The 225,411-nt window shown below is 60.6% G+C and carries 217 protein-coding genes, 3 tRNA genes, 3 pseudogenes and 1 riboswitch (2 of these 224 only partly in view); of the genes and pseudogenes, 111 read left to right on the top strand and 112 right to left on the bottom strand.

What is annotated here, in order from left to right:
• The 3 genes from mprF to BKX96_RS14600 all read right to left on the bottom strand — a co-directional run.
• On the bottom strand, positions 1-1,929 hold the 5' portion of the coding sequence (gene mprF, locus BKX96_RS14610; RefSeq protein WP_077184408.1) for a bifunctional lysylphosphatidylglycerol flippase/synthetase MprF. Its footprint begins 714 nt before the window's first position; the window shows 1,929 of its 2,643 coding nt (coding positions 1-1,929); its start codon is at positions 1,927-1,929; its stop codon lies beyond the left edge, outside the window.
• 277 nt (positions 1,930-2,206) lie between these two features.
• Positions 2,207-2,283 (bottom strand) — tRNA-Met (locus BKX96_RS14605).
• A 230-nt stretch (positions 2,284-2,513) separates the two neighbouring features.
• Positions 2,514-2,590 (bottom strand) — tRNA-Met (locus tag BKX96_RS14600).
• 298 nt (positions 2,591-2,888) lie between these two features.
• Here BKX96_RS14600 and dinB point away from each other — a divergent pair.
• On the top strand, positions 2,889-3,950 hold the full coding sequence (dinB, locus tag BKX96_RS14595; RefSeq protein WP_046816555.1) for a DNA polymerase IV: 1,062 nt from the start codon (positions 2,889-2,891) through the stop codon (positions 3,948-3,950).
• Positions 3,951-4,011: 61 nt separating this feature from the next.
• Here the strand turns inward: dinB and BKX96_RS14590 are convergent, their stop codons facing one another.
• From BKX96_RS14590 to BKX96_RS14575, 4 genes are all read right to left on the bottom strand, one after another.
• Positions 4,012-4,968 (bottom strand): hypothetical protein, encoded by a 957-nt coding sequence (locus tag BKX96_RS14590; protein WP_046816556.1) that lies wholly within the window; start codon positions 4,966-4,968, stop codon positions 4,012-4,014.
• A gap of 17 nt (positions 4,969-4,985) precedes the next feature.
• A complete protein-coding gene (locus BKX96_RS14585) occupies positions 4,986-6,701 on the bottom strand; it encodes a proline--tRNA ligase (RefSeq protein ID WP_077184405.1) in 1,716 nt (571 codons plus the stop codon).
• Positions 6,702-6,843: 142 nt separating this feature from the next.
• Positions 6,844-8,403: an AmpG family muropeptide MFS transporter gene (locus BKX96_RS14580; RefSeq protein WP_046816558.1), complete on the bottom strand. Its 1,560-nt coding sequence runs from the start codon at positions 8,401-8,403 to the stop codon at positions 6,844-6,846.
• A 44-nt stretch (positions 8,404-8,447) separates the two neighbouring features.
• Positions 8,448-8,828 (bottom strand): MGMT family protein, encoded by a 381-nt coding sequence (locus tag BKX96_RS14575; RefSeq protein WP_178134187.1) that lies wholly within the window; start codon positions 8,826-8,828, stop codon positions 8,448-8,450.
• A gap of 136 nt (positions 8,829-8,964) precedes the next feature.
• Here BKX96_RS14575 and BKX96_RS14570 point away from each other — a divergent pair, with 136 nt between their 5' ends.
• Positions 8,965-9,972: a DUF481 domain-containing protein gene (locus BKX96_RS14570; protein ID WP_077184402.1), complete on the top strand. Its 1,008-nt coding sequence runs from the start codon at positions 8,965-8,967 to the stop codon at positions 9,970-9,972.
• Between the two features lie 158 nt (positions 9,973-10,130).
• Here the strand turns inward: BKX96_RS14570 and BKX96_RS14565 are convergent, their stop codons facing one another.
• Positions 10,131-10,340 carry a cold-shock protein gene (locus tag BKX96_RS14565; RefSeq protein WP_002554837.1) on the bottom strand — a complete coding sequence of 70 codons (210 nt, stop codon included), beginning with the start codon at positions 10,338-10,340 and terminating at the stop codon, positions 10,131-10,133.
• A 354-nt stretch (positions 10,341-10,694) separates the two neighbouring features.
• On the opposite strand from BKX96_RS14565, the gene dcd reads away from it, so the two are divergent.
• Positions 10,695-11,261 (top strand): dCTP deaminase, encoded by a 567-nt coding sequence (gene dcd, locus BKX96_RS14560; RefSeq protein ID WP_046816561.1) that lies wholly within the window; start codon positions 10,695-10,697, stop codon positions 11,259-11,261.
• Between the two features lie 107 nt (positions 11,262-11,368).
• Complete coding sequence (locus BKX96_RS14555) at positions 11,369-11,578, top strand: hypothetical protein (protein WP_017336784.1); 210 nt, start codon at positions 11,369-11,371, stop codon at positions 11,576-11,578.
• Positions 11,579-11,696: 118 nt separating this feature from the next.
• Here BKX96_RS14555 and pdeM read toward each other — a convergent pair whose 3' ends face one another.
• Together pdeM and BKX96_RS14545 are read right to left on the bottom strand one after the other, a co-directional pair.
• Positions 11,697-12,356 carry a ligase-associated DNA damage response endonuclease PdeM gene (gene pdeM / locus BKX96_RS14550; RefSeq protein WP_077184399.1) on the bottom strand — a complete coding sequence of 220 codons (660 nt, stop codon included), beginning with the start codon at positions 12,354-12,356 and terminating at the stop codon, positions 11,697-11,699.
• Positions 12,353-14,842: a ligase-associated DNA damage response DEXH box helicase gene (locus BKX96_RS14545; protein ID WP_077184396.1), complete on the bottom strand. Its 2,490-nt coding sequence runs from the start codon at positions 14,840-14,842 to the stop codon at positions 12,353-12,355. The genes pdeM and BKX96_RS14545 overlap by 4 nt, the downstream gene beginning before the upstream one ends.
• 134 nt (positions 14,843-14,976) lie before the next feature.
• Here BKX96_RS14545 and BKX96_RS14540 point away from each other — a divergent pair, with 134 nt between their 5' ends.
• Positions 14,977-15,477, top strand: a complete 501-nt coding sequence (locus BKX96_RS14540; RefSeq protein WP_248686066.1) for a hypothetical protein — start codon at positions 14,977-14,979, stop codon at positions 15,475-15,477.
• A gap of 46 nt (positions 15,478-15,523) precedes the next feature.
• Here the strand turns inward: BKX96_RS14540 and BKX96_RS14535 are convergent, their stop codons facing one another.
• From BKX96_RS14535 to BKX96_RS14500, 8 genes are all read right to left on the bottom strand, one after another.
• Positions 15,524-16,288: an ABC transporter ATP-binding protein gene (locus BKX96_RS14535; protein WP_020797089.1), complete on the bottom strand. Its 765-nt coding sequence runs from the start codon at positions 16,286-16,288 to the stop codon at positions 15,524-15,526.
• A gap of 13 nt (positions 16,289-16,301) precedes the next feature.
• Positions 16,302-17,420 (bottom strand): succinylglutamate desuccinylase/aspartoacylase family protein, encoded by a 1,119-nt coding sequence (locus tag BKX96_RS14530; RefSeq protein ID WP_077184390.1) that lies wholly within the window; start codon positions 17,418-17,420, stop codon positions 16,302-16,304.
• Between the two features lie 24 nt (positions 17,421-17,444).
• A complete protein-coding gene (locus BKX96_RS14525) occupies positions 17,445-18,155 on the bottom strand; it encodes an ABC transporter permease (RefSeq protein ID WP_046816566.1) in 711 nt (236 codons plus the stop codon).
• Positions 18,152-18,880, bottom strand: a complete 729-nt coding sequence (locus tag BKX96_RS14520; RefSeq protein ID WP_046816567.1) for an ABC transporter permease — start codon at positions 18,878-18,880, stop codon at positions 18,152-18,154. The genes BKX96_RS14525 and BKX96_RS14520 overlap by 4 nt, the downstream gene beginning before the upstream one ends.
• Positions 18,881-18,936: 56 nt before the next feature.
• Entirely contained in the window at positions 18,937-19,719 is a 783-nt protein-coding gene (locus BKX96_RS14515; protein WP_046816568.1) for a transporter substrate-binding domain-containing protein, read from the bottom strand.
• Positions 19,720-19,936: 217 nt separating this feature from the next.
• Positions 19,937-21,622 (bottom strand): ATP-dependent DNA ligase, encoded by a 1,686-nt coding sequence (locus tag BKX96_RS14510; protein WP_077184387.1) that lies wholly within the window; start codon positions 21,620-21,622, stop codon positions 19,937-19,939.
• Positions 21,619-22,644: a ligase-associated DNA damage response exonuclease gene (locus tag BKX96_RS14505; protein ID WP_077184384.1), complete on the bottom strand. Its 1,026-nt coding sequence runs from the start codon at positions 22,642-22,644 to the stop codon at positions 21,619-21,621. The genes BKX96_RS14510 and BKX96_RS14505 overlap by 4 nt, the downstream gene beginning before the upstream one ends.
• Positions 22,645-22,836: 192 nt before the next feature.
• A complete protein-coding gene (locus tag BKX96_RS14500; protein WP_077184381.1) occupies positions 22,837-25,287 on the bottom strand; it encodes a penicillin acylase family protein in 2,451 nt (816 codons plus the stop codon).
• Between the two features lie 223 nt (positions 25,288-25,510).
• Here BKX96_RS14500 and BKX96_RS14495 point away from each other — a divergent pair, with 223 nt between their 5' ends.
• The 3 genes and pseudogenes from BKX96_RS14495 to BKX96_RS33705 all read left to right on the top strand — a co-directional run bounded on the left by BKX96_RS14495 (position 25,511) and on the right by BKX96_RS33705 (position 27,920).
• Positions 25,511-26,170: a peptidase inhibitor family I36 protein gene (locus tag BKX96_RS14495; RefSeq protein WP_046816572.1), complete on the top strand. Its 660-nt coding sequence runs from the start codon at positions 25,511-25,513 to the stop codon at positions 26,168-26,170.
• 409 nt (positions 26,171-26,579) lie between these two features.
• Positions 26,580-27,374 (top strand): annotated as a pseudogene (locus BKX96_RS33710) (PAS domain-containing protein); the annotation flags it as partial.
• Between the two features lie 6 nt (positions 27,375-27,380).
• The gene (locus BKX96_RS33705; protein WP_425520679.1) at positions 27,381-27,920 is read left to right on the top strand and encodes a methyl-accepting chemotaxis protein; all 540 of its coding nucleotides are present in this window, start codon (positions 27,381-27,383) and stop codon (positions 27,918-27,920) included.
• A gap of 92 nt (positions 27,921-28,012) precedes the next feature.
• On the opposite strand, the gene BKX96_RS14480 is transcribed toward BKX96_RS33705, so the two are convergent.
• The 3 genes from BKX96_RS14480 to BKX96_RS14470 all read right to left on the bottom strand — a co-directional run bounded on the left by BKX96_RS14480 (position 28,013) and on the right by BKX96_RS14470 (position 30,382).
• Positions 28,013-28,549: a hypothetical protein gene (locus tag BKX96_RS14480; RefSeq protein WP_077184375.1), complete on the bottom strand. Its 537-nt coding sequence runs from the start codon at positions 28,547-28,549 to the stop codon at positions 28,013-28,015.
• Positions 28,550-28,718: 169 nt separating this feature from the next.
• The gene (locus tag BKX96_RS14475; protein WP_077184371.1) at positions 28,719-29,357 is read right to left on the bottom strand and encodes a glutathione S-transferase family protein; all 639 of its coding nucleotides are present in this window, start codon (positions 29,355-29,357) and stop codon (positions 28,719-28,721) included.
• Between the two features lie 137 nt (positions 29,358-29,494).
• Positions 29,495-30,382: a LysR family transcriptional regulator gene (locus tag BKX96_RS14470; RefSeq protein WP_077184366.1), complete on the bottom strand. Its 888-nt coding sequence runs from the start codon at positions 30,380-30,382 to the stop codon at positions 29,495-29,497.
• A 152-nt stretch (positions 30,383-30,534) separates the two neighbouring features.
• Between BKX96_RS14470 and BKX96_RS14465 the strand changes: the two genes are divergently transcribed.
• Complete coding sequence (locus tag BKX96_RS14465; protein ID WP_077184363.1) at positions 30,535-31,830, top strand: SLC13 family permease; 1,296 nt, start codon at positions 30,535-30,537, stop codon at positions 31,828-31,830.
• Between the two features lie 154 nt (positions 31,831-31,984).
• Here the strand turns inward: BKX96_RS14465 and gntR are convergent, their stop codons facing one another.
• Positions 31,985-33,016, bottom strand: coding sequence for an HTH-type transcriptional regulator GntR (gene gntR, locus BKX96_RS14460; RefSeq protein ID WP_077184360.1), 1,032 nt, complete (start codon positions 33,014-33,016; stop codon positions 31,985-31,987).
• Between the two features lie 215 nt (positions 33,017-33,231).
• Here gntR and BKX96_RS14455 point away from each other — a divergent pair, with 215 nt between their 5' ends.
• A complete protein-coding gene (locus BKX96_RS14455; RefSeq protein ID WP_046816579.1) occupies positions 33,232-33,765 on the top strand; it encodes a gluconokinase in 534 nt (177 codons plus the stop codon).
• Positions 33,766-33,846: 81 nt separating this feature from the next.
• Positions 33,847-35,199, top strand: coding sequence for a GntP family permease (locus BKX96_RS14450; RefSeq protein WP_046816580.1), 1,353 nt, complete (start codon positions 33,847-33,849; stop codon positions 35,197-35,199).
• Positions 35,200-35,289: 90 nt separating this feature from the next.
• Here BKX96_RS14450 and alaC read toward each other — a convergent pair whose 3' ends face one another.
• Entirely contained in the window at positions 35,290-36,507 is a 1,218-nt protein-coding gene (alaC, locus tag BKX96_RS14445; RefSeq protein WP_046816581.1) for an alanine transaminase, read from the bottom strand.
• Between the two features lie 139 nt (positions 36,508-36,646).
• Here alaC and BKX96_RS14440 point away from each other — a divergent pair, with 139 nt between their 5' ends.
• The 3 genes from BKX96_RS14440 to BKX96_RS14430 all read left to right on the top strand — a co-directional run bounded on the left by BKX96_RS14440 (position 36,647) and on the right by BKX96_RS14430 (position 38,450).
• Positions 36,647-37,309 (top strand): LysE family translocator, encoded by a 663-nt coding sequence (locus BKX96_RS14440; RefSeq protein WP_077184357.1) that lies wholly within the window; start codon positions 36,647-36,649, stop codon positions 37,307-37,309.
• Positions 37,310-37,377: 68 nt separating this feature from the next.
• On the top strand, positions 37,378-37,863 hold the full coding sequence (locus BKX96_RS14435; protein WP_077184354.1) for a GyrI-like domain-containing protein: 486 nt from the start codon (positions 37,378-37,380) through the stop codon (positions 37,861-37,863).
• A gap of 98 nt (positions 37,864-37,961) precedes the next feature.
• Positions 37,962-38,450, top strand: a complete 489-nt coding sequence (locus BKX96_RS14430; RefSeq protein WP_046816584.1) for a GNAT family N-acetyltransferase — start codon at positions 37,962-37,964, stop codon at positions 38,448-38,450.
• 36 nt (positions 38,451-38,486) lie between these two features.
• On the opposite strand, the gene BKX96_RS14425 is transcribed toward BKX96_RS14430, so the two are convergent.
• Positions 38,487-38,972, bottom strand: a complete 486-nt coding sequence (locus tag BKX96_RS14425) for a GNAT family N-acetyltransferase (RefSeq protein ID WP_046816585.1) — start codon at positions 38,970-38,972, stop codon at positions 38,487-38,489.
• 140 nt (positions 38,973-39,112) lie between these two features.
• Here BKX96_RS14425 and BKX96_RS14420 point away from each other — a divergent pair, with 140 nt between their 5' ends.
• From BKX96_RS14420 to BKX96_RS14410, 3 genes are all read left to right on the top strand, one after another.
• Positions 39,113-39,538: a YybH family protein gene (locus tag BKX96_RS14420; protein ID WP_046816586.1), complete on the top strand. Its 426-nt coding sequence runs from the start codon at positions 39,113-39,115 to the stop codon at positions 39,536-39,538.
• 67 nt (positions 39,539-39,605) lie between these two features.
• A complete protein-coding gene (locus BKX96_RS14415) occupies positions 39,606-39,950 on the top strand; it encodes a YciI family protein (RefSeq protein WP_046816587.1) in 345 nt (114 codons plus the stop codon).
• A 1-nt stretch (position 39,951) separates the two neighbouring features.
• Positions 39,952-41,187: an RNA polymerase sigma factor gene (locus BKX96_RS14410; RefSeq protein ID WP_046816588.1), complete on the top strand. Its 1,236-nt coding sequence runs from the start codon at positions 39,952-39,954 to the stop codon at positions 41,185-41,187.
• A 112-nt stretch (positions 41,188-41,299) separates the two neighbouring features.
• On the opposite strand, the gene BKX96_RS14405 is transcribed toward BKX96_RS14410, so the two are convergent.
• Complete coding sequence (locus BKX96_RS14405; protein ID WP_077184351.1) at positions 41,300-42,154, bottom strand: LysR family transcriptional regulator; 855 nt, start codon at positions 42,152-42,154, stop codon at positions 41,300-41,302.
• A gap of 88 nt (positions 42,155-42,242) precedes the next feature.
• Between BKX96_RS14405 and BKX96_RS14400 the strand changes: the two genes are divergently transcribed.
• Positions 42,243-42,689 carry a multidrug/biocide efflux PACE transporter gene (locus BKX96_RS14400; RefSeq protein WP_077184348.1) on the top strand — a complete coding sequence of 149 codons (447 nt, stop codon included), beginning with the start codon at positions 42,243-42,245 and terminating at the stop codon, positions 42,687-42,689.
• Here BKX96_RS14400 and BKX96_RS14395 read toward each other — a convergent pair.
• From BKX96_RS14395 to BKX96_RS14385, 3 genes are all read right to left on the bottom strand, one after another.
• The gene (locus tag BKX96_RS14395; RefSeq protein WP_077184345.1) at positions 42,673-44,286 is read right to left on the bottom strand and encodes an inorganic phosphate transporter; all 1,614 of its coding nucleotides are present in this window, start codon (positions 44,284-44,286) and stop codon (positions 42,673-42,675) included. The two genes, BKX96_RS14400 and BKX96_RS14395, sit on opposite strands and share 17 nt — an antisense overlap.
• A 223-nt stretch (positions 44,287-44,509) precedes the next feature.
• On the bottom strand, positions 44,510-44,818 hold the full coding sequence (locus BKX96_RS14390; RefSeq protein ID WP_046816592.1) for a PepSY domain-containing protein: 309 nt from the start codon (positions 44,816-44,818) through the stop codon (positions 44,510-44,512).
• 88 nt (positions 44,819-44,906) lie between these two features.
• Positions 44,907-46,034, bottom strand: coding sequence for a glycerophosphodiester phosphodiesterase (locus BKX96_RS14385; protein WP_077184342.1), 1,128 nt, complete (start codon positions 46,032-46,034; stop codon positions 44,907-44,909).
• 220 nt (positions 46,035-46,254) lie between these two features.
• On the opposite strand from BKX96_RS14385, the gene BKX96_RS14380 reads away from it, so the two are divergent.
• Complete coding sequence (locus BKX96_RS14380; protein ID WP_046816594.1) at positions 46,255-46,581, top strand: DUF2025 family protein; 327 nt, start codon at positions 46,255-46,257, stop codon at positions 46,579-46,581.
• 244 nt (positions 46,582-46,825) lie between these two features.
• On the opposite strand, the gene BKX96_RS14375 is transcribed toward BKX96_RS14380, so the two are convergent.
• Positions 46,826-47,437: a TetR/AcrR family transcriptional regulator gene (locus BKX96_RS14375; RefSeq protein ID WP_077184338.1), complete on the bottom strand. Its 612-nt coding sequence runs from the start codon at positions 47,435-47,437 to the stop codon at positions 46,826-46,828.
• Between the two features lie 208 nt (positions 47,438-47,645).
• Between BKX96_RS14375 and BKX96_RS14370 the strand changes: the two genes are divergently transcribed.
• Positions 47,646-48,704 (top strand): MBL fold metallo-hydrolase, encoded by a 1,059-nt coding sequence (locus BKX96_RS14370; RefSeq protein ID WP_077184335.1) that lies wholly within the window; start codon positions 47,646-47,648, stop codon positions 48,702-48,704.
• A 129-nt stretch (positions 48,705-48,833) separates the two neighbouring features.
• Positions 48,834-50,336 carry an amidase family protein gene (locus tag BKX96_RS14365; protein WP_077184332.1) on the top strand — a complete coding sequence of 501 codons (1,503 nt, stop codon included), beginning with the start codon at positions 48,834-48,836 and terminating at the stop codon, positions 50,334-50,336.
• Between the two features lie 50 nt (positions 50,337-50,386).
• Here the strand turns inward: BKX96_RS14365 and BKX96_RS14360 are convergent, their stop codons facing one another.
• The 12 genes and pseudogenes from BKX96_RS14360 to gap form a co-directional block, all read right to left on the bottom strand.
• Positions 50,387-50,704 (bottom strand): helix-turn-helix domain-containing protein, encoded by a 318-nt coding sequence (locus tag BKX96_RS14360; protein ID WP_046816598.1) that lies wholly within the window; start codon positions 50,702-50,704, stop codon positions 50,387-50,389.
• A 148-nt stretch (positions 50,705-50,852) separates the two neighbouring features.
• Positions 50,853-51,809, bottom strand: coding sequence for a hypothetical protein (locus BKX96_RS14355; RefSeq protein ID WP_077184329.1), 957 nt, complete (start codon positions 51,807-51,809; stop codon positions 50,853-50,855).
• Positions 51,810-51,812: 3 nt separating this feature from the next.
• Positions 51,813-53,159, bottom strand: coding sequence for a CoA transferase (locus tag BKX96_RS14350; protein ID WP_077184327.1), 1,347 nt, complete (start codon positions 53,157-53,159; stop codon positions 51,813-51,815).
• 51 nt (positions 53,160-53,210) lie between these two features.
• A pseudogene (locus BKX96_RS33540) lies at positions 53,211-53,738 on the bottom strand (methyl-accepting chemotaxis protein); the annotation flags it as partial.
• Positions 53,739-54,068: 330 nt separating this feature from the next.
• Positions 54,069-55,076, bottom strand: a pseudogene (locus tag BKX96_RS33535) (methyl-accepting chemotaxis protein); the annotation flags it as partial.
• A gap of 460 nt (positions 55,077-55,536) precedes the next feature.
• Positions 55,537-55,926 carry a YbaN family protein gene (locus BKX96_RS14340; RefSeq protein WP_046816602.1) on the bottom strand — a complete coding sequence of 130 codons (390 nt, stop codon included), beginning with the start codon at positions 55,924-55,926 and terminating at the stop codon, positions 55,537-55,539.
• A gap of 145 nt (positions 55,927-56,071) precedes the next feature.
• Positions 56,072-56,680, bottom strand: a complete 609-nt coding sequence (locus BKX96_RS14335) for a biliverdin-producing heme oxygenase (protein ID WP_046816603.1) — start codon at positions 56,678-56,680, stop codon at positions 56,072-56,074.
• 115 nt (positions 56,681-56,795) lie between these two features.
• On the bottom strand, positions 56,796-59,360 hold the full coding sequence (locus BKX96_RS14330; RefSeq protein WP_077184324.1) for a TonB-dependent receptor: 2,565 nt from the start codon (positions 59,358-59,360) through the stop codon (positions 56,796-56,798).
• Positions 59,361-59,482: 122 nt separating this feature from the next.
• Entirely contained in the window at positions 59,483-60,448 is a 966-nt protein-coding gene (locus BKX96_RS14325) for a FecR family protein (protein WP_077184321.1), read from the bottom strand.
• Between the two features lie 102 nt (positions 60,449-60,550).
• On the bottom strand, positions 60,551-61,069 hold the full coding sequence (locus BKX96_RS14320) for an RNA polymerase sigma factor (RefSeq protein ID WP_046816606.1): 519 nt from the start codon (positions 61,067-61,069) through the stop codon (positions 60,551-60,553).
• A 77-nt stretch (positions 61,070-61,146) separates the two neighbouring features.
• The gene (locus tag BKX96_RS14315; RefSeq protein WP_046816607.1) at positions 61,147-61,611 is read right to left on the bottom strand and encodes a methylglyoxal synthase; all 465 of its coding nucleotides are present in this window, start codon (positions 61,609-61,611) and stop codon (positions 61,147-61,149) included.
• Positions 61,612-61,724: 113 nt separating this feature from the next.
• Positions 61,725-62,726: a type I glyceraldehyde-3-phosphate dehydrogenase gene (gene gap, locus BKX96_RS14310; RefSeq protein ID WP_046816608.1), complete on the bottom strand. Its 1,002-nt coding sequence runs from the start codon at positions 62,724-62,726 to the stop codon at positions 61,725-61,727.
• 220 nt (positions 62,727-62,946) lie between these two features.
• Here gap and edd point away from each other — a divergent pair, with 220 nt between their 5' ends.
• The 11 genes from edd (at position 62,947) to BKX96_RS14255 (ending at position 76,524) form a co-directional block, all read left to right on the top strand.
• Complete coding sequence (edd, locus tag BKX96_RS14305) at positions 62,947-64,773, top strand: phosphogluconate dehydratase (RefSeq protein WP_046816609.1); 1,827 nt, start codon at positions 62,947-62,949, stop codon at positions 64,771-64,773.
• Positions 64,770-65,729, top strand: coding sequence for a glucokinase (locus tag BKX96_RS14300; RefSeq protein ID WP_046816610.1), 960 nt, complete (start codon positions 64,770-64,772; stop codon positions 65,727-65,729). Before edd ends, BKX96_RS14300 begins: the two co-directional genes overlap by 4 nt.
• Positions 65,730-65,908: 179 nt before the next feature.
• Positions 65,909-66,637 (top strand): response regulator, encoded by a 729-nt coding sequence (locus BKX96_RS14295; protein ID WP_046816611.1) that lies wholly within the window; start codon positions 65,909-65,911, stop codon positions 66,635-66,637.
• Positions 66,627-68,096: an ATP-binding protein gene (locus BKX96_RS14290; RefSeq protein ID WP_046816612.1), complete on the top strand. Its 1,470-nt coding sequence runs from the start codon at positions 66,627-66,629 to the stop codon at positions 68,094-68,096. Before BKX96_RS14295 ends, BKX96_RS14290 begins: the two co-directional genes overlap by 11 nt.
• A 219-nt stretch (positions 68,097-68,315) precedes the next feature.
• Positions 68,316-69,575: a D-mannose isomerase gene (locus BKX96_RS14285; protein WP_077184319.1), complete on the top strand. Its 1,260-nt coding sequence runs from the start codon at positions 68,316-68,318 to the stop codon at positions 69,573-69,575.
• A 117-nt stretch (positions 69,576-69,692) separates the two neighbouring features.
• Positions 69,693-70,991, top strand: a complete 1,299-nt coding sequence (locus tag BKX96_RS14280) for an ABC transporter substrate-binding protein (protein WP_046816614.1) — start codon at positions 69,693-69,695, stop codon at positions 70,989-70,991.
• 156 nt (positions 70,992-71,147) lie between these two features.
• Entirely contained in the window at positions 71,148-72,056 is a 909-nt protein-coding gene (locus tag BKX96_RS14275; protein ID WP_008032969.1) for a carbohydrate ABC transporter permease, read from the top strand.
• A complete protein-coding gene (locus BKX96_RS14270) occupies positions 72,049-72,894 on the top strand; it encodes a carbohydrate ABC transporter permease (RefSeq protein WP_046816615.1) in 846 nt (281 codons plus the stop codon). The genes BKX96_RS14275 and BKX96_RS14270 overlap by 8 nt, the downstream gene beginning before the upstream one ends.
• Positions 72,895-72,897: 3 nt before the next feature.
• On the top strand, positions 72,898-74,058 hold the full coding sequence (locus BKX96_RS14265; RefSeq protein WP_046816616.1) for an ABC transporter ATP-binding protein: 1,161 nt from the start codon (positions 72,898-72,900) through the stop codon (positions 74,056-74,058).
• A gap of 151 nt (positions 74,059-74,209) precedes the next feature.
• The gene (locus BKX96_RS14260; RefSeq protein WP_046816617.1) at positions 74,210-75,556 is read left to right on the top strand and encodes a carbohydrate porin; all 1,347 of its coding nucleotides are present in this window, start codon (positions 74,210-74,212) and stop codon (positions 75,554-75,556) included.
• 113 nt (positions 75,557-75,669) lie between these two features.
• On the top strand, positions 75,670-76,524 hold the full coding sequence (locus tag BKX96_RS14255; RefSeq protein ID WP_046816618.1) for a D-hexose-6-phosphate mutarotase: 855 nt from the start codon (positions 75,670-75,672) through the stop codon (positions 76,522-76,524).
• A gap of 144 nt (positions 76,525-76,668) precedes the next feature.
• On the opposite strand, the gene BKX96_RS14250 is transcribed toward BKX96_RS14255, so the two are convergent.
• Entirely contained in the window at positions 76,669-77,529 is an 861-nt protein-coding gene (locus BKX96_RS14250; RefSeq protein ID WP_173668879.1) for a MurR/RpiR family transcriptional regulator, read from the bottom strand.
• A gap of 226 nt (positions 77,530-77,755) precedes the next feature.
• Between BKX96_RS14250 and zwf the strand changes: the two genes are divergently transcribed.
• The 3 genes from zwf to BKX96_RS14235 are packed head-to-tail and all read left to right on the top strand — an operon-like array spanning position 77,756 to position 80,608.
• Positions 77,756-79,225, top strand: coding sequence for a glucose-6-phosphate dehydrogenase (gene zwf / locus BKX96_RS14245; RefSeq protein ID WP_046816620.1), 1,470 nt, complete (start codon positions 77,756-77,758; stop codon positions 79,223-79,225).
• Entirely contained in the window at positions 79,212-79,925 is a 714-nt protein-coding gene (pgl, locus tag BKX96_RS14240) for a 6-phosphogluconolactonase (RefSeq protein ID WP_046816621.1), read from the top strand. Before zwf ends, pgl begins: the two co-directional genes overlap by 14 nt.
• Positions 79,926-79,942: 17 nt before the next feature.
• Positions 79,943-80,608, top strand: coding sequence for a bifunctional 4-hydroxy-2-oxoglutarate aldolase/2-dehydro-3-deoxy-phosphogluconate aldolase (locus BKX96_RS14235; protein WP_046816622.1), 666 nt, complete (start codon positions 79,943-79,945; stop codon positions 80,606-80,608).
• Positions 80,609-80,737: 129 nt separating this feature from the next.
• Here BKX96_RS14235 and BKX96_RS14230 read toward each other — a convergent pair whose 3' ends face one another.
• Both BKX96_RS14230 and BKX96_RS14225 read right to left on the bottom strand, forming a co-directional pair.
• Positions 80,738-81,919, bottom strand: coding sequence for an aminotransferase class V-fold PLP-dependent enzyme (locus BKX96_RS14230; RefSeq protein ID WP_077184316.1), 1,182 nt, complete (start codon positions 81,917-81,919; stop codon positions 80,738-80,740).
• Between the two features lie 11 nt (positions 81,920-81,930).
• Positions 81,931-82,167 (bottom strand): DUF3820 family protein, encoded by a 237-nt coding sequence (locus BKX96_RS14225; RefSeq protein WP_008056784.1) that lies wholly within the window; start codon positions 82,165-82,167, stop codon positions 81,931-81,933.
• A gap of 203 nt (positions 82,168-82,370) precedes the next feature.
• Here BKX96_RS14225 and BKX96_RS14220 point away from each other — a divergent pair, with 203 nt between their 5' ends.
• From BKX96_RS14220 to BKX96_RS14205, 4 genes are all read left to right on the top strand, one after another.
• Positions 82,371-82,838, top strand: a complete 468-nt coding sequence (locus BKX96_RS14220; protein ID WP_046816625.1) for a ferritin-like domain-containing protein — start codon at positions 82,371-82,373, stop codon at positions 82,836-82,838.
• 158 nt (positions 82,839-82,996) lie between these two features.
• Positions 82,997-84,985, top strand: a complete 1,989-nt coding sequence (locus tag BKX96_RS14215) for an FUSC family protein (protein ID WP_077184313.1) — start codon at positions 82,997-82,999, stop codon at positions 84,983-84,985.
• Positions 84,972-85,178, top strand: coding sequence for a DUF1656 domain-containing protein (locus BKX96_RS14210; RefSeq protein WP_046816627.1), 207 nt, complete (start codon positions 84,972-84,974; stop codon positions 85,176-85,178). Before BKX96_RS14215 ends, BKX96_RS14210 begins: the two co-directional genes overlap by 14 nt.
• 10 nt (positions 85,179-85,188) lie before the next feature.
• Positions 85,189-86,043 (top strand): efflux RND transporter periplasmic adaptor subunit, encoded by an 855-nt coding sequence (locus tag BKX96_RS14205; RefSeq protein ID WP_046816628.1) that lies wholly within the window; start codon positions 85,189-85,191, stop codon positions 86,041-86,043.
• Positions 86,044-86,156: 113 nt separating this feature from the next.
• Here the strand turns inward: BKX96_RS14205 and BKX96_RS14200 are convergent, their stop codons facing one another.
• Together BKX96_RS14200 and BKX96_RS14195 are read right to left on the bottom strand one after the other, a co-directional pair.
• Positions 86,157-86,627 (bottom strand): MaoC family dehydratase, encoded by a 471-nt coding sequence (locus tag BKX96_RS14200; protein ID WP_046816629.1) that lies wholly within the window; start codon positions 86,625-86,627, stop codon positions 86,157-86,159.
• Between the two features lie 41 nt (positions 86,628-86,668).
• Positions 86,669-87,613, bottom strand: coding sequence for an alpha/beta hydrolase (locus tag BKX96_RS14195; protein ID WP_046816630.1), 945 nt, complete (start codon positions 87,611-87,613; stop codon positions 86,669-86,671).
• 227 nt (positions 87,614-87,840) lie between these two features.
• Here BKX96_RS14195 and fadD2 point away from each other — a divergent pair, with 227 nt between their 5' ends.
• Both fadD2 and fadD1 read left to right on the top strand, forming a co-directional pair.
• Positions 87,841-89,529, top strand: a complete 1,689-nt coding sequence (gene fadD2, locus BKX96_RS14190) for a long-chain-fatty-acid--CoA ligase FadD2 (protein ID WP_046816631.1) — start codon at positions 87,841-87,843, stop codon at positions 89,527-89,529.
• Between the two features lie 344 nt (positions 89,530-89,873).
• Complete coding sequence (gene fadD1 / locus BKX96_RS14185; protein ID WP_046816632.1) at positions 89,874-91,571, top strand: long-chain-fatty-acid--CoA ligase FadD1; 1,698 nt, start codon at positions 89,874-89,876, stop codon at positions 91,569-91,571.
• Between the two features lie 43 nt (positions 91,572-91,614).
• On the opposite strand, the gene BKX96_RS14180 is transcribed toward fadD1, so the two are convergent.
• Positions 91,615-91,992 (bottom strand): hypothetical protein, encoded by a 378-nt coding sequence (locus tag BKX96_RS14180; RefSeq protein WP_046816633.1) that lies wholly within the window; start codon positions 91,990-91,992, stop codon positions 91,615-91,617.
• A gap of 199 nt (positions 91,993-92,191) precedes the next feature.
• On the opposite strand from BKX96_RS14180, the gene BKX96_RS14175 reads away from it, so the two are divergent.
• The 3 genes from BKX96_RS14175 to def all read left to right on the top strand — a co-directional run bounded on the left by BKX96_RS14175 (position 92,192) and on the right by def (position 94,061).
• Positions 92,192-92,383 carry a CsbD family protein gene (locus BKX96_RS14175; RefSeq protein WP_046816634.1) on the top strand — a complete coding sequence of 64 codons (192 nt, stop codon included), beginning with the start codon at positions 92,192-92,194 and terminating at the stop codon, positions 92,381-92,383.
• A 176-nt stretch (positions 92,384-92,559) separates the two neighbouring features.
• The gene (locus tag BKX96_RS14170) at positions 92,560-93,519 is read left to right on the top strand and encodes a YihY/virulence factor BrkB family protein (RefSeq protein WP_046816635.1); all 960 of its coding nucleotides are present in this window, start codon (positions 92,560-92,562) and stop codon (positions 93,517-93,519) included.
• Positions 93,520-93,521: 2 nt separating this feature from the next.
• On the top strand, positions 93,522-94,061 hold the full coding sequence (def, locus tag BKX96_RS14165; RefSeq protein WP_077184310.1) for a peptide deformylase: 540 nt from the start codon (positions 93,522-93,524) through the stop codon (positions 94,059-94,061).
• Positions 94,062-94,066: 5 nt separating this feature from the next.
• On the opposite strand, the gene BKX96_RS14160 is transcribed toward def, so the two are convergent.
• The 5 genes from BKX96_RS14160 to BKX96_RS14140 all read right to left on the bottom strand — a co-directional run bounded on the left by BKX96_RS14160 (position 94,067) and on the right by BKX96_RS14140 (position 96,533).
• Positions 94,067-94,477, bottom strand: a complete 411-nt coding sequence (locus BKX96_RS14160) for a GNAT family N-acetyltransferase (protein WP_046816637.1) — start codon at positions 94,475-94,477, stop codon at positions 94,067-94,069.
• Between the two features lie 279 nt (positions 94,478-94,756).
• Positions 94,757-94,963: an SEC-C metal-binding domain-containing protein gene (locus tag BKX96_RS14155; protein ID WP_008056806.1), complete on the bottom strand. Its 207-nt coding sequence runs from the start codon at positions 94,961-94,963 to the stop codon at positions 94,757-94,759.
• Positions 94,964-94,968: 5 nt separating this feature from the next.
• Complete coding sequence (locus BKX96_RS14150) at positions 94,969-95,454, bottom strand: LEA/WHy family protein (protein WP_046816638.1); 486 nt, start codon at positions 95,452-95,454, stop codon at positions 94,969-94,971.
• Positions 95,455-95,554: 100 nt separating this feature from the next.
• Positions 95,555-96,031, bottom strand: coding sequence for a YchJ family protein (locus BKX96_RS14145; RefSeq protein ID WP_046816639.1), 477 nt, complete (start codon positions 96,029-96,031; stop codon positions 95,555-95,557).
• A 4-nt stretch (positions 96,032-96,035) separates the two neighbouring features.
• Positions 96,036-96,533 carry a DUF6231 family protein gene (locus tag BKX96_RS14140; RefSeq protein ID WP_077184307.1) on the bottom strand — a complete coding sequence of 166 codons (498 nt, stop codon included), beginning with the start codon at positions 96,531-96,533 and terminating at the stop codon, positions 96,036-96,038.
• A gap of 190 nt (positions 96,534-96,723) precedes the next feature.
• Between BKX96_RS14140 and BKX96_RS14135 the strand changes: the two genes are divergently transcribed.
• From BKX96_RS14135 to BKX96_RS14120, 4 genes are all read left to right on the top strand, one after another.
• Positions 96,724-97,419 carry a PA1041 family peptidoglycan-binding anchor lipoprotein gene (locus tag BKX96_RS14135; RefSeq protein ID WP_046816641.1) on the top strand — a complete coding sequence of 232 codons (696 nt, stop codon included), beginning with the start codon at positions 96,724-96,726 and terminating at the stop codon, positions 97,417-97,419.
• A 90-nt stretch (positions 97,420-97,509) separates the two neighbouring features.
• On the top strand, positions 97,510-98,226 hold the full coding sequence (locus BKX96_RS14130) for a PA1041 family peptidoglycan-binding anchor lipoprotein (protein ID WP_077184304.1): 717 nt from the start codon (positions 97,510-97,512) through the stop codon (positions 98,224-98,226).
• 147 nt (positions 98,227-98,373) lie between these two features.
• The gene (locus tag BKX96_RS14125) at positions 98,374-98,652 is read left to right on the top strand and encodes a DUF1145 domain-containing protein (RefSeq protein WP_077184301.1); all 279 of its coding nucleotides are present in this window, start codon (positions 98,374-98,376) and stop codon (positions 98,650-98,652) included.
• The gene (locus BKX96_RS14120; RefSeq protein WP_046816644.1) at positions 98,645-99,403 is read left to right on the top strand and encodes a collagen-like protein; all 759 of its coding nucleotides are present in this window, start codon (positions 98,645-98,647) and stop codon (positions 99,401-99,403) included. The genes BKX96_RS14125 and BKX96_RS14120 overlap by 8 nt, the downstream gene beginning before the upstream one ends.
• 47 nt (positions 99,404-99,450) lie before the next feature.
• Here BKX96_RS14120 and BKX96_RS14115 read toward each other — a convergent pair whose 3' ends face one another.
• The gene (locus tag BKX96_RS14115; RefSeq protein ID WP_077184298.1) at positions 99,451-99,915 is read right to left on the bottom strand and encodes a CopD family protein; all 465 of its coding nucleotides are present in this window, start codon (positions 99,913-99,915) and stop codon (positions 99,451-99,453) included.
• 99 nt (positions 99,916-100,014) lie between these two features.
• Between BKX96_RS14115 and dinG the strand changes: the two genes are divergently transcribed.
• The 5 genes from dinG to pdxH all read left to right on the top strand — a co-directional run bounded on the left by dinG (position 100,015) and on the right by pdxH (position 107,969).
• Positions 100,015-102,159: an ATP-dependent DNA helicase DinG gene (gene dinG / locus BKX96_RS14110; RefSeq protein WP_046816646.1), complete on the top strand. Its 2,145-nt coding sequence runs from the start codon at positions 100,015-100,017 to the stop codon at positions 102,157-102,159.
• 95 nt (positions 102,160-102,254) lie between these two features.
• On the top strand, positions 102,255-104,756 hold the full coding sequence (locus BKX96_RS14105; RefSeq protein ID WP_077184294.1) for a beta-agarase: 2,502 nt from the start codon (positions 102,255-102,257) through the stop codon (positions 104,754-104,756).
• 183 nt (positions 104,757-104,939) lie between these two features.
• A complete protein-coding gene (locus BKX96_RS14100; protein WP_077184291.1) occupies positions 104,940-106,085 on the top strand; it encodes a serine hydrolase domain-containing protein in 1,146 nt (381 codons plus the stop codon).
• Positions 106,086-106,199: 114 nt separating this feature from the next.
• A complete protein-coding gene (locus tag BKX96_RS14095; RefSeq protein WP_077184288.1) occupies positions 106,200-107,297 on the top strand; it encodes an OmpA family protein in 1,098 nt (365 codons plus the stop codon).
• 24 nt (positions 107,298-107,321) lie between these two features.
• Complete coding sequence (gene pdxH, locus BKX96_RS14090; RefSeq protein WP_046816650.1) at positions 107,322-107,969, top strand: pyridoxamine 5'-phosphate oxidase; 648 nt, start codon at positions 107,322-107,324, stop codon at positions 107,967-107,969.
• Between the two features lie 5 nt (positions 107,970-107,974).
• Here pdxH and BKX96_RS14085 read toward each other — a convergent pair whose 3' ends face one another.
• The gene (locus tag BKX96_RS14085) at positions 107,975-108,211 is read right to left on the bottom strand and encodes a hypothetical protein (protein ID WP_046816651.1); all 237 of its coding nucleotides are present in this window, start codon (positions 108,209-108,211) and stop codon (positions 107,975-107,977) included.
• A 168-nt stretch (positions 108,212-108,379) separates the two neighbouring features.
• Here BKX96_RS14085 and BKX96_RS14080 point away from each other — a divergent pair, with 168 nt between their 5' ends.
• Complete coding sequence (locus BKX96_RS14080) at positions 108,380-108,844, top strand: outer membrane lipoprotein (RefSeq protein ID WP_027925642.1); 465 nt, start codon at positions 108,380-108,382, stop codon at positions 108,842-108,844.
• A gap of 76 nt (positions 108,845-108,920) precedes the next feature.
• Here BKX96_RS14080 and BKX96_RS14075 read toward each other — a convergent pair whose 3' ends face one another.
• The gene (locus tag BKX96_RS14075; protein ID WP_235431830.1) at positions 108,921-109,253 is read right to left on the bottom strand and encodes a hypothetical protein; all 333 of its coding nucleotides are present in this window, start codon (positions 109,251-109,253) and stop codon (positions 108,921-108,923) included.
• A gap of 355 nt (positions 109,254-109,608) precedes the next feature.
• Here BKX96_RS14075 and BKX96_RS14065 point away from each other — a divergent pair, with 355 nt between their 5' ends.
• On the top strand, positions 109,609-110,619 hold the full coding sequence (locus BKX96_RS14065; RefSeq protein ID WP_080957010.1) for an RHS repeat-associated core domain-containing protein: 1,011 nt from the start codon (positions 109,609-109,611) through the stop codon (positions 110,617-110,619).
• A 150-nt stretch (positions 110,620-110,769) separates the two neighbouring features.
• On the opposite strand, the gene nhaA is transcribed toward BKX96_RS14065, so the two are convergent.
• Positions 110,770-111,957 carry a Na+/H+ antiporter NhaA gene (gene nhaA, locus BKX96_RS14060; protein WP_046816653.1) on the bottom strand — a complete coding sequence of 396 codons (1,188 nt, stop codon included), beginning with the start codon at positions 111,955-111,957 and terminating at the stop codon, positions 110,770-110,772.
• Between the two features lie 250 nt (positions 111,958-112,207).
• Between nhaA and BKX96_RS14055 the strand changes: the two genes are divergently transcribed.
• On the top strand, positions 112,208-113,302 hold the full coding sequence (locus BKX96_RS14055; RefSeq protein WP_046816654.1) for a PLP-dependent cysteine synthase family protein: 1,095 nt from the start codon (positions 112,208-112,210) through the stop codon (positions 113,300-113,302).
• Positions 113,303-113,412: 110 nt separating this feature from the next.
• On the opposite strand, the gene BKX96_RS14050 is transcribed toward BKX96_RS14055, so the two are convergent.
• The 3 genes from BKX96_RS14050 to BKX96_RS14040 all read right to left on the bottom strand — a co-directional run bounded on the left by BKX96_RS14050 (position 113,413) and on the right by BKX96_RS14040 (position 116,446).
• Positions 113,413-115,026: an NAD(P)/FAD-dependent oxidoreductase gene (locus tag BKX96_RS14050; protein ID WP_046816655.1), complete on the bottom strand. Its 1,614-nt coding sequence runs from the start codon at positions 115,024-115,026 to the stop codon at positions 113,413-113,415.
• A gap of 95 nt (positions 115,027-115,121) precedes the next feature.
• Positions 115,122-115,787: a COG3650 family protein gene (locus tag BKX96_RS14045; RefSeq protein WP_077184282.1), complete on the bottom strand. Its 666-nt coding sequence runs from the start codon at positions 115,785-115,787 to the stop codon at positions 115,122-115,124.
• A 59-nt stretch (positions 115,788-115,846) separates the two neighbouring features.
• Complete coding sequence (locus BKX96_RS14040) at positions 115,847-116,446, bottom strand: short chain dehydrogenase (protein WP_077184279.1); 600 nt, start codon at positions 116,444-116,446, stop codon at positions 115,847-115,849.
• A 105-nt stretch (positions 116,447-116,551) separates the two neighbouring features.
• Here BKX96_RS14040 and BKX96_RS14035 point away from each other — a divergent pair, with 105 nt between their 5' ends.
• Positions 116,552-117,460, top strand: coding sequence for a LysR family transcriptional regulator (locus tag BKX96_RS14035; protein ID WP_046816658.1), 909 nt, complete (start codon positions 116,552-116,554; stop codon positions 117,458-117,460).
• Positions 117,461-117,637: 177 nt separating this feature from the next.
• Here BKX96_RS14035 and BKX96_RS14030 read toward each other — a convergent pair whose 3' ends face one another.
• The 5 genes from BKX96_RS14030 to BKX96_RS14010 form a co-directional block, all read right to left on the bottom strand.
• Complete coding sequence (locus tag BKX96_RS14030) at positions 117,638-118,339, bottom strand: ABC transporter ATP-binding protein (protein ID WP_020798122.1); 702 nt, start codon at positions 118,337-118,339, stop codon at positions 117,638-117,640.
• Positions 118,340-119,107 carry a high-affinity branched-chain amino acid ABC transporter ATP-binding protein LivG gene (gene livG / locus BKX96_RS14025; RefSeq protein ID WP_046816659.1) on the bottom strand — a complete coding sequence of 256 codons (768 nt, stop codon included), beginning with the start codon at positions 119,105-119,107 and terminating at the stop codon, positions 118,340-118,342.
• On the bottom strand, positions 119,104-120,360 hold the full coding sequence (locus BKX96_RS14020; protein ID WP_046816660.1) for a high-affinity branched-chain amino acid ABC transporter permease LivM: 1,257 nt from the start codon (positions 120,358-120,360) through the stop codon (positions 119,104-119,106). The genes livG and BKX96_RS14020 overlap by 4 nt, the downstream gene beginning before the upstream one ends.
• Entirely contained in the window at positions 120,357-121,280 is a 924-nt protein-coding gene (gene livH, locus BKX96_RS14015; RefSeq protein WP_007947264.1) for a high-affinity branched-chain amino acid ABC transporter permease LivH, read from the bottom strand. Before livH ends, BKX96_RS14020 begins: the two co-directional genes overlap by 4 nt.
• Positions 121,281-121,513: 233 nt before the next feature.
• A complete protein-coding gene (locus BKX96_RS14010; RefSeq protein WP_046816661.1) occupies positions 121,514-122,641 on the bottom strand; it encodes a branched-chain amino acid ABC transporter substrate-binding protein in 1,128 nt (375 codons plus the stop codon).
• Positions 122,642-122,992: 351 nt separating this feature from the next.
• Between BKX96_RS14010 and BKX96_RS14005 the strand changes: the two genes are divergently transcribed.
• Positions 122,993-123,298 carry a DUF2288 domain-containing protein gene (locus tag BKX96_RS14005; RefSeq protein ID WP_046816662.1) on the top strand — a complete coding sequence of 102 codons (306 nt, stop codon included), beginning with the start codon at positions 122,993-122,995 and terminating at the stop codon, positions 123,296-123,298.
• Positions 123,299-123,597: 299 nt separating this feature from the next.
• Here BKX96_RS14005 and BKX96_RS14000 read toward each other — a convergent pair whose 3' ends face one another.
• A complete protein-coding gene (locus BKX96_RS14000) occupies positions 123,598-125,796 on the bottom strand; it encodes a hypothetical protein (protein WP_077184276.1) in 2,199 nt (732 codons plus the stop codon).
• Between the two features lie 194 nt (positions 125,797-125,990).
• Between BKX96_RS14000 and BKX96_RS13995 the strand changes: the two genes are divergently transcribed.
• The gene (locus BKX96_RS13995) at positions 125,991-126,884 is read left to right on the top strand and encodes an NAD(P)-dependent oxidoreductase (RefSeq protein WP_077184273.1); all 894 of its coding nucleotides are present in this window, start codon (positions 125,991-125,993) and stop codon (positions 126,882-126,884) included.
• Here the strand turns inward: BKX96_RS13995 and BKX96_RS13990 are convergent.
• Positions 126,841-129,057, bottom strand: a complete 2,217-nt coding sequence (locus BKX96_RS13990) for a putative bifunctional diguanylate cyclase/phosphodiesterase (protein WP_077184271.1) — start codon at positions 129,055-129,057, stop codon at positions 126,841-126,843. The two genes, BKX96_RS13995 and BKX96_RS13990, sit on opposite strands and share 44 nt — an antisense overlap.
• A 281-nt stretch (positions 129,058-129,338) precedes the next feature.
• On the opposite strand from BKX96_RS13990, the gene BKX96_RS13985 reads away from it, so the two are divergent.
• The gene (locus BKX96_RS13985; RefSeq protein WP_077184268.1) at positions 129,339-130,688 is read left to right on the top strand and encodes a spinster family MFS transporter; all 1,350 of its coding nucleotides are present in this window, start codon (positions 129,339-129,341) and stop codon (positions 130,686-130,688) included.
• 99 nt (positions 130,689-130,787) lie between these two features.
• Here the strand turns inward: BKX96_RS13985 and rapA are convergent, their stop codons facing one another.
• Positions 130,788-133,634, bottom strand: a complete 2,847-nt coding sequence (gene rapA, locus BKX96_RS13980) for an RNA polymerase-associated protein RapA (RefSeq protein ID WP_046816667.1) — start codon at positions 133,632-133,634, stop codon at positions 130,788-130,790.
• A gap of 230 nt (positions 133,635-133,864) precedes the next feature.
• Here rapA and BKX96_RS13975 point away from each other — a divergent pair, with 230 nt between their 5' ends.
• The 3 genes from BKX96_RS13975 to ccoM all read left to right on the top strand — a co-directional run bounded on the left by BKX96_RS13975 (position 133,865) and on the right by ccoM (position 134,727).
• Positions 133,865-134,206, top strand: coding sequence for a hypothetical protein (locus BKX96_RS13975; protein ID WP_046816668.1), 342 nt, complete (start codon positions 133,865-133,867; stop codon positions 134,204-134,206).
• A 99-nt stretch (positions 134,207-134,305) separates the two neighbouring features.
• Positions 134,306-134,467 carry a hypothetical protein gene (locus tag BKX96_RS32860; RefSeq protein WP_008016476.1) on the top strand — a complete coding sequence of 54 codons (162 nt, stop codon included), beginning with the start codon at positions 134,306-134,308 and terminating at the stop codon, positions 134,465-134,467.
• 143 nt (positions 134,468-134,610) lie between these two features.
• Complete coding sequence (ccoM, locus tag BKX96_RS33415; protein WP_046816669.1) at positions 134,611-134,727, top strand: cytochrome c oxidase subunit CcoM; 117 nt, start codon at positions 134,611-134,613, stop codon at positions 134,725-134,727.
• Positions 134,728-134,997: 270 nt separating this feature from the next.
• Here the strand turns inward: ccoM and BKX96_RS13970 are convergent, their stop codons facing one another.
• The 3 genes from BKX96_RS13970 to BKX96_RS13960 form a co-directional block, all read right to left on the bottom strand.
• Positions 134,998-136,473 carry an inorganic phosphate transporter gene (locus BKX96_RS13970; RefSeq protein ID WP_077184266.1) on the bottom strand — a complete coding sequence of 492 codons (1,476 nt, stop codon included), beginning with the start codon at positions 136,471-136,473 and terminating at the stop codon, positions 134,998-135,000.
• 379 nt (positions 136,474-136,852) lie between these two features.
• On the bottom strand, positions 136,853-137,053 hold the full coding sequence (locus BKX96_RS13965) for a hypothetical protein (protein WP_008056863.1): 201 nt from the start codon (positions 137,051-137,053) through the stop codon (positions 136,853-136,855).
• Entirely contained in the window at positions 137,050-137,307 is a 258-nt protein-coding gene (locus BKX96_RS13960) for a hypothetical protein (protein ID WP_077184263.1), read from the bottom strand. Before BKX96_RS13960 ends, BKX96_RS13965 begins: the two co-directional genes overlap by 4 nt.
• A 386-nt stretch (positions 137,308-137,693) precedes the next feature.
• Here BKX96_RS13960 and pcaR point away from each other — a divergent pair, with 386 nt between their 5' ends.
• The 9 genes from pcaR to pcaC all read left to right on the top strand — a co-directional run bounded on the left by pcaR (position 137,694) and on the right by pcaC (position 147,022).
• The gene (gene pcaR, locus BKX96_RS13955; protein WP_046816672.1) at positions 137,694-138,536 is read left to right on the top strand and encodes a pca regulon transcriptional regulator PcaR; all 843 of its coding nucleotides are present in this window, start codon (positions 137,694-137,696) and stop codon (positions 138,534-138,536) included.
• A 286-nt stretch (positions 138,537-138,822) separates the two neighbouring features.
• Positions 138,823-140,169 (top strand): 4-hydroxybenzoate transporter PcaK, encoded by a 1,347-nt coding sequence (gene pcaK / locus BKX96_RS13950; RefSeq protein WP_046816673.1) that lies wholly within the window; start codon positions 138,823-138,825, stop codon positions 140,167-140,169.
• A 202-nt stretch (positions 140,170-140,371) separates the two neighbouring features.
• A complete protein-coding gene (gene pcaF, locus BKX96_RS13945) occupies positions 140,372-141,577 on the top strand; it encodes a 3-oxoadipyl-CoA thiolase (protein ID WP_179092147.1) in 1,206 nt (401 codons plus the stop codon).
• A gap of 38 nt (positions 141,578-141,615) precedes the next feature.
• Positions 141,616-142,320, top strand: a complete 705-nt coding sequence (pcaH, locus tag BKX96_RS13940) for a protocatechuate 3,4-dioxygenase subunit beta (RefSeq protein WP_077184260.1) — start codon at positions 141,616-141,618, stop codon at positions 142,318-142,320.
• 1 nt (position 142,321) lies between these two features.
• Complete coding sequence (gene pcaG, locus BKX96_RS13935; RefSeq protein WP_046816676.1) at positions 142,322-142,888, top strand: protocatechuate 3,4-dioxygenase subunit alpha; 567 nt, start codon at positions 142,322-142,324, stop codon at positions 142,886-142,888.
• Between the two features lie 195 nt (positions 142,889-143,083).
• On the top strand, positions 143,084-144,391 hold the full coding sequence (locus BKX96_RS13930; RefSeq protein WP_046816677.1) for an MFS family transporter: 1,308 nt from the start codon (positions 143,084-143,086) through the stop codon (positions 144,389-144,391).
• A 45-nt stretch (positions 144,392-144,436) separates the two neighbouring features.
• The gene (locus tag BKX96_RS13925) at positions 144,437-145,801 is read left to right on the top strand and encodes a 3-carboxy-cis,cis-muconate cycloisomerase (RefSeq protein ID WP_046816678.1); all 1,365 of its coding nucleotides are present in this window, start codon (positions 144,437-144,439) and stop codon (positions 145,799-145,801) included.
• An 11-nt stretch (positions 145,802-145,812) separates the two neighbouring features.
• Positions 145,813-146,619, top strand: a complete 807-nt coding sequence (gene pcaD, locus BKX96_RS13920) for a 3-oxoadipate enol-lactonase (RefSeq protein WP_046816679.1) — start codon at positions 145,813-145,815, stop codon at positions 146,617-146,619.
• Between the two features lie 10 nt (positions 146,620-146,629).
• Complete coding sequence (pcaC, locus tag BKX96_RS13915) at positions 146,630-147,022, top strand: 4-carboxymuconolactone decarboxylase (RefSeq protein WP_046816680.1); 393 nt, start codon at positions 146,630-146,632, stop codon at positions 147,020-147,022.
• A gap of 137 nt (positions 147,023-147,159) precedes the next feature.
• On the opposite strand, the gene BKX96_RS13910 is transcribed toward pcaC, so the two are convergent.
• The 4 genes from BKX96_RS13910 to emhA form a co-directional block, all read right to left on the bottom strand.
• Positions 147,160-148,416, bottom strand: coding sequence for an OprD family porin (locus BKX96_RS13910; protein ID WP_077184257.1), 1,257 nt, complete (start codon positions 148,414-148,416; stop codon positions 147,160-147,162).
• A 430-nt stretch (positions 148,417-148,846) separates the two neighbouring features.
• Positions 148,847-150,307 carry an efflux RND transporter outer membrane subunit EmhC gene (emhC, locus tag BKX96_RS13905; RefSeq protein WP_077184254.1) on the bottom strand — a complete coding sequence of 487 codons (1,461 nt, stop codon included), beginning with the start codon at positions 150,305-150,307 and terminating at the stop codon, positions 148,847-148,849.
• A complete protein-coding gene (emhB, locus tag BKX96_RS13900) occupies positions 150,307-153,468 on the bottom strand; it encodes an efflux RND transporter permease subunit EmhB (protein WP_077184252.1) in 3,162 nt (1,053 codons plus the stop codon). The genes emhC and emhB overlap by 1 nt, the downstream gene beginning before the upstream one ends.
• 3 nt (positions 153,469-153,471) lie before the next feature.
• Positions 153,472-154,629: an efflux RND transporter periplasmic adaptor subunit EmhA gene (emhA, locus tag BKX96_RS13895; protein ID WP_046816684.1), complete on the bottom strand. Its 1,158-nt coding sequence runs from the start codon at positions 154,627-154,629 to the stop codon at positions 153,472-153,474.
• Positions 154,630-154,897: 268 nt separating this feature from the next.
• On the opposite strand from emhA, the gene emhR reads away from it, so the two are divergent.
• Positions 154,898-155,530 (top strand): efflux system transcriptional repressor EmhR, encoded by a 633-nt coding sequence (emhR, locus tag BKX96_RS13890; RefSeq protein ID WP_046816685.1) that lies wholly within the window; start codon positions 154,898-154,900, stop codon positions 155,528-155,530.
• Positions 155,531-155,702: 172 nt separating this feature from the next.
• Here emhR and BKX96_RS13885 read toward each other — a convergent pair whose 3' ends face one another.
• The 4 genes from BKX96_RS13885 to BKX96_RS13870 all read right to left on the bottom strand — a co-directional run bounded on the left by BKX96_RS13885 (position 155,703) and on the right by BKX96_RS13870 (position 159,146).
• Positions 155,703-156,416, bottom strand: a complete 714-nt coding sequence (locus BKX96_RS13885) for a hypothetical protein (RefSeq protein WP_077184250.1) — start codon at positions 156,414-156,416, stop codon at positions 155,703-155,705.
• 153 nt (positions 156,417-156,569) lie between these two features.
• Positions 156,570-157,619, bottom strand: coding sequence for an alkene reductase (locus BKX96_RS13880; RefSeq protein ID WP_046816687.1), 1,050 nt, complete (start codon positions 157,617-157,619; stop codon positions 156,570-156,572).
• Positions 157,620-157,641: 22 nt separating this feature from the next.
• Entirely contained in the window at positions 157,642-158,808 is a 1,167-nt protein-coding gene (locus BKX96_RS13875) for an MFS transporter (RefSeq protein ID WP_077184248.1), read from the bottom strand.
• A gap of 35 nt (positions 158,809-158,843) precedes the next feature.
• Positions 158,844-159,146 carry an ArsR/SmtB family transcription factor gene (locus BKX96_RS13870; RefSeq protein WP_046816689.1) on the bottom strand — a complete coding sequence of 101 codons (303 nt, stop codon included), beginning with the start codon at positions 159,144-159,146 and terminating at the stop codon, positions 158,844-158,846.
• Between the two features lie 170 nt (positions 159,147-159,316).
• Here BKX96_RS13870 and BKX96_RS13865 point away from each other — a divergent pair, with 170 nt between their 5' ends.
• Positions 159,317-159,895, top strand: a complete 579-nt coding sequence (locus tag BKX96_RS13865) for an acyl carrier protein phosphodiesterase (protein ID WP_046816690.1) — start codon at positions 159,317-159,319, stop codon at positions 159,893-159,895.
• A 122-nt stretch (positions 159,896-160,017) separates the two neighbouring features.
• Here BKX96_RS13865 and BKX96_RS13860 read toward each other — a convergent pair whose 3' ends face one another.
• On the bottom strand, positions 160,018-160,809 hold the full coding sequence (locus BKX96_RS13860) for a lysophospholipid acyltransferase family protein (protein WP_046816691.1): 792 nt from the start codon (positions 160,807-160,809) through the stop codon (positions 160,018-160,020).
• Positions 160,809-161,564 (bottom strand): L-ornithine N(alpha)-acyltransferase, encoded by a 756-nt coding sequence (olsB, locus tag BKX96_RS13855; RefSeq protein WP_046816692.1) that lies wholly within the window; start codon positions 161,562-161,564, stop codon positions 160,809-160,811. Before olsB ends, BKX96_RS13860 begins: the two co-directional genes overlap by 1 nt.
• Positions 161,565-161,719: 155 nt before the next feature.
• On the opposite strand from olsB, the gene BKX96_RS13850 reads away from it, so the two are divergent.
• From BKX96_RS13850 to BKX96_RS13810, 9 genes are all read left to right on the top strand, one after another.
• A complete protein-coding gene (locus BKX96_RS13850; protein WP_077184246.1) occupies positions 161,720-162,598 on the top strand; it encodes an acyl-CoA dehydrogenase middle domain-containing protein in 879 nt (292 codons plus the stop codon).
• Between the two features lie 157 nt (positions 162,599-162,755).
• Entirely contained in the window at positions 162,756-163,847 is a 1,092-nt protein-coding gene (locus BKX96_RS13845; RefSeq protein ID WP_077184244.1) for a serine hydrolase domain-containing protein, read from the top strand.
• The gene (locus BKX96_RS13840) at positions 163,844-164,167 is read left to right on the top strand and encodes a hypothetical protein (RefSeq protein ID WP_046816695.1); all 324 of its coding nucleotides are present in this window, start codon (positions 163,844-163,846) and stop codon (positions 164,165-164,167) included. The genes BKX96_RS13845 and BKX96_RS13840 overlap by 4 nt, the downstream gene beginning before the upstream one ends.
• A gap of 148 nt (positions 164,168-164,315) precedes the next feature.
• Positions 164,316-165,491: a M20 aminoacylase family protein gene (locus tag BKX96_RS13835; protein WP_046816696.1), complete on the top strand. Its 1,176-nt coding sequence runs from the start codon at positions 164,316-164,318 to the stop codon at positions 165,489-165,491.
• An 81-nt stretch (positions 165,492-165,572) separates the two neighbouring features.
• The gene (locus BKX96_RS13830; protein ID WP_077184242.1) at positions 165,573-166,883 is read left to right on the top strand and encodes a citrate-proton symporter; all 1,311 of its coding nucleotides are present in this window, start codon (positions 165,573-165,575) and stop codon (positions 166,881-166,883) included.
• Positions 166,884-166,885: 2 nt separating this feature from the next.
• Positions 166,886-168,328 carry an amidase gene (locus BKX96_RS13825; RefSeq protein ID WP_077184241.1) on the top strand — a complete coding sequence of 481 codons (1,443 nt, stop codon included), beginning with the start codon at positions 166,886-166,888 and terminating at the stop codon, positions 168,326-168,328.
• Between the two features lie 69 nt (positions 168,329-168,397).
• Positions 168,398-169,168, top strand: a complete 771-nt coding sequence (locus BKX96_RS13820; RefSeq protein ID WP_046816699.1) for an IclR family transcriptional regulator — start codon at positions 168,398-168,400, stop codon at positions 169,166-169,168.
• 72 nt (positions 169,169-169,240) lie between these two features.
• On the top strand, positions 169,241-169,831 hold the full coding sequence (locus BKX96_RS13815; RefSeq protein WP_046816700.1) for a YceI family protein: 591 nt from the start codon (positions 169,241-169,243) through the stop codon (positions 169,829-169,831).
• A 1-nt stretch (position 169,832) separates the two neighbouring features.
• Positions 169,833-170,990, top strand: a complete 1,158-nt coding sequence (locus BKX96_RS13810; protein ID WP_077184239.1) for a phospholipase D-like domain-containing protein — start codon at positions 169,833-169,835, stop codon at positions 170,988-170,990.
• A gap of 130 nt (positions 170,991-171,120) precedes the next feature.
• Here BKX96_RS13810 and bglX read toward each other — a convergent pair whose 3' ends face one another.
• Complete coding sequence (gene bglX, locus BKX96_RS13805; protein WP_077184237.1) at positions 171,121-173,412, bottom strand: beta-glucosidase BglX; 2,292 nt, start codon at positions 173,410-173,412, stop codon at positions 171,121-171,123.
• A gap of 260 nt (positions 173,413-173,672) precedes the next feature.
• Here bglX and BKX96_RS13800 point away from each other — a divergent pair, with 260 nt between their 5' ends.
• The 5 genes from BKX96_RS13800 to BKX96_RS13780 all read left to right on the top strand — a co-directional run bounded on the left by BKX96_RS13800 (position 173,673) and on the right by BKX96_RS13780 (position 176,524).
• A complete protein-coding gene (locus BKX96_RS13800) occupies positions 173,673-174,278 on the top strand; it encodes a LemA family protein (RefSeq protein WP_046816703.1) in 606 nt (201 codons plus the stop codon).
• A gap of 61 nt (positions 174,279-174,339) precedes the next feature.
• A complete protein-coding gene (locus BKX96_RS13795) occupies positions 174,340-175,086 on the top strand; it encodes a TPM domain-containing protein (RefSeq protein WP_046816704.1) in 747 nt (248 codons plus the stop codon).
• A 40-nt stretch (positions 175,087-175,126) separates the two neighbouring features.
• A complete protein-coding gene (locus BKX96_RS13790) occupies positions 175,127-175,744 on the top strand; it encodes a TPM domain-containing protein (protein ID WP_046816705.1) in 618 nt (205 codons plus the stop codon).
• A gap of 134 nt (positions 175,745-175,878) precedes the next feature.
• Positions 175,879-176,181, top strand: a complete 303-nt coding sequence (locus BKX96_RS13785; RefSeq protein WP_046816706.1) for a helix-turn-helix domain-containing protein — start codon at positions 175,879-175,881, stop codon at positions 176,179-176,181.
• On the top strand, positions 176,168-176,524 hold the full coding sequence (locus BKX96_RS13780; RefSeq protein ID WP_046816847.1) for a putative holin: 357 nt from the start codon (positions 176,168-176,170) through the stop codon (positions 176,522-176,524). The genes BKX96_RS13785 and BKX96_RS13780 overlap by 14 nt, the downstream gene beginning before the upstream one ends.
• A 78-nt stretch (positions 176,525-176,602) precedes the next feature.
• On the opposite strand, the gene BKX96_RS13775 is transcribed toward BKX96_RS13780, so the two are convergent.
• Positions 176,603-177,031, bottom strand: coding sequence for a helix-turn-helix domain-containing protein (locus BKX96_RS13775; RefSeq protein WP_256721545.1), 429 nt, complete (start codon positions 177,029-177,031; stop codon positions 176,603-176,605).
• Between the two features lie 300 nt (positions 177,032-177,331).
• Here BKX96_RS13775 and BKX96_RS13770 point away from each other — a divergent pair, with 300 nt between their 5' ends.
• From BKX96_RS13770 to BKX96_RS13760, 3 genes are all read left to right on the top strand, one after another.
• Entirely contained in the window at positions 177,332-177,601 is a 270-nt protein-coding gene (locus BKX96_RS13770) for an Ogr/Delta-like zinc finger protein (protein WP_077184235.1), read from the top strand.
• 2 nt (positions 177,602-177,603) lie between these two features.
• Positions 177,604-177,966, top strand: coding sequence for a hypothetical protein (locus BKX96_RS13765; protein WP_046816708.1), 363 nt, complete (start codon positions 177,604-177,606; stop codon positions 177,964-177,966).
• Between the two features lie 131 nt (positions 177,967-178,097).
• Positions 178,098-179,312: a class I SAM-dependent methyltransferase gene (locus BKX96_RS13760; protein WP_077184233.1), complete on the top strand. Its 1,215-nt coding sequence runs from the start codon at positions 178,098-178,100 to the stop codon at positions 179,310-179,312.
• A gap of 10 nt (positions 179,313-179,322) precedes the next feature.
• Here BKX96_RS13760 and BKX96_RS13755 read toward each other — a convergent pair whose 3' ends face one another.
• On the bottom strand, positions 179,323-180,213 hold the full coding sequence (locus BKX96_RS13755) for a DMT family transporter (protein WP_046816710.1): 891 nt from the start codon (positions 180,211-180,213) through the stop codon (positions 179,323-179,325).
• Positions 180,214-180,424: 211 nt separating this feature from the next.
• Between BKX96_RS13755 and BKX96_RS13750 the strand changes: the two genes are divergently transcribed.
• From BKX96_RS13750 to BKX96_RS13740, 3 genes are all read left to right on the top strand, one after another.
• Positions 180,425-181,006 (top strand): DJ-1/PfpI family protein, encoded by a 582-nt coding sequence (locus tag BKX96_RS13750; RefSeq protein WP_077184231.1) that lies wholly within the window; start codon positions 180,425-180,427, stop codon positions 181,004-181,006.
• Positions 181,007-181,020: 14 nt separating this feature from the next.
• Positions 181,021-181,326: a ribbon-helix-helix domain-containing protein gene (locus tag BKX96_RS13745; RefSeq protein ID WP_046816712.1), complete on the top strand. Its 306-nt coding sequence runs from the start codon at positions 181,021-181,023 to the stop codon at positions 181,324-181,326.
• A 73-nt stretch (positions 181,327-181,399) separates the two neighbouring features.
• Entirely contained in the window at positions 181,400-181,744 is a 345-nt protein-coding gene (locus BKX96_RS13740; protein ID WP_046816713.1) for a YegP family protein, read from the top strand.
• 127 nt (positions 181,745-181,871) lie between these two features.
• Here the strand turns inward: BKX96_RS13740 and BKX96_RS13735 are convergent, their stop codons facing one another.
• Positions 181,872-182,759: a dihydrodipicolinate synthase family protein gene (locus tag BKX96_RS13735; RefSeq protein ID WP_077184229.1), complete on the bottom strand. Its 888-nt coding sequence runs from the start codon at positions 182,757-182,759 to the stop codon at positions 181,872-181,874.
• 30 nt (positions 182,760-182,789) lie between these two features.
• Positions 182,790-183,572, bottom strand: coding sequence for an aldolase (locus tag BKX96_RS13730; RefSeq protein ID WP_077184227.1), 783 nt, complete (start codon positions 183,570-183,572; stop codon positions 182,790-182,792).
• A gap of 112 nt (positions 183,573-183,684) precedes the next feature.
• Here BKX96_RS13730 and BKX96_RS13725 point away from each other — a divergent pair, with 112 nt between their 5' ends.
• On the top strand, positions 183,685-184,227 hold the full coding sequence (locus BKX96_RS13725) for a helix-turn-helix domain-containing protein (RefSeq protein WP_046816716.1): 543 nt from the start codon (positions 183,685-183,687) through the stop codon (positions 184,225-184,227).
• An 88-nt stretch (positions 184,228-184,315) separates the two neighbouring features.
• Here BKX96_RS13725 and BKX96_RS13720 read toward each other — a convergent pair whose 3' ends face one another.
• Positions 184,316-185,335 (bottom strand): DUF4917 family protein, encoded by a 1,020-nt coding sequence (locus BKX96_RS13720; protein WP_077184523.1) that lies wholly within the window; start codon positions 185,333-185,335, stop codon positions 184,316-184,318.
• 134 nt (positions 185,336-185,469) lie between these two features.
• On the opposite strand from BKX96_RS13720, the gene BKX96_RS13715 reads away from it, so the two are divergent.
• From BKX96_RS13715 to BKX96_RS13700, 4 genes are all read left to right on the top strand, one after another.
• Positions 185,470-186,372, top strand: coding sequence for a LysR family transcriptional regulator (locus BKX96_RS13715; RefSeq protein ID WP_077184225.1), 903 nt, complete (start codon positions 185,470-185,472; stop codon positions 186,370-186,372).
• A 104-nt stretch (positions 186,373-186,476) separates the two neighbouring features.
• The gene (locus BKX96_RS13710) at positions 186,477-187,670 is read left to right on the top strand and encodes a CaiB/BaiF CoA transferase family protein (protein ID WP_046816718.1); all 1,194 of its coding nucleotides are present in this window, start codon (positions 186,477-186,479) and stop codon (positions 187,668-187,670) included.
• Positions 187,667-188,593, top strand: a complete 927-nt coding sequence (locus tag BKX96_RS13705) for a hydroxymethylglutaryl-CoA lyase (RefSeq protein ID WP_077184223.1) — start codon at positions 187,667-187,669, stop codon at positions 188,591-188,593. The genes BKX96_RS13710 and BKX96_RS13705 overlap by 4 nt, the downstream gene beginning before the upstream one ends.
• A gap of 189 nt (positions 188,594-188,782) precedes the next feature.
• Positions 188,783-190,114, top strand: a complete 1,332-nt coding sequence (locus BKX96_RS13700; protein WP_077184221.1) for an MFS transporter — start codon at positions 188,783-188,785, stop codon at positions 190,112-190,114.
• Between the two features lie 78 nt (positions 190,115-190,192).
• On the opposite strand, the gene BKX96_RS13695 is transcribed toward BKX96_RS13700, so the two are convergent.
• A complete protein-coding gene (locus tag BKX96_RS13695) occupies positions 190,193-190,681 on the bottom strand; it encodes a DMT family transporter (protein ID WP_046816721.1) in 489 nt (162 codons plus the stop codon).
• 77 nt (positions 190,682-190,758) lie between these two features.
• On the opposite strand from BKX96_RS13695, the gene BKX96_RS13690 reads away from it, so the two are divergent.
• From BKX96_RS13690 to BKX96_RS13670, 5 genes are all read left to right on the top strand, one after another.
• Positions 190,759-191,712: a LysR substrate-binding domain-containing protein gene (locus BKX96_RS13690; RefSeq protein ID WP_046816722.1), complete on the top strand. Its 954-nt coding sequence runs from the start codon at positions 190,759-190,761 to the stop codon at positions 191,710-191,712.
• Entirely contained in the window at positions 191,709-192,347 is a 639-nt protein-coding gene (locus tag BKX96_RS13685) for a LysE family translocator (protein ID WP_046816723.1), read from the top strand. Before BKX96_RS13690 ends, BKX96_RS13685 begins: the two co-directional genes overlap by 4 nt.
• 119 nt (positions 192,348-192,466) lie before the next feature.
• Positions 192,467-193,813, top strand: coding sequence for a sensor domain-containing protein (locus BKX96_RS13680; protein WP_046816849.1), 1,347 nt, complete (start codon positions 192,467-192,469; stop codon positions 193,811-193,813).
• Between the two features lie 117 nt (positions 193,814-193,930).
• Positions 193,931-194,086 (top strand): KGG domain-containing protein, encoded by a 156-nt coding sequence (locus BKX96_RS13675; protein WP_077184220.1) that lies wholly within the window; start codon positions 193,931-193,933, stop codon positions 194,084-194,086.
• A 74-nt stretch (positions 194,087-194,160) separates the two neighbouring features.
• A complete protein-coding gene (locus BKX96_RS13670) occupies positions 194,161-194,664 on the top strand; it encodes a DUF4142 domain-containing protein (RefSeq protein WP_077184218.1) in 504 nt (167 codons plus the stop codon).
• A 45-nt stretch (positions 194,665-194,709) separates the two neighbouring features.
• Here BKX96_RS13670 and BKX96_RS13665 read toward each other — a convergent pair whose 3' ends face one another.
• Entirely contained in the window at positions 194,710-195,120 is a 411-nt protein-coding gene (locus BKX96_RS13665) for a low affinity iron permease family protein (protein ID WP_046816725.1), read from the bottom strand.
• Positions 195,121-195,471: 351 nt separating this feature from the next.
• On the opposite strand from BKX96_RS13665, the gene tam reads away from it, so the two are divergent.
• On the top strand, positions 195,472-196,242 hold the full coding sequence (gene tam / locus BKX96_RS13660) for a trans-aconitate 2-methyltransferase (RefSeq protein WP_046816726.1): 771 nt from the start codon (positions 195,472-195,474) through the stop codon (positions 196,240-196,242).
• A gap of 8 nt (positions 196,243-196,250) precedes the next feature.
• On the opposite strand, the gene BKX96_RS13655 is transcribed toward tam, so the two are convergent.
• The 16 genes from BKX96_RS13655 to BKX96_RS13580 all read right to left on the bottom strand — a co-directional run bounded on the left by BKX96_RS13655 (position 196,251) and on the right by BKX96_RS13580 (position 212,730).
• The gene (locus BKX96_RS13655; RefSeq protein WP_077184216.1) at positions 196,251-196,979 is read right to left on the bottom strand and encodes a class I SAM-dependent methyltransferase; all 729 of its coding nucleotides are present in this window, start codon (positions 196,977-196,979) and stop codon (positions 196,251-196,253) included.
• A gap of 128 nt (positions 196,980-197,107) precedes the next feature.
• Positions 197,108-197,377 (bottom strand): hypothetical protein, encoded by a 270-nt coding sequence (locus tag BKX96_RS13650; RefSeq protein WP_046816728.1) that lies wholly within the window; start codon positions 197,375-197,377, stop codon positions 197,108-197,110.
• 415 nt (positions 197,378-197,792) lie between these two features.
• The gene (locus tag BKX96_RS13645) at positions 197,793-198,203 is read right to left on the bottom strand and encodes a type II toxin-antitoxin system HicB family antitoxin (protein WP_046816729.1); all 411 of its coding nucleotides are present in this window, start codon (positions 198,201-198,203) and stop codon (positions 197,793-197,795) included.
• A gap of 35 nt (positions 198,204-198,238) precedes the next feature.
• Positions 198,239-198,418, bottom strand: a complete 180-nt coding sequence (locus BKX96_RS13640) for a type II toxin-antitoxin system HicA family toxin (protein WP_077184214.1) — start codon at positions 198,416-198,418, stop codon at positions 198,239-198,241.
• A 427-nt stretch (positions 198,419-198,845) separates the two neighbouring features.
• Positions 198,846-198,919, bottom strand: a tRNA-Gly gene (locus BKX96_RS13635).
• 173 nt (positions 198,920-199,092) lie between these two features.
• Entirely contained in the window at positions 199,093-199,977 is an 885-nt protein-coding gene (locus tag BKX96_RS13630; protein ID WP_046816730.1) for an alpha/beta fold hydrolase, read from the bottom strand.
• A 312-nt stretch (positions 199,978-200,289) separates the two neighbouring features.
• Positions 200,290-200,982 carry a pseudouridine synthase gene (locus BKX96_RS13625; protein ID WP_046816731.1) on the bottom strand — a complete coding sequence of 231 codons (693 nt, stop codon included), beginning with the start codon at positions 200,980-200,982 and terminating at the stop codon, positions 200,290-200,292.
• 35 nt (positions 200,983-201,017) lie between these two features.
• Positions 201,018-201,236, bottom strand: a complete 219-nt coding sequence (locus BKX96_RS13620; protein WP_046816732.1) for a cysteine-rich CWC family protein — start codon at positions 201,234-201,236, stop codon at positions 201,018-201,020.
• On the bottom strand, positions 201,223-202,716 hold the full coding sequence (locus BKX96_RS13615; RefSeq protein WP_077184212.1) for a sensor domain-containing diguanylate cyclase: 1,494 nt from the start codon (positions 202,714-202,716) through the stop codon (positions 201,223-201,225). The genes BKX96_RS13620 and BKX96_RS13615 overlap by 14 nt, the downstream gene beginning before the upstream one ends.
• 223 nt (positions 202,717-202,939) lie before the next feature.
• A complete protein-coding gene (gene atzF / locus BKX96_RS13610; RefSeq protein WP_077184210.1) occupies positions 202,940-204,718 on the bottom strand; it encodes an allophanate hydrolase in 1,779 nt (592 codons plus the stop codon).
• A 24-nt stretch (positions 204,719-204,742) separates the two neighbouring features.
• A complete protein-coding gene (uca, locus tag BKX96_RS13605) occupies positions 204,743-208,396 on the bottom strand; it encodes an urea carboxylase (RefSeq protein WP_077184208.1) in 3,654 nt (1,217 codons plus the stop codon).
• Between the two features lie 259 nt (positions 208,397-208,655).
• On the bottom strand, positions 208,656-209,297 hold the full coding sequence (locus BKX96_RS13600) for an urea amidolyase associated protein UAAP2 (RefSeq protein WP_046816736.1): 642 nt from the start codon (positions 209,295-209,297) through the stop codon (positions 208,656-208,658).
• Between the two features lie 11 nt (positions 209,298-209,308).
• On the bottom strand, positions 209,309-210,034 hold the full coding sequence (locus tag BKX96_RS13595; RefSeq protein ID WP_077184206.1) for an urea amidolyase associated protein UAAP1: 726 nt from the start codon (positions 210,032-210,034) through the stop codon (positions 209,309-209,311).
• 12 nt (positions 210,035-210,046) lie between these two features.
• The gene (locus tag BKX96_RS13590) at positions 210,047-210,835 is read right to left on the bottom strand and encodes an ABC transporter ATP-binding protein (protein WP_046816738.1); all 789 of its coding nucleotides are present in this window, start codon (positions 210,833-210,835) and stop codon (positions 210,047-210,049) included.
• Positions 210,832-211,647, bottom strand: coding sequence for an ABC transporter permease (locus BKX96_RS13585; RefSeq protein ID WP_077184203.1), 816 nt, complete (start codon positions 211,645-211,647; stop codon positions 210,832-210,834). The genes BKX96_RS13590 and BKX96_RS13585 overlap by 4 nt, the downstream gene beginning before the upstream one ends.
• A gap of 15 nt (positions 211,648-211,662) precedes the next feature.
• Positions 211,663-212,730, bottom strand: a complete 1,068-nt coding sequence (locus BKX96_RS13580; RefSeq protein ID WP_046816740.1) for a putative urea ABC transporter substrate-binding protein — start codon at positions 212,728-212,730, stop codon at positions 211,663-211,665.
• Positions 212,731-212,790: 60 nt separating this feature from the next.
• Positions 212,791-212,891: riboswitch (guanidine-I (ykkC/yxkD leader) on the bottom strand.
• Positions 212,892-213,228: 337 nt separating this feature from the next.
• Here BKX96_RS13580 and BKX96_RS13575 point away from each other — a divergent pair.
• On the top strand, positions 213,229-213,687 hold the full coding sequence (locus BKX96_RS13575; protein ID WP_077184201.1) for a hypothetical protein: 459 nt from the start codon (positions 213,229-213,231) through the stop codon (positions 213,685-213,687).
• Between the two features lie 118 nt (positions 213,688-213,805).
• Here the strand turns inward: BKX96_RS13575 and dspII are convergent, their stop codons facing one another.
• The gene (dspII, locus tag BKX96_RS13570; protein ID WP_046816742.1) at positions 213,806-214,918 is read right to left on the bottom strand and encodes an enoyl-CoA hydratase/isomerase DspII; all 1,113 of its coding nucleotides are present in this window, start codon (positions 214,916-214,918) and stop codon (positions 213,806-213,808) included.
• A 133-nt stretch (positions 214,919-215,051) separates the two neighbouring features.
• Between dspII and ung the strand changes: the two genes are divergently transcribed.
• The gene (gene ung / locus BKX96_RS13565) at positions 215,052-215,750 is read left to right on the top strand and encodes a uracil-DNA glycosylase (protein WP_046816743.1); all 699 of its coding nucleotides are present in this window, start codon (positions 215,052-215,054) and stop codon (positions 215,748-215,750) included.
• 112 nt (positions 215,751-215,862) lie between these two features.
• Here ung and BKX96_RS13560 read toward each other — a convergent pair whose 3' ends face one another.
• Genes BKX96_RS13560 through BKX96_RS13545 form a run of 4 tightly spaced genes read right to left on the bottom strand, consistent with a single transcriptional unit; the run spans position 215,863 to position 219,907 of the window.
• The gene (locus BKX96_RS13560) at positions 215,863-216,903 is read right to left on the bottom strand and encodes an AbrB family transcriptional regulator (protein ID WP_077184199.1); all 1,041 of its coding nucleotides are present in this window, start codon (positions 216,901-216,903) and stop codon (positions 215,863-215,865) included.
• Positions 216,896-218,410, bottom strand: a complete 1,515-nt coding sequence (locus tag BKX96_RS13555) for a tripartite tricarboxylate transporter permease (RefSeq protein WP_046816745.1) — start codon at positions 218,408-218,410, stop codon at positions 216,896-216,898. Before BKX96_RS13555 ends, BKX96_RS13560 begins: the two co-directional genes overlap by 8 nt.
• A 1-nt stretch (position 218,411) precedes the next feature.
• Positions 218,412-218,870, bottom strand: a complete 459-nt coding sequence (locus tag BKX96_RS13550) for a tripartite tricarboxylate transporter TctB family protein (RefSeq protein ID WP_046816746.1) — start codon at positions 218,868-218,870, stop codon at positions 218,412-218,414.
• A 59-nt stretch (positions 218,871-218,929) separates the two neighbouring features.
• On the bottom strand, positions 218,930-219,907 hold the full coding sequence (locus tag BKX96_RS13545) for a Bug family tripartite tricarboxylate transporter substrate binding protein (RefSeq protein WP_077184197.1): 978 nt from the start codon (positions 219,905-219,907) through the stop codon (positions 218,930-218,932).
• Positions 219,908-220,298: 391 nt separating this feature from the next.
• On the opposite strand from BKX96_RS13545, the gene tctD reads away from it, so the two are divergent.
• The gene (gene tctD, locus BKX96_RS13535) at positions 220,299-220,970 is read left to right on the top strand and encodes a two-component system response regulator TctD (protein WP_077184193.1); all 672 of its coding nucleotides are present in this window, start codon (positions 220,299-220,301) and stop codon (positions 220,968-220,970) included.
• Positions 220,963-222,351 (top strand): two-component system sensor histidine kinase TctE, encoded by a 1,389-nt coding sequence (gene tctE / locus BKX96_RS13530; RefSeq protein WP_077184191.1) that lies wholly within the window; start codon positions 220,963-220,965, stop codon positions 222,349-222,351. The genes tctD and tctE overlap by 8 nt, the downstream gene beginning before the upstream one ends.
• 103 nt (positions 222,352-222,454) lie before the next feature.
• Here tctE and BKX96_RS13525 read toward each other — a convergent pair whose 3' ends face one another.
• Together BKX96_RS13525 and ygfZ are read right to left on the bottom strand one after the other, a co-directional pair.
• Positions 222,455-223,276, bottom strand: coding sequence for an HDOD domain-containing protein (locus BKX96_RS13525; protein WP_046816750.1), 822 nt, complete (start codon positions 223,274-223,276; stop codon positions 222,455-222,457).
• Between the two features lie 35 nt (positions 223,277-223,311).
• Entirely contained in the window at positions 223,312-224,253 is a 942-nt protein-coding gene (ygfZ, locus tag BKX96_RS13520; RefSeq protein WP_046816751.1) for a CAF17-like 4Fe-4S cluster assembly/insertion protein YgfZ, read from the bottom strand.
• Positions 224,254-224,401: 148 nt separating this feature from the next.
• On the opposite strand from ygfZ, the gene BKX96_RS13515 reads away from it, so the two are divergent.
• Positions 224,402-224,656 carry an FAD assembly factor SdhE gene (locus tag BKX96_RS13515; protein WP_007898624.1) on the top strand — a complete coding sequence of 85 codons (255 nt, stop codon included), beginning with the start codon at positions 224,402-224,404 and terminating at the stop codon, positions 224,654-224,656.
• Positions 224,640-225,092: a protein YgfX gene (locus BKX96_RS13510; protein WP_077184189.1), complete on the top strand. Its 453-nt coding sequence runs from the start codon at positions 224,640-224,642 to the stop codon at positions 225,090-225,092. The genes BKX96_RS13515 and BKX96_RS13510 overlap by 17 nt, the downstream gene beginning before the upstream one ends.
• On the opposite strand, the gene nadB is transcribed toward BKX96_RS13510, so the two are convergent.
• On the bottom strand, positions 225,061-225,411 hold the end of the coding sequence (nadB, locus tag BKX96_RS13505; RefSeq protein ID WP_046816753.1) for an L-aspartate oxidase. The gene runs 1,266 nt beyond the window's last position; the window shows 351 of its 1,617 coding nt (coding positions 1,267-1,617); its start codon lies off the right edge, out of view — the gene reads right to left on this strand; its stop codon occupies positions 225,061-225,063. The two genes, BKX96_RS13510 and nadB, sit on opposite strands and share 32 nt — an antisense overlap.

Genomic DNA, 225,411 nt, shown 5'->3' with positions numbered 1-225,411 from the left:
GTACGGCAGGTTTTCCGCGCGCACTTGATAGAACACGGGGCGGGCGTGATGGATATCGCACAGGTCGCGGAACTGCCAGATCATTTCCGCCCGTTGCTGGCCCGGGCCGATCGGGTCATACAGCGCCACGAGGCTGCGGCCGCGACGGGCGTACATCAGGAACGCCTCATCGTTGGGGTGGAATAGCAGTGCCTTGTCGCCGGTCAGGGCCAGGCCACCATCCGGTTGCGCGGATGCCATGAGGATCTTGCTTGCGCGCGCAAGCTCATCGGGTGTGGGCAGGTGGATCACCGGGCGTGCGGTGCGCAGCAACCAGGTCAGCGAAACCACCACCAGCAGGACTGCCGCGCCGAGCAGCGAGCGCAAGCCACGGGGGGCATCGGCATCGAGGGTGAACTGCCACCAGAGTTGATGGCTGTACGGAACGTCCTGGTAAGCGAACAGCAGCAGCCACATCGAGGCGCCGAGTACGCACACGCTGGCCACCAAGTACAGGGGTGAAAACGGCAGCTCGGTCAGGCGGCTGGGGCGATAGAACGAGCGACGGAAAACCCCCAGCAGGCTCGCCGTCAGTACCATCAGCGTGGCTTCCTCCCAGTCGAAGCCCTTGAGCAGGGAGAGCAGGGCGCCGACCAGCAGCAGAATGGTGGTCAGCATCCACGCCGCCGACAGGCGACGACGCAGGCCCTGGGCCAGCAACAGGCACAACACGCCGATCAGGCTGGCGCCAAAGTGCGAGGCGTCGACCAGGCGGTGCGGGATCAGAAAGCCGATATGTTCAAGGCGCGTGTCGATTTCCGGGGTCGCGCCGGAGAACAGCAAGACAACACCGGACAGGAACACCAGCAGCGCCAATATAGGCGCGGCCAAGCCGGAAGCCGCGCGCAGGGTCTGGCGCGTCTGGAACAAGCGCTGGCCTTCGCTGATCAGCAGGAACAGGCAGGCCACCAGCATCGGCAGCACCACATAGATCAGGCGATAGAGCAGCAGGGCGGCGGCCAGTGGAGCAGCGCCGAGTGTGTCGGAGAAGGCCGCGAGCAGGATCGCCTCGAACACGCCGACGCCGCCCGGCACATGGCTGAGTACGCCAGCGGCCAGGGCCAGCAGGTACACCAGAAGAAAGGCGCCGAACGGCGGTGCTTCCGGCAGCAACAGATAGAGCACGGTGGCGGCGGCGGCCACGTCCAGCGCGGTAATGATCAGTTGCAGGAAAGTCAGGCGGCGCCCGGGCAGGCGCAGGGTGCGGCGGCCGATCTTGACCAGCAGGTTGTCGGCGTAAGGTTGTTCCGGCAGGCGGCGGCGGTAGATACCGATGGCCAGTACCGTAAACAGCAGCAGCACAGCCGCCGCCAGGGTACCCAGCAAGATTTGCGAAAGCCCCAGGGCGGCGGAGGCGTCGGGCAGGTCGCTGAGTGTCGCCAGCGCGGCAAGCGGTGGCAGGGCGCAGCCGAGCGAGAGGCTGGCGAACAGCGTCATGCGTGCGACTTCAGTGGCCCCCAGGCCATGACGCGCATACAGGCGGTAGCGAACCGAGCCGCCGGACAGCATCGAAAGACCAATGGCATTGCCGATGGCAAAAGCGGTGAAGCCGCCCAGCGCCAGGGTTCGTGGTGCCAGGCTTACGCCGGCGTAGCGGCTGGCCGACCATTCGTAACCGAGCAAAATGATGAAGCCTGCGACGGTAGCGCCCAGCGCGCCCAGCAGTGCCGGTTGCGGAACCTCGAGGATCGAGTCGTGCAACGCGTCCAGGTCGAGTTCGCTCAACAAGTGACGACAGGCAATCAGCGCGATGGTGAACAACAGTAGGGTGACCGCCAGGCCGATGGGTTGGCGGTACTTGCTGATTCGATCAAGCAAGCGTAACCGCTGCGCCTTGATCGGCTGTGTCGCTGTGACGGTGTCTTGTGGATCAGACGAGTTGGCGCGCATCAATCACCTCTTGGATTGTGCGCGACAGGATGGGGGTATCCAGCCAAGTTACCAATCCCTGTAGAAAAAAATAATCACAAATATTAACGACTGGCACCCTGTCCCGGTGACAGTTCGTCGTCAGTCGTAGAGGGCTCATCCTGCGATTGAGCATAGTCGGAACCCAGCGAATCGGTGACCCGGAGGGCTCACTGCACAGTGACAGGTCATTGTTGCGAAAGGACTTTTTCAACAGATACAAAAAAGGCCACTCTTTCGAGTAGCCTTTTTTGATGTTTGGTTGCGGGAGCCGGATTTGAACCGACGACCTTCGGGTTATGAGCCCGACGAGCTACCAGACTGCTCCATCCCGCGTCTGTGTGGCGGCATTCTATAGAGAATCGCCGGGGTGTCAACCGTTAATCCCCAATTGAGTCAAATAAGTGTGAGAAAGCGCAAAGCACGGGGGAGGTGACATAAGTTGTGGAATCAAAACGATTTCTCATTGCCGCGTATTGCAAGTCACTGCGAGGCTTGGGCAGGCCGACGACAAAAACTGACACGCACAAAAAAGGCCACTCTTTCGAGTAGCCTTTTTTGATGTTTGGTTGCGGGAGCCGGATTTGAACCGACGACCTTCGGGTTATGAGCCCGACGAGCTACCAGACTGCTCCATCCCGCGTCTGTGTTGGCAATTCTATAGAAATACGCCGGGGTGTCAACCTGCTATTTTGATAAAACCTGTTCCTGTTCAATCGCTTAGCTGCCGATGGTGGTGTGCTGGAGGCCTGAGAGGCAGGCATGGCAAGGGCTGCGGCTCTATTGGGGGGCTCTTCTCGATTGAGAAAATAAATTTCTCACAGGTTTCCTACGAGTAAAAAAGAACCAACAAGGTACTGGTGCTATATACAGTTGTCAGTGAGATACTGTTTTTCCTACACCGCGTGACGCTATTTCTACACCATGAACACCGCGTTGAAATGACCCAGCGAAAAATCATCCACGTCGATTGTGACTGTTTCTACGCCGCCATCGAGATGCGGGATGACCCGCGCCTGGCAGGAAAACCCTTGGCGGTCGGCGGGTCGGCGGACCGACGTGGGGTGATTGCCACCTGCAATTATGAAGCGCGGGCCTATGGCGTACGTTCAGCCATGTCCTCCGGGCATGCCCTGAAGCTGTGCCCGGACCTGACGATCGTCAAGCCGCGCATGGAAGCCTATAGGGAAGCGTCCAGGGAAATTCATACGATCTTTCGCGATTACACCGACATCATCGAGCCGCTTTCCCTGGATGAGGCCTACCTCGATGTGTCGGACAGCGCTCATTTTGGCGGCAGTGCGACGCGAATTGCCCAAGACATACGCCGACGCGTCTCTAATCAGTTGCACATCACCGTCTCCGCCGGGGTGGCGCCCAACAAGTTCCTGGCCAAGATCGCCAGCGACTGGAAAAAGCCCAACGGGTTGTTTGTCATTACCCCGGGTCAGGTCGAGGCGTTTGTCAGTGGCTTGCCAGTGAGCAAGCTGCACGGGGTCGGTAAAGTCACCGCCGAGAGACTGGGCAAGCTCGGCATCGTCGACTGCTCGCAACTGCGCGAATGGAACAAGCTGGCGCTGGTGCGCGAATTCGGCAGTTTTGGCGAGCGGCTCTGGAGCCTGGCCCGGGGGATCGATGATCGCCTGGTGCATAACGACAGTCGCCGCCAGTCCATCAGTGTCGAAAACACCTACGACGTCGACTTGCCGGATCTGCGCAGTTGCCTGGACAAATTGCCGGAGCTGCTGGAGACCCTGGCCGGTCGCATGGCACGAATCGACAGCAGCTATCGGCCGGGCAAACCTTTCGTCAAAGTGAAGTTCCATGATTTCACCCAGACCACGCTAGAGCAGGCCGGGGCAGGGCGGGATCTGGGCAGTTATCAGCTGTTGCTGACCCAGGCGTTCAATCGAGGCGGTAAACCGGTGCGGTTGTTGGGGGTAGGGGTCAGGCTGGAGGATTTGCGGGGCGGGTTCGAGCAGATGGAATTGTTTGAGCGTTGAAAATCAAAAGATCGCAACCTTCGGCAGCTCCTGCAGGGGCTGCGATCTTTTAACAGGCGCCTCAGTTCGGACGGGGATCCGCCGCCACGAGTCGCCCGGCATCCTTGGTCAGGGATTTGAGGAATTCGGCCTGCAACTCGGGGTCGTTGCGGGTCAGTTCGATCAGGCTCTGTTCCAGTTCGGTGGCTTCTTCTTCCAGACCCAGCTCCGACAGGCGCTTGACTCGGTGAACCCACTGGCTCACTTCGTCATCTTCCAGGTCGTCGTAAATCAACCCATGGGCTTCGAGCAACTTGCCGCGCAAGGTGCTGCTCAGCGCCAGCGACGAATCGCTGTGCACTTCGTCCTTGGCGTCCTGGACGTTGATCTGCAGCTTGGTCAGGTGATTGAGGTCATGTTCGGCGAACGGGCTGTCCAGCAGGTTCAGGCGCAATACGCCATTCTTGTCGGTGCTCAGCTCGAAGGTTTCCTTGCCGGCCTTGACTTCGACTGGGCGCTCGCTCCAGGGCAGGCTCGAATACTCCGTGCGCTTGTCGAGCTGGACTTCATCGATACCGGCCAGGTTCTGCTGAGCGCGTCCATGGGACTGCACGTTCATGAACGGGTTGAGCCCGGCGAAGCCGTAGCTGAACCAGTCCTTGGTCATGCTGTCCGGCAGATTGCCCAGGGCGAACACGTTGGCCACATTGGCGCCGACACCGGCCACCACCGCGACCGCGCCCAGCGGGATCTCGTAGACCTCCCGCCAGGGTTGGTACGGGGTGTAGCGATCGTAATGGCGGGTGACCTCGAACTCGGTGACTTCAAAAGTCTTCTGCTCGTGGATTTTCACCCGACGTTGCGGCAGCTCAAGCACCTTGGGCTCGCCAACATCGATCTGCAGGCTATGGTCGAGCAGTTTTCGCTCGACTCGTTCCTCGTGCTCGCTGCGTTGTGACATGTGGTTGGCACAGCCGCTGACCAGCAGGGTGCCGCACAGGGCGGCACCACCGAGGCCTAAGGTGTTTCGCTTGAACATGACGTCTCTATCTGGTTTCAGCGGCGGATACGGGCCTGAAGGAAAGGCAGTACGTCAGCGACGGGCAGCGCTTGCGGCTCGGCCTCGGTACGGCTCTTGTATTCCAGGTTGCCTTCGGCGAGGCCGCGGTCGCTGACCACGATCCGGTGAGGAATGCCGATCAGCTCCATGTCCGCGAACTTGATGCCCGGGCTGGTTTTCTTGTCGCGGTCATCCAGCAGTACTTCGAAGCCGGCAGCAGTCAGTTCGGCATACAGCTTGTCGGTGGCTTCGCGAACCAGTTCGGTTTCGTAGCGCAGTGGCACCAGGGCAACCTGGAAGGGGGCCAGGGTGTCGCTCCAGATGATGCCTTTGTCGTCGTTGTTCTGCTCGATGGCAGCCGCGACCACGCGGGAGACGCCGATGCCATAGCAGCCCATTTCCAGGGTCACCGGCTTGCCGTTCTCGCCCAGCACTTCGCACTTCATCGCCTTGCTGTACTTGTTGCCCAGCTGGAAGATGTGCCCGACTTCGATGCCGCGCTTGATTTCCAGGGTGCCCTTGCCGTCGGGGCTAGGGTCGCCGGTGACCACGTTACGCAGGTCGGCCACGGTCGGTACTGGCAGGTCGCGCTCCCAGTTCACGCCGAAGTAGTGCTTGTCGTCGATGTTGGCACCGATGCCGAAGTCACTCATCAGCTCGACGGAACGGTCGATGATGATTGGCAGTGGCAGGTTCAACGGGCCCAGGGAGCCGGCGCCGGCGCCAATGGCGTCACGCAGCTCGGCATCGCTGGCCATGACCAGCGGGCTGGCCACGCCTGGCTGGTTCGCCGCCTTGATTTCGTTGAGTTCGTGGTCGCCACGGATGATCAGGGCGATCAACTTGCCTTCTTCCTCGGCATGCACGATCAGGGTCTTGATGGTCTTTTCGATCGGCAGGTTGAAGCCTTCGACCAGTTGCGCAATGGTCTTGGCGTTCGGGGTGTCGACCAGACGCAGTTCTTCGGTCGGCGCCGCGCGCGAGGTCTCGCGTGGCACGGCTTCGGCCTTCTCGATGTTCGCCGCGTAGTCGGAACCGTTGCTGAAAACGATATCGTCTTCGCCGGACTCGGCCAGCACGTGGAACTCGTGGGAACCGGCGCCGCCGATGGAGCCGTTGTCGGCTTCTACAGGGCGGAACTTCAGGCCCAGGCGGGTGAACACATTGCAGTACGCCTGGTGCATGCGGTCGTACGTAACCTGCAGCGAAGGCTGGTCAGCGTGGAACGAATAGGCGTCCTTCATGATGAATTCGCGGCCGCGCATCAAACCGAAGCGTGGACGGATCTCATCACGGAATTTGGTCTGGATCTGATACAGGTTGATCGGCAGCTGCTTGTAGCTGCTCAATTCGTTGCGCATCAGGTCGGTGATGACTTCTTCATGGGTCGGGCCGGCGCAGAAGTCGCGACCGTGGCGATCCTTGAAGCGCAGCAATTCAGGGCCGTACTCTTCCCAGCGCCCTGATTCCTGCCACAGCTCAGCCGGTTGAGTGCTTGGCATCAACACTTCCAGCGAACCGGCGGCATTCATTTCTTCGCGAACGACGGCTTCGACCTTGCGCATCACTCGCAAGCCCATCGGCAGCCAGGTGTACAGGCCCGAGGCGAGTTTGCGGATCATGCCGGCGCGCAGCATCAGCTGATGGCTGATCACGACCGCGTCGGAAGGCGTTTCTTTCTGTGTGGCAAGCAAAAATTGACTGGTGCGCATGGTTGGCCGTTATCGATTGCTGATGACGAGAAATGACGGAGCATTGTACGGGCGAGTTCCGCTGGCGTACAGGCGTGCGGTCGGTGCGGTGGCAGGAGGACGGAATTGCCTCCGTCCTCTGTAGGATTTCTGCGATTGTTTCCTAGGATTCTTCCACAACCTGGGTCGGAACCGGTTCCGGCGTCGGTGTAGGACCTGCGCGACGGTTCTCCTGGAACCAGTGCAGGGCGATCAGCAGCAGCGTCGGAACCCCCAGCAGGGCGGTGATCAGGAAGAAGTTGTGGTAACCGAATTTCTCGACCATGACGCCTGAATAACCGCCGATGAGGCGCGGCAGCAAGAGCATGATCGAGCTGAGCAGGGCGTATTGGGTGGCGGAGAACTTGAGGTTGGTCAGGCTCGACAGGTAGGCGACGAACGCCGAGGTCGCCAGGCCCGAACTGAAGTTGTCCAGGGAAATGGTGAGGATCAGCATGTTCAGGTTGGCGCCCATGTCAGCGAGCATCAGGAACAATATATTGGTGCCCGCCGACGCTACGCCGCCAATGAACAGGATTGGCAGGATGCCAAAGCGCACGATCAACAGGCCGCCCATGCCGGCGCCTACCAGGGTCATGATCAGGCCAAAGATCTTGCTGACGCTGGCGATCTGATCCTTGGTGAAACCCTGGTCGATGTAGAACACGTTGGCCATGACGCCCATGACCGTATCGGACATCCGGTAGGTCGCGATCAGCCCCAGCAGCAGTAGCGCTTGCCAGCGATAGCGCAGGATGAAGTCGTTGACCGGCGTCAGCACCGGCGCCAACCCCCGGCGCCCGATGGCCGAGAGGCACAGGGCAGTGAGCGTGGTGTAGAGGATCGCGCGCAGGAACGCGCGGTCTTCAAGCAGCAGGTCGAGCAGGCTCACGCCTTCGAACAGCACGCTGGCGAAGTCGGTGTTGTAGAGCTGGGTAAACATCGCTGGTACGGAGACCAGTAGCACGATCAGGACGAACACCGAAGCCAGTTGATGCGCAAAACTGTAGCGTCCGGCCTGCAGTTGCGTACGCAGGGGTACCGAAGGTTCGCGCATGACGAAAGAGGTAAGCAGCGCCGGGACCATCAGGGCACCGAACAACAGGTAAGTGCCGGCCCATGCCGAATGCTTGTAGTTGAACCCGGTGGAGCCGAAGCCCTCGGCAAAGAACAGTGCGCCGGCCGTGGCCAGCAGTGCCGCGATGCGGTAGCCAGACATATAACTGGCGGCAAGCGCCGCCTGGCGACTGTCGTCGGCGATTTCCAGGCGGTAGGCGTCCACCGCAATGTCTTGGGTTGCCGAGGCGAACGCGACGACCACCGCGATGGCGATCAGCCAGGACAAATGCTTTTGCGGGTCACAAAAACCCATGCCGACCAGGCCGAGAATGACCAGCCCTTGCGACAGCACCAGCCAGGAACGTCGTCGGCCGAGTTTGCCGAGCAGCGGAAGGCGCCACTGGTCGAGCAGGGGGGACCAGACCCATTTGAAGGCATAAGCCAGGCCGATCAGGCTCGCATAGCCGATGGTTTCGCGCGCCACACCGGCTTCACGCAACCAGACCGAAAGCGTCGAGAACACCAGCATGTAGGGCAGGCCGGCGGCGAAACCCAGCAGTAACAGTACGAGCGTCGAAGGGCTGGCATAGGCAGCAAGCGCGGCGCGCCAGGTTTTACGGGGCATGGGCTGGAGTCTGCCTCAAGAAATACGGAAACAAAGCGCGCACTCTAACCGCTGTGCTCTACCGGGCGCCACCCATGGCGCTGAATATCAACACGATTATTCTGGATACTGATGCCCTCCATGCGCAATCGCGCACGTTGTTCGTCCCCGGAAGCACTGCCTGCGGGCAGGCTCAGGCGCCCGCCGGCACCGAGCACGCGGTGCCAGGGCAATTTGCTGTCGCCGGGCAGTTGGCTCAGTGTCCTGCCGACCCAGCGAGCGGCGCGTCCCAGTCCCGCCAGTTCGGCGAGTTGACCATAACTCACGACCTTGCCTTCGGGTACTTGCGCGAGTGTCAGGTAGAGCGCCGTGCGTCGGATTTGCGCGGCACTGTCGGGTTGTTCGGTTGGCTCGATCACGTTCGCAGTTCCTGAAGTCGTTCGCAGTACCGTCTGTAGAGTAAAGGCTGGATCGCCAATTGAGAAATGAACTCATTAGAAATAGTCGGGTCAGTCCTTGCTAGGGTCTTATTCCTGCGAATAATGCCGACTTTTTTTCGCGAACCTGAGCCTGTATTTGCTTATGTTGTCCAGAACGTTGCTATGCCTCGCTGTTGTCAGTGCCTCCACTCCCTTGCTCGCAGATACCGTCTGGTTGAAGAACGGTGACAAGCTGAGCGGCAAGATCATCCTGTTCGATGGCGGCAAGTTGCTGGTCCAGACTGAATATGCGGGGGCGGTCCCGATCGACTGGAAGCAGGTCAAGACCCTGGAAAGCGATCAGGAGTTGCTGGTCAAGCAGGACGCCTACACCGGCGAGAAGGCCAAGTCGCTGCATACGGCAGAGGATGGCAAGGTCACCCTGGAAAACGGTGAGGCGCCCAAGACGGTCGAGCTGGCGAGTGTCCAGCAAATCCTCAAGCCCAAGCCGGTGGTCGAAGACCTGGTGTGGAAAGGCAATATCGATGCGGCGCTCGATTATCAGCGGGCTGACAAGGATACCGACGATTACGACATCGATTTCAAGACTACGGCACGCCATGGTCGGTGGCGGCATACTGCAGAAGGCGAGTACAACCGCGAATTCCAGGATGACGTGGTCACTACGGATAATTGGCGCGCAGAGTACTCCCTCGATCGCTTTCTGACGGAAAAATGGTTCTGGCAAGGTCGCCTGGTGTACAAGCGTGACAAGGTCGAAGACCTTTCCCGTCAGCGTACTGTCGGCACCGGTCCTGGTTATCAGTTCTGGGATAACGAGCTGGGGGCATTCTCCCTGGGCTCGCTGGTCAACCGCACGGATTATCAATTCAGCGATGGCAGCAAAGAGAACTTCTATTCTGTCGCGATGAAGTGGGACTACAACCGTTACCTGATTGGCAAGAAAGTCGAATTCTTCACCAATGGCGAGGTGGGCAAGCCGTTGTCGGGCGTGGCCGAATACGCGTTGGATGCCGAGATGGGCTTGCGTTACAAGGTGACAGACTGGGCATCGCTGAACCTCAAGGCTGAGCGGGACATTATCGACGGCACCGATGATGCTGACCTGGACAAGACCCGATACACGGCCGGATTTGGCGTGACCTGGTAAACGCAAAAAGATCGCAACCTTCGGCAGCTTCTACAGGGTGTACATCAATCCTCTGTTGGAGCTGTAGAAGGTTGCGATCTTTTTTGCCCGACAAAAACAGGCGGGCACAAAAAAGCCCCGCTGTTGAGGGCGGGGCTTTTTACTAAAGCAAGTACAAGTTAGATAACTTGAACTTCTTCAGCTTGCATGCCTTTCTGACCGCGGGTAGCGATGAAAGAAACCTGTTGGCCTTCTTTCAGGCTTTTGAAGCCGTCGGATTGGATAGCTTTGAAGTGAACGAACAGGTCGTCACCGGATTGTGGAGTGATGAAGCCGAAGCCTTTTTCATCGTTGAACCACTTAACGGTACCGGTTTGGCGATTAGACATGGTGTAACTCCTTGAACAAAGATAACTGCGACTCAGGAAAAACCCTGGCCGAGACTGAGTGCAAAGAGCAGGAAAAATTCTTGTAGATGGTTGGATCGAAATTCAACATATCGTGTAGAGATTCTCAGTGACACAAGCAGCACAGTGACGCCACCTTAACCCTTTTTCCGGAACGTGCCAATGCTTCTTGCGAAGGTTTCTCTGTTTTAAGGATCGACGGTGTGTCGGTTCGTCGCCAATGCAGGTAATTCTTGGATGTCTGGCGAGGAATTGCAGCGCGGACTTTGAACCCGGCGGCGCGCCCGGTAAGATGCCGGACAGATTTTTTCCACCTCGCTATTCAGGACACCCGCCATGAGCATCAAATCGGACAAGTGGATTCGCCGCATGGCGCAGGAACACGGCATGATCGACCCTTTCGTCGAGCGCCAGGTGCGTGGCAGCGACGATAGCCGGGTGATCTCCTACGGCGTGTCCAGCTACGGCTACGATGTGCGTTGCACCAATCACTTCAAGGTGTTCACCAACATCAATTCGGCGATCGTCGACCCGAAAAACTTCGATGCCGGCAGCTTCGTCGACATCCACAGTGACGTGTGCATCATTCCGCCGAACTCCTTCGCGCTGGCCAGCACTGTCGAATACTTCCGCATTCCGCGCAATGTATTGACCATTTGCCTGGGTAAGAGCACCTATGCGCGTTGCGGCATCATCGTCAACGTCACGCCGCTCGAGCCTGAGTGGGAAGGCCACGTGACCCTGGAGTTTTCCAACACCACCAATCTGCCGGCGAAAATCTACGCCAACGAAGGCGTGGCGCAGATGCTGTTCCTTGAATCGGACGAAGAGTGCGAAGTGTCCTACAAGGACCGTGGCGGCAAATACCAGGGCCAGCGCGGCGTCACTCTGCCGCGTACCTGAGTCAGCCGTCTGACGAACCGTGGGAATTCCTGGGCGCGCGTACACTCTATGGAATGTACTGTTCCGATTCGCGCAAAGCGGGTCGGGCCATCGCCCAGGAGTGCTTTATGAAGATCGACCCGCGTATAAGTGCCGAACTGGCAAGGCTTGAGCCCAATCAGGTTGGCGTCCTGGCCTGGTCCTTGTTGGCACACCCGCCAATCAGCATGGCCGGTGGCATCCCCGGCCAGCCTGATCCCGATACCCCCAACGAACAACCGACCGAACCCGGCGAGCCCACTTTGCCCGACGAACCGCCTCCTGCGCCGGTTGCCTGACATCGCCTGCGTTTGCCGGTGTTTGTAGGAGCGAGCTTGCTCGCGAAGAACGTGAGGGCAATGCGTTTTCCCGGGAAGCCCGCGTCAGCGTTAACGTCCATCGCGAGCAAGTTCGCTCCTACAAGGACACCGGCCAAATTTCGTTGTCGCCGATGACAAAAATCCTGCAGTCGTCGTCCCGTTCAACCTGATAGCCGCCGGTAAACGCGCCAAAGGCGGGTAGCAGGCTGATATCCCCGCCAAGTCTGAAACAGGCCAATCGCAGGCTCTGCCGACCCCGTCCGTTCAGGCGATAAACCGGATGCACGTGCCCGGCGAGCACGTGCCGTTGCGGGTGCGGCTTGGGTTCGTGTTGCAAGGCGAACGGCCCCAGCAGCAAGGGCTCAGGCACCACGCGAATGTTCAACGAAGCCGGCGGGTCCCCGGCGCGCCTGTCGTGGTTGCCGCGAATCAACGTCATCGGCATTTCGGCGTAGCGTGCTCTCCAGTCAGCCAAGGCGTTCAGGGTGGCGCTCGCATGTGAGCCCGGTCCGTGAAGAAAGTCCCCGAGGAAAATCAGCTGTCGGCAAGGCAAGCTGGCCAGCAGTCCGTCAAGCACGGCGATATTGCTGCGGGTGGTGCCCTGCGGGACCGGTTGGCCAAGGCTTCGGTAAGCGGCGGCCTTGCCGAAATGCACGTCGGCGATCAACAGGGCATGTTGCGCTGGCCAGTAGAGGGCTTTTTCCGGCAGCAGCCAAAGCTCCTCACCGGCCAGGCGCACGGGGTAGGGCGAACTCATCGTGCTTTCCCCATACCGGCGGTTTTCTCGAGGTCGCTGACCATGCGCCTGATGCGGTCGGCGAGTTTTTCCGAGCTCATGCTCTCGCGCATACGTTCCACCAGCAGTGGAAACCCGAGGGGCGTAGGACGTTTGACCAGATGCAGGTCGAGACGCAGACGACGGATGTGCGCCAAGGTCTGTTCCAGGCGATGAATATCCAGTTCTTCGCGCAGGACTTCTTCGCCGGCTTGGGCTAACAGCAGGTTTTCCGCGTCGTACTGTCTGAACACCTCGAAAAACAATCCGCTCGACGCTTGAACCTGACGTGTGCTTTTCGGTGCGCCGGGGTAACCGGCGAACACCAGTCCGGCGATCCGGGCGATTTCCCGAAAGCGCCGCAAGGCCAGTTCTCCGGCATTCAGGCTGGCGAGTGCATCCGCCAGCAAATGCTCTGGACTGAACAGGTCGGGGTTCAATGCCTGCGCCCAATCCACAGGGGTGGCGCTGAGCAGTTCCAGCCCGTAATCATTGACCGCTATGGAAAATGTCAGTGCCTGCTGCTGGCTGACTCGCCACGCCATCAAACTCGCGAGGCCCAGATGCACCTGGCGGCCGGCGAAGGGATACAGGAACAAGTGCCAGCCCTCACGGGACTTCAGCGACTCGGCCAACAACGATTGCGACGTCGGCAAACCAGACCAGCGTTGCTGCACCTCCAGCAGAGGGCGCAATGCCTGCATTTCCGGGCCACTGAACTCGCCGTGCGCCGCTGCACTGAACCGCTCGACCACCGCTTGTGCCAGTTCATTGGAAAGTGGCATGCGCCCGCCATTCCAGCGCGGCACCGCGGCTTTCTTCACGGTGCTGCGTTTGACATAGGCGGTCATGTTTTCCACGCGCACCAATTCCAGCAGGCGACCGGCAAACAGAAAACCGTCACCGGGTTTGAGCCGTGCGATGAAACCTTCTTCAACACTGCCCAGTTGCTTGCCGCCGCCGCCCTTGCTCCAGAACTTCAACTGAATACTCGCATCGCTGACAATCGTGCCGATACTCATGCGGTGGCGTCGGGCAAGTCGCGCATCGGGTACCCGCCAGATTCCCTGTTCATCCGGTTCGACCCGGCGGTAATCCGGATAGGCTGTCAGGGAAAGTCCGCCATGGCGTACGAAAGCCAGGGCCCAGCTCCAGTCCGCCAGGGTGAGATCACGATAAGCCCAGGCTGTGCGTACTTCATCAAACAATTCATCGGGCACAAACCCACCGCCCAGGGCCATGCTGACAAGATGCTGGACCAGCACATCCAGAGGTTTATGGGGTGACTTTCGAGGTTCGACCCGTCGTTGCGCCACCGCGTCCTGTGCCGCTGCCGCTTCGATCAGCTCCAGGCTGTGCGTCGGTACCAGTGTCACCCGTGAAATCCGCCCCGGCGCATGCCCCGATCGGCCCGCACGCTGCATCAGCCGCGCCACGCCTTTGGCCGAGCCAATTTGCAGCACCCGTTCCACCGGCAGGAAATCCACTCCCAGATCCAGGCTGGAGGTGCAGACCACCGCCTTGAGTTGACCCTCCTTGAGGGCGCGCTCCACCCAGTCACGGGTTTCACGGGATAACGAACTGTGGTGCAGTGCGATCAGCCCGGCCCAGTCCGGCCGCGCTTCCAGCAACGCCTGATACCAGATCTCCGATTGCGCTCGAGTGTTGGTGAAGACCAGGCTGCTGGCGCTGGCTTCCAGTTGCGCGGCGACCTGCGGCAACATTTTCAGACCGATATGTCCGGCCCATGGAAAGCGTTCGATCTCGGGCGGCAGCAGCGTGTCGACCTGCAGTTTCTTTGGCGTGCGGCCTTCTACACTGACGCCGCCTCCCTGTGGGATCAAAACCTGTTCGGCGTGGGCTTGATTACCCAGCGTTGCGGAAACGCCCCATACGATCAATTGCGGATTCCAGCGGCGCAGACGGGCGAGGGCCAATTGCAGTTGCACGCCGCGTTTGTTGCCGAGCAGTTCGTGCCACTCGTCGACCACCACCATGCGCAACGTCGCGAGCGCCGTTGCCGCGTCTGCCCTGGCAAGCATCAGGGTGAGGCTTTCCGGCGTGGTGATCAGGGTGGTAGGGAGGCGCCGGCTCTGGCGCGCGCGTTCGCTGCTGCTGGTATCGCCCGTACGCAGGCCGACGCTCCACGGAATCTGCAGGTCTGGCAACGGCCCTTGCAGCGCGCGGGCGGTGTCCGCCGCCAAGGCGCGCATCGGGGTAATCCACAGGACTGTCAGGGGGGGAGAAACTACTTTTCGTTTACGCGAAGTTTCAACAGTCGGGGAGCAGCAAGCGAAGCGATTGAGTGCGCCAAACCAGATCGCATAGGTCTTGCCGGCGCCGGTGCTGGCATGGAGCAACCCGGACTGCCCGTGCTCGACGGCCGCCCATACCTGTTTCTGGAAGTCGAACGGCTTCCAGTCGCGAGCGGCAAACCAGCGTTTTGCGAAGTCGTTTTGGGTTCCCATTCGGGCCGCATGCGCTCTGAAAGGCTTCTTTCAATGACCACGTCGGGCTGGCAAAGGTTTAATCAAATGCCTGGCTCGGCTCACTTGCCGCTGCGCCATCCGCGCACTTTTCATATTCGGAAATAACTGTGTTAGTGGCTGAAACCTATTGGCCGATTGGCCGTGGTTTTATCGCTGCACCGGTCGCGCTGGCGCATTTTGCGAAAGCCGACCGCGCGCCGTTGTCCATGAACAGGAAAAGGAATATTCAGATGAAGTCAGTTCGTGCGGGGCATTTGCGTGCCGATTTGATCGCGCAGAGTGCGAGTGAGCCCCTCGCGTTTCGAGCGGCGCCCACGCTCGACTATTTCGAGCAGCCGGGCCTGCACTGCCTGGGGGCGAGCAATGGTCAGGACAAAGCGTTTTACGTCTATCTGCCGCGCGGTATCGAGAGTGGCAGGTTTCATCTGGGGCTGAGTGAGCGCTCCCCCATGATCATCCATGTGACGGGCGACTCGGAAGCGGAGCTGTATCGAGGGGCGCTTGAGTTGACGGTGGGAGGCGACGCACAGTTTGCCGGTAGTTTCCGTGGTCTGGACGCTGAAGGAATCGAGGTGGAGAACGGCAGCTTCAGGCTTGAGCACGCCAGTGGCTGAACCTCAAATGAAAGGGAAGCCCGTGCTCCCCTTTCAACTGCGACCGTTACTTCAGGTTGCCGCTGAGGAACTGTTTAAGACGCTCGCTTTTGGGGTTGCCCAGTACGTCTTCCGGCGCGCCTTCTTCCTCCACCAGGCCCTGGTGCAGGAACAACACCTGGCTCGACACTTTGCGCGCGAAGCTCATTTCGTGGGTGACCATGATCATGGTCCGGCCTTCTTCGGCCAGGCCCTGGATCACCTTGAGTACTTCACCCACCAGTTCCGGGTCCAGTGCCGAGGTCGGTTCGTCGAACAGCATCACTTCCGGCTCCATCGCCAACGCGCGGGCAATCGCCACTCGTTGTTGCTGGCCACCGGAAAGGAATGCCGGGTACTGATCCGCTACGCGCGCCGCCAGCCCGACCTTGTCGAGGTAACGCCGGGCACGGTCTTCGGCTTCCTGCTTGCTGCAGCCCAGCACCCGGCGCGGGGCCATGGTGATGTTTTCCAGCACCGTCATGTGGCTCCACAGGTTGAAATGCTGGAACACCATGGCCAGGCGGGTGCGGATCCGTTGCAGTTCATCGGCATCGGCCACGTGCATGCCGTGACGATCCTTGATCATGCGAATGGCTTGGCCGTCGAGGCTCATGGCGCCGTCGTTGGGTTGTTCGAGGAAATTGATGCAGCGCAGGAAGGTACTTTTCCCGGAGCCACTGGCACCGATCAGGCTGATGACGTCGCCCGTGTTGGCCTTGAGCGAAACGCCCTTGAGCACCTCATGATCGCCATAGCTTTTATGCAGGCCTTCAATGGTCAGTTTGTACATGGAGCATGCATCCTCAAGGCGAAAGTAGGTAGCCGCTGCGATAGGCTTCGGCGCCCGCGACGTGGGCGATCACCATGCCAGCCGTGGCCATGCGCCGCAGCGAACGGGCGTACATCAAGCCGGCGGCGGTGCAATGGACAGGCGTGACGCGGTCGCTGATCGGGTCAATGATTTCGGCGATCACTTGCCCGGCTTCGAGGTATTGCCCCGGCAGCGCACTGAACACCAGCAACCCGCCGATCGGCGTCGCCACAGGTTCCACGCCGGCCAGGGGAGTGGCCGGGTAGGGCAGGTCGGGCAATGGCGCCGGTTCACCGGCAATCGCGCCGAACTGGATCAGGTAATCGACCAGCGCCTGGCAGTCGAGGCTCGCCAACGGGTGGCTGACGTCGCCCTGGCCGCGCAGTTCGACGGTGACCGAAAAACTGCCCAAGGGAATGTCGAAGTGCTCGCCGAACCGCTCTTTCAACTGCCACCAGAGCAAGGTGAAGCACTCGTCGAACGACTGGCCGCCGGAATCGGTAGCCAGCAGACTGGCTTGGGCGCCGATGTAGCGGGCCAGCGGCTCGACCTGCGACCAGGCCTCGGGCGTGGTGTACAGGTGGGCGACAGCTTCGAAATCGCAATGCAGGTCCAGCACCATGTCGGCATCGCAGGCCAGCCGTTGCAGGGTCAGGCGCTGGGATTGCAACTGGGTGCTGGCGGTCTGGCGTGCCAAGGCTTGGCGCAGGCTGTCGCGGATCAGTTCGAGGTTGCGCTGCGGGTCGTCGCCGAGTTGGCCTTCGATCGCATTGCCGACCTCTTCGCTCAAATCGACGAACCAGCGGTTGAAGTTCTGCCCGCTTTCGAGCTCATAGCGGCCCAGCGGTACATCCATCAGCACCTGTTCCAGGCCGGCCGGGTTGGCCACGGGCACCAGGACGATTTCGCTGCGCAGTCGGCCAGCGGCTTCCAGCTCGGCCAGGCGTTGCTTGAGGTGCCATGCCACCAGCATGCCGGGCATTTCATCGGCGTGCAGGGATGACTGGATGTAGATCTTGCCCTTGGCCGGTTGTGGGCCGAAATGAAAACTGTGGATCTGTCGTGCGGTCCCCGGCAAGGGGGCCAGCAGGTCGTGTATCTGGTGGCGCATTTTTTTCTTATCCCGAAGCGGGTCCTAGTGGGTCGGCCCGAGGAAGGCCAGCCAGCGGCGTTCGGCGAGGCGGAACAGGCCGACCAGCGCAAAGGTGACGGTCAGGTAGATCAGCGCGGCGATGCCGAACGACTGGAAGGTCAGGAAGGTCGCCGAGTTGGCGTCCCGAGCGACTTTCAGGATGTCCGGGATGGTCGCGGTGAATGCCACAGTGGTCGAATGCAGCATCAGGATCACTTCGTTGCTGTAGTAGGGCAGCGAGCGACGAAGGGCCGAAGGCATGATCACGTAGGCGTACAGCTTCCAGCCTGTCAGGCCATAGGCCTTGGCTGCTTCGACTTCACCATGGGCCATGCTGCGGATCGCCCCGGCGAAAATCTCCGTGGTGTAGGCGCAGGTGTTCAGGGCGAAGGCCAGGATGGTGCAGTTCATCGCATCGCGGAAGAAACTGTCGAGTATCGGTTGCGCGCGTACGGCGGCCAGGCTGTAGATCCCGGTGTAGCAGATGAGCAGCTGGATATACAAAGGCGTGCCGCGAAACAGGTAGGTGTAGAACTGCACCGGCCAGCGGATGTAGAAGTGCGGTGAGACCCGGGCGATCGACAGCGGAATCGAGACGATGAAGCCGATGAAGATCGACGCACTGAGCAACCACATGGTCATGGCCAGGCCGGTGATGTTCTGGCCATCGGTGTAAAGGAAGGCTTTCCAGTATTCCTGCAGGAGTTCGATCATCGTACGGCCTCCCGGGTACCGGCGGCGTAGCGGCGTTCGAGCCAGCGCAGAATGACGTTGGAGGCACTGGTGATCGCCAGGTAGATCAGGGCGGCGAGTACCAGGAAGTAAAACAGTTGATAACTGCTTTTACCTGCATCCTGGGCAGCCTTGACCAGGTCGGCGAGGCCGATGATCGACACCAGTGCAGTGGCCTTGAGCATGACCATCCAGTTGTTGCCGATACCCGGCAGGGCATAGCGCATCATTTGCGGGAACACCACGATACGGAAACGCTGGCCGCGCTTGAGCCCGTAGGCGGTGGCCGCTTCGACCTGGCCGCGAGGCACGGCGAGGATGGCGCCGCGGAAGGTTTCGGTGAAATACGCGCCGTAGATGAAGCCCAGGGTCAGTACCCCGGCGCTGAACGGGTTGATCTCGATGTATTCCCATTCCATGTAGTCGGTGAGCGACGTCAGCCAGGTTTGCAGGCTGTAGAAGATCAGCAGCATCAGCACCAGGTCTGGCACCCCGCGAATCAGCGTGGTGTAGCACTGGGCAAGCAGGCGCAGCAATTTGACTTTTGACAGCTTGGCACTGGCGCCCAGCAGACCGAGCAACACGGCCACCAGCAGCGACATCGCCGATAACTTGATGGTCATCCAGGTACCTTCCATCAGCAGCGGGCCAAAGCCCTTGAGGCTGAAGGCGGAAAGCCCCAGGTTTTGTAATAGGGTTTCGAACATAAATCAGCAACCTGATCGGATGAAAAAAGCGCCCATCACGAGATGGGCGCCGGGCATTACTTGCCGCTGTACAGGTTCAGATCGCCAAAGTGTTTCTTTTGAATGGTGGCATAGGTGCCATCATCGTGTAACGCTTTGATACCTTTATCCAAAAGTGCTTTCAGCTCGGTGTTACCTTTCTTAATACCGATTGCAGTCTTGGCTGGCAGCAGTTCGCTGTCGACGGGTTTGCTGATTTCGTAACCGGCGCCGTTTGGCGACTTCAGGAAGCCAAGTTCAGCTTGCAGCATGTCCTGGATCCCGGCGTCGAGACGACCGGAAGTCAGGTCGGAATACACCTGGTCCTGGTTCTGATAGGCCTGGGTTTTCACCCCAGCCTTGTCCAGAACGGCCTTGGCATAGGCTTCCTGGATGGTGCCTTGTTCGTAGCCGACGGTCTTGCCTTTCAGCGAAGCGACGTCTGCCGTGATGCCGGAACCTTTCTTGGACACGTAAGCGGTCGGGCCGGAGAACAGTTCGCTGGAGAAGTCGATGACTTTTTCGCGGGCCGGGGTGACGGTCATCGAAGAGATGACACCGTCGAATTTATTGGCCTTGAGACCAGGAATCATGCCGTCGAAATCGCTCTCGACCCATTTGCACTTGACCTTCAACTCGGCACAGATCGCATTACCCAAGTCGATGTCGAAACCTACCAGGTTGCCGTCGGCCGCTTTCGACTCGAACGGTGCATAGGAAGGGTCAACACCAAAACGCAATTCCTTGTATTCCTTTGCCAGCGCGGAGCCGGCTGCTACGCACAACGCCAGTGCAGAAAGGGTCAGCAATGCTTTTTTCATTATTCAATCCCTAAGAACCAATATGAGCGCTTGTGGCGCAGAATTATTGTTACTGGTAAGCGTAAGTCCTGATGAAAGTAGCAATTTCCGAACCAGAGTGCCGAACAAGCGTTTAAAAGGTGTTCGGGAAATTGCAGGAGGGGATTAGTGCACGAAAATGGGCGTCATGAAAAGCCCGCACTTTTTTGGTTCTGCGTGAAGCTGGCAAGGATGAAGATCAGCCAAGCAAATCCTGCAGTGTCCCCAGGTGATCAGCCTCTTCGACCGACTTGTCCTGGCGCCAGCGCAGCATCCGCGGAAACCTCACCGCAATCCCGCTTTTGTGGCGTTTGGACAGGGCAATGCCCTCGAAACCCAGTTCAAACACCAGGCTCGGCTTGACGCTGATCACCGGGCCGAATTTTTCCACCGTGGTCCTGCGTACGATGTTGTCGACCTGGCGCATTTGCTCATCGGTCAAACCCGAATAGGCCTTGGCGAACGGCACCAGGGCGCGCTCACTGGCGTCGGGTGGTGCGTCCCAGACAGCGAAGGTGTAATCGCTGTAGAGGCTGGCCCGACGGCCATGACCGCGCTGCGCATAGATCAGCACCGCGTCGACACTGAACGGGTCGACCTTCCATTTCCACCAGACCCCCATGTCCTTGGTGCGCCCGACGCCGTAGAGCGCGTCCCGCGCCTTGAGCATCATGCCTTCGACGCCGAGCCTGCGTGATTCTTCCCGCTGCCGGGCGAGGTCGAACCAGTCTTCCCCGGTCAACAGGGGCGAGGCGAGCAGCAGCGGATTGTTAGCCTGGGCGATCACCCGCTCCAGCTGACTGCGCCGAAGGCTTTGCGGCTGGTTGCGCCAGTCCGCCCCCTGCCATTCCAGCAAGTCGTAGGCGAGGATGGCCACAGGCACCTCATTGAGAATCTTGCGGGTCAGGTTTTTACGGCCAATCCGCTGTTGCAACAGGGCAAAAGGTTGCACGGCAGGGGCCTCCGGGGCGGGGTCGAAGGCATCTTCCGTGTCCGATCGAGCGGCTTTCCAGGCGACGATCTCGCCATCGATCACGGTACCGTCGGGCAGGCAGTGGATCAGGCTGTCGAATTCCGGAAAGCGATCGGTGACCAGTTCTTCACCCCGCGACCAGATCCACAGGCGCCCCTCGCGCTTGACGATCTGGGCCCGGATGCCGTCCCACTTCCATTCCACCTGCCACCGGCTGGCGGCACCGAGCTGCGCCTCGAACTGCTCGACCGGTTGCGCCAGGGCATGGGCGAGAAAAAACGGATACGGCTGACCGCCCCGTTGCGCATGCTCGTCGGGCGATTGTGCGGCGATCAACTTCAGGTAGCTGGCGGCACTGGGCCGGTTGGACAGGTCGGTATAGCCCACCATTCGCTGGGCCACGCGTTTGCTGTCCAGTTGGGCCATGGACGCCAGGGCGCGGGTCACCAGCAACTTGGAAACCCCGACGCGAAAGCTGCCGGTGATCAATTTGATGCACAGCATCAGGCTGGGACGGTCCAGTTGCGACCAGAGAACGGGCAGGCGTTCGGCAAGCACATGCGGGGATTCGCCGCGCAATGGCAGCAGTTTTTCTTCGATCCACACCGCCAGGCCTTCGCCGGAACGGTAGGGCATTTCGGGCAGCACCAGGGAAATGGTTTCCGCCAAATCGCCCACCGCCTGGTAGCTCTCTTCGAACAGCCAGGATGAAAGCCCGGAATAGGCCACTGCCAACTCCCGCAGGATGCGAACCGGCACCAGTTGCCTTGGGCGTCCACCGGACAGAAAGTACACGGCCCACGCGGCATCTTCCGGTGTGGCTCGGGCAAAGTAATCCTGCATGGCCGCGAGCTTTGCGTTGCTCGACGTCGTGGCATCGAGTTCGGCGTACAGTTGGGCGAACGCCTTCATGGTGCGGCCTCGATGGCTTCGACTGTCGATGCTTCCTCATCGTCGCCGTACTCGGTACTGAAACCTTGGGCATCGAGGCCTTGTTCGCGCAGGTGGCGCACCAGTACCGCGACAGAACCGTGGGTGACCATCACCCGCTCAGCCCCCGTCTGTTCGATGGCCCAGAGCAAACCGGGCCAGTCAGCGTGATCGGACAACACGAAACCGCGATCCACTCCGCGTCGCCGACGGGCTCCGCGCAATCGCATCCAGCCGCTGGCGAAGCCGTCGCTGTAGTCGCCGAAGCGGCGCATCCAGGTGCTGCCACCGGCGGAAGGTGGCGCGATGACCAGCGCTTGGCGCAGGATCGGATCATTCTTGTTGAAGTCACCGGCGTAGAGCGTTGGCGGCAGATCAATGCCGGCCTCACGATAGACACGGTTCAACGGCTCGACCGCGCCATGCGCCAGGATGGGGCCAAGGCTGGCATCGATGCCGTGGAGGATGCGCTGGGCCTTGCCGAAGGAATAACAGAACAGCACGCTGGCTTTGTCTTGCTCGACGTTAGCTTGCCACCACTGGTTGATCTCGGCGAAGACCTGCGCCTGCGGCTGCCAGCGATAGATTGGCAGGCCGAATGTCGACTCGGTGATGAAGGTGTGGCAACGCACCGGCTCGAATGCGGCGCAGGTGCCATCGGGTTCGATCTTGTAGTCCCCTGACGCGACCCAGACCTCCCCGCCATATTCCAGGCGCACCTGGGCCGAGCCGAGTACGTGGCCGGCGGGGTGGAAACTCAGGGTGACACCGTGATGCAGCAGTCGCTCGCCATACGCCAAAGTTTGCAGGTTGATGTCCTGGCCCAATCGCGCACGCAGAATTCCTTCACCGGATGCTGCCGCCAGGTAATGCTGGTTACCGGTTCGGGCATGGTCGCCATGGGCGTGAGTGATGACGCAACGCTCAACCGGCCGCCACGGGTCGATGTAGAAATCGCCGGCAGGGCAGTACAAGCCTTCGGGACGCGCGATGACAAGGTCCACGTTGCTATCCAGGTGGAGGGTCTTGTTAGCTAGGAGACTGGCGCGGTGGAAGAAGTTCTATCGGGATGTCCAGGCAAACAACCTACCCCTGTAGGAGCGAGCTTGCTCGCGAAAGCGGCTTCACATTCAACCTGTATGTTGACTGGTACACCGCCTTCGCGAGCAAGCCCGCTCCCACATTTTGGTCCCGCGTTATTTGCCAGGTGTCAGGGTCAGGCGCTTGGTTCCATACACCCGGTCAAAATTCGCCGGCTGCATCGGCAAGCTCTGGTACTGCCCCTTCAGCCACGGCTCGATGCCGTTGAGGTAGTTTGGGCTGGCCGGGTTGCCGGACTGGCCGGTGGCGATCTGGCCCATCAACGGTTCGGGCTGGCCGAAGTCGACGATCAATCGCATGGCCGGTACCCGGGTCGTGTTGAAGTCCTGGCCCACGGCATAGGCGGCCGTGTTGAGGGTCGTCTGGTCGCCACCGGCCGGCTGTGGACCGCGCACGGTCTGGCCACTGGCGTTCTTCCACTCATAGCGGTGCAATTTACCCCACTGCCAGGCTTTGTGATCGCCGCCCAACTGACTGTCGCCGGCAGTGATCGCTGCGGCCAGGCTGCGGGCGAGGATTGCCGGTTTGTCTTCTTTCTGCGCGGTGCGCACGTCATCCCAGAACGGACTGTCTTCGCGCCCCAGCAAATGGTCGGCCTGGGCCGCGTAAGACAATGAGCCGTTGGCGATGAAGGCTTGCCACGCCGGGCTGCCTTGCGGTCCCAATTCATCGAGGAAAATCTGCCGGGTGCTTTCCTGCAGGAACAGCTCATAGATCGCCGCGTCGGCGGAGGTCGCGCCGAGTTTGCCGTCAAACGCCATCAAGCGGGTCAAGGCCTCGCGTGCCTTGCCGCGATCCGCCACTGGCAAGGCTTCGATGGCCTGCTTCAGCGGTTGGGACATCCCCGGTGCCTCGAACATCTTCTTCAGTTTCGCGGCGAACGTGGTGGTCTGGTCGTATTGCATGGCGATCAGGCTACGGGTGTCATGTTTGCCCACCCCAGCCAGCTCGGCCAAGCGCTCGCCGCGTTCCGGTGCCGACCAGGAGTTGGACAGCTGCATGCCATAGCCATGGGGAATGACCCGCTGGTTGGCGGTGCCGAGCCAGCCCTGGGCCGGGTCCTGATCGTAGGGGTGCAGCATCGGGTCGGCGTAACCGTCCCAATCGTAACGCCCCTCCCAGCCGGGCGAGGGCAGCAGGCCTTCGCCTTCGCGGCGGTTCGGATAGCGACCGGTGACCTGCCAGCCAATATTGCTCGCATCGGCGAACACCAGGTTCAGGGCAATGGCCCGAATCTCGCGGCTGGCGTCCGACGCTTTCTCGACGTTCTGCGCACGGGACAGGTCGAAGAAGGCGTCCAGGCTCTTGTCATCGGTGAAGCTCGGCGTTTGCAGGGCCAGGCCGAATCCGCTGCCCTGGGCCAGGCCTTGGGCACTGTTGAGCAGGGGGCCGTGGCGGGTTTCGAACACCGCTTCGCGAATCGGCCGCTGGCCTTTGACGAAGTAGGTTTCGTTACGCACGATCGCCGGCTGCCACTTGCCAGCGGTCTCGTAGGACAGGCCATTGCCCTGGCGTTTGATTTTTTCCAGGAACAGGTCCTGGTTATCGCCCATGACGGTTGTCATGCTCCAGGCCACTTTGCCGTTGAACCCGTCCAGTACCATCGGCAAGCCGGCGATGGTCGCACCGGAGGCCTGATACTTCGGTGCGCGGATCTGCACGTAGCTGAACAGCGACGGCACCCCCATCGGGCCATGGCTGTCGCTGGCCAGCAGGCTTTTACCGCTGCGGCTGCGTTGCGGCGCAATGGCCCAGTTGTTCGATGAAGTGGCGCCCAGCAGGTTGAGTCCGGACAACTGGCCGGTGGCCTTGCTGATGTCAGCCAGCCCCGGTACTTGGCCGTTGAGCTTGATGCCTTGCAGCTTCTCACTTTCGCCCAGCGGCAGTTTTTCATCCGGAGCCGAAGGGGTCAGCCACGGCAGTTTGTCGGTGGTGACGGTCTGGGCCAGCACCAGCGAGGCAATTTCCTCGGGCAGGTTGGCGGATTGGCTGAAGTTGAACAGGCAGAAGATCAGCGCCGAATCTTCCGGCTTCCAATACTCGGGCTTGTACCCGGTGGCAACGAGGTCGGCAGGCAGCTTGTCGCGGTAGCGGAACAGATAGGCGTTGACGCCGCGGGCATAGACTTCGAAGAAGCGCTTGAGCCGCGGTGAAGAGGCCTTGTACAACTCGCCGGCGTTTTTCTTCAGGTTGACCGCGCGCATATAGCGGTCAGCGTCCAGCACGTCCGACCCCTGCATCTCGGCCAATCGACCTTGGGCAAGCAGTCGCAGAGTGACCATCTGAGTGATGCGGTCACTGGCGTGCACATAGCCGAGGGCAAACAGTGCATCGTGGAAACTGTTGCTTTCGATCAACGGCATGCCCATGGCATTGCGCCGCACCGAAACGTTCTGCGCCAGCCCTTTGAGCGGCTGAACACCGGAGGTGGGCGGGAGGGTGTCCTGGGCGTTGAAGCTCTGACAACCGGTCAGGCTTAAAACACCCGCCACTGCTGCGGCAACGCCGAACCGGGGTAGAAAATGTGAAAGGGCTGGCGAGGCCATGGCAAAGCTCCTGCGGGGTAGAGGCGGCGGCGCGCAATAAAGGCGCTACGTTAGTGAGCAGGAGGGGGCCGCGCAAGCGGGAGGCGGGGTTATTTCAATAATCGGCCCGATGGCGCCATCCGTCGACCCTGTTAGTTCTGACAGTAGACAATCAATTGTGCCGAACGGACTCTGGTTTCCTGCTCACGCTGTCTTCAGCGTTCCAGGCGCACGGAGTCTCTACATGAACAGCAAATGGCTGGTTAGCTTCGTGGCAATCTGTCTCGGTGTCGGCGCACTGCTCTTTTCGGCGAAGCAGGCGACGGTCAAGCGCAGCCCCTATACGTTGTTTGAACCGCCCATGACGGTTGAACAAAAAGCCGAGGTGCAGCAGCAAATTGACCGACAACTCATTCATAAGTCTGGCGGGCATCAAGTCAGTGCGACTCAAGTGACTTACGACAACGGTGCCGCCGTGCTGACCTTCCCGGTACCCGGCGACGCAGGTCAGTCGGATAGCGCCTGCGATTACGGTTACGTGTGTCTCTGGACCGCTGCGGATTTCGCTGGCAGGAAATTGTCCTTGCTCAGCACCGCGAGAAGCCGCCCGGTCAATCTGTCCGACTACGGTATGAACGCCCAGGTCGTCTCCTGGCAGCACAACAATAAGGCCCACTCAGTGAAGATTTTCGGTGTCGATGGACCTGGCGCCAGGGGCAACATGGTGATGAGCAATATCAGGGAGGTGATCCTGGGCAGGGGCTGTTGTCCGTTCAGTCTTCCCGACGATGTGCGCATCATTGACTCCTGGACGGAGATCAAGGCCCAGAACCGATTGACCGAGCATAACGCCCGGGTCGTGAGCATCGCGTTTGCCCCCATGTTCATGTTGTTTGCCCAGTGAATGCATCAGCTGGCACCCAGACCTGCAGCTGCTGAACCGTTTTTGTCCTCAATGCTGGCCGACTAGTGGCCTTGCAAGCCCAAAGCCGGTGTCTATGCTGAGCCCTAATTAACCATATCGATCGTTATCGGCGTATGTGGTCAATCGAGCCAAGCTGCCAGAGTGCGCAACCCAAGGCACCGACACACTTGCAGGACGTTATCCGGAAATGGAGTTCGCTTATGAGCACGTTAGGGCTGGCCCGACCCCGGGCTATCAAGAGAAGGATGTCTTGATGAGAGTGGCGTGTTAAGGACCTCTCCGATCGAACATCACCTATCACCTGATTGATTCCTCCTCGTTGGAGGAACGCGTGTACCTGTTCTATTGAACGTAGTGGTGGATTTTGAAAGACCGGCAACTTTCATGAATGCGCATAGGTGATACGACCATGTTTAACCTGCATCACAAGGCTGACCTGCTGGAAATCGAACGTTTCAGCTGCGCGCTGACCGAAGCCAACGCCAAGCTGGCGGCTGTCAGTCGGTCCATGGCTATGATTGAATTCACCCCCGATGGCATCGTGATCGAGGCCAATGAGAATTTTTGCAAAGCCATGGGTTACAGCGGCGAAGAAGTGCGCGGCAAACATCACCGGATATTCTGCGAGGAGGCGTTCTACCGCAGTGAGGAGTACGCCAAATTGTGGCACGATCTCGCACGGGGCGAGCCGATCAGCGGCACCTTCCAGCGCTTGAACAAGAGCGGCAAGGAGATCTGGCTCGAAGCCAGCTACATGCCGGTGTTGGGTCCCGACCGCCAGGTGCGCAGCGTGATCAAGGTGGCCACCGACATTACCGCCCGAGTCAACCAGGACCACGAAAACCAAAGCAGGCTCGCCGCCCTTGGCCGCTCCATGGCCGTAATCGAGTTCACCCCCGAAGGCCGAGTGATCACGGCAAACGACAACTTCCTGAAAACCACGCAGTACTCGCTCAATGAAATCGTCGGGCAGCATCACAGCATGTTCTGCCATCGCGCCGAAGCAGAGTCCCAGGGCTACAAGAACTTCTGGGCCTCACTCAACCGAGGCGAATATCATTCCCATCGTTTCGAGCGCAAGAACAAGCAGGGCCAGACGATATTCCTAGAGGCCTCCTACAACCCGTTGTTCGACGCCAAGGGTCGCCTGTACAAGGTGGTCAAGTTCGCCAGCGACATCACCCAACAAATGACCACCCTGCAAACCGCCGCGGACTCGGCCCACAGCACCTCGGTGCAAAACGACGCCTGCGCGCGCAAGGGCTCCGAGGTGGTGCAGCAGACGGTGCAGATCATCCAGGACATTTCCAAGGACCTGAACCAGGCGGCGCTGAGCATCGACGCGGTGAACAAGCAGTCGGAGATCATCGGCTCGATCGTCCAGACCATCCGCGGCATTGCCGACCAGACCAACTTGCTGGCGCTCAACGCCGCCATCGAAGCGGCCCGCGCCGGCGAACATGGGCGAGGGTTTGCCGTGGTGGCCGATGAAGTGCGCAGCCTGGCCGCACGCACCAGCCAGGCCACCCTGGAAATCGTCGATGTGGTGCGCAAGAACCACGACCTGTCATTGAGTGCGGTGTCGAGCATGCAGTCGAGCCTGAGTCGAACCGGACTGGGCGTGGAACTGGCGAACGAGGCGGGGGAGGTGATCCTCGAGATCCAGCAGGGCTCGCGGCATGTGGTAGACGCGATCAGCCAGTTCAACTCGACCTTGCAGTTGAACTGACCGGCACCTCACCTGTAGGAGCTGGCTTGCCAGCGAAGGCGTCCAGAAGATCGATCAAAGGTTCAAGGCCGCCTTCGCCGGCAAGCCGGCTCCTACATTTGTTGCTGGGTGATTTCACCGCTGTATTGGGCTTTCTCGGTTTGAGCCAGCTTCGCCTTGTCCAGCAGGCGCTCGGCTATTTCCTCGCCGATGGCTTGTTGTTTCTCCGGCGGCATCTGATCGATCTGCTCCTGGGTCAACCCCATCTCCTCCAGGATCGCATCGCGCATGCGCTGTTCCGGGGTCTTGCTCATGTAGTCCTTGAATGCGGACGTCGCCGAGCCATCGCCAATCCTGTCCTTGACCTCGTCAGGCAGTGGCGCAGAGGTCGCTTGCAGGCCCACGCGGGTCTTGGCGAACGCTTCATCGACGTTGTCGCTGATCCGGCTGGCTTCGCTCACTTGTTGCGTCGCCAGTTGCGTGGCGGATTCCTCGACCTGCGTGCTGGCTTGCGTGGTCTGCGCCTGCACGTTGTTTTGCAGGGCCTGGGTCATGACGCTTTGCAGGCCGGCGGCGGCTTCGGCGACCGAGTCTTCACCGGGGCGTTTGGGGAGGGGCGTTACCAGGTTCAATTTTGCACTGACCAACATGATAGGCAGACCTTGTAGGTATTGGCGGTGCAGTGCATTGAGCAAAGAGTATGCCTATACAATAAATTCCCTCAATATCAATAAGTTGAGACTTTACAACCGACAGCTGACCCACAGGCTGCGGTCAACCCTTGCCGTCGGGCGGCAAGGGTTTGCAAGGCATGACTAATCAAGGCAGGCCATTACAGCAGTGTTTGAGGAAGCCCGGGTGTTGCGCCAGGCGCTTGAAATACTCGTCGACGGCCGAATAGTCGGGCCGCTCCATGGGCGTCATCAGCCAGCGGTTGACCGAGAGCCCAATGACAATGTCGGCCACGCTGAATTTTGCCCCGGCGACATAGGCCTGGGTGGTCGCGAGCTGATGTTCGAGAATGGCCATCTTCTGGTTCCAGCCGCGTACGCCGACTTCGATGCGATGGGCTTCCTGGAATTCCGGATCCTTGCGCACCAGCGCCATGAACGCGTAGCTCCAGGACGAATTGAGATCGGTGGCCTGCCAGTCCATCCACTGCTCCACCCGGGCGCGCGCGGCCGGATCGCTGGGCAGCAGCTCCGTATGGTGGTGCTGGTGCCTGGCGCTCAGGTAGCGGCAAATGGTGTTTGACTCCCACAGCACACCGGCATCATCGATGATCACCGGTACCTGTGCGTTGGGGTTGTACCGCAGGAACTCGGGGCTGTGGGTCGAGGCAAAACCGCTGCCCCAATCCTCGCGTTCATAGGAAAGGCCCAGTTCCTCACAGGTCCACAGGACCTTCCTGACGTTGATCGACGAGGCTTTTCCCAGAATCTTCAGTGTGTGTTCCATGGAACGACTCCAGCGAGAGTGGCGTATATTCAAGTGTAGGAGCTACCGCAGGCTGCGATCCTTTGATCTTGGTTTGCGCAGCAATAGCACGCAGCAGTGGTGAGGGAGGGAACTCCTTAACCACAATGGACAATCAATTAGGAAGACTCGATTCTCGTCGAACTAATCAGGTCTTCGACCAGGGTTGACCGGTTCGCCGTTCGTGTGGCCAACCCAAGTATAGCCTTGGGCCAATCAAGCCCAAGCGCTCTGTAGTGCAGGCCATCGCGTTGAATTCGCTGCATCGATGCGGGTACGACCGCAATACCCATCCCCGCTGATACCAGGTTAACAGCGGACGATAGTTGGGGAGCCTGCTGACGGATGATCGGATTGAAACCACTCTGCCGACAGGCAGCCACGATATCCGCACTCAGTCCATAACCGGATTTGCGCGAATACAGGATGAAGTTCTCCTGCCGTAAATCAGCGAGGGACAGTCGCTGGTACGACGTTAATGGGTGGCCATCTGGCAGGACAACAATAAGGGGTTCTTCGGATAGGGTGATGAAATCAATATCGCCGCCCATGGCAAACGGAGGCCTCACAAACGCGGCGTCAATTTCTCCACGGCCGAGTCTGGAAATGAGTGATTCGCTATTGTTCTCTTCAAGGTTGACCTCAACCTTGGGGTGCTGTTGCTGATACCGCCTGATCAAACCGGTGACCGTATCGTTAAACGAGGCGGATTCGGTAAATCCCAGGTTCAATGAGCCGACCTCACCTCGCGCAACGCGGCGCGCATTTTTTTGGGCGTCCTCGGCACGTGCAAGAATGTCTTGTGCTGATACCAGGAATGCCTTGCCTGCGTCGCTGAGTACGACGCCGCGTCCTACACGGTGGAAAAGCGGCGTACCGATTTCATCCTCCAAATCACGTATCTGCTGTCCAAGCGGGGGCTGGGCGATTCCAAGTTGTTCGGCTGCTCGTGTGAAGTTTTCCGCTTGGGCCGTGACGACGAAATAACGTAAGTGCCTGAGTTCCAATTAGGACTCCAAAGATACTGATTCTGGATTTTCTAAATATTAGACATTTTACTTTTTCGCCGCCATGCTTCTCCTACGCTAAAAGTGCAGTCGGTGGTTCGATCAGGACGAATACGTCCGTGAACCGAAGCCGCAGAACATAGGAAAGTAATATGGATGCTCAACTAATAATAGTTGCCGGACTGGTCGCTGTGACAATCTTGCTATGGGCAACACGTAGACTTCCGGAGTACTTGACTGCACTTTTGTTTTTCGCGGTTGCGATGATCCTCCATGTCGCTCCCGCTTCCTTGATCTTCTCCGGTTTTACCTCTGCTGCATTCTGGCTCGTCATTAGCGGCTATGTCATCGGGATTGCTATTCGTAAAACGGGATTGGCCTCTAGATTTGCCAGGGTACTCGCGGTCCATCTTTCCAGGTCTTACCCGCAAATGGTCGCTGGCATAGTCGGCCTCACTTACATGCTTGCCTTTGTTATGCCTTCAAACATGGGACGTATTGCACTTCTAATACCGATCGTACTGGCGCTTGCTGATCGAGTGGGTTTCAGGGAGAAACGTCCAGGGCGTATAGGGCTTTCACTCGCTGTCGGCTTTGGCACCTTCCAACTTTCGGCATCCATTCTGCCAGCGAATGTTCCAAATCTTGTTATGGCCGGGTCGATCGATACCACGTACGGGATTCAACTCTCTTATCTGCCGTATCTGATACTACATGCACCCGTACTTGGCATTCTGAAGGGGGCTGCACTGTGTGCATGTATTGTCTGGTTATTTCCGGATAAGGTGGAAAAAAGCATAGAAGTGGAACCCACTCGTCCTTTGAGTCCTGAGGAAAAGAGATTAAGCGTTCTCCTGCTGATGACCCTGGGACTCTGGCTTACCGATTCCTTGCACGGAGTTTCTCCTGCTTGGGTCGGTCTCGTGGCAGCTTGCTTATGCCTGCTTCCACGAGTCGGCTTTGTATCCAGTGACGAATTTGGTCAAGAGGTAAATCATCGGACCGCGGTGTATGTTGCAGCAATCCTCGGCCTCGCTGCACTTGTAGGACAAAGCGGACTGGGAACCTTTATAGGAAATGAACTACTGGCTATCGCACCGTTGGATCCGTCCTCACCGTTCAGCAGTTACGCCTTGATCGTAGGGTTTTCCACGCTGCTCAACTTTGTGGTCACAGCGAACGGAGTGCCAGCCCTATTTACTCCCCTGGCGCAGTCGTTAGCCACTGCATCCGGGTTGCCTTTATTAAGTGTTCTGATGATTCAGGTCATCGGGTTTTCAACACCGCTCCTGCCCTACCAAGCCTCACCGATTGTTCTCGCAATTGAAATGGGAAGAATCCCTTTCATGGCAGCTTTACGATTGAGTCTTGCGCTTGCACTCATTACCTTTGTTGTATTGGTTCCCATCAATTATGGATGGTTCGTCTTTTTGGGTTGGTTACCCTGACCCTGAAGCACGTTACAGGTTAACCGAATAACCAAAGTCGATCTCGCTAGAATGGCTGCCAGTACTTACTCCTGCCAATGATTCATTATCCTGGGTACTTATTCTGAAGCGGCAGACACGGCCCATTCTTTAAGTCGTGTCGCCGAACGTGCCTTTAAGTACTCTCGCGCACCTTCAACTCAAACCCCATGTCCTGCACCGGTCTGGCCACGGTATTACCGGCCATCAGCGCCAGCATCTGCTCCGCCGCGCGGCGGCCGATGGCTTCGCGCGGGGTGTTGATGCTGCTCAGGCGCGGGACCATGTGTTCGGACATCGGCAAATCGTTGAAACCCAGGATCGCCACCTGTTCGGGGATCTTGATCCCGCAGCGCATGGCTTCGAGCAGGGCGCCCTGGGCCAGGTCGTCGTTGCCGAAGAAGATCGCATCGACGTCCGGGTGGCTGGCCAGCAGTTGCAGGAACAGTTCGCCACCCAGGCCGACGGAGGAGGAGCGCGGGGTCAGCACTTCCAGGTCCGGGTCGTACAGGCCGGCCTTTTTCAGGGCCTTGCGGAAACCCTCACCGCGCAGCAAGGTGCGTTGATCGAGCTGTGCGCCGATGTACGCCAGGCGTTTGCGCCCGCGCGAGAGCAAGTGCTCGGCCGCCGTTTCACCGGCCGCCAGTTGCGAAAAGCCAACGCAATTGAGACCGGCAGCGCTGTCCAGTTCCATCATGTACACACATGGGATATTGCTGGCTTCGATCATCCGCCGCGAACTTTCGGTGCGGTCGAAACCGGTCAGCAGCAAGCCGCGAGGCTGATAGGCCATGTAGTTGCGCAGCAGGTTTTCTTCTTCGTCGCGCGAGTAATGGAAGTTGCCGATCAGCACTTCGAAGCCCTTGGGGCGCAGGACCTGATGAATGGCTTCCAGGGTGTCGATGAACAGCAGGTTGGACAGGGAGGGCACCAACACCACCACCGAATGGCTCTGCGCCGAGGCCAGGGCACGGGCTGCGGGGTTGACCACGTAGTTGAGTTCCAGCGCGGCTTTCTGGACTTTTTCCACCAGTTCAGTGGCCACCGTGCTGACCCCGCGCAGGGCGCGGGAGGCGGTAATCGGACTGACACCGGCCAGGCGTGCCACTTCGTTCAGCGTAGGGCGGCCAGTGGTGCGGGTATTTTTATCGTTTTTAGTTGGAGTCATCGACGGCTTGCCAAACAAAATTCAAGGCACTAAGGTAGCGCTGTCTCGATGCAGCTGCAAATGCGTGAGCGGGGGTTCGCCTGATCCTCGCTTTTTGGCGTTGGGGACACACATGCTGCAACCCACAAAATGACAAGAAAGGCGTCGGCAACTTCTGCTTTTGGTCTGGTGTCATAACTGGCAAAGGTAGCGCTGTCTGCGCGCTGAGGTGTTACATGAATCATCCCATCACCGCCCTGGTCATCATGGGCGTTGCCGGTTGCGGCAAGACGTGCGTCAGCGAGGCCCTGTGCCAACTGAGCGGCGCCACTGCCATTGAAGGCGACTCTTTCCACCCTGCCGCCAATATCGAAAAGATGAGCGCGGGAACCCCCCTGAACGATGAAGACCGCGCCGGCTGGCTCGACAGCCTGTGCGATGAACTGCGCCGCATCGATGCCAAGGGCCAACGCCCTGTGCTGACCTGCTCGGCGCTCAAGCATATTTACCGCGAGCGCCTGCGCAGCGCCTTGCCGGGCCTGGGCTTCGTGTTCCTGGAGTTGACCCCGGAAGTCGCCGCCGCACGCGTCTCCCATCGCCCGGGTCATTTCATGCCGGCCACCTTGATCGAAAGTCAGTTCGCCACCCTCGAGTCTCCCAAGGGCGAGCCGCTGACACTGGCGCTCAATGCCTCGATCTACAGCGTTGAAGAATTGGCCGCTCAAGCCCACACCTGGTGGCAGGCCAACGGCCTGAAGCAGGCGGTATGAGCGTGCTTGCAAAGACAGCGCTGTCCGCGCGACTACTGATTAACCCGCTTTAATAACAACAACAACCAGGAGACACCCCTAATGTTTGGCATGTCCCACGAGACGTTCCTTCTGCTCGACGCAGTGGTCACGGTGATCGGGCTTATCGTCCTGATCACCAAGTTCAAGTTGCACCCCTTTCTGGCCCTGATCATCGCCGCCGCCTTCCTCGGGCTGACCTCCGGCATGCCGATCGGCACCATCATCAAGGCGTTCCAGGACGGCTTTGGCGGCGTGCTCGGTTTCGTCGGCATCATCCTCGCGCTGGGGACCATGCTCGGCAAAATGATGGCTGAGTCGGGCGGGGCGGACCAGATCGCCCAGACCTTGATCCGCGCCTTCGGCAAGGACAAGGTGCAGTGGGCAATGATGTTTGCGGCCTTCCTGGTCGGTATCCCGTTGTTCTTCGAAATCGGCTTCGTGCTCCTGATTCCGCTGGTGTTCATCGTCGCCCGTCGCACTGGCGTGTCGATCATCAAGATCGGTATCCCGCTGCTGGCCGGACTCTCCGCCGTCCACGGCCTGGTGCCGCCGCACCCGGGTCCGTTGCTGGCCATCGGCGTGTTCGGTGCCGACATCGGTAAAACCATTCTGTACGGCCTGATCGTTGCGCTGCCGACGGCCATCATCGCGGGCCCTATCTACGGTACCTTCATTGCCAAGCACATTCCTGGTCATCCGAACCAGGAGCTGGTGGATCAACTGGCCCGCGAAACCGATACGGCTGAACTGCCGAGCTTCGGCATCACCCTGGTGACCGTGCTGCTGCCGGTGTTCCTGATGCTGCTCAAGACGTTTGCCGACGTGGTGCTGCCCGACGGCAACATCTTCCGCGCCTTCATGGACCTGATCGGTCACCCGATTTCGGCGTTGCTGCTGGCATTGCTGCTGTCTCTGTATACCTTCGGCTACAAGCAGGGCATCGGTTCCAGCCAAATGATGAAATGGCTGGATGCGAGCCTCGCACCAACCGCCGCAATCATTCTGATCATCGGTGCCGGTGGTGGCTTCAAGCAGATGCTGGTGACCAGTGGTGTGGGTGACGTGATCGGCCACATGGCGGTCAATGCGCAGATCTCGCCGATCCTGCTGGCCTGGCTGGTGGCGGCGGTGATCCGCATCGCGACCGGTTCGGCGACCGTGGCAACCATTACCGGCGCGGGCATCGTGGTGCCGGTGGTGGGGATGATTCCGGGGGTCAACCGTGAGCTGCTGGTGCTGGCCACCGGTGCAGGTTCCCTGATTCTGTCCCACGTCAACGACGCCGGTTTCTGGCTGGTCAAGCAGTACTTCAACATGACCGTGGCCGAAACCTTCAAGACCTGGACGGCGATGGAAACCATCCTGTCGGTGGTGGGCCTGGGCTTTATCCTGTTGTTGTCGCTGTTCGTCTAAGCGATTCGCCAGGCACAAAAAAACCGCAGCGATGCGGTTTTTTTGTGGGTGATGATCTCAGGATGAACGAGATCCAGTATGGGTTTTGTTTCAGGCGTTGGTTTTCGGGGCTAACCCATCCGCCCGGAACATCCCGCGAATCCCGCGTACCGCCTGACGAATCCGGTCCTGGTTTTCGATCAGGGCGAAGCGCACGTGATCATCGCCGTACTCGCCAAACCCGACGCCCGGTGAGACGCAAACCTTGGCTTCGGCCAGCAGTTTCTTGGCGAACTCCAGCGAACCCAGGTGCGCGTAAGCCTCGGGAATCTTGGCCCAGACGTACATCGACGCTTTCGGGTTTTCCACCATCCAGCCCAGTTCATGCAGGCCTTTGACCAGTACGTTGCGGCGCTGCCGATACTGTTCGGCGATGTCGAGCACACATTGCTGATCGCCTTCCAGCGCGGCAATGGCCGCCACTTGCAGCGGGGTGAAGGTGCCGTAGTCGTGGTAACTCTTGATCCGCGCCAGGGCGTTGACCAGTTCCGGGTTGCCGACCATGAAGCCGATGCGCCAGCCTGCCATGTTGTAGCTCTTGGACAGGGTGAAAAACTCCACCGCGATGTCCTTGGCGCCGGGCACCTGCATGATCGACGGGGCTTTCCAGCCGTCGTAGACGATGTCGGCGTAGGCCAGGTCGTGCACCACCAGCACGTCGTACTGCTTGGCGAGGGCGATCACCCGCTCGAAGAAGTCGAGCTCCACGCACTGGGCGGTGGGGTTGGACGGGAAACCGAGGATCATCATCTTCGGTTTCGGGATCGAGCCGCGGATGGCCCGTTCCAGTTCAGCGAAAAAGTCCACGCCCGGCACCAGCGGCACCGAGCGCACCTGGGCGCCGGCAATCACGGCACCGTAGATGTGGATCGGGTAGCTCGGGTTGGGCACCAGCACGGTGTCGCCCTGGTCGAGGGTGGCCAGCATCAGGTGCGCCAGGCCTTCCTTGGAACCGATGGTGACGATGGCTTCGCTTTCCGGGTCGATGTCGACCGCGTAGCGATCCTTGTACCAGTTGGAAATCGCCCGGCGCAGGCGCGGAATGCCCTTGGACGTGGAGTAGCCATGGGTGTCTTCGCGCTGGGCGACAGTGACCAGTTTTTCGACGATGTGCGGCGGCGTGGCGCCGTCAGGGTTACCCATGCTCAAGTCGATGATGTCTTCGCCACGACGACGGGCGGCCATCTTCAGCTCGGCAGTGATGTTGAAAACGTAGGGGGGGAGTCGATCTATGCGCGCAAAGCGGCGCGGCGAACCTTGTTCGGCCATTGTTGCCTCGGATAACGTAAGCGCCCGGAACCGTCCGAGCGACGCTGGCCACTGCGGTGGCCTGTGGCGGAATGTACGATCTGGCGTGGCAGAATGTCCAGCCTCAAGGTAAACAAAATTTTGTGAAGGAAAGGGTTCGATGGAATTTACCAGTGGCTTCCTGTTAAGCCTGTCGCTGTGCCTGGACATCGGCGTGGCCAACATCGCAATGATCACCTTGGCCATGCAGCGCGGCTATTTTCAAGGCTTTGCCCTGGGCTTGGGCACCTGCGTCGGCGACCTGATCTACGCGGTGCTGGCGCTGGCCGGCATGACCGTGTTGTTGCAATACGAAACCGTGCGTTGGGTGTTGTGGATCGGTGGTTCGGCGTTGCTGGTGTATTTTGCGGCGAAGATGATTTACTCGGCGATCCACCATGAGGCGCTGTTGGCCGAAACCGCCGAGGTCGGCCACAACTCCCATCGCAAGGAGTTTTTCCGTGGGATTTTTCTCGCCATGTCGTCGCCCAGTGCCATTCTCTGGTTCGCCGCGGTAGGCGGCACGCTGATCGCCCGTTCCGGCGGCGGTGGAGCGCTCAGCTCGGCATTGTTTCTCGGTGGATTCCTTTGCGCCGGGCTGCTGTGGTCCGCAGGCCTGTGTTTCGCGGCAAGCCACGGGGGCAAGTTGCTCGGCGACAAGTTGCTGCGCTATTCCTACCTGGCATCAGCGGCGATCTTCTGTTATTTCGCAGTGTACGTGATCCTATCGGGCTACAACGAGTTTGTCGGTTCCGGTGCCGCCCCGCCGTTGCACACCCTGTAACTGGGCGAATCGGGTTTGGCTTCTATACTCCCAGCCGAACCCACTTTTTACCTTCCAGGAGTCGAGTCATGGACGAGAAAACACGCGTCGAAGTGACGGAACCACGCTTCGAACACGGGCACTTCCTGCTGATTGCAGGGCTTGGCGAACAATTTACCCAGCAAACCGTGACAGGCATTCCCGAGCTATGGGAAAAATTCATTCCCCATATCGGCAATGTTCCTGGGCAAAAAGGCGAAGTGACCTACGGCGTCTGCTGCAATTTCGACGGCAAGGGCGGCTTTGATTACATTGCAGGCGTCGAGATCAGCAAGCTGGATGATTTGCCGGATACCTACCGCTGGGTCGAGGTCCTGCCGCAGCAATATGTGGTGTTCGAACACAAAGGTTCGCTGGACACCCTGCCGCAAACCTTCCAGTACATCCATGGCACCTGGCTGCCGCAGTCCGGCCGCGAGCTGTTGAACGCCCCGGAATTCGAACGCTACAGCGAAGACTTCAACCCCAAGCTCAATACCGGCACGCTGGAACTCTGGTTGCCGATCAAGGTGTGACCAGTACATCGAGAGACGGGTCAGCCGATTCGTCTCTCGATGTCGCGCCGAGGCTGATTTATCATCCACGGCCTTTCCCTCGCCGATTCCGAGCCGTCATGAACACCCTCATCCGTAATGTCACGCCTGCTGACCTGGACCGCTGCTACGCCATCGAAACCCTTGCCTATGAAGGTGACGAAGCCGCGACCCGGGAGAAAATCGCCACTCGCATCGCCACCTGGCCCGAAGGTTTCATCGTCGCGCAAGTGGACGACGTGGTTGCCGGTTTCATCAATTCCGGCGCGGCGTTCCAGGTGGAAATGTCCGACGAGGCGTTCAAGGAACTCATCGGCCACGACCCGGCCGGACCCCACGTGGTGATCATGTCGGTGGTCGTGCACCCGGATTATCAGGGCCTGGGCCTGGCGAAGCGCCTGATGGGCGAGTTCATCGAGCGCATGCGCACGATGGGCAAGGCCAGCATCAACCTGATGTGCAAGGAGCGGCATATTCCGTTGTACGCAGGCTTTGGCTTCGCCTACGTCAAGCCATCGGCGTCGGATCATGGCGGGATGGCCTGGCACGAAATGACCCTGAACCTCTGAACCCGACGCAGATCCCACATTGGATTGTCGTCAGACTCAGAATCTCAGGCTCATCCGCCGCTCATAGCCGATCCGCCCCTTGTACGCTTCGCCACTGTCGACAAAACCATACCTGGCATACAGCGCAATGGCAGTGTCGTTGTCGGCATCCACCGACAATTCCAGCCCCCTGATTTCCGGCCACGCCAGGCGCGCCACTTCGGGTAGCGCTTGCAGGCAGGCCTTGCCATACCCTTTGCCCTGGGCGCGCTGATCGACCTGCAACGCATGCAGCGTGGCGCTGTGCTCGTCAGCCCAGGCGGGCAATACCGGTGGGCGCTTGAGCAGCAGGAATGCGACAGGCATGTCTTCGGCCAGCAAGGTAAACCCTTTGACGCCGGGGCCCGGCCTGGATAGCAGGGTGTGCAATGCACCGTGAATGTCGCCGCAAAACCTGATTTGTTCCGGGTGTACTTCGATGGCCTCGACCTGTTGGCGCTGCAACGCGTTCAGGCTTTCGTAAGGCACGAGTCGGGTTGTCACTGGAGTGTCCTTTTTCCAACCGAAATGAGCCTCGGATTCTAGCGAGTTTGCGCTTGTGGATTATTTTTATTTCGACTGTCGATCTGGCGGATCGTCGGACGACTAAGGGTGTCTTCCAGTAAAAACCACGGAGAACCACGATGAGCGCTACCCACGAAATCCAGACCCTGATCGCCACCTACCGTGAGGCTGTCATCTCCAAGGACGTCGACAGAATCATGGCCCTTTACGCCGACAACATTGTCTCCTACGACGCCGTCAAAGCCCTGCAATTTCGCGGCAAGGCAGCCTACCGCGCGCATTGGCTCGAATGCATGGAAATGTGCCAGGGCCAACACAAGTTTGACTTCGAACATATGAACATCGTCGCCGATGAACACATCGCTTTCGCCCATTGGCTGGCCCATTGCGGCGGCACCAACGAGAAGGGCGAAACCCAGGCCTGCTGGATGCGCGTAACCGCCTGCTATCGGCGCGAGGCCGGGCAATGGCGCATCGTCCACGAACACTGGTCGGCGCCATTCGACATGATGAGCGGCACGACCTTGTTCAACCTGGAACCCTGATCGTCGGCAAGCCGTGCGAAACGGCCGATCTGCGACCATAGTTGATCCGTTCAATCGGGAGAGCGCGATGAAGTATTTATGCCTGGTCTACAGCGATGAGCGCCTGCTGCATTCGCTGCCGGAAAGCCCCAAGGACGAGGAATGCATGGCCTATGCCGAGTCGATCCAGGGCAGTGGCCGGATGGTTGCCGCCGAAGCGCTGGAGTCGGTGCAGACCGCCACCACGGTGCGCATGCGCAACGGCAAGTTGTCGATCACCGACGGCCCATTCGCCGAAACCAAGGAGCAGTTGGCCGGCTTCTACCTGATCGATGCCAAGGACCTCAACGAAGCCCTGCAGGTCGCCGGGAACATCCCGGCGGCGCGGGTCGGCAGTGTCGAAGTGCGTCCCGTTCGGCAGTTGAATCCTTAAGATGCCGGGGCTGTCGGCACAGGCCAGGGTCGAGCAGGTTTATCGCCAGGAGTCGCGACGTATCCTGGCGACCCTGATTCGCCTGCTCGGCGATTTCGACCTCGCCGAAGAGGCCTTGCACGAAGCGTTTTTCGTCGCGGTGCAACGCTGGCAGCAGGACGGCGTGCCGGACAATCCGCGTGCCTGGCTGGTATCCACGGGGCGCTTCAAGGCCATCGATGTGCTGCGCCGGCGTGCGCGCTTCAATGCTTCGCGGCCCTTGTTACAGGCGCAACTCGAGGCGTTGGAGCAAGCCGACTGGAGCGACGAAGACGTGGAGGACGATCGCCTGCGGCTGATCTTCACTTGCTGTCACCCGGCATTGGCGGCGGACGCCCAGGTGCCGTTGACGCTGCGCGAAGTCTGCGACCTGACCACGGAAGAAATCGCCCGGGCCTTTCTCTCGGCACCCGCCACCATCGCCCAGCGCATCGTGCGCGCCAAGGCGAAGATCCGTGACGCGAAAATTCCCTATCAGGTGCCATCCCATGCCGAACTGCCCGAGCGCCTCGACAGCGTGCTGCGGGTGATTTACCTGGTATTCAACGAAGGCTATTCGGCGTCCGTCGGGGCACAAGTGACCCGCGAAGACTTGACCCGCGAAGCGATTCGCCTGGGGCGTTTGTTGATGGAGTTGCTGCCTGAGCCGGAGGTCATGGGCTTGCTGGCCTTGATGTTGTTGCACGAGTCCCGGCGCGTGGCCAGGACCTGCGCGGACGGCGACTTGATTCTGCTGGATGACCAGGACCGCACGCTGTGGGACGCGCAGATGATCACCGAAGGTTGTGCCTTGGTGGAGCGCGCATTGGGCACCCGACGATTCGGCCCGTATTGCCTGCAAGCGGCAATTGCCGCGGTGCATGCCGAAGCGCCGTCGATCGAGGCAACCGACTGGGTGCAGATCGTCGGGCTGTATGACGTGTTGCTGCGGGCCTGGCCGTCGCCGGTGATCGAATTGAACCGGGCGGCGGCGATCTCCAGGCGCGATGGCCCGTTGGCAGGGCTTACCCTGGTCGAGGCGATTCTGGCGCGGGGTGATCTGCTCGATTACCACCTGGCGCATTCGGCGCGGGCGGAGTTCTGCCGGCAGTTGGGCAGGGTGGAGCAGGCGCGGGCCGCCTATGGGCGGGCGCTGGAGTTGACGCAGCAGGAGCCGGAGCGGCGGTTTATCGAGGCTCGGTTGCAGGCGTTGGAGTGATGTGAATTTTGCTGGCCCCTTCGCGAGCAAGCCCGCTCCCACAGGGAATGGCGTGCACCACAAACCCCTTGTGGGGGTGAGCCTGCTCGCAAAGAGGTCAGAAGCCACACCCCTATTCCAGCATTTTGCCCAGCAACCAGCTCCCAGCCGGCCCCGGCGGATGCAAGCGTGACCACAAGGCATCCACCGACACCGTTTTCGGCCAGCCACGCACCTCCAATTCCTGCAACGCCCCCGCGCCAAAACGCCCAACCAGCCAGCGTGGCAGCGGCGCCCAGCCGAATCCTCCCTGGGCCATTTCCAACAGCATCAGGTAACTGGGTGCCGACCAGACCCGTCCCTTGGCACGGCTTTCGTAGGGGTTGACGATGGTCGCCAGGCGCAGCTCGCGATGCTGTTGCAGTGTGTCCTGGTCAATATTTTCCTGCTTGGCCAGCGGATGCTGGCGGGACACGAACAGGGCGAATTCCGTGCGTTCGTCCACGGTCGAGCTGACCAGGTCCGGCGGATAGCTCTCCTGCATTTCAGCGAAGGCGATGTTGGCCCGACCGCTTTGCACCAGTGCGACCAGGTCGTCGCATTCGGCAATCAGGCATTCGAGTTCCAGGTCGGGATAACGCCGCTCGAATGCATTGAGTGCCACTTCAAAGCGATCGGACTGATAAGTGTCGGAAAGCGCCACGGTGAGCTTCGCCTCGACGCCCTGGGACAGTTGGCTGGCGGTCATTTCCAGGCGACTGGTGGCGGCCAGGATCTCTTCGGCCCGTTGCAACATGACGTGCCCGGCGGGGGTCAGGCTGGGCTTGCGGCTGCTGCGGTCGAACAGTGTCAGGTTCAGATCGATTTCCAGGCTGGCCACCGCGGCACTGATGGTCGACTGACTACGGCCCAATTTGCGCGCCGCGGCGGAAAACGAGCCTTGGGTCGCAGCCTGGACGAACGCCTGCAGCACTTCCTGAGATGCCATGAACTATCGCCTTGATCGATGGTTATTGGTTATGAAGTATCGGTCTGAGGTTGGATGATGGCAACCATCGTTACCAGGGAGTCAGGCCATGAGCGCCAATAAATCCATTACCGAACGTATTTTCCAGGCCATCGGGTTCGAACTGCTGGCCATCCTGATCTGTACGCCGTTACTGGCCTGGATCATGGACAAACCGATGCTGGAGATGGGCGCTGTCACGGTGGTCATTGCCGTGTTGGCCCTGGCATGGAACGTGGTTTTCAACGGCCTGTTCGACCGCGTGCTCAAGCGTTTCGCCATTGCCCACAACGCCTGGGTCCGCGTGGTGCACGCGCTGTTGTTCGAAGGCGGACTGGTCGCCCTCGGCGTACCCTTGATTGCCTGGTGGCTGAATATCAGCCTGTGGCAGGCGTTCCTGCTGGATATCGGCGTGCTGCTGTTTTTCCTGCCGTACACCTATGTTTACCACTGGGTGTATGACGTGGTGCGCGAGCGGATGGTCGTTCGCTCTACCTTATTCAGAACAATTGGGTGAACAGCCAGTACAAACTGCCCGACAACACTATCGCCGCCGGCAAGGTCAGTACCCAGGCCATCAGCAGGTTGCGGATGGTCTTCATCTGCAAGCCGCCGCCATTGGCAACCATGGTCCCTGCCACTCCTGACGACAGCACGTGGGTGGTCGAGACCGGCAAGCCGAACATGTCGGCGGCACCGATGGTCAGCATGGCCACGGTCTCCGCCGAGGCACCTTGGGCGTAAGTCAGGTGGGACTTGCCGATTTTCTCGCCCACGGTCACCACGATGCGCTTCCAGCCGACCATGGTGCCCAGGCCCAGCGCTATCGCTACAGCGATCTTCACCCACAACGGGATGAAGCGCGTGGCGTTGTCGATCTGCTGCTTGAACAACTGCAATTTGCCGGTGGTATCGGCGTCGAAGTTACCGACCTTGTTCTTGTCCATCAGGCGAATGGTCTCGCTGGTCAGGTACATGTCGTTGCGCACGTTGCCCATGGCTTGCGCCGGGACTTTGGACAGCGAACCATAACCCTTCACTTCGTTGCCGATGTTGCCGGTCAGTGCCGCAAGGGCAGGGATCAGTTGCGGCGTGACTTCCTTGCTGCGCACGTAATCGGAGAGGATCGGTCGCGGGTCGGCCGGTGCCGGCAGCGGTGCACGCTTGACCAGCGCCTGCTGGGTCACTTCGGCCACGGCGGCAAACTGCAACGCCTGATCCGCGGGCATGGTGCGGTTCAGCGCATAGGCCATCGGCAAGGTCCCGACCAGAATCAGCATGATCAGCCCCATGCCTTTCTGACCGTCATTGGAGCCGTGGGCGAAGGACACGCCGGTGCAGGTCAGGATCAACAGGCTGCGAATCCACCACGGCGGCGCCATATTGCCCTTGGGCTCCTTGTACAGCGCGCGATTCTTGACGAAGGCACGCAGGGCCAGGAGCAACAATGCGGCGCAGCCGAAGCCGACCAGTGGCGAGAGCAGCAGGGCGTAACCGACCTTGGTCGCCTGCGCCCAGTCCACACCGCTGGTGCCGTCACGCCCGTGCATCAGGGCATTGGCTACGCCGACTCCGATGATCGAGCCGATCAGGGTGTGCGATGACGAGGCCGGCAGGCCCAGCCACCAGGTGCCGAGGTTCCACAGGATTGCGGCGATCAGCAGGGCGAAAATCATCGCAAAACCCGCCGATGAACCGACTTGCAGAATCAACTCGACCGGCAACAGCGCGATGATGCCGAACGCCACCGCACCACTGGACAGCAACACCCCGAGGAAGTTGAAGAACCCGGACCAGACCACCGCGAAATTCGGTGGCAGCGAATGTGTATAGATCACTGTGGCGACGGCGTTGGCGGTGTCGTGGAAACCGTTGACGAACTCGAAGCCCAAGGCAATCAGCAAGGCCACGCCCAGGAGTATGAACGGCGTCCAAGTGGTCACCACGGTGCCAAGCTCGTTCACGTCGTGCATCAGGCTATAGGCGGTGAACAGCAGCCCGAGGCTCAGTACTGTGAAAAACACCACCAGAGTGTACGCGCCGGGTTTTTTGTCCAATTGCGGTTTGACGCTGATGGCGGGCGCCGGGGCGGCGGTGAAAGAGGGAGTGGCCATGCCGGACATTCCTGAGGGGAAAGGAGTGTCGCCCATGATCGATGCGAAATATTACAGAGAAACTGCGCTGGATCAGGTTTTGTTTTTTTTGCGGTGACCACCGATCGAAAAATCCACGCGCCTACTAATCCTGGCGCTTGGGAAACGCCCAACGACCTGCCATGCCACCCAGACGCAGAAAAGCCGCACGATGTTGCCATCGTGCGGCTTTTCTCCGGGTGTATCAGTCGTCTTGCTTGTTCTTCAGGACTTCACCGGTGGCGGCATTCAGGTCCACGTCCCATTCAACATTCTTGGCGTCGCGCAGTTCGACTTCGTACTCGTAGATGTCGGAGTGCTTGTCCAGGTCGCTGTCGGTAATCGTCGCGCCGGGGTGCAACTTCAGCACGATCTGGTTCAGCTCTTCCAGCGGCTTGATCTTGCCATCCTTGGCCAGCTGAGGGATCTGGTCGACGGGCACGTCTTTGGCCTGGGCCAGGCCCGCGGTGAGGGTCAGGGCGGCAGCAGTGAACAGAGCGGTCAGGGTTTTCATGAGGTTCTTTCCTTGGGTGAGCTGTCTAAGTGGGATCAGATTAATTGTGGCAACTTAATTCACGCTTAAATTCCCTTGAATCGAACAATCAATACCCATTATTGCGCAGCACCTGCGCCACACTCACCGGCGCCGGACGCTTGTAGAACTTCAGCAATTCGCTGGCACGGTTGGTGAAAATGCCATCGACGCCTGCCTCCATGACCTTCTGGTAATCCACCGCCTCATCAATGGTGTACGCGTGCACCAGCAGACCTTGATCGTGGGTGTACTGATTCATCCACGGTTGCACCAGGTCGGCGTAGCTCTGATCGCCACCCTGGGTCAGCGCGGCGGACGGTCCGGTGCCGATTGCGCCCTGGGTCTTGGCGTAGTCGACCCAGCGCTGGAACTCGGCTTTATCCTTGGGTTGTTGTTTGGCGTAGTAAGCGGCTTTGTCCTTGGCGCCGGACTCGGCAAAGCTCACGGTCGATTGTGGCTCGATGTTGCCTTCGCCGACCCACAACAGCAGGATCTTCGGTACCTGTGGCATTTCCTTTTGCAGCAATTCGAGGCTGCTCTTGTCGAAGGTTTGCAGCACCACCTTGCCTTTGCCCTGGCCGACGCGCAGTTCGCTTTTGGCCAGTTTCGACCCCGCCGGGCTCAGCCAGCCTCGATCCTGGAGTTTTTCCTTGAGGTCATGCTCGATACCGGGAAACTGCTTGGGCTCCTTGGTTTCGATGTAGAGGCCAGGCTTGTGCAGCGGATTGCCCTGGGCGATGTCGATGATTTCATCGAGGGTGAGGATTTTCAGGCCGGCAAACGCAGGCTGCGCGCGATCGGGGTAGGCCGCGTTGAACCAGCTGCCGGCATCCAGGGTTTTCAGTTCGGCCATGGTGAAGGCATTGGCGGGGCTGTCCTTGCGCTCGGGGAACTTGCTGGCGACATCGGTGGTGCGTTGCAGGTTATTGTCGTGCAGAGCGAACAGCACGCCATCCTTGCTGCGCTGCAGGTCCAGCTCCAGGTAATCGGCACCCACGTCGCGTGCCAGTCTGTAGGCGGCGGCGGTGGATTCCGGGGCATCGAAAGACGCGCCACGGTGAGCGATCACCGCCGGGTGTGGAATGCCCACACGGGTGGCCAGCGCGGCGGGGCCGGGCTCGCTGGCGGCCTGGGCCTGGCCGAGGCCAAGCAGCAAACTCAGGAGCAGGGCGCTTTGGGTGAAGGTGGCCGGCATGGTCGAGATCCTTTCGTGACAGGTTTCAAAGAGTCTCTTTTAACAACTGAGCGATGCCAGCGCTATCACGAGACCGACATAAACGTGTTGAAAGCTGATGCGGGTCAGCGCTTTTGTGCGCTTGTCTGCATTATTCTTGGCCCAGGCAAATTCCCCGGCAGAGGGAAAACCATTCGCTGGCCACGCGTGTAAACCATCGATCATTTATTGTGAGGTTTGCGTGCGCATCACTTCCCAGCTCATCTGCCAGGCCGCTGACCAACTCAACGGCTTCGTTGGCCTCAATCGCAAGACCGGCCACTACATCGTTCGCTTCAGCGAGGACGCCTTCGGCATGGACGTGGCTGACGACGGCATCATTCCCTCCAGCGAATTCGTCTGGGCTGCCGGCCCTGAGCAAACCATGACCCTCAAGCGCGAGTTGATTCAGCTGTTACTGGATCAGAACATCGACGACCGAATCAACATTACTGAACCGCTGCGGGTATACATGGACAGGCGGGAAGTGCCGGAGATTTCGGCGGTGAGGCGTTTGGTGCGAGGTTGATGGTCGTGCGGTGATGCACCGGCCTCTTCGCAGTGTAGGCGTCGGCTGCCTCAGGCTTTTCAGGTCTTTGGCCCGTCAATTTTTGCATCCATCCGGCAGGTCGTCCCATAAACACCTCGATCAAGGTGTTGCGACGACCGGTTGAATTCGCCCTATAGCCTCGGTGCGGGTTTCATTCTGAAACACATTTTCACCGTGCACATCAGAGCGACCAATCCTTCGACGCCGCCGTCGAGATTGTCGTTTATTGCACCTGATAGCAGGCCAGGAACATGTCCAGCGCCGACTCCACCACGGTACTTTGCATCTCGATCGACAAAGCCGGCAGCCCCATGGAAATCTGCGGCCAGAAGGCAAAGGATTTGAGCATGCCATGCAACTGTTGCGCGGCAAATTCCGGGGCGACCGCTTTCAAGCGACCATCGGCCTGGGCGGCACGAATCCACAGGGTCAGGTTTTCTTCACGCTCACCCATCCGGGCCACCATGCTTTGTGCGCGCTCGGGGGAGTGGATGGTGGCAGCGATAGCCACCCGCGCCAGATCGAGCAGGTTCTCATCGCTCAACATCTGCAGCTTTACCGTCAGCAGGTGCCGCATCTGGTCACGCAAGGGCAGGTCCGGACGGTAAGGCGCTTCCTGTTCCGCCGTTACCCGGACCCATAGTTGATTGAGAATTTCGGCGAACAATTCTTCCTTGCTGGGGAAGTGGTTGTACACCGTGCGCTTCGACACACCGGCGGTGGCAGCAATCCTGTCCATGCTGGTGATGTCGAATCCATTGGCACGAAATTCGACAATCGCCGCCTGAATGATCGCTTCGCGTTTACGGTCGGTGAGGCGCTGTGGAGCTGTCATAAATACGCTTCGGCAAGAAGAAAGGAAAATTACACTTGGTAGTTTACTTGTGATCGGCTTTGCTGCAACCTTGAAACTACACTGTGCAGTGTAATGTTTTGTTAATCCTGCCCGGTAAAACTAGAGTGCTCGGCTGATGCGTGCGTGTCTCGGCCATTTATCGTCACTGGACGGAGAATCGTGAAGCGGTTTTCCCGGAGTCTTGCCCATGGCCAAATCAACTTCCGCGACGAACAGCGCCTCCAAGCCCGAAGCTTCCCGACAGGCTCAAGGACAGTTTCAAAACCATCGGCCGATCCAGCGTCTAAGCGTTGGCAAAACCTTGCGTATCCTCTGGAGCGCGATGTTTCACAAACCCCGCGACACCCGTCCGACGGCACCTGTACCCGTGCAGTCGCTGACGCAAGCGGCGTTGATGGCTGCGCCGAACCACAGCGTCTATCGCCTTGGTCATTCAACGGTATTACTCAAACTGCGCGACAGATTCTGGATCACTGACCCGGTCTTCGCCGAACGCGCCTCCCCCGTGCAATGGGCCGGCCCCAAGCGTTTTCACCAGCCGCCGATCAGCCTCGATCAATTGCCTCCGATAGAAGCCGTGATCCTGTCTCACGATCACTACGATCACCTGGACTATCGGGCGGTGCTCAAGCTTGCCGACAAGGCCAAGTACTTCCTCACCCCGTTAGGGGTGGGCGATACCCTGATCAAGTGGGGTATCGACCCCAGTAAAATCCGTCAACTGGACTGGTGGCAGTGCACTGAGGTCGAGGGCATTCAGTTCGTCGCCACGCCATCGCAGCACTTTTCCGGTCGTGGCCTATTCGACGGCAACAGCACCCTGTGGGCCTCGTGGGTAATGATCGATGGCGATACGCGCATCTTCTTCAGTGGCGACAGCGGCTACTTCGACGGCTTCAAACACATCGGTGAACAATACGGCCCCTTCGACCTGACACTCATGGAAACCGGCGCCTATAACGTCGACTGGCCCCATGTGCACATGCAACCTGAGCAAACCCTGCAGGCTCACCTCGACCTCAAGGGGCGTTGGTTGCTGCCGATTCACAACGGCACCTTCGATTTGTCGATGCATGCCTGGTACGAACCCTTCGACCGTATCCTGGCCCTGGCCTGGGAGCGCAATGTCTCGATCACCACGCCGCGCATGGGCGAGGCGTTCAATGTGCTGGCTGCGCAGCGCGGTACGGCGTGGTGGTATGAAGTCGAACAGCAGGTTTACCAGGAGCAGCAAAGTCTCGGGTGAAACAACTACAGGACGAAGCGAGTTTTCCTATGTGATTCGGGGGCAAGTGATGACGGACATTTCCGGCCGCGTCTGTAGGCTGGAGAGCGAGTGAACTCATTCACTTGCTACCATAAGGATGTCATTCACATGGATGTAAAGTTGAAAGGCTGCATGACGCGGCTGGCCCAGATTGTTCTGCTATCGATCGCAAGCTGCGCCAATGGGCAAGCCTTGGAGTACTTGAGTGTCGATGAAATCAGCAAGGAAATGGAGCGCGGCCAACTGAGCGCCGAGGCGCTGGTACAACATCTGCTGCAACGCGTCGACAGACTCGATAAAAACGGACCCGGGATCAATGCAATCATTGAGCTGAACCCCGATGCGCTGGCGATTGCCAGGTCGCTGGATCGTGAGCGCGAAACCGGGCATGTTCGCGGCCCCTTGCACGGAATTCCACTGTTGTTGAAAGACAATATCGATACATCAGATCAGATGCAGACCAGCGCCGGGTCAATGGCCATGATCGGGCAACCCGCCGCCAAGGATGCCTTTATCGTGCAACGGCTGAGGGCCGCTGGCGCGATCATTCTGGGCAAGACCAATCTCAGCGAGTGGGCGAACTTTCGTGATGCAGCGCTTCCCGACGGCTGGAGCGGCCGAGGCGGACAAACCAGGAATCCGCATCTGTTAAGCCAGACCCCTTGCGGTTCGAGCTCAGGGTCCGGCGCGGCAGTAGCCGCAGGTTTCGCACCCTTGAGTGTAGGGACGGAAACCGCCGGCTCGATTGTCTGTCCGGCATCGCTCAATGGGGTGGTGGGGCTCAAGCCCACGGTGGGGTTGTTGAGTCGCAGTGGCATTGTTCCGGTAACACACAAACTCGACACCCCTGGGCCGATGGCCCGCACCGTTCGCGATGCGGCCTTGCTGCTAAACGCCATGACGGGTAATGACGCCGCCGATCCGGTCAGCAAACCGCAAGCCCTCAATGGCTTGGATTACACGGCATTGCTCAGGCCCGGTTCGCTGGTTGGACGGCGCCTCGGTTATCCACTCAAGTTCGATGTGAGTGGTGAGGCAGCTCAGGGCGATCCCCAGTTTTCCCGTGCGCTGGAAGTCATGCAGGCCGCCAGGGCAACGATGATACCCATCGAGCTCAATGACCCTCAGTCGGCGCAGGTGGACGAGGCTCTTTCCATGGGCATCAAAAGACACCTGCCTGACTACCTCGCGAAACGGACCGGTCTGGCAATTCAGAGCCTCGAAGACCTTGTGCGTTTCAATCAACACACACCCGGCGTCGAAGGTCATGGGCAAAGCGTCTTGATCGCTGCCAATGACGTGGCGTTTGACCAACGTACCTACGAGCAACTGTGGCAGACAATCCAGCGTGAAAACGCCGCGGTCATCGATGACGTCCTGGCGCGGCACCAACTGGATGCCGTGGTGCTGGATGTCGGCTCACCGGGGTTGAACATCGTTCCGCTGGCGGGATACCCCAGCGTCATGATGCCTACCGGAGCAGACGAGGAAGGGCTGCCCACATCAGCATTGTTCTTCGGTGCACGCTGGAGCGAAGCCAGTCTCCTGGCCTTGGCTTATGGCTATGAACAGGCGTCCCATGCACGGCCAATACCTGCATTCAGGCCGTAGTTTCAGTTCGCTGCAAATCTGGTCGTAACTCGCAAGGTGGAGTTGCGACCTCATTCAACCATCGCAAAATCCGCCCGCGCCATTGGATTGGGCGTAGACCCTTTCACGTTCATCCCTCTGCCCGGCGCAAACCCGGGGAAGAACACCAGCCCTTCCGCTTCAAGCCGGTACGCCAATGCCAGGCGAGTGACATCCAGCACATCCTGCCGCGCCTCGAAGCGCTCGATGGCCTGCACCGAAACCCCGGCTTCGCGGGACAAGGTTTCCACGCTCCAGCCCAGCATCGCTCGGGCCTGGGCGCAGTGGGCCGGGGTGAATTGGAAGAGGGCGATACGTTCCAGGGTGATTTTCATCGCTTGAGAGGCCATGGGGGTTCTCCGGGCTCGAGAGTACTGGTTTTAAATTCACTGTGTTTTTGTACAGTTGTTTTCGATCCGGATCAAACGCATTTTTCGATTTTTGCCGATTCGTACCCCTTGGCCAGACAGAAGGTCAGTGTCTGTGCGGGACCGATGACTAGCCCTCCAGTCCCGGCGCCTCGCGCACGATCAAGTGGTCCAGATTCTCGATATTGGCGCTGAACACTCCGAACGTCTGCTCGGGATTTTTTTTGCTGGGCACCTGCTGCAGCGCCGGCTGGACGCCATAAAAGAAGCAATACAACGGCCGCCCGCTCTCGATGGCGTGCTTGATCTGCGCCAGGAACGCCGTGCGTTTGCGGTAGCTATCGATCAGCTTCTTGTTAAGGTAAACGTTGACTGAGTAGGGTTTTTTCTCGAACCAGACCTTCTTCTCGAAATCGATGCGAAAGCTTTGGGTGTAGTCCTTGATCTGCTTGATCTTGCCCCAGTAGACCAGCCCCTTGTTGTCTTGCAGGTATTCGATCTTCTTGAAAAACGAGGCATACGGTGCCGTGTGCTCGCCAATCTTCAGCGGCATGCGCTTGAGCAGCGCCTTGTCCTCGAAATTCGACACGAAGCACTCCACCGGGTGGGCGAAGACACTGGTCTTGTCCGGTGCCGATTCCCGCCCGGGCTGCTCGACACTGTTGGCTGCCGGAGCCGCTGCTGGTTCAGCTCCTTGCAGATCGGCAGCCACAATCGGGTGCGATGGCTTGCGCAGGTATTCACGCCTGCTCAGTAACAATTCCGACGGGAAATGTTCCTCACGACTGTCATCCGTTTCCTCGCCGGTCGAGGTCGGGGCCTTCAGGCTCACATAAGGACAACCGGCGACATGCCGCGTGCTCGGCAGGTTCTTGAAATGCGGCGTGCGCACATAGTTGACGTTCTTGGCGTTGAACGTGCCCAGCCCGTTCGCCACATCGAACGCCAGGCGACAGGCGTCATTGGGGCATTGGAAATGTTCTTTCGCGGAATCGAACGCCATCGTCTCGTCGAAATTCAGATCGCGCACGTCGTAGATCGACAGTTTTTCATCGAGGCCGAGGCAATAGGCGAGGTCGAATTTCATGGGCTACCACTGCGCACGATGTGAACCCAGTTCAGACGCCGCAAGCGTCCACTGCACGGGTGTCCCGGTGATCTTCAGCGGGACGTGCAGGCGATGTGCCGGGCCCCATGGCGTTTGCTCGACGAGCATCCCCTGGTCCTGTTCATCTTCGGCCCGCAACGGTTCGTCGCTCCCGCGACCCTGGTCGATCAACAGTTTCGCCGTGCGCGCCAGCGACAGCCGCGCCGAACCACCCTGGCCGTTGTTCAAGCGTCCAGCCAACAACTTGATCGCACTGGCCGCCATCAGATACCCGGTGGCGTGATCGAGCGCCTGCAGGGGCAAAGGTGCCGGTTTATCCGCCTGCTGGCTGATCATGCCGGCATGTGCGATGCCGCTGCTCATCTGCACCAGGCTGTCGAAGCCGCGACGGTTCTGCCACGGGCCGCTCCAGCCGTAGGCGTTGAGGCAAACGTCGATCAGGCCTGGGATCCGTCGGTGCCGTTCTGCGGCACCATATCCCAGGCGTTCCAGGGCATCGGCGCGATAACCGTGCAGCACGATGTCGGCGTCCTTGAGCAGGCTTTCGAATACCTCGCGAGCGGTTTTGTCGTGCAGGTCCAGGCGTGCGCAACGCTTGCCCAGCGTCATCTCCGGCACCACGCCGGGCTCGTTCCAGGTGGGTGGGTCAATGCGCAGTACGTTGGCGCCAAGGCCAGCGAGAAAGCGGCTGGCGACAGGGCCTGCCAGCACGCGGGTCAGGTCCAGCACCTTGATGCCGGCCAGGGGCTGCGCCACCGATCCCTGCCAGGCGGTGCTGTGCCGGTGGTTGCCGGTGGTGAACTGAACCAGCGGTTCGGCATTGACCGCAAGCCCTTGCGGATGGGCCTGCCACTGTTCCCAACTGCGCATTTGGGCGGCACAGCCCCCGGCATCGACCACGGCCTGCTCCAGGTCGCTCTTGGCCCATCGCACCACTTTACTGGCCATCGCCTTGCGGTCGGCGCAGGCGCCCAGCACCGATTCAGCGGCGGCGCGGTGATGGGGCGCATTGGTGTGCAGGCGGATCCAGCCATCCTTTGTGGCGTAGTCACCTGCGATCGGGTCCCACAGCGGCGGAACCTTCCAGCCAACCGGGCGAATAGAACCGGAGAACCAGAAGGAGGCCAGGCGTCGGTCGACTTCAAGGCCGGGCAAGCGTCCGGTTTGCTGGTGCAGCAATTCGCTGACAGCCTGGCCGGCGGCGGCGATGCTGGCGCACGCCAGGTCGGTGACGGCAAACGCCGAGGGCAGGGCGCCGCTGGAGGTGAACGCAATGGGCGTGTGCGGCATGCCGAGTTCGGCTTGAATGGACGTGAGTAAATCAGTCATCGAAGGGCCCTCCGGAACGAGAGCCCGATTGTAGGAGCGAGACGGGATGAATTACACCCGGAACTGATCCATCAGTTTCATCTGCTGGGTGGTCAGGGCATTGAGCTGGCTGCTGATCTGCGCCGATTCGGTGGCTTGCCCGGTCAGGGTTTCGGTGACGGTGCGGATCGCCGATACGTTGCGGTTGACCTCTTCGGCCACGGCGCTTTGCTGTTCGGCGGCGCTGGCGATCTGCAGGTTCATGTCGCTGATCACCGTGACCGCGTCGCTGATTTTGCCCAAGGCCTGGACCGCTTGCTGGATTTGTCCGGCGTTGCTGTGGGCCTGGGTCTGGCTCGAGTGCATGGTGGCGACCACACCGCGGGTTCCGGTCTGGATGCGCTCGATCACCAGGCGAATTTCTTCCACCGAATCCTGGGTGCGTTTGGCCAGGTTGCGCACTTCGTCGGCGACCACCGCAAAGCCGCGACCGCTCTCGCCGGCACGGGCGGCTTCAATCGCCGCGTTGAGGGCCAGCAGGTTGGTCTGTTCGGCGATGCTGCGGATCACCTCCAGTACCGAACCGATCTGCTCGCTGTTGACCGCCAGTGCCTCGACTTCCGTCACGGCCTTGCTGACTTCGTCGGCCAGCTGATTGATGTCACGCGTGCTGCGCTCGATGATCTGCATGCCGTCGCGGGCCGACTGATCGGCACCCTTGGCCGCACTGGCGGCGTTCGACGCGCTGTTGGCGACGTCGTGGGCGGTGGCGCTCATTTCATTGGACGCGGTGGCGACCTGGTCGATTTCACGAAATTGCACCTGCATGCCTTCGCTAGTCTGGCGGGCGATTTCCGAGGACTGGTCAGCGGTGCCGCGGGCATCGGTAATGCTCTGCTTGATCTGTGCGATGGTCGGCTGCAGCTTGTCGAGGAAGCGGTTGAACCAGCTGACCAGTTCGCCCAGTTCATCCTTCTTGCTGTAGTGCAGGCGCTGGGTCAGGTCGCCGTCGCCGCTGGCAATCGCCTTGAGCATCACGGCCACGCTGTTGATCGGCCGGGTCACGCCGGAAGCAGTCAGCCACATCAGCAACAGGCCGAGCAGGCCGGCAACGACGGCGACCAGTATCGCCTTGAGCGTGCCGCTTTGCTGGGCATCGTCGAGCACTGCTTGCAGCTTCACCGAATCGGCCAGCAGCACTTGTTTGGGCAAGTCGATCACCACGCCCCAGGGCTTGGCGTCGGCAATCGGGCTGACCGGGTACACGGCGCGGATCAGGTCGCCCTGTTGGAGTATCTTCGGCGCACCGCTACCCAGCGATTGCTGGATGTCTTTACCTTCGGCGCCCAGGGTGTCGCCGATGCTCTTGCCAACCTTGCCGGCGTCGACACTGTAGGCGGCGAGCACGCCGCTGCCGGAGACGATCAGCATGTGCCCGGCGTTGTTGAACAGCTCGCGCTGGGAGTCGACGGCGGCGGCCTGCAAGGTGTCGAGGGCGATATCGATACCGACGACGCCGATGGCCTTGCCGTCCACCAGCAGCGGTATGGAAATGGTGGTCATCAACACTTCCTTGTCCGCGACGGTGTCGGCGTACGGGTCCAGCAGGCAGGTCCGCTTGCTGTCCCGGGGGCAGGTGTACCACACGTTGTAAGGCGTGCCGCTGAGGTTCAGGGTGGTCTTGGTCATGTCTTCTTCGACCATGATCGTGTTCAGCGCGGTCCCTGCGGCACGGCTCCAGTAGGTGGCGAAACGACCGGCTTCGTTGGACTGGCGCGCGGCGTCACCGACGAATTCGCTGTCCTTGCCATCCAGGCCGTCGGGTTCGAACGCCAGCCAGATCCCCAGCACCTTGCTGTTGCGCTCGAAGGCGGTTTTCAGGCTCTGGTTGAGCTCCTCGCGCAGGGTGCCGGCCTCCAGCGAACGCTTGGCGGCCATGGTGCGCATGTCCTTGATCTGGTCCGCCAGGGCGGTCACCACCGTCAGGGTTTCACCGAACGTCTTCTGCACCCGCACCGCTTGCTCGGCCGCCTTGGCCTGGAGCAGGTCCTGCACACTGTCGGTAAGCATTCTGCTGCTGGAGGCGCTGACCAGTTCATCGTTCTGATTGGTCTGGTAGAGGTTCATGCCCACGATCGATGCGACCACGCCAAGCAGGCACAGGCCGGACAACAGGACGATTTTCAGGCGGATGGACAGTGAGTCGAACATGGGGCGAGCTCGCGAATGGATGAGGGGTGGCTGTGAGCCATTACGGCTCGACACGCCAAATCCATTTAGCGCCATTCCAGCTCATCGGCGCGGGGCACAGAATGCATGAGGGGGCTGCCGACGAACGGTCATGTTTAAACGTTTGCGCGGGAAAAAGTGCCGGAAAGCGGATGAAAAACGGGGAAGTTTATCGGCGTTGCGCCAGGGATTCCGGTCGCGACCAGATCCACAAGTTGCCCAGGCCCATGCCAGCAATCGCCAGGTAGATCGGCCAGCCGTGATCAAGCATCACCAACATGAGCCCGGCGCATGACAGCATGCTGACAGTGGCGCTGATTTTTGCCCGGCGCGCGATGATCTTGCCGTTGCGCCAGTTACTGAGGATGGGGCCGAACAGCCGATGGTTTTCCAGCCAGGCGCTCAGGCGCGGCGAACTTCTCGTGGCAGCCCACGCGGCCAGGAGGATGAATTCGGTGGTCGGCAGGCCGGGTATGACGATGGCGACCAGGCCGATGCCGAGGCTGACGTAGGCCAGCAGGCCGAAGAGGAGGCGGGCGAGTTTGGAGGAGGTGGGCATGGGCTCAAAGTAAACTGGCGATCTTGCGGGCACAATCGGCCCCTTGTAGGAGCGAGCTTGCTCGCGAAGACGGCGGCACATTCAAATACAATGTGCCTGACACACCTTCGCGAGCAAGCTCGCTCCTACAAAGGGCGGTGGGGTGTCAGGCGGTTTCCGGGGTGCTGGCGTAAGCCTGTTCCAGCAACACCGTGAAGCGGTTGAAGGCGTCGATGGCGCCTTTATCCAGCTCGGCTTCTTCCTCGGCGCTGAGTTCCAGTTCATCGAGGGTCTTGACGAAATTTTTCCAGCCTTGCGCGCGGCCACCTTCAGGTTCGCCAAGATGGCGGGCGCCGAAGGTTTCGCTCAGGCCCAGGCCCACGGCACGCTTGATCAGGAACGCCGCGCCCAGCTTCGAGCCTTCGGAGACGAAGATCCAGCCCAGGGCCCGGGCTTTGCCTGGGTTCTGCAGCGCACCGGCAACCGGCGCCGGCACTTCGCTGTCGAGGTCCGCGAGGTCTGCCTTGGCCGCATCGGCACGGCAGCGCGCCGGCAGGTCCGGGACGATGGCCGTCAGTTCGGCATCGTTGTACAGCGCCACCAGTTCCGACTGGAACAGGTATTGCGCCACCACGAACCGGGCAAAGCTGGCCTGGGTTTCAAAGGGGGCATGGGCCTTGACCAGTGCATCGAGCTTGCTGTGCGGCTCGTTGGTGACCTGGTTCAAGCGTTGTGAACGCAGGGTGGGGCGTTGGGCGGTGTCCTGGGTGGTCATGGCAAATCCTTGGAAAAGAAGAGGCGCTTGGTAACGAGACGAATGAGCAGGCGCATGACAGTAAAAAAACCTCACCGGGCGGCTGTTACAGCAACGCGCGGTGAGGTGCTCAGGTTCAGATGTCCCAGACCAGGTTGATCGCGAAGTTGCGTCCAGGCTGAGTCAGGCGATCGAGGTTGGCTGGCTGCGTTACCGAGGCTTCGCCGACGCTGTCATAGCCGCGTACGTCATCCCACTGCCAGTATTTCTTGTCAGTCAGGTTGTACAGGCCGGCGTTGACGGTCAGGTCGTCGCTTACCTTGTAGAAACCGGCCAGATCAAGCACACCGTAACCCGGTGTCTTGAATTGGGTGCTGGTGCCGTCCGGCGTGTTGAAGCTGGTGCTGTCGACGCGGGTCTTGCGCTTGACCAGGGTCCAGTTCAGCAACGCGCCGTATTGGTCCTGGTCATAACCGAGGCCGAACACGCCGGTCAGCGGATTGACGCTATTGAGTGGCTCACCGCTGTCATCGTTGCGACCATACAGGTAGGCTACGGAGCCCTGGGTGTACAGGCCGTTTGGCGCACCGAAGCTATCCAGGTTCAAGCGGCCCTTGAGTTCCAGGCCCTTGATGGTGGCGTGCTTGATGTTGTTGCTCTGGAAGGTCGTCTCGGTGTAGCCGGGGGTAATGGCGTTCTCGTCGATGAAGTCGCGGTATTTGTTGTAGAAAACAGCGACATCGAAGGTGCCGGCCTCGAACTGCCCACGCAGGCCGGTTTCATAGCTTTTGCTCTTTTCCGGTTCGAGATCGGGGTTGGGCGCGACCTGATAGCCACCCGCCAGGTTTTCGAAGCGGCCATACAGGGCCTTGGCGGACGGAGTGCGGAAGCCTTCGGCGTACTGGCCATACCAGGTGTAGTTGTCGTCGAAGCGGTAAGTGGTACCGAACTTCGGCGACAGGCGATGCCAGGTCTTGGTGTCCTCGTTGACCTCGCCGTTACCACTCTGGTCGGCCGTCACCAGGAACTCATCGGTCAGGTGCGGCTTGAGCTGGGTGTAGTCGTAGCGCAGGCCGGGCACGAAGGTCCAGTCGTTCCAGGCGATCTGGTCCTGGGCGAACAGGCTGTAGGTGTTGATGGTCGGGTCCGGGAAGTCGCTGGCCGGGGTCAAGGTGTCGGCAGGGCTGGCGGCGCCGACGACACGGCAGGTACCGGCCACGGTCAGGCAGGTGCCGCTACCGGTGCGCAGGCCGGTGACTTTGTCCTGCTTGATGGTGGTGCCGTAAGTGACGACATGGTCCGTGTCGGCAATGGCAAATGCCTTGTCAGCCTGGGCATCGAATACCCATTGGCGGTCCTTGTAGGTGGTATCGCGGTTACGCAGCACCGTGCGCGACGGCGCATAGATTTCTTCCGTGCTCTGGTCGGTCTTGGCGATCTGGTAATTCAGTGTCCACTTGATGTTGTCGGCCAGCAGGCTGTCCAGGGCGAAGCGGTGTTCCAGGCCAAAGCGCTCGCGGGTAATGGTGTCGTTGCCGGTGCGCGATTGGTAGAAACCGAAGCCGCGTCCCGCGTTGAAGGGTCCACCCACGGCGCTCAGTTGATGGGTGTCGCGATCGTCCTTGTAGTGCTCGTAAGTCAAGCCGAAGCGCGCATCGTCAGCGTAGTTCCAGCCCAACTTGGCCAGCACGTTGGTGGTGCGCACGTCCTCGGGGTTGGCTTCAGTGCGGTTCAGGCCGGTTCCACCGGTCTCGCCGTAGGACTCGGTTTCATGACCATTGCGCTGGCTGAGGTGCAACAAACCGTCGAAGTCGCCGGTGCGCCCGGCCACGGTGCCTGAGGTGAGCCAGCTATCATCGGCCGAACTGTAGCCGGTCTTCAGGCGGGCACCGACGTCCTGGCCTGGCTTGATGATGTCGTCCGGGTCCAGGGTGTAGTAGCTGACGGCGCCGCCAATGGCGTTGCTGCCGTACAGCACCGACGCCGGGCCACGGAGGATTTCCACGCGCTTGACGATTTCCGGGTCGACGTAATTGCGGTTGGTCTGGGCGTACGGGCCATTGAAAAAGCCGTCGGGCACTTGCACGCCGTCGACCTGGGTCAACACACGGTCGCCGTCGATGCCGCGGATGTTGTAGCCGGAAAGCCCCGCGCGTGTACCGGCACCGCCCACCGAAACGCCTGGCTCGTAACGCACCAGATCCTTGATGCTGTTGACGTTGTTGCGGTCGAGCTTTTCGCGGGTGTGGACGGTGACAGTGCTGGGCACGCTGCTCACGTCCTGCTCCTGACGCGTGGCGCTGATGGTCACTTGTTGCAGGTTGAGCGTGCCGGAGTCAATGCGAGGCTCGAGGATGATGTTGTTGCTGCCCAGTTTGCGATAGTTCAGGTGGGTCCCCACCAACAGGCGCTCGAGGGCTTTTTCCGGTGTCAGCGATCCGCGCACGCCCGGCGACTCCATGCCTTGAGCCAGTTCGGCGGAAAAGCCGACCTGCCAGCCGGTCACAGCGGTAAAGGCATTGAGCGCCGACACCAGCGACTGCGGCGCAATGGTGAATGCGTAATCGCCCATTTTGCGCGCCGGCTGCTCGGCGGCAGTGGCGGCCATGACCGGTGCAGTACCGGCCATCAAAATGGCGGCGGTCAGCAGCGACAGTACGCGGGAGGGTGAAGAGGCTGGGCGGGTAAGGCGAGAGGACATCGATAGCGCTCCGTGTCGCACGAATCTTTATAGGTGCTGATTGGCATATAGAGATGCGAATCAATTGCATTGGCTATAACGAGACGTACGAGCTTTGGCTATCGAGTAAAAATAATTCTCATTTAGTTCAAGATCACCAGCGCCGGGTATTCCTTGAGCTGTGCCGAGGTGATGTGTGCCAGCGATCGGATCACGTCCAGCGGCTGGTCGAGACGATAATTCCCGGTCACGGCAACATCGGCCAATCGCTCGTTGTTGTTGATGATCCAGCCCGGATAATAGCGGCGCAGCTCCGCCAGCACCTGGCTCAGCGGGCAGTTTTCAAACACCAGGCGACCCTGGACCCAGGCCAGGTCGGTGGCCGCATCCAGTTTGGCCGGGCGGTCGAAACCGTTGGGGCCGATACGGATGCTTTCCCCGGCTGTCAGGCGTACCCGGGCGTCGCCGCCGGTGGCGCGCAAGTCGACATCCCCGCGCTGCACCCGAACCTGAGTCACGCCATCGAGGTAACGCACGGCAAACGCGGTATCGCGGACACTCGCCGTGACCCGCCCTGCGTCGATTTCCAGCGGCAGGCCGCGATGGGGCTGCACGTCGAAAAACGCCTCGCCCTGATACAGGCGGGCCACGCGCTTGTGCTCGTTGATGGTGCTGGAGAAGGCCGAGTTGGTGTTGAGCAGCACTTGCGAGCCATCCTCCAGTTGCAGGCGCTGGCGCTCGCCAACCACGGTCAGGTGATCGGCCTGCAGGCGCAGGGGCAGATTACTGAAACTGAACAAACCGAGGATCAGCACGGCGGCAGTGGCCAGGGGTTTGCAGTGCGGACGCAGGCGCGACAGCACGCTGACTTTCGCGGGCTGCGTCGCCAGGCTCTGCGCGCATTGGGTGACGGGTGCACCGTTCCAGATCGCCTGGGCCCTGGCGAACGCTTCGGCGTGCGCCGGGTCGGCCGCGAGCCATTGGTGGAACTGGCGAGTCTGTTCTTCGCTCGGGCTGTCCAGCACGATCAGCCAGTCCAGGGCCTGGTCCATCGCCTCGGCTGTGGCCGGCGCCTGGGCAGGCGAAGGGGCGCGGTGGGTGTCCGTCACGGTGTTTCCTCGGCAGTGTCTGTGCACGGCTGTTTTTTTAGTGAAGCGCAAAAGAGGGCCAAGGGTAGCCCTGATGACCAGGTGCGTCGAGCCAGCGGCGATTCAGTGGTCGTTCAACCGGTCGGCGAGGCCGATACAGATCGTCATGATCAGTTTCAGCTCCTTCTGCACGGTACTGAGCGAGACGTCGAGTTTCTCGGCAATCTCCAGGTAGCTGTGGCCGTGCAGGCGGCTGAGGATGAAAATCTGCTGCTGGCGGGCACTGAGTTGACTGAGGCGCACGTTCAGACGCTCGAGCAATTGTTCGGCATGGGCGGCGTCCTCGGCACTGCTGGCGGGGGCGGCGACGCTTTCCACCACGTCCAGTGGTACGTCATCGACCATGGTCCGCGAGTGGATGCGTCGGGCACGCAAATGGTCCAGTGCCAGGTTGCGGGCCGTCTGGAAAACAAAGGGCTCCAGGTGATCGATGGCCCGCTCGCTGAGCGCTCGGGTCACGCGCAGGTAGGTTTCCTGCAAGAGGTCTTCGGCGGTGCTGTGGTTATTGACCATCCGCTCCAGCGTGCGCAGCAGGGACACTCGCTGGGTGATGAAGACGTCGTTGAAGCGCGATTGACTCACGGGAGGACCTGATCCATTTCGAGTAGATGATAATGCTTATCATCTACTCGAATGGTCAAGTATTGAATTGTGAAGGTTTACGCGCGGCCTTGCAGGTACGTCGCGTAATCCGGAATCCGATGTGGATGCGCCTGATCCATCAGCGGGCTGCTGAGCAGGTAGTCGGCGCTGCATTCGTTGCATGCCACCGGGATGTTCCACACCGCAGCAACCCGCAGCAATGCCTTGATGTCGGGATCGTGGGGTTGTGGTTCGAACGGGTCCCAGAAAAATACCAGCATGTCGACCCGTTGCTCGGCGATGCGCGCGCCGAGCTGTTGGTCTCCGCCGAGCGGGCCACTGATCATGCTTTCCACCGGCAGGTCCAGGCGTTGTTGCAACAACAACCCCGTGGTGCCGGTGGCGACCAGTTCATGCCGGGCCAGGCGGTCTTTCTGGCGTTCTGCCCAGTCCAGCAAAAACACTTTGCAGTGGTCGTGAGCGACCAGGGCGATGCGCTTGCGCGCAGTCATGGTCTTTTGGGTGAAGCTGATACCGATCATGGGTTGTTCCATAAACAACGGGGGGCGTCTGGCATGCTGGCGATGGCGATCTCGAGGATGCCTTCGCTGGCAAGTCGGATCGCCGCATCGCAGCTCCTACAAGTAAGCTTCGCTTACTCTGCGTGGCACAGCGCCAGGCAGTTATCGAGCATGCGGTTGGAGAAGCCCCATTCGTTGTCGTACCAGGCCAGCACCTTGAGCAGCTTGCCGCTGGATTTGGTGTGGTTGGCGTCGAAGATCGACGACAGCGGGTTGTGGTTGAAGTCGCTGGAAACCAGCGGCAAGGTGTTGTAGCCGAGGATCTTCGAATGCTGGCTGGCCTGCTTGAGCAGCGCGTTGACCTCTTCAGCCGTGGCTTCTTTTTTCAGCTGCACGGTCAGGTCCACCAGGGAGACGTTGATCACCGGCACGCGCACCGCCATGCCGGTCAGTTTGCCCGCCAGTTCCGGCAGCACCAGGCCGACCGCTTCGGCTGCCCCGGTCTTGCTCGGGATCATGTTCTGGGTGGCCGAACGGGCGCGGTACGGGTCGCTGTGGTAGACGTCGGTCAGGTTCTGATCGTTGGTGTAGGCATGGATGGTGGTCATCAGGCCGCTTTCGATGCCCAGTTCGCGGTGCAGCACCTGGGCCACCGGGGCCAGGCAGTTGGTGGTGCACGAGGCGTTGGAAATGATCTGGTGCGACTGGCGCAGAATGTCGTGGTTGACCCCATACACCACGGTGGCGTCGGCACCTGATGCTGGCGCGGAGATGATCACTTTGCGTGCGCCGGCCGTAATATGCGCGGCGGCTTTGGCGCGGTCGGTGAACAGACCGGTGCACTCGAACACCACATCGATCTTTTCCGCAGCCCAGGGCAGTTCGGCCGGATTGCGAATGGCGCTCACCGAAATTCGATCGCCGTTGACGGTGAGACTTTCCTGATCATGCTGGACATCGGCTTCAAACGTGCCGTGAACCGTGTCGTACTTGAGCAAATGCGCATTGATAGCGCTGTCTCCCAAGTCGTTGATGGCGACGATCTGCAAATCCTGGCGATAGCCTTGGGTATAGAGTGCTCGAAGGACGTTACGACCAATTCGGCCAAAACCATTGATTGCGATTCGTAGAGTCATTTGTCAGCGCCGCCGTCGTTTTGTTGTTGGAATTACAAGATTATTCGCAAAAAAATAGAAAACAAGCCTTTTTAATGGCAATATTTTATTCAATCTACAACGAGTGACCTGAATCAACTGGTCCAACCGATCAAGAAAACCGTCTGTCATCCCATCGACACCGGCCTTTGATCAGCATAGACAATCAGGTCGCCACATCCGTTAGCCTGGAGTTCTACACATGCATCCCCGCGTCCTTGAGGTCACCGAACGGCTTATCGCCCGCAGCCGCGCCACGCGTCAGGCTTACCTTGCACTGATTCGCGATGCCGCCAGCGACGGTCCGATGCGCGGCAAGCTGCAATGCGCCAACTTTGCCCACGGCGTGGCCGGTTGTGGCAGCGACGACAAGAACAGCCTGCGGATGATGAACTCCGCCAACATCGCAATTGTTTCGTCATATAACGACATGCTCTCGGCGCACCAGCCGTACGAAGTCTTCCCCGAGCTGATCAAAAAAGCCTTGCGCGAAATCGGCTCCGTCGGCCAGTTCGCCGGCGGCACCCCGGCCATGTGCGATGGCGTGACCCAGGGCGAGCCCGGCATGGAGCTGAGCCTGCCGAGCCGTGAAGTGATCGCGCTGTCCACCGCCGTGGCGCTGTCCCACAACATGTTCGATGGCGCGCTGATGCTCGGCATCTGCGACAAGATCGTCCCGGGCCTGATGATGGGTGCGCTGCGGTTCGGCCATCTGCCGATGATCTTCGTCCCGGGCGGGCCGATGGTGTCGGGCATTTCCAACAAGCAGAAAGCCGACGTGCGCCAGCGCTACGCCGAAGGCAAGGCCAGCCGCGAAGAGCTGCTGGAGTCGGAAATGAACTCCTACCACAGCCCCGGTACCTGCACCTTCTACGGCACCGCCAACACCAACCAGCTGCTGATGGAAGTCATGGGCCTGCACTTGCCGGGCGCCTCCTTCGTCAACCCGAACACACCGTTGCGCGACGCGCTCACTCGCGAAGCGGCGCACCAGGTGACGCGCATTACCAAGCAGAATGGCGATTACCTGCCGATCGGCGAAATCGTCGACGAGCGTTCGCTGGTCAACTCCATCGTCGCCCTGCATGCCACCGGCGGCTCGACCAACCACACCTTGCACATGCCGGCCATTGCCATGGCCGCAGGTATCCAGCTGACCTGGCAGGACATGGCCGACCTCTCCGAGGTAGTGCCGACCCTGAGTCACGTCTACCCGAACGGCAAGGCCGACATCAACCACTTCCAGGCCGCGGGCGGCATGTCGTTCCTGATCCGCGAACTGCTGGAAGCCGGGCTGCTCCACGAAAACGTCAACACCGTGCTGGGCCATGGCCTGAGCCGCTACACCCAGGAACCGTTCCTCGACAATGGCGAGCTGGTCTGGCGCGAAGGCATCACCGAAAGCCTTGATGAAAGCATCCTGCGTCCGGTCGCCCGCGCATTCTCGCCAGAGGGCGGCTTGCGGGTGATGGAAGGCAATCTTGGTCGCGGGGTGATGAAGGTTTCTGCGGTGGCCCTGGAAAACCAGATCGTCGAAGCGCCCGCCATGGTGTTCCAGGATCAGCAGGACCTGGCCGATGCGTTCAAGGCCGGTTTGCTGGAGAAGGATTTTGTCGCGGTGATGCGCTTCCAGGGCCCGCGCTCCAACGGCATGCCGGAACTGCACAAGATGACGCCGTTCCTTGGCGTGCTGCAGGATCGCGGCTTCAAGGTGGCCCTGGTCACCGACGGGCGCATGTCCGGTGCGTCGGGGAAAATCCCCGCGGCCATTCACGTCAGCCCTGAAGCTTATGTGGGCGGCGCTTTGGCGCGGGTGCAAGAGGGCGATATCATCCGCGTCGATGGCGTCAAAGGCACCCTGGAGCTTAAGGTGGACGCCGAAGAATTTGCAGCGCGCACGCCGGCCAAGGGCCTGTTGGGCAACAACATCGGCACCGGTCGCGAACTGTTTGGTTTCATGCGCATGGCCTTCAGCTCGGCAGAGCAGGGGGCCAGCGCCTTCACTTCTGCCCTGGAGACGCTTAATTGAAACTGGCTTTGGTCGGTGACATCGGAGGCACCAACGCACGTTTCGCGTTGTGGAAGAACCAGCAACTGGAATCGGTCCAGGTGCTGGCGACGGCCGACCACGCCAGCCCGGAAGAGGCGATTGCCCTCTATCTGAGCGGGCTGGGCCTGGCGCCGGGTTCGATCGGCTCGGTGTGCCTGTCGGTGGCGGGCCCGGTGAGCGGCGACGAATTCAAGTTCACCAACAACCACTGGCGCCTGAGTCGCCGGGGGTTCTGCCAGACCTTGCAGGTGGACCGGTTGCTGCTGGTCAACGATTTTTCGGCCATGGCCCTGGGCATGACCCGCCTGCAACCCGGCGAGTTTCGCGTGGTGTGCGAAGGCACGCCGGAGCCGTTGCGCCCGGCGGTGGTGATTGGCCCGGGGACGGGGCTGGGTGTCGGCACCTTGCTTGATCTCGGTGAAGGCCGTTTTGCCGCTTTGCCGGGGGAAGGTGGTCACGTCGACCTGCCGCTGAGCAGCCCGCGCGAGACTCAATTGTGGCAGCACATCTTCAACGAGATCGGGCACGTCAGCGCTGAAACGGCGTTGAGTGGCAGCGGCTTGCCCCGGGTCTATCGGGCGATCTGTGCGGTGGACGGCCACAGGCCGGTGCTCGACACCCCGGAGGCGATTACGGCTGCCGGGTTGGCGGGCGACCCGATTGCCCTGGAAGTGCTCGAGCAATTCTGCTGCTGGCTCGGCCGCGTGGCCGGCAACAATGTGCTGACCACCGGTGCGCGCGGTGGCGTGTACATCGTTGGCGGGGTGATCCCGCGCTTCGCCGATTTCTTCCTCGAAAGCGGCTTCGCCCGGTGCTTTGCCGACAAGGGCTGCATGAGCGATTACTTCAAGGGTATCCCGGTGTGGTTGGTGACGGCGCCGTATTCCGGGCTTGTTGGCGCGGGTGTGGCGCTGGAGCAATCCATTCCGGTTTGAAAATGCGATCAAAATGTGGGAGCGAGCCTGCTCGCGAATGCAGTGTGTCAGTCAACGAATGTGTTGAATGTAAAACCGCTTTCGCGAGCAGGCTCGCTCCCACAGTTGTTTCTGTGGTGTTTGCAGTTTCAGTGCTTAAGGCATAATCCGCCCAATTCAAATAACAAGGACGCCTTCCTGTGAGCTCAGTCAACAAGTCGATTTTGTTGGTCGATGACGATCAAGAGATACGCGAGTTGCTGGACACCTACCTGACCCGCGCCGGTTTCCAGGTACGGACCACGCCCGATGGTGCAGGCTTTCGCCAGGCCCTCAACGATGCGCCCAGCGACCTGGTGATCCTCGACGTGATGCTGCCGGACGAAGACGGTTTCAGCCTGTGCCGCTGGATTCGCCAGCACCCGCGTCAGTCACAGGTGCCGATCATCATGCTCACCGCCAGCTCCGACGAGGCCGATCGGGTCATCGGCCTGGAACTGGGGGCCGACGACTACCTGGGCAAGCCCTTCAGCCCACGGGAATTGCAGGCGCGCATCAAGGCCTTGCTGCGCCGGGCCCAGTTCGGCCAGGGCTCCGGCGGCGAAGTGCTGGCCTTCGATGACTGGCGTCTGGATATGGTCAGTCATCGCCTGTTTCACATTGACGGTGAAGAGGTGATTCTGTCCGGTGCCGATTTCGCCCTGTTGAAGCTGTTCCTCGACCACCCCCAGGAAATCCTTGACCGCGACACGATCGGCAACGCCACCCGCGGCCGGGATCTGATGCCCCTCGACCGCATCGTCGACATGGCGGTCAGTCGTCTGCGCCAGCGTCTGCGCGATACGGAAAAGCCACCGCGACTGATTCGCACCGTACGGGGCAGCGGCTATCAGCTGGCAGCCAGTGTGGTTGCCGCCAATGGTCACTGATTTCCTGCGCAAGCTGGCCGGCCGCGTGCCGGTGCCGCGCTCGCTGCTCGGGCGCATGTTGCTGCTGACCTTGCTCGCGGTGTTGTTCGCCCAGACCTTGTCGAGCGTGATCTGGGTCTCTCAATTGCGTGCGACCCAACTGGAAGGCCTGGTCACCAGTGCGCGCAGCCTCGCTCACTCGATGAACGCCAGCGTCAGTTACCTGCGCTCGTTGCCGGTGGCGTATCGCCCGTTGGTGCTCGACCAGTTGCGCAGCATGGGCGGCACACGGTTCGTGGTGACGCTCAATGACAAACCCCTGGGCATGGAAGTGTTGCCGATCACGCCACGCAAGGAGGCGGTGATCAAGGCCGTGGATCAGGTGCTGCGCCAGTCCCTGGGCCAGGACACCGACATCTCGGTGACCTTTGTCAGTCCCGAAGACCTGCGCATCTTCAACGGCGGTCTCAAGCTCGACGAATTGCCGCGTTCCTGGGCGCACTACGCCCTGACCCTGGAGCCGGTGAACCCGCCGGTGCTGGTCACGCAGATCCAGATGGCGCCAGGTGAATGGCTGTACATCGCCTCGCTATTGCCTGAGCCTTACACCAGCCTTGAAGAACAGGGCCTGCCGGCGCAGCAAGTGTGGTTCATCGTCCTCACCAGCGGCTTTTTGCTGTTGTTCATCGGTCTGCTGGTGCACTGGCAAAGCCGGCCGCTCAAGCGCCTGGCGCGGGCGGCGCGGGACCTGTCGCTGGGCGCCGACGTCGAGCCGGTGGCCGAAGGCGGCGGCAGTGAAGTGGTCGAAGTCGGCCGCGCCTTCAACACCATGCGCGAGCGCATCAGTCGTTACCTGACCGAGCGCAGCCAGTTGTTCAGCGCGATTTCCCACGATTTGCGCACGCCGATCACCCGGCTGCGGCTGCGTGTCGAACTGCTCGAAGACGAAAAGATACAAGCCAAGTTCAGTCGCGATCTGGATGAGCTGGAGTTGCTGGTCAAGGGCGCGCTGCAATGTGTGAAAGACACCGACATCCATGAAAATATCGAGCAGGTGGATCTCAATCATGTGCTGGAGTGCCTGGTCGAGCCGTACCTGTCACCCACCGGCAACGGTCGCGTGACCCAGCACGGACGCGCGCTGGCGGCTTATCCGGGCAAGCCGCTGGCGCTCAAGCGGTGCATCGGCAACCTGATCGACAACGCCCTGAAATACGGCCAGAACGCCCACCTGCACATTGATGACGACGACAGCGCGTTTGTCCTGCATGTCGACGATGAAGGACCTGGGGTTCCCGAGCAGCGGCTGGAGCAGGTGTTCGAACCGCACTTCCGCCTGGCCGGGCAGCAGCAGGGGTATGGGTTGGGGTTGGGGATTGCGCGCAATATTGCCCATAGTCATGGCGGTGAGGTGAGTTTGCAGAATTTGCGTGAGGGCGGGTTGCGGGTGACCCTGCAGTTGCCCCGCAGCATTGATTAGCGATACCACGTTATCGTTCTTCGCGAGCAAGCCCGCTCCCACAGTTGGAATGCATTCCCATGTGGGAGCGGGCTTGCTCGCGAAGGCGTCAGATCATTCAACACAATTCCAAACGATAAATGTCACAACTCGGTGACATAACTCGCCCCCTTCGTTACAAGCCCGCCACCGCCCGTTGTTTAGACTGCCCCACAGTCATAACAACAAAAAAGGCACCCCATGGACTCCTTTCAACCCGCCTTCAGCAGCTGGCTGAACGCCTCCGCCCATCAGCAATGGCTCGCCGCCGAAGGCTTGCGCCTGCTGGCGTTTGCCAAGGCCTCGAAGCTCCCTGAAGGCTTCGGCAATCTCGACGAGCGCGGTCACCTGCCGGCCGATGCGCAAGCACAAACCATGAACACCGCGCGTATGACCCACAGCTTCGCCATGGCCCACATCCAGGGTCTGCCGGGTTTTGCCGAGCTGGTGGATCACGGCATCCAGGCCCTGCGCGGGCCGTTGCGCGATGCCGTGCACGGTGGCTGGTTCGCGATGGCCGAGCACCGTGACGGCAACACCGGCAAGAACGCTTACCTGCATGCCTTCGTGGCCCTGGCCGCGAGTTCCGCGGTGGTCGCGCAACGGCCCGGCGCGCAGGCCTTGCTCGACAACGCGATCGACATCATCGACAGCTATTTCTGGAGCGAAGACGAAGGCGCCATGCGCGAATCCTTCAACCGCGACTGGAGCGAGGAGGAGGCGTACCGAGGCGCCAACAGCAACATGCACGCCACCGAAGCCTTCCTCGCCCTGGCCGATGTCACCGACGACAATCGCTGGTTGTGCCGCGCCCAGCGCATCGTCGAGCGGGTGATTCATGCTCATGCCGCGGCCAATGACTACCTGGTGGTCGAGCATTTCGACCGCGCCTGGCAACCGCTGCGCGAGTACAACCGCGACAACCCGGCCGACGGTTTCCGTCCCTACGGCACCACGCCGGGCCACGGTTTCGAATGGGCCCGATTGCTGTTGCATCTCGAAGCGGCGCGGGTGCGCGCCGGCATGCTTACGCCGGGCTGGTTGGCCACCGACGCGCAAAAACTCTTCGAGCACAACTGCCGCCACGGCTGGAACATCGATGGGGCGCCGGGCCTGGTCTACACCCTCGACTGGGATAACCAGGCAGTGGTTCGTCATCGCCTGCACTGGACCCATTGCGAAGCCAGCGCCGCCGCCAGTGCCTTGCTCAGGCGCACGGGCGATGAGCAATACGAACACTGGTACCGACAGTTCTGGGAATTCTGCGACAGTCATTTCATCGACCGCGAAAACGGCAGCTGGCACCACGAACTCGACCCGTTGAACCGCCCGAGCGGCGATATCTGGGCCGGCAAACCCGACCTCTATCATGCCTGGCAAGCGCTGCTGATCCCGCGCCTGCCGCTGGCGCCGAGCATGGCCAGTGCGCTGGCGGCGTCGTCCCAGAGCGGTTCTATGTAACCATGCGGTGACATTCGCGCGTCCCTTCGTTACCTGCGAAGGGCCGTCCCCTGTTTAAAATCTTCTGCAGCGCAAGCACCAGACTTGCATGCATAACAACAAGAAAGGTACTTCTCGATGAATGCGATTTCTCGCCTCGCTACTGTCATTTCTCTCGCCTCCCTGTCTGCGCTTCCTCTCAGTGTGCTTGCCGCCGAATCCAAAGGTTCCGTGGAAGTCGTTCACTGGTGGACCTCGGGTGGTGAGAAAGCAGCGGTCGATGTGCTCAAGGCTCAAGTCGAAAAAGACGGTTTCACCTGGAAGGACGGCGCAGTCGCCGGTGGTGGCGGTTCCACGGCCATGACCGTACTCAAGAGCCGCGCCGTGGCGGGTAACCCGCCGGGCGTCGCGCAAATCAAAGGACCGGACATCCAGGAGTGGGGCAGCACGGGCTTGCTCGCCACCGACACGCTGACAGAAGTCGCCAAGTCGGAAAACTGGGATGGCCTGCTGTCGAAAAAAGTCTCCGACACCGTGAAGTACGAGGGCGACTACGTGGCCGTGCCGGTGAACATCCACCGCGTCAACTGGCTGTGGATCAACCCTGAAGTGTTCAAGAAAGCCGGGATCGACAAGGCCCCGACCACCCTCGAAGAATTTTATGCCGCTGGCGACAAGCTCAAGGCAGCAGGCTTCATCGCGCTTGCCCACGGCGGCCAGCCTTGGCAGGACAGCACCGTCTTCGAAGACGTAGTGCTGTCGGTCATGGGCGCTGACGGTTACAAGAAAGCCCTGGTCGACCTGGACCAGAAAACCCTCTCCGGGCCGGAAATGACCAAGTCGTTCGCCGAGCTGAAAAAGATCACCGGCTACATGGACCCGAACCGCGCCGGTCGTGACTGGAACATCGCCGCCGCCGACGTCATCAACGGCAAGGCCGGCATGCAGATGATGGGCGACTGGGCGAAAAGCGAGTGGACCGCGGCGAAGAAAGTCGCCGGCAAGGACTACCAGTGCGTGGCGTTCCCGGGCACCGAAAAAGCCTTCACCTACAACATCGACTCCCTGGCGGTGTTCAAGTTGAAAGCCGATCGCAAGGGTGACATCGCTGCCCAGCAAGACCTGGCCAAGGTCGCCTTGGGTACCGACTTCCAGAAAGTCTTCAGCATCAACAAGGGTTCGATCCCGGTACGCACCGACATGCTGAACGAGATGGACAAGCTCGGCTTCGATTCCTGCGCGCAAACCGCGGCCAAGGACTTCCTGGCGGACGACAAGACCGGCGGCCTGCAACCGAGCATGGCGCACAACATGGCCACCTCCCTGGCCGTTCAGGGCGCGATCTTCGACGTGGTCACCAACTTCATGAACGACAAGGACGCAGACCCGGCCAAGGCCAGCGCCCAACTGGCGTCGGCGGTCAAAGCAGCCCAATAACTCCTGACACAGCCTGACCCCATGTGGGATCGGGCTTGCTGGCGAAAGCGGTGTATCAATCGACATTGATGTTGAATGTCAGTCCGCATTCGCGAGCAAGCCCGCTCCCACAGGGGATCACCGTGTCGACTCAATTCTCTTCACTGGATTATCCCGATGAGCTCTGTGGCGGTTTTCAGCAAAGCCTCACCGTTCGATGCGCTGCAACGCTGGTTACCCAAGTTGGTACTCGCGCCGAGCATGCTGATCGTGTTGGTTGGCTTCTACGGTTACATCATCTGGACATTCATACTGTCCTTCACCAATTCCAGCTTCATGCCGAGCTACAAGTGGGTCGGCCTGCAGCAATACATGCGCCTGATGGACAACGACCGCTGGTGGGTCGCGAGCAAGAACCTGGCGCTGTTCGGCGGCATGTTCATCGGCATCAGCCTGGTGCTGGGCGTGTTCCTCGCCGTGCTGCTGGACCAGCGCATTCGCAAGGAAGGCTTCATTCGCACCGTCTACCTGTACCCGATGGCACTGTCGATGATCGTCACCGGTACCGCGTGGAAGTGGCTGCTCAACCCCGGCCTGGGCCTGGACAAGATGCTGCGTGACTGGGGCTGGGAAGGCTTTCGTCTGGACTGGCTGGTGGATCAGGATCGCGTGGTCTACTGCCTGGTGATCGCCGCCGTGTGGCAAGCCTCGGGGTTTGTCATGGCGATGTTCCTCGCCGGCCTGCGCGGTGTCGATCAGTCGATCATCCGTGCCGCGCAAGTCGACGGTGCGAGCCTGCCGACCATCTACCTCAAGATCGTGCTGCCGAGCTTGCGCCCGGTGTTCTTCAGCGCCTTCATGATCCTCGCGCACATCGCGATCAAGAGCTTCGACCTGGTGGCGGCGATGACCGCGGGCGGTCCCGGTTATTCGTCCGACCTGCCGGCAATGTTCATGTACTCCTTCACCTTCAGCCGTGGCCAGATGGGCATCGGTTCGGCCAGCGCCATGCTGATGCTCGGCGCCGTGCTGACCATTCTCGTGCCGTACCTGTACTCCGAGCTGCGAGGCAAACGCCATGACTAATCAACTCGGCAAACCAACCCTGAGCTTCAGCCGCGTGGCGATCTACGCCACCCTCCTGTTGGCAGCGGCGGTGTACCTGATCCCGCTGATCGTGATGCTGCTGACCAGTTTCAAATCTCCGGAAGACATCCGCACCGGCAACCTGCTGAGTTGGCCGACCGTGATTGACGGCATCGGCTGGATCAAGGCCTGGGACGTGGTCGGCGGCTACTTCTGGAACTCGGTGAAGATCACCGTGCCAGCGGTTCTGATCTCCACGTTTATCGGTGCAATGAACGGCTATGTGCTGTCGATGTGGCGCTTCCGTGGCTCGCAACTGTTCTTCGGCCTGCTGCTGTTCGGTTGCTTCCTGCCGTTCCAGACCGTGCTGTTACCGGCCTCGTTCACCCTCGGCAAGTTCGGCCTGGCCAACACCACGACCGGCCTGGTGCTGGTGCACGTGGTCTATGGCCTGGCGTTCACCACGCTGTTCTTCCGCAACTACTACGTGAGCATTCCGGATGCGCTGGTGAAGGCCGCGCGGCTCGATGGCGCGGGCTTCTTCACGATCTTCTGGAAGATCCTGCTGCCGATGTCGATCCCGATCGTGATGGTCTGCCTGATCTGGCAGTTCACCCAGATCTGGAATGACTTCCTGTTCGGCGTGGTCTTCGCCAGTGGCGATGCCCAGCCAATTACCGTGGCCCTGAACAACCTGGTCAACACCAGCACCGGGGCCAAGGAATACAACGTTGATATGGCCGCCGCGATGATCGCCGGGCTGCCGACACTGCTGGTCTACATATTCGCTGGCAAGTATTTCCTGCGTGGGCTGACGTCCGGCGCGGTCAAGGGGTAGAAGATGGCAACTCTCGAATTACGCAACGTCAACAAGACTTACGGCGCCGGTTTGCCGGACACCCTGAAAAACATCGAGTTGAAGATCGATGATGGGGAATTCCTGATCCTGGTCGGCCCCTCGGGCTGCGGTAAATCCACGCTGATGAACTGCATCGCCGGCTTGGAAACCATCAGCGGCGGGGCGATCCTGGTGGACGACGCCGACATCAGCGGCATGAGCCCGAAAGATCGCGACATCGCCATGGTGTTCCAGTCCTACGCGCTGTACCCGACCATGAGCGTGCGCGACAACATCGCCTTCGGCCTGAAGATCCGCAAAATGCCGACCGCCGAAATCGACGAAGAAGTCGCCCGGGTGTCCAAGTTGCTGCAGATCGAACACCTGCTCGGCCGCAAGCCCGGGCAACTCTCCGGTGGCCAGCAACAGCGCGTGGCGATGGGCCGTGCGCTGGCGCGGCGGCCGAAGATCTATCTGTTCGACGAACCGCTGTCCAACCTCGACGCCAAGCTGCGGGTCGAGATGCGCACCGAAATGAAACTGATGCACCAGCGCCTGAAAACCACCACGGTCTACGTGACCCACGACCAGATCGAAGCCATGACCCTGGGCGACAAGGTGGCGGTGATGAAGGACGGGATCATCCAGCAGTTCGGCACGCCGAAGGACATCTACAACAACCCGGCCAACCTGTTCGTGGCGAGCTTCATCGGCTCGCCGCCGATGAACTTCATCCCCCTGCGCCTGCAGCGCAAGGACGGTCGCCTGCTGGCGCTGCTCGACAGCGGCCAGGCCCGTTGCGAGCTGCCGCTGGGCATGCAGGACGCAGGCCTTGAAGACCGCGAAGTGATCCTCGGCATGCGTCCGGAACAGATCGTGCTGGCCAATGGCGAACCCAACGGCCTGCCGAGCATTCGCGCCGAAGTGCAGGTCACCGAGCCGACGGGGCCGGACACCCTGGTGTTCGTCAATCTCAACGACACCAAGGTCTGCTGCCGCCTGGCGCCGGACGTGGCGCCGCAAGTGGGCGAGACCCTGACGTTGCAATTCGATCCGGCGAAAGTGCTGCTGTTCGATGCCAAGACCGGGGAGCGCCTGGGGGTGGCTGGCGCGCCGAAAACCGAATCACACAGCGCCAACGTAGCCCAGTTCAAAGGCCGCTGAAGATCATTGTAGGAGCCGGCTTGCCGGCGAAGGCGGTGTGCCTGATACGCCGCGTCGCCTGCTTCGCTGGCAAGCCAGCTCCTACAGGGGGTAACCGTCGTAACCGCGTTAGAAAAACAAAAGTTAATAACAATAAGACGAGGATGTAGGGATGAAAAAGAACAACAACGCTCAGCGAATCTGCCGGTTGTCAGCGATTGCTGCGCTGAGCCTGGCCGGTAGCGTGCACGCGGCTGAAGCGTTTAGCCCGGATTCGGAGTGGATGACGGGCGACTGGGGTGGCGAGCGGACCAAGCTGATCGAGCAGGGCATCGACATCAAGATGGACTACGTCGGTGAAGTGGGCGGTAACCTCCACGGCGGCTTCAACGATGACAAGACCGCTCGCTACAGCGACCAGTTTGGCCTGGGCGCGGCACTGGACCTGGAGAAACTGTTCGGCTGGGACAACACCCAGGCCAAGATCCAGCTCACCAACCGTAACGGCGAGAACATCTCCAATGATCGTATCGGCGACCCGCGTGCCGGCACGTTGAGCTCCTCCCAGGAAGTCTACGGCCGTGGGCACATGGTCCGGCTGACCCAACTGTGGATCAAGCACCAGTTCTTCGACAACAAGCTCGACATCAAGGCCGGTTACTTCGGTGAAGGTGAAGACTTCAACACCTTCCCGTGCGAATTCCAGAACCTGGCGTTCTGCGGCTCCCAGGTGGGCAACTGGGCCACCAACATCTGGTACAACTGGCCGGTCAGCCAGGCCGCGATCCGCGTGAAGTACAACTTCTCGCCTGAGTGGTATGCGCAGATTGGTGCGTACAACCAGAACCCGAGCCAACTGGAGCACGGCAACGGCTTCAAGCTTAGCGGTAGCGGTACCGAAGGCACCGTGCTGCCGGTGGAGTTGGTCTGGTTGCCTAACCCCAACAAACTGCCGGGCGAATACCGTGTCGGTTACTACAAAAGCACGGCCAGCGCCGACGATGTCCTTGAAGACGACAACGGCAACAATGCGGCCACCAGCGGTAACGCCTATCGCAGCCACAGCAGCAAGCACGGCTACTGGTTCGTGGCGCAACAGCAACTCACCAGCCACAACGGTGATGCCACCCGCGGTCTGAACATCGCCGCCAACGCCACGTTCCACGACAAGGACACCAACATCGTCGACAACTACCAGTCGCTGATGTTTGTGTACAAAGGCCCGTTCGATGCGCGTCCGAAAGATGACATGGGGATCGGTTTCGCCCGTATCCATGTCAACGACGACGTGAAGAAAAACGCCCAATTGGTCAACGCCTCCAATGGCGTCAGCGACTACAACGATCCGCTGTTCTCGCCGCTGCGCGACACCGAATACAACTACGAACTCAACTACGGCTTCCACGTGACCAACTGGCTGACCGTGCGTCCCAACCTGCAGTACATCACTCACCCAGGTGGCGTGGATGAAGTCGATGACGCTTTGGTCGCCGGCCTGAAAATTCAGTCGGTGTTCTAACGCGACTGCGATAAGCTCCTCTCCCTGTGCGCATTTTGCGGACGGCCATGGCTGTCCGCTTTTTTTTGCGGGCCGCGCACCCCGGTAACAGATGATTTTCAGGACCGTGGCACATGCTTGAGCATCCGCTACAACGCTTCTTCAAATCCTTGCGTGAACGGCCGGTGTTTGCGTGGGAGCGCTATCAGAAGCGCGACGTGTTGGTGATCGATCATCCGCTGTGTCAGGCGGTGTTCAGTCGCCAGGGCGCGCAGTTGCTGCACTTTCAGCCCAAGGGCCAGAAACCCTGGCTGTGGTGCGCGGCGAAGTGGCCGCAGGTCGGGGCCATTCGCGGTGGCGTGCCGGTGTGCTGGCCATGGTACGGCCGTCATCCGAGCGAAAACGCCTGGCCGTCCCACGGGTGGGCGCGTTTGCTCGACTGGAAATTGATCGACAGCCGTAGCGATGACGATGGCGTGCGCCTGCATTGGCAGCTGGAGCTGTGCGACTGGCAGGTAGACCTGCACGCGCTCCTGGGTGAGCGCATGGATCTGCGCCTGAGCACCGAGCATCAGGACGACATGCCGTGCCAGTTGAGCCAGGCTTTGCACGCTTACTGGCGTATTGGTGACGTCGGTGAGGTAGCGCTGTCTGGGCTCGATGGTGCGCAAGGTTACGACCAGTTGAACCGGCAGGTTTGCCAGCAGGAAGGCGAGTTGCGCGTCGACGGCGGCTGCCAGCGGGTGTTCCAGCATGACGGCGAATTGCAGCTCAACGATCACGCCTGGGAGCGGGCGTTGTGCATCGATACGGGCGCCAGCGCCGACACCGTAGTCTGGCATCCGGGCTCACGGCCACTGTTGGGCGTGAGCTGGAACGAGATATCCGAATTCGTTTGCGTGGAGGCTGCGAGTGGTGGCACCGATAGCCTGTGCCTGAAGCCGGGAGAGCGGGCGCATTTGAGTTTGCAGGCGCGAGTGGGGGTTTAGCTCTGGATCTTGGGGTGTCCGGGCTGGCCCCTTCGCTGGCAAGCCAGCTCCTACAGTGTCCATGTCGGGCACAAAAACTGCGACCGACGCTGAACCTGTAGGAGCGGGCTTGCCAGCGATGAGGCCAGGTCCGGCAATAGAGATCTAATTGAACTCGTCACCTACCGGATACCGGCTGGCATTCAAGCTCTCCTTGATCTTGCGCAAATGCGGCTGGAAATCCACTCCGCGACGCAAGGTCATGCCTGTGGCGAGCACGTCCAGCACGGTCAGCTGAATGATCCGCGAAGTCATCGGCATGTAGATGTCAGTGTCTTCCGGCAGCGGGATGTTCAGGCTCAAGGTACTGGCCTTGGCCAGGGGCGAGTTCTCGGCAGTCAGGCCCAGCACCGAAGCGCCGTTTTCCCGAGCGATGCGCGCCACTTCCACCAGTTCGCGGGTGCGGCCGGTGTAGGAAATGATCACGAACAACTCGCCCGTGTGCGCCACCGAGGCAATCATGCGCTGCATGAGCACATCGGCATGGGCGGTCACGGCCAGGTTGAAGCGGAAGAACTTGTGCTGTGCGTCCAGCGCCACCGGGGCCGAGGCGCCGAGGCCGAAGAAGTGGATCTGCCGGGCCTGGATCAACAGGTCGACGGCGCGGCTGATCAGGTTCGGGTCCAGCGCCTGCAGGGCACTGTCCAGGGAGGCGATGGCGCTGCCGAAAATCTTCTTGGTATAGGCTTCAGGATTGTCATCAGCCTCGACCGCACGGCTGACATAGGCCGCGCCACTGGCCAGGCTTTGGGCCAACTGAAGCTTGAGCTCGGGGTAACCGCTGACGCCGAACGAACGGCAGAAACGGTTGACCGTCGGTTCGCTGACGGACGCCGCCTGGGCGAGGGCGGCGATGCTGAAGCGGGTGGCCTGCTGTGGATTGAGCAGGATCACCTCGGCCACTTTGCGTTCGGCCTTGTTCAGCTCTTCAAGGCGACTCTGGATTTGCTCCAGCAAATTTCGCACGCGGTCCATATAAGTATCCTTTACACCTGCGCCGATAAGCGCGCGGCTAATGCAAAAAGGGCCTTTGGTGAGGCCCGTAACGGTGGCCTATCCTACTGATGGCTCCGACCGACCACCACACGGAATCTGTATTTTGCGAAAATGTTGTGGTTATTACTACATTTTCCCTTGAGTGATGCCTTGAAAAAAGGTATTTGTAGCTTAACTTGATAAAAGAACAAACATCATGCCTTCGATTACGGTTGAACCGTGCACCTTCGCCTTGTTCGGCGCCCTGGGCGATCTGGCCCTGCGAAAGTTGTTTCCTGCCCTCTATCAACTCGATGGCGCAGGCCTCTTGCACGAGGACACGCGGATCATCGCGCTGGCCCGGGAGCCTGGCAGCGAGCAGGAGCACCTGGCGTTCATCACGTCCGAACTGCGCCGCTACGTGGGTGCCAAGGAGCTGGACGAAGCCGTGCTCGAGCGCTTCCTCGCACGCCTGAGCTACCTGCACGTCGATTTCCTCAAGTCCGAAGACTACGTGGCCCTGGCTGAAGCAGCCGGCAGCGCACAACGGGTCATTGCCTATTTCGCCACGCCGGCAGCGGTCTACGGCGCGATTTGCGAAAACCTGGCCAAGGTCGGCCTGGCGGAAAACACCCGCGTGGTGCTGGAAAAACCCATCGGTTCGGACCTGGAATCCTCGCGCAAGGTCAATGACGCCGTGGCGCAGTTCTTCCCGGAGAACCGCACCTATCGCATCGACCACTACCTGGGTAAAGAGACCGTCCAGAACCTGATCGCCCTGCGTTTTGCCAACAGCCTGTTCGAAACCCAGTGGAACCAGAACTACATCTCCCACGTGGAAATCACTGTGGCCGAGAAGGTCGGTATCGAAGGCCGCTGGGGTTACTTCGACAAGGCCGGCCAACTGCGGGACATGATCCAGAATCACCTGCTGCAGCTGCTCTGCCTGATCGCCATGGACCCGCCGGCCGACCTGTCCGCCGACAGCATCCGCGACGAGAAAGTCAAAGTGCTCAAGGCGCTGGCACCGATCAGCCCGGAAGGCCTGACCACCCAAGTGGTGCGCGGCCAGTACATCGCCGGCTACAGCGAAGGCAAACCGGTACCCGGTTACCTGGAAGAACCCAATTCCAACACCCAGAGCGACACTGAAACCTTCGTCGCCCTGCGTGCCGACATTCGCAACTGGCGCTGGGCCGGCGTGCCGTTTTACCTGCGTACCGGCAAGCGCATGCCGCAGAAACTGTCGCAGATCGTCATCCACTTCAAGGAACCGTCGCACTACATTTTCGCTCCCGAGCAGCGCCTGCAGATCAGCAACAAGCTGATTATCCGCCTGCAACCGGACGAAGGCATTTCCTTGCGCGTGATGACCAAGGAACAAGGCCTGGACAAGGGCATGCAGCTGCGCAGCGGTCCGTTGCAGCTGAATTTTTCCGACACCTGGCGCAGCGCACGGATTCCCGATGCCTACGAGCGGTTGTTGCTGGAAGTGATGCGCGGCAATCAGAACCTGTTTGTCCGTAAAGATGAAATCGAAGCCGCGTGGAAGTGGTGTGACCAGTTGATCGCCGGGTGGAAAAAATCCGGTGATGCGCCCAAGCCGTACGCGGCCGGGTCCTGGGGGCCGATGAGCTCCATTGCTCTGATCACGCGGGACGGGAGGTCGTGGTATGGCGATATCTGATTTGAAACTGCCCCAGGGCGTCAGCGGGCATGCGTTCAAGAGCCCGGTGCTGCTGGCCGAAAGCCTGGCGCTGAATGTGGCCAAGCACTTGGGTGATGCCATTGAAGCCCAAGGCACGGCGACCCTGGTGGTCTCCGGTGGCCGCAGCCCAGTGGCTTTTTTCCAGCATCTGGCCAAACAGCCGCTGGACTGGTCGAACGTGGTGGTCAGCCTGGCCGATGAGCGCTGGGTGCCGGTCGAGCACGCCGACAGCAATGCCGGTTTGCTGAAGAAATACCTGTTGCAGGGGCCGGCGGCCAAGGCTCAGTTCCTGAGTTTGTACAGCGCCAGCGCCAACCTTGAACAAGCCGCCGATCACGCCGACCGCTTGCTGTCCGAGCTGCCGGTGATTGACGTGCTGGTGCTGGGCATGGGTGACGATGGCCACACGGCGTCGCTGTTCCCCGGCAGTCCGAACCTGGCCGAAGCCCTGCAGGCGGACGGCAGCCGGCGCTGCTACCCGATGCTGGCGCCAACCGTGCCGCGTCAGCGCCTGACCATGAGCCGTGCGCTGCTGGCTTCGGCCAAACACAAGATCCTGTCGATTTCCGGTCAGTCCAAGCTGACCACCCTCGATGAGGCACTGGCCGGTGATGATGTCGCCGCATTGCCGATTCGCGCCTTTCTGCAACCCACGTTAGAGATTTACTGGTGCCCATGAGCCAAGGAACAGCCGCTATGACAAACCCATCCCCGACCGTTTCCATGGCGGACAAAGTTGCCCTGATCGACAGCCTCTGCGCCAAGGCGCGGATCCTGCCGGTCATTACCATTGCTCGCGAGCAGGACATCCTGCCGCTGGCCGACGCCCTCGCCGCCGGTGGCCTGACCGCCCTGGAAGTCACCCTGCGTTCGCAGTTCGGCCTCAAGGCTATCCAGGTCCTGCGTGAACAGCGTCCGGAGCTGGTGACCGGTGCCGGCACCGTGCTGGATCGGCACATGCTGGCGGCAGCGGAAGCAGCGGGCTCGCAGTTCATCGTCACGCCAGGCATCACCCGTGACCTGCTCGAAGCCAGCGTCGCCAGCCCGATTCCACTGTTGCCAGGCATCAGCAATGCCTCGGGCATCATGGAAGGCTACGGCCTGGGCTATCGCCGCTTCAAGCTGTTCCCGGCGGAAGTCAGCGGCGGCGTCGCGGCCATCAAGGCCCTGGGTGGCCCGTTCGGCGAAGTGAAATTCTGCCCAACCGGCGGCGTGGGTCCGGCTAACATCAAGAGCTACATGGCATTGAAAAACGTCATGTGCGTGGGCGGTAGCTGGATGCTTGATCCGGAGTGGATCAAGAACGGCGACTGGTCCCGCATTCAGGAATGCACCGCCGAGGCTTTGGCGCTGCTGGACTGATCCGCTTCAACTGACACTTCGTTGTGTGCTTTACGGCTTTACGGTGCGCTTGGTCGGTGCACCGTTTTTTTTTGCCCGCAAAAAAACGTGTGGGAGATTCTATGCTGCAGGCTCGCTCCCACAGTAATCTCAGCGCAATTCCGTCAACGCCGACGTCAACACCATCATATCCGCCGCCGTAGTCGTCAGCCCCGGCGTGATACGGATACACGGCCCACAGGCCGCACCGCTGCGCACTACGGTGAACAGGTTGTAGTCGTTGAGCAGGCGTTCGACCAGCGGCTGTTGGTCGGCGTGTGCGTTAAAGCGCATCGAGGTGATGCCGCAGTACAACCGTGGGTCATCCGGCGTCATGACTTCGATGCCCGGCAGCTCGCGTGCAGGCTTCACCCACAGGTTGCGCAAGTAATTGAGTCGCGCACCCTTGGCGGCGGATCCGCCCATCGCATGATGTTCCTCGATGACCAGCGGCAGGGTCAGCAAGGCCGGTATGTTCGGCGTGCTGTGCGGCGTGCGGGCGCGGATGTCGGTGACCGGGAAATGCATTTCGCCCATGTCCGGGTCGATGTCGGCAAGGCGCTCTGGAGCGATATGGATGAAGCCCAGGGTCAGCGGCGCACCGATCCACTTGTGCAGGTTATAGGCGGCGAAGTCGATGCCCAGCTCTTTGAGGTCGAACTCGAACTGACCCAGCGCATGGGCACCGTCGAGGATCACGTCGATGCCGTGTTCCCTGGCGGCGCCGGCAATCGCCTGGACCGGCATCACCAGGCCAGTGCGGTGGGTGACGTGGGTCAGGGCCATCAGCTTGAGTCGCGGGTAACGCTTGAAGGCTTCGCGGTAGGTGCCCAGCAGGCTGTCGAAACTGGCGGGATGCCGGTGTTCGATCTCGATGACTTCAACGCCGCGGTAGCGCGCCAGCCAGCGCATGGCGCTCTTGACCGTGTCGTATTCCAGATCGCTGAACAGCACCTGGTCACCCGGTTGTAAAAGGTTGTAGTTGCGGATCAACGATTGCAATCCGTCCGTCGCGTTGCGGGTGAGGGCGACGCTTTCTGCGACAACGTCGATCAACCCGGCCACCAGCGCGCTGATCTTCTGGCTCTCGCCCTGTTCGAAACGCTGGCGCACGTAGACCGAGTTGCTGCGGTTGATCAGCTCGATGTTGCGTTGATATTCCTCGACCACCGTGCGCGACATGCGCCCGAAGTAACCGTTTTCCAGGTTGGTCGGGCCAGGCTGGACAGCGTAGCGGTCGGCGAAGGTGCGCCAGAAGGCTTCATCACGGGCGCGGCGGGTGTTATCGGGCATGGGTTACTCGTTCAATGACGGGGTGCAGGTTTGCCGTGTTTGGCGCGCAAGGGTTCGAGCAGCTCGGACAAGCCGTTGTGATCGATTTCCTGCATCAGGGCCAGTAACCCGCCCAACTCGCCGTGGGGAAAACCCTCCCGGGCGAACCAGTTGAGGTAGGGACCTGGCAGGTCGGCGATGATTCGCCCCTTGTATTTGCCGAAGGGCATCTGGCGGGTAATCAATAGTTCGAGCTTTTCAGGGTTCATCAATCGGCCGTCTTGAATCAATCAGTCTGGAAAATACAGGCATTCTGCATGCAGGCCAAATGACAGATCATGCAAATAAAACGGATACAGATTTTTGCCTAAAGTATAAGTTATTGAAAAATAACGAATTAATAATGAATTCCAAGCTGGCATGACCAGTGCAATACCTATTGCATCTTTCATCAACCCGCGAGGAATTGAAAATGACCGACATGAATAAAGAAGCGATTTCTGTACTCAACGACCTGATCGAAACCTGCAAGGACGGTCAGGAAGGGTTCAAGACTTGCGCTGAAGACATCAAGCACCCTGAACTCAAAACCTTGTTCGTGCAACGTTCGGCCGATTGCGCAAGCGCGGCTGCTGAATTGCAGGGCCTTGTTCGCTCGATGGGTGGCGATCCGGAAACGTCCACCAGTGTCAGCGGTGATCTGCACCGTCGCTGGGTCGACGTGAAGTCGATGTTCACCGGCAAGGACGAAGAGGCTGTACTGAACGAAGCCGAGCGTGGTGAAGACCATGCGATGAAGGCTTACAGAGACGCCATGGAAAAGATCAACAAGCACAACCTGGTGGGCATTCGCGATGTCGTTGAGCGTCAGTACCACGGCGTACAGCGCAATCACGATCAGGTAAAAGCCCTGCGTAACCAGGCTCGCGCACGCTCTTAAGCGTTCGTTAGCTGTCAAAAACGCCAGCCAGCCTGGCGTTTTTTTGTGCCGGGGATTTACTGCTGGACGGGAGATAGATAGCTAGCTAATAATTTGTTTTTTCAAGTTGCCCGGCGTAAGCCGTCTATCGTTAAACCGTCTTATCAAGAGTCCAATTCGTGCCTATCACCCTGCAGGCTTTGTTCGCGCCTGACCGTCGCGCCGTGCAATTCGCGATCAAGACCCTGATCGGCGGGGGCGTTGCGCTGTGGCTCGCGTTGCGCTGGGGCCTGGAGCAGCCGGCATGGGCGTTGATGACAGCTTTCATCGTGGCCCAGCCGTTGTCCGGGATGGTCCTGCAAAAAGGCCTGGCACGGCTGCTGGGCACACTGGTCGGGACCATCATGTCGGTGGTGTTCATGGGCGTCTTCGCCCAGACACCCTGGCTATTCCTGTTAGCCCTGGCGTTGTGGCTGGGGCTGTGTACCGCCAGTTCAACGTTGTTGCGCAGCGCCTGGTCCTATTCATTTGTGCTGGCCGGCTACACGGTGGCGATCATTGCCTTGCCGGCCATCAATCATCCACTGACAGTGTTCGATCAGGCGGTGGCGCGATGCACGGAAATCAGCCTGGGGATTATCTGCGCCACGGCCAGCAGTGCCTTGCTCTGGCCCCTGCGGGTCGAACGCCAGTTGGCGGACCAGGCCCGGGCAGCCTGGCAAAGCGGCATCAATGCCGCGCGGGCGACACTGGCCGGCGATGGTCAGGCGCGCAAGGGCTTGTTGGAAATTCTCGGTAGAATCGTCGCGGTGGACGCCCAGCGTGAACACGCCTGGTTCGAAGGCGGCCGAGGCCGACAGCGCGCGCGGGCCATCAGCGGCCTGAGCCAGAAACTGTTGATGCTGTTGCGCATTGCCCGTTCGGTGCGCCGGCAGTGGAAGCAGTTGGAGCCCCAGGAGTCCGAGCAATTATTGCCGTGGATGAACGAGGTGCAGGAGGCGCTGGGCAGTGCCGATGGCGCGACCCTGCAAGCCTTGCGCCCGCGGTTGCTCGATGCCTCCCATGATCCGCACATCAGTTCTGCGCAGAGCTACTGCCTGGTCCGTTTCACCTTGTTGATGGATACCGCCATGGCGGCGAACGCGGCGTTGAAAGCGGTGGAGCAGGGCAGTGAAACACTCGACCCGCCAAGAACCCTGGCACCGCATCGCGATCTGTCCCTGGCCCTGGTCTTCGGTGCCCGCAGCGCCTTGGCTTTCCTGGTGGTGTCGTGCTTCTGGCTGGCCACCGCCTGGCCCGCCGCGGCCGGTGCCCTGGTGTTGACCTGCGTGGTCTGCAGCTTGTTTGCCAGTCGTGAGAACGGTGCGCAGATCGGCATGAGTTTCATGCGGGGTATTTTCCTGGCCATTCCGGCGGCGTTTATCGTCGGGCAGATTCTGCTGCCGCAATGGAGCAGTTTCGCCATGCTCTGCCTGGGCATGGGGGTGCCGCTGTTTTTCGGCGCGCTGGGCATGGCCAAGCCGCAGATTGGCGCCACGGCCACTTCGTTCTGCCTGCATTTCATTGTGCTCGTGGCACCGCTGAACCAGATGCAGTTCGACGTCGCGACCTTCTTCAACAGCGCCCAGGCCATGGTGATCGGCGTTGGTGCGGCGGTGTTGGCGTTCCATTTGCTGATCCTGCGCAACCCGACCTGGCATGGTCGACGTCTGCTGGCGGCTACGCTTGACGACCTGGTACGCCTGACAAGGCGCAACCTGGCCGGCGCCGAAAGCTGGTTCGGCGGGCGCATGGCCGACCGTTTGCTGCAGCTGGCCCGGCACTATCCGGAGCTGCCGGAACCGGCCCGCAGTCGTTGGGACGACGGCTTGCTCGGCCTGGACATCGGCGACGAATTGCTGCATCTGCGCTTGAGTCTGGCGGTGGCGCAGGTACCGGTCACGGCACCACAGCGGCGGTATCTCGACGATCTGGAAAATGTCCTGCGCCAAGGTCCGGCGGGCAGTCGCGCCGAGGCCTTGGCCGAACCCAGCGAAGCGTTGCTGCAAACCCTGTACGTGTTGCCCCCCAGCGATGCGGTGAAGCTGGCCCAGGGCGCGGTGCTGCAATTGCAAAACAGCTGGCGTGCCTGGTGCCGCCAGCAGGAGGAACTTCATGGGCTTGCGTGAGTGGTCGGTGGGCGGCGTGCTGCTCAGTCCGTTCCTGATTTACCTGGTGCTGGCACTGCTGGTGACTGGCGCCTTGCGCCTGTTGTTGCGCCTGACCCCGGTGAGCCGCTGGATCTGGCATGAAGCGTTATTCGATTGTGCCTTGTACGTCTGTGTATTGACCGTGATCACCGTCGTCCTCGGACCTTTATAAGGAGTTGAACATGCGTACCCCCGTACGTGTCGCCGTCACCCTGTGCCTGGTGGCCGTGGCGATTTTTGCCGGCATCCATTTGTGGCAGTACTACATGCTGACCCCCTGGACCCGCGACGCGCGCATCCGCGCCGATGTGGTGGTGATTTCCCCGGATGTGTCGGGGTGGGTGCGTGAGCTCAAGGCTTACGACAACCAAGAGGTCAAGGCTGGCGATCTGTTGCTGAGCATCGACCGCGACCGCTTCGAGGCCGCGCTGGAGAAGGCCCAGGCGGTGGTGCAGACGCGCCAGCAGCAACTCAATCTACGCGAGCGCGAAGCCAGCCGACGCGCCAGCCTCGGGCCGCAGGCGATCAGTGCCGAGCTGCGGGAAAACGCGCAGATCAACGCCGGTATCGCCCGGGGTGAATTGCGTGAAGCCCAGGCCGAAGCCAAGGCCGCGCAAATCAACCTGGATCGCAGCCAGGTCCACGCCCCGCGCAACGGGCACATCACCAACCTGCGCCTGGCCCAGGGCAACTATGTGAATGCCGGGCAGTCGGTCATGGCCTTGATCGACGACTCGACCTTCTATGTGCAGGCGTATTTCGAAGAAACCAAGCTGCCACGGATTCGCGTCGGCGACCCGGTGAAAGTCTGGTTGATGAGCGCCGGGGATGCCTTGCAGGGGACGGTGGAAAGCATCAGCCGGGGGATTACCGACCGCAACACCACGCCGGATGGGCAGTTGCTGGCGGAAGTCGAGCCGACGTTCAACTGGGTTCGGCTGGCGCAACGGATTCCGGTGCGAATCAAGCTGGACAAGGTGCCCGAAGGGCTCAACCTGAGTGCAGGGATGACGGCGAGTGTGCAGGTGCAGGAGTGATCGTTCCCACGCTCTGCGTGGGAATGCAGCCCGGGATGCTCCGCGTCCATTCAATAACCGAACGCGGAGCGTCCGTTGAGGCATTCCCACGCGGAGCGTGGGAATGATCACTCTTAACCGATGCTGATGGGCGGCAACTCGGTCAAGGTCACCGACTGTTGCTTGCGTGGCGCCAGGATCTCTGCCTCGCCATCCACCACCAGCTCATCGCGCTGGTTGAATACGCGAGTGGCAATGCGCACACGAAACTTCGGCAGCTTCTCGAGGATTTCCAGGCGCACCGTCAGGGTGTCGCCAATCTTCACCGGCTTCTGGAAGCTCATCTGCTGACCGATGTAGATGGTGCCCGGTCCAGGCAGCTCGCAGGCGACCGCGGCACTGATCAGCGCGCCGCTGAACATGCCGTGGGCGATACGCTCCTTGAACATGGTGCTGGCGGCGTATTCAGCGTCCAGGTGCACCGGGTTGTGGTCGCCGGACATCGCGGCGAACAGCTGGATGTCGCGCTCCTCGACGGTTTTGCTGAAGCTGGCGGTCTGGCCGATTTCGAGGGCTTCGTAAGGGGTGTTGGTAACCTGGGTCATGTGTCTGGATTCCTGTGACGAATTAAAAAATTCACAAAAAACTATTCGGTTCGGTGTGGTCGCGGGTTGCTCAACGTCTGGTTGAGCCAGGCCAACACGTCGCTCGTCACTTCATCGCGGTTGATGTCGTTGAACAATTCGTGCCGTGCCTGCGGGTAAACGGTCAGTTGCAGGTTCTGGCTGCCAGCCTCGCGCAGCGCGTTGGCCAGATCATTCAGACGCTTGCCTTCACTCACCGGATCACATTCGCCGCCAATCACCAGCAACGGCAGGCCCGGATCAATCTGGGCGAGATTGGACGCTTTGCTGATTTGCTGCAAGCCGCCGAGTAAATCGATCCACAGTTGGTTGGTGCAGCGAAAGCCACACAGCGGGTCGTTGGCGTACAGGTCGACCTCTGCCGGGTCACGGCTGAGCCAGTCGAAGCGGGTGCGCGCCGGTTTGAATTTTTTGTTGAACGAGCCGAAGGACAGCCATTCGATCAGGGCGCTGCGGCCCTTGGGGCCCTGGCGCAGGCATTCGATACGCGCGATCTGGCGGGCTGCGCGATACAGGGCCACGGGCTGGAAGTTCGAACCGCTGAGGATGGCCCCGTGCAGGCTGGCGCTGTGGTGCAACAGATACGCCTGGGCGATGTAGCTGCCCATGCTGTGTCCCAGCAACACGATGGGGACGCCGGTGTGCTGCTGGCCGATGTGCTGGTTGAGGCACGCCAGGTCGCCCACCACCTTGGCCCAGCCGTCGCTGTCGGCGAAATGGCCGAGCGTCCCGTTTTCGGCAGTTTTGCCATGTCCACGCAAGTCCGGCGCGTAGACGCCGTAACCCTGCTCGCAAAGTCTTTCCGCCAGGCGCGCGTAGCGGCCGCTGTGTTCCGCCATGCCGTGGGCCAGCAGGATCACGGCCTTTAGCCTGCCAGCAGGGAGCCATTGGTTGACGAAGAGCCGGCTGCGGTCACTGGCGGTCAGCCAGAACGTATCGTGGATCATGGCGATTCCTTTCCATGCAGGGGGGCACGAGGTGTTGCATTGTATAGCGCATTACGACGTTGGCATCAGCCCACGCCACGGCGGGAAGATTCACACGGTCTATGACGCCTTTGCTCATATTTGCCTGATTCGCCATAGCTGCTAGTGTCCGTGAAGCTCCGTGGTCTGTTATTGAGAAATGACAGATCAGCGGCCCCGGATAGGTTCAGGTAAAGAGGACAAGAACAATGCAACCTGATTTCTGGAATGACAAACGCCCGGCCGGCGTACCCCTGGACATTGATGTCGCTGAATACAAGTCGGTCATCGAGGTGTTCGAGCGTTCCTGCAAGAAGTTCGCTGATCGCCCGGCATTCACCAATATGGGCGTCACCCTGACCTACGCTGAACTGGAACGCTACAGCGCCGCGTTCGCCGGTTACCTGCAGGCCCATACCGACCTGGTACCGGGAGATCGCATCGCGGTGCAGATGCCCAACGTCCTGCAATACCCCATCGCCGTGTTCGGCGCCTTGCGTGCCGGGCTGATCGTGGTCAACACCAACCCGCTGTACACCGCGCGGGAGATGCGTCACCAGTTCAAGGACTCCGGTGCCCGGGCACTGGTGTACCTGAACATGTTCGGGCAGAAAGTCCAGGAAGTGCTGGCCGACACCGATATCCAGTACCTGATCGAAGCGAAGATGGGCGACCTGATGCCGGCCGCCAAGGGCTGGCTGGTCAATACGATGGTGAGCAAGGTCAAGAAGATGGTCCCGGCCTATTCCTTGCCCCAGGCGATCTCCTTCAAGACAGCGTTGCGCCAGGGCCGAGGCCTGGGCATCAAGGGGTTGAAGGCGGACCTCAATGACATCGCCGTGCTGCAATACACCGGTGGCACCACCGGCCTGGCCAAGGGCGCGATGCTGACCCACGGCAACCTGGTGGCCAACATGCAGCAGGCCCGGGCCTGCCTCGGCCAGTTTGGCGCCGACGGCCGGCCGCTGTTGCGCGAAGGCCAGGAGGTGATGATCGCACCGCTGCCGCTGTATCACATCTATGCGTTCACGGCCAATTGCATGTGCATGATGGTGACCGGCAATCACAACGTGCTGATCACCAATCCCCGGGACATCGGCGGATTCATCAAGGAGCTGAAAAACTGGCGGTTCTCGGCACTGCTGGGGCTCAACACGTTGTTCGTCGCGCTGATGGATCACCCGGACTTCAAGACCCTGGACTTCTCCAGCCTCAAGCTCACCAACTCCGGCGGCACCGCGCTGGTCAAGGCCACGGCCGAGCGCTGGGAGCAGATGACCGGTTGCCGCATCACCGAAGGCTACGGCCTGACCGAAACCTCGCCGGTGGCCTGCACCAACCCCTATGGCGACCAGTCGCGCATCGGCACGGTGGGCTTGCCGGTGCCGGGCACCACGCTGAAGGTCATCAACGACGAGGGCGTCGAGCAGCCCTTGGGCGAGCGTGGCGAGTTGTGCATCAAGGGCCCGCAGATCATGAAGGGCTACTGGCAGAAACCCGAGGCGACCAACGAAGTGCTGGATACCGAGGGCTGGTTCAAATCCGGCGACATCGCGGTGATCGACCCGGACGGCTTCGTGCGTATCGTCGATCGCAAGAAGGACATGATCATCGTCTCGGGTTTCAACGTGTACCCGAACGAAATCGAAGACGTGGTCATGGCTCACCCGAAGGTCGCCAACTGCGCGGTGATCGGTGTGCCGGACGAGCGTTCGGGCGAGGCGGTGAAATTGTTCGTGGTGGCCCGCGAGGCGGGGGTCAGCCTTGAAGAACTGAAAGCCTACTGCAAGGAAAACTTCACGGCGTACAAAGTGCCCAAGCACATTGTCTTGCGTGAGTCGTTGCCGATGACACCGGTGGGCAAGATTCTGCGGCGGGAGTTGCGGGATATCGCCTGATGGGTGAATAGCGCGGATCGCGAACAGGCTCGCTCTCACAAGGTTCAGTGGTGAACCTGTGGTAGCGAGCCTGCTTGCGTTTTTTTTTGCAGAATCCCCCGAATTACAAGGCTCTCAGGGCTTTATAGAATTTTTACTCTAAAATGACCGGTTTGTATTCTTGAGTCACAATTGTGACTGTAGAGGCCGCTTTTGGCTCTAGGCGACCCTAGGCAAAGCTGCTACTCTCGGCGCGTTTTGTGCTTCTCGGCCTGTATGAAAGCCCAGATTCACCAATAACCAAACACCAATAATAATCGCATCAAATGCGGTGTTGAATTCGCGTTGCTGAGGAGTGGGCTTCCATGATCGAAGACTTTTGGAAGGATAAGTACCCAGCTGGAATTGCTGCCGACATCAATCCAGACGAATACCCGAATATTCAGGCAGTGTTGAAGCAGTCCTGCCAACGCTTCGCCAACAAACCGGCATTCAGCAACCTGGGCAGGACCATCACCTACGGTGAGCTGTATGAACTGTCCGGTGCCTTTGCCGCGTACCTGCAACAGCATACCGATTTGCAGCCCGGCGATCGAATCGCCGTGCAACTGCCTAACGTGTTGCAGTACCCGGTCGCCGTCTTCGGTGCCATTCGCGCCGGGTTGATCGTGGTCAACACCAACCCGCTGTACACCGCGCGGGAAATGGAACACCAGTTCAACGATTCCGGTGCCAAGGCCCTGGTTTGCCTGGCCAATATGGCGCACCTGGCTGAAACCGTGGTGCCCAAGACCGGGGTCAAGCATGTCATCGTCACGGAAGTGGCCGACCTGTTGCCACCGCTTAAGCGTCTGCTGATCAACAGCGTGATCAAGTACGTCAAGAAGATGGTGCCGGCCTACCACTTGCCAAAAGCCGTAAAGTTCAACGACGTGTTGAGCAAGGGCCATGGCCAGCCCGTGACTGAAGCCAGCCCCGCCAGCAGCGACGTTGCGGTGTTGCAATACACCGGCGGCACCACTGGTGTGGCCAAGGGAGCGATGCTGACCCATCGCAACCTGGTGGCGAACATGCTGCAGTGCAAGGCACTGATGGGTTCCAACCTCAATGAAGGTTGCGAGATCCTGATCACGCCGTTGCCGCTGTACCACATCTATGCGTTCACCTTTCATTGCATGGCGATGATGCTGATCGGCAACCACAACATTCTGATCAGCAACCCGCGCGACCTGCCGGCGATGGTCAAGGAACTGTCGAAGTGGAAGTTCAGCGGTTTCGTCGGCCTCAACACCCTGTTTGTGGCCCTGTGCAACAACGAAGGCTTTCGCAAGCTGGATTTCTCGGCGTTGAAAGTCACCCTGTCCGGCGGCATGGCCCTGCAACTGGCGGCGGCGGAGCGCTGGAAAGCGGTCACCGGTTGCGCGATCTGCGAAGGCTACGGCATGACTGAAACCAGCCCGGTGGCCACGGTCAATCCGATCCAGAACATCCAGATCGGCACCATCGGCATTCCGGTGCCGTCGACCCTGTGCAAAATCGTCGATGATGCCGGCGTCGAACAGCCAATGGGCGAAATCGGCGAGCTCTGTGTGAAAGGCCCGCAAGTCATGAAGGGCTACTGGCAGCGCCAGGATGCCACCGATGAAATCCTCGACAGCGAAGGCTGGTTGAAGACCGGTGACATCGCGCTGATCCAGCCTGATGGTTACATGCGCATTGTCGATCGCAAGAAGGACATGATCCTGGTCTCCGGTTTCAACGTGTACCCGAACGAGCTGGAAGACGTGCTGGCGACCCTGCCGGGCGTGCTGCAATGCGCGGCCATCGGTGTGCCGGACGAGAAGTCGGGGGAGGCGATCAAGATTTTCATCGTCGCCAAGCCGGGCGTGACCCTGACCAAGGAACAGGTGATGGAGCACATGCGCGCCAACGTCACCGGCTACAAGGTCCCGCGTTCCGTGGAGTTCCGCGATGCGCTGCCGACCACCAACGTCGGCAAGATCCTGCGTCGGGAATTGCGCGATGAAGAGTTGAAGAAGATCAAGGCGAAGAACGCCGCGTAAAACAAAAAGCCCCGCAGATGCGGGGCTTTTTGTTGGGGTTCTTTTATTGGCGGAACGGCGCGAAATTGACGTTGGTGCCCGCCGGGCGCATGTCCTGCAGGAACGAGTCCTTGTCGGCGCTCAGTTCCAGGCTCAACGCCGCCTTGCGCTTGCCTTCGTTGCGCACCACCAGGCCTTCGAGCTTCTCGCGCAGGAACACGGTCGGCACCTTCAGGTGCAGCAATTCGTCGGTGTCTGGCGTGTGCATCAGCAGGTGAATCCACTCGTACTGACCCACGGCCAGGCGCGCCACCGGGATATCGAACCACCAGATGTTGCGGTTGCGGTTCAGTTCGGTGAAGTGGCAGTTGTTGACGCCAAGCACAGCACCGCCGAGTTCCAGGTTTCTGCGGGCAATGGCCTGCTTTTTATCGAGTTTCATAACATTCCTACAAAATTGGATCTTCAGCGCCAGGGCCTGAATACGTTGCGCATTCTCGGGGGTTGGCCGGTAAACATAAAGCCCAACCTGCTCGGATCGATGAAATGTCGCGGTAAAAATAAATGAAACTCTGCGCAAAGGCCTCCGGTCAACCTTGTGTAACGACTTTTCTCACCTAGATGTTCACAGGAGAAAGACCATGGGTAGCACTGGCGATAAAGTAAAAGGCATGGCCAACGAAGCAGCCGGCAACGTCAAGCAAGGCGTCGGCAAGGCCACCGGTAACGACAAGATGCGCGCCGAAGGCGTGGTGCAGGAAAAGAAAGGCGAAGCCCAGCAAGCGGTCGGCAAAGCCAAGGATGCCGTCAAGAAAGGTGTCGACAAGGCTTGATTCGGCCTTTGCTGAACTCAAGAGCGGCCATCCACAGATGGCCGTTTTTGTGTCAGCTTGAACTAGATTGCTGAAATTGTTTCAAAGTCGCCAGGTAGACGACTTTACTGAATGAAAGCGACCCCAGGGCCGCCACGATTATTACTCGCTTTTGTTTGCGGCGGACGGAGACGCTAATGATATTCCCGGACATGAGAGGTCTGCCCCTGCACCGTGTGATCATGCGCACGGTCACTGAGTTCGTCGACGACGAAATGTCGACCTATGCCTCGGCGCTGGCTTATCAGATGCTGTTTTCGTTGTTCCCCTTCATTCTCTTCCTGATCGCCCTGATCGGTTTCCTGCACCTGCCTGACTTCTTTTCCTGGCTGCGCCTGCAGTCGGAACTGGTGCTGCCGCCCCAAGCGCTTGAGCAGGTCAATCCGGTGATCGACCAGCTCCAGCAATCCAAGGGGGGGCTGTTGTCGGTGGGTATCGTGATTGCCCTGTGGACTGCTTCGGCCGGTGTGCGGCTGATGATGAGTGCCATGAACGCCGCCTACGATGTGGTCGAAGGCCGTCCGGCGTGGAAACGTTTTCCATTGTCGATCATCTACACCGTCGGCATCGCCGGCATGCTGTTGATCGCTGCCGCGCTGATGGTGCTCGGCCCGCAGGTGATGAGCTGGATCGCGGCGCAAGTCGGTCTCGAGTATTTCATCGTCACCCTCTGGACCATCGCACGCTGGCCGGTGATCGTGATCCTGCTGATGGTCGCCGTGGCGCTGATCTATTACGTCATGCCTGACGTCAAGCAAGAGTTCCGCTTCATCACGCCCGGCTCGGTCCTGGCGGTGGTGGTGTGGATCATCGCGTCGCTGGGCTTCGGTCTGTACGTCAAGGAGTTCGCCAACTACAACGCCATGTATGGCAGTATCGGCGCGATCATTGTGCTATTGCTGTACTTCTACATCTCCGCCGCGGTGTTGCTGCTGGGCGCGGAGATGAATGCGGTGATCGAGCACATGTCGCGAGAGGGCAAGGACCCTGGCGAAAAGGTCGCTGGCGAGCATGGCCCCGTCCATGAGGAAAAACACCACGTATCGGGACTGGGCCGCGATCATTCACAACCGAAACCGACCATTGACGAAACCTGACCATGATTCGTGAAATTCTGAAAATGGGCGATGAGCGCTTGTTGCGCATTGCCCCGCCGGTGCCAGCCGAGATGTTCGACAGCCCCGAGTTGTGGCAACTGATCGACGACATGTTCCAGACCATGGAAAGCGTCGGCGGAGTCGGCCTGGCCGCGCCACAGATCGGCGTCGACCTGCAACTGGTGATCTTCGGCTTCGAGCACAGCGAACGTTACCCGGAAGCCGAAGCGGTGCCACAGACCATCCTGATCAATCCGCTGATCACGCCGCTCAGTCCGACCCTGGAAGAAGGTTTCGAAGGGTGCCTGTCGGTGCCTGGGCTGCGTGGTGCGGTGGATCGCTATCAACATATCCGCTACGAAGGCGTCGACCCCAAGGGCGAGCCGATCGTGCGTATCGCTTCGGGCTTTCATGCTCGGGTGGTGCAGCATGAGTGCGATCACTTGATCGGTCGGTTGTACCCGTCGCGCATCAGCGATTTCAGCAAGTTCGGGTTTACCGAAGTGATGTTCCCGGATCTCGATCCCAACGCAGACGACTGACCGGTCTACCGCTCCAGGCCCATGGCAATCATCGGCTTGCTGCGCGCGTATCGACTCAGGCGCTCGACCATGGCGTAGGGCATCGGCGGATCGAAGACAAAACCACGACGCTGATAAAAATCACGCAAGTCCGGATGGCAGAACAGCCATACCGGGCTTTCAATGTGGCCGGTGGCGGCTGCGATCAACGCGGCGGCGACTCCCTGTTCGCGACAGGTCGGCGCGACGAACAGCCCGGTCAACCAAAGCCCTCCCGATACCGGCCGCAAACACAGCGCACCGACGATCTCGTCGCGCCGTGCTACCCACAATTGTGCCTCACGGACCGCTTTCATCGACGATTGGTGGGCGCGATAAAACTTGTTCATCAATGGCCATAAGGGCTCGTCGAGCCGGGTGTACTGGGTGTCGGGCATGGTCTGGGACTGTCGGTGTGCAAAGCCTGCGATTATAAAAGAACACGCCGGCGGCGATAGGTGTATACCTGATCTCACATCCCAATCAGTGGAGTACGCATCATGTCCAAAGGTATGGATTCAAAGAAAGCAGCGAAGAAAAAACCGCTGAAATCCGCGATCGAAAAGCGCACGGAAAAGAAAGCGAAGAAGGTGGGTGTTTTCGGTCATTGATCTGGTGCTGACGTGCAGCTCCCAGGCAGGATGGGAGCTGCATTGCATCGCCTGCCGATCAGTCGATCAAGCGCCGTGGCACTTCTTGAACTTCTTGCCGTTGCCGCAGGGGCAAGGATCGTTGCGGCCAACGTCTTTCAAGGCGTTGCGCACCGGCTCCTGGTGGGCGTGGCCGCAGTTCGGGCCGTGAACATGGCCATGGTCGTGATCATGCTGGTGATGATCATGATCGTGGTTGCAGTCTGGGCCATGGACATGGGGTTGCTGGGTCATCGAGGTTACTCCGGAATTAGATCGGCGGGGATTATCACGCCATTACGCGCCAGGTGCACGTAGTGGGCGATGAATAAACCGGTTTCCATCTCACCTTCCAGTCGATACGGAACGGCCTGCTCGGGGTTTTTCAGCTGTTTGACCAGGTCCTTGACCTTGGGCCACAGGTTGGTGCGGATCGGCACCTTGTAAAAGCGGCTGCTCTTGGGATTGACGGTGATCCAGTGCTCATGCTCGCCTTCGGCCAGCAGGATATCGCCCAAGTGGATGCGATACTCCAGGCCGCGCACGGTCAGTTCGCTGTCGTTGCGGTTGTCGATGCGAAAATGCAGGACAAACCGTTGCTCCATCAGCTTGGCCCGTACCACCTCGACCCGAACCAGATGTACCTCGGGGTCCGGCTCGTCGGTGCTGAACCAGGACGTGCAGCCACCGAGCCCCAGGCAAAGGGCCAGGGTGAGCAGAAAGCGTTCGAGTCTCTGGGTGATCATCGTACTTCTCCCCTGTAGGAGCTGGCTTGCCAGCGAAGGCGGCGTGGCTGGCATACCGCATCGTATGGTTCGCCGGCAAGCCGGCTCCTACAGATCGGGGTCAGCTACCGAAATACCCCGAACAGCACTTCTTGAATTTGTGCCCGCTGGCGCAAGGGCAGGCGTCGTTGCGTCCGATGTCCAGTTGCACGGTAGGGTCGATGAAGTACCAGCGCCCCGCGTTCTGCACGAACGACGAGCGTTCGCGGTGGCTGTGTTCGCCGCTGCCGTCATGCCAGCGGGCGGTGAAGGTGACGAAGGCATGCTCCGGCTGGCCGCCGAGGACTTCGGAGCTCTCGACTTCAAGGCCCAGCCAGGTGCTCTGGGCGCTCCAGTCGGTGATCGATTGACGGTCGAGCCCGGCCTGCTGGGCGGGCAGGGTGGTTGCCACCAGATAATCGATCAGGCCCAGCACGTAGGCGCTGTAGCGCGAGCGCATCAGGGCTTCGGCGCAGGGCGCCGGATGTCCGGCATGGTAATGGCCGCAGCAGGCGTCGAGCAGGGTGCCGCTGCCGCAAGGGCAAATGGATGTACTCATTGCGTTACCACCAATATTTCCCGAAATTTTCCGGATTGGCCCAGAAACGCGAATTGAGCCAGTCGGGTACTTGTTTGTAGTCAAGCAGATCATAGGTGAACAGGGTCAACACCTGTTCGTCACGCTGGAAGCGTTCGCTGGCTTGCAAAGCCAGGGAGAAAAAATCCGTTTCCTGCCAGCCGCTCGCCGGCAAGTCGGCCAGCACCGCGATGCGGCTGGCGTTGAGGTTGCGAATGCCGCCGAGCAGGTTCAGGCCGTCACGCTTGGGCAAGTGCTCGAGGCAGTCGACCATCAGCGCCAGGTCAAAGCGCCGTGCCGCCAGCTCCGCGGGCAACGCCCCGGGCGCTGCGTGCGCCACACTGCTGTCTGGATGCGCCAGCTTGAAGGCCTCAAGCGCAGGGAATTCGCTGGCGCCTATCAACAACAGGCGCGCGGGGGCGTAACGGTCGAGCAGGGCAGCCAGCGCCTGCTGCGGTGTGCGCGAAGAAATACCGGCAATCATCGAAGTTCCTCTATCAGATTTGCCAAGACTAGCCTGCCCGTCAGTTCGATCCTAGAGCGCGTTTGCCGCAAAAATCACGATCACCCCCAATCAGCAGACAAAACTGCTATGGCCTATTGCTGGCGGAGATTAAAACTCCGGTCTTTACTCCCTGAATCGGTTCTAAGCCGATCCTTCAGGAGAAAACTAGATGAGCATAGTTCGGACAGCATTACCCCTGGTTCTGCTAACCAGTGTGTTGACTGGTTGCGCAGGTTTGCAGAAAACCGACTGGCCGACCTGTGCGGCGGTCGGTGGTGTCGTAGGTGCGGGTCTCGGTGCAACCGAGAGTTCATCATGGGCCGGTTATGGCGCCTTGGTAGTCGGTGCTACGGCGGCAGCCTATTGCTGGGTTCACGGTGATGGTGACGAAGACGGTGACGGTGTGCTCGACAGTCGCGACAAGTGCCCGGGCACGCCAAAAGGCGTACGGGTCGATGCCGATGGCTGCCCACCACCTGCACCTGCTCCAGTGGTTGAAGAAGCCGTGGTGGTCAAGGAAGAAACCATCGTCATTCGCGATGTCAACTTCCAGTTCGACTCGGCCAAGCTGACAGCCGCCGACAAAGACAAGCTCAACACCATTGCCACTCGCTTGAAACAGGAAGCCGCCAGCGCCCGCCTGACCGTGACCGGTCACACCGACAGTGTGGGCAGCGATGCCTACAACCAGAAACTGTCGGATAGACGCGCCCACTCGGTGGTGGAATACCTGATCGAAAGTGGTGTACCTCGCAGCAGCTTCGTGTCGGTCACCGGTGCCGGTGAAAGCCAGCCGGTTGCAGACAACAAAACCGCTGACGGCCGCGCGATGAACCGTCGTACGGAAATCAAAATCAACCGCTAGACCCCACGCATCCGCGGCTTGTGCAGTCGTGGATGCGGGTCTTTACTCCTGTGTAACCGGCATTGGCCGGTGACACAGGAGCTTTCAGAAATGAGCAATCTCACACGGACCGTCTTGCCGGTTCTGCTGCTTGGCAGCCTGTTGACCGGTTGCGCTACTCACAGCGATGGCACTGCCCCCCTCAATCAACGTACCTGGCCGATCTGCAGCCTTATTGGCGGACTCGTCGGCGGAGGTTTGGGTGCTCTCGAAAGTGGCGGTTGGGCGGCCGGTGGAGCGGCGCTGGGTGTATTGACCGGTGGCTTGATCTGTTATGCCCAGGACGGCGACGAAGACGACGATGGCGTCTTCGACCGTCGTGATCGCTGCCCGGATACCCCCGCCAATACCCCTGTGGAACATCATGGTTGCCCGCTGCCGCAATACCCGGCGAGCGCGAAGCCTGAACCTGTGCAAGCCGAAGTCATCACCCTGAGCGATGCCGATGATGTGCTGTTTGCCTTCAATAGCGCTGACTTGACCCCTTCCATGCAAAGCAGGCTGGATTCGGTCATGGGCAAACTGCAGGACCCCAGCGTCACGAGCATCAAGGTGGTCGGTCATACCGACAGCGTCGGTTCGGATGAGTACAACCTGGAACTGTCGCAAAAACGTGCGAGCAGCGTCGCCGAATATTTGCTGAGCCAGGGCGTCACGCCGAACAAGGTCACCAGCGAAGGCAAGGGTGAAAGTGAGCCCGTTGCCGACAATGAAACCGAAGAAGGTCGCGCGAAAAACCGCCGTGTGGAATTGAATATCAACCGCTGAGCCGCGCAATAGAGCCGTCGGGCGACGATTTACGTCGTTCCGTCGGCATTTGCCGATCTTCATGAAGAATTTTCGGTTGCCCTCTGGCTTATCCCGCGTGGAAGCCGTTACTGTGCGAGCAAATAATAATTCTGGTCGGTGGCGCGTATGAAGGTGATATGGGGGCTGGGGAAGCTGTTGACCCTGGTGTTCTGGCTGGTGGTGCTGGTCAATCAGCTCACGCCATTCATCTATCCGCTGCACCTGCTGGTCAATCTGGCCGGCTGCCTGCTGGCGGGGCTTCACCTGCTGGAGGCGATGTTCTGCTTCCGCACGCTCAGGGGCCGTGCCCACCCTTGGCTCGATCGCCTGAAAATCCTCTTTTTTGGCGTATTCCACCTGCAAACCATCCCGGCTCCCAATGTGCCTAAGGCTTCCCATGCGTAAACTCTGTCTGCTCGCCGCACTCATCAGCCCATTGGCCTGCGCCCAGGTGGTGAGCGTTGAAACCAACTCGCTGATGCGCCTGCCCAACACCGCCAGCACCCTGCAGCTTGAACGGTTGGAAGTAGCTGACTATGGCACCTTGCTGATTCCCTCGAACGTAACCGAGGTCACCGTCGGAGAACTGCACCTGGGCCGTGACGCGCGAATTACCATCGTCCCCGGCGAACAGGCGCTGGAGCTCAAGGTCAATCGCGCCGAGTTGTCCGAGGGTAGCCAGATTACCGCGCGCGGTGCCCCGGGGACTTACCAGAAAGCCGCCCGTTCCGGGCGCAACCTGAACATGCAGATCAAGGCGCTGAGAGCGCCACAACTACTGGTGGATGCTCGCGGTGGCGCGGGTGCGCCGGGGTTTATCGGCCTCGACGGAGCCAACGGCCAGGCACCGGGTTGCGCCTGGGGCCAGGCGGGTCGCGGTGCCGATGGCAGCGACGGCAGTGATGGCCAGGCAGGTGCGCCTGGCGCGGCGGTCAGGCTGGCCGTACCGCGCGATTACCCGGCAGACAGGATCAAGGTTCAAGTGGCCGGCGGTCCTGGTGGCATGGCCGGACCTGGTGGCAAGCCAGGGGCAGGCGGTAAGGCCAAGGGCTGCCTGGTCTACAAGGCCGATGGCGGCAAGAGCGGCAAGCCTGGTATTGATGGGCAACCGGGGGTGGAGGGGGCTGCGGGGTCGGTGACGGTGCAGCGGTTGTAATCCCCCCACAGACTGATCGTTCCCACGCGAGCGTGGGAACGATCACATCACAACACCGGCCGAACTGCAGCAATCGCCACCAACACCAACCCCACCATCAAATTGATCCCCACCAAGCGGCGAATCCTTCCCAGTACCGCAGCCCCCGCCGGCCAATCCTGGGCCGTCACCGCGGTACGCAGTTCGGGCAACATCAATGCCTGGATCCGGATGAACAACGCGGTCATCACCACATACAACCCCATCATCACCTGCACATACCGCGGGGCGCTTTCAAAGCCGGCGAACTGCAGATGAATCATGCCAACGCCGCTGATCGGCAGCAGCACCACCGCGACCCAGACCCAGCGGAAAAAACCTTGAAACACTCCCAGCCACAGCTTCAGCCGGGCAGGGCCCTCCAGGGCCTTCAAGGCCGCAGGGCGCAAGACCATCCAGGCGAAAAACATGCCGCCGACCCAGACCAGGGCTGCCAGTACATGCAGGCTATAAATGAGGCTAAAAAGTGTCATCGGGTTACTCCGTTCTGCGCGGGATTAATTAGCGGGGTATGATAGCGGCCGAACCGAACCACTGAAAATTTATCCAGCGTTTTTTGCGCCCGACAATCCATGATCAGCACCGAACTCAAAACCACGATCCAGGGCGCCTATTCGCGTTTTCTCGAAGCCAAGAGCCTCAAGCCGCGCTACGGCCAACGCCTGATGATCGCCGAAATAGCCAAGGTCCTCGGTGACATCGACACCGACGACGAAGGCCGGCGCAGTGGCGACCCCGCGATTGTCGCGGTGGAAGCCGGCACCGGTACCGGCAAGACCGTGGCCTACAGCCTGGCCGCCATCCCCACGGCCAAGGCTGCCGGCAAACGCCTGGTGATCGCCACGGCCACCGTCGCCTTGCAAGAGCAGATCGTCTACAAGGATTTGCCCGACCTGATGCGCAACAGCGGGCTGAATTTCAGTTTTGCGCTGGCCAAGGGACGTGGGCGCTACATGTGCCTGTCCAAGCTCGACATGTTGCTCCAGGAAGGACACGCACAAACCGCCACCGCCCAGTTGTTCGAAGAAGAAGGCTTCAAGATCGAGGTCGATGAGGCCAGTCAGAAGCTGTTCACCAGCATGATCGAGAAGCTCGCCGGCAATAAATGGGACGGTGACCGCGACAGCTGGTCCACCGCCCTGGAAGACGCCGACTGGGCGCGCCTGACCACCGATCACAGCCAGTGCACCAATCGTCATTGCCCGAACTTCGGCCAGTGCGCCTTCTACAAGGCCCGCGAAGGCATGGGCAAGGTCGATGTGATCGTCACCAACCACGACATGGTCCTGGCCGACCTGGCACTGGGCGGCGGTGCCGTGCTGCCCGATCCGCGCGACACCATCTACGTGTTCGACGAAGGCCATCACCTGCCGGACAAGGCCATCGGTCACTTCGCCCACTACACGCGCCTGCGTTCCACCGCCGACTGGCTGGAAACCACTGCCAAGAACCTCACCAAGCTGCTGGCCCAGCACCCGTTGCCGGGTGATCTGGGCAAGCTGATCGAGCAGGTGCCGGAGCTGGCGCGGGAGATCAAGACCCAGCAACAGTTCATGTTCACCGCCTGTGAGCAGATCGCCGACTTCAAGCCCGGCGAAGATGTCGAAGGCCGCGAACGCCCGCGCCACCGTTTCGTCGGAGGGGTGATTCCCGAGCACATGCGCGAAATGGGCAGCGAGCTGAAAAAAGGCTACGCGCGCCTGACCGACCTGTTTACCCGCCTCACTGAATTGCTCAAGGAAGGCATGGACGGCGAGGTCAATATCGGGATCGCCAGCAACCAGGCCGAAGAGTGGTATCCGCTGTTCGGCAGTCTGTTGTCGCGCTCATCCGGCAACTGGGAGTTGTGGGTCGCGTTCACTGCTGAAGACCCGGAAGACAACCCACCCATGGCGCGCTGGTTGACCTTGGCGGAAAGCGGCTCGCTGTTCGATATCGAGGTCAATGCCAGTCCGATCCTGGCGGCGGAAATGCTCCGGCGCAACCTGTGGAACGTCGCCTATGGCGCACTGGTGACGTCGGCCACCTTGACCGCCCTGGGCACCTTCGACCGCTTCCGCATGCGCGCCGGCTTGCCGAAAAAAGCCGTGACCGCCGTGGTGCCCAGCCCGTTTCATCACGCCGACGCCGGCGTGTTGCGGGTGCCGAACCTGAACGCCGATCCGCGGGATGCGGCGGCCCATACCGCTGCAATCATCCGCGATCTGCCGGACCTGGTAGAAGGCTCAAGGGGCACGCTGGTGCTGTTTTCCTCGCGCAAGCAGATGCAGGACGTGTTCGACGGCCTGGACCGCGACTGGCGCAAGCAAGTGTTCATTCAAGGCAACCTGTCGAAACAGGAAACCCTGAACAAGCACAAGGCGCGAGTCGATGGCGGTGATTCCAGCGTGCTGTTCGGCTTGGCGAGTTTTGCCGAAGGGGTCGACTTGCCCGGTGCGTACTGCGAGCACGTGGTGATCGCCAAGATTCCGTTCTCGGTCCCTGATGACCCGGTAGAAGCGGCGCTGGCCGAATGGATCGAGGCCCGTGGCGGCAATCCGTTCATGGAAATTTCCGTGCCGGACGCCTCGCTGAAACTGGTCCAGGCCTGCGGGCGCCTGCTGCGCACCGAAGAGGACCGCGGCACCATCACCTTGCTTGATCGGCGCCTGGTCACCCAGCGCTATGGCAAGGCAATCCTCAATGCGTTACCTCCTTTCCGACGTGAAATTTCCTGATAAACCGGTGGGCAGTTTTGCCCACCGCGTTGTCTATCTCTCTACCATTGCTTTTCCATTGGCCCATTCGGGTCGCCAGGGAGAATTCCGTTCTCATGATTCGCTGTTCGCTACCTGCCGTTCTTGCCCTGATGTTCGCAACGCCCTTGCTGGCCGCACCCGCCGGGCAGCAGACGCTGTTCAACTTTGTACGCCCCGCCGATGTGGTCCAGGTGGCGACCCAGGACGCCAGCCTGCCGCAGTCCAACGCCGAACAGACCCCCGAAGGCGAAGTGCTGCGCCGGGTTACCTTCAACCCGGTTGCCCGACCAACCCTGCGCCTGTCCCCGCAGACCGGCGTCTGGGACTGGTCCCAGTCGGGCGTCATGAGCCTGCGGATCCAGAGCGCCATGAACTGGGCCTTGACCCTGTACGTGACCATCCAGAGCAATGACGGCAAGACCTTGGTCAGTCGCGTCGATCTTCCAGCCGGCCCGGCGCAGACCCTGTTGGTGCCGTTGCTGCCGACTTCACCGCTGAGCCAGGGCCTGAAGGCTGGCCCGCCAATGCCGATGACGGTCGATGGCCAGCGCGTTTTGCTGGCCAGCAGTGCCGGTGAGCTGGACCGCAGCCACGTGGTGTCGGTCAGCTTGTCCATGGATCAACCGAAAGTCGCCCAGAGCATCCTGCTGGAGCGCTTCGGCGTGCAGGACGGTGAAGGTGTGACCCAAACGGTCTATGGCGGTCTGGTGGACGCCTATGGTCAATCGACCCGGGCCAAATGGCCAGAAAAGATCAGCAGCGACGAACAACTGAAAAGCGCCGCCGCCAAGGAACAACAGCAGCTGAAAACCTGGCTGGGTGAGCGCGAAAAGTCCCCCCTGGACACGTTCGGCGGCTGGACCAACGGACCGACGTTCAAGGCCAGCGGCTTCTTCCGCACCGAGAAACGCGACGGTCGCTGGTACCTGGTGACGCCCCAAGGGCATCCGTTCTACTCCCTGGGGGTCAATACCGTTGCCGCGGACGTCAACCAGACTTATGTCGCCGGTCGTGAATGGATGTTCGAATCCCTGCCCAAGACTGACGAACCGCTGGCCAATCACTTCGGTGAAGGCGATAACCGCGGTGGCAACGGCGTCGATCAGGGCCGGGGTTTCAATTCTGGAAGGTGGTATGACTTCTACGGCGCCAACTTGCAGCGCCTGAACGGCGACCCTTGTGCATTGGGTAGCAATACCAAGGCCGGCGTTGCCGAAGCGGCCAAGGCCGATGCGGTAGAGGCGACGGCCGAGAAGGCGGCCGAGACCGCCGTTGTGCCATCAACGGCCGAATCCGGTGTCGCCGAAGCCGCCAAGGCTGGTGCTGTCGATGCGACGGTGGCGAAAGCGGCTGAGCCGGTACCTGCCGAGTCGTGCAAAACGACCTTCGATGAGCAGCGCTGGACCGACCATACCCTGGCGCGCCTGCAAGCGTGGGGGTTCAACACCCTCGGCAACTGGAGCGCACCGGCACTGGGCGAGGCGCAGCGCATGCCGTACACCTTGCCACTGTCGATCGTCGGCGATTATGCCAGCATCAGCACCGGCAGAGACTGGTGGGGCGCGATGCCCGACCCGTTCGACCCACGTTTCGCCATGGCGACGGAGCGCGCGGTGGCCATTGCCGCCCGCGACCACCGCGACGATCCTTGGCTGATCGGTTACTTCGCCGACAACGAACTGGCCTGGGCCGGTCCCGGCGATGACCCGAAAGACCGTTACGCGCTCGCGTACGGCACCTTGAAAATGACCACCGACGTGCCGGCCAAGCGCGCGTTCCTCAAGCAATTGCGCGACAAATACCGTAACCAGGCAGGCTTGTCGAAGGCCTGGGGTATTGATCTGCCAGCCTGGGAGCTGATGGAAGACCCGGGCTTCGTGCCGCCGCTGCCTAGCGCCGAGCACCCGGAAATCGAGGCTGACTTCAAATACTTCCAGAAGGTCTTTGCCGATACCTACTTCAAGACCATTTCCGACTCGCTAGAGTGGCATGCACCGAACCAGCTGTTGCTCGGCGGCCGGTTTGCCATCAGCACCCCGGAGGCCGTCGAGGCCTGTGCGCAGTACTGCGACGTCCTGAGCTTCAACATGTACACCTTGCAACCCCAGGACGGTTACGACTTCGCCAAATTGCGCGGCCTGGACAAACCGGTACTGGTCACCGAATTCAATTTCGGCTCCACCGATCGCGGCCCGTTCTGGGGCGGCGTGACGCAACTGGCGAAGGAAGAAGACCGTGGCCCGGCCTACGCGAACTTCCTGAAACAGGCGCTTGCCGAACCGTCGATTGTCGGTGTGCACTGGTTCCAATACCTCGACCAACCCGTAACCGGGCGCCTGCTGGATGGCGAAAATGGTCACTTCGGTCTGGTGGGCATTACCGATCTGCCGTTCCAGGGTTTTGTCGACAGTGTGCGCAAGAGCAATCTGGCGACAGTCGATCAATTGGCTAAAGAGGCCCAGAAGGCCGCAGCCGAGCTCGACAAGGCCAGCCACGACGCCGAGGGCGGGCGCAAGGCCGACGCCGGCAAAGGTCCGGGGAAGGGCGCCGGTGGGCATTCTGGCGAAGGTCATTGAGCCCCGATACGACTGAGATCCAATGTGGGAGCGGGCTTGCCCGCGAAGGCCTCATTACGGACACAAATAATTCTGATCAGTTTTAACGGGCGATTGACCGCCCAGCCCGCCCCTGTTCCCAAAACCCTCAAGGGCTGGAACAATGCGGCCCACTTTATACAAGGTTTTTCCGGGGAGTTGCGGGTGCAGATTCAGGGTCATTACGAGCTTAAGTTCGAGGCAGTGCGTGAAGCGTTCGCGGCGCTGTTCGACGATCCTCAGGAACGTGGCGCCGCATTATGCATCCAGATCGGCGGCCAAACCGTCGTCGACTTGTGGTCCGGCACCGCCGACAAGGACGGGGCTGAAGCCTGGCACAGCGACACCATCGCCAACCTCTTTTCCTGCACCAAGACCTTCACTGCCGTCACCGCCCTGCAACTGGTGGCCGAAGGCAAGCTGCAACTGGACACCCCGGTGGCCCGCTATTGGCCGGAATTCGCCGCGGCTGGCAAAGAATCGGTCACCCTGCGCCAGCTGCTGTGCCATCAGGCCGGTCTGCCGGCATTGCGCGAGTTGTTGGCTCCCGAAGCGCTTTACGACTGGCAAACCATGGTCAACGCCCTGGCCGCTGAAGCGCCTTGGTGGGCGCCAGGCGAAGGCCACGGTTATGCGGCCATCACCTATGGCTGGCTGATCGGCGAGCTGCTGCGCCGTGCGGACGGTCGTGGCCCCGGTGAATCCATCGTGGCGCGAGTTGCCAAACCCTTGGGCCTGGATTTTCACGTCGGCCTGGCCGATGAAGAGTTTCCTCGCGTGGCGCACATTGCCCGCGGCAAGGGCAATGTCGGCGATGCTGCGGCCCAGCGCCTGCTGCAAGTGACCATGCGCGAGCCAACGGCCATGACCACCCGCGCATTCACCAATCCGCCCTCGGTGCTGACCAGCACCAACAAGCCGGAGTGGCGGCGCATGCAGCAGCCGGCGGCCAATGGCCACGGCAATGCCCGTAGCCTGGCCGGGTTCTACGCCGGATTGCTCGATGGCAGCCTGCTGGAAGGTGAGTTGCTCGATGAACTGACCCGTGAGCACAGCCTAGGCGAGGACAAGACACTGTTGACGCGAACCCGCTTCGGCCTGGGATGCATGCTCGACCAACCGGACGTACCCAATGCGACCTTCGGCCTGGGCGCGCGCGCGTTCGGTCATCCGGGCGCCGGCGGTTCCGTTGGTTTTGCTGACCCGGAACATGATGTGGCGTTTGGTTTTGTGACAAATACCCTGGGGCCGTACGTCTTGATGGATCCGCGCGCACAAAAGCTTGTGCGGGTACTGGCCACTTGTCTGTAAATCACGCTCAAGGGTTCCGGAACTGGAACCCGACAGCCTTTTCAGTTTCCAAGCGTCTGTTTATGTGGGCCGACCCAGCCTGATTTTCATTACTTCATTTTTTGTGGATATCCAATGTCAACCAAACCAACCCTCGCCTTGGCACTGTGCTTCGCTATTACCGGTTGCGCCCAGAATCCGAAAAGTGATGCAGACGGCGGCAGCTGGTGGCCGTTCGGCTCTTCAGACAAAGTCGCCGCCAAAGACCCGGCTCCGGCCCCGGCCCCGTTGAAGCCTGTTGCAACCGCTCCGGTGGCCAAGGCTGAAAGCTCCAACCCTTGGTACTGGCCGTTCGGCTCCGAAGAAATGCTCGATAAAAAGCCAGAGGTAAAACCTGAGGCCAAGCCGGTCGAAGTGGCCAAGGCCAAGGCCGAGGCCGATGCGGGTGGCAAGTGGTGGTGGCCGTTCGGCGGCAAAGAGCAGAGCACTGCCAAAGTCGTGCCGATGCCGGATCCCAAAGTCACTCAGGCCTGGCTTGACGACTACGAACCTCGCCTGCGTACAGCGATCAAGGACAGCAACCTGCAACTCGAACGCCGTGAAAACGTCCTGGTGGTGACCGCGCCGGTAGAAGGCTCCTTCAACCCGGACCGCCCGGCCATGCTACTGCCGGTCACCCTCGGCCCGTTCACTCGCGTTGCGAAAATCCTTGAAGCCGACCCGAAGACTGCGGTACTGGTACTCGGCCACAGCGATACCTCGGGCGCAGCTCCTGCCAACGTCAAGTTGAGCCAGGAACGTGCCCAGTCGGTAGCTGCGATCTTCCGACTCAGCGGCCTGCAGCGCGATCGCCTGATGCTGCGTGGCATGGGCGGTGAAGCCCCGCGTGCAGCCAATGACAGCGTCGAAGGGCGTTCCCTGAACCGCCGCGTGGAGCTGCTGGTGACCCCGCAAAACACCATGGTCGCGTTGTTGAGCAAGTACAACATGCCAGCCCCGGCGCCCGTGCGCATGGTTGCAGCCCAGGACATCAAGCCGGTTGCCAAGCCTGTGACTCCCGCACCTGCCGATGCGAAGAAAGCGGCTGCACCGGTCGCGAAAAAAGCGCCGGCCAAGAAAGCCGCTGCGAAAAAGACCCCGGCTAAAACGGCAACGCCGGCGAAGAAAACGGCACCGGCCAAAGCCGCCGCCGACAGCAAAAAAGTCGCCGCTGCGGATGCTACAAAGAAGTAATTCGTCAATCATAAGGAATGCGCCATGACCAAGGCCCTGGCTGATATGCGCCGCGACTACACCCGTGATGGACTGACCGAGGCACAAGCCCCGGCCGAGCCGTTTGCGCTGTTCCACCAATGGTTTGCCGACGCGGTGAAAACCGAGCAGGCACCGGTGGAGGCCAATGCCATGACCTTGGCCACTGTCGACCAGGAGGGGCGGCCGCACTGCCGCATCCTGCTGCTCAAGGGCCTGGACGCCCAGGGCTTCACCTTCTTTACCAACTACGACAGTGCCAAGGGCCAGCATTTGGTTGCGAATCCCTTCGCAGCCATGACGTTTTTCTGGCCGACACTTGAGCGTCAGGTACGGATTGAAGGTCGGGTGGTGAAAGTCACGCCCGAGGAATCCGACGCGTACTATCAGGTGCGCCCGCTGGGTAGCCGCCTGGGTGCCTGGGCTTCGCCGCAGAGCCGGGTGATTGCCGATCGTGGTGAACTGGAGTCACTGCTCAAGGATACCGAGCAACGTTTCAGCGATACCCAACCTCACTGCCCTGAGCACTGGGGCGGTTATCGTCTTCTGCCAGAGCGCATCGAGTTCTGGCAGGGGCGTCCGAGCCGTCTCCATGACCGGCTTAACTATCGCCTGCAGGGCGCCAGCTGGATTCTTGAACGCCTGGCGCCTTAAGCAGTCTACCGCTCCGGATAGCCTGCCGCTGCGGCCTCGAGCCACTGTGGCAGGTCTCGACGCCTGATTTTCTGCGCCTGAGCACTCGCCAGCCGTTCGAGCATGAACGCTTGTTTGCGCTCATCCTTACCGGCCAGCGCCAACGCCAGGTCGCGGTCCATCCAGCGTCGGATCCGCACGTACAGCCATCCATGGAAGTACAGTCCGGCAACCGTAGTAACGAAAATGATAAAGTAATCCATCTGGATTCCCTGGTCAGTGGCACTGTCTTGCGAGTAGGCCGCGGCTGTTTGGCGAACGTATGGACGGGCCTGTACGAAGGCTGAATCGAAACATTTTTATCCGGGCAATGCCGTGACAGGCGTCAAGCTGCGGAGTTTAATGATTACTTGTCCTTTGGAGTTGATGCTATGCGTAAGTCTGTTCTGCTGGTTGCTTCCTTTTCCACGATGGCGATGTTGCTCACTGGCTGCCAATCGAGCTTGACCGGTGACTCCTATTCCCGTGACGAGGCGCGTCGCGTGCAGACGATTCGCATGGGCACCATCGAAGCCCTGCGTCCGGTGAAAATCGAAGGTACCAAGACGCCAATTGGCGGCGCTGCAGGTGCAGTCGTCGGCGGTGTTGGCGGCAGCGCCATTGGTGGCGGTAAAGGCAGCATCGTCGCCGCGGTCATTGGTGCCGTCGCTGGTGGCCTGGTAGGTTCGGCAGCTGAAGAAGGCCTGACCCGCACCCAAGGCGTGGAAATCACCGTGCGCGAAGACGACGGCAGCATGCGCGCCTACGTGCAACAGGTTCAGGAAAACGAAGTGTTCCGTGTCGGCGAGCGCGTACGCATTTCAACGGTTGATGGTACCAGCCGCGTTTCCCACTAAACGGGAACACGGGTAAAAGAAAACCCCGACCAGGGTACTGGTCGGGGTTTTTTTTGTACCGGTTTCCAGCATCAGGCTACACATCGCCGTTCTTCAGGGCCGTTTCAATGACCTGCTCCGGTGTCAGTTCTCGTGCGTTGTCTCCATCACCAAAATATTCGCCGTGCCAGAAAAAAAGCTCGGAAATACGAGCATCTGGAATATTGAGGGCCAGCATTTCCAGCCAGAAGTCGGTGGCATGTTCCGGGCTATCGGCATCCATGACTCTGTGAGCCATTTCGATCAGTTCAGATTGGGCGATATCCTTGAGGCATAGTTCATAAGGACCCGCCAGGATCTGGCGAACCCATGTGTCATGATCCTGAGTCCTGTATATGCCTTGAAAATCGAGAAAGGTCAGATGGGTCATGGCCTCTCGACTGAATTCAGCCAGCAATTTCGGCAGCAAGGTCTGCCAGGCGAGCGACTCTGGTTTCGCAAAGATGCGGGGGCATTAGATCCTGACGCAGCGCCATAACCCTCTCCGACGTTACTGAGTTTGACCGTGCCTGCGTAAAGCAAAAGGCACGAGTCAGAAATCGCAAAGTTATCGAAAAAGGCTTGGGGGTTTATGCAGGCAGCATCCGTAAAGATTCTAGGAAGAATCTGCCCTGGTTTCTGTCAGCTGCTTTCACTCGGTTGCACTATCAGTTCTGCTAGTGGTCGGCGTTGGAAAGTTCGGCGATAGTAAGCCCTATTTCAATTGACTGATGGGAAGCTCCCCCATGCAATCTCAAAATGAAACTCTGCTCTGTCGTTATGGGTACGATCCGCTGGATCGTCTTGGCACATGTACGCCATTGGAGCAGTCCAGCACCCAGCGATTTTATCTGAGGGATCGTCTGGCTACTGAGGTCCAGAGCGCACTTCAATGCTCGATTTTTCAGAATGAGGATCATGTGCTGGCGCAATGCATGCGTCACAGCGGAGTAGTTGGCACCACATTGCTTGCCACTGATTTTCAGCGATCGGTGTTGAACACACTCGAGGCAGGACGACACTCGAACTCTCTTGTCTACTCACCCTATGGTCACCGTCCGGTAGAGGGCGGATTGCTCAGCTTGCTTGGTTTTAATGGAGAAAGGCCGGATCCGGTGACCGGACATTATTTGTTGGGGAATGGATATCGGGCGTTTAACCCAGTGTTGATGCGGTTCAATAGCCCGGACAATTTAAGTCCGTTTGGCAAGGGAGGGCTTAATACATATGCTTATTGTTTGGGGGATCCAGTGAATTATGAGGATCGATCCGGGCATACTCCGAAGTTCATAAAATCTTTTCTCAGGGGAATAGGTTTGATGTCAAAGCCTAAGCCTGCGACAAAAGTGGTGCAGCAAAATACTATCGACCAGCACGCTATGGTCACTAATGCAATAACGGATAGACCTTCCTCGAATCCTGTTGAGGTGGCCCCTGCTGCTGGATTGGGCCTTACAAAAAACGAACCCCCTTTTCAGAGTGCATCCAATAATAGTTTTCCAAAAAAACCAGTTACCCAAATCAGAGTGACAAACGAGCAGAAAAAAACTGTTGGTATGTTTGATATAGATGATGCACAACGCAATAGCGTTGATTTAACAATGAAATTTTACAAGGGGACAGCTGTTTCACTTCAAGTTCAGTCAGATCTTATTAGACAAATCACAAAATTACCTACTCCCAAACCTGGCGAATACTATCGATTCCCAAACTCTATAGAAACGCTGACGCGATGGCCAGATGGGAGTCTAGGCTGATAAGGTTTTTAATCTGGGCAATGGTTTCTACGGTTAAAACGTCCGTCGTTTACCCATCGGTAGCCCCTATGAAAGGGCTGCCGATGTTAATGAACCTGTAGAATCAGCGCTGTAGGGCATCTTGAATGATGCTCGGCCTGTTGCTGTTTATCAGGTTGGCAACGCGGTGCTCTTGCGACTCGCCATCGCCGTCACCGCGTATCCGATCAACGCCGCCAAGATCGAACCGGTCAGAATGCCCATGCGATCCATGCCCGCGTAGTCACTGACGCCTGGCTCAAAGGCCAGCGAACCGACAAACAGGCTCATGGTGAAACCAATGCCGCAGAGAATCGCCACGCCCAGTACCTGGCCCCAGTTGGCACCCTGGGGCAGGGCGGCAATCCCGATTTTTACCGCCAGCCAGGTCAGGCCGAACACGCCGACGGTCTTGCCCAGCAACAGGCCAACCGCGATGCCCATTGGCACTGCATGGGTGAAGCTCTCGGCGGTCACGCCACTCAGGGACAGGCCAGCGTTGGCGAAGGCGAACAGGGGGAGGATGCCGTAGGCCACCCACGGGTGCAGGGCGTGTTCCAGTGCCAGCAGGGGAGAGGGTTCGGCGTTTTTCGTGCGCAACGGGATGCAGAAGGCCAGGGTTACACCGGCCAGCGTGGCATGCACACCGCTCTTGAGCACGCAGACCCAGAGGATCAGGCCAATGATCATGTAGGGCCCGAGCTTTACCACGCCGAGCCGGTTCATCCCGATCAGCGCCGCGATGCAGGCGGCGGCCAGTGCCAGGGACAGGGTCGACAGCGCGCCGGAATAGAAAATCGCGATGATGATGATCGCGCCGAGGTCGTCGATGATCGCCAGGGTCATCAGGAACAACTTCAGCGACACCGGCACGCGTTTGCCCAACAGTGCCAGCACACCCAGTGCGAAAGCGATGTCGGTGGCCGTTGGGATCGCCCAGCCGTCCAGGGCCGGTGGGTTGTCACGGTTGAGGAACCAGTAGATCAGCGCTGGTACTACCATGCCGCCAATGGCGGCCGCGCCGGGCAGGACGATCTGCGACGGCCTGGACAGTTGCCCGTCGAGGACCTCGCGCTTGACCTCCAGCCCGATCAACAGGAAGAACAGCGCCATCAGGCCGTCGTTGATCCACAACAGCAGCGGCTTGGCGATTTTCAACGCGCCGATCTGAGCGACGACGGGGGTATCCAGCAGGCCATTGTAGAGCCACGACAGTGGCGAGTTGTTGATGATCAACGCCAGGATAGCGGCGGCGATCAGTAACAGACCGCTGGCAGCTTCCAGCTGAAAGAAACGCGTGAACGTGCTACGCAGAGGCAAAGTCGCTCTCCATCGATAAAGTCAAAAGGTGGCACACCCTAACCCGTACCGTTAGTTGTTAAAACAAAAGTTATATTCTTTTTTGTTATATGTCGTAACAACGCGATTTCCCGGCAAGGACCTGAGCCTAGCAGTTGTCCGGCGGATTGGAACTCAGCTGTACCTGTGTTTGATGTAGGATTTTTCCTAAGCTTGCAGGTTGAGGCTTGTGACAGGGCCGCCTATTGCCTGATCCATCGAGATAACCACCATGAGCAACAACCGACAGTGGTCCCGCGAAGCCATCCGGATCATCGAAGCCGACTTCCAGCGCAGCGCCGACACTCACCTGATTCCCTTGTCGCTGCCAGGTTTTGCGGGCATCGAGCTGTACTTCAAGGATGAATCGAGCCATCCCACCGGCAGCCTGAAACACCGCCTGGCGCGCTCGCTGTTCCTGTATGCGTTGTGCAATGGCTGGCTCAAGCCCGGCGCGCCGGTGATCGAGGCATCCAGCGGTTCGACGGCGATTTCCGAAGCGTACTTCGCGCGATTGCTGGGGGTGCCGTTCATTGCCGTGGTGCCGGCCAGCACGTCGAGGGAAAAGATCGCTCAAATCGCCTTTTATGGCGGGCAGACACACCTGGTGGCTGATCCGACGCAGATCTACGCCGAGTCCGAACGCCTGGCGCGCGAGCACGACGGCCACTTCATCGACCAGTTCACCTATGCCGAGCGCGCCACCGACTGGCGGGCGAACAACAACATCGCCGAATCGATCTTCCAGCAGATGCGTTTCGAAAAGTACCCGGAGCCGAGTTGGTTGGTGTCCAGCCCCGGCACCGGGGGCACGACGGCGACCCTGGGGCGTTACGTGCGTTATCGCCAGCACGCTACTCGCGTGTTGTGTGCCGATGCCGAGCGTTCGGTTTTTTTCGATTACTACCAGACCGGCGACGCCAGCCTGCGCCTGGATCACGGCTCGCGGGTTGAAGGCATTGGCCGGCCCCGGGTGGAAGCGTCATTCCTGCCCAAGGTCATCGATGCGATGGTCAAGGTGCCGGACGCGTTGTCGTTGGCCGCCATGCATTACCTGGCTGAGCGTTTGGGGCGTCATGTCGGCGGATCGAGCGGGACCAACCTGATCGGCGCCTTGATGGCAGCGCAGCAGATGGCGGCGGCGGGGGAGGAAGGGTCGATCGTGGCGATCTTGTGTGACAGCGGCGAGCGTTATGCCACGACCTATTACGATCAGGCGTGGCTGAAGGCCGAGGGCTTTGAGTTGAGCGGGTTGATCGATGCGGTGGCCGCGACGGTCGAGCGTGGTGAGCCGCTGCCGGCGAGCGTGTTGCGCGCCAATATCTGACCCCCTGCACCTGTAGGAGCTGGCTTGCCAGCGAAGACGAAAGCACATTCAACATTAATGTTGACTGATCCGCCACCTTCGCGGGCAAGCCCGCTCCTACAGTATTACGGTCAGGCTTCGAGGCCGAGGATATCCCGTGCCACCGCTTCTGCAATGCGAATCCCATCGACACCCGCCGACAGAATCCCGCCCGCATAACCCGCGCCTTCACCCGCCGGGAACAGGCCTTTCACGTTCAGGCTCTGCATCGACTCGTTACGCGTAATGCGCAGCGGCGACGAGGTGCGGGTCTCGATCCCGGTCAGCACGGCATCGTGCAGCGAGTACCCGCGAATCTGCTTCTCGAACGCCGGCAAGGCCTCGCGAATCGCTTCGATGGCGAAGGCCGGCAAGGCCAGCGCCAGATCACCCAGGGCAACGCCCGGTTTGTAGGACGGTTCAACGCTGCCCAACGCCGTGGACGGCTTGCCAGCGATAAAGTCGCCGACCAGTTGCGCCGGTGCTTCGTAGTTGCTGCCACCGAGCACAAAAGCGTGGGACTCCAGGCGTTCCTGCAACTCGATACCGGCCAGCGGACCGCCCGGATAATCGACTTCCGGGGTAATCCCGACAACGATCCCGGAGTTGGCGTTGCGCTCGTTCCGCGAGTACTGGCTCATGCCATTGGTGACCACTCGGTTCGGCTCCGAGGTCGCCGCTACCACCGTGCCGCCCGGGCACATGCAGAAGCTGTAGACCGAGCGGCCGTTCTTGGCGTGGTGCACCAGTTTGTAGTCGGCGGCGCCGAGTTTCGGGTGGCCGGCGTACTTGCCCAGGCGCGCGCGGTCGATCAGCGACTGCGGGTGCTCGATGCGGAAACCTACCGAGAACGGCTTGGCTTCCATGTACACGCCGCGGCCGTGGAGCATGCGGAAGGTGTCCCGGGCACTGTGGCCGAGGGCCAGGATCACGTGTTTCGAATGGATCTGCTCGCCGCCATCGAGTTCGACGCCGACCAGTTGGCCGTCCTCGATCAGCACGTCAGTTACCCGCTGCTGGAAGCGCACTTCGCCGCCCATGGCGCGAATCTGCTCACGCATGTTTTCCACAACGCCGGTCAGGCGGAACGTACCGATGTGCGGTTTGCTGACGTAGAGGATTTCTTCCGGGGCGCCGGCCTTGACGAACTCATTGAGCACTTTGCGCCCGATGAACTTCGGATCCTTGATCTGGCTGTAGAGCTTGCCGTCGGAGAATGTCCCCGCGCCGCCCTCGCCGAATTGCACGTTGGATTCGGGGTTGAGCACGCTTTTACGCCACAGGCCCCAAGTGTCCTTGGTGCGCTGGCGCACTTCGGTGCCGCGTTCGAGGATGATCGGCTTGAAGCCCATTTGCGCAAGCAACAGCCCGGCGAAGATCCCGCACGGCCCGAAGCCGACGACTACAGGGCGTACGCTCAGATCGGCCGGTGCCTGGCCAACCATTTTGTAGCTGACATCCGGTGCCACATTGACGTTACGGTCATCGGCGAACTTGCGCAGTACCGAGGCCTCATCGCGAACATCAAGGTCGATGGTGTAGATGAAGCACAGCTCGGAGGACTTTTTGCGCGCATCGTAGCTGCGCTTGAACAAGGTGAAATCGAGCAAGTCTTCGCTGCTGATGCCCAGGCGCTGCAGGATGGCAGGGCGCAGGTCTTCATCGGGATGGTCGATCGGCAGCTTGAGTTCGGTGATTCGTAACATGGCGGGATCCGGTTCGCGGGGCGCACAACTGCGCCAGGGCGTTTGAAACCGGCGATTATAAGCCCCAAAGGCGCAGGCCCGTGAGGCTTAAACGATCAGTCGTCGCGCGAACCGCCGAAATACCCGCAACCGCGCTGTACCTTGCCATCGATGCGCAGTTCGGCACTCATGTGCTGCAGGCCGCCCGTGCTGGCGTCGATGCAGCGTTGTGGCGCGACCCACAGTTCGATGTGCTGGTTATTGGCTTCGGTGCTGAGGTTGAAGCGACCCTCACCCAGCTGCTCTTCGACGTAGGGCACGGCCAACGGTGGCTGGCCGGCGCGTTCGAGGACCATGCCTTTGCCGGTGACTTTCACGCTCCATTCGGGGGCATGGCCGGCGGCGCGCAGGATCAGCGGCTTGAAGTTCGGATCGGCGCACGCGGTGCCGGAGCGCTCGACGCGGTACAGCGTTTCCACGTCGAGCTGGTCTTCGCCGTTACCCGGAACGATGCGCCCACGTACATCGGCAAACAGCTTGCCCTGGGCATCGGCGAGACCCGCGGCCTGTTGCAGGACGCTGGTGCCACCCGAATCGTTGACCACGTAACGGCGTTGTTCACCGCACGGCTGGAACAGCAGTTTGCCGTCGGCAGCGCTCAACTGGCCCTGCATGCGGGTCTGCCCGACGCGGGAGGCACTTTCACGCGAACCGTCGAACAATTGGCAGGCTGCGAACAGGGGGAGCAGGGCAACAATGACTAAGGAACGGGCAACACGCATCTTGGGGTCTCCTGACAAGTGCCGCCACGTTACGCAGCCTGACCGTTCATCACAAGGTTTTAGCCCACGTGAAAGGTCTGACCTGTCTGCAAGCCTTCGACGCTTTTGGCGTAGGCCAATGCCACATCCTCGGCAGGAACCGGCTTGAAGCCACGGAAATAGGGGGCATAGCTGCCCATGGCTTCGACCAGGACGGTCGGGCTGATCGAGTTCACGCGCAAGCCGCGTGGTAATTCGATAGCGGCGGCGCGGACGAAGCTGTCCAGCGCACCGTTGACCAGCGCTGCCGATGCGCCACTGCGGATCGGGTCGTGGCTGAGTACGCCGGTGGTGAGCGTGAACGATGCACCCTCATTGGCGAACTCACGGCCAATCAGTACCAGGTTGACCTGGCCCATCAGTTTGTCCTTGAGGCCCAGGGCAAAGCTCTCTTCGCTCATTTCGGCCAGTGGCGCGAAGGTCACGTTGCCGGCAGCGCACACCAGTGCATCGAATTTGCCGGTCTGTTCGAACAGTCGGCGAATAGACGTGCTGTCACTGATATCTACCTGAAAATCACCACTGCTGCGGCCGATGCGGACGATCTCGTGGCGCTGGGACAGTTCCTTGTCGACGGCCGAACCGATGGTACCGCCTGCGCCAATCAAAAGAATTTTCATACTGGCTGATCCTCGATGGGTTGAATGAGGCTTCAGTTTAGAGTGGTTTTTTCTACGGATAAGCGCGCTAATAGGCAACCTTTGGTTTTCAAATGGAAACAATCCGTGAGCGAGATGGATGACCTGGCCGCGTTTGCGGTACTGATCGAAGCGGGGAGTTTTACCTTGGCTGCGCAGCAATTGGGCTGCAGCAAGGGCCAACTGTCCAAGCGCATCAGTCAGTTGGAAGCGCAGTTTTCCGTGGTCTTGTTGCAGCGCACCACGCGACGCTTGAGCCTGACGGCGGCGGGCGCGGCGTTATTGCCCCAGGCCCAGGCGCTGGTGGTGCAGGTCGAGCGCGCGCGCCAGGCCCTGGCACGCCTGAAGGACGACATGGCCGGCCCGGTGCGGATGACGGTTCCGGTGTCGCTCGGAGAAACCTTTTTCGATGGATTGTTGCTGGAGTTCTCCGCCCAGTATCCCGAGGTGCAGATCGAGCTGGAACTCAACAACAGTTACCGTGATCTGTCCCGCGACGGTTTCGATTTGGCAATCCGCTCCGATGTGGCGATTGACCAGCGCCTGGTGGCGCGCCCGTTATTGGCGTGGCGGGAATTGACCTGCGCCAGCCCCGCCTATCTGGAGCAATACGGTGAGCCGCAGACGCCTCAGGCGCTGGCCGAACACCGGTGCCTGCTCAACAGCCACTACAGTGGTCGTGAGGAGTGGTTGTATCACCAACAGCACGAGCTGTTGCGGGTGCGGGTTTCCGGCCCCTTCGCCAGCAACCATTACAATCTATTGAAAAAAGCCGCACTGGCTGGCGCCGGCATTGCTCGTTTACCGTCCTACGCGTTGCCGGAGGAACTGGCCGACGGGCGTTTGCGCTGGCTCCTGCGTGATTATCAGACCCGCAGCATGCCAATGTACCTGGTGCATCCGTACCAGGGGGGGCTGCCGAAACGCACGCAGGTGCTGGCGGATTACTTGATCGGTTGGTTCAAGCGCAGCGGCGAGGCGCTGGATCGACTTTGAATCTTCACACGGACCCTGTAGGCGCTGGCTTGCCAGCGAAAGGGGCATAACATTCAACGACCATGTTGACGGGTACACCGCTATCGCTGGCAAGCCAGCTCCTACAAAGGAAATGCGGTGTTAAGGCAGGCATAAAAAAACGGCCCGCAAAGGCCGTTTTTTGGTTACCGCAAAGGCTTAGCCGCCGAGGTACGCATCGCGCACTTTCGGATCGGTCAGCAACGCTTCACCGGTGCCGGTCATCACTACCCGGCCGTTCTCCAGAACGTAGGCGCGGTCAGCGATTTTCAGGGCCTGGTTGGCGTTCTGTTCGACCAGGAACACCGTCACACCGTCCTTGCGCAGCTGTTCGATGATATCGAAGATCTGCTGGATGATGATTGGGGCCAGGCCCAGCGAAGGCTCGTCGAGCAGCAGCAGCTTGGGCTTGCTCATCAGCGCGCGGCCGATGGCGAGCATTTGCTGTTCGCCGCCGGACATGGTGCCGCCACGCTGGCTGAAGCGCTCTTTCAGGCGTGGGAAAAGTCCGAGGACCTTGTCCATCTGTTCCTGATAGTCGCCCTTGGCGGTGAAGAAACCACCCATGGACAGGTTTTCTTCCACGGTCAGGCGGGAAAACACCCGACGACCTTCCGGCACCACGGCAATGCTCTTGCGCATGATCTGCGAAGAATCCTGGCCGACCAGTTCCTCACCCATGTAGCGGATGCTGCCGCTGTGGGCCCGAGGCGAACCGCACAGGGTCATCAGGAGCGTGGATTTGCCGGCACCGTTGGCGCCGATCAGGGTGACGATTTCGCCTTGACGGACTTCGACGTTGACGCTGTGCAGGGCCTGGATCTTGCCGTAGAAAGTGGAAACGTTTTCGAACTGCAGCATTTACGCTTCCCCCAGGTAGGCTTTGATCACTTCAGGATTGTCGCGGATCTGTTCCGGCGTACCGTTGGCCAGGGGCGTGCCCTGGTTGATCACGACGATGTGGTCGGAAATGCTCATGACCAGTTTCATGTCATGTTCGATAAGCAGCACGGTGACGTTGTGCTCCTCACGCAGCACGCTGATCAGCGCCTTCAGGTCTTCGGTTTCCTTCGGGTTCAGGCCGGCGGCCGGTTCGTCGAGCATGAGGATCCGCGGACGGGTCATCATGCAGCGGGCGATTTCCAGGCGCCGTTGCTGACCGTAGGCCAGGGTACCGGCCGGACGGTTGGCGAACTCCTTGAGGTTGACCTTTTCCAGCCAGTACTCGGCGAACTCCATGGCCTCGCGTTCGCTCTTGCGAAACCCCGGGGTCTTGAACAAGCCGGACAGGAAGTTGGTGTTCAGGTGGCGATGCTGGGCGATCAAGAGGTTCTCGACCGCAGTCATGTCCTTGAACAACCGCACGTTCTGGAAGGTACGCACCACGCCCTTGAGCGCGATCTTGTGGCCCGGCAGGCCCTCGATCGGCTCACCATCGAGCAGGATGCTGCCGCCGCTCGGCTTGTAGAAGCCGGTCAGGCAGTTGAACACGGTGGTCTTGCCGGCGCCGTTGGGGCCGATCAGTGCAACCACTTGTTTCTCTTTCACGCTCAAGGCAACGCCGTTGACCGCCAGCAAGCCGCCGAAGCGCATGCTCAGGTTTTCTACTTTAAGGATCTCGCGGCTCATTTGCGCAGCTCCATGTGAGGACGTTGCATGGGCAGCAGACCCTGAGGGCGCCAGATCATCATCAGTACCATCAAGGCACCGAACATCAACATGCGGTATTCACTGAACTCACGCATCATTTCCGGCAGCAGGATCATCACCACCGCCGCCAGGATCACGCCCAGCTGCGAGCCCATGCCACCCAGCACCACGATGGCGAGGATGATCGCCGACTCGATGAAGGTGAAGGACTCCGGCGTCACCAGCCCCTGGCGGGCAGCGAAGAAGCTACCGGCGAAACCGGCGAAGCTTGCGCCCAGGGTGAAGGCCGACAGCTTGATGATGGTCGGGTTCAGGCCCAGTGCGCGGCAGGCGATTTCGTCTTCACGCAACGCTTCCCAGGCGCGGCCCAGGGGCATGCGCAGCAAGCGGTTGATGACGAACAGCGCAGCCAGTGCCAGGAACAGCGCAACCAGGTAAAGGAAGATCACCTTGTTGATCGAGTTGTATTGCAGGCCGAAGTACTCGTGGAAGGTTTGCATGCCTTCCGCGGCTTTACGTTCGAAGGTCAGGCCGAAGAACGTTGGCTTCTCGATGTTGCTGATGCCGTTCGGGCCGCCGGTGATGTCCGTCAGGTTACGCAGGAACAGACGGATGATCTCACCGAAGCCCAGGGTCACGATCGCCAGGTAGTCACCGCGCAGACGCAGTACCGGGAAGCCCAGCAGGAAGCCGAAGGTGGCCGCCATCAGGCCGGCGATCGGCAGGCAGATCCAGAAGCTCAGGCCGTAGTAGTGCGACAGCAGCGCGTAGCTGTAGGCGCCGACGGCGTAGAAACCGACGTAACCGAGGTCGAGCAGACCGGCCAGACCGACCACGATGTTCAGGCCCAGGCCCAGCATCACGTAGATCAGTACCAGCGTCGCGATATCCACCGCACCGCGAGAACCGAAGAACGGCCAGACCAGCGCGCCAGCGATCAGCGCGATGATGATCCAGCGCTGTGTGGTCGGCAGGGTCAGGAAGTTGCTGGCCTTGGCCGGAATCAGCGGCATGCCTGGCGAAGAACGCCAGGCCGAGCTGATCTGCTGGTCGAACAAGACACGCAGGAACATCAGCACCGAGCACACCGCGATGGTGATCAGGGTGGCGTCGCTGGTGCCATGAACTTCGAGGTTGATGCCGACGATGGTCAGCTTCAGACCGAGTACCGGGTAGGCCACGGCCCACACCAGCAAGGCGCTGAACAGCGCCTGTTTAAGATTCCTAGTCATACCTTCTCAACCTCCGGACGGCCCAGCAGGCCGGTTGGCCGGAACAACAGCACCAGAACCAGCAGGCCGAACGCCACGACGTCCTTGTACTGGTCGCCGAAGATATCGGCACCAAAGGCTTCCGCCACACCCAATACGAGCCCGCCGAGCATGGCGCCCGGAATGCTGCCGATACCGCCCAGTACCGCTGCGGTGAAGGCCTTGAGGCCGACGAGGAAACCGGCGTTCGGGTTGATCACGCCGTATTGCATGCTCAGCAGCACGGCCGCGATGGCCGCCAGCGCGGCACCGATGACGAAGGTCAGGGCGATGATGTTGTTGGTGTTGATACCCAGCAGGTTGGCCATCTTGATGTCTTCGGCGCAGGCGCGGCAGGCGCGACCCAGGCGAGAGCGGGAGATGAACAGCGTCAGGCCGAGCATGGCGACCAGGGTCACCACGAACACCACGATTTGCATGTAGGAAATCAGCACTTCATGTGCGCCACCTGGCCCAAAGGCAAAATTGCCCGGAATCAGGTTGGGGATGGATTTGTCCTTGGAGTCTTGCGCCAGCAGAACGGTGTTCTGCAGGAAGATCGACATGCCGATGGCGGAGATCAGCGGGATCAGACGGTTGCTGCCGCGCAAGGGGCGGTAGGCGATCCGTTCGATGCTGTAGCCGTAGGCACTGGTGACGACGATGGTTGCCAGGAAAGCGGCGGTCATCAACAGCGGAACGCTGTCGAGTCCCAGCATGGCCAGCCCGGCGATGGCGATGAACGCCACGTAGGAGCCGATCATGTACACCTCGCCGTGGGCGAAGTTGATCATTCCAATGATGCCGTAAACCATCGTATAGCCGATGGCGATCAGGGCATACGTGCTGCCAATGGTCAGGCCATTAACCAGCTGTTGGAAAAAGTGATAGATGTCAGGCATTACAGCGCTCCTAAAAACCTGATACGCATTTCACTGGTGGAGTCATTTTCCCGCCCGGGCCCCGTGGATCTGCATCCACTTCGAATCCGGGGTTTGCCAGCGAACCGCTGATGACGGTTTTGAGATTTTCAGGTGGGGAGACTGGCGGATCACGCCAGCGCGGCCCAGATACGATCGTAAAACAAAGCCCACGGCACGCCGTGGGCTTTGTTGGCAGTCAGTCAGGCAACGCCTTACTGAGGCTTGGCTTCAGTTTTTGGTTTGCCGAAGTGCCACTCGTAAACCACGAATTTGAAGTCTTTCAGGTCGCCTTTCTCGTCGAAGCTCAGGTCGCCGGTCGGGGTCTTGAAGGTGCCAGCGTGGATGGCTTCAGCCACTTTGGCGGAGTCTTCGGACTTGGCAGCCTTGATGCCGTCGGCGATCACGGTCACAGCCGAGTAGGCCGGGAACACGAACGGACCGCTCGGGTCTTCTTTCTTGGCCTTGAACGCATCAGCCAGGGCAACGTTGGCCGGGTCCTGGTCGAAGGATTTCGGCAGGGTCACCAGCAGACCTTCGGAAGCGTCCTTGGCGATCTGCGAAATGGAGTCGTTACCCACGCCTTCCGGACCCATGAACTTGGCTTTCAGGCCTTTTTCCGCAGACTGACGCAGGATCAGGCCCAGCTCCGGGTGGTAGCCGCCGTAGTAGACGAAGTCGACGTTGGCTTGCTTGAGCTTGGCGATCATCGAGGAGAAGTCCTTGTCGCCGGCGTTGACGCCTTCGAACACGGCAACCTTGACGCCTTTGCCTTCCAGGGTTTTCTTCACGGCAGAGGCGATACCTTCACCGTATTGCTGCTTGTCGTGCAGGACAGCAACGATCTTCGGTTTTACGAAATCGGCAATGTAGTTACCGGCGGCAGGGCCCTGGGCGCTGTCCAGGCCGATGGTGCGGAACACCATTTTGTAACCACGAGCGGTGATGTCCGGGCTGGTGGCAGCCGGGGTGATCATGATCACGCCTTCGTCTTCGTAGATGTCCGAAGCCGGTTGAGTGGAGCTGGAGCACAGGTGACCAACCACGAACTTGACGCCGTCGTTGACGACTTTGTTCGCGACCGCTACCGCTTGTTTTGGATCGCAGGCGTCATCGTATTCAACGGCTTCGAGTTTCTTGCCGTCTACGCCGCCTTTGGCGTTGATCTGTTCAATGGCCATCTTGGCGCCGCTGAACTGCATGTCGCCGTATTGGGCTACAGGACCGGTTTTAGGGCCGGCGATGCCGATCTTGATGGTGTCAGCTGCGAACGAATGGCTGGCAACCCCGGCCAGAACCATAGCGGCAAACAGTTTGGAAATCTGCTTAGTAGCCTTAGTCATAGTGCTCCACTCTTACTGTTGTAATTTTTATAGTCCTGGCGCCGTAGGCGGCAGAACCGGGTCAGATATCCACGACATCTCCCGGAAAAGCCCCTCGGCAACTGTACCGGTACAGTGTAGAGCGCCGATTGTCAGCCTGGGAAGCTGGCGCCGGGGGGCAAAACTTGGGGGTGTCGCTTTTTTGAAAGAAAAAGTCAGAATTGCGGCGGGGCTTTGACGGGCTTATAGCCAGATTCGGTGCACTCCTTGGCTTTCCTGCGCTTTTCATTCGGTAATGCCAATTGCTTCTGGGTTTTTCTGCCTGACCACCGACGTTATCATTGCGTCGATTTCTTTTCCGGACCGGAACCCATGACTGAAGAACCTAGCACCCTCTATGCCAAGCTGCTCGGAGAAACCGCATCTATTACCTGGAAGGAACTGGAGCCGTTCTTTGCCAAGGGTGCCCTATTGTGGGTCGATCCAAGCCTGGATTTGATTGCGGCAGCCGAGGCCGTAGCGACCGACGAAGGCGAGAAAGTGGCTGCCTGGCTGGCCGAAGACAAGGTCGCCAAGCTGTCTGAAACGCGGGCGCTGGATCTTTTCGAACGCGATCCACAGCTGTGGGCGGTGGTGGTTTCGCCATGGATTATGATCCAGGAAAGAGCGCAGGGTTAATTGCCTGCACCACGTTGGTGCCATGTCTTGCCGATCGAAAGTGTGTAGCCGAGTAGCGTGATGGCAGGTTGCCGTAGAGAAAGGCCACAGCTTCACGGTGACGTAAACGTAACGGGAACAGTTGGGAGAGCAGCGGAAGGGCTGATCAATTGTTTCTGGATGTTGAATTGTGTGATTTTTGAGGGCGTCATCGCGAGCAGGCTCGCTCCCACAGTTGACTGCATTCTTTCTGGAAGAACACGTTCAACGGTGGGAGCGAGCCTGCTCGCGATTGGGTGCGACGCGGTGCTGCGCCGGCCTTAGTAAGCCGTCTTGCCCGTATGGTTATTCAACGAAATCACCTTCGTCTTGCCAATCCGGTGACGATAGATCTCACGCAAGTACTTGATCGCTTTCTTCACGCAATCGCGTGACAGGCGGATGTCGTTGATCGAGACGAACTTGTCCTTGTCGTTGATCAGCTCGCGATACTTCTTTTCGTACATCGGCTTGATCGCATACCAGTTGGTATCGAGGATTTTCGCCGGATTCTCGAATTCGTTGAGCAGGTCATCGATCAGGTCTTCATCGAACTGTTCATTGATGATGAAGTCCAGGACCGAGTTGTCCAGGGTGTCATCGAAGCGGTAAGGGGTACGGGCAAAGCAGCGCTTGATGAACGCCACGATCAAGGTCAGGAAATCGTCCGACAGGCACGGGCTCTTGGCGATCAGGGTGGTCAGCGACAGGTTGGCCGAGGCGCCGATCACCAGCGCATAACGCTTGAGCGTGGTGTTGGGGAACAGGTTGTTGAGGTGGGTCTTCAAGCGGTTCAGGTCCATGTAGGACAACTTGTAGTCCTTGGGCAGGGACACGATCGACACCACCGACGAGCAGTTCTTGAAGAAGTGCAGGTCGTGCAGGGCAGCCGCGTCGTAGCCCGAGTTCTTGTACTGCTCCAGCGACGCCCGATAACGCTTGGACTCGATGGGCAACAGGCTGATGCCTTCGATGGCCTGGGTGACCTTGTTGAAATGTGGCAGGTCGATCGAGCGGAAGAACAGGTCGTCGATGTTCAGGCGCTGCGGCTCTTTATCGAAGACCTTGAATTTGTCGCTGCTTGGCGGCGGTGTTTCCGGCACCACGGATTCGGCATACGCAATGGCCACTGGGCCGGCGAGGCTCATGAACAGGTCGTTGGCGTCCAGGCGAATGGTTTCGCCGATGTCGATGCCGGCACGGCGGAAATAGTTCTGGTCATAGTCGGTCGTGACAGCTTGCGCGGTCAGGATGTTGAAGATCTGCTGCGAGATGTACTGGTTGGCATGTTTTTCCATCGCATTGACGTCGATGTTCTGGATGTTGCCGTCATCGCTTTCTTCGGCATAACGCATGATGTCGTTGGAGATCAGCATCATCGCGTTCCAGGGGCGGATACGGCCCATGACGCTGGCTTCACTGCTGTCTTCGTTGGCGAAGTTGTAGGAGAAGTCCCATTCTTCCGACAGGTATTTGCACAGCAGGCGGCCGGCGTTGATGTGCAGCGCCTCGGACATTTCGCTGCGGTGATCGGAAATGTTCGGCAGCACGCAGATGCCGCTGGTGAAGATCGGTTCGAAGACGAAGGAGTGACCGCTCTTGCCGTCGTGCTCGTCCATTGGCTTGGTGTCGAACGTCTTGTTCATGTACGAATGCTGCTGGGCCAGGCCGAATTCCGACGCCATGCCTGAACCGGTACCGCCACCGGCACTGAAGATCGAGAAATACAGGCGCGACTGGTTGGCCTTGATGCCGCAGCTGTCAATCAGGTACGAGTGGATCATCTTCCAGTCCGGGCTGGAAAAACGCTGGGTGTCTTTGTTCAGGATGATCTTGGCCAGGTACTGACCGAGGATCGGTGCATTACCGGCACCGCCGGCATGGACTTCCGACAGGTCCATGATTTTCATTTTGCTGTAGTCGCGCAGGAATCCGCTCTTTTCGCCTTTGCGCGAGAAGCGGATACGCCCGGCGATGTCCTTGTCCAGGTCGCCCAGCATCACCAGCGGTTCTACCAGGAACACCGGTTTGGCGGCCTTGCTCGACCCCAGGCGCAGGTTGTTGCGAATCCATTGTGCCGGGCTGTAGCCTTTTTCCGCATAGCGCTTGTCAGGCGAGAGGCGATCTTCGCTGTTGAATTCGTTGAGGTAGAACTTGCGGGCGTTGTAGACCAGTTCCGCAACGTCCAGCGCGATGTTCGAACCGCAGCGGCCCAGGCCAATCAGGCACACCGACGGAAACGCCTGATCGTTGTGCTGATCGTTGTCGCCTTCCAGGTGCGATGGGCGCGGGAACACCATGTCGCGCAGGCCGTCGAGGTTGTCGAGAATGCGATCGGTGTTGGTTTCAGTGAAGTACAGGTATTGCTGGGTCGCGAGCGGGCGTGAAGGCGTCAATGGCTTCGATGGCGCGGGGCTGTTCGCCGCCGGGTTCAGCGTCGGGTCGCAAAGCGCAGGGGCCGTATTGTTTTTAGAAGTCATCGTTCGCCATCTACCTGGGCTGGTCAGTCGGGCAACATACTGTCGTCGACCGTCACGGAATGAGATCTCGCGTCTTTTATCAGCGCGTATTTGACCCGAGCGGGGCATCAGCATGTGCGTCGCTCGGCGGAATCCTTTCCTGAGTCCTGATGAATCGGCCAATATTCGCTGTTCTTTAATCAAAAGGAGGCAAAATGATGTCAACGCTACCGTCCCTGGGTTTTGCCGGAATTGGCCTGATGGGCCTGCCGATGTGCCAGCGTTTGCTCGCCGCGGGTTACCCGCTGACGGTGTGGAACCGTAATCCGGCCAAGTGTGCGCCGCTGGTCGAGGCCGGTGCACGCCAGGTCGCCACACCTGCCGAGTTGTGTCGGCACGCCGAGGTGGTGATGTTGTGCCTGGCGGATACCTCGGTGGTCCGTGAGGTGGTTTTCGGCAAGTCGGGCATCGCCGAGGGGGCGAAAGAAGGACAATTGCTGGTGGATTTTTCCAGCCTGGAACCCACGGCGACCCGGGAAATGGCGACAGAACTCGGCAAGACCGGCATGGGTTGGCTGGACGCGCCAGTGTCCGGCGGAGTGGTGGGTGCCGAGGCCGGAAGCCTGGCGATCATGGTCGGCGGCACCGTGGCTGACCTTGAACGGGTCAAACCGGTTTTGCTGAGCCTCGGTCAGCGGGTGACACACATGGGTGCGGTGGGAGCAGGGCAGGTGACGAAGGCCTGCAACCAGATGATCGTTGCCTGCAATGCACTGGTCATCGCCGAAGTGGTGGCCTTGGCGGAGCGCTCCGGTGTCGATGCCAGCCTGATCGCCGAGGCACTGGCCGGTGGGTTTGCCGATTCAAAACCCTTGCAGTTCCTGGCACCGCAAATGGCCGAGAGCCGTTTCGAACCGGTCAAATGGCATGTGCGGACCTTGCTCAAGGATCTGGATGGCGCGGTAAAGTTTTCCCGCGAGCAAGGTTCGGCGACGCCGATCAGCGGCCTGGCCGCGCAATTGATGCGCCTGCATGGGAGCCAGGGTTTCCTGGAAAAGGACCCGTCTACATTAGTGCAGATGTACCGTGAGCAAGACTCAGGTGCGTGACGGTGCATGAATGTTTGCGCTGGTTGATTTCGTTCAGCACGGGCCGCAGTTCGCCCAGCGGTACCGGGCGGCTGAGCAGGTAACCCTGGACGAAGTCGCAGCCGTGGCGTTCGAGAAACTGGTATTGCTCGAACGTTTCGACGCCTTCGGTGACCACGTCCAGGTGAAGGGTGTGGGCCATGACGATAATGGCCTGGACGATTTCCATGTCCTGGGTGGCTTTTGGAATGTCCTGGATGAACGACCGGTCGATCTTCAAGGTGTTCAGCGGCAAGCGCTTGAGGTAAGCCAGGGAGGAATAGCCAGTGCCGAAGTCATCGATCGACAGCGATACGCCCAGGGCGCGTATCTGCTGCAGCAACACCAGGGTATCGGCAATGTTGCCCATCAGCGCATTCTCGGTGACCTCCAGTTCCAGGCGATGGGGTTCGACCCCGGCATTGCGCAAGGCGAGTGAGATTTCGTCGCTCAGTTCTTCGCGCGCCAGGGTCAGCGGAGAGCAATTGATGGAGATCTTCAGGTTCGCACACCCCTGGCGTGACAGCTCACCCAGGTCCTGGCAGGCCTTGCGCAGCACCCAATTGTCCAGTTCGGTGATCAGGCCATTGGCCTCGGCGATGCCAATGAAGCGGTCCGGCGCGAGAAATCCGTGGACCGGGTGTTGCCAGCGGATCAACGCTTCGAGCTTGCTGGCCTGGCCGGTCTTGAGGTCGTAGATCGGTTGGTAATAGAGCATCAGGCCGGTGTCTTCGCGCAGCGCATGGCGCAGTTCTTCCTCCAGTTGCAGCTCCAGCATGGCGCGTGCTTTGAGGTTGGCACTGAAGAAATTCAGGCCGTTGCGGCCGCTGTCCTTGGATTGATACAGCGCCAGGTCGGCGTTTTTCAGCAGTTCTTCACAGGTCTTGCCGTCCTCGGGGAACACGCTGATGCCGATGCTGGTGGTCATGACCATGCGCCGTCCGGACAGCTCGATGGGTTCCTTCATTTTCAGCATGATGCGCTGGGCCATCTGGCGCGCCTCTTCACGGTCATGCAGGTCGATGAGGATGCAGAATTCGTCGCCTCCAAAGCGTGCCACCACATCTTCATGGCTGCGCACCGAGCTCTTGATGTGCCGGGCGAGCACCTTGAGCAGTTCATCGCCGGCATCGTGGCCGAGGCTGTCATTGATGCGCTTGAAATGGTCGATATCCAGGAACAGCACCGCGAGCATACCGCCTGAGTGAGTGCGCTCCAGGAGCTTTTCAGCGAAAAGCTGGTTGAACCCGCGACGGTTGACCAGGTTGGTCAGGGCGTCGTAGTGCGCCACTTGTTGCAGGGACATGCGCGCTTGATCGAGTTGGGTGAGCAGCGAGTTCACCCGCAGCAGGTCACGGTCCTTGTGCTGCAGCTTCTTGTCCGCCAGCGCTGCACTGATGCAGCTGCCAATGATGAGCAGGGTCATGACGGCTATTGTCAGGCCCAGTTGCAGATGGTTGTTTTCACTTGGCTGGGTCAACAGGCTGCCGGTTGGCAGCACCAGGTCGAAGGCAGCCATGCCGGTGAAATGCAGGCTGATGATGCCTGCACCCAGCAACAGGCTGGCGCCGCATTTGCGCAGTTGGTGAAAAATACCCGCACCAGTGCGCAGATAACTCGCTAGCAGTAGTGCCGCCAGACTGACGGCAAAGGCGATCAGGAGCGACAGAATGAACAGCGCCGGTTGGTAATAAGCCGTCGCTTGAGAACGCATGGCGGCCATGCCCACGTAGTGCATGGTGGCTATGCCGAGGCCGATGACGATCGATGCCTTGCAGCATTGCCGCAAGTTCAGGGTTGGCAGGCTGAGGGTGTGCATCGCCAACCACGACGCACACAGTGCAACCAACAGCGACAAGAGCGTGATCGGCAAGTGGTAATGCACGTCTATCGGCGCCTGGAACGCCAACATCCCAATGAAGTGCATGGCCCAGATTCCGCCGGCCAGGCATCCGGCACCGATCCAGCGCCAAAGACGTTGTGACGCCGGTTTTTGTGCCTGGGCAATCCGTTCGGCCATATCCAGTGTGGCGAAACACCCGGCGCAAGCGACCAGAAAAGCCAGCAGCACCAGAAAAGGGTCATGTACGCATTGGAGTATGACCTGTCCGCTTTCTGCTAGCTGTGTAGTGAAATGCAGACCAAGCCACTCCATAGCATGCCCCGTGTTTGTCTCCCTGGCCGGCAATCAACGCTGGCGAATGCCTTGCAGTATAGAAGGCGTGCATTGAACGCAAGGGATAGTGGCACATTGTCTCCCAATGATTTTGGAATGAGTCTTAGTGCGTTTGGAAATAAAATGTTGCCTGGGCCCCGTCTGTTTCCATGGGCGGGTATCAGCTTTACGAATAATTACAGACAGTGTTGGCCGGCCTGACTAGATTGCAGGTTCCGGGTGGCAGTGAAGCCCCCATAACAATAAAAAGAGATGGACCCATGCAGAACTCGACCCAAGCGGCGAATGCCTGGCGCATTTTGTTCCTGCTGTTCCTGGCCAACCTGTTCAACTTTTTCGACCGCACGATTCCCGCCATCATCATCGAACCGATCCGCATGGAGTGGCACCTCAGCGACTTTCAGCTGGGGATCATCGGTACGGCATTCACCATCGTCTACGCGATCGCCGGTCTGCCGTTGGGCCGTATGGCCGATACGGGTTCGCGCAGCAAGTTGATGGGTTGGGGCCTGGCGGTGTGGAGCGGGCTGACGGCGGTCAACGGAATGGTGGGCAGTTTCTGGAGTTTCCTGATCGTGCGCATGGGGGTGGGTATCGGTGAGGCCAGTTATGCACCGGCCGCCAACTCGCTGATCGGCGACCTGTTTCCGGCGCATCGACGGGCGCGGGCCATGGGCATCTTCATGCTCGGGTTGCCGTTGGGTCTATTGTTGGCGTTCTTCACCATCGGCGCGATGGTCAAGGCATTCGACAGCTGGCGGGCGCCGTTCTTCATTGCCGCCGTGCCGGGGCTGATCCTGGCGATCTTCATGTTCTTCATCAAGGAGCCTAAGCGCGGTGCGGCGGAAAGCGTGCAAGTGTCACAGGAAAAGATCGACCGGCCGATCCGCCGGGTGTTGGCGGTGCCGACCTTCCTGTGGCTCGTGATGGCGGGGCTCTGTTTCAACTTTGCCACCTATGCCTGCAACTCGTTCCTGGTGCCCATGCTGCAGCGTTATTTCCTGATGCCGTTGCAGGAAGCCGCGGTGGCGACCGGGGTGATCGTCGGCGTGACCGGGTTGTTCGGCCTGACACTGGGTGGCTGGGTCGCGGACAAGATCCATCAGCGGGTGGCCAACGGTCGCCTGCTGTTTGCTGCATTCAGTCTGATCATCTCAACCTTGTGTACTGCCTGGGCGCTGCATTCGGGGCGGATCGAGATCGGTGTGTTCGTGGCCGTGTTCAGCCTGGGCTGGTTGTTTGCCTATAACTTCTATACCTGCGTCTACACGGCGATCCAGGACGTGGTCGAGCCGCGCCTGCGAGCCACCGCCATGGCCTTGTTTTTTGCCGGGCTGTACCTGTTGGGGGGTGGTCTGGGTCCGGTGGTGGTTGGGGCGTTGTCCGATCACTTTGCCCACACCGCCATGCTCGCGGCCGGTGCCGAACAGATGACTGAAGCTTTCAAGGCAGTCGGCCTGCATGACGCGATGTACCTGATACCGGTGGCGCTGTTCTTCACCATGGTGTTCCTGGTGTTGGCGTCGCGGAGTTTTGTGCGCGATGCGAAGCGGATGAAGGATGGGTTGGTTGGGGGGGTTGAACCTGAGGGTGTTGCGGCGACTGCTTGATCGCCATTGCCAGCAGGCCATCGGCATCGCACAAAAGTCAGGTAAAAAAAAGGCCCGCATCGCTGCGGGCCTCTTTGTTGAAGCGCTGGAGCAGGGGACTTAACCCGCCACCAACACCCGTATCGCTTCCAGTCGCAGCGCCGCCTTGTCGAGCATGGCCAGGCCTTGTTCGCGCTGCTTGCGCAGGGCAACCAGTTCGCTGTCACGTACGGTCGGGTTGACCGCTTGCAACGCGGTCAGGCGTGCCAGTTCTTCGTCGGTATCGGCAGCCAGGCGACGTTGCGCCTCTGCCACGCGTTCGGCGTGACGTGGGTAGATCTTGTCTTCGCCGGCGTTGATCCGTGGCGTCAGCTGATCGCGCTGTGCCTGGATGAACTTGTTGGCGCTGGCGCGGGGCACGCTTTCGAGTTGATCGTTCAAGGTCTCGAACGACACCCGGGCCGACAGGTCATTGCCATTGGCATCGAGCAGGCAGCGCAGGGCGGCCGGCGGCAGGTAGCGGCCCAGTTGCAGCGAGCGCGGGGCAACCACTTCACTGACGTAGAGCAGTTCCAGCAACACGGTGCCGGGTTTCAGCGCCTTGTTCTTGATCAGCGCCACGGCGGTATTGCCCATGGAGCCGGACAGCACCAGGTCCATGCCGCCCTGGACCATCGGGTGTTCCCAGGTAATGAACTGCATGTCTTCGCGAGACAGCGCCTGGTTGCGGTCGTAGGTGATGGTCACGCCTTCGTCGTCGCCCAGCGGGAAGCTGGCGTCGAGCATTTTTTCGCTCGGCTTGAGGATCAGGGCGTTTTCCGAATGGTCTTCGCTGTCGATGCCGAATGCATCGAACAGGGTTTCCATGTAGATCGGCAGGGCGAACTGGTCGTCCTGCTCGAGGATGGCCTCGACCAGCGCCTCACCTTCGCCGGCGCCACCGGAGTTGAGCTCCAGCAAACGGTCGCGGCCGGTGTGCAGCTCGGCTTCCAGGCGCTCTCGCTCGGTACGGGCTTCGTCGATCAGCGCTTGCCAGTCACCGTCATCGGCTTCTTCGAGCAACGGCAGCAGGCGCGGGCCGAACTGATGTTGCAGGGCGTTGCCGGTCGGGCAGGTGTTGAGGAACGCGTTCAGGGCTTCGTGGTACCACTGGAACAGGCGCTCTTGCGGGCTGGTTTCCAGGTACGGCACGTGCAGTTCGATGGTGTGCTTCTGGCCGATCCGGTCCAGACGACCGATACGTTGTTCCAGCAGGTCCGGGTGGGCCGGCAGGTCGAACAGCACCAGGTGGTGTGAGAACTGGAAGTTGCGACCTTCACTGCCGATTTCCGAGCAGATCAGCACTTGCGCGCCAAACTCTTCGTCGGCGAAGTAGGCGGCGGCGCGGTCACGCTCGAGGATGTTCATGCCCTCGTGGAATACCGTGGCCGGGATGCCGGAACGCACGCGCAGGGCGTCTTCCAGGTCCATGGCGGTTTCGGCGTGGGCGCAGATCACCAGTACCTTGGTGCGCTTGAGCATTTTCAACTGGTCGATCAGCCACTCGACCCGTGGGTCGAATTTCCACCAACGCTCTTCTTCATTGGCGTCCGGCTGGGCCTGGAAGCTGACTTCCGGGTACAGCTCGGCGTGATCGCCCAGCGGCAGTTCGAGGTATTCGTCCGGGCACGGCAGCGGGTAAGGATGCAGCTTGCGCTCCGGGAAGCCCTGGACCGCGGCCCGGGTATTACGGAACAGTACGCGGCCGGTGCCGTGGCGGTCCAGCAGCTCGCGCACCAGGCGCGCGCTGGCTTCGGTGTCGCCATCGTTGACGGCGGTCAGCAGGGCTTCGCCTTCGTTACCGAGGAAGCCATGAATGGTTTCGTGGGCTTTCGGTGACAGGCGACCTTTTTCCAGCAGCTCCTGAACGGCCTCGGCCACCGGGCGATAGTTTTCGCTCTCGGCGCGGAATGCCGCCAGGTCATGGAAACGATTCGGGTCGAGCAGGCGCAGACGCGCGAAGTGGCTGTCCTGGCCCAGTTGTTCCGGGGTTGCGGTCAACAGCAGCACGCCCGGGATGGTTTCAGCAAGCTGCTCGACCAGGGAGTATTGCGGGCTGACCTGGTCTTCGTGCCACACCAGGTGGTGGGCTTCGTCGACGACCAGCAAGTCCCAGCCGGCGGCGAACAACGCGTCCTGGGCTTTCTCGTCGTCTACCAGCCACTCCAGCGCCACCAGCGCGAGCTGGGTGTCTTCGAACGGGTTGGAGGCATCGCTTTCGATGAAGCGTTCTTCGTCGAACAGCGCGACCTGCAGGTTGAAGCGCCGGCGCATTTCCACCAGCCATTGGTGCTGGAGGTTTTCCGGCACCAGGATCAGCACGCGATTGGCGCGGCCCGAGAGCAGCTGGCGATGGATCACCAGACCGGCTTCGATGGTTTTGCCCAGGCCCACTTCGTCGGCCAGCAGGACCCGTGGCGCAATACGGTCGGCCACTTCGCGGGCGATGTGCAGTTGGTGCGCGATCGGTTGCGCACGCACGCCACCCAGGCCCCACAGCGACGACTGCAGCTGGCGGCTGGTGTGTTCGAGGGTGTGGTAACGCAGGGCGAACCAGGCCAGGGGGTCGATCTGCCCGGCGAACAGACGGTCGCTGGCGAGACGGAACTGGATGAAGTTCGACAGTTGGGTTTCCGGCAGGGTGACCACTTCGTTCTGCGCGTCGAGACCGTGATAGACCAGCAGGCCATCGACGTCGTCGACTTCGCGTACGGTCAGTTTCCAGCCTTCGAAGTGAGTGATGGTGTCACCCGGCGAAAACCGCACACGGGTGAGGGGCGCATTCCGTAGCGCGTACTGGCGAGTGTCGCCAGTGGCCGGGTAGAGCACGGTCAACAAGCGGCCGTCCTGTGCCAGAACGGTGCCCAAACCCAGCTCCGCTTCGCTGTCACTGATCCAGCGTTGCCCCGGTTGATACTGCTGCGCCATGCTGCCTGACTCCCACCTTGAAAAAGCGGGCTATCTTAACGGAATCAGGTCTCCAGACCAAAGGATTACCTGTGTGGGAACTGCCTTGGGCTGCGAACTCATGATCTTCCCAGGCTGAAGAAATCGTAGCTGCGAAACTTCACGCCGTGCCAATCGGGTCACAGTTTGCGACCGATGGCTCAAGTCGCCGTCACCGCGGCCGACAGCCTGCAGACAGGAGACTGATAAATATGCTGCCACCGATGCTCCCCTTGAGTGCCGTGCCGATCACTTCCCAGCACGACCCGGTCCGCCCGCGCCCGGATATCGCGCCCGTCGTGCCGATGCAGGAAAGCGCCAGCGACAGCACCATCGACCTGCAACAGCGCGATCCGGAAGAGGCCGCGCTGCTGTTGCGCGAGGAACAGCGACGCAAGCAGGAGCAGCAACGCCGCCGCCGTGAAGCCGACGAGGACCCGCAAGCGCACCTGGCGATCCCGGGTGACGAGCTCAATGCCGACAACACCGTGCCGGTGGCCCCGTTGATGGAAGACCAGCCTCGCCAGGGCTTGTGGGTCGACATCGAGATTTGAGCCCGTGGCTGGTCAGCGCCGTCGCCAGACCGCATTATTGGCACATCCCTGCCGCGCGAGGCGGCCATTGAACTTCTTTTCAAGCGATGCACTGACGCCATGAGCCAAGATGACAAGCTGATCGACCTGAATGCCGAACGCGCCAAGCGTGTCCATGACCTTAACGACAAGCGCCTGAACGAAGTGCGCCAGGCGTTCGAACAGGCCATGCCGTTGGGCAAGGCGAAGAAAAAGCCGAAGAACAAGCCCAAAAAACGTTGAGTGCTCCTGCATCGATTGATGCAGGTCAGTTTTCCTCTCCTTCCGTGCCCGGTCCCGGGCAACATTGATCCCGGTCAATATTCTCTCCTGCCCGATTGGTTACCTTGGCTCCATCGCAACAGGGCAACTGCAGGAGACGCGTCATGTTTTTCGATAACGTGGTGATCGCCGGAGTGCTGACCGTCAGCCTCATGTTTGTGTTTTTTGCAGGGTTCGGACTTTTTATCTGGAAAGACTCGCACAAGCGGAAAAAGCCGTAGGTCTTTCTGGAGGCAATGAGCACGCAAGGCATTTTGGGCAACTTCGGTTGCCCTTTTTTTTTGCCTGCGCAAACGTGTCTGACCCTGCACAACCCTGTGGGAGCGGGCTTGCTCGCGAATACGTAGTATCAGTCGATACAAATATCGCCTGACATTCCGCATTCGCGAGCAAGCCCGCTCCCACAGGGGGGAAGACGGTGTCTGGAATATTCAGGTAATAAAAAAGGCGCGGTCCTCACGGAGCGCGCCTTTTTTAGTTCGGCTGCTTAATTAGCTGCCCAGTGCCTTCGACGCCAGCCAGAACAGGCCGGCCGACAGCCCCACGGTGGCCGGCAGGGTCAGGACCCAGGCCAGCAGGATGGTCTGCACGGTGCCGCCCTGCAAGCCGCTTTTGTTGGCGACCATGGTGCCGGCCACGCCCGAGGACAGGACGTGGGTGGTGGACACCGGCAGGCTGAAGATGTTGGCCATGCCGATCAGGCTCGCGGTGGTGATCTGCGCCGACATGCCTTGGGAATAGGTCATGCCTTGCTTGCCGATCTTCTCGCCGATGGTCAATACCACGCGTTTCCAGCCGACCATGGTACCCAGGCCCAGGGCCAGGGCGACCGCCAGGATCACCCAGAAAGGCGCGTATTCGGTGGTCGTGGTCAGGTCCTTGCGCAGCTTGTCCAGGTCAGCCTTTTCTCTTGGGGCCAGGCTTGGCAACTTGCTGACTTTCTTCGCCGTGTCGTCCAGGCAGAGCAGGTAGCGACGCACTTCGATGCGGCTTTCAGACGGCAGCGAGTGGTAGTCGGCTACACCCTTGAGGGTGCCGAGCAGGGCATTGATGGTCGGCTCGGTCTGTTGCGGATTGCAACGGAATTTCTCCGGCAGATCGCCTTCGACGCTTTTACCCAGGGCCAGGAATTCGCCCAGGGTGGCGGCGTTGCGCTGGTAGAACTGGTTCAGGTGCAAGGTGGCGTCGCGGGTACGTTCGATCTGGTAGGTGGTGCTGTTCAGGTCAAGTACGAACTGCGCCGGCACGATACCGATCAGCACCAGCATGATAAGGCCGATACCTTTCTGACCATCATTGGAACCGTGCACGAAGCTCACGGCCATGGCCGAGATCACCAGCACCAGGCGGTTCCAGAACGGCGGGTGTTTCTTGTCGTCGATCTTGCGGCGCTGCTCCGGCGTCTTGTGCATCTTCGACAGCGGGCGCCACCATTTCAGACCGATCAGGATCAGCGCCGCGATCAGGAAACCTGCCATTGGCGAGAACACCAGCGACATACCGATATCGATCGCCTTCTGCCAGTTCACGCCATCGGCCAACGGAATATCGTTGATCAGGGCGTTGGCCAGGCCGACGCCGAGGATCGAACCGATCAGCGTATGGGAGCTGGAGGCAGGGATACCAAAGTACCAGGTGCCCAGGTTCCAGGCGATGGCGGCGGCGAGCAACGAGAACACCATGGCCAGTCCGTGACCGGTGTTCACATTGATCAGCAGCTCCACCGGCAACAGGTGGACAATGGCATACGCCACGCCAACGCCGCCCAGCAATACGCCGAGGAAGTTGAACACACCGGAAAAGAACACCGCCAGATGAGGCGGCATGGCTTTGGTGTAGATAACAGTGGCTACCGCGTTAGCGGTGTCATGAAATCCGTTGATGAACTCGAAGGCGAGGACAAAAGTCAGGGCGAGCAGGAGGCTCACAAGCACCCAAGCATCCAGTCCGCTGAATAAATCGATCATGAAGGTTTTCTGACCCGGTCATAAGGGGGCGCGATTATGCCAGAAAAGACTGGAAATCGATGCACTTGCTGCTCATCGGTAACATTCTTCAACGAATTATTTTGCTTTGGGACCTGAATTTCCTGCGCTTTTGCGGGTCTTGCAAGTACTTGAATTTCTTTGGAAAGCCCGCAGGCACGGGGGTTTGCCACGCCTGGAATGACCGTGCGCGCAGTTGTATGAAATTTCTGAAAAGAGTGTCAGATACGAACCTTTAGCCTTCATCCGGTCGGCAAGGCGGTCGCTGCCCGCTCATAGCGGGCGCAAAAAGGCAACGTCAGTACATCCCGCTTTTAACGGATGCAACACAGAACCCTGCAAGTATTCAAAGCCCGGGCCTTCACGGCTCCTCGGCTTTGAGTTCCTTTTCCATTTTTTCCAGTTCTTGCTTGAATACCTGATCCTGAACGGTGGCGCGTTTACGCCATGGCTTGCGTTCCGGTTCGGGCTGGGCGGCGTAGGTGGTGACTTCCCCGCCATAAACTTCCTTGTAACGTTGTTCCTGGCGCTCAAGTTCCGCGCGCAGTTCGTCTTTTGTCACGGTGCTACCTGATTGAGTTGAGGTGAATTCTGGTGAAACGCACTGCATGATGTATTGGCCGCACTTGTCAAAAGCAAAAAGGCCCTTGCAGGCATTTTTTGCGACAGTGTGATCATTACTTCCATGTTGCAGGCGGCCACGACACCAGAGATATACAGCTGACGCAGCATCAGAGCCTGTTTCAGCGAGCGCAATGGCGCGATGCGGATGCAGTCGGCGTCATGGGCTTGCTGTGGAGAGCGGCGATGGAACATCGCGCCACCGGTAGCGGCATCGGTTAATAAAAATCCGAGTGGCTACTGAATTACATTATAGCGAGCGATTGACAGAACACTATCACGATAGAGTTAAAAGTGGATCTTGATGTGTGATTGTTTTTCTACCCATAACCCTTTAGTGGCAACTAGAGGGCTGGATGATGCCACTGTACGGCGATGCATTTCTGGCGCCATTAAGTCGCACAATTCAAGTCCAGTTAGATTGCGCATGGAAGTCGCGAGAGGCGCCTGGGCAAAAAATCATCGATTGCGATAATCGATCGGCGGTTCGATAATCGCCCAGTCATGTCGGGATCGGGCTTGTGTACCTTGCAGCGAGTCGCCTGTAATAGATTCCGATCCGTCTGGGAAAAGGACCTTGTATGAACGATCAATTGCGCAACTCCTTCGCTTCGGTGGCACCGCCGATCGTTGCTTCGCCTGCCAAACGCATTCAGGCCCTGACCGGCGACCCGGACTTCATGACCTCGTTGGCGCGCGGACTGGCCGTGGTGCAAGCGTTCCAAGAGCGCAAACGGCATCTGACCATTGCCCAGATCAGCCACCGTACGGAAATTCCCCGTGCCGCCGTGCGACGTTGCCTGCACACGTTGATCAAGCTCGGTTATGCCACGACCGATGGCCGCACCTATTCGTTGCTACCCAAGGTGCTGACCCTTGGCCATGCCTATGTGTCCTCGACGCCGCTGGCCGTTTCTGCACAGCCATACCTGGACCGCATGAGCGAGCAACTCCACGAGGCTTGCAACATGGCCACCCTGGAAGGCGACGACATTCTATACATCGCCCGCTCGGCGACCACCCAGCGCCTGATCTCGGTCGACCTGTCGGTGGGAGGGCGCTTGCCGGCCTATTGCACATCGATGGGCAGGATCCTGCTCGCCGCCCTCGATGACACTTCATTGCACGAGTATCTCGACCACGCCGACCTGCAAGCCAAGACCAGTCGAACCATCCATACCCCCGAAGCATTGCTCGAATGCCTGCAGGAAGTGCGTCAGCAAGGGTGGTGCATCGTCGATCAAGAACTGGAGCAGGGGCTGCGTTCGATCGCCGTCCCGGTGTACGACGCTTCCGGCCAGGTGGTTGCGGCGCTCAACGTCAGTACCCATGCCGGGCGGGTCAGCCGCAACGAACTTGAACAGCGTTTCCTGCCCGGTCTATTAAGTGCCAGCCGCGACCTCAGTACCCAGCTGTTTACCTAAGCTGTTCGATAATCGCACAGACTCGCGTTTGGCGAATTGACGCTCTTTCCCTTGGCTCATTAATGTCGCGGCAGCGTCATCCGGCGCTGTCGATCTTGATCCGGCACCGGACGACGACCACTAATAATGAGAAGAGGCACCCCCATGCGCACATTCCCCGACTGTCGCTATCCTACCCGGCTATTGCACCGGAACCCGATCGCCTGATCCTGACACCCCCTTTTTCGTGGCAGCCTCTTTAAAGGCTGGCATCTGTTCGACTGCGTTCTTTGCGTGGAAAAAAATAATGAACCAGCCCCAGTCCGCTGTAGGTAACTGCCTCGACGTGCAGTCCTTCATCAATGCCCAACCCATTTCGCGTTATCAGTGGCGAGTGGTGATCCTGTGTTTCCTGATTGTTTTCCTTGACGGCCTGGATACCGCGGCGATGGGTTTCATTGCACCCGCGCTGTCCCAGGACTGGGGTATCGATCGTGCCAGCCTGGGCCCGGTAATGAGTGCGGCGCTGATCGGCATGGTTTTCGGGGCGCTGGGCTCCGGTCCGCTGGCTGACCGGTTTGGGCGAAAAATCGTGCTGGTTGGGGCGGTGCTGCTGTTCGGTGCCTTTAGCCTGGCTTCGGCCTACAGCACTAACGTCGACCAGTTGCTGGTGTTGCGTTTCCTGACCGGCCTCGGGCTGGGCGCGGGCATGCCGAACGCAACCACGCTGCTGTCGGAATACACCCCGGAGCGCAAGAAGTCCCTGCTGGTGACCAGCATGTTTTGCGGCTTCAACCTGGGCATGGCCGGCGGTGGATTTATCTCGGCGAAGCTGATTCCGGCCTTCGGCTGGCACAGCCTGCTGCTGATCGGCGGGATCCTGCCGTTGATCCTCGGCGTCGTGTTGCTGATCTGGCTGCCTGAGTCGGCGCGCTTCCTCGTGGTGCGAAATCGCGGCACCGACAAAGTGCGCAAGACCCTGGCGCCCATCGACCCGACAGTGGTGGCCCAGGCATCGAGCTTCAGCGTACCGGAACAGAAAACCGTGAAGGCGCGCAACGTGTTTGCCGTGATCTTCTCCGGCACCTATAGCGTCGGTACCTTGCTGTTGTGGCTGACCTACTTCATGGGTCTGGTGATCGTTTACCTGCTGACCAGTTGGCTGCCGACCCTGATGCGCGACAGTGGCGCGAGCATGGAGCAGGCCGCGTTCATCGGAGCGTTGTTCCAGTTCGGTGGGGTGTTGAGCGCGGTGGGCGTAGGCTGGGCGATGGACCGCTTCAATCCGCACAAGGTCATCGGCACTTTCTACCTGCTGGCCGGCATCTTTGCCTACGCGGTAGGGCAGAGCCTGGGCAACATCACAATCCTGGCCACCCTGGTATTGGTGGCCGGTATGTGTGTCAACGGGGCGCAATCGGCGATGCCGTCTCTGGCGGCGCGGTTTTATCCGACTCAAGGGCGTGCTACCGGGGTTTCGTGGATGCTCGGGATTGGCCGCTTCGGCGCAATTCTTGGCGCATGGATGGGCGCCACGCTGCTGGGGCTGGGCTGGAACTTTGAGCAAGTGTTGACGGCCTTGGTGATTCCGGCGGCATTGGCGACCGCGGCGGTGGTGATCAAGGGGCTGGTCAGTCATGCGGATGCGACCTGATCCATTCCTTTATAGGCGCTGACGCAGGCTGCGATCTTTTGCTGGGTGAGCAAATCGATAGCTGAACAACAATGTGTTCGATAAACGAACACTCAGTCGATTATCGAATTGTTTGCTCCATGTCAGGCGCTTAATCTTTAACCCTTGCGGCGCTGCGCATCGGCGCCTTTTTCATTACGTTGGGCCAAGCACCTGGAGAAGCATGATGCGTGAAGTTTATATCTGCGACGCGATTCGCACCCCCATCGGCCGTTTCGGCGGCGGCCTGTCGGCGGTTCGCGCTGACGACCTGGCCGCGGTGCCGATCAAGGCGCTGATGGAGCGCAACCCGTCGGTGGACTGGTCGGCGGTGGACGAAGTGTTCCTCGGCTGCGCCAACCAGGCCGGTGAAGACAACCGCAACGTGGCGCGCATGGCGCTGCTGCTGGCGGGGCTGCCGGAGACCATTCCTGGCGTGACCCTCAATCGCCTCTGCGCTTCGGGCATGGATGCCATTGGTACCGCGTTCCGTGCCATCGCCAGTGGCGAAATGGAGCTGGCGATTGCCGGTGGCGTCGAGTCGATGTCCCGCGCGCCGTTCGTGATGGGCAAGGCCGATGCAGCGTTCTCGCGCAACATGAAACTGGAAGACACCACCATCGGCTGGCGCTTCATCAACCCGTTGATGAAAGCCCAGTACGGGGTGGATGCGATGCCGCAGACCGCCGACAACGTCGCCGACGATTACCAGGTGTCCCGCGCCGATCAGGACGCGTTCGCCTTGCGCAGTCAGCAACGCACGGCCGCCGCGCAAGCTGCGGGCTATTTCGCCGAAGAAATCGTCGAAGTGCGCATTGCCCACAAGAAGGGTGAAACCGTGGTCAGCCAGGACGAACATCCTCGCGCCGACACCACCCTGGAAGCCCTGACCAAGCTCAAGCCGGTCAACGGTCCCGACAAAACCGTCACTGCCGGTAACGCTTCGGGTGTCAACGACGGTGCCGCCGCCTTGATCCTCGCCTCTGCCGAAGCGGTGAAGAAACATGGCCTGACCGCCCGCGCCAAAGTGTTGGGCATGGCCAGCGCCGGTGTTGCGCCACGGGTGATGGGCATTGGTCCGGTACCGGCCGTGCGTAAACTGATTGAACGCCTGGGTGTGGCCATCAACGATTTCGACGTGATCGAACTCAACGAAGCCTTCGCCAGCCAGGGCCTGGCGGTACTGCGTGAACTGGGGATCGCCGACGACGCGGCCCAGGTCAACCCGAACGGTGGCGCCATTGCCTTGGGCCATCCGCTGGGCATGAGCGGTGCGCGCTTGGTGTTGACTGCACTGCATCAGCTGGAAAAAACCGGTGGCAAGAAAGGTCTGGCGACCATGTGCGTCGGTGTTGGTCAGGGTCTGGCCTTGGCGATCGAGCGCGTCTGACGCGCTCTGCCGACTAACAAGAAACTGAGGAAAGCTTCATGACTGACAAGCCTGGTTACCGCCGCCCGCAGGAAGGCACCCAACCGCCATACCTGCACCCGACTTACCAATCCACCAACCTGCGCTCGCCGTCCAAGCCATTGGTGTTCTTGCCGCATTCGCTGTCGGAAATCACCGGTCCTACCATCGGTGCCGAGCGCGTCAATGAGAAGGACAACGACCTGACCGCCCAGCACGAAGGCGAACCGCAGGGCGAGCGCATCATCATCCACGGCCGTGTGCTGGATGAAAACGGTCTGCCGGTGCCGGGGATTCTGGTAGAGATCTGGCAGGCCAACGCCGCCGGTCGCTACAACCATGCCCGCGACCTGCACGACGCACCACTGGACCCGAACTTCACCGGCACCGGCCGCACCGTGACCGACGCCGATGGCTGGTACCAGTTCCAGACCATCAAGCCCGGCGCGTATCCGTGGGGTAACCATCACAACGCCTGGCGCCCGGCGCACATCCATTTCTCGCTGTTCGGGCCGAGCATCCTCACGCGTCTGGTCACCCAGATGTATTTCCCGGGCGACCCGCTGCTGGCATACGACCCGATCTACAACTGCGTGCCCGATACCCGCGCCAAAGAGCGTTTGATCGCCGCATTCGATCTCGAAAAAACCATCCCTTCCTATGCCCTCGGTTATCGCTGGGACATCGTTTTGCGCGGCCGCGACGCCACGCCGATGGAGAAATAAGATGACGCTGACTGCGACCACGTCCCACACCGTCGGGCCGTACTACCACATCGGCCTGACCTGGCTGAACCGCGAAGACCTCACCGTCGAACAAACCCTGGGCGAGCGCGTGGCGATCACCGGGCAAGTGGTCGATGGCAACGGCGATGTCGTCAACGACGCGATGCTGGAAGTCTGGCAGGCTAACGCCGCCGGCAAGTACGACCATCCCGAAGACGACCAGGACAAACCCCTGGACCCGAACTTCGAAGGCTTTGGCCGGGTGCCGGTGGACGCCGAAGGGCGTTTCCGATTCACCACCATCAAGCCGGGCACGGTCGAGGGCCTCAAGGGCACGACCCAGGCACCGCACCTGGTCGTGCTGGTCTTTGCCCGTGGCTTGGTGAAGCACTTGCTGACGCGGATCTACTTCGAAGGCGAACCGGCCAATGTGTCGGATCCGTTGCTCGAATGCGTGCCGGCCGAGCGCCGTGGCACCTTGCTGGCGAAGCGGGATGCGTCAGGTGTGTACCAGTGGAACGTTGTTCTGCAGGGTACCGATGCCGAGACGGTGTTCTTCGACTATTAAGAAGCACCCCAAGACCTGTAGGAGCGAGCTTGCTCGCGAAAAGCGCAGGGGCAGACAAAAATGCTTCGCCTGACCCAACGCCTTCACTGGCAAGCCAGCTCCTACAGGGATTTGTGTGTTGCTGATTCATTTGCGGAACGGGACTGTTGCAAAGTGTGTCTAGAATCTCACTGTCCCTATTGAGTGAACAAAACAATGGCAACCCCAACTACAGCTCCTGCGGCGCTCTACACGGGCGAAGAACGCAACAAGCGAATCTTCGCGATTGTCGGTGCTTCTTCCGGCAACCTCGTCGAATGGTTCGACTTCTACGTCTACGCCTTCTGTGCGATCTATTTCGCCCCGGCGTTTTTCCCGTCCGACAACCCCACCGTGCAGTTGGTCAACACCGCGGGCGTATTCGCCGCCGGGTTCTTGATGCGCCCGATTGGTGGCTGGATTTTCGGCCGCGTCGCGGACAAGCACGGGCGCAAGAATTCGATGCTGATATCGATTCTGATGATGTGCTTCGGCTCGCTGCTGATCGCCTGCCTGCCAACTTACAAGGACATCGGCGTCTGGGCGCCAATCATGCTGCTGTTCGCACGTTTGCTCCAGGGCCTCTCGGTGGGCGGCGAATATGGCACCACCGCCACCTACATGAGCGAAGTCGCCCTCAAGGGCCAGCGGGGTTTCTTTGCCTCGTTCCAATACGTTACGTTGATCGGCGGGCAGTTGCTGGCGGTGTCGCTGGTGGTGGTCCTGCAGCAGTTCCTCAGTGAAGACGAATTGCGCGCCTACGGCTGGCGGATTCCGTTCGTGGTTGGCGCCGTGGCGGCGTTGATTTCGTTGTTCCTGCGTCGTTCGCTGAAAGAAACCACCAGCAAGGAAATGCGCGAAAACAAGGACGCCGGCAGCATCGCCGCACTGTTTCGTGACCATAAGGCCGCGTTCATCACCGTACTGGGCTACACCGCCGGTGGCTCGCTGATTTTCTACACCTTCACCACGTACATGCAGAAGTACCTGGTGAACACGGCGGGCATGCACGCCAAGACGGCCAGCTACATCATGACCGGCGCACTGTTCCTTTATATGTGCATGCAGCCGTTCTTCGGCATGCTCGCGGACAAGATCGGCCGACGTAACTCGATGCTCTGGTTCGGTGCCCTGGGTACGCTGTGCACCGTGCCGATCCTGCTGAGCCTGAAAAGCGTCAGCAGTCCGTTCCTGGCCTTTGTGTTGATTACTGTGGCGTTGGCGATCGTGAGTTTCTACACGTCGATCAGCGGCCTGGTAAAAGCCGAAATGTTCCCGCCTGAAGTGCGCGCCCTGGGTGTCGGCCTGGCTTACGCGGTGGCGAATGCGATCTTCGGCGGTTCGGCGGAGTACGTGGCCTTGAGCCTGAAGGCGGTCGGAATGGAAAACTCCTTCTATTGGTACGTGACGGTGATGATGGCGATCGCGTTCCTGTTCAGCCTGCGTCTGCCCAAGCAAGCGAAGTATTTGCATCACGACCTTTGATCTACACAAGCGGGCCCGAGCGGCCCGCACCTCCAGGGACTGTTTATGAACGAGCGACCGGGCAATCAATTGTTCGATGCCTATTTCACTGCAAGCGACATGCGTGAAGTGTTCTGCGATCAGGGCCGGGTTCAGGCCATGCTCGATTTCGAAGCGGCGCTGGCCCGGGCCGAAGCTCGGGTGGGGTTGATTCCGTCGAGCGCTGTCGCGCCGATCGAAGCGGCTTGCAGCGCCGGGCTTTATGACTTTGCGGCGTTGGGCGAGGCAATCGCCACGGCGGGCAATTCGGCGATCCCGTTGGTCAAGGCGTTGGGCAAGCAGATCGCCGCGAGCGATGCCCAAGCCGAGCGCTACGTGCATCTGGGCGCCACCAGTCAGGACGTGATGGACAGCGGCCTGGTGCTGCAATTACGCCGCGCCCTGGAATTGATCGACAGCGATTTGGCACAACTGGGCCAAACCCTCGCCACCCAGGCGCAACGTCATGTGTCCACGCCACTGGCCGGGCGCACCTGGTTGCAGCACGCGACGCCGGTTACCCTCGGCATGAAAATCGCCGGTTGGCTGGGTGCGGTGACCCGCAGTCGTCAGCGTTTGCGGGAACTCAAGCCACGTCTGCTGGTGCTGCAATTCGGCGGCGCTTCCGGAACCCTCGCGGCCCTCGGTGAGCAGGCGATGCCCATTGCCCGGGCGTTGGCCGAAGAGCTGCAACTGACGCTGCCCGACCAGCCCTGGCACACCCAGCGAGATCGCCTGGTGGAGTTTGGCTCGGTACTGGGATTGATCGCCGGCAGCCTCGGCAAACTCGGTCGCGACATCAGTCTGTTGATGCAGACCGAAGCGGCCGAAGTGTTCGAACCTTCGGCACCGGGCAAGGGCGGTTCCTCGACCATGCCGCATAAACGCAATCCCGTCGGCGCGGCGGTGCTGATCGGCGCGGCGACTCGCGTGCCGGGCCTGCTTTCGACGCTGTTCAGCGCGATGCCGCAGGAACATGAGCGCAGCCTGGGGCTATGGCACGCCGAGTGGGAAACCCTGCCGGAAATTTGCTGCCTGGTGTCCGGTAGCCTCAAGCAGGCACTGCTGGTGACCGGCGGGTTGGAAGTGGACGCCGCACGTATGGCGCGCAACCTCGATCTGACCCAGGGCCTGGTGCTCGCCGAAGCGGTGAGCATCGTCCTCGCGCAGCGGGTCGGCCGCGACACCGCGCATCATCTGTTGGAACAGTGCTGCAAACGCGCCGTGGCCGAACAACGTCATCTGCGCGCGGTACTCGGCGACGAGCCGCAAGTGAGCGCCGAACTGTCGGCGGCTGAACTCGATCATCTGCTGGACCCCGCCCATTACCTCGGTCAGGCCCGTACCTGGGTCGAGCGAGCGGTGGCTGAACATTCTGCGTTAACTGCCTGAAGGAGACTGCTGTGGCTTTCGTTCAACTCGCCGATGGCGAACTGCACTACCAAATTCAAGGGCCGCAACTCGATGGACCGGTCGATGCGCCGGTACTGGTGCTGTCCAACTCCCTGGGCACCGACCTGCATATGTGGGACGCGCAAATTCCGGCGTTCACCGAGCATTTTCGCGTGCTGCGTTTTGACACTCGCGGTCACGGCAAGTCGCTGGTGACGCCGGGGCCTTACAGCATCGAGCAACTGGGCCGCGACGTGCTGGCGCTGCTGGATGCGCTGCACATCGAGCGGGCGCATTTCTGTGGCCTGTCCATGGGCGGGCTGATCGGCCAATGGCTGGGCATCAATGCCGGCGAGCGCCTGAACAAACTGGTGGTGTGCAACACCGCAGCGAAAATCGGCGATCCGTCGGTGTGGAACCCACGTATCGAAACCGTGCTGCGCGATGGTCAAGCCGCGATGGTCGCCCTGCGCGATGCATCGATTGCCCGCTGGTTCACCCCGGATTTCTCCGCAGCCAATCCGGCAGCGGCCAAACAGATTACCGACATGCTGGCGGCGACGTCGCCTGAAGGTTATGCAGCCAATTGCGCGGCGGTGCGTGATGCCGACTTCCGCGATCAGCTGTCCTCGATCAAGGTGCCGTTGCTGGTGGTTGCCGGGACTGAAGACGCGGTCACGCCGCCCTCCGGTGGGCACTTCATCCAGGAGCACGTGCAGGGCGCCGAGTACGCCGAGTTCCATGCGGCGCACTTGTCCAACGTCCAGGCGGGCGCTGCGTTCAGCGAGCGGGTCCTGGCGTTCTTGTTAGCTCATTGAGGGGATTGTTGTGGACGAGAAACAACGTTACGACGAGGGCATGAAAGTCCGTCGCGCGGTACTCGGCGACGCCCATGTCGACCGCAGCCTGACCACCCTGACCGAGTTCAACTCGGAGTTCCAGGAAATGATCACCCGCCACGCCTGGGGTGACATCTGGACCCGTCCGGGACTGCCGCGCCACACCCGCAGCCTGATCACCATCGCCATGCTGATCGGCATGAACCGTGAGGGTGAGCTCAAGCTGCACCTGCGCGCCGCCGCCAACAACGGCGTGAGCCGTGGCGAGATCAAGGAAGTGATCATGCAGAGCGCGATCTACTGCGGCATTCCCGCCGCCAACGCGACCTTCCACCTGGCTGAGTCGGTGTGGGATGAGTTGGGGACTGAATCGCGGGATTAAATGTGTCGCAGGTCTTGAAGATACCGAAGATCTAGTGTGGGAGCGGGCTTGCTCGCGAATGCGGTGTTTCAGTCGACATCATTGCTGGCTGACCGTCCGCTTTCGCGAGCAAGCCCGCTCCCACATTTGTTTTGTGTTTACAACAGGCTGATCGGATAGCTGATGATCACACGGTTCTCATCGAACTCGTTGTTGCTGTAATCGCGGCGCATGGTCGAGTTGCGCCATTTTACGTTCAGGTCTTTCAGCGCACCGCTCTGCACGGTGTAGCCCAGTTCACTTTCACGACCCCATTCCTTGCCATCGGTGACAGTGCCGGTGTGTACGTTGTCGCCACTGATGTAGCGGTTCATCAGGGTCAGCCCCGGCACGCCAAGGGCAACGAAGTTGTAGTCGTGGCGCACCTGCCAGGATTTTTCCCGGGAGTTGTCGTAGCTGGAGTTGTAGCTGTCGTTGGCCAGGGTCCCGCCGCTGGTGCCGTTGACACGCATCCACGGGCTGTCGCCGGTGAGTTTCTGCAGGCCGACGTAGAAGGTGTTGCCGCCGTACTTGGCCGAGAGCAGGCCGTACAGGGTCTTGTTGTCCAGTTCGCCAGCCCGGGCGCTGCCGTCATCCTTGCCGTAGAAGAACCCGAGATTGGCGCCCAGGGTCCAGTCGCCGATCGGTTGGCTGTGGGTCAGGTTGATGAATTGCTGACTGTAGATGTCCTTGAGTTCGGCGTTCCACACACCGATCTGGGTGCGTTTCTCGTTGAACAGGTACTCGACGCCCTGGAAGTTGAAACGGTCGGAGGTGAACGCGGCTTTGCCGGTCATCGACATGTCGTTCATGCTGCTGTCGTCGCGCGGGCTGTTCTGGCGGAACTGGCCGCCGTACAGCGTCAGGCCGTCGAACTCCTTCGAGGTGACCTGACCGCCACGGAAGGTTTGCGGCAGCGAGCGGCCGTCGTCCGAGCGCAGGATCGGCAGCGCCGGCATCCATTCGCCCACCTTCGCTTCGGTCTGCGACAGTTTGGCCTTGAACGCCACGTTGGTGCGGCCGAAGTTGTCGGCCGGGCGGCCGTCACTGTCCAGCGGCAGCAACTGGGTACCGCCGGTGCCTTTGCCGCCGTCGAGTTTCACCGAGTACAGCCCCAGCACATCCATGCCGAAGCCGACGACGCCCTGGGTAAACCCGGACTTGGCGTCGAGAATGAAGCTTTGCGTCCACTCTTCGGCCCTGCCTTGGGTCTTGGTCGGGTTGGTGAAGTTGCGGTTGATGTAGAAGTTGCGCAGGTTCAGGTTGACCTTGGCCCCTTCGACAAACCCCGACTCTTCGGCCTGGGCGGGCAGGGCTGCGCTCGCCAGGGCGATGGCAATCAGGCTGGGAACGAAATAATGCGCGGGAGAAGGCATGGGCTGGGGTCTCTCTAATTCTTGGGGATGAAACAGGGTGATGCCGCAACCTGGGGTTGCAGACGTGCATGTGGAGTCGGGACAGAAGGGGCGGATCAGCCGGGGAGGGCAGGGCGCGGGGGCATGGCATCGAACCTGTTGTTATTGGTTTTGTTGGCCGAATGGTGATGTGAATGTACTAGGTGGTTCAATCTATGAAGGTAGATTTTGGGCGATTATCGAACATAAGATTGGCTGTGATTTTTGTGCTGTTCTTGCTGGCCTCTTCGCTGGCAAGCCAGCTCCTACAGGGAACCAGGTTTCTGCAGAGATAACGCGATCGAATGTGGGAGCGGGCTTGCTCGCGAAGGGGCCGGATCTGACAACGCATACTTTCCCGCAATCAACAAAAAGCCCACCAATCGGTGGGCTCCTTGTGTTCACAGCGCTATCAGAACAACTTCAACTTCGGCGCTTCTTCTTTCAACGGCTCGTTCTTCGCCGTCTGTTCATTCCAGCCACCGCCCAGGGCCTTGTAAAGGTTGACCTGGCTGACCAACTGCGCCAGACGGTCGGTGATCAGAGCCTGTTGGGCACTGAACAGCTGACGCTGGGCATCGAGGAAGGTCAGGTTGCTGTCGACACCGATGCGGTAGCGACGCTCGGCCAGGCGGTAGTAGTCCTGGTTGGCGTTGACGAAGTCTTGCTGGGCCTGCAACTGCTGGACGTAGGTCTGGCGCGCGGCCAGGCCATCGGCGACTTCCTGGAAGGCCGTCTGGATGGACTTCTCGTAGTTCGCCACGCCAATGTCTTTCTGGATTTTCGAGTAATCCAGGCTGGCACGCAGGCTGCCGGCGTTGAAGATCGGCAGGTTGATCTGCGGCTGGAACAACCAGGTGCCCGAACCACCCTTGAACAAGCCGGACAGGTCCGGGCTCAGGGTGCCGGCGTTGGCTGTCAGGCTGATGCTTGGGAAGAACGCCGCGCGCGCCGCGCCAATGTTGGCGTTGGCGGCCTTGAGGTTGTACTCGGCCTGCAGGATGTCCGGACGACGCTGCAGCAAGTCCGACGGCAGGCCGGGCGGTACTTCGGCCAGCAGATCGTCGTTCAGCGGTTTGGCCGCTTGCAGGTTGGCCGGGATGCCGGTGCCGAGGAGCAACACCAGGCTGTTCTCATCTTGAGCGACCTGACGGGTGTACTTGGCCAGTTGCGCACGGGCGTTTTCCACCGAGGTGCGCGACTGCGCCAGGTCCAGGGCCGAAGCGACCCCCACTTCGTTGCTGCGCGCGGTGAGCTTGTAGCTCTCCTCGAACGCGGCGAGGGTGTCCTGGGTCAGCTTGAGCAGTTCCTTGTCGGCCTGCCAGGTCAGGTAGGCATTGGCCACGCTGGCCACCAGGCTGATCTGGGTGCTGCGCCGGCCTTCTTCGGTGGCGAAGTACTGCTGCAGCGCTTCTTCGTTCAGGCTGCGAATCCGCCCGAACATATCGAGCTCGTAGGCACTGATGCCGACGGTGGCCGAGTAGGAGCTGCTGATCCCGGCTTCGCCGGTCTGCGAGGCGTCAGCCGGCAGGCGTTGACGGCTGCCGGTGCCATTGGCTGAAACGGCCGGGAACAGATCGGCGCGCGAGATGCGGTATTGAGCCGCAAAGGCGTCGATGTTCAAGGCCGCGACACGCAGGTCACGGTTGTTTTCCAGGGATACCTGAATCAGCTGCTGCAGCGCCGGGTCATGGAAAAACTGCTTCCAGCCCTGCTCGGCAGCGGCCTGCGCCGGTGCCTGGGCCGGCGAATACGCCGGGCCCTGCGGGTATTGACCTGCCACCGGAGCATCCGGCCGCTCATAGTCAGGTATCAGCGAGCAGCCACTGAGCACGAAGGCGGCGACTGCCAGGGAGAGTAGCGACTTGCTCATTAGCCAGCCTCTTTAGGAGTTTCAGTAGCGTCTTCCTGGTCGACGTTTTTACGCTGACCCATGGCCGACACGGTGACGAAGAACAGTGGGACCCAGAAGATCGCCAGGACGGTTGCCGTGATCATACCGCCAATCACACCGGTACCGATGGCATGCTGGCTACCGGAACCTGCGCCTGTGGAGATCGCCAGTGGTACCACGCCGAGAACGAAGGCGAGCGAGGTCATGATGATCGGTCGCAGACGCATGCGGCAGGCTTCGATGGCCGCCTCGCGCAGGCTGCGCCCCTGTTCGTGCAGCTCCTTGGCGAATTCGACGATCAGGATGGCGTTTTTCGCCGCCAGGCCGATGGTCGTCAACAGGCCCACCTGGAAGTACACGTCGTTGGACAGGCCGCGCAGGCTGGTGGCCATCAGTGCACCGATGATCCCCAGCGGTACTACGAGCATCACCGCAATCGGAATCGACCAGCTCTCATACAGCGCCGCCAGGCACAGGAACACCATCAGCAGCGACAGGGCGTACAGCGCCGGTGCTTGCGAGCCGGACAGTCGTTCCTCGTAGGACAGGCCGGTCCAGGAAATACCGACACCCTTCGGCAGTTTGGCGGCAAGGGCTTCGACTTCGGCCATCGCTTCACCGGTGGAATAACCCGGGGCCGGAGCGCCAAGGATTTCCATCGCCTCTACGCCGTTGTAGCGGGCCAGTTTCGGCGATCCGTAGATCCACTCGCCCTTGGCGAACGCCGAGAACGGAACCATGGTGCCGACGCTGTTGCGCACGTACCACTTGTTCAGGTCTTCGGGGCTCATGCGTGAACCCGGCTGGCCCTGCACGTAAACTTTCTTCACCCGACCCCGGTCGATGAAGTCGTTGACGTAGCTACTGCCCAGGGCAATCGACAGGGTGTTGTTGATGTCGGCGATGGTAATGCCCAGCGCACTGGCCTTCTCGTCGTCGATTTCCAGTTGGAATTGCGGTTCGTCGTTCAGGCCGTTCGGACGCACCTGGGTGAGGATCTTGCTCTGCGCCGCCATGCCGAGGAACTGGTTGCGGGCTTCCATCAGCTTGTCGTGACCGATACCGGCGCGGTCCTGCAGGAACACGTCGAAACCGGTGGCGTTACCCAATTCCAGTACCGCTGGCGGGGCGAAGGCAAACACCATGGCGTCACGGAAGGTGAAGAAGTGCTGCTGGGCACGGGCCGCGACCTTGAACACGCTGTTGTCGGCGTTTCGATCTTCCCATGGGCGCAGCATGATGAACGCCATGCCCGAACTCTGGCCACGGCCGGCGAAGTTGAAGCCGGTCACGGTAAACACCGAGTTCACCGCATCGCCTTCACCGCCATCCTTGCCCGGACGCAGGAGGAATTCACGCATTTCGTCCACGACTACCTGGGTGCGCTGGGCGGTCGAACCGGCTGGGGTCTGCACCTGGGCGAACAGTACGCCCTGGTCTTCTTCCGGCAGGAACGCCGTTGGAATGCGGGTGAACAGCCAGATCATGCCGACAACGATGATGAGGTAGGCCAGCAGGTACGGCGCCTTGTGCGTCAGCATGCTGCCCACGCCACGCTCATAGCTTTTGACGCCACGGTCGAAGTTGCGGTTGAACCAGCCGAAGAAGCCGCGTTTGGGCGTGTGGTGCTCGCCTTTCGGAATGGCCTTGAGCATGGTGGCGCAAAGCGCCGGGGTGAAGATCAGGGCAACCAGTACCGACAGGGCCATGGCCGAGACGATAGTGATCGAGAACTGCTTGTAGATCACACCGGTGGAGCCGCTGAAGAACGCCATCGGCAGCAATACCGCCGACAGCACCAGGGCGATACCGACCAGCGCACCCTGGATCTGGCCCATGGATTTCTTGGTCGCTTCCTTGGGCGACAGGCCTTCTTCGCTCATCACCCGTTCGACGTTTTCCACCACGACGATGGCATCGTCCACCAGCAAGCCGATGGCCAGCACCATGCCGAACATCGTCAGGGTGTTGATGCTGAACCCGGCCGCCGCGAGGATCCCGAAGGTACCGAGCAGTACTACTGGCACTGTCATCGTGGTGATGATGGTGGCGCGGAAGTTCTGCAGGAACAGGAACATCACCAGGAACACCAGCGCAACCGCTTCGACCAGGGTGTGAACCACGCCCTTGATCGATTCGGTCACCACCGGCGTGGTGTCGTACGGGAACACCACTTCCATCCCTTCGGGGAAGAACGGCTTGAGGCTGTCGATGGTCGCGCGCAGCGCCTTGGCGGTATCCAGGGCGTTGGCACCGGTGGCCAGTTTCACCGCCAGGCCGGAAGCCGGGGCGCCGTTGAACTGGGCGTTGATGCTGTAGTTCTCGCCACCCAGGCCGACTTGGGCGACATCTTTGAGGCGAACCTGGGAGCCGTCCTTGTTGACCTTGAGCAGGATCTTTTCGAATTGCTCGGCGGTCTGCAGACGGGTCTTGCCGATGATCGTCGCGTTCAGCTGGGTGCCGGGCAGGGCAGGCAGGCCGCCGAGCTGGCCGGAGGAGACCTGGACGTTCTGTGCGGCAATGGCGGTCTTGACGTCGATCGGGGTCAGGTGGAAGTTGTTCAACTTGGCCGGGTCGAGCCAGATACGCATGGCGTACTGCGAACCGAACACCTGGAAGTCGCCGACACCGGCGGTCCGCGATATCGGGTCCTGCATGTTCGACACGATGTAGTTGGACAAGTCGTCCTTGGTCATGCTGCCGTCACGCGACACCACACCGATCACCAGCAGGAAGTTCTTCACTGCCTTGGTCACGCGGATACCTTGTTGCTGCACTTCCTGCGGCAACAGCGGGGTGGCCAGGTTCAGCTTGTTCTGGACCTGGACCTGCGCGGTATCGGAGTTGGTGCCCTGCTCGAAGGTCGCGGTAATGGTCATGGTGCCGTCGGAGTTACTTTCCGAAGATACATAACGCAGATTGTCGATACCGTTGAGCTGTTGCTCGATCACCTGGACCACGGTGTCCTGCACGGTTTGCGCGGAAGCGCCCGGGTAGGCCACGGAAATGGCGATGGCCGGCGGCGCAATGCTCGGGTACTGGTTGATCGGCAGCTTGAGGATCGACAGTGCCCCGACCAGCATGATCACCAGGGCAATTACCCAGGCGAAAATCGGACGGTCGATGAAAAATTTTGACATGAGTTACTCCCCTTTGCCGCTGGCAGCCTGCTCAGCTGGCTTGGCGGGGGCCGGGTTCCTGGCGCCTACGTTGGTCGCGTCAGTGGCCTTGACTTCGATGCCGGGCTTGACGAATTGCAGGCCTTCGGTGATCAGGCGATCGCCGGCCTTCAGGCCGTCTTCGATCAGCCATTGGTTGCCGACGGTGCGGCTGGCCTTGAGCTGACGCAGTTCGACCTTGTTGTCCGGGCCGACGACCAGCGCGGTCGGTGTGCCTTTGAGGTCACGGGTCACGCCTTGTTGCGGGGCCAGGATCGCCGCGCTGTTCACACCAGCCTGCAACTGCGCGTGGACGAACATGCCCGGCAGCAGTGTGTGGTCAGGGTTCGGGAACACGGCACGCAGGGTCACGGAACCGGTGGTCTGGTCAACCGACACTTCGGAGAACTCCAGTTTACCGTCCAGCTTGTATTCGCTGCCGTCTTCGAGGGTTAGCTTGACCTTGGCGGCGTTGTCGCCAGCCTTCTGCAGGCGTCCGCTTTCCAGTTCGCGCCGCAGTTGCAGCAGTTCGACCGAAGATTGCGTCACATCGACATAGATCGGATCAAGTTGCTGGATCACAGCCATCGCTTCAGTCTGGGCATTGCTGACCAGCGCGCCCTCGGTCACCGTGGAACGACCGATCCGGCCGGTCAACGGCGCGTAGACCTTGGTGTAGCGCACGTTGATCTGGGCCGATTGCAACGACGCTTCCGATTGCAGGCGGTTGGCCACGGCAGTGTCGTATTCCTGGCGGCTGACAGCCTGTTCGTCGACCAGTTGTTTGTAGCGATCGGAGATCGATTTGGTCGAGCGCAAATTCGCTTCGGCGCTTTTAAGCGTCGCTTCATAGACCGACGGATCGATCTGATAGAGCTGCTGGCCGGCCTTGACGTCACTGCCTTCCTTGAACAGGCGCTTGAGAATGATGCCGTTGACCTGCGGGCGAACTTCAGCGATGCGGAACGCGCTGGTACGACCCGGCAAATCCGAGGTAAGCGTAAACGTTTGCGGTTGCAGGGTAACGACGCCGACCTGAGGCGGTGGTGCTGCCGGTGGAGCTTCTTCCTTTTTGCATCCGCTGAGCAACGATGCGAGGGCGACGGCGGCGACCAGAGCGGTAACAGCTGGCTTGAATTGCATGAAAATCCTCGGGTCAGGCGCGCAAAAAAACGCACAAGAAAAGATGGAAGGTTAAAAAGTGTGGGCCGGGTGGATAAGTAGCATGCTAAGGAATATACTTACATTCACGGCTGTTTGTAAAGACCTTGGGTACGTACCCGGCTCGTTACAAACGCGTTGGAAAAATTGAAATCGTAGGCCCGGGGACGACACCCAAGAGCACTCGCCCCGCTTTTATTCAGCTGATATCCAGACATCGCTGAAGCATCCTGATTGAGGTTGTACTGCCATGGTCCGTCGTACCAAAGAGGAAGCTCAAGAAACTCGCAGCCAGATACTCGAAGCGGCCGAAAAAGCCTTTTTCGAGCGGGGTGTGGCGCGCACGACCCTGGCAGACATCGCGACCCTGGCCGGCGTCACTCGCGGGGCGATCTACTGGCATTTCAGCAACAAGGCGGACCTGGTGCAGGCCATGCTCGACACCCTGCATGAGCCTCTGGATGAAATGGCCAAGGCCAGCGAAAGCACAGACGAACCCGACCCCCTGGGCTGCATGCGCAAGCTGTTGATTCATTTGTTTCATCAAATTGCGCTGGACCCGAAAACCCGACGCATCAACGAAATTCTGTTTCATAAGTGCGAGTTCACCGATGAAATGTGCGACTTGCGCCAGCAACGCGTGGCGGCGAGCCTGGACTGCAACGTACGGATCGGCCTGGCCCTGAGTAACGCGGTGAATCGCGGGCAATTGCCGGAAAACCTCGACACGGCTCGCGCGGCCATCAGCCTGCATGCCTACATCGATGGCATCCTGTACCAGTGGCTACTGGCTCCCGATAGCTTTCAATTGCACCTCGAGGCCGAGCGTTGGGTTGATACAGGATTGGATATGCTGCGCCTGAGCCCCAGCCTGTGCAAATGAAACAAAATTCGTAATTCGCACACACGCTGTCAATAAACGCGGGCGATGGTTATCTCTTCGCCCGCGCAGTCATGCTGGGATGCTTTTATATACGGACGCGCGTCAGGTTGACAGGTAACTCGCTACGTATTTTGTATGGATTTTGTGTCGCAGTAGAGAAATCCTGCTGGTTTCAACCCAGGATGATCACGACGTTATAGCTATAAGGTGCGCCATCAAGGCTTCGGGTAATGCTGGATTTGCAATTGAGCGGGGTATTACCGATGGAGCGAATGTCATGCGATCTGCTTACAGTAACCTGCGGTTCAAAGGTCCAAGGGTTGTAAGGCACTACCAGCTTCAACAGCGTTGAAAAGTCGAATGCCAAGCCGCCGCCCTTATAACCGAAGCCATGTTTTACTTGCGTCGGAAGATTGGACCGGCGGGTGCGACGCGCAGGTATCTCACTGCTTAGCCTGAAGGATTCAAATTGCCAAGGTGCAATGTCATAGGCTTCTTTTGGATGGATACTGTTATCCCAAGTGGAACTCTCGAGTGCAAAGGTCTCGTCTGTGCCATTGTAAATATAGACCAGTACGGTGGTGTGGGTTTTGACCCGTTTGATGGCTTTCCAGTTTTCTTCTTCGTCTACCTTGGCTTCTTTTGCAAGTTTGTCCAGCCTGTCCTGATGCTTCTGGCGCTCTTTATCCCTGCGTGATTTGTCTTTGTTATGTTCGTGAACGGACTCTATCAAGCCCGACAGGAAGCCGAAATAGGCATTGGCGGCAGTGACAATGGCCTGGTTAAGCTCATTTTTCTCGAAGGATACGTGCTGGATGTCTTCGTATATCTCCTCGTTGTCAGGTGTTCGAATGTCGTTTGTGTCATTGTCTTTTGGATCGTCCATGATATAAGTCTTCGATTGTTAGTTGGAGTTTCTGAAGATAGCAGGGCGATATTTTACTTTCCTGTCAGATGTGTTTTGTTTTATTGCGTGAACTGAGCCAATAAAAAAACCCGACTCTTTCGAGTGGGGTTTTTTTGTTTTGTCGGGTGATGCTTACAGTGTCGGGTAGTCGATATAACCCACCGGCCCCTTGGCATAAAACAATTCCGGACGCGCTTCGTTCAGCGGCGCATCCGCTTTCAAGCGTGCCGGTAGATCCGGGTTGGCAATGAACGGTACACCAAAGGCGACGGCATCAGCCTTGCCGCTGGCCAGCCAGGCGTTCGCACTGTCTTTGGTGAAGCGTTCGTTGACAATGTACGGGCCGCCGAAGGCTTCCTTGAGCTGTGGGCCGAGGCTGTCGGCGCCTTCTTTCTCACGCGAGCAGATGAACGCGATGCCACGTTTGCCCAGTTCGCGAGCGACGTAGGTGAAGGTTTCGGCCAGGTTGTCATCGCCCATGTCATGGGAGTCGGCGCGTGGTGCCAGATGCACCCCGACACGGCCGGCGCCCCAGACTTCGATCGCGGCATCGGTCACTTCCAGCAACAGGCGGGCACGGTTTTCCAGGGAGCCACCGTAGTGGTCGGTGCGCTGGTTAGTGCTGCTCTGCAGGAACTGGTCGAGCAGGTAACCGTTGGCGCCATGGATTTCCACGCCGTCGAAACCGGCGGCCTTGGCGTTCTCCGCGCCGGTACGATAGGCGTCGACGATGTCGGCGATTTCAGCGGTTTCCAGGGCGCGTGGAGTCGGATAGTCGGCCAGTGGGCGAACCAGGCTGACGTGACCTTTGGGCTGGATGGCGCTCGGTGCAACCGGTGCTTCACCGTCCAGGTACGAAGGGTGCGATACACGACCCACGTGCCACAGTTGCAGGAAGATCTTGCCGCCGGCACCGTGGATCGCCTTGGTCACGTTGGTCCAGCCGCGTACCTGGTCGTTGGACCAGATGCCCGGGGTGTCCGGGTAGCCGACGCCCATCGGCGTGACCGAAGTGGCTTCGCTGAGGATCAGGCCGGCGGAGGCACGTTGTACGTAGTACTCGGCCATCAGGGCGTTGGGTACGCGGCCCTCGTCGGCCCGGCAACGGGTCAGCGGGGCCATGATGATGCGGTTGGCCAACTCGAGGTCGCCCAGTTTGATCGGATCGAAAATAGTCGTCATGAATTACAACCCTCGTGAGGTATCAGTGGGTAGCAGGGGCCAGTTCGGGATTACCGCTCTGACGGAAAGTGATCAGGGTCGCCAGCAGGGCGAATACCGCCAGTGCCGCTGCTGCGAGGGGCACGCTGGCCAGGCCGAAACCGTGGGCGATGACGCTGCCGCCGACCCAGGCGCCCAGGGCGTTGCCGACGTTGAAGGCGCCGATGTTCAGGGTCGACACCAGGTTCGGTGCCGCCTTGCCGTAGGTCACCACGTTGACTTGCAGGGCGGGCACGGCGGCAAAGCACGCAGTGGCCCAGAGGAACAGGGTGATTTCGGTCGGGATCAGCGCGACGCTGGTCCAGGTCAGCACGGTGGAAACCACGGCCATCGCGATGAAGACGCCGATCAGCGTCGCAGCAAGGCCTTTGTCCGCCAGCTTGCCGCCGATGATGTTGCCCACCGTCAGGCCCAGGCCGATCAGCATCAGGGTCCAGGTCACGCCACGGGGCGACACGCCTGTGATTTCGCCCAGCAGCGGCGCGACGTAGGTAAACAGGGTGAACACCGACGCGGCGAATAATGCGGTCATGCTCAGGGACAACCAGATACCGGCGCCTTTGAGCGCACGCAGTTCGGCGCGCATGTCGAGTTTCTCTTCATCGCGCTTGGCGGGCAGGAAGCGGATCAGGCCGATCAGTGCGATCACACCGATCACGGTCACTGCCCAGAAGGTTGAACGCCAGCCGGCTTGCTGACCGAGTGCGGTGCCCAGTGGCACGCCCAGGACGTTGGCCAGGGTCAGGCCGGTGAACATCAAGGCCACGGCCGATGCGCGTTTGTTGGCTGGCACCAGTCCTGCCGCCACGACCGAGCCGATGCCGAAGAACGCACCGTGACACAGCGCGGTGACCACGCGGGCAAACATCAGCACGTTATAGTCACTGGCCACTGCGCAGAGCAGGTTGCCGATGATAAAGATGCCCATCAACGCGACCAGTGCGGCCTTGCGCGGCAGTCGGGCAGTAGCCAGTGCCATGAACGGCGCACCGATGGCCACGCCCAAGGCATAGCCGGTCACCAGCCAGCCGGCGCCGGGAATCGATACACCGAGGTCGGCAGCCACATCGGGCAGCAGGCCCATGATGACGAACTCGGTGGTACCGATGGCAAAGGCGCTCAAGGCCAATATGAGTAGCGAGAGGGGCATGGGTTAATTCCTTTTCGGCTGGCTGACGTTAAGGGTCAGAGCTCTTTGCTGAAGACTTTGAGGAATTCCTGGATGGTTTCCTCATTGCGTTTGAAAAAGTGCCACTGGCCGACTTTACGGCTGCTGATCAGGCCGGCGCGTTGCAGGGTTGCCAGGTGCGCGGACACCGTGGACTGCGACAAACCGCAACGTTGATCGATCTGCCCGGCACAAACGCCGTGCTCGTTGCTGTGGGACTGGTCTGGAAATTCGACGTCCGGATTTTTGAGCCAGTGCAGGATTTCTCGCCGTACCGGGTGCGCCAGGGCTTTTATTATTTCGTCGAGTTCAAGGTTCATGGTTTGGGGGCTCGTGATGTGTAAAACGCTATATCGCGATGAAGCGAACTTTAAATCGGTATTTCGCGATATACCAATATGATTTCGTTCTGACGACCGAGTAAATCGGTATATCGGGTTATAACGATATGCTGGGTGTGCAGACATGGGCGCGGTGCTAAGCTGCGCCCATGAACTATCTCGCACATCTTCACCTCGGTGGCCAGCGTCCCGGTCAATTGCTCGGCAGTCTGTATGGCGATTTCGTCAAAGGGCGGCTGCAAGGGCAGTTCGACCCGGAGATCGAAGCGGCCATCCAGCTGCATCGCAGCATCGACGTATTCACTGATCGTCATCCGTTGGTGGATGGCGCGCTGTCGCGGTTTTCCCTGACGCGGCGGCGTTATGCCGGCATCGTGCTCGACGTGTTTTTCGACCATTGCCTGGCCCGGGACTGGGCGATGTATGCCGACCGGCCGCTGGAGCTCTTCACCTCGGACGTGTACCGGGTACTGTCCAACCAGCCACAGTTGCCGGAACGCCTGGCGAAAATCGCGCCGCACATGGTGGCTAATGACTGGTTGGGTTCCTATCAGGAGTTCGAAGTGCTGGAGCAGGTGTTGCGGGGGATTTCGCGGCGCCTGACCCGGCCGGAAGAATTGGCCGCTGCGATGCAGGAACTGCGGATATTGTATGAGCCGTTGAGCGAGGATTTCCGGTTGTTCTATCCGCAGCTTCAGGATTTTGCCCAAAAGCCTCCAGCAACATAAACCCCTGTGGGAGCGGGCCTGCTCGCGATAGCGGTGTGTCATTCAACATCATTGTTGAGTGTTAAACCGAATCGCGAGCAGGCTCGCTCCCACAGGGGGTGTATTTTTTCAGGGCAATTGTCTCAGGCCGCGATGGCGGGGCGCATTGGGACTTGCTGCTTTTGCGGGATCTCACCAAACAACGCCTTTTGCACCGCCTGCTGCGCCTCGAATGCCAGTGCCGCACGTTCGCGACCTTCGCAGGCAATCGGCTTGAGCAGGTGAATCTCCACATCGCCGCGGTCATTGGCAAACAGGCGCATCAGGTGCGACAACAGGTCATCATCGCCAATGAACGGCGCCAGTGTGTCGGGCTCGCCGTTGCGCAGATAACGAATCGCCACCGGTTGCAGCGCCACTTGCGAGTCGATGGCGGCAGACAGCAGGCGACCATGGAAGGTGCGCAGCGAACGGCCGTCGGTGGTGGTGCCTTCGGGGAACATCAGCAGCGGGTGGGCGTGCGCCAGGTGTCGGGTCATTTGCTTGCGGATCAACTGGCTGTCACCCGAACCGCGACGGATGAACAGGCTGCCAGCCTTGGCTGCCAGCCAGCCCGCGACGGGCCAGGTGCGCACTTCGGCCTTGGACAGGAAGGACAGCGGCGTGAGCATCCCCAGCAGCGGAATATCGGTCCAGGACACGTGATTGCTGACCCACAGCATCGGCGCCTTCGGCAGTTGACCGTGCACCGTCACGGCAAAGGGCAGGGCGTTGCTCAGGCGCGCCATGAAAAAGCGCGACCAGCGCTGGCGGCGCTCCATCGAATGGGCCAGCCCCAATCGTTCGAATACACCGAACAGGGTTGCCATGCTCAGGCCGAGCCCGACCACCAGCAACACCCGGGCGATTCGCGCGTACACGCGCAAGCGACTCATTACACAGCCGCCTTGAAGTGTTTGGCGTAACGCGGGCAGAGTTCGTCGCGCTTGAGCAGGATGAACACATCGGCCACCTGGAAATCTTCGTCCCAGCACGGCTCGCCGCAGATCTTCGCGCCCAGGCGCATGTAGGCCTTGAGCAGCGGCGGCATTTCGGCGATCACGTTCGATGGAATATCCAGGGTCGGCAATGGCTTTTTCGGCTCGGCCCGCAGGTGTTCGGTGCACAGGTAGCGTTCGCGCAGACGCTGCATGATCGCGTGGGCCTGGATCCCGCCGTCCTGCATCGGAATGCTCGCGCACCCCATCAAGTAGCTGTAGCCGCCCTGGTTCAACACTTCGGCCAGCTCACCCCAGAGCACGGCGATGGTGCCGCCGTTGCGGTAGGCCGGGTCGACGCAGGTACGGCCGATCTCCAGGATCGGGCCTTGCAGATGGACCAGGCCGTGCAGGCTGAATTCTTCTTCGCTGTAGAATTTGCCCAGGCTGCTGGCGGCGGTGTGATCGAGCAGGCGGGTGGTCGCCACCAGGCGCCCGGTGTTCAGGTCGCGCACGCCGATGTGGGTGCAGTGAGCGTCATAGTCGTCCATGTCCAGGCCCAGCTCGGCACCTTTGAGCCTGGCGTTGAATTCGCCGCTGAACACGTTGAAGCGCAAGGCCTGGGCTTGCTGCAAAGCCTCGGCGCCCACCAGGCGTTCAGCTTGCAGGCGGCGTTCGTTGCCGGTGTCGCGGATGCGGGCGATCTGAGTCATGACGAATCTCCGTGCGGGCTGCTCACCCGTCTTTGGGTTACAGCGAATCGACTTTCTTTATCCAGCCTTGTTGTGCAAAGTCAGGCTATGTAGCCCCGGTGTCATCGCCATTAAGCTTTGGTGATGCTTGTATGACAGCCCTTGAGGAGCCTCTTATGCCCTGGCAAACCCTGTTGAACCGCCACGCTCGCTTGCCCGCCAACCCGGATCTGGGCGAGGGGTTCGCCACGTTGTTGCAGCAGCTGGGCAACGTCACCCCGTTTGAACTGGCCGTGGTCGGCGCACGGATGATGGCGACGCCGGGGCTGGCGTTCCTGGTGGGCTATCAGGCAGCGTTGCGCATGCTTTGGCCAAGTGCACCGTTGAGCCTTGGCGCGTTGTGCGCGACCGAACAGCGCAGTCTGCGGGTGGCTGACATGCAGACGCGCCTGGACGATTTGCGCTTGAGTGGTCGCAAGGATTTCGTCACCGCGGGCGATGCCGCCGACTGGCTGCTGATTGCTACCCGCAGCGAACAGTCCGGCGAGACTGCGCGCCTGAGTCTGGCGGTGGTCTACCCCGATGAGCCGGGCGTGAGGGTGGAAAAACTGCCGCCGATCCCGTTGATGCCGGACATCAGCCATGGCCGCTTGTTTCTGGACAACGCACTGTGCGAACTGCTGGCGGGGGATGGCTGGGATGCCTACGTCAAGCCGTTCCGAACCCTCGAAGACATCTATGTATTGAGTGCCATGACGGCCTGGCTGTACGGCGTCGGCCAGGACTGTGCCTGGCCGCAGGCCTTGCAATTGCGCTTGCTGGCGCTGCTGGCCGGGTGTGCGGAAGTCAGTCGACATCCCCCGGTCAGCCCGGCGGGGCATGTGTTGCTCGGTGGGTTGTTTGCGCAGTTCGAAGGGCTCAAGGATGAAGTCAATGAAGCGTTGGCCGAGGGGCCGCCGGAGTGGGCGGCGATGTGGCAGCGGGATCAGGCGGTGATGGATCTGGCGGCGGGTGCACGGGGCAAGCGACTGGCCAAGGCGTTGGCGGTGTATTGACGGGCGCCTTCGCGAGCAAGCCCGCTCCCACATGTTGAAATGCGTTCCCCTGTGGGAGCGGGCTTGCTCGCGAAGGCGGCCTCATTGGGGACACAAATCCCGGAACTGTCATCAACCTCGACTAGGCTCTGCAGGCTATTCCTTGCGAGCCCACGCCATGTTCAAAGGCTTGTCACTGATCTTCATGTTGCTCAGCCTGACGGCTCACGCCGAAAACTGGCCTGCCGAACAATGGTCGACCGGCCGGGAAGCGACCGGGCCGGCGCTTGAGGCGTTGGAGCAGTACGCTTTCCCACCCCGCGACGACACCACTCGCCAAGGCATCCGCACCGACGCCTTGCTCGTCATCCGCGATGGCCAGTTGATCTACGAACGCTACGCCGGCCCGACCACCGCCGAAACGCCGCATCTCACCTGGTCCATCAGCAAAAGCCTGATGGCCACGGTCCTCGGCGTGGCGTATGGCGAAGGCGGGTTCAAGCTGCAGGACCCGGTGGTCAAATTCTATCCACCCCTGCAAAAACACCCGGACCTGACCATGGCCGACCTGCTGCACTGGGCCTCGGGTCTGGACTGGCAGGAAGATTACGAATACGCACCGCTCAATTCCTCGGTGGTGGCCATGCTCTACACCCGAGGTCATCGGGACATGGCTGCCTTCACCGCGAATCACGGCACCTACGCGGCACCGGGGCAGTCGTTTCGTTACGCCAGTGGCGACACGAATCTGCTGTCCGCCGCGCTGAAAACCATCGTCGGTGCAGAGCGCTACGCGGACTACCCATGGATCGCGCTGTTCAACCCCCTGGGCATTCGCCGAGCGACCTGGGAAACCGATGCCACGGGAACCTTCGTCGCCTCGTCCTATGCCTACCTGACCGCCCGGGATCTGGCCCGCATCGGCCTGTTGATGGCGCGGGACGGTCGCTGGGGCGATAGACAACTGCTGCCCAAAGACTGGGTGGCATTCAATCGCGAGCCCTTCGCGGGCTATCGCGCCTACCAGGATGAGGCGGTGCCCGGTGGCCACTGGTGGCTCAATCGTGCAGTCGACGGGGGCGCCCGGCCCTGGCCCGATGCACCCGCCGATACGTTTGCCGCCCTGGGCCATTGGGGCCAGGCGATGTATGTAATTCCCGGGGAAAACCTGGTGATCGTGCGCTATGGCGATGATCGCGATGGCCTCTACCAGCACAACGAATTGCTCAAGCTCGCGCTGAAGGCCTTTGCCGGGACGGTGAAACCATGAGCGGTTTCATGAGACGCCGACCGATCAGTTCATTGTTGTTGATCCTGCTGCTCGCCTTGCTTGGCTGGATCTGGCAGGAGCGGATGGCGCTGTGGGCATTCCCGGACATCATCAGCGCCTACACCGCCAAGGAGTATTGTTCGTGCCGCTACGTGATGAACAACGACGCTGGCTATTGCCGTGGCTACGTCAGGCAATGGCTGCCCACCAGCGGCTTTACCGATGACGCTGCCGGCAAGCGCGTCACGGTCAGCGGGCTGGGGCGCAGCAATATTGCCGTGTGGGTCGGCGAGCACCAAGGCTGTCGCCTTAACCCCTGACCTGCAGGTTCCATCTGGTGGAACCACATTCGATTGTCCTCGCGCGCGACTCGCGGTTATCTGGTGGCGAGCGCGACCTGCCTTTCAAGCGTCGCGAAATCACTACGAACAAAAAGAACGGGAATACACCCGGCCTGAGGAAATCGTCATGACCCGACATCAACACATTCTGGCCTGGCTCAACGACGTCGCCAGCGACCTGCACGCCACCCGCCAGGACATCCACGCCCACCCGGAACTCGGCTTCGAGGAAAACCGCACGTCGGCGCTGGTAGCCAAATCGCTTTCGCAATGGGGCTACGAAGTGCATACGGGCATCGGCAAGACCGGAGTGGTCGGCGTTCTGCGCAACGGCAACAGCCCGCGCAAACTCGGCTTGCGCGCGGACATGGACGCGCTGCCGATCATCGAGAATACCGGCGCGGCCTACAGCAGCCGACACCAGGGCTGCATGCACGCCTGTGGGCACGACGGCCATACCACGATGCTGTTGGGCGCGGCGCGCTACCTGGCGGCGACGCGTCAGTTCGATGGCACCCTGACCCTGATTTTCCAGCCGGCCGAGGAAGGCCAGGGCGGCGCCGAAGCGATGCTCGCCGATGGCTTGCTCGAGCGTTTTCCCTGCGACGCACTGTTCGGCATGCACAACATGCCGGGCCTGCCAGCGGGGCACCTGGGCTTTCGCGAAGGGCCGATGATGGCCTCGCAGGATCTGCTCAACGTCTCCATTGAAGGCGTCGGCGGACACGGCTCGATGCCGCATCTGGCGGTCGATCCGCTGGTGGCAGCGGCCAGCGTGGTCATGGCCCTGCAAACCGTGGTCGCGCGCAACATCGATGCGCAGCAGGCGGCGGTGGTGACGGTCGGTGCATTGCAGGCCGGGGAGGCGGCCAACGTCATTCCCCAACAGGCGACCCTGCGCCTGAGCCTGCGTGCATTGAATGCCCAGGTGCGTGAGCAGACCCTCGAGCGGGTGTGCGCGATCATCGAATCCCAGGCCCGCAGTTTTGGTTGCAGCTCGACAATCGAACACCGTCCGGCCTATCCGGTGCTGGTCAACCACGCCGCCGAAACCGAGTTCGCCCGGCAAGTCGGCGTCGAGCTGGTCGGCGCCGACGCGGTCGATGGCAACACGCCCAAGCTGATGGGCAGCGAAGACTTCGCCTGGATGCTGCAACGTTGTCCCGGCGCCTACCTGTTCATCGGCAACGGCGTATCGCGCCCGATGGTGCACAACCCCGCCTACGACTTCAACGACGACATCCTGCTGACCGGCGCGGCGTATTGGGGCGCGCTGGCCGAGAGCTGGCTCAAGCCGGCCTGACCCTTTCACTTTCTACTGCCGCTGGACCCGGGTGCGCCAAGTCGCGCCCGACATCACCCAACAGGTTTCTGGAGAGTTCCCATGCACACTTCGAGCACAGGTGTTTCGCGCACCCGGCAGGTGGTTGCGGCCGTTATCGGCAACGCGCTGGAATGGTATGACTTCATTGTCTACGGCTTTCTGGCGAGCATCATCGCCCGGCAATTTTTCCCCTCCGAAGACGAGTACGCGTCGCTGCTGATGGCCTTGGCGACCTTCGGCGTAGGTTTCTTCATGCGCCCGGTGGGCGGCGTCTTGCTGGGCATGTATTCGGACCGCAAGGGACGCAAGGCGGCGATGCAGATGATCATCCGCCTGATGACCGTGTCGATCGCGCTGATCGCCTTCGCGCCGAACTACGCCGCCATCGGCATGGGCGCACCGCTGCTGATCGTGGTCGCGCGGATGCTCCAGGGTTTCGCCACCGGTGGCGAATACGCCAGCGCCACCGCCTTCCTGGTGGAAAGCGCGCCAGCGCACCGCAAGGGGCTGTACGGCTCGTGGCAATTGGTCGGGCAATGCCTGGCGGTGTTTTCCGGAGCGGGGATGGTGGCGCTGTTCACCCATCTGCTGACCCCCGAGGCGCTGGACAGCTGGGGCTGGCGGATTCCCTTCATGATCGGCCTGTTGATCGGCCCGGTCGGGCTGTGGATTCGCAAGCACATGGAGGAACCGGAGGAGTTTCTCGAAGCGCGCAAACAAGCCAAAGGCGAGAGCCCGAGTTTGCTGCAAGTGATCCGCGAACATCGTCGCGCCATTCTGGTATCAATGGGCCTGGCCTGTGGCGCGACAGTGTCGTTCTACGTGGTGCTGGTGAACATGCCGACCTTCGCCCACAAGAACCTCGGCCTGCCGCTGGACCAGGTGCTGCTGGTGCAGATGCTCGCCGTGGCGGTGATGACCGTGGTGATTCCGCTGTCGGGCGCCTTGTCTGACCGCCTCGGCCGGCGTCCGGTGTTGATGGCCTTCACCCTGGCGTTTTTCCTGATGGTCTATCCGTTGTACGTGTGGGTCGCGGCGGCGCCCTCGGTGGAGCGTTTGCTGGTGATGCAACTGTTGCTGTGCACGGCGATTGGCGGTTTTTTCGGCCCGGCACCGACGGCGCTGGCCGAGCAGTTTCCGATTGAAGTGCGCTCCACCGGGGTGTCGGTGGCCTATAACGTGGCGGTCATGGTGTTCGGCGGTTTTGCCCCGCTGATCGTGACCTGGCTGAGCAAGGTCCTGGCCACGCCGGTGGCACCGTCGTTCTACGTGTTGTTCGCTTGCGTGCTGACGCTATTGGGCACTTACTGCATGCAGGAGGCACCACGGGCAAAGAAATCCGTTGCACTTAACCTTGGGGTGAAACCTTGAGCATGAATCCGATTGTTGAAATGGACGCTGATGCGCTGTCCCGGGCGATCCACGCGCGCCATGTGTCCTGCCGTGAAGTGATGCAGGCTTATCTGGCGCAGATCGAGCGCTTCAACCCGCAGGTCAATGCGCTGGTGTCGCTGCGACCGGCCGAGGAGTTGCTGGCAGAGGCCGATGCCTGCGACCGACAATTGGCCCAGGGCCAGTCCCGGGGCTGGATGCACGGCATGCCGCAAGCGGTCAAGGACCTGGCCGCCACCGCCGGTTTGCGCACGACCATGGGCTCGCCGCTGTTCGCCGAGCAAGTCCCGCTGCACGACGCCATCAGCGTGGCGCGAGTGCGTGCCAGCGGCGCGATCATCATCGGCAAGAGCAACGTACCGGAATTCGGCCTCGGCTCGCACACCTACAACAGCGTGTTCGGCACCACCACCAATGCCTACGATCCGTCGCTGGTCGCCGGTGGCAGCAGCGGCGGGGCGGCGGTGGCGCTGGCGTTGCGCATGCTGCCGGTGGCCGACGGCAGTGACATGATGGGTTCGTTGCGCAATCCGGCGGCGTTCAACAACGTGTTCGGTTTGCGCCCGTCCCAGGGCCGCGTGCCACACGGTCCGCAGCCCGAAGTTTTTGTCCAGCAACTGGCCACCGAAGGACCGATGGGGCGCACCGTCACCGATGTCGCCCGCTTGCTCGGCACCCAGGCCGGTTACGACCCGCGCGTGCCGTTGTCGCTGACTCAGGACCCGGAGATTTTCCATCAGTCGCTGGCGCAGGATTTTCGTGAGGTTCGCCTCGGCTGGCTGGGCGATTACAACGGCTACCTGCCAATGGAGCCTGGCGTGATGAGCCTGTGCGAGTCGGCGCTGCAGGACTTCGCAGAGCTGGGTTGCAAGGTTGAAGCCTGTCAGCCGGATTTCTCCATGGAACGCCTGTGGCAGACCTGGCTGGTGCACCGTCACTGGCTGGTGCAAGGTGGCCTCGGCGCGCTGTATGCCGACCCGCACAAACGCGAACAGCTCAAACCCGAAGCCCAATGGGAGATCGAGGGTGGCCTGCGCCTGACGGCAGCGGATGTCTATCAGGCCTCGGTCGGTCGCAGCGAGTGGTATCGCGCCTTGAACGAGTTGTTCGAGCGTTACGACTTCCTGCTGCTGCCCACGGCCCAAGTGTTTCCTTTTGATGCACAAACCCCTTGGCCGCGCGTCGTCGGCGGGCGGAACATGGACACTTATCACCGCTGGATGGAGGTGGTGATCGGCCCCACCCTGGCCGGCTTGCCGAGCATGAACGTGCCGGTGGGCTTCAACCCGGCCGGCCTGCCGATGGGCCTGCAGATCATAGGCCCGGCCCAGGCCGACCGCGCGGTGTTGCAGCTCGCTTATGCCCACGAACAGTTGACCCAGTGGGTCAAGCGCCGGCCGCCCGGTTGTCTGCCAAGTGCGTGAAACCGGTGGGCAGGCCCACATCTTGCTGCAAGAAGCGATCATCCATCAGCGCCCAAGGAGATCGAACACATGGACAGCAAGGCAGAAACCGGCAGTGTACGTTCCGTCGAGCGCGCCCTGGCGATCGTCGAGTTGCTGGGCGAGCATCAGGCGCTGGGCCTGGAGGAGTTGCACTACCTGACCCGTCTGCCCAAGGCCACGGTGTCGCGCATGTTGCTGACCTTGCAGGAGCAAGGCTGGATCTATCGCGGCTTGAGCGACCGGCGTTACCGCTTGTGTGCCAGGCGCCTGTTCGGTGACAGTCGGCAGCGCTTCAAGCGGCGCCTGGTGGAGAACGCCGCACCGCTGCTGCTGGAATTGAGCGAGCGGACCGGGCTGGTGGCGGACCTGTCGTGCTTCGATGGCGAGCGGGTGGAGGTGATGGAAAGTGCGATCCCTGCCGTGCTGCGCAAGCGCTATCCGAACAACTGCCAGATCGTCGGCCAGCACGCCAGCCTGTTCCACTCGGCCATGGGCCGGGCCTGCCTGGGTGAGCTGCAAAGCGATGAAGTGGCGCGTCTGGCCGAGCGTGAGCGACTGAGCGATGAATCCCTGTTCAACGCCACCCAACAGGCATTGCATCAAGGCTTCGGCCAGCGCACCGAAGGCTACTGGGAATACCCGGTGCGATTACCTTTCCTGATTCGCGCGGTGGCCTTGCCGATTCACACCGATGGCCGGCTGGTCGGCAGCATGGCGTTGCACTGGCCGATGGATCAGGCGCCGGTGGAACGGGTGCTGAGCCTGCACCTGAGCAGCCTCGCCGCGACCATTGGCGATGTGCAGCAGGCGATGGCCTGATAGTTAAAGCGGTTTGCAATAGCGCCACGGGCAGTTAAGGTTCAGCACAGGTTTATCTGCCCCAGAGTTTCTATGTTCAAGCGGTCTGTCTGCAAAACCCTCGCCTGCCTGCTGTTGGCCGGCGCATCGCTGTCGGCCCAGGCCAACTGGTACCTGGACGGCGAGTCCTCGCGGCTGTCGTTCGTCAGCACCAAAAACGCCAATGTTTCCGAAGTGCAGCGCTTCCTGGTGTTGCACGGCAAAGTCGATCCCAGCGGAAAAGCCGAAGTGGAGGTCGAGCTGGAGTCGGTCAACAGTGGCATTCCGTTGCGCGATGAGCGCATGCGCAAGGCGCTGTTCGAGATCGACAGGTTTGCCGAAGCCCTGATCAGCACGCAAATCGACCTGCGCCCGATCAACGACCTCGCCCCCGGCGCGCAACTGGAATTGCGCCTGCCACTGATGGTCGACCTGCACGGCAAGCAGCACACCTACAACGCCGAACTGCTGGCCACCCGTCTCGATGACCGACGTTTCCAGGTGGTGACCCTGGAGCCGGTGGTGATCAATGCCGAAGACTTTGATCTGGCGCCCGGGCTGGAAGCGTTGCGCAAGGTCGCCGGCCTGTCGGCCATCAGTCTGTCGGTGCCGGTGGGTGCGGTGCTGATCTTCACGGCGCGCTGACATGGCTGGTCCGATCTTTCCCTGGCGTGAAGGCAATCGCTTCGAATTGCTGGTCGACGGCCCGCAATTTTTCCCGCGCATGTTGGTGGCGATTGCCCGTGCCGAAGAACAGGTTGAACTGGAGCTTTACCTGGTGGAGGCGGGCGCTTGCGCCGAAGCCATGGTTCAGGCACTGGTCCAGGCCGCCGAGCGCGGTGTGCGGGTGCGCTGCCTGTTCGATGATTACGGCAGCCTCGCTTTTACCCTGACCCTGCGCCAGCGACTGACGGCCGCGGGCGTCGAGCTGCGTTTCTACAATCGCCTGAGCTGGCGACGCTGGGTCGGTAATTTCTACCGAGATCACCGCAAGCTGTTGCTGGTGGACCAGAGTCTGGCGGTGGTCGGTGGCACCGGTGTGACCGATGAATTCTGGACGCCGAACGAAGACGTCAGCGAGTGGCACGAAGTGATGGTGGGAATCACTGGCCCGCTGGTGCTCGACTGGCAATTGCTGTTCGACCGCCAATGGATCGCCAACCGCCATCGTCGCGCCTGGCGACCGGCTGCGCATTTCGGTCTGCCGCGCCTGCCCCGCGTGCCGTCCACGGGGGAGGGCATGGGCCGTGTCGCCTATGCCGACGCCCGCCAGCACCGGGATATCCTGCAATCGCTGATTCGTGCATTGAACAGCGGACACAAACGCATCTGGCTGGCCACGCCGTATTTCCTGCCGACCTGGAAAGTCCGCCGTTCACTGCGCCGCGCGGCCTCCCGCGGCGTCGATGTGCGGCTGCTGCTGACCGGTCCGCGCACCGATCATCCTTCAGTGCGTTACGCCGGGCATCGCTACTACCCGCGACTGCTCAAGTCCGGGGTGAAAATTTTCGAATACCAGCCGTGTTTCCTGCATCTGAAAATGGTCCTGATCGATGATTGGGTGAGCATTGGTTCGTGCAATTTCGATCACTGGAATTTGCGATTCAACCTGGAGGCCAACCTTGAAGCGCTGGACCCTGGGTTGACCCGTGACGTGATGGCGAGTTTCGAGAAGGACTTCTCGCTTAGCCAGGAAGTGAGCCTGGAGGCATGGCAACGCCGACCGCTGTGGAAACGGGTCAAGCAGCGGGCGTGGGGGTGGGTGGATCGGTTGGTGGTCAATCTGCTGGATCGAAGGGGATAGTCGCTACACCCAATACCCTTGTAGGAGCTGGCTTGCCAGCGAAGAGGCCATAACATTCAACATCTTCGTTGGATGTTAGGCCGCCTTCGCTGGCAAGCCAGCTCCGACAAGGGGCGCGGAGTTTGAACGGTTAGAGCAACTCGAAGCTCTGCTGCGTCACATCCTGTGAATCCAGGCCGATCTGCACGTTGAACTTGCCTGGCTCCGCCGCGAACTTGAGCTGGGTGTTGTAGAACTTCAGGTCGTCTTCGGTGATGGTGAAGTGCACGACTTTCTGTTCACCGGCCTTGAGCATGACCTTCTGGAAGTTCTTCAGCTCCTTGATCGGGCGGATCATCGAGCCGGTCTCGTCCTGGATGTACAGCTGCACCACGGTTTCGCCGTCACGCTTGCCGGTGTTTTTCACCGTGATGCTGGCGTCGAGCTTGCCGGTCTTGTTCAGCGTGGTCGACGACAGCGCCATGTCGCTCAGGCTGAAATCGGTGTAGCTGAGGCCATAACCAAACGGGTACAGCGGGCCTGTAGTGTCATCGAAGTATTGCGAGGTGTAGTTGCCCGGTTTGCCCGGCGTGAATGGCCGGCCAATGGTCAGGTGGTTGTAGTAGGTCGGAATCTGGCCCACCGAGCGCGGGATGCTGATCGGCAGTTTGCCTGACGGGTTGTAGTCGCCGAACAGCACGTCGGCGATGGCGTTGCCGCCCTCGGTGCCGCTGAACCAGGTTTCCAGGATCGCGTCCGCCTGTTCTTTCTCCTCGAGAATCGTCAGCGGGCGGCCGTTCATCAACACCAGTACCAGCGGTTTGCCAGTGGCCTTCAGGGCACGGATCAGCTCGCGCTGGTTTTGCGGAATATCGAGATCGGTACGGCTCGACGATTCGTGGGACATGCCGCGGGACTCACCCACGGCGGCAACCACTACGTCGGCATTCCTGGCCGCTTTCACCGCTTCGTCGATCAGCACGTTCGCCGGACGCGGGTCATCCACCACTTCCGGGGCGTCGAAGTTGAGGAAGTTCAGGTAACCGAGGATGTTCTTGTCGCTCGTGATGTTGGCACCACGGGCGTAGATCAGTGTCGATTTATCACCCAGGGCGTTGGTCATGCCGTCGAACAGGGTCACCGATTGCGCCGGCCGGCCGGCGGCGGCCCAGCTGCCCATCATGTCGATCGGGGCCTTGGCCAGCGGGCCGACCAGGGCGATTCTCGCGGTTTTCTTCAGGGGCAGTGTTTCGCCCTGGTTCTTCAGCAACACCAGGCTGCGGCGCGCCACATCACGGGCTTCGGCACGGTGCAGGCGGCTGTCGGCGTAGGTGTCGACCGGATCATCCTCGGCCTTGCCAATGCGCAGGTACGGGTCCTTGAACAGGCCCATGTCGTACTTGGCGTCCAATACTGCACGCACCGCGTTGTCGATGTCGCTCTGCTGGATCTCGCCGGCCTTGAGCAGCCCTGGCAGCTCTTTGCCGTAGAGGGTGTCGTTCATGCTCATGTGGATGCCGGCCTTGATCGCCAGCTTCGCGGCTTCACGACCGTCGGCGGCAACGCCGTGCTTGATCAGCTCGAAAATCGCCCCGTGGTCGCTGACCGCCAGGCCCTTGAAGCCCCATTCCTTGCGCAGCAGGTCGTTCATCAGCCAGGTGTTGGCAGTGGCCGGCACGCCGTTGATAGAGTTCAACGCGACCATCACCCCGCCAGCGCCGGCGTCAATCGCGGCGCGGTACGGCGGCAGGTAATCCTGGTACATCTTGACCGGGCTCATGTCGACCACGTTGTAGTCTCGACCGCCTTCAACGGCGCCATACAGGGCGAAGTGCTTGACGCTGGCCATGATGCTGTCGGCGGCGTTCGCACCAGCACCCTGGAACGCCTTGACCATCACGCCGGCAATGCGCGACACCAGGTAAGTGTCTTCGCCAAAGCCTTCGGACGTACGGCCCCAGCGCGGATCGCGGGAGATGTCGACCATCGGTGCGAAGGTGATGTCGAGGCTGTCAGCCGCAGCTTCCTTGGCGGCAATGCGCCCGGACAGGCCAATGGCATCCATGTCCCAGCTCGACGCCAGGGCCAGCGGAATCGGGAAAATGGTGCGGTGGCCGTGGATCACGTCGTAGGCGAAGAACATCGGGATCTTCAGGCGGCTGCGCATGGCCGCGTCCTGCATCGGACGGTTTTCCGGGCGGGTGATCGAGTTGAAGGTACCGCCGATGTTGCCCGCCGCGATTTCCTTGCGAATCATTTCGCGCGGCATTTCCGGCCCGATGCTGATCAGGCGCAACTGGCCGATTTTTTCTTCGAGGGTCATTTGCTTCATCAGGTTGCTGACGAAAGCGTCCTTGTTCTCCAGGGGTGCGGGCGTCGTGGCGGCCAGTACGTTATGACTGGCCAGGCTGACGAACAGGCCCAGCAAACACAGCTTCTTCATGAATAGTTTTCTCAAGGGCCCAAGCGGCGATGTACACGCCGGCCAGCCAAAATTTAGGGAGCGACTATTGTTGTTCGGGTGCTGACTCAAAAAGCGACAGCCGAAAATGGCAGTCGAACACCGGAAGCGGTTTTTGTGCAGGGCATTTTTTAGCCCATTTGCCCCGACGCGATCCAGTGCCGCGCCGATTATGCCCGAAGAGCCGGCCGAGAGGGTCGCCGGTTGTTTTTTCCATGACATGTGAACGGAGCATCACTCTGATGAATGTACGACAGTCTTACCGGTCGAGCCTGCAAGTGGTCACGTTGCTGGTGCTGGCCACATTGCTCACCGCCTGTGGCATCAACAACATCCCGACCCTCGATGAACAGGCCAAGGCTGCCTGGGGCCAGGTGCAAAACCAGTATCAGCGTCGCGCCGACCTGATTCCCAACCTGGTGGAAACCGTCAAGGGCTACGCCGCGCATGAACAGGACACCCTGACGGCCGTGATCGAAGCCAGGGCCAAGGCCACCTCGATCCAGGTCGATGCCTCCACGCTCGACAACCCGGAAAAACTCAAGCAGTACCAACAGGCCCAGGATCAGCTCAGCGGCGCCTTGAGCCGCCTGATGGTGGTGTCCGAGCGCTATCCGGACCTCAAGGCCAACCAGAACTTCCTTGCCCTGCAATCGCAGCTTGAAGGCACCGAGAACCGGATCAGCGTAGCCCGGCGTGACTTCATCCTGGCGGTGCAGAAATACAACACCGAGATCCGCACGTTCCCCGGTCGCCTGTGGCACACCGTGATGTACAGCAACCTTCCGGAACGCCAGACATTCGAGGCCACGCCCGGTTCAGAGAAGCCACCCGAGGTCAAATTCTGAATCCTTGATGGCAGATAAATGACCCCTGTAGGAGCTGCCGCAGGGACGTGCGAGGTTGCCAATGCGAGTGTTGAAGATCGGCCTGGTGGTGTTGCTGGGGCTGTTTGCCCTGGCGGTCCAGGCCCAATTGAAGTTCCCGGAACTGACCGGACGGGTGGTGGATAACGCCCAGATGATCGAGCCAGCAGTGCGCGAGCAGCTGGTTCAGCAGTTGCAGGCCCATGAAAAGACCACTGGCGAGCAATTGGTGGTGGTCACGCTTGCCAACCTGCAGGGCACCGATATCGCCGATTTTGGCTATCAACTGGGCCGCTACTGGGGTATCGGCCAGAAAGACAAGAACAACGGCGCGCTGCTGATTGTTGCCCGTGATGAGCGCAAACTGCGCATCGAAGTCGGCTATGGCCTGGAAGATCGCCTGACCGACGCCCAGAGTTCGGTGATCATCCACCAGGTCATCACCCCGGCGTTCAAGGCTGGCAATTACAGCAAGGGCATCAGCGACGGGGTGGCAGCGATGCTGGTGGTGCTGGGCGGCAATCCCCTGGACGAGCCCTCGACGGTCTATGAGTCCAGCGGCGATCCGGGAGACGATTTCGTCTCGCGGCACCCGGGGTTGTTCGTGTTCCTGGTGTTGTTGTTCATTCTGACAGTATTTGTTTGCCAGATGCTCGGTATCCTTCCCTCCGGTCGTGGGGGCTCCGGTGGTTCCGGTGGCGGTTTTGGTGGCGGCGGTTTTGGCGGTGGCGGCGGGTTCAGCGGCGGCGGGGGCAGTTTCGGTGGCGGCGGTTCGTCGGGCGGCTGGTAATGACTCGGCAGAAAAACAATAGCGAGCAGGCATTCAACACATGGCATTACTGACTGAACACGAACAACGCAAGGTGGCCGAGGCGATTGCCCGGGTCGAGCGCGACACCGACGCGGAGCTGGTCACCGTGCTCGCGGCCCGGGCCGATGACTACGTGTACATCCCGCTGCTCTGGGCCAGCCTGCTGGCATTGGTGGTGCCGGGGATCGTGCATTACCTGACGGGCTGGCTGACCTTGCACAGCCTGCTGCTGGTGCAATGGATCACCTTCATCGTGCTGTGCCTGGTATTGCGGTTACCGAAAATCACCACGCACCTGGTTCCTCGTTCGGTACGCCACTGGCGCGCCTCGAACCTGGCGCGCCGGCAATTCCTCGAACAGAACCTGCACCATACGGTCGGCAGCACCGGCATCCTGATTTTCGTCTCTGAAGCCGAGCGCTATGTGGAAATCCTGGTGGATGAGGGTATTTCCAGTCGGCTGGACAACAGCCATTGGGACGCGATTGTCGCGGCGTTCACCCGGCAGGTGCGACAGGGCCAGACGTTGCAGGGCTTCGTGGCCTGCGTCGAGGCGTGCGGCGAATTGCTCAAGGTGCACGTCCCGGTGACGCATGTACGCAACGAACTGCCTAACCGCCTGGTCGTGCTCAGCTAAGCGGGCCGTCGAACACTTTTGTAACGCCTGGCGGTACAACTGCGGCCGGTTGTCTGGCTGCTGCCCGGTCTTCAACATCTCCCTCCAACAGCGAACGCCCTGTGACGGGCGTTCTGACGTAGAGGGAGGTACTTATGTCAACGCATCGACCACTCGATTATTTTGCCGGTGCCGCGTCTGACGGCGCGGCAAATGAACCGCCGGTCCATCTGACGGCGAAAGAATCACAAGCCTTGATGTGGTGCTACAGGGGCAAGACTTCCTGGGAAATCGCCAGGATTCAGGATTGCTCGCCGACCACGATCAACTTTCACTTTTCCAATATTCGCCGCAAGTTTGCTGTCAGGTCCCGTCATGCTGCCTTGCTCAAAGCCATTGAGTCGGGCGTCATTTGTGTCGACAGCGTCGATGAGCGAGGTGGTCATGAACTTGTCTGATTCGGCCTATAACAGTATCAGTGGCCTGCTACTGGGATTGGGGATCGCGACGCTGCCTTCGATTGATGGCGAAGCGCTATTCGGTGCATCGCTCGGGGCGTGGCTGGTCATCACCACTCGTGCTGACTTCAAGACCTGGCAGCGTATCGGCTCCTGGTTGCTGTCGGCGGGCGTTGGCTATCTGTTTACCCCTGTCGCGCTGCCGCTGGCACCTTTCCTGACCGAAGGGGTAACGGCATTTCTTTGCGCGCTGATCATTATTCCCATCAGCGTCAAGCTCATGCAGTGGGTCGACGGCGCTGGCCTGGGTGAAATCATTGAGCGCCTGAAAGGACGACGCTGATGGGTATCAACTTGTCATGAACACGTGCAGCGGGACATTGCGGGTGTGACGCGCCTTCAAGTAAGCGGCCATATGACATTATGTTTCGTTCGACTGTTGCAGTGTCGACAGGATAGACGCCATCTCTGAAAGTTTGAGTTCCATTTCACGCAGGCGACGTTTTTCCTCCAGGGCATTTTGTATGGCGCAGCGATCTTCTTCACTAAGCAATCGCCACATGGAGAGAATTGTATCTTCCCGAGTGGCTGTTTCCTGACTGAGTTCCGAGGCATTAACAGCGGCGCTATGGCGCAGGATCGGTCCTTCACCCAGCAGCAACCAGTCGAGCGAAACGCCGCGCGATTGAGCGATTTCTACGCATAATGAGTATGGCGTACTGTCACGACCCTTCCAGCTGCTAAGGGTCTGTGGGCTGATTTGTAGCGCAGAAGACAAGGAGGCATCGCTTTTGGTGCCGGTTATTTGCTTCAGTCGCGCTAAAACAGCTTGTGATTTTTTGCTACGCAATTTGAGCCTATTCCTTTTGACACATGCTGTTTGAGTGCTTAACGTATGCGCGATGAGTACTTTTTTTATTATGAGTAATCAATTTTCAACTATGAGTCAGATGAATTTGATGTCGAAACTTCCTAATGGTAGCAGGGTGATTTCCTACATGTTTGGTTCTTACCCATTACGCCGTTGTTCATTGCACTTTCTTTTTTCGGGGGCGCGTTACTTGCAGTGCCGGGTGGCAGCGATCATCACATCAAGCAGTATTGCGTTTGATTATGTTGATTACCACCCGATGAACAGCAGGATCCAGGCATGAGTACTTACAAGATGGTTTGTCCACACTGCTTGAGCCGGATGCGCATCCGCACCAGCGAGGGCCGTCATATTTTCCTGCGGGTAGCGTACTTGCAATGCACGTCGGAAGACTGCGGCTGGTCGGTACGGGCAGAGTTCGAGATGACCCACGAACTTTCACCCAGTGGAATGCCCAACCCCGCCGTGCACTTGCCTTTCGCCGGGCCCGATTTGCGGCGCGACGCGCGCCCGGTTGCGCCGCCGACCACGGCGTCGCCGGAGTCATGAATATGTCCACTACGGTTGAAGGCGAGGACCTGAACGAGCAATTGCTGGGCATTGCCCAGGCATTTCTGGCCCGACATGAAGGCGATGCGGTGGTTGATGATCAGGTGCTGTTCTGTCGTGCCGTAAAACACTTGCAAGGGATTGATGTACCGATGCACCTGGCGGAGCGACTGGTCAGCCACGCCTACGGGACGCTCAAGTCCTGCAACGATCGACGACGCCTGGACATGGGCGCAAGCTCCGAAACCGTCGCTGTCATCACTGACCCCGCCAATGGCCTGACGTGGGCGGTACCGGTGGGATTGATCGTCAGGTACGTGATCAATTCACCGGTCAATCGCAAACTTCGGCTGGTGGAGCCCTGACGCATCGGTGAGTACAAGCAGGTCTGGGAGGAGTATTACCGGGCCTGCGAAAATAACCCCGTGCCCAAAACCCGCATCCCCCCTAAAATATCGGGCATTCTTCGATTCGCACTGCCCGAGGCCGTTTTTCCATGTCCGTCACCGCCACTCCCGCCAGCCTCGCGCCGGACCATCACGCCCAGTTCATCGACCTGTTGCAATCGAGCCTCGACCAGAGCGCCTTTATCAAGCTGGTGCTGGCCAAGTACGTCGGCGATGAAGCGGACCTGCAGCGGATCATCATCAAGCCGGTGACGGTCAAGGCGCAGTCTTGCCTGTCCTTCGTCTATCGGTACAAGACCCGCGACATCACCAAGAACCTGCCATTGGTCGAAGGTGTGGCAGTCATCGCCGGTTTGTTGCCGGCGTCCTTCAAGAATGCGCATTTGTTGGCATTGACCGATGAAGCCCAGCTCGAATACGGCAAAAAGGGCAAGGCTTCGCTGTTCAAGAGCAAACCCCAGCAACTGCGCGAAGTGCCGACCGCTGGGCACAACCGTGAGAAACACCGTTTCCTTGATCTGGACCGGCCGTTTCTCGTCGACCTGGGCGTCACCAACAAGCAGCATGAACTGATCCCGGCGATGTCACGCAAGTGGAAGCAGATCAACAAGTTCATCGAAGTCTTCAGCCACGCGCTGACCTCGTCGCCATTGGCGCTGGACAGCCCGGTTCGGGTGGCGGACTTCGGGTCGGGCAAGGGTTACCTGACCTTCGCGATCCATGACTATCTGAGCAATACCCTGAAGGCCGAAGCGCAAGTGACTGGCGTCGAGTTGCGCGAAGACATGGTCACCTTGTGCAACACTGCCGCAGCCAAGCTTGAGCATCCCGGGCTGGTCTTCAGGTGCGGTGATGTGCGCAGCGTGGCACCGAGCGAGCTGGATGTGATGATCGCGCTGCATGCCTGCGACATCGCCACCGACTATGCGATTCATACCGGCATTCGTTCCGGTGCCTCGATCATCATGTGCTCGCCGTGCTGTCACAAACAGATTCGCCTGCAAATCCAGAGCCCGGCATTGCTCAAGCCGATGCTGCAATACGGCTTGCACCTGGGGCAACAGGCGGAAATGGTCACCGACAGCTTGCGCGCGCTATTCCTCGAAGCCTGCGGCTACGAGACCAAGGTGTTCGAGTTCATCTCGCTGGACCACACCAACAAGAACAAGATGATCCTGGCGGTCAAGCGCGCCGAGCCGGGTGATCCGGCCCAGCTGCTGGCGAAGATCGAGGAACTCAAGGCGTTCTACCACATCACCGAGCATTGCCTGGAAACCCTGTTACGGGCTGACGGTTACCTCTGACCCCTCAGGTTTACGCAGTGGCAATGCGTGCGGGCTTGACCGCCGTCTTGCGGCCCAACACGACGGTCACGATCACCCCGCCCGCAAACAGCCAGGTGATCGGCTCGACCTGTTCGCCAAAGAACAGTGCGGAAAAGCCGATGGTGAAGAAAATTTGCAGCAGCTGGATCTGGCTGACCCGGGCGATGCCACCGATGGCCAGCCCGGCATACCAGGCAAAAAAACCGATGAATTGCGAAAACAGCGAGACGTAGCCGAAGGCCCACCAGGTTTTCGCCGAAATCTCGCCCTGATGTTGCAACCCAAGGTACAGCACCGGCCCGATCAACAGCGGCGTCGACAGCACCAGCGCCCAGCAGATCACTTGCCAGCCGCCCATTTCCCTGGCCAGGCGGCCACCCTCGGCGTAGCCCAGGCCGCCCACCGCAATTGCACCCAGCATCAACAAGTCTCCGGCCTGAATGCTGCCGGCCCCGCTGATCAGTGCATAACCGAGCACCAGGGCACTGCCCAGCGCGGCGCAGGCCCAGAAGGCTTTCGACGGCCGTTCATGGGACAGCCACGCGGCGTACAGCGCCACGCACAGGGGCTGCAAGCCATTGACCAGGGCGCCATGGGACGCCGGCAAGGTTTGCATAGCCCAGGCGGACAGCACCGGGAACCCGAGGATCACCCCGGCAATGACCAGCGTCAGGCCTTTGACCTGCTTCCAGGTGGGCCACTTCTCACGCCGCCACAGCAACAGCAAAGCCGCGGGAATCGCCGCGAACAGTGCCCGACCCAGGCCATTGAGCAGTGGATGCATTTCCTGCACGACGATGCGTGTGAAGGGCAGGGTAAGGCTGAAGATCACAACGCCGAGCAGGCCCAGGGCCATGCCGGTGTTTTCGCGGGAGGTCATGATGGCAACCAGAATCGTGGAGGGTGAGAGATGCCTTCATCTAGCCATAAACCGCGGCGTCTGCGCTGCTACAGCTGGGCGCAGAGTTATGCGTACAGTTGGAAGCAAAGCTCTCAACGTAGGAGTTCGGTGTAGTAGCAGGTTATTACCCACCCCAATGGATAAGGTCTATGTTGAATACTCCTACGCATTTTCCAGAGGAGTCCTCCCCATGGCGGCGAAAAAAATTCTGATGCTGGTCGGCGATTACGTCGAAGACTATGAAGTGATGGTGCCGTTCCAGGCCCTGTTGATGGTCGGTCACACGGTGCATGCCGTTTGCCCGGACAAGACCGCCGGCCAGACTGTACGCACCGCCATCCATGACTTCGAAGGCGACCAGACCTACAGCGAAAAACCCGGTCACCTGTTTGCCCTCAACTTCGATTTTGCCAAGGTCAGCGCGGCGGATTACGACGCGGTGGTGATCCCCGGCGGTCGTGCGCCGGAGTACTTGCGCCTGAACGAAAAGGTCCTGGAACTGGTGCGCGACTTCGACAAGGCCGGCAAGCCGATTGCCGCCGTGTGCCACGGCGCACAATTGCTCGCCGCCGCCGGGATTCTCGAAGGGCGTGAATGCAGCGCTTACCCGGCCTGTGCGCCAGAAGTGCGCCTGGCGGGCGGTACGTTTATCGATATCCCGGTGACGGATGGCCATGTTCAAGGCAATCTGGCGACGGCACCGGCCTGGCCTGCCCACCCGAACTGGCTGGCCGGTTTCCTCGGTTTGCTGGGCACCAAAATCACGCTGTAACGGGGGACCCGTCCATGTGCGAGCTGTACGTCAAAGCCGATCCGATCCTCTACGAATCGCGCTCCCGCTCGCTGCGCATCTGCGGGGTGGTCACCACCCTGCGCCTGGAGAATCAATTCTGGGACATCCTCAGCGAAATCGCCGAGACCGACGGCATGACCACCAATCAGCTGATCGCCAAGCTGTACGAAGAGGTCATGGACTACCGCGGCGAGGTGATCAATTTTGCTTCGTTCCTGCGGGTGAGTTGTACGCGGTATCTCAGTCAGCGGCGGACCCAGGCGCCGGAGTTGTCGGTGGTGCGGGCGGTGGTGAAGTAGCACAGGCGACAAAAATCCTGGCCTGGTCTTTACTCTGAAGCGCGCAACCTTCCAATCGCCAAGGAGAAAGAGCATGTCTGGATGGTACGAAGTGAGCAAGAGCAGCAGTGGTCAGTTCAAGTTTGTGCTGAAGGCGGCGAACGCCGAAACCATTCTGACCAGCGAGTTGTACACCACCCGCGCCGCCGCCGACAAAGGCATAACGTCGGTCCAGGCCAACAGCCCGCTCGATGAGCGCTACGAGAAGAAAACCACCAAGGACGGCCATCCCTATTTCAATCTCAAGGCGGGTAACCACGAGATTATCGGCAGCAGTGAGTCCTATTCCTCCGATGCCGCCATGGAAAAAGGCATTGCCAGTGTTAAGGCGAACGGCCCTTCCAAGGTGATCAAGGACAAAACCCTTCCTGTGCTCTGAAAACACCGACGAGCTAATGTGGGAGCGGGCTTGCTCGCGAATGCGGAATACCAGTCACATTCATGTTGCCTGGCACTCCGCTTTCGCGAGCAAGCCGCTCCCACATTTGTATATGTGAATCCCAAGATCAACGCAGGGCGTTCAGCAGGCCTTGCAGTTGGCTAATACCCGCCTCGTCCAACGGGAACACCGGCAACCGCGGATCGCCCACCTCCAGCCCTGTCTCCCGCAAACCCGCCTTGATCGTTGCCGGCAACCCCCCCTTGAGAATGAAGTCCAGCAATGGCAACTGGTGATAGAACAGTTCACGTGCCTTGTTCAGGTCGTTGGCCAGCACGGCGTCGTACAGGTCGAGATTGAGCTGCGGGATCAGGTTTGGCGCCGCGGTGCACCAGCCTTTTGCCCCGGCCGCGAAGGCTTCCAGCGCCAACGGGTTGCAACCGTTGTAGAAGGGCACCTGACCCTCGCCCAGTAATTGCAGTCGATGCATGCGCTGGATGTCGCCAGTGCTCTCCTTGACCATGGTCACGTTTTCCACGGCCTTGACGATGCGCAGGATCAGGTCCACCGACATGTCGGTACCGCTGGTGGCCGGGTTGTTGTAGAGCATGATCGGCACGCCGATGCTGTCGCCGATGGCGCGGTAATGGGTGAGTATCTGCGCTTCGCTGAGTTTCCAGTATGACGTCGGCAGCACCATCACCACGTCGGCGCCATGGGCTTCAGCGAAACGGGCGCGACGTATCGCTTTGGCGGTGGTCAGGTCGGACACGCTGACGATGGTCGGCACACGCCTGGCCACGTGCCTGATACTGAATTCGGCAACCTGGTCCCACTCCGCATCGCTCAGGTAAGCGCCTTCGCCAGTGCTGCCCAGGGGCGCGATGGAATGCACGCCGCCGTCGATCAAGCGGTCGATGGAGCGCCCGAGCGCGTCCAGGTCAATGTCTTCGCCATCGGCGGTAAAAGGGGTGATGGTATAGCCGATGATGCCGTGAATGTTTGCAGTGGACATGGGTCTCTCCGTACAAAAAAAGGTCTGGGTTCAGTTCAGGCAATCGGCGTGTCGACGCAGGTTCTGCCGGGCGTAGTAGTTGAACGCGGCGGCGTGGCGCTTGGGCCGGGCAATCCAGTCATGGGCTTCGCGGCCCAGCTCGGGAATGATCGGCTTGATCGTTCCGGCACTCATCGCCAGCAGCTGCAGCCTGGCGGCGCGTTCGATCAGTTGGGCGATCACACAGGCCTCCTCGATGGTGGTGCCGGTGGACAACTGGCCGTGGTGGGAAAGCAGGATCGCCCGCTTGTCACCCAGGGCACCGGCAATCAATTCACCCTCTTCATTGCCCACCGGTACGCCCGGCCAGCCTTCGAGAAATGCGCAGTCGTCGTAGAGCGGGCAGAGGTCCATGTGGGAAATCTGCAGTGGCACCTCCAGCATCGACAACGCCGCGACGTGGGTCGGGTGGGTGTGGATGATGCAGTTCACATCCGGGCGGGCGCGGTACACCCAGCTGTGGAAGCGGTTAGCCGGATTGGGCATGCCGTGGCCTTCGAGCACTTCCAGGTCTTCGTTGACCAACAGCAGGTTGCCCGCAGTGATTTCGTCGAAACCCAGGCCCAATTGTTGAGTGTAATAGGTGCCAGGCTGTGGGCCACGGGCGGTGATTTGCCCGGCCAGGCCAGCGTCATGGCCATTCTCGAACAGAATGCGGCAGGTCAGGGCCAGCTTTTGCCGGTCGGTCCACGTATTATCCGCGAGGGTGTTTTGCATCTGGGTCAGCGCTTGCTTGACCAGTTGCTCTTTGGGCAGTGCTAATGTCGTGGCCATATCGGTGTCCTCTTTGGCTGGGTCATGCAGATGACACGAAAGATGCTATATGACACCTTGTGTCATGAGCAAGGACAATTCGTCACCATCCTTGATGGATTAATCGCTCTACATGTCTATCCGTTTGAAATTATTGAGAAAAAAACTTGGCGTGACCCTTGAAGAATTGGCGGAAAAGTCCGGCATGACCAAGAGTTATCTGTCAAAAGTCGAACGCGGCCTGAACACACCGTCGATCGCGGCCGCGTTGAAACTGGCCAAGGCACTGAACGTGAAGGTCGAGGAGCTGTTTTCCGAAGACAAGGTCAGCCTCGACAGCTATAGCCTGGTACGCAGCCATGAGCGCCAGCCCCTGGGGGCCAGCGCGGACAATCCGGGTTACGCGGTGCTGGCCCATCAGGTCAGCGAACGCAGCTTGCTGCCGTTCATCATTTATCCGCCGACAGAATTTACCGACAAAGCCTTCAAGGAACATTTGGGCGAAGAGTTTCTATTCGTTCACGAGGGGCAGGTGGAAGTGGATTTCGTCAACGAGCGGGTGCTGCTCAGCCGTGGTGATGCGCTGCACTTCAACTCACAGAAACCGCACCGTATACGCTCGGTGGGCGAGGTGCAGGCGCAGTTGCTGGTGGTGGTGCATAGCGCTGAAGAATGAGTCAGCTTTCCTCCCACAGGGATTTTGTGAACGTCGCAGGTTAACTGTGGGAGCGGGCTTGCTCGCGAAAGCGTCAGATCGGGCAATACTAGACTTCGACTGGAACCGTTAGCTTCGGGCTACCCAGCGCATGGCTCTTGGAATCAAAAAACCGCAACGCAACCCCCGTCCCCTCGAACACCTTCGCGTAATGCCGCTTCTGATGCTGGATGAACGCCTTGCTGCGCGGGTAGATCGAGATCGCCACCACCTTCGGTTTCGCCTGGCGCAGGGCGTGCACGATGTGGCTGTCTTGCTCGCCCAGGGCATGCCCGAAAATGCACAAGCTGTCGCCGTGGCCGAGCAACTGGTCGTAGCAGAACGACAGGTAATCGGAACTGCGGATGGTCTTGAGCTTGTCCGCGCTCGGTCCTTCGTTGATGAACAAGGGCACGTCGTCGAGGGTCTTGATCGTGTTGTTGATGGCGAAATTGCCGAGCAACGTGCCCTCGGTCGACATCAGTTTGCGCGCCGTGCCGTCCTGATTGCGCACCAGGTGAAGACCTCCATGCAAGTACAGCAGGCGAGTTTTGTCGGTGGCGGTGACGCTCAGGTCGAAGGCCGGTTCAGACCCCTGGAACAGATCGGTGATCGCCTCGGGTTGCTGCTGGATCGCCCAGTAGTTGAGCAAGTCGTAGTTGGTGGTGAACACGGTGCGATAGCGGGCCAGTTCCTGACTGATCGTCGCCAGGCTCGACGCCTCGACCAACCGCCACGGAATGTGTACCGCGTGCACGGTGTTGATCAGCGCTTCCTTGATCGCGTAGTAGCGATTGCGCGGCGCGGTGGAGCTGACGGCCAGGGCCTTGTTGACCCGGCTGGTGGTTTTCAGGGCGCTGAGCACCTGCTCGAAACTGCGGGTCTGCAGCGCCTCGAACACGCTCAGCTCGGACGGGCTGAGGGGTTTTTCCTCGACGGTGCGGGCGTTCTCGAACAGCGAGTCGTAGCCGAAGTCGTCCCACACCGCACGGCTGGCCCCATTGCCCACCAGCAGACCGTCGAACGCAGCGCTGGTGCGCAAGGCGTTCCAGTCTTCAAGTTGGGCATCGACATCCTGGAAATCGGTCATTGCGGTGGTCGTCTCGAAGCAAAAGGTCTGATGGGCGGCGACTTTATCATGGTCGGGCGCTTCAACCACGGCACGTCGCGGGCGAAGGGCGCTATGCTGCGATTTTCGTCCCAGCCGCCGTTGCCGAGTGTCCGATGCTGCAAAAAAGCCTGATCCGCCGTCTCGACCTGATCACCCTGCAACTGTTTGTCGCGGTCCACGAGGAGGGCACGCTGACCCGTGCCGCCGCGCGTGAGGCGATTGCGGTGTCGGCGGCGAGCAAGCGCTTGATGGAGCTGGAGGAGGCGCTGGGTATCAGCCTGTTCGTGCGTCAGGCCAAGGGCATGACGCTGATACCAGCGGGTGAAACCTTGCTGCACCACGCCCGGCAGATGTTGTTCAACGTCGAGAAAATGGGCCTGGAACTGGGTGAGCACAGCCACGGTGTGCGGGGCTATGTGCGGATGCTCGCCAATCTGTCGGCCATCATTCAGTTCCTGCCCGAAGACTTGCGGGATTTTTCCGAGCGTCATCCGCAGGTCAAGACCGATCTCGAGGAGCGGCCCAGTGCCGGGGTGATCCAGGGCGTCCTGGATGGCGTGGCGGATCTCGGCATCTGCTCCATCGACAGCGACATCAAGGGCCTGCACAGCGTGCTGTATCGCCAGGACAAACTGGTGGTGTTGATGCCGTCGCATCATCCATTGGCGGGCCGTTCGGGCCTGGCGTTCGCCGATACGCTGAACAGCGATTACGTCGGGTTGCACGCCGCCAGTTCGATCAACATGCGCACCCACGCCGCGGCGCGTGAGGCCGGCAAGGTCTTGCGGGTGCGGATCCATGTGCCGGGATTCGATGCCATGTGCCGCATGGTCCAGGCCAACATGGGGATTGGCGTGCTGCCGCAGCGGGCCTATGAATTGTTTGGTCGGGCCCTTGGGTTGGCGGCCGTGCCCTTGACCGATGAGTGGTCGGACCGCGCCTTGATCGTGGTGGTGCGTGATGAGGCGTTGTTATCGCCAGTGAGCCGGATGTTGTTCGAGCATCTGCGCGGCTAGGGCGTTCGCGTTTCGCGAACGCTCGTTGCCAACTGAAGGTTGGATTCCCACGCCCCCTGTCCTCTAGCCTTGGCCCATATTCCAAGAACAAGAGGTACCCCGCGATGACTGCCCCCTTGAGTGCGATCAAAGTGATCGAGATCGGCACGCTGATTGCCGCGCCGTTCGCCGCGCGCATGCTCGCCGAGTTCGGCGCCGAGGTGATCAAGATTGAAGCCATGGGCCAGGGTGATCCCCTGCGTAAATGGCGCAAGTTGCACCAGGGCACCTCGCTGTGGTGGTACCTGCAATCACGCAACAAGAAGTCCCTGGCGCTGAACCTCAAATCCGCCGAAGGCATCGAGCTGGTCAAGCAACTGGCGACAGGTGCCGACGTGCTGATCGAAAACCTGCGTCCCGGCGCACTGGAAAAACTCGGCCTCGGTTGGGAGGTGTTGCATGCCCTCAATCCCAACCTGACCCTGGTGCGCATTTCCGGTTATGGCCAGACCGGTCCGTACCGCGACCGTCCGGGTTTCGGTGCCATCGGCGAGGCCATGGGCGGCATCCGCTACACCAGCGGCACCCCCGGTTCGCCTCCGGCGCGGGTGGGCGTCAGCCTCGGCGATTCCCTGGCCTCGCTGCACGCCGTGATCGGCGCACTGATGTCGCTGCTGCGGGTGAAGACCGGGCAGGGCGGGGGACAGATCGTCGATGTGTCCCTGGCCGAAAGCGTGTTCAATGTCATGGAAAGCCTGGTTCCGGAATACGACATGCTCGGCCATGTGCGTGAGCGCAGCGGCGGTGCCTTGCCGGGCATCGCACCGTCCAACACTTACCTCACGGCCGATGGCGCCTACGTGGTGATCGCCGGCAACAGCGACCCGATCTACAAGCGACTGATGCAAACGATCGGCCGCCAGGATCTGGCCGACGCTCCCGAATTCGCGCATAACGATGGGCGTGCGGCCAAGAGCAACCTGCTCGATGCGGCAATCACCCACTGGACCAGCAGCCTGCCGATCAACGACGTACTGGCGGCCCTGGAAGCCGCCGAAGTGCCGGCCGGACGTATCTATTCGGTGGCCGACATCGTTGCCGATCCGCATTATCAGGCGCGGGACATGCTGCTCAGTGCTGAACTGCCTGGCGGCGCCACGGTGAAGATGCCGGGCATCGTGCCGAAACTGTCGGAGACCCCGGGTGGCGTCAACTGGTCGGGCCCGGAGCTGGGCCAGCACACCGACGGCATCCTCGCGCAACTGGGTCTCACCGTGGCAGACATCGAACGCCTGAAAGTCGAAGGAGTGGTGCAATGATCACTGATTATTCCGAGCACCTGATCGTTCAGGAAGTCTCCCCGCGCGACGGCTTGCAGATCGAGCCGACCTGGGTGGAAACCGTCGACAAGATCGCGCTGATCGATCAACTGTCGCAGGCCGGTTTCAGCCGCATCGAGGCCGGTTCGTTCGTGTCGCCCAAGGCTATTCCGGCCTTGCGCGACGGTGAGTTGGTGTTCAAGGGCATCAGCCGCCAACCGGGGGTCATCTATGTCGCGTTGATCCCCAACTTGAAGGGCGCGCAACGGGCACTGGCCTGTAGCGCCGATGAACTGAATCTGGTGATGTCCGCCAGCCAGACCCACAACCTGGCGAACATGCGCATGCGTTGCGAAGACTCGTTGGCGGCGTTTGGCGAGATCGTCCAGTTTGTGCAGGGCTCGCCGGTGCGCCTGAACGCGAGTATCGCCACGACCTTTGGTTGCCCGTTCGAAGGCAGGATCGATGAGAACCGGGTGTTGCAGATCGTCGAGGCCTACCAGGAACTCGGCATCCAGGGCATCACCCTGGCCGATACCACCGGCATGGCCAATCCGCGGCAGGTCGACCGCTTGGTGCGGCGAGTGTTGCAGCGAGTATCGCCTGCGGACCTGACCTTGCATTTCCACAACACCCGGGGCCTGGGTCTGTGCAACGTGCTGGCCGCCTACGAGGCCGGTGCCCGACGTTTCGACGCGGCGCTCGGTGGTCTTGGCGGCTGCCCGTTTGCACCGGGCGCCTCGGGCAACATCTGCACTGAAGACCTGGTGAACCTGTGCGATGAGGTCGGCATTCACACCGGTATCGATTTGCCACTGTTGCTCAAGCTGTCCAGAGGCTTGCCGGCGCTGCTTGGCCACGAAGTGCCGGGACAACTGGCCAAGGCCGGACGCAATTGCGACCTGCACCCCGTGCCCTCCTGACTACACCCAAGCCCCCTGTGGGAGCGGGCTTGCTCGCGAATACGGTCTGACATCCAGCAATGATGTCGACTGACACTCCGCCTTCGCGAGCAAGCCCGCTCCCACATTGGGGGGGCAGTTCACCGAACAGATCAACCAGACAACAAAAACAATCGGACACCCCAAGGGCAGTCCGCCTGGAGAACCACAATGAGCCTGAATGCACTGGAGGCCGGCGCGAGCCCGGCCGTTCACCACGATGAAGAAAAAGCCCTGGTCAGCAAGGTCGCCTGGCGCTTGATGCCGCTGATCATGGTTTGCTACCTGTTCGCGTTTTTCGACCGCATCAACATCAGCTTTGCCAAGTTTCAGCTGCAGACCGACCTGAGCCTGAGCGACACCGCCTACGGCCTCGGCGCCGGATTGTTCGTGGTCGGTTATGTGATTTTCGAAGTGCCAAGCAACATGATGCTGTACAAGGTCGGCGCCCGTCGCTGGATTGCCCGGATCATGATGTCCTGGGGCCTGGCCACCGCGCTCATGGTCTTCGTCAACAGCGAATGGCAGTTCTACACCCTGCGTTTCGTGATTGGTGCGATGGAAGCGGGTTTTGCCCCAGGCGTGCTGTATTACCTGACGCTGTGGTTCCCGCAGCACTATCGCGGGCGCATCACTTCGATGCTGTTCCTGTCGTCGGCCTTTGCCGGTCTGGTGGGCGCGCCGTTCTCCGGCCTGGTGCTGCAACACCTCGATGGCTTCATGGACATGCGCGGCTGGCACTGGCTGTTCCTGCTCGGTGGTGTGCCGTGCATCGGCCTCGGCTTGCTGGTGCTGACCTTGCTCAAGGACCGCATCGAAGACGCCCATTGGCTGACCCCGTCGGAAAAGACCCTGCTGGCCAGTCGCATCGCCCACCATGAACCGCACAAGAGCGGTGGCTCGCTGCTCGCCGCGCTGCGCATTCCGGGCTTCCTGACCCTCGGCCTGATCTACTTCCTGATCCAGGTGGCGTCCTACGGCCTGAACTTCTGGGCGCCGCAACTGATCCGTAGCGCGGGTACCGAGAGCCCGGTGATGATCGGCCTGCTGACGGCAGTCCCGTACATCTGCGGCGCCATCAGCATGGTGGTGATCGGGCGCTTGTCCGATGCCTCAGGCGAGCGGCGCAAGTTTGTCGCCGGCCTGGTCGCGGTCGGCGCGATCGGTTTCTTCTGTGCCGGGATCTTCGCCAACCACACGACCTTCCTGATCGTCGCCCTGGGCATGCTCGGCGCCGGCATCATCGCCTCCATCCCGAGCTTCTGGACCCTGCCGCCGAAACTGCTGGCCGGTGCCGGCGCCGGGGCGGCGGGCGGGATCGCGGTGATCAACACCCTGGGGCAGTTCGGCGGCATCGTCAGCCCGGTCATGGTCGGACGGATCAAGGACTTGACCGGCAGCACCACACCGGCGCTGTACGTCATTGGTGTCTGCGCGCTGATTGCCGTGGCGCTGTTGCTCTGGGGCCTGCCGCAGAAGTTGCGGACCCTCGACAAGTTTTAACGATTCGCAATCTACGGCAGTTCCCACAAGGACCACGCATCCTTGTAGGCGCTGCCGCAGGCTGCGATCGCCTGATCTTCAAGAAGTAGCCGTAATCGCTTTACCAGCCGACTCACCAAACTGAATCAACACCACACCGCCTATCAATAGCAATGCTCCCAACACCCGCGGCATGGTCACCTGCCGCTCCACCAACCCAAACCAGCCAAAGTGATCCAGCAACAGCGACGCCACCACTTGCCCCGCCAGCGCCAACGCCATGAACCCCGAGGCGCCAAGCTTGGGCAGCAAAACCAGGGCCAATGAAATAAAACACACCCCGAACGCCCCACCAGCCCACATCCACGTCGGCGCCTTGACGATGAACGCCAGCGATGGCAACGGCAAGCGCATCGCCAGCATGATCGGCAACAACACCACAATGCTCACCACCAATGAAGCGAGGGTCGCCCACAGCGGATGACCCAGGCCGCGCCCGAGATTGACATTGATCGCGCTCTGAAACGGCACCACCGCACCGGCGAACGCGGCAAGCAGCAACAGTCCCGCCCAATGCAACGTACTCATGGTCATTCTCCAACAGGTTTTGCTGGACTCTAGAGTATTCGTCGCGCAGATTTAAATTCCGTTTTGCTATCCAGAACATGCATCAAATGAATGATCTGCGCCGCATTGATCTCAACCTGCTGGTAATTCTCGACGCCTTGCTCAGCGAGCAACACGTGACCCGTGCGGCCGAGCGTCTGCACTTGAGCCAGCCAGCCGTCAGCCATGCCCTGGCGCGGCTGCGTGATCTGCTCGGCGACCCGCTGCTGGTGCGCGCCGGTGCCAGCCTGGTGCCGACGCCGCGAGCGCTGGAACTGATGGCGCCACTGACCGAAGCCCTGGCCCAGGTGCAATCGCTGCTGGCACCCAACGCCTTCGATCCGGCCACGGCCAAACGCACCTTTCGCCTGGCGATGTCCGATTACGGTGCCGCCATCGTCCTGCCAGGTTTGATTCGCACCTTGCGTCGCGAAGCGCCGGGCATCGACCTGCAAATCAGCCACGCCAGCCGCGAAGGCATGCTCGAAGGGGTGCTCAACGGCGATATCGATATTGCCGCCGGGGTGTTTCCGGAGATGCCCAACGAGCTGCGCAGCACGGCGCTGTTCGAGGAGCACTACGCCTGCCTGGTCGACCGCCACAGCCTGCCCGACGGCGCAATCCTCGACCTGCCGACCTACCTGGCACGCCCGCACGTGCTACTGGAAATGCGCGGCAGTGGCACCCCGGAAATCGAACGAGCCCTGACAGCCTTGGGTGAACGCCGGCGAGTCGCGATCAGCCTGCCGCACTGGAGCGTCGCTCCGCAGTTCATCAGCAGGACGGATCTGATCCTCACAGTCGCTTCTCGGGCGTTGCACGATATCGACACGTCGTCATTGATCGAGCTCCCACCGCCGTTTCACATTCCGTCGTTCACCTTTGTCCTGGTGTGGCACAAGCGACGGGGCGGGGATCAGGCACTGAACTGGTTGAATGGGCAAATCGAGCGAGCTTCAGGTGATATAGACTGGCGCCCATTTACCAGAACAACGCATAAGGACTCCCCATGACTCCCTCGCTGCTAATGGCCGTTCTCGCCTCGGGCTTCATCTATGGCATCACGCCAGGGCCGGGTGTACTGGCAGTGTTCGGCATCGGCGCAGCACATGGGCGGCGGGCGGGGGCGGGGTTTCTTTGCGGGCATTTGCTGGGGGATGTGGTCTGGTGCAGCACCGCACTGGTGGCGATCGTCGGTGCCCGGGAAATCGGCAGCACCGCCTTCGATGTGCTGGGCGTGCTCAGCGGGCTCTACCTGTTCTGGCTCGGCTGGCGTGCGGTGCGGGCGCGTCAACGGGGTGTCGAGGCGCCACAGGGACCTGCGCGGCAACCATTCTGGCACGGCATTCTGTTCGGCCTGACCAATCCGAAAGCGTACCCGGTGGCAGTGGCCACCTTCACTGCGCTATTGTCCAGCCGGGCAGAGTTGCTGACCTGGTCGATGTTGCCGTGGCTGATCGCGTTGAGCTTCGTCGGCGGCCTGCTGGCCTACGCTATCCTCATCGGCATCGTTGGGGCGCGCCAGGTGCGCACCTTGTATCAACGCCATGAATTGGCTATCACTCGGTTGTGCGGGGTGATGTTTATCGGTTTCGCCATTAACGCCTTGGCGCATGCGCTGCCGGGGCTGGTGACGAACAAGGCTTGACGCTGATCGAAGGGACGCATCGGTTGCACAGTCGGCGCTCGGGCGCCTGACCGGTCAGGGAAGGTTTTCATTTGGCTGCAATGTCCGGACATGCTCACGGCACAATGACCTCCAGGAACATCACCTCCAGAAACTCCGCTCCGTTGGCGAGCTACATCGACCTCTTGCTCGACGCCGTTTGTGCGGTCGACAAACAAGGTCGCTTCGTTTTTGTCAGCGCGGCTTGCGAGCGCATTTTCGGCTACAGCCCCGACGAGCTGATCGGCCAGCCCATGATCGACCTGGTGCACCCGGCCGATCGTCAGCGCACCCTCGACGCCGCGCGGGAAATCATGGGCGGCGAGCCCAAGTTGAATTTCGAGAACCGCTACCTGCGCAAGGATGGCCGTGTGGTCAATATCCTGTGGTCGGCGCGTTGGTCCGAGGTCGATCAACTGCGCATCGCCGTGGCCCGCGACATTACCGAGCGCAAGCAGGCCGAATCCCGGCAAGCGGCGTTGTATGCCATTTCCGAAGCGGCCCATGCGGCGGAGGACTTGCTGGCGTTGTTCAAGCGTATCCACCAGATCATCGGTGAATGGTTGCCGGCGCTGAATTTTTCCGTGGCGCTGTATGACGAGCAGTGTGCGCAGCTGCAGTTTCCCTATCACGTCGGCGACCACGAGCCGCAACCGGAACAACCCGGCACCCTCACCGCACGCCTGTGCGCGGAGGTCATCCGCAGCGGCCTGCCGATCCTGCTCACCCCGGAACAGAGCGATGCGCCGTTGGGGTTCGAGACGCTGGTGACCGGACAGCTTTCGTCCTGCTGGCTGGGCGTGCCGCTGAACTCGCAAAACGGCACCATTGGTGCCCTGATCGTCAAGAGCGTGCCGGGCGGCGAGCGCTACACCGAGCAGGACAAGGAGTTGCTGCAATACGTTTGCGCGCAAGTCGCCACCGCGATCGAGCGCAAGCAATTGCACACGCGCCTGCAGCGCATGGCCCAGTACGACCAGCTGACCCAACTGCCTAACCGCGAACTGCTGCGTGACCGTCTCAAGATCGCGCTGGAATCGGCTCGGGAGGACAGTGGACGCATGGCCCTGTTGTACGTCGATCTTGACCGCTTCAAGGAAGTCAACGACACCCACGGCCATGCGGTCGGCGACATGTTGCTGCAAACCGTGGCCAATCGGCTCAAGGGCTGCGTACGGGAAACCGACACGGTGGCGCGCATTGGCGGTGACGAATTCGTGGTGTTGCTGCACCGCATCCACGCCTCGGGTGATGCCGACTGTGTGGCTGGAAAAATTCGCCAGGTACTGGCGGCACCTCTGCGTCTGGACGGGCACAGCCTGCACATTCACCCGAGCATCGGCGTCGCCCAATACCCCGAGCACGGCACTGAAGAAAAACAGCTGTTCAGGCACGCGGACGAAGCGATGTATACCGCCAAGCGCGCCAATCACCTGCGACTCGTCTGAAAATATCGCCACCGTTCGTCGTGACGATTCCAGGTTTTCTAAACCTTTTGATGCGTGGAAATTCAGATTCTATGCGGGCTACAGCTCGCCGAGATCATCATCAAGAGGTAGAGAATCATGCCTAATTCAAGAAACTCGAACTCGGGAAACTTCGCCAATGATCGAACGAAGGCGTCTGAAGCCGGTCGCAAAGGTGGGAAAACCACCACCACGACTGTCGATAAAGAGCCTACGAAACCCATGGGCCGTAAACCTGGACAAAAGTCCAAGTAATCGATGAAGGTGGTTTTGATCGAGAAGCGGGAGCGAAAGCTCCCGTTTGAATCTTTACCGAGGAGGGCGCGACCATGAACCGCATGGCCACCCGATTACGCAACGGCGGCCTGGCCGCTTTACTGGGCCTGTGTGCCACCAGCGCCTTCGCCCAGAGCCCCACCGAATTCATCAACGATGCGTCGGCCCAGGGTATCGCCGATATCGAAGCCAGTCGCCTGGCGCATCAGAAGTCCGAATCCAAAGAGGTCAAGGACTACACCATCGTGGTGATCAACGACCGCACCACCGCCAACCAGCACCTGGCAAAAATCGCCAAGCAACTGGATCTGCCAGTGGCACCGCGCGAAGAGGTAGTGGAAAAAGCCAAGGCCCTGATGCCGCCAGTCACGGAAGGCGCATCGTTCGATGAGGCTTACGCGGCCAGTCAGGTCAAGACCACCGAGCAAGCCATCGAGCAGCTCGAACAAACGGCGCAGACCACCGACGTGCCGCAGATCAAGGCGTTCGCTGAAGAGACCCTGCCAAAACTGCAAAATCACCTGCAAATGGCCAGGGACCTGCAAGCCAGTCGCTGACCCTTAGCGTATGCGGGTGACTTTGGGTCACCCGCATACGCTCCATCAGCAGTTATTCAGATCCTGTTTGCCTTTCTCCTGGACCACGGTGCCATCGATGGAAATGGTCTGGCCTTCGCCCAGGCTGCGGTAGTGCTTTCTCAAGGCTTCCAGTTCCTTGAGGTCCAGCGCCTCGAGGCCCAGCATCGCGTTCTGAGCCTCCTTCGTCACCCGCAGCAGCTCATCGACCTTCAGGTGCAGAATGTCCGTGTCGCGGTTCTGGGTGTTCTGGATCAGGAATACCATCAGGAAAGTGATGATGGTGGTCGAAGTGTTAATGACCAGCTGCCAAGTATCGTTGAACCCGAAAATCGGCCCACTCAACCCCCACACTAAAATCAGGATGATCGCTCCCAGGAATGTCGTGGGGCTGCCGGTCCAGAGGGCAAGCTTTTGTGCGATTTTTGCGAATTTCATGGCCGTTTTCCTTATTGGGGATGCACCTGAAATTCAGACATCGGTGGCGAGATGAAAATTCGGCTTTTTACCCGCTCCAATGGAAAATCCCGTAGCCGTCCTCATAACCACCCATCTCCAGCGGCCGCCCCCAATCCACTGTAGGAGCTGGCTTGCCAGCGAAGGCGCCCTCATGGCCGCCCCCTCTCTACCGGCCCCACCCGATCCACTGTAGGAGCTGGCTTGCCAGCGAAGGCGGCGGAAAGACTACCGCAATCTTCAAGGTGCAATAGAGCACCGCCCACCAGTCGATGTATCGTAGCGAACCCGTTGTCAGCCAAGCCCCAGACAACGAACCTACAGGAGAACGCAATGAGTTGGTCCGCCAAACAATACGTCGCTTTTGAAGATGAACGCACCCGTCCCGCCCGCGACCTGCTGGCCGCCATCCCCGCCGGGACGGTGCGCTCGGCCATCGACATCGGTTGCGGTCCGGGTAATTCGACCGAGTTGCTGGTGGAACGCTTCCCCGATGCCACGGTGCGCGGACTGGACAGCTCAACGGACATGATCGAGGCCGCGCGCAAGCGCTTGCCCCAAGTGCAGTTCGACATCGCGGACATCGACACCTGGAGTGACACTGGCCCGTTCGACGTGATTTTCGCCAACGCGGTGCTGCAGTGGATACCGGATCACGCAACATTGCTGCCTGCGCTGGTGAGCAAGCTCGCGCCCGGAGGCAGCCTGGCGATCCAGATGCCGGACAACCTCAATCAACCCTCACACCGCTTGATGCGCGAAGTCGCGGCGCAAGGTCCTTGGGCCGAAAAACTGGCAGGCGTCGCCAAACAACGGACCGAAATGGCCGATGCCAGCGTTTATTACTCGATGCTCAAAGCCTGTTGCACCCGCGTCGACGTATGGCGCACCACGTACCATCATCCGCTGGCGGGGGGCGCGTCGGGCGTGGTGGAGTGGTTCAAGGGCAGCGGCTTGCGGCCGTTCCTCGAACCGCTGGATGAGGCAGAACGCGTGCAGTATCTGCAGCAGTATCAGTCTGCAATCGTACAGGCCTATCCGGCATTGGCCGACGGTTCGGTGTTGCTGCCGTTCCCGCGGTTGTTTCTGGTGGCGACGCGCTGACTCATCTATCAGCGCTGTACCGCGACCAGCAGCATCATCGGTCGCTCCCGCTCTTCGGCCAATGCCGGTTGCGCTTCAACCTCGGCATCCGTGGGGCCCCATTCGTTGACATGCTGGATGCTGAAACCAGCGCCAATCAATGTGTTGAGCAAGGTGCCGAGGGTGCGATGCTGCTTGATCACGCCGTCGGCCAACCAGTTGGTCACACGCTCGCCTTCCCTCTGATAACCATCGACCGGCCAGCTCCTGCGGCCCTCGGCATCGGTGATCCAGCCGGGATCACGCGGCGCCATGAAGATCGGATGCTCGATGGAAAACACAAAACGTGAACCGGGTTTGAGCGCTGTGTGGATAGTCGCGAACAGCCCCGGCAAGTCCTTGATGTAATGCAGCGCAAGAGAGCTGTAGGCCAGGTCGAAACTGTCTGCCGGCAGATCGAGCCGTTCCAGGTCTGTGTGTTCGTAGCGGATGTTGCTGGCAGACGTTGTGCTACGAGCCTGATCGAGCATTTTCTGCGAAACGTCCAGGCCCAGCACACTGTGGGCGCCTTGCTCACTGGCCCAGCGGCAAAACCAGCCGTAACCGCAACCGAGATCCACCACTTTCAAACCTTGCATGGGCGGCAACATCGCCCTCAGCGCAGGCCATTCCGGTGCGGCATCGAGGCCGCCAATCGAACGGGCCATTTGACTGTAGCCCTGAAAAAATCCGGGATCGTCGTAGATGTTTTGAGTCATGGTAGTGGTGCTCTGCTGAGATCGTTTGGGTTAGCGCAAACCTTGTGGGAGCGAGCCTGCTCGCGATGACGGTCGCACAGTCACATCTGAGTTGCCTGCCAGGCCACCATCGTGAGCAAGGTGTTACGTCAGGACGTTTCGGCATCCATGCGTCGAGCGATGACATCCAGCACATCGCAGCCATCGCGCAAAGGGATGCAGCACAACAATGCGAAGTCGCTGAGGATGACCGAGTCTGTGCTGATTTCACCTCGCATCGCGAGGTTTTCGAGAACCTGCGTCACGGCACCGATCCGGTATCGGGCACTGCTGAGCAGTGAGTGCAACGGTTGAGTGGTGTTGACGTAAAACGAGGGGAGGTCGTCGGCGTTGCTGGTTAGAGCCATGTATTCATTCATGAGTGATTTCCATGGAGAGGAGATGTCCCACCACTCAATCGTCGCCAAACAAAGGGTGGTAGCTGTACGCGGGTTGGCGAACCGGGCCATGGTAAACCGGCAGACCCTAGGGTCTCCCACGCACAGCCACCAAAAAACAGGTAGCCAAGTGCGTTCAAAAGCGCTCCGAGAAAATCTCGGAGGCTTCTGTACCACGGCATCGAGTCGCCAAACCCGATACGCCATTTGGGGCGCGCTCGGACTATAGGTCTCATGACTAAGGCACAGCAATGCGCGAGTGTACGGACATTTCCCAGACTATTGTAGGACGTTGCTTTTTTTAGAAATGGCATCACGTGAGATCCGGCAATTCACTAAATTGCGGCGACAAAAAAACCGGCCACGTGGGGCCGGTTGATGCATCACCGCAATAAGGTCATGAGCTCTGCTGCAATACCTTGAGCGCTGCCGAGGCCAGAAAGCCCGAACGGCTTTTCTCTTCCGGGTGGTGCAGCACGTACTCATCGATACGGTTGAGCAGGTACCCAGGCAGGGTGATGTTCAGCTTCTGGGCCTTGCCTAGATACTTGGTAACGTCGATGTCCACCAGTGCCCACGCACATCCCGCGTATTTTGGGTTGGCTGCGTGCAATGTCACTTTATTCGCGGGGGGAATGGCTGAACCCCCTTCGGCCAGAATCTCGAAATGGCCTTCAATGGCTTCTCGGGCCATCGCCATCGCATCATCCAGATCTTCCCCGGCGGAAAAGCAGCCCGGGATGTCAGGGACTTCAACGCCCCAGGCGTGCTCCTCATCTCCCATTGAAATCGCAATTGGGTAAAGCATTGTCATTGTCCTCCGAGGACTCGGCGCAGCGTCTGTCAGAGCAGCGCTTGTTGCAAGATACTGATGGCCGTTTTCTTGAGAAGATCTTTCTTCGGGTGAGGGACTGTCACCAGCCCCGGTTTGGTCGGATGCTTGAAGTGATGATGGCTGCCTCTGATACGTACCAGATACCAGCCGTCCGCAACGAGTTGGCTTATCAAAAATCGGCTATTCACATCACCTCCCTGTGGTGTGCTTGTGGTTACTATACCTACTGGTTATTTTTAATCAACACTATAACCACCAAGTCATCCTGGCTCGGTGGGACAGCGACAGGATTGGAGTCTAGAAGGGCGCTGCGGACATGCCTTTGGGCAAGCCTGAAAGGAGAGGGTTGGAGTATTGCGAGGTTTTGCGCGTAGGGATCGGTAGACGTGAAAAGGCTAATGCTTGATGAAAAATGATACTGAAACCGTATTTTTTGAAAAAAACGCTAACGGGTTCAGAGTAGTCGCGACAGCGGCGGGGATATTTGCTAGTCGACCAGCGGAAATGACATGGCGAATCTCACCAAACCCCACGCATAAAAAAACCGGCCATCTAAGCCGGTTTTTTCTTTACCTGCATCCCCCGTCAAAAAACAACGTGAGACAAGAATTCGGTTGGAGCGGGTGAAGGGAATCGAACCCTCGTTATCAGCTTGGGAAGCTGGAGTAATGCCATTATACGACACCCGCTCAGAGCGGTGACTTTGTACCAGATGTGCGCGTGGAAATGAAGTTTTTCTTTGCGTTTGATGGCTTTAGCGCGGGTGAAACACATGCACGGACCCTGTGGCGGTCGTTCGCGGGCAAGCCTCGCGCCTACAGATTATGTAAGGGCAGCGGGGCTTGCTCGCGATGACGCTGTTTCAGAGGGACAATGCATGGTGGTCCTGAACGTAGTGGTAACGCGGTCGGCTATCGTGCTGTGCCGGCTTCAGGAACCCCAGTAATGCGTTGCGGCTGTCTCGGCAGGCGGCTTTGTGTTCCATGTCGAGAAAGTGGCCGGTAGCGCCCAGGGTCGTGAAGGTGGCGTCTTGCACGTGGTCGGCGAACAACCGGGCGCCGTCGGCGGCGGTGTATTCGTCCCATTCGCCGTTCATGAACAGCACCGGTACGTTGATTTTCTGCGCCGCCTTGAAGAAGCACTGGCGGTCGCTGTGCAGCAGGTCGCTGATGTGGAAGTGCATCTGCCCGTATTCGTGATCGGCCAGGCTGCTGACGTGACGATAGTTGAAGCGCTTGAACAGCGTCGGCAGGTGTTTGCCGATGGTGCTGTTGACCAGGTTGCCGACCCGGTCACCGTCACGGCTGCCGAGGTAGTCCACACCGCGCTCGAGGTAGTCGAGCATGTGCGCATTGATCTCCGGGGAGAACGAGCTGATCACGGCTTTTTCGATGCGCCGTGGCTGTTGGGCCAAGGCGACCAGGGTCGCGGCGCCACCCCAGGAAAACGACAGTACGTGTTCGGCGGCGAAGTGGTCGATCAGCTCAAGGAGGATCTGCCCTTCGACTTCCTTGGTCAGCAATTTCTCATGCAGGTTGTGGGCTTTGGACCGGCCCGCGTAGGGCTGGTCGTAGCAGACCACATTGAACTGCGGGTGGAGGTTCTTCACGGTTTGAGCAAACGACGCAGTCGTGGCCATCGAGCCGTTGACCAGAATAATGGTCTTTTCTGCGGCGTCTGCGCGATAGAACTCCGTGTAAACCCGATACTGACCCTGTATATCCAACACAGCGATTTCTGGCCTCATGTCATAAGACTCCTGGCAAGCGGGTATGCGCGCAAAAGAGATTGCACGAGCTTTGTGACAGGTAGGCATACGCCTTGGAAATTGTTAGCCCATGTCGATCCATTGAAGTCCGGTCGACGGGTATTGTTATTGGCGGGCAGTCTGCCGGGTGAGGCCGGAACCCAAGGGTTCCTACCGGCAAAAAGTTTCTTAGATACGTCTTGTGACTCATCGGTCACATTTCGGCCGACGTCCTGATTCAAGCAGGGGTCACGTCATCGCGCAAGTGCCTTTGGTAAATTGTTCGACAACTTCTGCTCAGCGGTAGGCTGCTTAGATCAATTCGATCTCATCATCGCTCAGCGGGCGGTATTCGCCCGGTTTCAACGCGTTGTCGAGCACCAGCGGGCCCATGGATTCGCGATGCAGGCGCAGCACCTTGTTGTTGAAGTGACCGAACATGCGCTTGACCTGGTGGTAGCGGCCTTCGACGATGCTCAGGCGAGCACATTTGGGGCCCAGTAGCTCTAGCCCGGCGGGTTGGGTGGTGAGATCTTCGAAGGCGAAGTACAGGCCTTCGCGGAAGGTGATCGCGTATTCGGGGCCGATGTCCTGCTCGGTTTCAACGTAATAGACCTTCGCCAGTTTGGTCTGCGGCTGGGTCAGGCGTCGCGACCAACTGCCGTCGTTAGTGATGAGCATCAGCCCGGTGGTGTTGAAATCCAGGCGTCCGGCGATGTGCAGGTCGTCCTTGTCCGGTTCCGCGATCAGGTCGAGGACGGTGGGGTGTTGCGGGTCGCGGGTGGCGCTGACGCATCCGGCGGGTTTGTTGAGCATGAAGTGACGCAGCGGCTTGCCGGCTTGCAGCACCTGGTCGTCGACTTCGACGCGGCTGAATTCACGGACGTCGGCATGGGGATCGCTGACGGTCTTGCCGTCGATCCTGACGCGTTTTTCCACCAGCAACAGGCGTACCTGCTTGCGGTTGAAGCAGGGCAGGTTGCTGAGAAAACGGTCGACGCGCATGACGTGAAAATCAGTGAAGAAAGGGGGCGCGCATCTTACTTGATCAACTGCGCCGATGCTTGCAACTGCGCCTCGACCTCGGCGCAACGCGGGCACAGGCAGGCCGCGTTGCGCAGTTCGGCGGGCAGCGCCTGGAGCACCGCCGGGTCGATGCTGACGCCGTAGCACCAGCAGGCCCGGTCAGCGGTTCGCGGGTCGGCCAGGGTGCAGTCGTTGGGTGCGCCGCAGGCCGGGCAGAGGTCAGGCTTTTTCATAGGCAGGATGCGGCAGTTCCACGCAGATTCGGTTGCGGCCCGATTGTTTGGCCCGATACATCGCATGATCGGCCCGAGACAGCAGGGTGTGCAAGGTGTCATCGGGCAGCAGGGTGGTCAGGCCGATGCTGACGGTCAGTTGCAAGCGGTTGCCATTGTACGCATAGGGCTGTCGCTCCACATGCTGGCGTATTTTCTCGGCGATTACCTGGCCGCCATCACCGTCGGTGTCCTTGAGCAGCACGATGAATTCTTCACCGCCCCAGCGACAGACGATGTCGGAGTGGCGCAGGCAGCTTTCCAGGTCCCGGGCGAAGCCGATCAGCACCTGGTCGCCGGCCAGGTGGCCGTAGGTGTCGTTCAAGGCTTTGAAGTGGTCCAGGTCCAGCAGCAGCGCCGTCAGCGGCCTGGGTTCGCGCTGGGCTTCCTGCAGCGCTTGCGCGGCCAGCAGGTCGAAACCGCGGCGGTTGGGCAGTTCCGTCAGGCTGTCGAGCGTGGCCTGGGTCTGGATCTGTCCCTGGTAGCGCTTGATCACGCGGTTGAGCAAGGCCAGCACGATCAGTGTGACGATCAGGCAGATCAGCAGGTTGAGGTACAGCGAGCGGCGGATGTCGCTGAGGTCACCGTCTTCGCGCTTGTCGACGAACAGGTACCAGTTCAGCTCCGGGATGAAGCGCACGTTGAGGAAATGGCCCTGGCCCTGGCCGGAATATTCGTAGCTGCCGCTGTGGGGCTTGGGCAGTTGGCTGAGCAGGTTCTTCATGCTGTCGAGTTCGGCCAGGGTCTGCCCGGCCACGGCACCCTGAGGCCCGCCCTCGGCCCCGGTGAGTACCAGGCGGCCGAAGGTGTCGACGAAGTACACGCTGCGTTGGTAGCGCTGCTGGTATTTGTCGATCAGCTTGATCACCGCATCGACCGTCAGCCCGACACCCGCGGCGCCGATGAAGCGGTTGTTGTAGTCGTAGACCTTGTAGTTGATGAAAACGGTCAGGTTGTCCTTGTTGGCGAGGTCCGGATCGACGTTGATCTCGTAGGGATCCTTCATGTCACGGACACGGAAGTACCAGGCATCGCGGGGCTCGGTGACCTTGACCTGCTTGAGTACACCCTTGGCGTGGTAGTAGGTCAGGCTGGCGTCGGAAACGAAAAACGCCGTGTAGGCACCGTAGTGGGTCATGACCTCGTCGAGGTAGCGGGTCATCTGCCCGGTGTCGCGTTCGCCGTTGACCACCCAGTCGCGCATGAAGGTGTCGCGGGACATCATCGAGGAAATCAGGATCGGCCGGACCAGGTCTTTCTGGATTTCCGAGTAGACGGTGTCCGAGGTCAGCGGCAGTTCGGTGTTGACGATGTTGTCGCGGATCGACGCTCGCGAGGCGTAGTAACTGAGAAAGGAGGTGGCCAGGAAGCCCGCGCCCAGCAACGCGATCAGCGTGAGAACCAACGACCGTTGGGAATACAGCGGCGAGCGAAGTGGCATGGCAGTTCCATTGTCAGCAATCCGATGGCAAGCATTCTAAGGGCTGGCGCGGGAAATAACTGCCCCATGTGCGCCGCGAATGGTCGTTCCTGTGTTGTGGCACAGATTGCAGATCGTTCCCACGCTCCTGCGTGGGAATGCAGCCAGGGACGCTCTGCGTCCCCTCCAAAGCCGGACGCGAGGCGTCCGTTGAGGCATTCCCACGCGGAGCGTGGGAACGATCTCAGGTTCGAGACTGCAGGTAGGCGCGCCATCCACCCAGATGGCTGATATCCACTGCCCCCTCCAATCCATAGGCCTCACAGATAAACCCGCTTTCCCAGCGACCATCTGCCAGTTGCACCTTGCCCAGCCCCAGCGGTGCCGGGATGCCGGTGAGGAACGAGCCCAGTTCGCTGCTCGGCAACTCCCAGACTTCCACTGCAATCGCCACGCCGCCTTCCTTGACCCGGACCATGCCCGGACGCAACGGCGGGCCACCGGCCAAGGCATAGAGTTGATAATCGGCCGAGCTGAACGTCGATTCCACCAGGCGCGCGCCGCGCTGTTTGAGCTGCCAGTTCAACGCCAGGCCATCCAGGTGCGCGCCACAGACCACCAGCCGCGCCCGGTCATGGCGCGCAACAGCGGTCGGTGACGGGGCCGCCAAGCCTTGCTGGCGCTGCAAGCCGTCGGCCAGGCTCAACAGATACTGATCGGTGAACGCCCGCCCGAACAAGGTCACGCCCCAGGGCAGGCCGTTGTCCATGAACGCGCTGGGCACCGCGACGGCGGTGTAGTCGAGCAGGTTCATGAAGTTGGTGTAGTAGCCCAGTTCGCTATTGCGCCGTACCGGTTCGGCGTCGAGTTCTGCCAGGGAGACCGGGCGGCCAATGGTCGGCGTGATCACGCAGTCGAGGTTTTGCAGCGCTTGGTCGCACAGGGCTTTGAGCGCTTGCAGCCGGTATTGGGCGCGGAAGGTTTGCACACCGCTGACCGCCGGCGCCTTGGCCAACACAGCGCGGATCACCGGCAACACGGCTTGCGGGTTTTCCTCCATCAGCTCGCCAGCCACGCTGTAGCGTTCCGCCACCCACGGGCCTTCGTAGAGCAAACGCGCCGCTTCGAGGAAGGGCGACAGGTCCAGTTCTACCGCTTCACCACCGAGGGTCTTGAGTCGCTCGATTGCATCGGCAAATAACAGTGGGCCTTCAATGCAACCGAAAAATTCCAGGTCCTGCGCCCGCGGTACACCGAAACGGAACGCACGCACGGCGCCGAACGCCGAGCCGTCATTCCACAATGGATTACTGCGGCTGTACTCGTCCCGTGGATCAAGTTTCGCGGTCAATGCGAGCAGTTGACTCGCCTCCCGGGCGGTCGCGGTAAAAGTTGTCACGCAATCGAGGGTGCGACAGGCCGGCACCACGCCCGCGGTGGAAATCAGGCCCTTGGTGGCTTTCATCCCGACCAGGTTGTTCAACGCCGCCGGCACCCGCCCGGAACCCGCGGTGTCAGTGCCCAGGGAAAAACTCGCCACACCGAGGGCCACCGCCAGGGAAGAGCCGGCGCTGGAGCCACCCGACGGGTACTCCGGCAACACGCTGTTGGGGCACGCGCCATAGGGCGAGCGCGTGCCATTGAGGCCGGTGGCGAACTGATCGAGGTTGGTCTTGCCCAGCGGCACGGCGCCCAGTGCCAGCAGTTGCTCGACGATGGTGGCTGAACGTTGCGGTACATAGGCAAACGCCGGGCACGCCGCTGTGGTCGTTATGCCGGCCAGGTCGATGTTGTCCTTGATCGCGAACGGCACGCCATAGAGGGGCAGGCTGTCGATGTCGCGGCCGTCGAGTGCGGCGAGGTAGGGTTCCAGTTCTTCGGCGCTGAGCAAATGGATGAACAGGTGATAGTCCGGGTTCAATGCCGCTGCTTTATCGCGCAGGCTTGATAGCAATTGACGAGGCGTGGTGCTGCCGTCGCGATAAGCGTTGCGCAGGGCGTCGAGTTGCAGGTTGATGTTCATGGTATTCGTCCTTTCGAAATAGGTTCAGTCGAGTTCCAGCACCACGACGCGTTGTCCGGCGCGCACCGCCGAACCCGGCTGCACGCGAATCTCGCGCACCACGCCGGCCATTGGGGCGAGCAGGGGGATTTCCATCTTCATCGACTCCAGGATCACCAGCACGTCACCGGCTTCGACCCGGCTGCCGGCCTGCACCTGGACTTGCCAGAGGTTGCCGGCGATGTGGCTGTCGACGCTCTGCTGACCGCTGACCAGAGGCGCGTCTTCGCTCGCTTCTGGAACCAGCTCTTCGCTGTCGAAATGCGCCTGGCCGCTGGCGATCCAGCGCTCGCGCTCGGCGTTGAATGCGGTTTGTTGCTGATCACGAAAAGCGCTGATGGTCTCTGCTTCCTGTGCCAGGAAAGCCTGATAGTCCGCCAGGTTCAGCTGGCTGTGTTCGATGTTCAGATCGAAACGCCCGAGGGGGAAATCCCGGCGAATGCGCAGCAGTTCATCGGCGCTGACCGGGTAGAAACGGATCTGGTCGAAGAAGCGCAGCAACCAGGGTTTGCCATCGAACGCGGCGACTTCGCGGTAGCGATTCCACATCTGTAAGGTGCGCCCGACAAACTGATAACCGCCGGGGCCTTCCATGCCGTACACGCACATGTAGGCACCCCCGATGCCCACCGAATTTTCCGCGGTCCAGGTGCGCGCCGGGTTGTACTTGGTGGTCACCAGGCGATGGCGCGGATCGAGCGGGGTGGCGACCGGTGCGCCGAGGTAGACATCGCCCAGGCCCATCACCAGGTAGCTGGCGTCGAACACCGTGCGTTGCACTTCGTCGAGGTTCGGCAGGTCGTTGATGCGGCGGATGAACTCCAGGTTGCTTGGGCACCAGGGGGCGTCCTTGCGCACGGTGGTCATGTATTTCTCGATCGCCAGCTGACAGGCCGGGTCGTCCCAGGACAGCGGCAGGTGGACGATGCGCGAAGGCACCTGCAGGTCCTTGGCCGCGCACACGGCGTCCCATTCCCCAGCCACGATGCCGAGCAGGTCGGCGAGCGGCAATTGCTCGGGTTGGTAGTGCACTTGCAGCGAGCGGATGCCCGGGGTCAGGTCGATCACACCGTGCAGGTCTTTGCTTTCCAGCGCCTGCATCAGGGCGTGGGCGCGGAAGCGCAGGACGAGGTCCAGTTCGGGGGCGCCGATTTCAAGGAGCAGATGGGTATCGCCGGAAAGGCGCGCCACCAGGCGCGTGTCGTCCTGACCAATGTCCAATACAACAGGCGACACCATCCCCTGTGGAAGCGGCGGTGCGGCGATCCGACTTGCTCGCGAAAGCGGTGCTTCAGACACATCAATGTTGACTGACACGCCCCCTTCGCGAGCAAGCCCGCTCCCACATTGATCCCATTTCAAGGCCAGGGTGCGGGCGGTCTTGATGTCGACGGGGGAGAACTGCACCTTGTCCCCAGCCTTGAGCTGCCCAAGTTGCCAAAGATCCGCCTCGATCACCGTCACCGGGCACACGAACCCGCCCAGGCTCGGGCCATCCGGGCCGAGGATCACCGGCATGTCACCGGTGAAATCCACTGCGCCAATGGCGTATGGATTGTCGTGAATATTTGATGGGTGCAGCCCGGCCTCACCACCATCGGCGCGCACCCATTCAGGCTTTGGCCCGATCAGGCGCACGCCGGTGCGGCTGGAGTTGAAATGCACTTCCCACTGGGTCGCGAAGAAAGTGCCGATGTAGTTTTCAGTGAAGTATTCCGGTGCGCCGTGAGGGCCGTAGATCACGCGAATTTGTCGTACCGCAGGCAACTCGGCGATATCAGGCAGTTGCGCACCGACGCTACGGTCGCAGAGCGCCGGTAGGTGCAAGACATCCCCGGCGCGTAGAGCACGACCGCCATGCCCGCCAAACTGGCCGAGGGTGAAGGTACTTTTGCTGCCCAGATAATCCGGGACCTGCAAGCCACCGCGCAGGCACAGATAGCTACGCGCGCCAGCGCCGGCAATGGTGCCGAGACTCAATGTGGCACCGGCCGGAATGAGCAGAGCGGTGTTCATCGGCACGGCTTCACCGTTCAGCGTGAGCGGAATTTGCGCACCGGTTACCGCCACCACCGCATCACAATTGAACCGCAGCAACGGCCCGCTCATGGTGATTTCCAGCGCTGCGGCGCCTTCGTCATTGCCCAGCAAGAGGTTGCCCAGGCGCAACGCGCGACTGTCCATCGGTCCCGATGGCGGCACGCCTACCGCCCAATAGCCGAGGCGGCCGGGATAGTCCTGGACGCTGGTCTGGGTGCCGGCGTTGAGTACTTCGAAGGTGTTGGCCTGATACACCAGGCCTTCCAGGCAACGGGTCCATGGCTGGCCGCTGGCGAAAGGCACATCCAGCAGAATCTGCCGCAGGTAATCGCGGTTGGTTTCCACGCCATAGAGCAGGCTTTTACCCAATGCTTCATGCAGATCGGTGCGCGCTTCTTCGCGGGTCGGCGCCCAGCTGATGACCTTGGCGATCATCGGGTCGAAGTAGGGCGGGATCTCGCAACCGGCCTCGACCCAGGTGTCGATGCGCAGCTGTTTGCCGTCGGCGCCGGGAAAATCTACGGCAGTCAGCAAGCCCGGACTCGGTTGAAAATCCCGCCCCGGATCTTCGGCATAAAGTCGTGCCTGAATCGCATGGCCGTCAGCTTTCAAGTCCTGGCTCAACGCGCTCAGCGGCGGCAGATCACCAGCTGCCAATTGCACCATCCAGCGCACCAGATCGACGCCCCAGACTTGCTCGGTAACGCCGTGTTCCACCTGCAAGCGAGTGTTCACTTCCAGGAAGTAGAAACGCCGTGCATCGCTGTCAAAGACGAACTCGACTGTGCCGGCGCTGCGGTAACTGACCGCCTTGGCCAGCTTGATCGCCGCTCTGCAGAGTTCATCGGCCATGCCCTCGGGCAGGTTTGGCGCCGGGGTTTCTTCGAGGACTTTCTGGTTGCGCCGCTGCACTGAACAGTCGCGCACGCCCAGGGCGATTACCTCGCCACGGCCGTCGCCAAACACTTGCACTTCCAGGTGCCGGGCGCGCTGGATGTACTTCTCGATGAACACGCCGGCGTCGCTGAAATTGTTCTGGCCCAGGCGCTTGACCGCCTCGAAGGATTCGCTCAACTCGACCGCGCTGCGGCACACACGCATGCCGATGCCGCCACCGCCGGCGGTGCTTTTAAGCATGACCGGATAGCCGACTTGCTCGCCGGCGATCAGCGCTGCGTCGAGGCTGTCGAGCAACTCGGTGCCTTCGAGCATCGGCACGCCGTGTTGTCTGGCCAGGGCACGGGCGGTGTGCTTGAGGCCGAATACGCGTAGCTGCTCTGGGGTCGGGCCGATGAAAGCGATGTCGGCGGCTTCGCAGGCTTCGGCGAAGGCGGCGTTTTCCGAGAGAAAGCCGTAGCCGGGGTGAATCGCCGTGGCGCCTGTGGCCTTGGCGATGGCGAGGATTTTGTCCACCGCCAGGTAGGTGCCAGCCGCCGCGCCTTCACCAAGGCAATGGGCCTCATCGGCTTGCAGGATGTGCAGGCTCGCGGCATCGGCTTCGGAGTACACGGCAACGCCTGCCACCTGCAGTTCGCGCAGGGTGCGCAGGATGCGGCAGGCAATCGCGCCACGGTTGGCAATCAGGACTTTTTCGAACATGGCATAACCCCTGGAGGGGATGCGGGCCGTCCCGCAGTTTTTTGACATGCATCGGGGCCGTCCCCGATGACAGAAATTCACACCACCCCCTGTAGGAGCTGGCTTGCCAGCGAAGGCGGAGTGTCAGTCGACATCCATGCTGGATGTGACGACCCCTTCGCTGGCAAGCCAGCTCCTACAGAGAGAAGTGGTCACTTAATGCACTGCCCGGAGCGGGCCTGGCACAGGGCGAATAACCATTTACGCAAACGGCTGAGTGTCAGTTCCATACCAGCAGCTCCGCAGGGGTCGGGTTGTAGGCGTTGCACGGGTTGTTCAGTTGCGGGCAGTTGGAGATCAGCACGATCACGTCCATCTCGGCGCGCAGGTCGACGTACTTGCCCGGTGCGGAAATGCCGTCTTCGAACGTCAGCCCGCCGTCTGCCGTGACGGGTACGTTCATGAAGAAATTGATGTTCGGCCCGATGTCGCCTTTGCCCAGGCGCCCGTCATGCACGCAGGCGCGCAGGTAGTTGTCGCGGCAGCTGTGCATATGGCGTTTTTCCAAGGCGTAGCGCACGGTGTTGCTCTCTTGCGCGCAGGCGCCGCCGAGAGTGTCGTGGCGCCCGCAAGTGTCGGCGACGATAGTCAGCATCGGCTTGCCGAGGTTGGAATACAGCACGCTGCCGGTCGTGAGGTACACGCTGTTCTGCCGCCGCAGGGTGCGCTGCACGTCGTAGCGTTCCTTGGGATTGGCGACGCTGTAGAACAGGGTGTCGACAGCCTGGTTGCCTTCCAGGTCGAGGATGCGCAGGGTCTGGCCGGCCTTGACCTCCATCAGCCAGGGTTCGCCGGCGGGGATGGTTGCACGGTAGACCGCGGTTTCTGGCTGCGGGTGAACTGTGGCGATTGCAAGTGACATGGCAGCGATCCTCAGGCGAACAGACGGTCGGTGTTGATGAAGCCGCGCTCGTTTTCCGGGCGCGAGGTACGGCAGTGTTCGGCAACGCTGGGGTCGGCGTTCATCCAGCTCAGCTTCAAGGGTTTCGGGGCGTACTCCGGGGCCGGGTCCATCGGATGCTGCAGGGCGGTGAGCACCACCAGGGTGTCCATCGGCGCGTACAACTCGATGTAGTCGCCGGCCTTGGAATTGCCTTCGACGAAGTGGAAGCGCCCGGCGTCGTCGACGTTCACCCGGCTGAACAGGTTGAGGGTCATCAGCAGGTCGGACAGGCCCAGGCCCCACTTGCCCAGTTCCACCAGCAGGTTGTCGGTGCCGTTGCGGAAGAAGCCGTTGCGCAGTTCCTGATAGCGGCCCTGGCCGTATTTTTCTGCCACCTCTTCAGCGCAGAGCACGCCGCCAAGGCTGTCGCTCCAGCCGCAGGTGTCAGCGGTGATGGCGGCCAGTACGCGGCCCATGTCCGAGTACAGGCAATGGCCGGCGGTGAGCTTGGCAGTGTGTTGGCATTTGAGGCTGTCAGGCAGGTTCAGGCGTTCGGTTTTTTCATTGGCGTTGAGCAGCGTCAGGCTGACGTTGGCGCCGCCGCGCAGGTCGGTCAGGCGCAGCAGCTGGCCGCGTTTGAGCACGAAGGAACGGTGGCCGCCACCGGGCAGCATTTCTTCGGCGAAGGGCGGGAACAGTTGGGTCGAATCAGTCATGTCGAAGTCCTCTCAAGCGGTTCGTAGCGCGCCTGCCAGTTGCACCGGCAAGGCGTCGACGGCGGCACGGCAGGTGCGGCGGTCGCTGTTCAAAGGGATGTCGTAGGTGATGCGTGCGCCATAGGCGCCGGGGGCGTGCGGGTCGAGGCGGACCTTGTCGAACACCAGCAGGCGAGTGCCGAGGCTGAAGCCTTCGGACAGGTCATGGGTGACCATGAATACCGTCAGTCGGGTCTCGCGCCACAGCTCCAGCAGCAGGGCGTGCATGTCCTTGCGGATGCCCGGATCGAGGGCGCCGAAGGGTTCGTCGAGCAGCAACACCCGCGGCTTCATGATCAGCGCCTGGGCGATGGCGAGGCGTTGTTGCATGCCGCCGGAAAGCTGCGCCGGGTACTTGTCCAGCGAGTGCCCGAGGCCGACTTTGTGCAACAGCACCGCAGCCTGTTCGCGGGCCTGCTTTTTAGCGCTGCCGAACAGGCGTCCGAGCAAGGGCGAGCGGGGCAGTTCGAGGCCGAGGGCGACGTTGTCCAGCACGCTCAGATGCGGGAATACCGAATAGCGCTGGAACACCACGCCGCGGCTGGCATCCGGCTCTGCGGCCAAGGGCTGACCGTCGAGCAGGATCTCGCCGCGACTGGCGCGTTCCTGGCCGAGCAGCAGGCGCAGGAAGGTCGATTTACCGCATCCGGAGGCGCCTACCAGGGTGCAGAACTCACCCTCGGCGACGCTCAGGTTCAGACCTTCGAGCACCACCTGGTCGGCGTATTGCTGCCAGACGTTTTTCACCGTGATGAAACTCATGCCCGCGCTCCTTCGTACCAGGGGAATGCACGCAGGGTCAGGCGCTTGAGGCCCCAATCCATCAGCCAGGCGAGCAGGGTGATCCACACCACGTACGGCAGGATCACGTCCATCGCCAGGTAGCGGCGCACCAGGAAAATCCGGTAGCCGAGGCCGTCGGTGGAGGCGATGGCTTCGGCGGCAATCAGGAACAGCCACGCCGAACCCAGCATCAGGCGCAGCGAGATCAGCAGGCGCGGCAGCAATTGCGGCAGCACCACCCGCAGCATCAGGGTCCAGGTCGATGCACCGAGGGTCTGCGCCTTGATCAGCAGTTCCACGGGAATTTCCCGGGCGCGCTGTTCCAGGTCGCGGGCCAGGGCCGGCGTGATGCCGATCACGATCAGCATCACTTTCGACAATTCCCCCAGGCCGAAGACGATGAACAGGATCGGCAGGATCGCCAGCGGTGGCACCATCGACAGCACGGTCAGCAAGGGTGACAACGGCGCGCCGAACAGCGGCAGGGTGCCGGCGGCAATGCCCAGGCACAGGCCGGCGAGCGCGCTGATGCCCAAGCCGATGGCCAGGCGTCGCAGGCTGGAGGCGCTGTCCTGCCAGAGCAGGTATTCGCCGGTGCGGCTGTCGGCCACGAAGGCCAGGCGCTGCACGGCGTCGCTCATTTGTACGGCGCTGGGCAGCAGCTTGTCGTTGGGATTGTCTGCCAGCCGCTCGGCCGAGCCCATGAAGTAGGCGAACAGCAGCAGGGCGAACGGCAGGATCACCAGCAACAGGCGGCTCGGGCGATCCGGGTGGCGATTGATCAGGCGCATGGCCAAGTCCTCTGGTTACAACTTGGCGTCGGCAGCCATCTGCACGTAACTGGGGTCGAAGCGCAGCTTGAGGTTGCCCTTGTCGCCGCTGGTGACCCCGTTGGCGAAGGCCATGCCGACCGCGCTGGTGTCTTTGGCGCCTTCACCGAGCAAGCCGTGCTGGAAGGAAAACTCGGCCACCTTGCGCATGGTTTCCGGCAGTTGCTTGCTGGTGCTGAACGCCAGGGCTTCCTGGGGGGTGGCGAACAATTTGGTGGTGTCCAGCTGCGCCTGGAAACCGGCCAGGTCGGTGCCCGAGGCTTTGGCCATGTGCTCCAGTGCGGCCTTGCTCGCGGCGTTTTTCGCGTTCATCAATTCGATCACTTCGAACCAGGCGCCGGTCAGCGCTTTACCCAGGGCCGGGTTGTCCTTGAGGGTCTGGGAGTTGACCACCATCATGTCCATGATCTCGCCGGGGATCTGGCTGGAGTTGAAGACTTCGGTCACGCCGGGCTTGGCCTTGATGTCCGACAGCATCGGGTTCCAGGTGGTGACGGCGCTGACCTGGTCGGTGTTGAAGGCGGCGGAGATGTCGGCGTCGGAGGTGTTGACCACTTTCAGGTCTTTCTCGGTGAGGTCTACCGAATCCAGGGCCCTGGCCAGCAGGTAGTGCGACACCGAGAGCTCGACCAGATTGACGTCCGTGCCCTTGAGGTCGGCGACTTTCTTGCCTTCGCCCTTGAGCACGATGCCGTCGTTGCCGTTGGAGAAGTCGCTGACGATCAGCGCGGTGCTGTCGACGCCGCCAGCGGCCGGAATGGTCAGCGCATCCATGTTGGTCATGGTGCAGCCGTCGAATTGGCCGGCGGTGTACTGGTTGATCGATTCGACGTAGTCATTGAGCTGCACCACATCGATCTTGATGCCGTACTTCTTCGCCCACTTGTCGACGATGCCTTGGCTGCCAGCGTATTCCCATGGCATCCAGCCGGCGTAGATCGTCCAGCAGACGCTGAAGTGGTCTTTCTGGGCGGCGTGGGACGAGAGGCTCACGAGGGCTGCGAAGGCAGCGGCGAGCAGGGCGGGTAAACGATGCTGGGACATGGTGGTTCTCCAGTTGATCAAGGGCGGACAGGAAGGCAGCGGCACCGCGAACGGTGGCTTGTCTCCCGGGCTTTTGTCCCGCCGTGTAACCTCAACTGGAGGTCGCCAACTCTCGGACCAGCCACTCGCGCTTGCGAGCCGGAACCCTAGTCAGCCATTGCAAATTGTGGTGCCGCGAACCTGTGATGACTCCTGCACGTATTTGTTAAAGCGAGAGACGTGCCAAGTCGATTGAACCGCTCTGGTCCGCGGGGTTGTTCTACTGATCATGTAACAAGGTCGCTTGCGCTTGCCTTGTGATGGTGCGCGGATGCACCGCAATGGGACGTGCTGGCCATCGTTAACGGATGAAAACCTTTCATCGAGGAGATGTTTCAACGTATTGCGGAAACGCACCAGATCTCGAATTCGATGTCTGATCTACCGACAGTCACAGAAAGTTTGACTGTCGCTTGCCAGCGTCGCTGGTATGGCTCACTCGCGGTCCAGGAGGCCGCTATGCATCGACAAATTCTTCTGATTGCCGTGTTGGGTTTGTTTCTGAATGGTTGCGTACCATATTCCGATGGAGGAGCCGGTTATTACAGTTCCGAGGTCTACACCTCGCCAGCGCCCTATTACGCCGGCGGCGGCTCTTACTACTCCAACGGCGGCGGTTACTACACGCCACCGCGCCGGTACTACGCGCCGCCTGCACGGTATTACCAGCCCACACCGCGCTATTACCACCAGCCGCGGGTTTATCAACCGGCGCCGCGCTATTACCAACCGGCACCACGCTATTACCAGGCTCGCCCAGACTACCGGGCGCATGGTTGGGATGGCCGTAACCGCGGCGGCTGGAACAACGATGATCGGGGTGGACGCAACAACAACCGCGGCGGTCGAGGTGACCATAACGGCCGGGGCGATCATAACGGTCGCGGTGATCACGACGGCCGGGGCAACCACCGCTAGTCTCATGCATTAAAGCAATACCTGTGGGAGCGGGCTTGCTCGCGAATAGGGCGTGTCAGGAAACGTTAATGTCGACTGTCACTCCGCCTTCGCGAGCAAGCCCGCTCCCACATTTGGTTCAGTAATCCGACAGATCCGCCAACGGATGACGACCTTCCCAGACCTTGTGGAAATGCGCCTCTACCACCGCATCCGGCACGTTGTTGACGTCCGGCCAATGCCAGTGGGGTTTCTGGTCCTTATCGATCAACCGTGCGCGCACGCCCTCGCTGAATTCGGGATGGCGACAGCAGTTGAGGCTCAGGGTGTATTCCATCTCGAAGACTTGCGCCAGCGACAGGTGGCGGGCTCGTTTGATCTGTTCCCAGACCAGATGCGCGGTCAGCGGCGAGCCTTCGATCAGGTTGCGCGCGGCGCGGTTGAGCAGCGGGTCGGCGTGATCGCGCAGGGCGGCGATGGCCTTCCAGGCACAGCGCACATCACTGACGTCCAGCAGTTCATCGATCTGCTGGCGGCGAGGCAGCCACTGGGCTTCGGGCATCTGCGCAACGGCCTCCTGCTGCAAGGCCTTGAGCAGGCTGTTGAGTTGCATCGGCGTCTGTTCCTGCCAGTTCAACTGCAGCAGGCCTTCGATCAGCTGTGGCTGCTGCTCGTCGAGCAGGAAACGATCAGCCAGGTCGAGATCGATCGCATCGCGACCGTTCATGTGGGCACCGGTCAAGCCCAGAAACAATCCGAGTTTGCCGGGCAAGCGTGACAGGAACCAGCTGGCGCCGACGTCCGGGTACAGGCCGATGGTGATCTCCGGCATGGCCAGCCGGCTGCTCGGGGTGACAATCCGAATGCTCGCTCCCTGCAACAGCCCCATGCCGCCCCCCAGCACATAGCCGTGGCCCCAGCAGATCAGCGGTTTTGGATAGGTATGCAGACTGAAGTCCAGGCGATATTCCGCGGCGAAGAAATTTGCGGCCAAGGGGGGGACTTCGCCCGGATGGGCGCGACAGGCCTCGACCAGGCTGCGCACTTCGCCGCCGGCACAGAAGGCCTTGATGCCGTGACCGCGCAGCATCACGCAAACGATTTGCGGTTCCTTGGCCCAGGCGTCCAACCTGTCGCGCAGGGCGTTGATCATCGGCAGGGACAGGGCGTTCAACGATTGCTCGGCATCCAGTGTGGCAATGCCGATGCGGGCGCCGTCAGTGCCGGTGAGTTCTTCGAAATGCAGATTCATCGGTGACCTCGCTGGGGAATTTGAGGGTTAAGTATGATCGCTGTGTGGGAAAGTGCCGGATCTGTGTCAGATCAATTGACAAGCGTGATGGGCTTTCCTAGGGTTCGCCCCATTGTTTTTGCCGGATGTAACCATGACTGCTGACGACCGTATCAAACTCGAACCGAGCTGGAAGGAGGCACTGCGTGCCGAATTCGACCGGCCCTACATGGCAGAGTTGCGAAAATTCCTCCAGGACGAGCGGGCGGCGGGCAAGGAAATCTATCCGCCGGGGCCGATGATCTTCAACGCGCTCAATTCCACGCCGCTGGACAAGGTCAAGGTGGTCATTCTCGGCCAGGACCCCTATCACGGCCCGGGCCAGGCGCACGGCCTGTGTTTCTCGGTACAACCGGGCGTGCCGGCGCCGCCGTCGCTGGTCAATATCTATAAAGAATTGAAGCGCGACCTGAACATCGACATCCCCAGCCATGGCTACCTGCAAAGCTGGGCCGAGCAGGGCGTGTTGATGCTCAATACCACCATGACCGTGGAGCGTGCCAACGCCAACGCGCACAAGGACAAGGGGTGGCAGTTTTTCACCGACCGGATCATTGAAGTGGTCAGCCAGCAGCAACCGCATCTGGTGTTCATGCTGTGGGGCGCCCATGCCCAGAGCAAACAAAAGCTGATCGATGCCACCAAGCACCTGGTGCTGACCTCGGTGCACCCGTCACCGCTGTCGGCCTATCGCGGCTTCCTCGGGTGCGGGCATTTCAGCCGGACCAACAAGTTCCTGGAGCAGAATGGCGAGACGCCGATCGAGTGGCGCTTGCCACCGGTCGTCCAATGATCGTTCCCACGCTCTGCGTGGGAATGCCTCAACGGACGCTCCGCGTTCGCCTCTGAATGGGACGCAGAGCGTCCCGGGCTGCATTCCCACGCAGAGCGTGGGAACGATCAGGTCAGGAGGACTCTGGATTGCGGTTCCAGTACTTGAACAACGGCTCCGCCAGAAACAACACGAACAACAGCCGCATCACCTGCATCGCCGTTACCAGCGGCACCGACAATTGCAGGGTTTCGGCGGTCAGGCTCATCTCGGCAATCCCGCCGGGCATCATGCCCAGCGTCAGCGAGCGCAGATCCAGGTGAGTCAGCGCACTCAAGCCCAGCGCTGCCGCCGTGGCGATCAACATGGTCAACACCGTGCCGATCAAGGTCCGGCCCATGAACGACGGCGCGCGCCGGAAAAACTGACGATTGAAGTGACACCCCAGGCCGCTGCCGATCAGCCATTGGCCGATCTGGCTGCCACCGTTGGGCAAGCCGATGTGCAGGTCCCAACCAATGCTCACCGATGCGCTCACCAGCAAGGGACCGAACAGCCAGGGATTGGGTTGACGCAGTCGTTCCAAGACCCAGGCCGCCACCGCCCCTGCCGGTATCAACACCGCCAGCCAGCCCCAATCGATGCTGCCGGCGTGGGCAATCGGCGCACCGTCACCCAACAAGTATTTGAAGGCCGCCGGTACGCAAAGCACGACCACCAATACCCGCAAGCTTTGCCCGGCCGCGACCCGACTGAGCACCGCACCGTTGCGTGCGCCAAGATTGACCATCTCCCCGGAACCACCGGGCATGCTGGAAAAGAACGCCGTGGCGCGATCTTCACCCGTGCGACGCATCAGCCACACGCCGACGACCGCTGACAGGCTGGTGACCAGGGCGCCGAAGAAGATCAGGCCGAAATGGCTCAGCACCTGCTCCATCACCACCGGGGTGAAGTGCAGGCCGATGCCGATGCCGATGATCCACTGGCCGCACTTGCGCCCGCCAGGAATTTCCGCCAGTTGCCAGGGTGTCAGGCAGCGCACCAGGATGATCGCCAGCAACGAGCCGACCATCCACGGTAAAGGCCAGCCGACCTGGCTGGCGAGATAACCGCCCAGCAGGCCGACCAGCGGGGTTCCCCACCAGAGTATGAAGGGGGACCGATCAGACATCGGCGATAGCGCGTTGCGCGGCCGAACGTTTGCGCCAGATGCGGATAAGCGGCATCAACAGCATGATCGCCGTCAGGACCCAGCAACCGAAAGTGATCGGGCTAGACCAGAGGATTTCCAGCGCACCGTTGGAAATCGACAGGGCACGACGCAGGTTCTGTTCCATCAGGCCGCCGAGAATGAAACCCAGCAACACGGGCGACAGTGGGAAGTCCAGCTTGCGCAGAATGTAGCCGAAGATGCCGATGCCGATCATCAGGAACAGGTCGAAGGTGGTGGCGTGCACCGCATAGACGCCGATCCCGGTAATGATCGCGATCACCGGCACCAGCGCCCAGTTCGGCACGGCGAGGATACGGGTGAAGATGCGGATCATCGGAATGTTGAGGATCACCAGCATCACGTTGGCGATGAACAACGAGGCGATCAGGCCCCAGACGATGTCCGGTTGCTGTTGGAACAGCAGCGGGCCGGGGGTGATGTTGTACAGCGACAGGGCGCCGATCATCACCGCCGTGGTGCCCGAGCCCGGAACGCCGAGGGTCAGCATCGGCACCAGGGCACCGCAGGCCGCGCCACCGATGGCGGTTTCCGGGGCCGCGAGGCCACGCATGTCACCCTGGCCGAACGTGCCCTTGGCGCCCGCCATGCGTTTTTCGGTCATGTAGGCCACGGCACTGGCCAGGGTCGCACCGGCACCCGGCAATACGCCCATGATGAAACCCAGGACGCCGCAACGAAGGTTCACCACGAACACCGACGCCGCTTCCTTGAAGTTGAACATCATGCGGCCGGTGGCTTTCACCGCTTCCTGGCCGTGGTGGGTTTTCTCCAGCAACAGCAGGATTTCACTGATGGAGAACAGGCCCAGCACCAGTACCACGAACTGAATGCCGTCGGTGAGGTGGATGTTGTCCCCGGTGAAGCGGTACACGCCGCTGTTGGCGTCGATGCCGACGGTCGACAGGAACAGGCCGATCAGCGCCGCGATGAAGGTTTTCAGCGGGCGGTCACCGGCCATGCCGCCAAGACAGACAATGGCGAACACCATCAGCACGAAGTATTCCGCCGGGCCGAAGGCGATCGCCCATTTCGCCAGCAGCGGGGCGAACAGCACCATGCCGCAGGTGGCGATGAAGGCACCGATGAACGAGCTCCACGCCGACAGCGACAACGCCACGCCGGCCAGGCCTTTGCGGGCCATCGGGTAGCCATCGAGGGTGGTCATCACGGTGGAAGCTTCGCCCGGAATGTTCAGCAGGATCGAACTGATCCGGCCGCCGTATTCGCAACCCAGGTACACCGCCGCCAGCAGGATCAGTGCCGACTCCGGTGGCAGACCGAGAGCGAAGGCGATGGGGATCAGCAGCGCCACGCCGTTGATCGGCCCCAGGCCCGGCAGCAGGCCGACCACGGTGCCGATCAGGGTGCCGCAGAGTGCGGTCACCAGGTTGTACGGGCTCAGCGCGACGCCGAAGCCCTGACCCAAATAGCCAAGAGTATCCATATCAGTTCTCCAGAACGTCGAGCACGCCAAGTGGCAGTGGCACGTCCATCAACTTGTCGAACAGCAGGTAGAGGCCGACGGCCATCAGGCTGATGATCACGATGCTTGGCACCCAGCGACCGCCATACAGACGAGCCATGGGCACGCCGATCAGGATGCTGGCGACGATGAAACCCAGCGGTTCGAAGGTGCCGGCGAACACCAGTAGCAGCGCTACGCAGATGCCGATCTTGGTCAGGGTTTCGCGATCCAGCGGCGGCTCGTCTTCGCTGTGCTTGATCGGAGCCGGACGGAACACCATGTACAACAGCGCTGAGCCCATCAGGCCAAGCATCAACAGCGGAAAGGCCCGAGGCCCCACCGGTTCGTAGGAAAAAGCCGCTTGATACGGCCAGGCCATCAGCGCGAGGCCGAGACAGGCCAGCAACAGCACCGAAGCAAAAATGCGTTGTAAGAGCATGGGGGAACTCCTGTGCCGCGACTCCGCCAAACGGAGTCGCAGCCGCTAGACAGAGGCGATCACTGGATCAGGCCGAACTCTTTGGCCAGCACTTTGTAGTCCGCAACCTGTTTCTTCACGTAGGTGTCCAGTTCCGGGCCGGTCATGGCGAACGGGAACAGTTCACGCTGATCGCGCAGCTTGGCGAACTCGGGGGAGGCCAGCAGTTTGTCGAAGGAGTCTTTCCACCAGGCATAGTCTTCGTCGCTGACTTTTGGCCCGAGGTAGAAGCCGCGCACCACTGGCCAGACGATGTCGTAGCCTTGCTCGCGGGCGGTCGGAATGTCTTTCATCTCCGGCTCGTCCAGGCGCTTGTCGGAGAACACTGCCAGCAGGCGCATGTCGCCGCTCTGGATGTGCGGCATGGAGTCGGAGATGTCGGTGCTGCCGACCTGGATGTGGCCGCCGAGCAGGGCGGTGGCGATTTCACCGCCGCCTTCGAGGGCGACGTAACGCAGGTCACGCGGGTTGATCCCGGCGGCCTTGGCGATCAGCGCGGTCTGCATCCAGTCCTGGCTGCCGACGGTGCCGCCGGAACCGATCACCACTTTGCTCGGATCTTTCTTCAGCGCCTGCACCAGATCGTCCAGGGTCTTGTAGGGCGAATCGCTTTTCACTGCGATGGCGCCGTAGCTGGTGCCGACGGCGGCCAGCCAGCGCACGTTGGTTTCATCGAAACGACCGAACTTGCCCTGGGCCAGGTTCAGCAACGAACCGCTGGACCAGGCCACCAGCGTGCCGGCATCCGCCGGGCGCTGGGCGACCACTGCGTTATAGGCCACTGCGCCGACACCGCCGGGCATGTAGGTCACGCGCATCGGCTTGGTCAGCAGCTTTTCGTTGACCAGCGCGCTCTGCGCCAGTTTGCAGGTCAGGTCGAAACCGCCGCCGGGCGAGGCCGGGGCGATGCATTCCGGGCGCTTGGGCTCGGCCATCAGTTGGCCGGCAAACAGCATGCAGCTGGCGGCGAGGGCGAAACGGCGCAGTGATCGATTCATGTTTGTCTCCACAGGAGTTTTTGTTTTTGGGGGATGTTTCAGATGCAGCGGTTTCGCTTCGCGCAGTCGATAACGGCGCCGGCAAGCGTAAACGACGGGGAGCGGGAAAAGGGGCGGGGTGGGCAAATCTGGCGCTGGCTGGACAGCATGGCGAAGTACCTCATTATTGTTCTTATTGGCGAAAACGCATCGAGGCGTTTTTCGGGAGCTACATTTCAAAGCACGATCGATGGCTGTGATCGAAACCATCCGTGGGTCGACTCTAACGGTCGAACCTTTCGCTAACCTTTCATCGGGCTTTCACGGTTTTTCGGGCTTCACAGAGGCGGACGCCGCTGTAAACTCCGCGCCAAAGAATGGCGTCGACCATCCCTGAACGAGGTAATGATCCATGCGTGTCCTGCTCGTCGAAGACCATCTGCAGCTCGCCGAAAGCGTCGCCCAGGCGCTCAAGAGCACCGGGTTGACCGTGGATGTGCTGCACGATGGCGTCGCGGCCGACCTGGCGCTGAGTAGCGAGGAATACGCCATGGCGATTCTCGACGTCGGCCTGCCGCGCATGGATGGTTTCGAGGTGCTGGCGCGCCTGCGTGCCCGTGGCAAGAACCTTCCGGTGTTGATGCTGACCGCCCGCAGCGACGTCAAGGATCGCGTCCATGGCCTGAACCTGGGCGCCGACGATTACCTGGCCAAGCCTTTCGAGCTCACCGAGCTTGAAGCCCGGGTCAAGGCCCTGTTGCGCCGCAGCGTGTTGGGTGGCGAGCGCCTGCAACGCTGTGGTGTGCTGGCTTACGACCTGGAGACCCGGCGCTTTACCCTTGGTGAAGAATTGCTGACCCTGACCTCCCGCGAGCAGGCCGTACTCGAAGCCCTGATCGCCCGTCCCGGCCGGGTGATGAGCAAGGAGCAACTGGCCTCACAGGTCTTCGGCCTCGACGAAGAAGCCAGTCCTGACGCCATCGAAATCTACGTACACCGCTTGCGCAAGAAACTCGACGGTCACCCGGTGGCCATCGTGACGTTCCGCGGTCTCGGCTATTTGCTGGAAAGCCGTGATGCATAAGGCCAGCAGCCTGCGTTGGCGGTTGTTGTCGAACCTCGCGCTGTTGCTGGTGGTATTGATGCTGGCCAGTGGCTTGAGTGCTTACTGGAACGGGCGCGAAGCGGCCGACACGGCCTATGACCGGACATTGCTGGCCTCGGCGCGGACCATCGCCGCCGGCCTGTCCGAACGTGATGGCAGCCTCAGCCTGGACGTGCCCTACGTGGCCCTCGATACGTTCGCCTACGACAGTGCAGGGCGGATTTTCTACCTGGTCAACGACATCAACCAGAAGCTGATTTCCGGCTACGAAAACCTGCCGCCGCCGCCACCTGGAACTCCGCGCACCGACGACTACCCGGCGCTGGCGCGTTTTTACAACGCGACTTATCGGGGGCAGAACGTGCGCGTGGTCAGCCTGCTCAAGGCTGTCAGCGAGCCGAACATGAACGGCATGGCGGAGATCCGCGTGGCGGAGACCGATGAGGCCCGCGTCAGCATGGCCCGTAGCCTGGCCGGCGACACCCTGTTGCGCCTGGGCATGCTGGCGATTGGCGCCTTGATGGTTGTGTGGTTTGCGGTCAGTGCGGCGCTACGTCCACTGGAGCGTTTGCGTACCGCGGTGGAGGAGCGCCAGCCCGATGACTTGCGGCCGCTGCCCCTGGTCGAAGTGCAGCGAGAGTTGTGGCCTCTGGTGCGTGCGCTCAATCATTTCACCGAGCGACTACGTGGACAGTTCGAAAAACAAGCGCAATTCATCGCCGATGCCGCCCACGAACTGCGCACGCCCTTGGCGGCACTCAAGGCGCGGCTGGAACTGGGCCTGCGCTCGAGCGAGCCGCAAACCTGGCGCAGCACGCTGGAAACTGCCGCCCAGGGCACCGATCGCCTGACCCATCTGGCCAATCAGTTGCTTTCCCTGGCCCGGGTGGAAAACGGTGCCAGGGCGATTGCCGAGGGCGGCGCGCAATTGCTCGACCTCAGTCAATTGGCGCGTGACCTGGGCATGGCCATGGCGCCGCTGGCTCACAAGCGCGGTGTGGCCCTGGCGCTGGAAGCGGACGAACCGGTGTGGTTGCGCGGCGAACCGACGCTGCTCAACGAGCTGTTGAGCAACCTGGTGGATAACGCGCTGGCCCATACGCCTGCCGGCGGCAACGTGATCTTGCGGGTGTCGGCCCCGGCGGTGCTGGAAGTCGAGGACGACGGGCCGGGGATTCCCCTCGATGAGCGTGATCGGGTGTTCGAGCGTTTCTACCGGCGCAATCAGCAGGTGGCGGGTTCAGGCCTGGGGTTGGCGATTGTCGGCGAGATCTGCCGCGCGCACCTGGCGCAGATCAGCCTGCATGACGGAGAGAAGGCGGGGCTGAAGGTGCGGGTGAGTTTTATGGCCGGGGAATGATGGGGGCTGTTCTGGCCTCTTCGCGAGCAAGCCTGCTCCCACATTGAAAGGCATTCCAATGTGGGAGCAGGCTTGCTCGCGAATGGGGCGACGCGGTGTTCGGTCAATAAAACATCAACCGCGTTTCTTCCAGGTCAGCACACATCGCCTTGTTGTCCGGATCGATCCCAAGCTTGACGAAGGCCGGTACGCCAAAGGGGTCGATGCGCGAAATCGGGTGGTCGGTGTCTTTGTGGCAGTACAGGCTGGCCACTTGGACCAGGTCGACATAATCGACCTTCGCGGACTTTCGCTTGAAGTCCAGGTAGTGCCGCGGCACCTGCACCAGCGGCTCCGGAAACTCCCAGACCCGCAGCAGCTTGTCGCCGAGCAATGGATGAATACGGTCGATCACATGGTTGAGGCTGACCGGATCGGACAACAGTTCGTAGTGATCTTCGGCGTACGTCAGGATCGGCAATACCCCGATCTGGTGCACCAGCCCGCCAAGGGCCGCCTGATCAGGCTTGAGCTGGGTGTAGTAGCGGCACAGCGCATAGCTGACGCCGGCGATTTCCAGGCTTTTGCGCCAGACATCGCGCATTTTCTGTTCGACCACGGCGGAGCGTGCATGGAAGATCTGTTCCATGACCAGGCCGATGGCCAGGTTGCTGCTGTAGTTGATGCCCAGCCGCGTGATCGCGGTGTGCAAGTCGGTGACTTCCTGTGCCGCGCGCAGCAATGGGCTGTTGACCACCTTGATCAGCCGCGCTGACAGGGCGGTGTCGCGGCCAATCACTTTGCTCAGGCTACCGATACTGATTTCCGGGTCTTCGGCGGCCTTGCGTATCTGCAAGGCCACTTCCGGTAACGTTGGCAGAACCAGGTCATCGTTATCGATGGCCTCAACCAAATCCTGTTGGACCTTTTCCGCCAGCTCTCTCATTACGCTTCTCTAGGTGTTGCAAAAAAGTACCGCGGTTAACGCTGGATTTCGCGATCGCGGTCCAGTTCATACGGCAGGTCGAGCAGGAGCAGGGCCGGGCCGTCGAGTGCGCCCAGATGAATGTCGCCGCCTTCTGCAGCTTCGGCTTGCAACACGGCCAACAGTTCAATGTGATTGGCGGCATTGGCGGCCAGCACCACTTCACCGATCGAACTGCCGTGACTCGGGGCAAACAGCTGGGTACCGGGTTCCGGGAGTTCGCCGGCATCCAGTTGCAGGCGATACAGGCGGCGCTTGAGTTTGCCCAGGTACTGCATGCGCGCGACGATTTCCTGGCCGGTGTAGCAGCCTTTTTTGAAACTCACGCCACCGACGGCTTGCAGGTTGAGCATCTGCGGGATGAACAGCTCGCGGGTGCTTGGCATCACCTGGCCGATGCCGGCGCGAATCTGGCCCAGCAGCCAATGATTGAGGTCACCTTCGCGCAGCAGGGCGGACAGCTTGCCCTTGATCCCGTCGGCTTGATCGGCGGCAACCCAGAGTTCGGCGCGTTCGGGCGAGACGCGAATGGCGATCAAGCCGTCATGGCGCACCACGCTGTCGGTCTCTGCCGGCAAATCAAGGCCGAGACTTTTCAACGCCGCATCGCCATGCTCCACGCCGAAACGCACCCAGGCAGCGCTTTCATCAGTCAGTTTGGACTTGGAAAACACCGCGTATTTTTTCAGGTCCGCCAATTGCGGTTCGAGCAACTCGCTGGCCATGGCCAGGAGTACGCCATCACCTTCGAGCAGGATGCGGAAGCTCGACTGCATCCGGCCTTTCTGCGTGCAACGCGCGCCGAGGCTGGCCTGGGTGTCGCTCAGGTAATTGAGGTTGCAGGTCAGTTGGCCTTGCAGGAATTTGCCGGCGTCCGCGCCGCGGACCGCCAGGACACCTTCATGAGACAGCGTGCAGAAAAAAGCGGAATCGGCCATGGGTCATCGCAGGGTAGAGAGTCTGGTGGACATGATAAGGGGCTGCCCTTGAAATGGGTAGTTCACAAAGGTTCGTCGTGCCCGACCAAAGCCGACTGTTCGATGGGGCGCGGGGCTGTATACTTGCGGCCTATTTGAGGAGCGCTCCATGGTCGAAGATGTTGAACTGAATCGCCTCTACTGGCACAGCCGCCGCGGCATGCTTGAGCTTGACGTGCTGCTGGTGCCGTTTGTGAAAGAGGTTTATCCGCACCTCAACGAAGTGGATCGCGCCTGCTACGTCAGGCTGCTCGAATGCGAAGATCAGGACATGTTCGGCTGGTTCATGGAACGCGCCGAATCCGAAGACCCTGAACTTCAGCGCATGGTTCGCATGATCCTGGATCGTGTCCAGCCCAAGTAACGGGTTCGAATGCCGCTGGCATGCCTCACGGCATTTGCTGGCGGCGTATCTTGTGGCCCAGGCGTTCGCGCTGGGTGCTTTGTACCTGCTCGCCATACCGCTCTGGGTCAGTCTGCCCGGTGCCTTGTGCTGTCTGTTGCACGGCGCCTGGACCTTGCCTCGGCAGATTTTACTGACGCACCCACAGGCATTTCGCGGCTTGCGTCGTGACACCGATGGCTGGCAGCTGTGGAATCAGGCGAAGGGATGGCAGCCGGTACAACTGCGTCCGGATAGCCTGGCGTTGCCGTTGATCGTGGTGCTGCGCTTTCGTCTACGCGGTGAGCGGCGGCTCAGGACAATCTGCGTGCCCCGAGACTCGCAGGCGGCGGATCTGCACCGACGCCTGCGAGTACGGCTCAAGTTCAGCCGGCGTAGGTGGGCGGCACCAGGATAGTGTCCCGGGCGACCGGCAGCATGTTCGGGTAGTCGAGGGTGTAGTGCAGGCCGCGACTCTCCTTGCGCTCCATGGCTGACAGGATCATCAGCTCAGCCACCTGGGCGAGGTTGCGCAGTTCGATCAGGTCCCGGCTGACCTTGTAGTTGCTGTAGAACTCGTCGATTTCGTCGAGCAACAGGCGCACCCGGTGTTGCGCCCGCTGCAGGCGCTTGTTGGTGCGCACGATGCCCACGTAGTCCCACATGAACCGGCGCAATTCGTCCCAGTTATGCGCAATGATCACGTCTTCATCGGAATCGGTGACCTGGCTGGCGTC

The organism is Pseudomonas putida (assembly GCF_001976065.1).
Classification (GTDB): Bacteria; Pseudomonadota; Gammaproteobacteria; order Pseudomonadales; family Pseudomonadaceae; genus Aquipseudomonas; species Aquipseudomonas serbica.
This window is presented reverse-complemented; position numbering and strand designations above follow the sequence as displayed.

Bases quoted from the DNA above. Each gene is read 5' to 3' on its own strand.
- dinB (WP_046816555.1), top strand. From the start codon at position 2,889: ATGACCCAGCGAAAAATCATCCACGTCGATTGTGACTGTTTCTACGCC.
- BKX96_RS14590 (WP_046816556.1), bottom strand. From the start codon at position 4,968: ATGTTCAAGCGAAACACCTTAGGCCTCGGTGGTGCCGCCCTGTGCGGC.
- BKX96_RS14585 (WP_077184405.1), bottom strand. From the start codon at position 6,701: ATGCGCACCAGTCAATTTTTGCTTGCCACACAGAAAGAAACGCCTTCC.
- BKX96_RS14580 (WP_046816558.1), bottom strand. From the start codon at position 8,403: ATGCCCCGTAAAACCTGGCGCGCCGCGCTTGCTGCCTATGCCAGCCCT.
- BKX96_RS14570 (WP_077184402.1), top strand. From the start codon at position 8,965: ATGTTGTCCAGAACGTTGCTATGCCTCGCTGTTGTCAGTGCCTCCACT.
- BKX96_RS14565 (WP_002554837.1), bottom strand. From the start codon at position 10,340: ATGTCTAATCGCCAAACCGGTACCGTTAAGTGGTTCAACGATGAAAAA.
- dcd (WP_046816561.1), top strand. From the start codon at position 10,695: ATGAGCATCAAATCGGACAAGTGGATTCGCCGCATGGCGCAGGAACAC.
- BKX96_RS14555 (WP_017336784.1), top strand. From the start codon at position 11,369: ATGAAGATCGACCCGCGTATAAGTGCCGAACTGGCAAGGCTTGAGCCC.
- pdeM (WP_077184399.1), bottom strand. From the start codon at position 12,356: ATGAGTTCGCCCTACCCCGTGCGCCTGGCCGGTGAGGAGCTTTGGCTG.
- BKX96_RS14545 (WP_077184396.1), bottom strand. From the start codon at position 14,842: ATGGGAACCCAAAACGACTTCGCAAAACGCTGGTTTGCCGCTCGCGAC.
- BKX96_RS14535 (WP_020797089.1), bottom strand. From the start codon at position 16,288: ATGTACAAACTGACCATTGAAGGCCTGCATAAAAGCTATGGCGATCAT.
- BKX96_RS14530 (WP_077184390.1), bottom strand. From the start codon at position 17,420: ATGCGCCACCAGATACACGACCTGCTGGCCCCCTTGCCGGGGACCGCA.
- BKX96_RS14525 (WP_046816566.1), bottom strand. From the start codon at position 18,155: ATGATCGAACTCCTGCAGGAATACTGGAAAGCCTTCCTTTACACCGAT.
- BKX96_RS14520 (WP_046816567.1), bottom strand. From the start codon at position 18,880: ATGTTCGAAACCCTATTACAAAACCTGGGGCTTTCCGCCTTCAGCCTC.
- BKX96_RS14515 (WP_046816568.1), bottom strand. From the start codon at position 19,719: ATGAAAAAAGCATTGCTGACCCTTTCTGCACTGGCGTTGTGCGTAGCA.
- BKX96_RS14510 (WP_077184387.1), bottom strand. From the start codon at position 21,622: ATGAAGGCGTTCGCCCAACTGTACGCCGAACTCGATGCCACGACGTCG.
- BKX96_RS14500 (WP_077184381.1), bottom strand. From the start codon at position 25,287: ATGGCCTCGCCAGCCCTTTCACATTTTCTACCCCGGTTCGGCGTTGCC.
- BKX96_RS14495 (WP_046816572.1), top strand. From the start codon at position 25,511: ATGAACAGCAAATGGCTGGTTAGCTTCGTGGCAATCTGTCTCGGTGTC.
- BKX96_RS33705 (WP_425520679.1), top strand. From the start codon at position 27,381: ATGACCACCCTGCAAACCGCCGCGGACTCGGCCCACAGCACCTCGGTG.
- BKX96_RS14480 (WP_077184375.1), bottom strand. From the start codon at position 28,549: ATGTTGGTCAGTGCAAAATTGAACCTGGTAACGCCCCTCCCCAAACGC.
- BKX96_RS14475 (WP_077184371.1), bottom strand. From the start codon at position 29,357: ATGGAACACACACTGAAGATTCTGGGAAAAGCCTCGTCGATCAACGTC.
- BKX96_RS14465 (WP_077184363.1), top strand. From the start codon at position 30,535: ATGGATGCTCAACTAATAATAGTTGCCGGACTGGTCGCTGTGACAATC.
- gntR (WP_077184360.1), bottom strand. From the start codon at position 33,016: ATGACTCCAACTAAAAACGATAAAAATACCCGCACCACTGGCCGCCCT.
- BKX96_RS14455 (WP_046816579.1), top strand. From the start codon at position 33,232: ATGAATCATCCCATCACCGCCCTGGTCATCATGGGCGTTGCCGGTTGC.
- BKX96_RS14450 (WP_046816580.1), top strand. From the start codon at position 33,847: ATGTTTGGCATGTCCCACGAGACGTTCCTTCTGCTCGACGCAGTGGTC.
- alaC (WP_046816581.1), bottom strand. From the start codon at position 36,507: ATGGCCGAACAAGGTTCGCCGCGCCGCTTTGCGCGCATAGATCGACTC.
- BKX96_RS14440 (WP_077184357.1), top strand. From the start codon at position 36,647: ATGGAATTTACCAGTGGCTTCCTGTTAAGCCTGTCGCTGTGCCTGGAC.
- BKX96_RS14435 (WP_077184354.1), top strand. From the start codon at position 37,378: ATGGACGAGAAAACACGCGTCGAAGTGACGGAACCACGCTTCGAACAC.
- BKX96_RS14430 (WP_046816584.1), top strand. From the start codon at position 37,962: ATGAACACCCTCATCCGTAATGTCACGCCTGCTGACCTGGACCGCTGC.
- BKX96_RS14420 (WP_046816586.1), top strand. From the start codon at position 39,113: ATGAGCGCTACCCACGAAATCCAGACCCTGATCGCCACCTACCGTGAG.
- BKX96_RS14415 (WP_046816587.1), top strand. From the start codon at position 39,606: ATGAAGTATTTATGCCTGGTCTACAGCGATGAGCGCCTGCTGCATTCG.
- BKX96_RS14410 (WP_046816588.1), top strand. From the start codon at position 39,952: ATGCCGGGGCTGTCGGCACAGGCCAGGGTCGAGCAGGTTTATCGCCAG.
- BKX96_RS14405 (WP_077184351.1), bottom strand. From the start codon at position 42,154: ATGGCATCTCAGGAAGTGCTGCAGGCGTTCGTCCAGGCTGCGACCCAA.
- BKX96_RS14400 (WP_077184348.1), top strand. From the start codon at position 42,243: ATGAGCGCCAATAAATCCATTACCGAACGTATTTTCCAGGCCATCGGG.
- BKX96_RS14395 (WP_077184345.1), bottom strand. From the start codon at position 44,286: ATGGCCACTCCCTCTTTCACCGCCGCCCCGGCGCCCGCCATCAGCGTC.
- BKX96_RS14390 (WP_046816592.1), bottom strand. From the start codon at position 44,818: ATGAAAACCCTGACCGCTCTGTTCACTGCTGCCGCCCTGACCCTCACC.
- BKX96_RS14385 (WP_077184342.1), bottom strand. From the start codon at position 46,034: ATGCCGGCCACCTTCACCCAAAGCGCCCTGCTCCTGAGTTTGCTGCTT.
- BKX96_RS14375 (WP_077184338.1), bottom strand. From the start codon at position 47,437: ATGACAGCTCCACAGCGCCTCACCGACCGTAAACGCGAAGCGATCATT.
- BKX96_RS14370 (WP_077184335.1), top strand. From the start codon at position 47,646: ATGGCCAAATCAACTTCCGCGACGAACAGCGCCTCCAAGCCCGAAGCT.
- BKX96_RS14365 (WP_077184332.1), top strand. From the start codon at position 48,834: ATGGATGTAAAGTTGAAAGGCTGCATGACGCGGCTGGCCCAGATTGTT.
- BKX96_RS14360 (WP_046816598.1), bottom strand. From the start codon at position 50,704: ATGGCCTCTCAAGCGATGAAAATCACCCTGGAACGTATCGCCCTCTTC.
- BKX96_RS14355 (WP_077184329.1), bottom strand. From the start codon at position 51,809: ATGAAATTCGACCTCGCCTATTGCCTCGGCCTCGATGAAAAACTGTCG.
- BKX96_RS14350 (WP_077184327.1), bottom strand. From the start codon at position 53,159: ATGACTGATTTACTCACGTCCATTCAAGCCGAACTCGGCATGCCGCAC.
- BKX96_RS14340 (WP_046816602.1), bottom strand. From the start codon at position 55,926: ATGCCCACCTCCTCCAAACTCGCCCGCCTCCTCTTCGGCCTGCTGGCC.
- BKX96_RS14335 (WP_046816603.1), bottom strand. From the start codon at position 56,680: ATGACCACCCAGGACACCGCCCAACGCCCCACCCTGCGTTCACAACGC.
- BKX96_RS14330 (WP_077184324.1), bottom strand. From the start codon at position 59,360: ATGTCCTCTCGCCTTACCCGCCCAGCCTCTTCACCCTCCCGCGTACTG.
- BKX96_RS14315 (WP_046816607.1), bottom strand. From the start codon at position 61,611: ATGATCGGTATCAGCTTCACCCAAAAGACCATGACTGCGCGCAAGCGC.
- gap (WP_046816608.1), bottom strand. From the start codon at position 62,726: ATGACTCTACGAATCGCAATCAATGGTTTTGGCCGAATTGGTCGTAAC.
- edd (WP_046816609.1), top strand. From the start codon at position 62,947: ATGCATCCCCGCGTCCTTGAGGTCACCGAACGGCTTATCGCCCGCAGC.
- BKX96_RS14290 (WP_046816612.1), top strand. From the start codon at position 66,627: ATGGTCACTGATTTCCTGCGCAAGCTGGCCGGCCGCGTGCCGGTGCCG.
- BKX96_RS14285 (WP_077184319.1), top strand. From the start codon at position 68,316: ATGGACTCCTTTCAACCCGCCTTCAGCAGCTGGCTGAACGCCTCCGCC.
- BKX96_RS14280 (WP_046816614.1), top strand. From the start codon at position 69,693: ATGAATGCGATTTCTCGCCTCGCTACTGTCATTTCTCTCGCCTCCCTG.
- BKX96_RS14275 (WP_008032969.1), top strand. From the start codon at position 71,148: ATGAGCTCTGTGGCGGTTTTCAGCAAAGCCTCACCGTTCGATGCGCTG.
- BKX96_RS14270 (WP_046816615.1), top strand. From the start codon at position 72,049: ATGACTAATCAACTCGGCAAACCAACCCTGAGCTTCAGCCGCGTGGCG.
- BKX96_RS14265 (WP_046816616.1), top strand. From the start codon at position 72,898: ATGGCAACTCTCGAATTACGCAACGTCAACAAGACTTACGGCGCCGGT.
- BKX96_RS14260 (WP_046816617.1), top strand. From the start codon at position 74,210: ATGAAAAAGAACAACAACGCTCAGCGAATCTGCCGGTTGTCAGCGATT.
- BKX96_RS14255 (WP_046816618.1), top strand. From the start codon at position 75,670: ATGCTTGAGCATCCGCTACAACGCTTCTTCAAATCCTTGCGTGAACGG.
- zwf (WP_046816620.1), top strand. From the start codon at position 77,756: ATGCCTTCGATTACGGTTGAACCGTGCACCTTCGCCTTGTTCGGCGCC.
- pgl (WP_046816621.1), top strand. From the start codon at position 79,212: ATGGCGATATCTGATTTGAAACTGCCCCAGGGCGTCAGCGGGCATGCG.
- BKX96_RS14235 (WP_046816622.1), top strand. From the start codon at position 79,943: ATGACAAACCCATCCCCGACCGTTTCCATGGCGGACAAAGTTGCCCTG.
- BKX96_RS14230 (WP_077184316.1), bottom strand. From the start codon at position 81,919: ATGCCCGATAACACCCGCCGCGCCCGTGATGAAGCCTTCTGGCGCACC.
- BKX96_RS14225 (WP_008056784.1), bottom strand. From the start codon at position 82,167: ATGAACCCTGAAAAGCTCGAACTATTGATTACCCGCCAGATGCCCTTC.
- BKX96_RS14220 (WP_046816625.1), top strand. From the start codon at position 82,371: ATGACCGACATGAATAAAGAAGCGATTTCTGTACTCAACGACCTGATC.
- BKX96_RS14210 (WP_046816627.1), top strand. From the start codon at position 84,972: ATGGGCTTGCGTGAGTGGTCGGTGGGCGGCGTGCTGCTCAGTCCGTTC.
- BKX96_RS14205 (WP_046816628.1), top strand. From the start codon at position 85,189: ATGCGTACCCCCGTACGTGTCGCCGTCACCCTGTGCCTGGTGGCCGTG.
- BKX96_RS14200 (WP_046816629.1), bottom strand. From the start codon at position 86,627: ATGACCCAGGTTACCAACACCCCTTACGAAGCCCTCGAAATCGGCCAG.
- BKX96_RS14195 (WP_046816630.1), bottom strand. From the start codon at position 87,613: ATGATCCACGATACGTTCTGGCTGACCGCCAGTGACCGCAGCCGGCTC.
- fadD2 (WP_046816631.1), top strand. From the start codon at position 87,841: ATGCAACCTGATTTCTGGAATGACAAACGCCCGGCCGGCGTACCCCTG.
- fadD1 (WP_046816632.1), top strand. From the start codon at position 89,874: ATGATCGAAGACTTTTGGAAGGATAAGTACCCAGCTGGAATTGCTGCC.
- BKX96_RS14180 (WP_046816633.1), bottom strand. From the start codon at position 91,992: ATGAAACTCGATAAAAAGCAGGCCATTGCCCGCAGAAACCTGGAACTC.
- BKX96_RS14175 (WP_046816634.1), top strand. From the start codon at position 92,192: ATGGGTAGCACTGGCGATAAAGTAAAAGGCATGGCCAACGAAGCAGCC.
- BKX96_RS14170 (WP_046816635.1), top strand. From the start codon at position 92,560: ATGATATTCCCGGACATGAGAGGTCTGCCCCTGCACCGTGTGATCATG.
- def (WP_077184310.1), top strand. From the start codon at position 93,522: ATGATTCGTGAAATTCTGAAAATGGGCGATGAGCGCTTGTTGCGCATT.
- BKX96_RS14160 (WP_046816637.1), bottom strand. From the start codon at position 94,477: ATGCCCGACACCCAGTACACCCGGCTCGACGAGCCCTTATGGCCATTG.
- BKX96_RS14155 (WP_008056806.1), bottom strand. From the start codon at position 94,963: ATGACCCAGCAACCCCATGTCCATGGCCCAGACTGCAACCACGATCAT.
- BKX96_RS14150 (WP_046816638.1), bottom strand. From the start codon at position 95,454: ATGATCACCCAGAGACTCGAACGCTTTCTGCTCACCCTGGCCCTTTGC.
- BKX96_RS14145 (WP_046816639.1), bottom strand. From the start codon at position 96,031: ATGAGTACATCCATTTGCCCTTGCGGCAGCGGCACCCTGCTCGACGCC.
- BKX96_RS14140 (WP_077184307.1), bottom strand. From the start codon at position 96,533: ATGATTGCCGGTATTTCTTCGCGCACACCGCAGCAGGCGCTGGCTGCC.
- BKX96_RS14135 (WP_046816641.1), top strand. From the start codon at position 96,724: ATGAGCATAGTTCGGACAGCATTACCCCTGGTTCTGCTAACCAGTGTG.
- BKX96_RS14130 (WP_077184304.1), top strand. From the start codon at position 97,510: ATGAGCAATCTCACACGGACCGTCTTGCCGGTTCTGCTGCTTGGCAGC.
- BKX96_RS14125 (WP_077184301.1), top strand. From the start codon at position 98,374: ATGAAGGTGATATGGGGGCTGGGGAAGCTGTTGACCCTGGTGTTCTGG.
- BKX96_RS14120 (WP_046816644.1), top strand. From the start codon at position 98,645: ATGCGTAAACTCTGTCTGCTCGCCGCACTCATCAGCCCATTGGCCTGC.
- BKX96_RS14115 (WP_077184298.1), bottom strand. From the start codon at position 99,915: ATGACACTTTTTAGCCTCATTTATAGCCTGCATGTACTGGCAGCCCTG.
- dinG (WP_046816646.1), top strand. From the start codon at position 100,015: ATGATCAGCACCGAACTCAAAACCACGATCCAGGGCGCCTATTCGCGT.
- BKX96_RS14105 (WP_077184294.1), top strand. From the start codon at position 102,255: ATGATTCGCTGTTCGCTACCTGCCGTTCTTGCCCTGATGTTCGCAACG.
- BKX96_RS14095 (WP_077184288.1), top strand. From the start codon at position 106,200: ATGTCAACCAAACCAACCCTCGCCTTGGCACTGTGCTTCGCTATTACC.
- pdxH (WP_046816650.1), top strand. From the start codon at position 107,322: ATGACCAAGGCCCTGGCTGATATGCGCCGCGACTACACCCGTGATGGA.
- BKX96_RS14085 (WP_046816651.1), bottom strand. From the start codon at position 108,211: ATGGATTACTTTATCATTTTCGTTACTACGGTTGCCGGACTGTACTTC.
- BKX96_RS14080 (WP_027925642.1), top strand. From the start codon at position 108,380: ATGCGTAAGTCTGTTCTGCTGGTTGCTTCCTTTTCCACGATGGCGATG.
- BKX96_RS14075 (WP_235431830.1), bottom strand. From the start codon at position 109,253: ATGACCCATCTGACCTTTCTCGATTTTCAAGGCATATACAGGACTCAG.
- BKX96_RS14065 (WP_080957010.1), top strand. From the start codon at position 109,609: ATGCAATCTCAAAATGAAACTCTGCTCTGTCGTTATGGGTACGATCCG.
- BKX96_RS14055 (WP_046816654.1), top strand. From the start codon at position 112,208: ATGAGCAACAACCGACAGTGGTCCCGCGAAGCCATCCGGATCATCGAA.
- BKX96_RS14050 (WP_046816655.1), bottom strand. From the start codon at position 115,026: ATGTTACGAATCACCGAACTCAAGCTGCCGATCGACCATCCCGATGAA.
- BKX96_RS14045 (WP_077184282.1), bottom strand. From the start codon at position 115,787: ATGCGTGTTGCCCGTTCCTTAGTCATTGTTGCCCTGCTCCCCCTGTTC.
- BKX96_RS14040 (WP_077184279.1), bottom strand. From the start codon at position 116,446: ATGAAAATTCTTTTGATTGGCGCAGGCGGTACCATCGGTTCGGCCGTC.
- BKX96_RS14030 (WP_020798122.1), bottom strand. From the start codon at position 118,339: ATGCTGCAGTTCGAAAACGTTTCCACTTTCTACGGCAAGATCCAGGCC.
- livG (WP_046816659.1), bottom strand. From the start codon at position 119,107: ATGAGCCGCGAGATCCTTAAAGTAGAAAACCTGAGCATGCGCTTCGGC.
- BKX96_RS14020 (WP_046816660.1), bottom strand. From the start codon at position 120,360: ATGACTAGGAATCTTAAACAGGCGCTGTTCAGCGCCTTGCTGGTGTGG.
- livH (WP_007947264.1), bottom strand. From the start codon at position 121,280: ATGCCTGACATCTATCACTTTTTCCAACAGCTGGTTAATGGCCTGACC.
- BKX96_RS14010 (WP_046816661.1), bottom strand. From the start codon at position 122,641: ATGACTAAGGCTACTAAGCAGATTTCCAAACTGTTTGCCGCTATGGTT.
- BKX96_RS14005 (WP_046816662.1), top strand. From the start codon at position 122,993: ATGACTGAAGAACCTAGCACCCTCTATGCCAAGCTGCTCGGAGAAACC.
- BKX96_RS14000 (WP_077184276.1), bottom strand. From the start codon at position 125,796: ATGACTTCTAAAAACAATACGGCCCCTGCGCTTTGCGACCCGACGCTG.
- BKX96_RS13995 (WP_077184273.1), top strand. From the start codon at position 125,991: ATGATGTCAACGCTACCGTCCCTGGGTTTTGCCGGAATTGGCCTGATG.
- BKX96_RS13990 (WP_077184271.1), bottom strand. From the start codon at position 129,057: ATGGAGTGGCTTGGTCTGCATTTCACTACACAGCTAGCAGAAAGCGGA.
- BKX96_RS13985 (WP_077184268.1), top strand. From the start codon at position 129,339: ATGCAGAACTCGACCCAAGCGGCGAATGCCTGGCGCATTTTGTTCCTG.
- rapA (WP_046816667.1), bottom strand. From the start codon at position 133,634: ATGGCGCAGCAGTATCAACCGGGGCAACGCTGGATCAGTGACAGCGAA.
- BKX96_RS13975 (WP_046816668.1), top strand. From the start codon at position 133,865: ATGCTGCCACCGATGCTCCCCTTGAGTGCCGTGCCGATCACTTCCCAG.
- BKX96_RS32860 (WP_008016476.1), top strand. From the start codon at position 134,306: ATGAGCCAAGATGACAAGCTGATCGACCTGAATGCCGAACGCGCCAAG.
- ccoM (WP_046816669.1), top strand. From the start codon at position 134,611: ATGTTTTTCGATAACGTGGTGATCGCCGGAGTGCTGACCGTCAGCCTC.
- BKX96_RS13970 (WP_077184266.1), bottom strand. From the start codon at position 136,473: ATGATCGATTTATTCAGCGGACTGGATGCTTGGGTGCTTGTGAGCCTC.
- BKX96_RS13960 (WP_077184263.1), bottom strand. From the start codon at position 137,307: ATGTTCCATCGCCGCTCTCCACAGCAAGCCCATGACGCCGACTGCATC.
- pcaR (WP_046816672.1), top strand. From the start codon at position 137,694: ATGAACGATCAATTGCGCAACTCCTTCGCTTCGGTGGCACCGCCGATC.
- pcaK (WP_046816673.1), top strand. From the start codon at position 138,823: ATGAACCAGCCCCAGTCCGCTGTAGGTAACTGCCTCGACGTGCAGTCC.
- pcaF (WP_179092147.1), top strand. From the start codon at position 140,372: ATGATGCGTGAAGTTTATATCTGCGACGCGATTCGCACCCCCATCGGC.
- pcaH (WP_077184260.1), top strand. From the start codon at position 141,616: ATGACTGACAAGCCTGGTTACCGCCGCCCGCAGGAAGGCACCCAACCG.
- pcaG (WP_046816676.1), top strand. From the start codon at position 142,322: ATGACGCTGACTGCGACCACGTCCCACACCGTCGGGCCGTACTACCAC.
- BKX96_RS13930 (WP_046816677.1), top strand. From the start codon at position 143,084: ATGGCAACCCCAACTACAGCTCCTGCGGCGCTCTACACGGGCGAAGAA.
- BKX96_RS13925 (WP_046816678.1), top strand. From the start codon at position 144,437: ATGAACGAGCGACCGGGCAATCAATTGTTCGATGCCTATTTCACTGCA.
- BKX96_RS13910 (WP_077184257.1), bottom strand. From the start codon at position 148,416: ATGCCTTCTCCCGCGCATTATTTCGTTCCCAGCCTGATTGCCATCGCC.
- emhC (WP_077184254.1), bottom strand. From the start codon at position 150,307: ATGAGCAAGTCGCTACTCTCCCTGGCAGTCGCCGCCTTCGTGCTCAGT.
- emhB (WP_077184252.1), bottom strand. From the start codon at position 153,468: ATGTCAAAATTTTTCATCGACCGTCCGATTTTCGCCTGGGTAATTGCC.
- emhA (WP_046816684.1), bottom strand. From the start codon at position 154,629: ATGCAATTCAAGCCAGCTGTTACCGCTCTGGTCGCCGCCGTCGCCCTC.
- emhR (WP_046816685.1), top strand. From the start codon at position 154,898: ATGGTCCGTCGTACCAAAGAGGAAGCTCAAGAAACTCGCAGCCAGATA.
- BKX96_RS13885 (WP_077184250.1), bottom strand. From the start codon at position 156,416: ATGGACGATCCAAAAGACAATGACACAAACGACATTCGAACACCTGAC.
- BKX96_RS13880 (WP_046816687.1), bottom strand. From the start codon at position 157,619: ATGACGACTATTTTCGATCCGATCAAACTGGGCGACCTCGAGTTGGCC.
- BKX96_RS13875 (WP_077184248.1), bottom strand. From the start codon at position 158,808: ATGCCCCTCTCGCTACTCATATTGGCCTTGAGCGCCTTTGCCATCGGT.
- BKX96_RS13870 (WP_046816689.1), bottom strand. From the start codon at position 159,146: ATGAACCTTGAACTCGACGAAATAATAAAAGCCCTGGCGCACCCGGTA.
- BKX96_RS13865 (WP_046816690.1), top strand. From the start codon at position 159,317: ATGAACTATCTCGCACATCTTCACCTCGGTGGCCAGCGTCCCGGTCAA.
- BKX96_RS13860 (WP_046816691.1), bottom strand. From the start codon at position 160,809: ATGAGTCGCTTGCGCGTGTACGCGCGAATCGCCCGGGTGTTGCTGGTG.
- olsB (WP_046816692.1), bottom strand. From the start codon at position 161,564: ATGACTCAGATCGCCCGCATCCGCGACACCGGCAACGAACGCCGCCTG.
- BKX96_RS13850 (WP_077184246.1), top strand. From the start codon at position 161,720: ATGCCCTGGCAAACCCTGTTGAACCGCCACGCTCGCTTGCCCGCCAAC.
- BKX96_RS13845 (WP_077184244.1), top strand. From the start codon at position 162,756: ATGTTCAAAGGCTTGTCACTGATCTTCATGTTGCTCAGCCTGACGGCT.
- BKX96_RS13840 (WP_046816695.1), top strand. From the start codon at position 163,844: ATGAGCGGTTTCATGAGACGCCGACCGATCAGTTCATTGTTGTTGATC.
- BKX96_RS13835 (WP_046816696.1), top strand. From the start codon at position 164,316: ATGACCCGACATCAACACATTCTGGCCTGGCTCAACGACGTCGCCAGC.
- BKX96_RS13830 (WP_077184242.1), top strand. From the start codon at position 165,573: ATGCACACTTCGAGCACAGGTGTTTCGCGCACCCGGCAGGTGGTTGCG.
- BKX96_RS13825 (WP_077184241.1), top strand. From the start codon at position 166,886: ATGAATCCGATTGTTGAAATGGACGCTGATGCGCTGTCCCGGGCGATC.
- BKX96_RS13820 (WP_046816699.1), top strand. From the start codon at position 168,398: ATGGACAGCAAGGCAGAAACCGGCAGTGTACGTTCCGTCGAGCGCGCC.
- BKX96_RS13815 (WP_046816700.1), top strand. From the start codon at position 169,241: ATGTTCAAGCGGTCTGTCTGCAAAACCCTCGCCTGCCTGCTGTTGGCC.
- BKX96_RS13810 (WP_077184239.1), top strand. From the start codon at position 169,833: ATGGCTGGTCCGATCTTTCCCTGGCGTGAAGGCAATCGCTTCGAATTG.
- bglX (WP_077184237.1), bottom strand. From the start codon at position 173,412: ATGAAGAAGCTGTGTTTGCTGGGCCTGTTCGTCAGCCTGGCCAGTCAT.
- BKX96_RS13800 (WP_046816703.1), top strand. From the start codon at position 173,673: ATGAATGTACGACAGTCTTACCGGTCGAGCCTGCAAGTGGTCACGTTG.
- BKX96_RS13795 (WP_046816704.1), top strand. From the start codon at position 174,340: ATGCGAGTGTTGAAGATCGGCCTGGTGGTGTTGCTGGGGCTGTTTGCC.
- BKX96_RS13790 (WP_046816705.1), top strand. From the start codon at position 175,127: ATGGCATTACTGACTGAACACGAACAACGCAAGGTGGCCGAGGCGATT.
- BKX96_RS13785 (WP_046816706.1), top strand. From the start codon at position 175,879: ATGTCAACGCATCGACCACTCGATTATTTTGCCGGTGCCGCGTCTGAC.
- BKX96_RS13780 (WP_046816847.1), top strand. From the start codon at position 176,168: ATGAACTTGTCTGATTCGGCCTATAACAGTATCAGTGGCCTGCTACTG.
- BKX96_RS13770 (WP_077184235.1), top strand. From the start codon at position 177,332: ATGAGTACTTACAAGATGGTTTGTCCACACTGCTTGAGCCGGATGCGC.
- BKX96_RS13765 (WP_046816708.1), top strand. From the start codon at position 177,604: ATGTCCACTACGGTTGAAGGCGAGGACCTGAACGAGCAATTGCTGGGC.
- BKX96_RS13760 (WP_077184233.1), top strand. From the start codon at position 178,098: ATGTCCGTCACCGCCACTCCCGCCAGCCTCGCGCCGGACCATCACGCC.
- BKX96_RS13755 (WP_046816710.1), bottom strand. From the start codon at position 180,213: ATGACCTCCCGCGAAAACACCGGCATGGCCCTGGGCCTGCTCGGCGTT.
- BKX96_RS13750 (WP_077184231.1), top strand. From the start codon at position 180,425: ATGGCGGCGAAAAAAATTCTGATGCTGGTCGGCGATTACGTCGAAGAC.
- BKX96_RS13745 (WP_046816712.1), top strand. From the start codon at position 181,021: ATGTGCGAGCTGTACGTCAAAGCCGATCCGATCCTCTACGAATCGCGC.
- BKX96_RS13740 (WP_046816713.1), top strand. From the start codon at position 181,400: ATGTCTGGATGGTACGAAGTGAGCAAGAGCAGCAGTGGTCAGTTCAAG.
- BKX96_RS13735 (WP_077184229.1), bottom strand. From the start codon at position 182,759: ATGTCCACTGCAAACATTCACGGCATCATCGGCTATACCATCACCCCT.
- BKX96_RS13730 (WP_077184227.1), bottom strand. From the start codon at position 183,572: ATGGCCACGACATTAGCACTGCCCAAAGAGCAACTGGTCAAGCAAGCG.
- BKX96_RS13725 (WP_046816716.1), top strand. From the start codon at position 183,685: ATGTCTATCCGTTTGAAATTATTGAGAAAAAAACTTGGCGTGACCCTT.
- BKX96_RS13720 (WP_077184523.1), bottom strand. From the start codon at position 185,335: ATGACCGATTTCCAGGATGTCGATGCCCAACTTGAAGACTGGAACGCC.
- BKX96_RS13715 (WP_077184225.1), top strand. From the start codon at position 185,470: ATGCTGCAAAAAAGCCTGATCCGCCGTCTCGACCTGATCACCCTGCAA.
- BKX96_RS13710 (WP_046816718.1), top strand. From the start codon at position 186,477: ATGACTGCCCCCTTGAGTGCGATCAAAGTGATCGAGATCGGCACGCTG.
- BKX96_RS13705 (WP_077184223.1), top strand. From the start codon at position 187,667: ATGATCACTGATTATTCCGAGCACCTGATCGTTCAGGAAGTCTCCCCG.
- BKX96_RS13700 (WP_077184221.1), top strand. From the start codon at position 188,783: ATGAGCCTGAATGCACTGGAGGCCGGCGCGAGCCCGGCCGTTCACCAC.
- BKX96_RS13695 (WP_046816721.1), bottom strand. From the start codon at position 190,681: ATGAGTACGTTGCATTGGGCGGGACTGTTGCTGCTTGCCGCGTTCGCC.
- BKX96_RS13690 (WP_046816722.1), top strand. From the start codon at position 190,759: ATGCATCAAATGAATGATCTGCGCCGCATTGATCTCAACCTGCTGGTA.
- BKX96_RS13685 (WP_046816723.1), top strand. From the start codon at position 191,709: ATGACTCCCTCGCTGCTAATGGCCGTTCTCGCCTCGGGCTTCATCTAT.
- BKX96_RS13675 (WP_077184220.1), top strand. From the start codon at position 193,931: ATGCCTAATTCAAGAAACTCGAACTCGGGAAACTTCGCCAATGATCGA.
- BKX96_RS13670 (WP_077184218.1), top strand. From the start codon at position 194,161: ATGAACCGCATGGCCACCCGATTACGCAACGGCGGCCTGGCCGCTTTA.
- BKX96_RS13665 (WP_046816725.1), bottom strand. From the start codon at position 195,120: ATGAAATTCGCAAAAATCGCACAAAAGCTTGCCCTCTGGACCGGCAGC.
- tam (WP_046816726.1), top strand. From the start codon at position 195,472: ATGAGTTGGTCCGCCAAACAATACGTCGCTTTTGAAGATGAACGCACC.
- BKX96_RS13655 (WP_077184216.1), bottom strand. From the start codon at position 196,979: ATGACTCAAAACATCTACGACGATCCCGGATTTTTTCAGGGCTACAGT.
- BKX96_RS13650 (WP_046816728.1), bottom strand. From the start codon at position 197,377: ATGAATGAATACATGGCTCTAACCAGCAACGCCGACGACCTCCCCTCG.
- BKX96_RS13645 (WP_046816729.1), bottom strand. From the start codon at position 198,203: ATGCTTTACCCAATTGCGATTTCAATGGGAGATGAGGAGCACGCCTGG.
- BKX96_RS13630 (WP_046816730.1), bottom strand. From the start codon at position 199,977: ATGAGGCCAGAAATCGCTGTGTTGGATATACAGGGTCAGTATCGGGTT.
- BKX96_RS13625 (WP_046816731.1), bottom strand. From the start codon at position 200,982: ATGCGCGTCGACCGTTTTCTCAGCAACCTGCCCTGCTTCAACCGCAAG.
- BKX96_RS13620 (WP_046816732.1), bottom strand. From the start codon at position 201,236: ATGAAAAAGCCTGACCTCTGCCCGGCCTGCGGCGCACCCAACGACTGC.
- BKX96_RS13615 (WP_077184212.1), bottom strand. From the start codon at position 202,716: ATGCCACTTCGCTCGCCGCTGTATTCCCAACGGTCGTTGGTTCTCACG.
- atzF (WP_077184210.1), bottom strand. From the start codon at position 204,718: ATGAACATCAACCTGCAACTCGACGCCCTGCGCAACGCTTATCGCGAC.
- uca (WP_077184208.1), bottom strand. From the start codon at position 208,396: ATGTTCGAAAAAGTCCTGATTGCCAACCGTGGCGCGATTGCCTGCCGC.
- BKX96_RS13600 (WP_046816736.1), bottom strand. From the start codon at position 209,297: ATGTCACTTGCAATCGCCACAGTTCACCCGCAGCCAGAAACCGCGGTC.
- BKX96_RS13595 (WP_077184206.1), bottom strand. From the start codon at position 210,034: ATGACTGATTCGACCCAACTGTTCCCGCCCTTCGCCGAAGAAATGCTG.
- BKX96_RS13590 (WP_046816738.1), bottom strand. From the start codon at position 210,835: ATGAGTTTCATCACGGTGAAAAACGTCTGGCAGCAATACGCCGACCAG.
- BKX96_RS13585 (WP_077184203.1), bottom strand. From the start codon at position 211,647: ATGCGCCTGATCAATCGCCACCCGGATCGCCCGAGCCGCCTGTTGCTG.
- BKX96_RS13580 (WP_046816740.1), bottom strand. From the start codon at position 212,730: ATGTCCCAGCATCGTTTACCCGCCCTGCTCGCCGCTGCCTTCGCAGCC.
- BKX96_RS13575 (WP_077184201.1), top strand. From the start codon at position 213,229: ATGCATCGACAAATTCTTCTGATTGCCGTGTTGGGTTTGTTTCTGAAT.
- dspII (WP_046816742.1), bottom strand. From the start codon at position 214,918: ATGAATCTGCATTTCGAAGAACTCACCGGCACTGACGGCGCCCGCATC.
- ung (WP_046816743.1), top strand. From the start codon at position 215,052: ATGACTGCTGACGACCGTATCAAACTCGAACCGAGCTGGAAGGAGGCA.
- BKX96_RS13560 (WP_077184199.1), bottom strand. From the start codon at position 216,903: ATGTCTGATCGGTCCCCCTTCATACTCTGGTGGGGAACCCCGCTGGTC.
- BKX96_RS13555 (WP_046816745.1), bottom strand. From the start codon at position 218,410: ATGGATACTCTTGGCTATTTGGGTCAGGGCTTCGGCGTCGCGCTGAGC.
- BKX96_RS13550 (WP_046816746.1), bottom strand. From the start codon at position 218,870: ATGCTCTTACAACGCATTTTTGCTTCGGTGCTGTTGCTGGCCTGTCTC.
- BKX96_RS13545 (WP_077184197.1), bottom strand. From the start codon at position 219,907: ATGAATCGATCACTGCGCCGTTTCGCCCTCGCCGCCAGCTGCATGCTG.
- tctD (WP_077184193.1), top strand. From the start codon at position 220,299: ATGCGTGTCCTGCTCGTCGAAGACCATCTGCAGCTCGCCGAAAGCGTC.
- tctE (WP_077184191.1), top strand. From the start codon at position 220,963: ATGCATAAGGCCAGCAGCCTGCGTTGGCGGTTGTTGTCGAACCTCGCG.
- BKX96_RS13525 (WP_046816750.1), bottom strand. From the start codon at position 223,276: ATGAGAGAGCTGGCGGAAAAGGTCCAACAGGATTTGGTTGAGGCCATC.
- ygfZ (WP_046816751.1), bottom strand. From the start codon at position 224,253: ATGGCCGATTCCGCTTTTTTCTGCACGCTGTCTCATGAAGGTGTCCTG.
- BKX96_RS13515 (WP_007898624.1), top strand. From the start codon at position 224,402: ATGGTCGAAGATGTTGAACTGAATCGCCTCTACTGGCACAGCCGCCGC.